Below are 230,686 nucleotides of genomic sequence, written 5' to 3' on the forward strand. Positions count from 1 at the left end.
ATAATCGAAAAGATGTGGCAGGACTTCTGACGAGGATGAGGGAAAAAGCACCGCTCATCCACAATATCACAAATGTTGTGGTTACGAATTTTACAGCAAATGGTTTGCTTGCAATCGGAGCATCACCTGTGATGGCTTATGCAAAAGAAGAGGTTGAAGAAATGGCGACAATAGCAGATGCTCTTGTATTAAATATCGGCACATTAACAGCTGATAATGTAGAAAGCATGATTATTGCAGGGAAAGCAGCAAATGCAGCCAACACACCTGTAATCCTTGATCCAGTTGGTGCTGGCGCCACAAGCTTTCGCACAAAAAGTATTGAGCGCATCCTTAATAATGTGAAAATCAGTCTATTAAGGGGAAATGCTGCAGAAGTGGCGAATGTGGCAGGAATGGAAGCGGAAATCAAAGGAGTTGATTCTGTTTCTTCATTAGAAGATCATGCCGTCATCGCTGTTCATGCTGCCAAAAAAATTGGTGTGTCAGTGTGTATTACAGGGGAAAGAGACGTAGTGACAGACGGGCAGGAACTTTATTATGTTGGAAATGGCCATCCTATCATGACAAAGGTAACAGGAGCAGGCTGTCTATTGTCGTCGTGTTTAGCAGCATTTATTGCCGTGGAAGACGATGTTGTGCGTGCAAGCATTGCAGGCCTTGCGGCTTATGGCATTGCTGCTGAAAAAGCAGTTAACAGCAATCCGGCGATTGGGCCGGGAAGCTTTCAAGCTGCCTTCTTGGACGAGCTTAACAGCATAAGTGAAGAGGATATAAACCAGTATAAAAAAATCGAAGGATCTCAAGGTGAGTGACATGAAGCGCAATATAGCATTGACGATAGCAGGTTCTGACAGCGGTGGCGGTGCAGGAATACAGGCAGATTTAAAGACATTTCAGGAGCTGGGTGTTTACGGTATGTCGGCAATTACAGCAGTGACTGCTCAAAATACGTTAGGAGTCGATGCAGTCTATCCAATCCCGCTTGATGCGATTGAAAAACAAATTGATGCAGTCGCAACAGATATTGGCACAGATGCAGTTAAGACTGGGATGCTTTTTGATAGTAATATTATTGAGCTTGTTGCTGCAAAAATAACTAAGTACAAATGGGATAATGTCGTAGTGGACCCTGTCATGATCGCAAAAGGTGGCGCAAGTCTGTTGCAAAGGGAAGCTATTGCTGCATTAAAACACCAACTTCTTCCATTAGCAACAGTCATTACGCCAAATATTCCAGAGGCTGAGGAGCTGACAGGCTTTTCTATCCATACAATGGAGGAAAAAAAGGAAGCTGCAAGAACCCTGCATAGTCTTGGGGTAAAGCATGTTATTATGAAGGGTGGTCATGGAGAGGGCAATGATTTAGTAGATTTGCTCTATGATGGAAATGCCTTTTTTACCCTTGAATCGAAAAGAATAAATACCAAAAACACGCACGGAACTGGCTGTACCTTTGCTGCTGCAATGGCAGCAGCATTAGCAAAAGGCATGTCTGTACATAAGTCATTTGAAATCGCCAAAAGATTTGTGTATTTGGCAATAAAGCATGATTTAAACATTGGCAAAGGTCATGGACCGACAAATCATTGGGCATATGCAGATCACCGAACGTCAAAAGAATAAGCGGGGGTAAGTCAATGGAAAGATACTCAGCAGAAAAAATCAAACAATTATTAAAGCTTTACTTTATTATGGGCAGCAATAACAGCAAGCTTTCACCTGAAGAAGTGCTGACACAAGCGTTAAAGGGCGGTATTACTATTTTTCAATACAGGGAAAAAGGGGAGAACGCTTTAAGCGGTAAAGAAAAAATGGAGCTTGGCAAAAGACTTCAGCAGCTTTGTAAGGAGTTCAGTGTTCCATTTATTGTAAATGATGATATTGATTTAGCTCTGGAGCTTGATGCAGATGGTGTTCATATCGGTCAGGACGATGAGACGGCGGAAGCAGTACGTGCAAAAATAGGAGCTAAAATACTTGGTGTTTCCGCTCACAGCCTTGAAGAGGTAGAAGTGGCAATCCGTGCCGGTGCTGATTATGTTGGAATTGGACCAATTTATCAAACAAATACAAAAAAAGATGCGAAAGAGGTCAGAGGCACTGTTTTAATAACAGATGTTAGGAGACAAGGTGTTACTATTCCGATTGTGGGTATCGGGGGAATAACTGCAGCTAATGCAGCACCAGTATTTCAAGCTGGTGGAGATGGTGTTGCCGTTATTTCCGAAATCAGTGGAGCAGATCAGCCGTTTGCTAATACGCAAAGCCTTCTTGACGTTTTAAATAAAGAAGCTTAAAAAATATGGGTTTTCAGCAAAAAAATAAGGCAAACACCCAACCAATTAGCCCGATTGAGCATATGATGATTTTGTAAAAGGCAGCAAAGCTAAAGAAATAGCTGCTAAAACGAAAATCAGAAAGGGAGATGTTCTATGTACGGTTACGGATATGGTCATGGTGGATATGGATACGGCGGCGGATGTGGCGGCGGATATGGTGGCGGCTTCGCATTGATCGTTGTATTGTTCATACTATTAATAATTGTTGGAGCAACATTTATTTGCTAATAAAAATAAGAAAAAGCTGGCCGAAACTTGGTCAGCTTTTTTTCATGTAAGATTTGTTAACGTTTACTAAGTTTTTGTCGGCCGAACTTGTTGTCTTATATTAAAATAAAAAACATTTGAATAAGAAATCAGCTACATACATATTGTTAGTAAATCGCTATTTATAAAGGAAAATAGCGGGTGATTACAAATAATTTAAGTTTTTTGAAAATTAAATTTATAAATCATATTGACAGAATTTTTAATATAGGTAAAATAAGGTTTATCAAGTGTTAGATTATATGACACTTAGTGTTAGTAATACTACACAAAAGGGGGAAATGGCTAAATGGATAACTTAGAGTTTTTAATGAACAGCTTGTGGACGATGATTGGTGCAATTTTAGTTATTTTTATGCTTGGCGGATTTATCTTATTGGAAGCAGGGTCCACAAGAATGAAAAACGCTGGTCACATTGCTGGTAAAACAATTTTTACATTTGGAATTTCATCACTCGTTTTCTGGGCGGTCGGCTATGGCTTTATTTTTGGGGGAGATGCTAACTTCTTCGTTGGTATGTCAGATTTCTTCTATTCAGGTGCTCAAATTGCAGATGCGTCAGTACAAACAACTGTATTTTTCGTATTCCAGCTCGCGTTTGCAGGTATTTCGTTAACAATTGCACTTGGTGGGTTTGCAGAAAGAGCTAAGCTATCAGTTTACTTGATTTTCTCTGTTCTGTTCTCTGCGATCGTCTATCCGGTAATTGCCCATTGGATCTGGGGCGGCGGTTGGCTTGCTGAGCATGGAAAGCAGGATTTCGCAGGATCAACGGTTGTGCATTTAACAGGTGCGATGGCAGCATTTGCTGCAACAATTTTACTTAAACCTCGTATCGGAAAATACAATGCAGATGGATCTGCTAATCCAATCTTTGGTCATAACCAAGTGTATACAGCATTGAGTGTCCTTATTCTTTGGGTCGGCTGGTTTGGATTCAACGCAGGAAGCACAGTTTCTGTTGCAGATGGATTCTTCGGCTTCGTTGCCTTAAACACTAACTTAGCTGCAGCTGCAGGTGCGGTTTCTGCCCTATTAATCTCGTGGGTTGTTCTAGGTAAATCAGATATTACTACAATGCTAAACGGGGCATTAGCTGGGCTTGTTGCTATTACAGCATCCTGCGCATTCGTTGATACATGGGGAGCAGTTGTAATCGGATTAGTTGCTGGGATTCTTGTATTCTACAGTGTTCGCTTCTTTGAAAACAGAAAAATTGATGACCCGATTTTCGCTTTGTCTGTTCATGGTACTGCAGGTGTTTGGGGAACATTATCTAACGGCTTGTTCGCAACAAAAGAATTGGCTACTGTTGGTCAGCCAGGTCTATTCTACGGCGGAGGATTCCACCAGTTGGGAGTTCAGGCGTTAGGTGTTGTAACATGTGCATTGTTCGCATTCGTTGTCAGCTTCGTTATCCTTTATGTCATCAAAAAGGTAAGCGGTCTTCGCGTGACAGAGGAAGAAGAAATTATGGGTCTTGACATCAGTGAGCATGGAACATACGGATATCCAGAGGTGTTCTTGCCAAAGGATGAAACAAAAAGCATGTAAACAAAGATGGTAATGGAAGCCTCACTTTTTATAAGTGAGGCTTCTGCCTTCTAAAAAGAAGAATATGATAATATATAAATAACTATATATGTGCAAGGAAGTGCGTGAATGTGCTCATATAATGGAAAATTATTAGAGTTAAAAACAGAAAAAGAAAACTTCGGTCAATTACAGGATTTTACAAATGAAACCTTAAACGACAAACACGACTTTATTATGAAGCAAGTATTTTCTTTAGTATTTGATGAATTTAAACAAAAGCATGGCGACCCACCATGTGAGTTCGTCTGGTTCGTGACAGGAAGTGCTGGCAGAAAAGAGCAGGGAATTATAAGTGATCAAGATCATGGAGTAATTTTCAATAACGATGATCCTATCGTTCAAGAATACTTTCTTGCACTTGGGTCTGTTGTGAGTGATGGGTTGAACACAGTTGGTTATCCTTATTGTGAAGGTAATGTGATGAGCAGTAACCCAGTATGGTGCAAATCCTATATTGGCTGGAAAAAGCAAATAGAAAAATGGATGGAAAGAGAAAATTGGGAATCTATTCGTTATTTGCAGATTTTTTATGACAGCAGAGGCCTTATTGGCAATGAGGTGCTCGTTCATGAACTAAGAGATTTAATTCATGAATATCGCCACAAGCATCCATCTTTATTAACGCGTTTTTTGAATAATGTCATGCGCATAAAAAAAGGCGTTGGGATTTTTGGTCAATTTTTTGTCGAGCGCACAGGCGCACATAGAGGCTCGCTTCATTTTAAAAACACGATGTACTTGCCTTATGTTAATTCTATAAGGCTCCTTTCTATAAAGGAAGGAATTACAGCAACATCTACTTTAGAAAGAATTGGGATGTTAAGGAAGCTGGGGAAATATGAAGCTTTGATGAAGGAATATGACAGCTCCTTCCGGCGTATCCTTTGTATTCGAATGTCTTCATTTAAGGATGCTGTTGATTATAGTGATGTTCACTTTCTGAATATTAATAAACTAACAAAAGATGAAAGAATGGAAGTAAAGCATTTGCTCAGAAAAGGCATAAAGCTGTACCAGCAAGTGAAAAGGCTAATTGAAAAAGGGTGTTAATGTGGGAGTAGAGTCTTTTTTTCAATATATGAGAGATTTATATGGCAAAATGAATGCGAATGTCCATAATCAAGGAACAGGATTAATGAACTCACAGCAGCTTGCATTTATGAGACAGCTGCAGAAGGATGTCAAGGTTGAGCTTGCATCACAGCTAACACTTGAGAATATGGAAACAGTGGTTTTTGATATTGAAACGACTGGTTTTTTTCCAGATAAGGGAGATCAAATTATCTCAATAGGTGCTGTCAAGGTAAGGGGATGTGTAATTACTGATGAAGAATTTTACACATTGGTGCAACCTAATGGACCTATTTCAGAAGAAATCTCTGCGTTAACAGGAATATATAAAGAAGATACGGAACAGGCACCATTGTTATCTGAGGCACTTATTAACTTTTTTGAGTTTGCGAAAAATGATACACTTGTTGCCCATCATTCCTCCCATGAAAAGAACTTTATGCAATCCGCCTGCTGGAAGCAATTCAAAACACCATTTAAGCATCGGATTGTTGATACTGCTTTTCTTTTCAAAATTGTCGAGCCGCAAAAATCAATCGTCAGCTTGGAGGATTGGTGCAGCTTAAACGATATACCTGCAGAAAATCGGCATCATGCTCTTGGCGATGCAAGGTTAACTGCTTTGCTTTGGACACGGTACTTAAAAAAAGCACAGGGGCTAGGCTGTGTTACTTTGCAGGATATTTATGAAAGGCTTGCAAGAAGATAAGCAGACAAACTAATTTTAGAAAAGAGTTGGAAGCAATGCCGCAGATAAGCGACAGATTACTGTTAAGAAGCTGGAGTCTGGAGGATGCCGACGATCTTTTTGAATATGCCAGCAAGGAGGAAGTCGGTCCAAACGCAGGCTGGATGCCTCATAAATCAGTGGATGAAAGCAAGCAAATTATCCAGATGTTTTTAATGAAAAAGGAAAGCTTTGCGATATATCTGCTAGGGGAAAATAAGGTGATTGGCAGTATTGGTCTTCATCAGCATAAATCAAATTACAACAAAAATTCCTTAATGAAAGAGATGGAAATTGGATTTGCGCTACATCCGTCCTATTGGGGGCGTGGAATTGCTCCAGAAGCAGTCCAGCTTATTTTAGAGCATGCTTTTTTAAATTTGGATGCAGATATCATTTGGTGCGGTCATTTTGATTTCAACGAAAGATCGAAACGAGTTCAGGAAAAATGCGGCTTTTCTTTTAAGTTTACAAAGCAAGAAAAGCTGAAGGTTTTTGGTGGAATGGATGTCACAAGTCTTTATTATGCCATAACGAAGGAAGAGTATATAAATAAAAAAGGGACAGAATTTGTTTAGAAAAACATCTGTCCCTTTTTTTGTCTATTAATAAAAAAAGCCGCTTCCTGTGAAGCGGTAAGTAATTAAATATTGAGAAGGATTATCACAATATATAGATGTGTTTTTACAATAACCATCTATATATTGTTTTTTATACTATCATAATCGTTTCAATCATGCAATTATTTGTTAATAAAATACTAAGACGCATTTATTTAGGAAAACAAAAGCACAATATAAAATGCAAATATGAGTATGAGCGCAATCGTTATTAGCTTGTTAACCCATGATTTAGGGAATTTTCGTCGCTCCTTCTTTAGGCCGAAGCCAATTGAAGAGATAATATTTACATATAAAACTAGTGTGATTATCGCAAAACCGATGAATTGGGCGATGAAAAGTAAAAGCAAGTAACTCTTACCCTGGAACATTGACGCATCGGGAAAGGATGTACCGCTAATCAGCTGAATGATTACATCGTTTATTGTCCCGAATAAAGCGAAAAGAATGACGATTGTCGCAAGGATTTTTATAAATTCCAAGTAATAATAAGAAAGTTTGTTCATACGTTGGTCCTTTTTTGAGAAATTTGTTGAATTCTGTTATTAATTATAGGAGAAAATGTCGAGTGACGCAATCTGTATTGCGCATTTCGACACGCTTCGATAGATTAGGCGAAAAAATGCAAATTTTTAAAAAGTAAATAAAACAATCAAAAACTATCAAGTTATGAATTTTTTTGATTGTTTTTGAAAGAAAATGCTTGAAATCTGAAATCGGTTACAGTATTATTAACCTATCGACAACAAACCCAAGATATAAAAAGAAAGGTAGTGGGAAGTTGTTAACACCTGAAAGACATTCACTAATTTTGCACTTATTAAAACAACAAAACATTGTTAAAATACAGGATTTAGTTGATGCGACGGAAACTTCCGAAAGCACAATCAGAAGAGACTTGACTCAATTGGAGCAAGAGGGATTCCTTAAAAGGGTTCACGGGGGAGCAGCCCGACTTCAAGGGAAAATGAATGAACCAAGCATGGATGAGAAATCAGCCAAAAACCTTCAAGAGAAGAAAATAATCGCTGCCTTCGCTGCGAATCTTGTCGAAGAAGGGGAGAGCATTTATTTAGATGCTGGCTCCACTGTAACGGAAATGATTCCGTTCTTAAAAGATAAAAATATCGTCGTCGTTACAAACGGTCTAATGCATATGAAGGAGCTTATTGCTTCAAATATTCAAACCTACTTGATAGGCGGATATGTTAAGGAAAGAACGAATGCACTTGTTGGAAGGGGTGCCCTTCTGAGCCTAAGCCAATACCGCTTCGATAAATGCTTCATGGGCGCTAACGGAGTTCACCCTGAATTTGGGTATACGACTCCAGACCAAGAGGAAGCGATGGTCAAAAGTAAGGCAATTGACCTATCGAGGGAAGCCTTTTTCCTGGCTGATGATAGTAAGTTTTCAGAAGTATATTTTTCGAAGATTGCTGATATTCACGAAGCTTCCATTATTACAAATGAAAATGATGGAGAGACTTTAAATATGTACAGCAAAAAAACTAGTATAAAGGTTGTGACATCATGATTTATACGTTGACATTGAACCCTTCTGTTGACTATATCATAGAACTTAGTGAAGTGAATTTAGGAGAATTGAACAGAACAGAGCAAACAAGCAAGTTTGCAGGCGGAAAAGGCATTAATGTTTCCAAAGTTCTGCAAAGGATGGGCGTGGAAAGCAAGGCGCTTGGATTTATCGGTGGATTCACTGGCGACTATATCAAGAATCAGCTGATGCAAGAAGCAATCCATACAGATTTCGTTCAGGTAGAGGAAGATACAAGAATCAATGTAAAGGTAAAAGCTGCAGATGAAACGGAGCTGAATGCAGCAGGTCCTACTATATCTGCAGAGAAATTAGCTGAGCTGAAAGAGAAAATCAGCAAGCTGAATTCAGAGGATCTATTAGTGTTGGCAGGAAGCATTCCATCAACGCTACCAGCTAACACATATGAAGAGCTTGTGAAAATTTGTTCAGAAAACAAGGTTTCCTTTGTGGTAGATGCTGAAGGGGAGCTTTTGCAAAAGGTTCTTCCATACAATCCGTTTTTAATTAAGCCAAATCACCATGAGCTTGGAGATTTATTTGATACTACGATTACGAGTGCGGAAGATGTAATTCCATATGGAAAAAAACTGCTTGAGCTTGGTGCCCAAAACGTGATCGTTTCCCTTGCAGGTGATGGTGCTGTGTTTATTAATCAGCATGAAACTATCATAAGCACTGTTCCAAAAGGAGAAGTGAAAAGCTCTGTCGGAGCAGGTGATAGCATGGTAGCTGGTTTCCTTGCGAAATATAAGGAGACACAAGACTTGAAGGAAGCATTTAGGTACAGCATTGCTTCTGGCAGTGCAACAGCATTCTCTATCGGCCTTTGCACGAAAGAGAAAGTGGAAAGCCTGCTTCCGCAGGTTGTTTTGAAGTAACAATAAATAGGTGCTTATGTGACAGGTAAGAAGCATAGGCATCGTCATAAAAAAATAGAAAAAGGGGCGTTACAGATGAGAATCACAGAATTGCTGACGCGCGATACAATCCTTTTGAATATAGAAGGAACACAGAAAATCGAAGCGATTGATCAATTAGTAGCAAAATTGGATGCAGCAGGAAAACTTGCTAATAAAGAGGAATACAAAGCTGCAATTTTAAAAAGAGAAGAGCAAAGCACAACTGGAATTGGTGAAGGAATTGCAATTCCTCATGCGAAAACTAGTGCAGTTAAAAACCCAGCTATCGCTTTTGGTCGGTCTGTTGATGGACTTGACTACGAATCACTTGACGGTCAGCCAGCGCATTTATTCTTTATGATTGCAGCTCCAGATGGTGCTAATAATACGCATCTTGAAGCATTATCAAGACTTTCCACAATCCTATTGAAGGAAGAAGTTAGAGCAAAGCTATTAGCTGCAGCGACAGAACAGGATGTTGTTAACATCATTGATAGCTATGACGAGGAAGAGGAAGAAGAAGAGCAAAACATTGCAGATAAAAAGAATTTCATTGTTGCCGTAACAGCATGCCCAACAGGTATTGCACATACGTATATGGCAGCAGATTCATTGAAATCTAAAGCAGCAGAACTAGGTGTCGACATTAAAGTGGAAACAAATGGTTCAGGTGGAGCGAAAAACGTATTAACTGCTGAGGAAATTGAAAACGCTACAGCCGTAATTGTTGCAGCAGATACAAAAGTTCAAATGGAGCGCTTTAAAGGAAAGCATGTCATTGAAACACCAGTTGCTGACGGAATTAGAAGACCAGCTGAGCTAATTGACAAAGCGCTTAAGCAGGAATCACCTGTATACCAAGGTGGAAATGGTGCAAATGCTGATGAGGAAAGCAGCAAAAAAGGCGGAGCAGGTATTTACAAGCACTTAATGAACGGTGTTTCTAACATGCTTCCATTTGTTGTCGGCGGTGGTATCTTAATCGCTATCAGCTTCATGTTCGGTTATAATTCATCTAATCCAGATGATCCAAGTTACAATGCATTTGCAGCAGTCTTGAAGCTAATCGGTGGAGACAACGCATTCTCCTTACTAGTACCAGTTCTTGCTGGATTTATCGCAATGAGTATTGCCGATCGTCCAGGATTTGCACCAGGTATGGTTGCAGGTCTTATGGCAGCAAATGGCGGAGCAGGCTTCTTAGGCGGCTTGATCGCAGGTTTCCTTGCAGGTTACGTTGTTATTGGGATTAAAAAAGCACTTTCTGGTTTACCAAGATCATTAGAAGGTATTAAAACGATTCTTCTATTCCCGTTACTAGGTATTTTAGTTACAGGTTTAATCATGAATTATGTTGTAATTGGTCCAGTTGGAGCACTTAATACGGGGATTACAAACTGGTTGTCAGGTCTTGGCACAGCAAACGCAGTACTGCTTGGTATTATCCTTGGCGCTATGATGGCAATTGACATGGGTGGTCCAATTAATAAATCAGCTTATGTTTTCGGTACAGGTTTAATCGCTAACGGTGTATTTGAGCCGATGGCAGCTATCATGGCAGGTGGTATGGTTCCACCGCTTGCAATCGCATTAGCGACAACACTGTTCAGAAATAAATTTACAAAGCAAGAAAAAGATGCTGGTACTACAAACTACATTATGGGTCTTTCCTTTATCACAGAAGGTGCGATTCCATTTGCGGCAGCTGATCCACTTCGTGTTATTCCATCAGTTGCAATCGGTGCAGCTATCACAGGCGGATTGTCCATGTTCTTCCATATCGGTTTAAGAGCACCACACGGCGGTATTTTCGTATTCGGTCTTGTGGATGGCAGCTGGTTGCTTTACTTGCTTGCAGTAGTAATCGGTGCTGTTGTAGCAGCAGTTTTACTAGGTATCTTGAAAAAACCTGTTGCAGAAAAGAAATAAATGATATTAGGAAAGAGGGTCTGCAAACATGATGCAGATCCTCTTTTTTGTTTGTATTGTAACACTATTAAAGCAAAAGGAGAGCCAATTTTAATGGGCATTTCCTTTTGCTTTTATACGGAAAAGAACAGCTAATGCTGCAATTGCTGCAACGGCTGCCAGTATATAAAATTGGAAGCTTGGGATTTCCTTGCTTAATACGGCCATTATTGGCGGTCCAGCTGCTACTCCAATGAATCTCATGGAGCTATATAGACTAGTAATGGTGCCTCGTTCTTCCTTTTCAATTCCTTCGGTTATAAGGGCATCCAACGGTGGAAGGCTTGCTCCGATACCAATACCAGATATGGTTAGTACCCCAATGATATACCATAAGTTATCACCAAAGCTCAGAGCGATAGTGCCAATGATGATCAATACAATCCCTGTAAAGGTAATCCATTTCATTAAGTTTTGGTCCTTTTTAATCTTTTTACCTGTTATAAAGGATGTCAGGCATAAGGCTCCAAGTGGAATAGCCAAGTACATTCCTTTTTTTATGTTTTTGATATGATATTTTTTTTCTAATATGTCTGATAGGTAAAACTGCTCTGCAAAAAGGACAAACATGACAATGACACCAATGAAAAAAATAGCGTATAGCCATTTTTTGTCTTTTTTCATTACTTTTCTTGTGTGTTGAATAAATACCCTGAATGGAGGCGGTTCACTAGGTCCGCCAGGCACCTTAACAAAGATTATGATAAGAAGAATGGAAATCAGGCAAAATACGGGAATAGCCCAAAACGGCATGAACCAAACTATTCCGGCAATAAGCGCCCCAAGAACTGGGCTGAGCACCTTACCAAGTGTGTTGGCCGTTTCAATAATACCTAATGTACTGCTGACTTCTTCTTCTTTTTTGAACATATCCCCAACCAATGGCAATACAATTGGAAATGCACCTGCTGCCCCTATCCCTTGCAATGCCCTGCCTGCAAGGATAATCCAATAAGAGTTCTGTATTTTCCATGCAGCAAATCCACATATCACACCACCAATTCCGGCGATGATTAAGCTTGGGATAATGACTTTTTTTCTGCCAATATGGTCTGACAGATATCCAGCTACAGGAATTAGCAATATCGCCAAAATACTGTATACGGTAATGATCATACTCACCTTAAAGGATGATATGCCAAGCTGACGCTCAATGTTCGGCAGCACAGGTATCAGCATACTATTGCCAAGTGTCATCACTAAGGGGATAGAAGAAATAGAGAAAATAGACATTTTTGTTACTTTTATTTTTTTGCTTTTATCGGCAGTGCCTTTTTTTGTTTTCTCCTTTTTATCCTGTTCATCACTAAAACTGAAAAAGCCTTTTTCCTCATTTATGTGATCCATTTAAATTCTCCTTGATTTAAATAGTGCTGACTAATAATAATATGTACGTGAACATTAGTAATTACACTGAGATTTTTAGGAAATAAGGAAAAATTCATCCTATTCGGATCGTGCTAAATAACGGTATAATAAAAGGATAAAAAAGCATAAGGAGGACAAAATGAAGGGAGATATTATCACATTAAGTGTTGGTAAGCCAAAAATCTTTGATTGGAACGGCAAGCAAGTTTCCTCAAGCATTGGCAAAACAATTGTGGACCAATGTTTTTTAACATTTGACAGTTTTACAGGGGATGGCGTCGCGAATGAAGATTTTCATGGAGGCAAAGAAAGAGCAGTATGCTTTTACCCATATGAGCATTATGCGGATTGGGAAAAGCAATTTAATGTAAAGCTGGATCCGCCTGTGTTTGGAGAAAATATTTGTGGTACTGGCTGGTTAGAAAAAGATACATATATTGGCGATGTTTTTTCAATTGGAGATGCAATTGTTCAAGTAACACAAGGGAGAATTCCATGTAATACAATCTCAAAATACAACAGTGTCCCTACTTTTTTGAGTCGAATTGTCGAGACTTGTTACACTGGTTATTTCATGAAGGTGTTAAAGGAAGGGGAAATTGAATCTTCGTCCCAGATTGTGCTGCTTGAGCGCAAACAAGAGGATATTTCTGTTTGGGATGCAACAAAAGTAATGCTGCTTGACCGCAAGAATAAAGCAGAGGTGGAAAGAATGCTGAAGCTTGAGGATTTAGCAGAGGATTGGACAAGCCGCTTCCAAAAAGCATTGCAAAAATAAAAATTCTTTCTTGACAATCTGATTCATGTCTTTTATGATTGGTATAACATAAATATAAGCGATGACGAAGAGTAGTAACTATTGCTGGAAACTTAAGAGAGCTGATGGTTGGTGTGAATCAGTGTTACACAATAGCGAATGGACTTCTGAGCTTCTAAACCGAAACCTTTAAATGGAAGTAGGCTTTAGCGAAATGTCTCATCGTTATAAGAGACCGAAATATGCGCCAACATTTTTGAGTGCATTATTTCTTAGAGTGAGCTTATTAACTAAGCTAATGAAGGTGGCACCACGGGTTTCTCGTCCTTTTTATAGGAGAGAAGCCCTTTTTGTGTTCTTTTTTAATAAACATTTTCATAATAAAATCAATGATTAAGAGTAGTAAGCTAATATGTCTGGTGTAGAGAGTCGGTGGCTGGTGAAAACCGATCCAGAGGATTAGCTGAATGGACTTAAGAGTGCTGGTCTGAAACAATAGTAGGACTCGCCGGCTTCCACCGTTAAAAGGATAGAATATTATTGTATTCGAAAAGAGAGAGTGTTTACACTCTAACTGAGGTGGTACCGCGGTTTTTTAATCGTCCTCTACTATGCATTGCTTAATTGCAGTCATAGTAGGGGACTTTTTTATTGCAAACAAACGCCTAATGATATGGAGGAGACAAAATGAAAACAACAGGGAGCCAAATGGTGATTATTGAAAAATTGGAAGGTGATACATTAACACCAATCAGCATTTATCAAAAGTTAAAAGGGGCAAAGAAATTTCTCCTAGAAAGCTCATTGAAACATGAAGCATCAGGAAGATATTCTATTATTGGCAGTGACCCTGTGTTTGAATTGATTGGCAATGGAGCTAAAACAACAATTGTAAAAGCAGGCAGTACAGAACTTTATGAGGAAAAAGCATTAGAGCTTGTGAAAAAACTGCTTCCAATCCATGATATCGATTTGCCATTTGGACTTCCGATAAATGCTGGAGCGGTCGGATATGTAGGCTATGATAATATTAGGCAATACGAAAATATCGGACCAGAAGCGAAGGATGAGCTGCAGCTGCCTGACGTGCATTTACTGTTTTTTGAAGATTTCGTGATTTTTGACCATTTAGAACAATCAGTTTACTTAGTGGCGTCTCCTCTATGTGAGTCAACAACAGAAGCAAGTCTTAAAGCAAGGCTTGAAAAAAGGAAGCAGGAAATTGAAGCATCGTACACAGAAGTTACGGAGGATGTTCACTTATCCGCCTTTAAAGCTTCTGTTACAAAAGATGAATTTGTCGAAAAGGTCAAAAAGGCCAAGGAATATATCACAGAAGGTGACATATTCCAAGTCGTCCCATCCCAACGGATGTCAGCAGACTTTAAAGGCTCAAGCTTTTCCTACTACAGAAAGCTACGTGTGAAAAACCAATCACCATATATGTATTATCTTGATTTTGTAGATTACGCAATTGTCGGAAGCTCGCCAGAAAGCTTAATTAAAGCGACTGATGGAACGGTTATCACAAATCCGATTGCCGGCACGAGACCGCGCGGAAAAAGTATTGAAGAGGATCAAGCACTTGAAGCAGACCTGCTACAAGATGAGAAGGAATTGGCTGAACATAAAATGTTAGTCGACCTTGCAAGAAATGATGTCGGAAAGGTCAGCCAGTTTGGAAGCATTAATATTGATAAATACATGAAAGTCGAAAAATACAAGCATGTCATGCATATTGTGTCAGAGGTTAGCGGGCAAATTAAGGATGGTCAGTCAAGCGTTGATGCCCTTATATCATGTCTTCCGGCAGGAACTGTCTCAGGAGCTCCAAAAATTAGGGCGATGCAAATCATCAATGAGCTCGAAGGAGTCAAAAGGGGAATTTATTCCGGAGCAGTCGGCTATTTCTCCCAAAATGGCAATATGGATTTTGCTCTCGCTATCAGGACAATGGTTATTAAGGATAATAAAGCCTATATACAAGCAGGTGCAGGTATCGTGCATGATTCAGTGCCTGAAAAAGAATATGACGAAACCATTCATAAACTAAAAGTATTCTTGGAGGGACTTTCATGATTTTATTAATTGATAATTATGATTCATTTACGTATAACCTGTATCAATATTTAGGAGAATTAGGCGAGGAAGTAAAAGTCGTACGCAATGACGAGCTAACAGTAGAAGACATAAGAGCAATGGCTCCAAGGAGTATCGTCCTTTCTCCAGGTCCGGGCCGTCCAGAAAATGCAGGCATCTTAATAGAAGTGATTCAGAATTTGTATCAGGAATTTCCGATCTTAGGAATTTGCCTTGGCCATCAAGGAATTGGTTATGCATTCGGTGCAGAGGTGAAAAAAGCAGACAATATCATGCATGGAAAAACCTCTTACTTAACTAGTGTTCATCCAAACACCATCTTTACAGAGCTTGCGGAGCCGATTGAAGTGATGCGCTATCATTCCCTTGTTATAAATAAAGACACACTACCAAGTGATTTTAAAATTTTGGCTGTGTCTAATGATGATCAAGAAATCATGGCAATAAAACATAAAAACCATCCACTTTACGGATTTCAGTTTCATCCTGAATCAATAGGAACAGATACAGGAAAGCAGCTGCTAGCGAACTTTATTAAAGAAACAAGAAAGGGTGTATTGAAATGAAGCATTATTTGCAAAGGTTAATGAATCGAGAGTCTCTGACAGAAGCAGAAATGCTTGAGGTATCCAGAACATTTTTCACAAATAGTGTTACTGACAGTGAACTTGCTGCCTTTATAACAGCATTGAAGCTTAAAGGAGAAAGTGTTGATGAAATTGTCGGCTTAGTGAAAGCTGTAAGGGAACAAACACTGAAATTCAGTCATGTTGCTGGCTGTATTGACAATTGCGGAACTGGCGGAGATGGCTCACACAGCTTTAACATCAGCTCCACATCTGCTTTCGTCTTAGCAGGTGCAGGCATTCCAGTTGCGAAGCATGGCAACAGAAGTGTTTCAAGTAAAACAGGAAGCGCAGATGTACTGGAACACTTAGGCATACATTTAAATGTAACTCCAGAGCAAAATGAACAGCAGCTGAAGGAAATCGGGATTACCTTCTTGTTCGCACAGCATGTCCAGCCGAAAATGGGCAGAATCATGAAGGTAAGGAGAGAGCTAGGCATTCCAACTATCTTTAATTTAATTGGTCCACTAACAAACCCGATTGAATTAGAAACACAGGTGCTTGGTATTTATCGAAGAGACTTTACAGAGCTGTTCGCAGAAAGCTTAAAGCGATTAGGACGAAAAAGAGCGGTTGTCTTAAATGGTGCTGGCGGCATGGATGAAGCGTCCCTTCAAGGAGACAATGAACTGGTCATCTTAGAAGACGGCAATATTAGAAAAATAAATCTCCATCCGGAAGAGGTTAACCTGTCTGTTTACAGCAATGAAGCGATTCGTGGCGGCGATGCAAAGGAAAACGCAGATATCTTATTGAAAGTATTAAAGGGAGAAAAAGGAGCCTATAAGGATACTGTGCTATTAAATGCAGGTATCGGCATTTATGCAGCAGGGAAAGCAGACAATATTGAAGGTGGTATAGAGCTTGCCAGAAACAGCATTGAAAGTGGCGCAGCTTTATCTAAACTAGAGCAGCTAGTAGCAAACAGTTCATTGTACGAGAAAGCAGGGATATAAGATGGAAACTATTTTAGATAAAATCATCGCAAAAAAGGCAGATGTAGTAGAAGAATTAAAACAACAACAAGCGGTACTGCAAAACAGCCCCGTGATTCCAAAAAAATCTTTTATCGAAAAATTAGCAAATGCAGATCAGCTGGCTATTATTGCTGAATTTAAACGTGCTTCACCTTCAAAAGGGGATATTAATATCGGACTTGATCCAAAAGACCAAGGCTTAAAATATGCCCAATTTGGTGCAGACGGGATGTCTGTTTTGACAGACGGACCTTTCTTTAAGGGCAGCTATGATGATTTAGAAAGAGTCAGCAGTGCTGTATCGATTCCAGTTTTGTGTAAAGATTTCATCATTGACGAAATTCAAATTGACTTTGCAAAGCATCATGGTGCAAGCCTTGTGCTGTTAATTGTAGCGGCCCTTGATGATGATAAGCTCCACTCGCTGTATGAGTATGCTGTAGGAAAGGACCTGGAGGTGCTGATGGAAGTCCATAATGAAGAGGAGCTAGAGAGAGCTCTGCAAACAGACTGCAGCTTAATTGGCGTCAACAACAGAGACTTAAAAACCTTTAACGTTTCCTTAGAAGTGACCGAACGACTTGCCCCGACGATTAAAGCGGCAGGCAAGTATTTAGTCAGCGAAAGCGGGATTGCCACACAAGCAGATATTGACAGAGTTGTTGCAGCAGGGGCAAATGCCATTCTTGTTGGAGAAACCTTTATGAAAGCATCTAATCTACGTGAAACATTAACAAGCATGAAAGTTAAGCTGTGAGGAAGTGAAAACATGAATGTAAAAATATGCGGAATAAGAGCAGCAGAAGAAGCGCTTTGCGCCGTTCAAAACGGTGCAAAGGCGATCGGATTTGTATTTGCAGACAGCAAGCGGAAAATTGATCCTAAAAAATCCCGAGCCATTATCGACAAGCTTCCTGAAGATGTTTGGAAGGTTGGTGTGTTTGTAAATGAAACGAAGGAAAGAATCGAAGAAATCGTCCGAATTTCAGGCATCAATGTCATTCAGCTGCACGGAGATGAATCAAGTGAATTCGCAGCATCCTTCCAATTACCAGTGATTAAGGCGTTTAGCATAAAAGGGGAAGAAGACTTAGCAGCAATCGCCGATTTCCAGTCCGATTATATTCTGTTAGATAGTGCGCGTGAACGTTACTTTGGCGGAAATGGCAAAGCATTTGACTGGAATATCGTGAAGGATTATGACTTTAAGGGAAAAAAAGTCATTCTTGCAGGGGGCTTAAACAAGGAAAATGTTCGTTCAGCAAGCAATATGGTTAACCCATTTATGCTTGATGTATCAAGTGGTGTCGAAACAGACGGGAAAAAGGATTTACAGAAGATCGAGTCATTTTTAGGAGAAGCAATTCCTACATACTAAATAAGGAGGCAGCACATCATGACAGTAAACTATTCATTTCCAGACAAAACAGGACATTTCGGGATCTACGGGGGAAGGTATGTTCCAGAAACATTAATGACAGCAGTAGTTGAGCTAGAAAATGCCTATATCGAGGCAAAAAAAGACCCAACCTTTCAAGAGGAATTAGATTATTTATTGAAGGACTATGTTGGCAGAGAAACACCGCTTTATTATGCAGAAAGACTAACGAAGCATTTAAAAGGTGCGAAAATTTACTTAAAAAGAGAAGATTTAAATCACACAGGTGCACATAAAATCAACAACGCAATTGGCCAGGCACTACTTGCAAAAAGAATGGGTAAAACAAAGGTAGTTGCCGAAACAGGAGCTGGTCAGCATGGAGTTGCCACAGCGACAGCTTGTGCTTTACTCGGATTAGAATGTACGATTTTTATGGGCGAAGAGGATATCAGAAGACAAAAGCTGAACGTATTCCGGATGGAGATGCTTGGTGCAAAGGTGGAAAGTGTTACCTCAGGAAGTGCTACCTTGAAGGATGCTTGTAATGAGGCATTACGCTACTGGGTGACAAATGTGATGGATACACACTATATTCTCGGTTCTGTTATGGGACCACATCCATTTCCAATGATGGTTCGCGATTTCCAAAGTGTAATCGGCACAGAGACGAAAGCACAGTTCCTTGAAAAGGAAGGAAGATTACCAGAAGCAGTCATTGCTTGTATCGGCGGCGGCAGCAATGCAATGGGAATGTTCTATCCATTTATTAAGGACGAGGAAGTTGCTCTTTATGGCGTCGAAGCATCAGGACATGGTCTGCATACAGATAAACATGCTGCATCATTAACAAAAGGGAAACCAGGTGTATTGCATGGCTCCTATATGTATCTGTTACAGGATGAGGATGGACAAATTCAAGAAGCACATAGCATTTCCGCTGGCCTTGATTATCCTGGAGTTGGTCCAGAGCACAGCTATTTAAACGATATTGGCAGAGTGAACTATGAATCAGTTACAGATGATGAAGCTTTCGAAGCATTGCAGCTGCTATGCCGTCTTGAAGGAATTATTCCTGCATTAGAAAGCTCTCATGCAATCGCCTATTGCTTGAAGCATGCTCCAAAAATGAAAGAGTCAGAAGCGATTGTTGTTTGTTTATCAGGCAGAGGAGATAAGGATGTTAATACAGTAATGGATAGAATGGGAGTGACAGAGTAATGACGACAATTGCTGAACGTTTTGACGAAGTGAAAAGAAATGGCGACAAAGCCTTTGTTCCGTATATTATGGCAGGCGACGGTGGCTTGGAAACATTAGAGGAAAAAATTAAATTCCTTGAAAATGCTGGAGCAACAGCAATTGAGCTTGGCATCCCATTTTCTGACCCTGTTGCAGATGGACCTATCATCCAAGCTGCTGGAATTCGTGCACTTCAAGCAGGAACAACATTGAAAAAAGTATTTGATACTTTAGCATCCTTTCGTGAGACGACAACAATCCCGATTGTTTTTATGACCTATTTAAATCCAATTCTGGCTTATGGCATCGAGGCATTTTTTGCATCATGTGAAAAATCTGGCGTAAACGGATTAATTGTCCCTGATATGCCGATTGAAGAAGAGGGCCTACTGCTGTCCTCTGCCCAAAAGCATCAAGTCGAAATCATTCGCCTCGTAACATTGACAAGTTCAATTGACAGAATTGCGCAGATTGCCAAAAAAGGAAACGGTTTTTTATATGCAGTTACTGTAACAGGAATAACTGGCTCACGCACAGTATTCCAAGCGCAATTAGGTGAACATTTGCTTAAGGTGAAAGAAGTAAGCCCCATCCCTGTATTGGCAGGCTTCGGCATCTCCACACCTGAGCATGTTAAGGAAATGACTAAGCATTGTGATGGCGTTATTGTCGGCAGCAAAATTGTCGAGCTGTTTCATAAGAATGAATTAGATGAGATCAAAAGCTTAATTGCAGCAAGCAAGAAGGTATCCGTTTAGAAATATCTTCTGTAATTTTTAAAAAATAAAACTGGTGGATTAACTGTCTGCCAGTTTTATTTGCATGAAGAGAAAATCTCCTTTTGACAATTATTTCGTTCATTAGTGATAAACCAACGGTGAAAAATAATATAAATAAAATAGGATGGAGGTAATGTATGATTGCGATTGTTCTTCTTACCTTAGTTATTTTATTGATTCCATTTTTATTTCTTTTTTTCAATCTAAAAAAACAAACGAAAACACGTCGTATCCTCCTCATTTTAGGGTACTTCATCTGTGCTGCACCTATGGTCTATGTGGTTATAGACGATTGGATAAATCATTACGAAGATGCAAATATCGGTTTAGGTCTGGGGATATTTTTAACATGGGGGCTTACAGCCTGCGTTTATTTAGGATGGTGCATTTTTTCTGTTATTAAAGCAATCCGTAAAGCTAATAAATAGATTTTTATTGTTTAGCTGTGTAACCTGAACCTAACTACCTATATTTAAAACTCTTTTAATGGTTCTGTAAAAAGATAGGAAAAACAGTTGTAAAAACTAATGGTATTAGTTATTATGTTAATTAGATTAGTTTTGCGATGAGAGGAGCAATATGATGCGAATAACGAAAATTGGCAATATTTATCAACTTTCCTTTATGCCCCGATTCTTTCCTGTAAATTGTTATTTTGTTGAAGAAAAGGAAGGCTTGACCTTGATTGATTGTGCACTACCTTACAGCAGTAAACATATTCTTGCAGCTGCTAAGAAAGTAAATAAACCTATTACTCGGATTGTGCTGACACATGCCCATGATGACCATGTTGGATCATTGGACGCATTAAAGGAAGCATTGCCACATGCTCCTGTCTATATTTCTAGAAGAGATTCTCGCCTTTTAAAGGGGGATACTGGACTTGAATCAGGTGAGCCTGACACCCCTATTCGCGGGGGAGTACCTAAAAAGATAATAACGAAGCCAGATATATTGTTAGAGGACGGTGATGAAATAGGAGCTTTGCTGACCATTTCAACTCCTGGACACACTCCAGGTTCATTATCCTTTTTCGATAAAAGCAGCAGAGCGATAATTACAGGTGACGCCTTGCAAACACGAGGAGGCGTAGCTGTTGCGGGTCAACTAAATCCGCTGTTTCCATTTCCGGCATTTGCAACATGGAATAAGGAGCTTGCTTTAAACAGTGCAAACAAGCTGCTGGAATTATCTCCTTATGTCCTTGCTGTCGGCCATGGTAAGATGATTACAGACCCAGCTGGTCTCATGAAAAAGGCAATAGAACGCAGTCAAAAATAAAGAGAAGCTCGAAGGGAAGTTCCGATATGTCGCCAAGACCTGGACTGGATTTACAAACAATTTTAAAAACTGCTACAAAACTCGCTGATACAAATGGTCTTGAAGCAGTTACTTTAGCCACATTAGCTACAACGCTGCAAGTTAAATCACCGTCCCTATATAATCATGTAAAAGGATTACAAGTATTAAAAATTGAAATGGCAAAATACGGATATAGGCAGCTGAATGACCAATTAGCTGAAGCTGCCATTGGCCGCTCGCAAGATGCTGCTGTTCATCATCTCGGCAAGAGGTATGTAAGCTTTGTCCGCAGTCACCCTGGGCTATATGAGGCAATGCTTCGTGCACCTCGTGCAGCAGATGAGGAGCTTGAAGCTATTCAAAGCAGAAGTATTCAAATCGTCCTTCAGGTGATGAACGAATACAAGCTTGGCGAGGAAGAAACCCTGCATGCTGTCAGGGGATTAAGAAGTATTCTGCATGGATTCGCATCCCTGGAACAAAACGGGGAATTTGGTTTGCCATTAAAGCTTGATATAAGCCTAGCGCTGGCGTTAAATGCTTATCTTGCAGGTATTAAAGCATTAAATGACATTAATAGTTCTTTACGTGGAAGCTGATTGTTTGATTAAATTAGTTATCCATATAGAAGGTTTGTTTGTATTTTTAGTAAGTATTTATTTGTACAGCTAAACGCTATTTAGCCTGGCTGTTATTTATTTTTTTATTACTTAATCTAGTCTAATTGATCAATAATCAATTAGGCTCCATCTGATATAACCCCTATTTGACACACAGCTAGTGGATCATTGTGATAAGGACAGGATATATGGTCACTGGATGCATTTGGATTTCATTCTTTCAGCACATATCGGATTAGTCAGGATAATGGGTTATCGGGTAAAGTACCTTCATAATTTTAAAAATATACAAATGAATAGACTATAAATCGTAATAAAAACCTTTCATTTGACAGGAGCATATGATTATACTAATTTAATAGTGAATTATTAATTCATTATTAAGAGGTGTTTATTATTCAAGCAAAAAAAGAGGAAGTAAAAAAACAAATTGAAGCTGCGGCATTAAAAGTATTTTTTGAAAAAGGTTTTTCAAAGGCGAAAATGAGTGATATTGCAGAAGAAATTAATATCTCAGTTGGCAATATATATACGTATTTTAAAAACAAAAATGAGCTGTTTTATACAGTAGTTCCAGCATCCTTAGTAGATTATTTGCAAACAATATTAGTGGAAAGCATACATATCGTAAATCAGAACTTTTTTGACGATACGAATGAAAAAGAGGCTGCAATTTATCAAGAACAAATCCATCTATTAACGGAATATCATATGCAAATTGTCATTATTTTTGAAAAAAGTCATGGTACTATTTACAGCAATGCCAAAAACGAACTAATAGATTTAATGATCGCAACAAAAAAGCCGTACATGAAGAACACCCACAAAAAATCCGATATTAACAAGGAAGAAAACATTATTTTATTAAACATTCTTGCTAATAGCTTCGTCGATATGATATTGGATTTACTAAAGCGCGAGATGAGCGTAGAAAGCAGAAAACGAATTTTTGAAATGCTTAATATTTACCGACTGCATGGAGTAAAAAGCTTAAATGAATAGTAAGTGATTCACCGATATACGCCCAAATTGTATAGAGGTGCTATCGCTTTTTTTTATCATTAATAATGAATGGATAATTCATTATTAAATGTAAGGAGGACAATATTTCATGAAGACAGGTTACGCATTAAAGAACTGCCAGGTAATATATGGAGAGATGGGAAAAAAAGCTGATACAAATAGGACTATTTTAATTAATGAACAAGGGATAATTCAGGATATCGGAAAATCAGACGATCTTTCAGTTCCAAGTAATTATGAAACGGTGGATATTTCAGGGAAATATGTAATGCCGGGCCTCATCAATGCCCATGTCCATCTTTTTGCGGATGGTAAACCTTTTTCATTGTCTGTCAGTGAAGGAATGCTGAATTTTGCGTATCATCATATCTTGGATACGAAAATTGGCAGAAGTGTATTAAAGAAACGAATGAAAAAAAACGCCATTACTGCACTTCACGCTGGTGTAACAACGATGCGCAGTGTTGGAGAATTTTTCTATCAGGATGTTCACTTAAGGGATGAAATAAAGGCAAACAAATTTGTTGGACCAAATCTGCTTGTATCGGGATATTTTCTGAGTGTGACAGGCGGACACGGGGCACCTTATTTGGCTTTAGTCGGCGACTCTCCTTGGGAAGCGCGCAAAAATGTCAGAATAAATGTTAAAAACGGAGTGGACTTAATCAAAATTTGTGTCACTGGCGGTGTTACTGATGCAAAAATGGTCGGTGAAGCTGGCCGCTTACAGATGACAGAGGAAGAGGTTGCTGCCATTTGTAAGGAAGCACATAAACTCGGCATGCGCGTTGCAGCACATGTAGAAAGCACAGAGGGAGTAAGAATCGCTCTTCGAGGTGGAGTAGATACGATTGAACATGGTGCAGAGATGGATGAAGAAATTATCACATTATATAAAAAAAATCCTAACGCATTAAAGGGCTACACGGCATTAATACCTACATTGCAGGCAGGTTATCCTAGTGCAAAATTAGACAGAAGTCTTACAAGGGTGAGTGAAACAGTGAAGGAAAACTCGCGACTTGTCTATGATTCCATGCTGAAAGGAGTACAGCAGGCAGTAAAATATGATATTAAAATGGGAATTGGAACAGATGCAGCCATGCCATTTGTGACCCACTATGATATTTGGCGGGAATTAGACCATCTTATGAGACAAACAAATCTGAACCCAATCCAACTGATTGAAAAAGTTACAAAAACAAATGCAGAAATTTTAGGAATCGATGACCTGACAGGGACAATAGAGCTTGGAAAACAAGCAGATTTAATCGTGCTAGACCAAAATCCGTTAGACAATATAAAAGCATTGGCGGATATATCAATGGTTATGGTTAAAGGCAATCTTATTAAAGCGCCAGCTGTTAAAAGAATGAAGGAAGTGGATTAGCTGCTTGATTTGGTTTGGTAGATTGGAAGATTGATAGAGAAAAAATAATGAAAAACACTTGCCAATTCAATGGCCGAAAAGTGTTTTTCATTTATTTGCGTTGAATAAAATATGGACCGCATTCTGTTTCATGTGTCATGATAAAAGTCCATTTGTTATTCCAATCCATTACATACATGTCATTATAATACATATCACCTTCTATATAAGGTAGGTCCTTTATTGTAAGTGTGTCTGCATGCTCATATAGGTATGCGTCATCAATAAACTGATAAAATATTGTATATTTATGCTTGGCTTGCTGATGAAATGCTGTTATTGCATCATCTTGCTTAAGACATTTTACCTTTTCCCAAGAACATAAGTGCCACAGAAAATCATTCAGCCAAATCTCCTGTTGTTCTTTTAAGGAAAGATGGCTTGCAAAACATTCACGCCATCTACCACGCAAGTATGTTCCCCACTTCGGAATTTCCAGTTGCTTTAATTGTTTCTTTTCAATAATAATAAGCTTCCTTTCTAGAACTTAAATGTAGTGAATTCCTAGCACACATATCTTGTATTTTTCTGCTGATATTCTTATATATTACTGTATTTGAACAAGACCGAATACAAATTGGGATAAATTTCTATATAATAGATTAGTATATATGTAAATTTAGGAGAATGGGTTTTTAAGTTATGAATTAAATATATGTACTAGGTGATGTGATGGGTGAAAAATTAAAGAAAATAGAGCTAAGCCAATTAGTTCAAGTAAATCATGTGAACAGAAATTCACTTCATGCGGAAGTTCTACATTTCTTTTATAAAATGATAGGGGAAGTTTGTAAAGAAAAATACCCTAATACGATAAAACAGTTGCTGCAGTTATCATTACAAAATCCATTTCCGTATCAAGATTCATCTAAAATTCAACAAGATTTTAAAAAGCAATTATTAGAAGAAGACTGCTTAATCGCTGATTTAAATACATATTGGATGATGATCGCAGGTAGTTTAAGTTTCCTCATAAGAGGTCAATCTAGGAACATCTCTCCTAAATCAATTGCGTGGTTGCAAATGTCTTTCTTTGAAATTTTTAAACAATATCAATTTTTGGAACCTCATATTGATCAATATCCTTATTTTTATAAAGAGTATATTCATTTCGATAAAGCACGCCATTTCATAGTATTTTACTTATTTCTTCAATCATCAAATGATGTAATCAGGGAAGAATTGTAAGAGCTAGAAGGAATAGCATGCCTTTGTGTTGAATCTGTATATCGATAAGAAAAGCAATAATCTGTTTTGCTAAATATTCTACTAGGAGCTGAAATAATGTTCAATCAAAACAAAATGATTCCCACACAAGGAACAGAAGTAGAAGTAGATAATATTTATACTATTTTACCTCCACCTGGAACAATTATTGGTGAGGCAACAGAAGCAGAAATGGATAAAGCAGCAGAGCTAGAAATTAAGCATATGGCCTTCGTTCGCTTGCAAGACATGAACATACAATTTGATGGTACATCTTATAAAGAGCTATTAAAGGATTTTCAAGAATTTGAAGCAGAGACAACTGCTTTTTGGAGAGATATTGCAAGAAGGTTAGCTGTTCCGTATGAGTGGCCAATCAGAATTGACCATGCAAATGGACCAATTTATCTTGGCGAGCATGATATATACGTGGAAGAGGAAGAAGAGACAGAAGATTGATTGCTCCTTTATGGTAGCAGTCTATAAATCAAGTCAGCCCCAAGACCGGCTGACTTGATTTTTTTTGCGTAGATTGTGATGGAACAAACATTTAGCCATTATGTGTTGCTGTAGTTTTAATGAAAAGAAATAAAAAACAAGAATTACTTGAATTTATTTCCAAATTAATGTAAGGTATATATAACATTTGTAATATATATATTGCTTTTGGTGGTGATGCTGTGAAAAATCATGTGAAAATTTCCAGAATGAAAACCTCAATGACGCAAGAACAATTGGCAAGAAATGTTGGGGTTACAAGGCAAACTATTGGATTAATTGAAAAGGGGATGTATAACCCCAGTCTTAATTTATGTATTGCCATTGCTAAACAGCTTAATAAAACATTAGATGAATTATTTTGGGAGGTAGAAGAATAATGAAATCCTGGATAACGTATTTTTTGCCTGACGACGAATATAAAGAGAAACAAATATTGTTTTTTATTACAGAAGCAGCTATACTTCAAATAATTTCAATAATATTAATGCTAATCTTAACTGTTTTTCTAGAATTTTTTTAGGCTGAAACGATTTTACTTATTTCATGTGTGATTTTTCTTATATATGTTACTGCTAGGCATATACTTTCTGGAATAGAGTATTCAGATATCACAACAGAGAAGGCTTTTAAAAAAGAACGAAGAGCTATTCTATTAAAAACTAGTGTTTTTGTCAGCTTTTCATTAATTATATTGGGGATTATAACTATTTTTAATGTCAGTGTATTGTTTGCTAATGAAGATGATTGGATGGCATTTATAGGGTTACTAATTAGCGCAAGCATCTTGATGTTTGGTGCGAACTATATTTCGTTGAAACGCTCCTATAGAAAAAACAAAGAACTACTATAATACTGGATATCAAAAGTTAATATAGTTAGAAGATAATAAAGCTTAGAGGAGGGGCAGCATGGAAATTAAAGTGCTTGAAAAGAAGGATGCTGATCGCTATAAAAAATTAAGATTAGAAGCTTTAAAATTATGTCCAGAAGCCTTTGCATCCAGCTATGAAGAGGAAAAAGAATTCACCCTAGAAACATTCGAGAACAGGTTGAGCAATTCACATTCATATACTCTAGGTACATTTGAAAACGGTGAGCTTTTAGGTGTTGTGACATTGCAGTTAGAGCAAAAAGCAAAACTAAAACACAGGATAACTATTTTTGCGATGTATGTTGCTGTTGAAAAACGAGGAAAAGGCTTGGCGAAAAAGTTATTAAAGGAAGCCATCATAAAATCTAAGCAAATGGTTGGGATTGAAGCAATATATTTAACGGTTGGTGCTGCTAATCAGCCTGCAAAAAATCTTTATAAATCATTAGGCTTTGCAACATATGGAATAGATAAAAAAGCATTAAAAATAGATAATTCCTATCTCGATGAGGAATTAATGGTTTTATATTTTTAGCAGATGTCTAATGGCAGCTATTAATATAGTATGCATTATGGAAAATAATGATTGTGTCAGGAGAGTATGATGGCCATATATTTAGTACAGTTAGAAGCAATACCACATAATGATAATCCCGAAAAGGCAGAATGTATTGGTGCATACGTAAATTGCTGGGTTAAAGCAGACAATATGAAAATAGCATTTCAAACCGCAACAAAGTACGTAAACAATCAAGGCTGGGAAGTAGTTTGCGTAGAGGATCAATTTGAAGTACATCGAGAAATATATGTAGGTGAGGATGGAGAAGTGGAAGAGGAGCTCCTTGACAGCTTAAAATCCTTTGATGACGCAAAGAGAGAAGGAATTTCTGCCATTTATTATACATACTCCACTGAAGATGACATGGAAAAGACAGAGACAGACTGTTTGCATTAAATATCCTTGTGGCAGTAAGCTAAATGATAGGAGTTTAACTAGGCCAGAAGGAATAGAAAACATTAGGTGAGTTTTTCAAATAACAATAAAAAACTCCACATGTGCAGACATGGGAGTTTATATTTAGCTTGCTGGCGGAATTACCTTTGCGATTAATAAAATAAGGATAATTAGTCCAATTACCGTGTAACCGATCGCTACCCATAGCGGTAAATTTACTCTATAAGCAAAGGGTTTCGTCTCTTGAATTATACCAGTTTGTGCAGATACTTGACTGTCAGTTACCCTAGACCAAGCTCCACCAGAGCTATTAAACGAGAATAATAGACCAACAAAAGCAAGGCCAATAAAAAACATTGGTTCAATGAATCGGATGTGAAACAATACTGCGGCAAAATAATTAATAACTACCATTAAAACTAACGTTATTACAGGGGTTATCAGATTTCCTTTCATGCTTGTCACTCCTTATGATGTTTTTATTCTATTGTTAACTTTATCAAATTTTTCCATAAAATTAAACTTTTTTGGAATATTTTACTTTAATTAAACTTTCTGTATTTTTTAAATTGAAATTTGAATAATGGATTCCACACCTGCTAATTGAATGACTTATGTAACCGTTCTGTATATTTTACGCATCCAAATATCATAAAAGAAGTGCCTAAAAAGAACAGACAGCTGATTGGTGTAAACAGCTCCATCTCTAATAACGATGTAATAATGTTGAAATGGAAACAAAAATTCTACTATAATAATGTTAATGCACTAACTGGTAGGAGGTCAGCTAAATGTACAAAGAAGAACAGGTCATTTTGGGATTTAGAGATATATTAAATAAGATAGTTTGGCTTAATAAGCCTAAAATGGAAGAAAGTTTAAAGGGTCATAAGTCATCTGAAGTACATTGTATCGAATTTATCGGTAAAAACGCAGATTCCAATGTAACGAAACTGGCAGAATCCTTTTTTATGACTAGAAGTGCAATAAGTAAAATAACGAAAAAACTTCTCGAAAAAGGCCTAATTGAAAGCTACCAAAAGCCGGAAAATAAAAAAGAAATCTATTTTAGGCTAACAGAGGAAGGTATGGCAATAAACAAAATTCATGATGATCTCCATAAAGAGTTTAGAGAGCGTGACAAAGCAGTATTTGAACAGATAACTGAGGAACAGTTTGACAGTATTCTTTGCTTTGTAGAAATGTATAGTAAGCATTTGGATACGGAAATAAAAAGACAAGAAGTAGCTATCAAGCCTGAATAGGAATGAAACATAAAACACATGCAGCCCAATTCTAATAGGAATTGAGCTGTATTTTTTTGTTTTGATTTTTGTTGACCGGGAAACAAAAAGATGATACAGTATTTTTGTTTCCTCGGAAATAAAAATGTAATTTAGGAGAAATATAATGTTCAAATTTAGATCACAAAAACTTCAAAATACAGAACAAGTTGTAGATAAAAAGGCGTTGATATTCGGTCTTATGTCAGTTTTTCTGTGCGGATTAGGCTTCAGTATTATAGCACCAGTCGTTCCATACTTAGTGCATCCGTATGCTCATAATGATGCAAATCAGGCAATTATAGTAACAGTGCTGACCTCTGTTTATGCAGCCTGTGTTTTTTTAGCGGCACCTGGGCTTGGAGCTTTAAGCGATAGATATGGCCGTCGTCCAATTCTCTTAATATGCCTAATTGGATCAAGTGTTGGCTACATTGTTTTTGGTATTGGAGGAGCTTTATGGGTCCTGTTTGTCGGGCGGATAGTTGAAGGTGTAACAGGCGGGAGTATAAGCACTATCTTCGCCTATTTTGCAGACATTATCCCGAATGAGCAGCGAACAAAATACTTTGGCTGGGTGAGTGCTGTTACAGGTGTAGGCATTGCTGTTGGACCTGCATTAGGTGGATTACTAGCAAAGTTTGGATATTCTGTACCAATGTATGCTGCAGCATTCATAACCTTATTTAATGTTGTATTCGGATTTTTTTATATGCCAGAGAGTCTTAACAAAAACAACAGGCTGAAAAAGCTTACGTTAGTAAGACTAAATCCATTCATACAACTACTAAACATACTTTCTATAAAACATATAAAATGGCTCCTTATCTCAGTATTCTTACTTTCGATTCCTAACGGATCCTTACAGGCAGTATTTTCACAGTTTACGATTGATACTTTCAAATGGGAGCCTGCGATAATCGGACTTATGTTTTCTATATTGGGTATCCAAGACATCCTTTCACAAGGCTTCCTAATGCCAAAGCTGTTGCTGAAATACAATGATGTCCAGATAGGGATGATAGGAATGGTTTCTGAGATTATCGGCTACAGCTTTATGGCAGTATCAGCGTTATTCTCTCTATACCCGCTTTTTATAGCCGGAATATTCCTGTTTGGTTTTGGTGATTCCATCATCGGACCTTCAATCAATGGAATGCTTTCCAAGTCAGTTCAAGCTAGTGAGCAAGGCAGGATTCAAGGCGGCAGCCAATCTATTCAAGCATTAGCAAGAATAATTGGACCGATTATAGGTGGGCAAATCTATGTATCCCTAGGTCATGCTGCACCTGCTTTTATGGGGATAATTTTAATTGCTGCGGCAGTTTTCGTATTAAATAGGTATAAGCATGTGGTGATTTAAACTGCTGACGTTTAACGCATGGAGAATATAGCGTAGCATTGACATACAAGGTTCAAATATTAACATGATAAGAATTGTGTAGGACATTATTAAATCACTTGCGTTATTTGTTAAGTATTTTTCGTTTGTTTTCTACCATATATTTACAATGGTTGACCAAGAGGAGGGGGATAATGCCAAAAACAGTAACTTTTTCATTTAGCAGTACGCAATTTATAGGAACAGAAGCAACAGAGACATTCAGTTTGGAAGAATTACAAATAAAAGAAGATTTAGAGGCTACAGCTTTACAGAAAAGATTGGAGGAGGTCTTTCAAGCTTGGGTGTGGGAAAAGCTAAATATCTCTTATAGTATTATGGTAGAGGAGCATAATCTGTCCTAGCATATTAGATTTTATAGTCCATAATAGCCACTATGTTTGGTGGCTATTTTATTTTGCTTTTAATATAGACACATAGTAAACGAAACTTTATTAATTATTAACCGTATATAATTACAATATTTAGCAGAAGGAGTGTTAACATGCCAGATGATGAATTTTACTTTGGAGATTTTTTATTCCAATTTGGACCCATTTTTATAGGAATTATTTTTATCTTCGTTATTGGTAGTATTTTGTTTACGATATTTAAAGGAATTGGCCAGTGGCATAAAAATGAGCAGTCGCCAAGATTAAGTGTGCCAGCGATAATTAAAGCAAAACGTACAGATGTCAGCAGAGGTTCCAATAATGATAATAATAGTCTTTCTTCCAGTACATATACTACGTATTATGTCACATTTGAGTTCGAAAGCGGCGATCGTACAGAGTTTCATGTTTCTGGAAAAGAATATGGGCTGCTTTCTGAAAATGACACAGGTATTTTGAACTTTCAAGGCACCCGTTTTTTAGGATTTGAACGAAATAGTATAAATCAAGAAAATACATGAACAGTAAATTTTGCGAGCCTTCTATAAGATTACCGAAATTATTCTATCAATTTTATACCAAAAACTAGAGCCTAGGAATCTTCCTAGGCTCTGCCTATTTCTCACTCAAACTTGGTCATCCCATTTGTTACTAATCTATTTGCGTATACAAACCGCTCTCAATTTACAGGATATTCATTGTTACTCAGCAACCACCAAAAACTGCTTTACAGTAGGAATAATGGCAGCTAGCTCTTTGTCAGGGTATTTTTTCTCTAGCTCATGAATATCTTTAAACTCTGTGCTTCTAACCCACTTCAAATAATCTTCCTTTGTTTCCCATTCCATATGGACGGTAATTTCTCCCTTGTTTTTTTCTGTTTGAAGGAGGAGAAACCGGATAAAACCGGGATTATTATCTACTAATCGTGAGCGGTTTTTGTAAATTCCAATAACTTCAGCTGCTTTTTCTGCTGGTACTGGAAAAGTTGAATGGACGATAAACATTGGCTGGACACCTCTAACATTTAATTTTCTTTATCGTACCATAAATCTTGTTTGACGAAAATTGATGTGTCAGAAGGAATGCAACGTGGCAATATGGAATTATTATGTAGGAATGTTTGCGGTTTGCAACAATTTTTTCCTAAATCGGTTTTACGTGTGGACATCATAGAGGGGTGGTTGTTTTGCAGGTAAGAGTATTAAAACCAAAGGATGCGAAGGAATACTGGGGTTTGCGGTTGCTTACATTACATCAGCATCCAGATGCATTCCTGCTAACGTTGGAAGAGGAGCAAAAAAGGCTATATCCTATCAAGCGAATTTCCGCTTTATTGAAGGACCCGACAAGGCTTACCATCGGGGCGTTTATAGACGACCGCCTTATTGGCACCATCACACTACAAAAGGAAACCTATAAGAAAATCAAGCATAAAGCAAGTGTTTTATCGTTTTTTATTGAAGATGCTTACCGTAACAAAGGGATTGGGAGAAGGCTTTTGACAGAGGTGATTAACGTTTCAAGAAGACTGGAAATTGAACAATTGCTGTTGGCGGTTGTATCAACAAATACAGGAGCTATTGCTTTATACGAATCGATGGGGTTTACTGTTTTTGGATTGGAAAAAAAGGCCTTGAAGGTGAATGGACAATATTTTGATGAACAACATATGATTTTTTATTTATAATACATAAAAACAAAATCAACAAATGAAGGAGAGGGCAAATTGGAGACAAGAAGTGTCGGCATATTGCTGTTTGATGATGTGGAGGTATTGGATTTCGCAGGACCATTTGAAGTGCTGTCTCTTGCAGGCTTTAAGGATCGTGAGGATGTTAAGCCATTCAAAGTGGAAACAGTTTCTGAGACTGGAAAAAGCATTTCAGCAAGAAACGGTCTGCAAGTCGTACCAGACTATTCATTTGATATAGCACCACATTTTGATATCCTTATTGTTCCAGGAGGTCCTGGCGCTAGATTGACTGAATTACATAATAACAAGCTGATAAACTGGATAAAAGAGCAGGACAAAAGGACAGAAATGACAACATCTGTCTGTACGGGCGCTTTATTGCTGGCACAGGCTGGATTACTTGATGGCAAAAGGGCGACAACACATTGGGCTTCCTATGATTTGTTTGCAGATCTCTTCAAAAAAGTGGAGGTTGTAAGAGAAGTTAAATTTGTTGATGAAGGCAGAATTGTCACATCAGGCGGAATTTCAGCAGGTATTGTAATGGCCTTTCATCTTGTCGAACGGCTAGTTGGAATAGAAGAAAAATGGATAACAGCAAAAAGGATGGAATATGATTTGCCGGAAGATAAATAAAGAAGGCAGTTTTCGCATTGATTGTTTTTTTTTACCGATACTAATAGTTTTACCATCTTTGCAAATTCATAACTAGAAAATGAGCAATCAGGTTACAGAGTGGATATTGAAGAGCAATCACTAGTTGGCTCAAATAACGGAGATTAAAAGGAAACTTTGGTTCGTTATCGGGCAAGATGATATAGTATAAGATTCTATTTTTATAGAAAGCTATCGGAAAGGAACAGTTGATGAGCTATTCCAAAAATCGGAAATATATATTAAAAATAAATTTCATATAGAGGCGGAATTATATGCCTAAAATTGACAATATGTTAGCAATTCTATGGATGCTTCGTTCAGGTAAAAAAATTACTGCGAAACAAATATCAGAAAAGTTAGAAATAAATATAAGGACTGTGTATCGTTATATTGATACAATTTCAACAAGTGGCGTACCTATAATTTCAGAACCAGGACATAACGGTGGATACACTTTATTGAAAAATTTTATTGAGGCTCCTCTTTTTTTTGATTTTGAGGAGCAAACTTCACTATTTCATGCTGCTGTTTTTGCAGAAGAAGCCGGATATTATGGAGGTGAAGCACTAAATAGGGCCATTTCAAAACTAAGAAAATACTCAAATCAAGAGCAGGAAACAAAGATAAACCAACATTTAACTAGTCTTGAAGTAATAAGTCGATTAAGTTCACTCTCTATTGAACCTTTTTTGAAGGAGTTGGAGCGGGCCATTGCTGATGGGTACTCAGTAAAAATTCTTCACCATAAAAGTGGAGAAAAGCAATTAAATTATAGATTGGTAGATCCGTACAGAATTATCTTTTGGAATAATAAGTGGTATGTGATTGGATTTTGCCAACTTAGGAATGATATCCGTAGTTTTAGAGTAGATCGAATTGAAAGTCTAATGCTAACCGAAAATAAGTTTAACCGGCCAGAAAAATTTTCAGCACGTGACTTTTTTATAAAAAGTCTTCTTCCCACTATAAAAGATAAGGAAGGGATTATATCTTTGGTTATTAATGGGGATAAAAGTGTATTGGCTGATATTTGCCAACATTGGTTTTTAGGAAATTATTTACAAGAACGGACTTCAAATCAAGCAGTTTTTCTTCTTGAAAAAGATATATTACATACATATGTACCTTATTTACTTTTACCGTACAATAAATCTATTAAAGTTATTGAGCCAATAAGTCTTAAGAAAAGACTTATTGAGGAGCTATCGGAATTAATAAAATTTCATCAAGTATGATAACTTCCCTGACGTTAACTGTCAGGGAAGTTTTATTATAATAGCTATATCAATTGTGATTGGAGTGTTATTGAATGCAAACAAAAAAAGTTTTTCTATATGTATTTAATACAATGTCGGACTGGGAATGTGGACATTTAATTGCTGAACTAAACTCAGGAAGATATTTCAAAAAAGATTTAGCACCTTTAAGAGTAAATACAGTAGGAGCTAATAAAGAAATAATTACTACTATGGGAGGACTGAGCATAAAACCAGATATATCCCTTGATGCATGTACTCTTGAGAGTAAAGATCTTTTAATTTTACCAGGAGGGACTACTTGGAGTGAAGAAATTCATCAACCTATCTTGGATAGAATTGGCCAAGCTTTAAAGCTTGGCACTATTGTTGCTTCAATTTGTGGTGCAACTGAGGCCCTTGCGAATAGGGGATACTTAGATACTAGAAAGCATACAAGTAATAATTTAGAATACACTAAAATGGTATGTCCTAACTATAAAGGAGAAAAGTTCTATGAGTTGGAATCTGCGGTATCTGATGCGAATTTAGTTACTGCATCAGGAATAGCTCCTATTGAATTTGCGATGGAAGTACTGAAAAAGTTAGATGTATTTGCACCAGATACATTACATTCCTGGTATAACCTAAATAAGACACATAAATCTGAATACTACTTCCGGTTAATGAATTCAATAAATAGCTAAAAAATCAACCCTTTATAAGTTTTACAAAGATAACATTAATATGAAATATAAAAGAATTGATTGGACTATTAGAACTTTAACAATAATTTGCCTTTTGTCAGTACATTTTATATATGTACTGAGAGAACCATGGTTCCTATTGATTAGTTATCTTTTCTCTGCTGAAATTGTGAGAGCAATTATGGAACGAAAGTATGCTGAAGATCCCAATAACCCCTATTGAAAAGGATGTTAAAAGTTATCCAACTAGTACTCCTGGTTCTGTATCAACCTTTGCAGTAGATTACAGCTGTACATACTACCAAATGGCAACTAAAAAAACATATCATAATATTGATTGGTCAGGTTCATTTAGTAATGGAGGAAAAAAGGACGATAGTGTGAGTAGAAAGGTTACTAGAACAAAGTTTTCAAGTGGGAAAAATTGGTGGTGGATTTAAAACGGCTGTAAATTGGAAATTGATTCAGGGGAAAATAGGTATTAATGGAGAAAAAGCTTGGGGGAAACAGACACAGTTGAAGTAAGTCTTACATGGACGATTGAAGGTAGAACAAAACCATCAATTGAATATGGTTCTTCAGCTGTAAAAACAACAGGAAGTATAGTAAAATATAACCGAGAAAAATTAATTAAATCTACTCCGGTTGATGCTAAATATACTTATGAAGAATATTCTAAAAAGACAGTTAAAAAATTCTGAATTGGAGATAAAACTAAATGCTAAAAAGAACTTTTTCATTAAGCTTTATTCTAATTATCATAGGTTTAACACTAGTCGGTTGTGATAAGACTGCATCAGAGGGTATTAGAAACAATCAACAAGAAGAAGTTTCATCATCAGTAACTAACAAAAATATTTCTGCAGACGAACTTACTGGAGATAATATTGCATGGGAACCATTAAAAATTGAAAAAAGAAATAATGGGTTGAATTTTAAAATAAATATAGGCATAAGAGACAGCTATATTGAGAAGTTATCCAAGCTGAATAGTGCATGGTATGTAACAATCTCTGAAAAATCTTCAACATTAGTCGATATACTTAACCCTAAAAGTCCGCCTAAACCAGTTAGTATAAATCTAGATTCACCTTTAAAAAAGGATTCTAATAAAAGTTTTTATTCCATAAACCTTAATGGTGGGTTAGTTGAAAACTTATCAGATGATCAACTTAATCAAGCATTAAACCCAGCAAATTATAAACTAGATATACTAAATGAAAAACAAGAAGTTGTTGCTAAATTTTTTGATATTAATAAGCCATGGTCTTTTAATAATTAATATTAATTATTGCATAGTAAAAAGCTCCCTCAAATTGAGTCGGGCTTTTTATTTTGCGATTACATTTATTAACAGATGTTTCTAATGTGTTGTAACATACTTAGGATTAATGGAGATATTGAATAAAAACATAACTTAAAACTGCATTTTATTTATGGCTTAACCTTTCTTTATGTAAAAGTCTGGACAGCATTCTAATAAGAACTTAATTAATAGTTTGTGAATAGTTACTATTAAATAACAGAGGGCTTTGATTCAATAGGGATTAATACCCTTTTGTTAAAGTCTTATTGCACTATATGGCAGCATTCCTGTAATAAATAAAATACTAGCTTATGATAGAAAAAGGGCAGAATAGTTGAACAAGAAGTATTCTATTATAAGAAGACTGGAGGGATAATATGGCAGTAATTTGTTTTGAAGGAGCAAGTGCAGTAGGGAAAACAACAACGGCTATTGAAATTGCAAGAAAAACGAATACATACATCATTCCGGAGGTAGATCTTTTATTCGAACGTTCTAAAAGTGAAACAAAAACTTGGTATTTAGAACGCCAGGTAGAACGTTGGCAAATTGCACAAGAAAAACTTAAAGAATATGATACGGTAATTCTCGATGGTGATATATTTCAACCGATAAGTTATAACTGGTGTTTTGACTTTAAATTATTTAATCAAAATTTGGATTTTATTTATGATTCTTATCTAAAGGAAATAAAAGCAGGTAGAATAAAGTTTCCAGATAAATATTTTTATTTATACACTAGCCAAGCAAATCTGAGGTATCGTAAGGAAAATGATGATTCAAGAAAAAGAGGGAATTTTGAAAAGCATTTAGAAATTGTAGAACCTCACCAACGTTATTATGAAGCGTTAAATCAATTTGTACCTAATTATGTTCAACCAATGGAAGCAAAAAACATAGAAGAAAATATAAAAGAAATTATAGATAACCTGCCTTCATCTTCTTTAAGTAGGAGTTCAGAAAAGTTACTTCATAGCATTACAAATTGGTTAAAAAATAACAAGGCATAACTTCTTCAACAAATGGGGGCGTTAATCCAGTAAGAATCAATGTTTCTTAATTGCTCTGGTACTAAAGTGGCAGGTTTGTTGAAGAAGGTTTTTTCTTTTTATTGGAGAATAGTTATTATGATGAATGTAGGCGATATCTAAAATTAGATATTGTCTTTTTCTTTTATAGAAAATAGAAATCATTTCGTCTTGGGGGACTCTTATTATGAAATATGATGAAAGCAATAAGATGATTACTACAGAAAGGCTAGTAATTAGATTATTCCAAGAATCTGATGCAGTAAATGTAGCTAACCTTTGTAATAACTATAATATTTATAAAAATACACTTTATTTACCTTATCCATATTCAGTGGATGATGCTAAATCTTGGATTAAAAACCATCTTGAAAATTTTAATAATGAAATTTCTTATGAATTTGCAATAACTGCTAAGGAAAATGGTGAGTTATATGGAGCTATAGCACTATCAAGCAATCAAGAGTCTAAGAATGGTGAAATAGCATACTGGATTGGTGAAGAATTTTGGGGAAATGGATATGCAACAGAGGCAGCGCAAGCAATTTTATGGTTTGCATTTAATGAAAAACACTTACACAAAGTATTTGCTCGTTACTTTAAAACAAATCCAGCCTCAGGAAGAGTTATGCAAAAGTTAGGGATGAGGGAAGAAGGAGTATTAATTGATCAGATAAAGAAGGATAATCGTTATTTAGATTTGGTTTATTATGGAATCATTAACTCATAAAGATACACAATCGGGACAGCATTCCTGTAAAAAAATTTAGTATGTTCTTGTAACAATTATTGCAGCATTTCTGTAATAAATGAAAACTTGCTTATGGTAGAACGGGGCAGCATTCCTGTAATAAATGAAGTGAATCTTTCTTGTATCACAAACGTGGCAGACAACTTCAATTAAGGGTATATGATAATATTTTTTCATAAGAATAAAAAAAGGGGGTGATTTCTGTTGATAGAAAAAACTTATAAGAACATTGGAATTGTAGCTGTAACATCAGAGGGAGCTGCACTGTGCTATAAAAATATTGTTTCTGAATCAATGAAACGAATAGGAAAGAATATTCATCCAGAAATCTCACTTCATAATGTTTCATTCTCTGATTATTATCAGGCATTAGTAAATGATGATTATCAAAAGATAGTAGATATACTGCTTTATTCCATAAAAAAACTTCAACTAATGGGAGCAGATTTTGCTATTATTCCCGCAAATACAATTCATTGCGTATTTAATGAAATCCAAAAGATGTCGCCAATTCCTTTATTAAGTATTTTGGAAACAACTTCGAAGGAGTGCCAACTTCAAAAATATAAAAAAGTGTGTGTTTTAGGAACCATTTTTACCATGCAAGGAAAATTATATAAAGAATCATTTGAAAAGTGCGGTATAGATTTATTTACACCATCTATGGAAGAACAAGAGGTTATTAACTCCATAATAATGGATGAGTTAATACCTGGTAAAAACAATAATAATTCAATAGAAAAAGTAATATCAATAATCAATAGGGTCAAATCATCTGAATGTGATGCAGTTGCCCTTGCTTGTACTGAATTACCGGTCATAATAAATAATGATAATTCTCCACTACCTGTTCTTAATACAACTAATTTACTATCAAGTGCAGCATTAGAATTAGCGATTAATAATAAATAGTTAAACTAAACGGACAGCATTCCTGTAATAAATGAAAAACTAGCCTATGGAAGAAACAAGGCAGGATAGTTTAACAAGAAAACATACTTAAAGCAAAGTATAAAATAGTTAGATTTTCAATATCATAATTAGCAAAGAAGAGAAACTTAAAAGGTTCTCTTCTTTGCTTTTTTATTTATTTCTTGCAAATGCAGAAGCAATTTTCCCGACTTCAATATAAGCATTTTTTAATACTGCATCTCTGTCCAGTAGAGCTGTTCCTTGGGCTCTAACCATATGATAATCTTCAATTCCAATAAAATTGAACATGGACTTCAAATATTTGTGTGAGTATTCAACTTCAGTATACCAGTCATTATTAGTATAAATACTACCACTTCCTTGTATTACCAGCATACTTCGTCCATCTTTAAGTAAGCCGACAGAACCATTTTCTGTATATTTAAAAGTCTCTCTCGCAATTAAAATATTGTCCATATAGTCTTTTAATTTTGATGGCACATTAAAATTGTGCAATGGGAGAGCTATTACATACTTATTTGCACTCTTAAATTGTTGTAACACTTCGCTCATACGGTTTGTTACTTCTTTCTCTTCATTTGTAAGTTCTTGTCCTTTAGCAAGCTTAGCCCATGCATTTAAAACTGTCTTATTTATCATAGGTACTTCGTCGCTGTATAAGTCAATTTGTTCTATTACCTCATCTTTTGAATGCAACTCTTTATATACCTTCTTAAAGTGATTTAGAACATTTAGACTAACAGACGAAGTAGATTCCACTTCTGGATGGGCATTTATAATAAGTAATTTGTTCATTTGAAAATTCCCCCTGAATAAATATGTTTTTAGATAGATAAACTAATTATCTCCTGCATTAATCGTCGATTAATATTGTCGACGATATACAATATAACGCTTTTATTAATTTGTGTCAAACAAAAAAACTATGTTAAGATACAAATACAATAAAAAGATAATTGATGTTTTAAATAAAGCAGGTGATTAAATGAAATATAGTGTTATGGTAGAATACGCGTTGCATAGTTTAGTGTATTTAATTGATGTACCTTCAGATGAAGTTATTGGAATAAAAGAACTCTCAGAATTTCAAGGGCTTTCAGAAACATACCTTTCCAAAGCATTTGGTAAATTATCGAAAGCTAAAATTGTGATTTCTGTTCCAGGAGTGAATGGTGGTTATAAATTAGCTAAGGCTCCGGAAGAGATTTCTTTTTGGGATGTAATAGAAGCAGTTGAAGGTGTTAAACCAATTTTCCAGTGTAAAAACATCTTAAGTAATAACCTTATGTATGTAGGTAAAGAGGATAAAGAAGATAAAGAAGATAAAGAAGATAAAGAAGATAAAGACTGTTCATCTTGTATATCAGGTAATTCCACTTGTACGATAAATTTAGTTATGTTAGAAGCTGAACAGCAAATGAGAGAGTTTTTACGAAACAAAACGATAGCTTGGTTAGATAAGGAACTTGATCGTGTATTACCTAAAAAAATCCGTGTTGATAGCCGAGAATACTTTAAAGATAAGAATTTAAAATAGATAAAAAAAGAGTAGGGAAAAAGATTTCTACTCTTTTTTGTAACTCTATTTAAAATAAGTAATTAATTTTTTGGTTATTTTGTCACTGTAACAATCGTGGGAGCATTCCCAATAATGACTTAAAAAGGGATAATTTTGTGAAGAAATACACTTAAACAATAGGTGGTTTTTCTTAAATATAAGGAAAGCCTTTTGTTATGTCACAATCGTGGCAGGTTTATTTAAGTGTACTAAATCACAAGCTAATTAAACAGAGGTTATTTGTGTTGAAAATCTAGAAGAAATAGTAGAGTTTTCTCATACATAAATTAAAGCCTTTAAGCGGGATTGTATATGTGAGACTGATCCTAATCCAATTATATACACGCAACTTTGCAATGTGACTATTTACCAGTTAAGGTTTGTAGCATTTCTATATATGATTTCAAATCTAACTCTGATAACTCAGAAATACGGTTAATAAATATCGATTCTTTCTCCTTTAGAACCTCCAATGTTTTAGATTTTCCCTGTTCAGTTAAAGACAACTGAACACCTCGACGATCACTAGGATTAGGTTCGCTCATTACATACCCTAGGGCTTTTAGCTGGTTAATAAGTCTACTTATGGCGCTGCGGTCCATTGCAACAGACTCAGCTATTTTTGTTGCACTGCTTGGACCATGAGAATATAGCCAACGAACCACCAAAAAAGCGGCAGGTTGTAAAGTGGGGTCAAATGCAGCGGCAGTCCGGATATTTAGAGCATGTGCCTCGCTTATTAAGGCATTTAGTTGAGAACCTAATTGCAGTTCTAGTTCTTCTCTTATTGTCGATTTTCTTAATTCCATAATAATCTCCTTGAAAATATATTTGACATATATCCAATAAATAAAATAATATAATTGATATATATCAAATATATTTCATGTTTTTTTTTATGTCAAGTTAACAAAGGAGATAGAAATGCAGAAAGAAACGATAGTTGTAATGACTGGTGCTACTAGTGGTATTGGAAAGATCGCAGCGATTCAATTGGCAAAATCAGGAGCAAAATTAGTCTTGACTGCCCGTAATAAAGAGCGTGCTTTAGCAACAGAAAAGTTAATAAAAGAAACAAATCCTCAAACAGATATTGATTTTTACTATGGTGACCTTTCATTGATGAGTGAAGTTCGTAAAATTGCTTTAGAAATTAGAAATAATTATCCTAAAATTGATATCTTAATTCACAATGCTGGGCTACATGCATTTCAACAACGAATAACTACAGAAGGGTTTTCTGAGATGATGGCGGTGAACTATTTATCACCTTGGCTTCTAACTTATCTCTTAGAGGATTCATTGTTAAATGCAGAGTATGCCAAAATAATTAGTGTTGCTTCAGAAGCGTCACGAAATCACGGTACATTAAGCCTGCCATTTGATTTAACAGATACGTCGTTATTTACAGCAAGAGGTTCTTCCAAGATATATGGAAAAACAAAGCTTTTAAATATTATGTTCACTAATGAGTTAGCAAGATACTATGACGGGACTAAAGTGACTACTAATGCTGTAAATCCAGGATTTAATAATACTGGGTTAGGGAGAGAACTTCGTATATCTAATGTATTAGGAAAACTTTTAAAGGTCTTAAATATAGGTAATCCGAAAAGAGGTGCTGATATTATTATCCGACTTTGTCTTGATCCTAACTATGATGATATTACTGGAGAATACTTTAATGTGGGCACAGGAAAGAAGATAGAACCTGTATATCCAGGGAATGATGCTTCCATGCAAAAGATGTTATGGGCTGAAACAAAAAAAATATTGTCTGCATTTCTTAAATAAATATTATATGTATTGTATTAGTAAGTTCTTTTTGACATGCTAATAGTCTTTCTTTATTTCTCTCTAGTATGATACTAATAACTTATGCTAAAAGTACAATGAAACTTTAGAAGTAGGAGTATTACGAATATAAGTATGAGAGGGCGTTAGACAATAAGGGTAGAAGAACCCTAGTTTTGAACAACAATTAAGCCCGGGTTCTTGGAATAGTATATATAAATATTCTCATTTACATTCATTATTCCTTCTTATAGGTTCAACAATTAATGAATGATACAAGTAGTTAAGTACTGCTACCGCATTGCTTAAAAAGAAAAGTTGCTTTCGGCTCATTCTTACCATTTTATATACTCCAAGCTTCTCTGCTAATGTAGTTAACGGATAAGCAAATAAATAGTCAGCAAAAACGTTGGTAATTAGATTTATCCAAAATTTTTTGTAGGTTAATTTAACAATCCAAAAGTTTAGGATTGTTAAAGGTCCAAAAACAAAAGAGACATCTGTTGCTAGTTGAGGGATTATAGGTTTTCTTACTTTCCACCATTTTAAATTTCGGGAAAACTCACTTATAAGTGCAATTACTAAGTCACTAAAAATATTAGTGGAAGGAAGCGAAGGAAGGAGTTTTTCCCTAGTTTACTTGATAATGCTTGTTATTTAACTATCGTGGCAGTTTTATTTAAGTACATTTATTCACAATGTTAATAAAAGGAAGCCATTGATAGTGTAGTGTTTTGTCACCAGTGACAGTTATTAATCCTTCCTATCTCTCAAACTAAAAAGACATCCTTCTCGAAATAGATGTCTTTTCTTATTCTTAATAGGATTCACTATCACCATATTGTTGTAAATAATCATTTTGCTGTTTGTTGTAATCATTCATTTGCTCATTTGTTAAGGTTATGCCTATACTTACTATTTCTTCTTTTAATACTTGGTACCTAACATAGTTTTCGGTGAATACATACCAACGACCGAGAGCTGAGTTTGTAATTCTATTTATAATTTCTCGATCTCCTAGAGCCCACTCAATAAAGGTATGTTTATTACCATTCTTTAAACTTAGATGTACTTGAAATTTTTTCATTTTTCACCATTCACTCCCTTTACTAATAATTATCAGACAAAAAAAGCAAATGGACAATTATGTTTAGGCATTTAATGATATAAATTAAATGTGAGGACTATTGGTAAAAGACATAAAAAAACAGGGTAGTATTGCTGCAAAAAGGGAAGGTCTTCCGTTTATAAAACAGGAATGGCAGATTATTGCAATCAGAAATCCAATAAGTTAAAGTATTCAAAGGATGTCGTCTAGAGATATAATAAACTCATTGCAAGCAAAAAAAGAAATATCTCAACTAGGGTGAAAGAAAAAATGACGTTACCAGATCTATATTCAAAGTTAGTAATAGCACCTTTATATATTCTTGTATTAGTAATGTCTATTCTTTATCTGTTATTAAATTTCAAAAACAAAGGTTTCTTTGCATTTATGTTTAAAATGTATGCAGTATTTATTATAGGTAATTATGTAATAGCACTTTACTATCGTTTCTTAGATAAATAAATGGTTTCAATGACCACCTCGTTGGTGGTTTTTTTATGGTACAAACCGGGCAGCATTCCTGTAATAAATGAAAAATAGCTATGGTATAAACGGGGCAGGTTAGTTGAATAAGAAAATTAATTGACATTATCAATTAATGACGTTATCATCTAAGTTAGAGGCGATGAAAATGAAAACAAAAGATAAAATACAAATTCGAGAATTACTACAACAACTAGTTCGTGACTTTGGACTTCTTCAAAAAGATGGTTCTGATTGTTGTGGGATAACAGTAACACAAAGCCATATTGTATATGAATTGGGCAAATCTCCAAATATTTCTCTTCAGACTTTAGCTGAAAAGCTAATAATGGATACTGGTCTTTTAAGCAGACAAGTAAATAAACTAGTGGAACTTCAATATATATTAAGGGTTCCAGATCCAAATGATCGGAGATATGTACTTTTATCTTTGACAGAAATAGGTGAAGCAAAAGCTGAAGAAATATCTAACCAAATGTTAGAATACTTAGGAAACATCTTTACTCATATTCAAGAAGATAAGCATTCTCAAGTTTTAGAAAGTCTAAGTTTATTGCTTGATGCAATGAATAAAAACGATGGATTAGGTAGTTGTGCCACCAGATAGGTGGCTTTCATTAGGTATTATATTTGATAAAGTCAATTAATGTTTAAGTCAAATAAAATAGGAGGGATAATAAATGCTTAGGAAAGCTTCGGCAGAAGATTTAAACGAAATACTTGAAATCTATAACCAAGGAATAGAAGACGGATTAGCGACCTTTGAGGAAGATTTAAAAGACAAGGATTACATGGAGAATTGGTTTGCTGCTCACCAGGGAAGATATGCTGTATTTGTAGCTGTTAATGAAGAGGGGAAAATCACAGGATGGGCATCAATAAATCCTTATAATACTAGGGCTGCCTATTATGGGGTAGGAGAACTTTCAATATATATACATAAGGAATTTAGAGGTAAAGGTATTGGTCAAAAACTATTACAGGTACTAGAAGACGAGGCAAGATTACAGGAATTTTATAAAATAGTACTCTTTACCTTTCCTATTAATAACTTAGGTCAAGGTCTTTACAGAAAGTTAAATTATCGGGAGGTTGGTTTATTTAAAAATCAAGGGAGATTAAAAGGGAAATTTGTAGACGTAATGTTAATGGAAAAGTTGTTATTTAACCAAGAATATTACTTATAAAAGGAGTGTAATAAATATGTCTGAATTTAAAATTTTGTCCAACTGCTGTCAACCATCTTATGCTGTTGAAGAAAAAAGAATAATGGATTTAGATTTACCTATAGCTATCATTGGTGCTGGTCCTGTAGGATTAGCTGCTGCAGCTCATTTGATTCAATATAAACAAAAAGTGATTATTTTAGAAGCTGGAACGGAAGTTGGAGCAAACATTCTTACCTGGAAACATATAAAATTATTCTCACAGTGGAAATATAACATCGATAAAGCAGCATCTTCTTTATTAGAGAAATATGAATGGGAAAAACCAAATTTAGAGGAAATACCCACTGGTAAAGAACTCGTGGATAATTACTTAATTCCTTTAACAAAGATTCCAGAAATACGAGAAGTAATCGCTTTAAATACAAAAGTCATTTCTATAGGTAAAAAAAATACAGATAAAATGAAGACAGCTAACAGAGAGAATGTTCCATTCGTTATTTATACAGAGCAGAAAGGTACAATTCAAGCAATTGAAGCACGAGCTGTTATTGATGCTACTGGTACTTGGGGAAACCCTAATCCAGCTAACTCCAATGGGGTTTGGCTAAAATCTGAGGAAAGTCTAAGGGGAAAAGTCTTTTATGGATTACCTGATATCTTGGGAGAAAGTATCAACCGTTACAAAAATAAAAAAGTTGCAGTCGTAGGAAGTGGGCACTCTGCTATTAATGCTTTGCTTGAATTAGAGAAATTAAAGGAAGAGCATCCAGAAACAGAAATTATATGGATCATTCGGAAAGAACGTGTAGAGGATGCATATGGTGGAGAAGAAAAGGATGCATTAGAAGCAAGGGGATTATTAGGTAGCAGAATTCATGAAATGGTAGATAAAGGGACAGTCAAAGTGCATACTTCTTTTAGAATTGAGCAATTGAAAGAGAATAATAACGCAACAATAACGGTTAATGGAGAAGCGAATGGTGTAATATCTGAAATTCAATCAATTGATGAAGTCATCGTCAACACAGGAAATCGACCTAATTATTCTTTCTTAAATGAATTACGAACAAAAGTTGATTTTGCTACTGAAAGTGTAGCAGCCATTTCTGATTTAATTGATCCTAATCTTCACAGCTGTGGAACAGTCCGCCCTCATGGTGAAAAAGAATTGAGACAACCGGAGAAGAACCTATATATAGTTGGATCTAAAAGCTATGGTAGGGCACCGACCTTTTTAATGGCAACGGGGTATGAACAGGTACGTTCAATAGCTGCATATATGGCAGGGGATATAGAAGCTTCGAAAAAAGTAGCATTAGATTTACCTGAAACAGGGGTTTGTAGTGTAAATTTCGTAAATGCTAAAAGTGTTAATAGCTGTGATACAGACACTTGTTGCTCCTAATATCCGAATAAATATAAATATGAATAAATGAGCAAAAAGGGTAAATGTAATTAGTATTGACATTTACCCTTTTCCTTTATTAATATATAAGCATATAATTATATAGTGAATTAACCTATGAAAGGTGGTCGTAATCATTATGAAAGAGGACAAATCTCAAGACTTAAAAGAGACTGCAATTGTGCTAAAACTTTTAGGGGATAAAACCAGATTAACCATGGTGAACATGTTAGCTGAACAAGAATGCTGTGTATGTGAATTTGTTGAAATTTTTCAAATGTCCCAACCTGCAATCAGTCAGCATCTTAGAAAGTTAAGGGATATTGGGATTGTGAAAGAACAAAGAAAAGGGCAATGGGTAGTCTATTCTCTAAATACAGAAAGTGAATATTACTTACTGACAAAAGATATTTTAAAACATGTACCGAGTGAACGAGATAAGTTTGTTTGGCTAGAGAAAAATGGATTGAGAATTATATGTAATTAACGGAGGTTAAAACTTTGCTACATACTTTATTAGCTATAATTATCTTTTTAATAACACTGACATTAGTTATCTGGCAACCGAAAAATCTTTCAATTGGTTGGTCAGCATGTGGCGGGGCTATATTAGCTCTTCTAGTTGGTGTTGTTGATTTCAATGATGTCGTTGACGTTACGGGTATTGTATGGAATGCAACACTGGCATTTGTTGCTATCATTATTATTTCATTAATCTTAGATGAAATTGGTTTTTTTGAATGGGCAGCTTTACATATGGCAAGAGCGGCTGGTGGTAACGGTTTAAAGATGTTTGTTTACGTTGCTATTTTAGGGGCTATTGTTGCTGCGTTTTTCGCAAATGATGGGGCAGCACTAATTTTAACACCAATCGTTTTAGCGATGGTTAGGGCGTTAAAGTTAGACGAGAAAATGGTTTTTCCGTTTATCATTGCAAGTGGTTTTATTGCCGATACTACATCTTTACCTTTAGTAGTAAGTAATTTGGTGAACATAGTCTCAGCTGATTTCTTTAATATAGGATTTGTAGAGTATGCATCCCGAATGATTGTTCCTAATATTTTTTCTTTATTAGCGAGTATCCTTGTGTTGTATTTATACTTCCGTAAAAGAATTCCAAAGGTTTATGATTTAAACCAATTAAAAGTACCAAAAGATGCAATTAAAGATCTAAAAATGTTTCGTTTATCCTGGTTGATTTTAGCTGTATTGCTTGTTGGCTATTTCGTGAGCGAATTCCTGTCGATTCCAGTCTCACTCATCGCTGGTGTAATTGCGATTATTTTCCTTATATTTGCAAGAAGAAGCTCTGCGGTATCTATTAAGAAAGTAGTGAATGGAGCTCCATGGGCAATTGTATTTTTCTCAATTGGGATGTATGTCGTAATTTATGGATTACGTAATGTTGGTTTAACTGACCTGCTTTCGAGTGTTATTCAAGCAGCTGCGGATCAAGGGTTGTTTGTAGGAACTTTGGGTATGGGATTCATCGCGGCTATTATATCTTCCATTATGAATAATATGCCAACGGTACTTATTGATGCTTTAGCAATTGCAGATACAAGTGCTACTGGAGTAATAAAAGAAGGGTTAATTTATGCGAATGTTATTGGTTCAGATTTAGGTCCTAAGATTACACCAATCGGTTCATTAGCAACATTATTATGGCTTCATGTTTTATCTCAAAAAGGCGTAAAAATATCATGGGGGACTTATTTTAAAACAGGTATTGTCTTAACTATTCCAACTCTTTTGATAACCCTAATCGGCTTATATCTGTGGCTTTCTATACTTTCATAATTGAAAAGGAATAGTTAATTACACAAAGAATATTGATACTAATTTTGGAGGATTAATCATGAAAGTACTTATTATAGGATCTGTTGCAGCAGGAACATCAGTAGCGGCAAAAGCACGTAGGAACGATGAAAATGCTGAAATAACTCTCTATATCGCAGACTACGACATTTCTTATTCCATATGTGGTATTCCTTATTTTCTAGGTGGAGAAGTAGAGGATATAGAAACGTTGACTCCAAGAAGTGCTGCTTGGTTTAAAAAGCGGTACAATGTAGATATTTTTACTCGTCATGAAGTAACTACAATTGATGCAAAGAGGAAGAAAGTTCAAGTTAAGAACTTAGATACAAATGAAATAAAAGAAGACACATACGATGTCCTAGTTTTTGCAACAGGAGCTTCTCCAATAACTCCTGATATTAATGGCGTTGATAGTGAGCATGTTTTCCAGGTGCGTACCATACAAAATACAGCAGCAATTGATCAATATATGAAAGCAAACCAACCAAAGAAAGCAACGATAATTGGAGCTGGATATATTGGATTAGAAATGGCAGAGCAACTAACTCATCGGGGCTTAGATGTCACAATAGTTCAACGTAGTAATCATGTAATGGCTCACCTTGATAAGGATATGGCTTCTCGTGTGGAAGAACATTTAATGAAAAAAGGAGTAAACCTCATCTTAAATGATGAAGTAACTGCTATAAGTAAGAAAGAAGTACAAACTAAATTAGGAAAATCAATTGAAACGGATATTGTGATATTAGCAACAGGGGTTCGTCCAAACACTCAATTGGCTAAGGATATCGGAGTAGAAATTGGTACTACTGGTGCAATCGCAGTTAACACTAAAATGCAAACTAATCTTCCTGATGTATATGCTGTTGGTGATGTTGCTGAAAGTTACTCTGTAATTACAGGAAAACCGATCTATCGTCCATTGGGAAGTACAGCTAATAAAATGGGAAGAATAGCTGGAGATGTAATAACAGGTGGCTCTTTAGAACATCGAGGTATTTTAGGCACTGGCATACTACGTGTATTTGATTTAGCTGTTGGTCAAACAGGTATGAATGAAGTGGAAGCTTTAGAAGAAGGCTATGATATTGAAATACTTCATAATATTAAACCAGCCAGAGCAGAGTACCTCGGCGGAAAAGAAATAGTCATTAAGGCAATTGCAGATAGAGAAACAGGCAGGGTTTTAGGTGTACAAATAGTAGGGGAAGAAGGAGTCGATAAACGAATTGATGTCTTTGTAACAGCTCTTACGTTTAAAGCAAAAGCAGAAGACTTATTCCATCTTGATCTTGCCTACGCACCACCATTCAGCACAACAAAAGATCCAGTTATGTATACTGGAATGGCCTTACAAAATGCTATTGATAAGAAAAATAAGCTAATCACACCCAAGGAACTAACGGAAAGAATAGAAAAGGGAGAATCTATTCAAGTTATTGATACACGTGCACCAAAACAATATAATGTATCAAAAGTGGCGACTGCAATAAATATACCACTAGGCGAATTGCGTGAGAAATGTAAAGAACTTGATCCTAATTTGCCAACAGTAACTTACTGTAATGGTGGAGTAACTGGGAATGCTGCACAAAATGTGATGCGTAATTTAGGGTTTGAAGATATTTATAACCTTTCAGGTGGAAATAAGAATTACCAAAATTATATGAAAAACAAATAATTAACAGACAATAAGATCTTAGGATTACCTAGGGTCTTTTTTCATATCAGCATTCTTGTAATAAATATATAAATAGCTTATGGAAGACAAGAGGCAGGTTAGTTGTGCGAAATGTTCCTAGTTTAAATGGAGGATGGATACATTACTCCGGTAAAGATTAGGCAGTTCCTTTCGGAACTGAAGGGTTATATCAAAGAATCAAATGATGAGGTAACGCTCGGAAGGGTTCTCTCTTAGTCGAATAGCACTGATTTAGTAAGGATGAAAGTGTTATAAGCTCGATGAAAAGGCATGAGAAATTACCGTATCAGTTCGGCTGACGAAAGCCTACTCGATGGAGTGGTGTAATTCATGGTGCTTGAGTTGAATGAATATGGTGAGAATGCGAAAAAACCTAAAAGTAAAGGTTAAGCTGACAAATTTCTGAATGTACGGGTCTATAACTGCGATACATAGAAATGTGTATATCACCAAATTGTGAGGTTAGCTGTGGGTGAGTAAGAATAACTAATATAAAAACCCATGATACGTTACAGGCGTATGAACGTTAACAGGCTTAAAGGAAGCACCTAAGTTCATTCTATAATAGATATAACTCAACGTTGTAAACTGATAACGTGGAGGACTTACTTCTAATGAAACGATGACAAGGAAAGCAATAATGATACTAGTTACTGCATAACTTGTCTTTATATCAGTGAAAGTGGTGGCACAGTACCTATGAAATGTCTAATCCACATGGAGGGATAGCCACTAGACTAATAAAGATTTATTGAACCAAGTAAGGCAGTTCTTTATCGATTAATAAGGTTCTCGTAAGACTAAAAGAGGTTTAACTCCGAAAGGAGTCACCAACTTATTGAAACGGAAGAAATTGAGGCACAGCGAGTATTATAGTATGCAAGATTGTTTTGACAGACTATATTCTCAAAGTGTCAGTGGTCATAGCTTCTATGAATTAACAGAATTAATGAGTTCTCAAGATAATATACGACTTGCCTACCGGAACATTAAAAGGAACACTGGTAGTAAAACTGGTGGAACTGACAAGTTAACAATTAATGATATTTTGCATTTAACAGTAGAAGATGTAATAGCAAAGGTTCAATCTATGTTTAAAAGGTATGAACCACAAACAGTAAGGCGCGTATTTATTCCAAAAGGAAATGGGAAAACTAGACCTTTGGGTATTCCAACCATATGGGATAGAATTTTTCAACAGTGCATACTTCAAATTTTAGAGCCAATTTGCGAAGCAAAATTCCATAAACATAGTTATGGATTTAGACCGAATCGCAGCACGCATCATGCCAAAGCCAGACTTGAGTTTCTCATTAACCAATCGGGCCTATATCATTGTGTTGATGTGGATATTAAAGGATTCTTTGATAACGTTAATCATAGCAAGCTTTTGAAGCAAATGTGGTCTATAGGTATTAGGGATAAATCACTTCTTTCCATTATATCTAGGCTACTTAAAGCAGAGATTGAAGGGGAAGGAGTACCTATTAAAGGTACTCCGCAAGGAGGTATACTGTCACCTTTATTATCTAACATTGTGTTAAATGAATTAGATTGGTGGGTTAGTGACCAATGGGAAACGTTTGAAAGCAGATATACCTATTCCACCTCTGGTAATAAATATCAGCAGCTAAAGAAAACGTCGTTAAAAGAATGTTTTATCATCCGTTATGCGGACGATTTTAAGGTACTGTGCAGAACTAGGTCACAAGCAATAAGAATGAATTACGCATTGAGAGATTTCTTGAGAAAAAGACTGCAGTTGGAAACTAGCGAGGAGAAATCGAAAGTAATAAATCTAAAGAAAAACTCTTCCGAGTTCCTTGGATTCTTAATAAAGGCTGTAAGGAAAGGAAAAACAAGGTTTGGTTATGTAGCGAGGTCTGATATGTCCAAAAAGGCTAAAGAAAATACCTCCCGACAGATTAAAAAGGCTATAAAAGTAGTCAAAAGAAAACCTTGTGCTGAAACTGTTTGGAATTTCAATACTGTCGTTATGGGTATCCAAAACTATTACGCTTTCGCAACAAACATTACTATTAATCTTAATCAGTTAAACGCTCATCTTCGTAAATCGATATATAATCAATTAAAGAACATTAGAACAGAGGCAAGTATTCATGATATGACAAAAACCTTACAGAAGAGGTACAAGGGTTATAATGTGAGACTATTTAAGATACAACAGATGGTATTTGTCCCCATACATGCCCAGCGTTGGAGAACTCCACTGTGTTTCTCGCAAACGATTTGTAACTTTACTACCGAAGGTAGAGATAAAATACACAATAGCCTGAAAGCTATTGATAAAACAACGCTCTCTTATATCATGAAAAACTACATTCCAAACAGAACAATTGAGTACAATGACAACAGAATCAGTAAGTTTATCGCACAATATGGAAAATGTGCCATATTAGATGAAAAGTTAGGAATTAATGAATGGCACTGCCATCATATAACTCCTTTTTCACTGTCCAGAGATGACAGTTATTCAAACTTGATTGTTGTTCATAAAGCAATACATCAGTTGATACATCTAAGAGACAAAGTTAAAATAAAAAATCTTTTACAATCTTTAAATCTAGATAGAAAGCAGAAAGAAAAAGTAAATAAACTACGATTAAAATGTCAAAATGAAATTATCTAACATTGGAATCCAGCACTCTAACTGCTTAAATACATAGAAAACAATAAATTGGTTTAGTTGGAACGCCGTATGCGGTGAAAGTCGCACGTACGGTGTGAACAGGGGGAAAAGGGAGCGATAACCTCAAACCCTTACCTATCTGTATTAAGTGAAACCTTTCACACGTCCTCTGGTTTATTTCTTATTCCTATTTATGCTATAGGAGCATAAAAGTATTTCACGTATTGGATACAAAGCTATTCAAAAGCAAGAAGGATGCTGACTATTCCCATCATGGTCCGTTGACCGAATTAATCCACAAAACGTCCTATAAAAGTAATCAAATAAACTGAACATAATGTTGCTATGGAGTAAAGACTAGAGACTTCGTTCGAGACCAACCGAAGCTTTGGATATATTGATCAATAAAGGCAGAATTTGAATAGGTTTGGCCTGGACCAGAAAGAAAGGACGCAAAACTCGCAAGTAAAACAATACTCCATCCATAAAAAAATATTTTACATCCAAAATCTGTACACTCCTTTCTTAGTAAGTAACTAAACATCAATAAAATAAGGTAAATACATTAAAATATAGTAGATGTTAATTCAAAGATCGATTAGATATAATTTAAATTAGATTGTCTCATAATAGACCCTTATTAGGAAGAGGGATAAAATATTTTATAAAATATCGTATTATTTTTGTTAATAACAAGTTGAGTAAAGGTTTTAATAATTATTCAGAAAAATGACTATAGTAAGAAGGAGCGATTATTGGTTTTCTGTAATCTGACTTCGAGGTAAGCAGCTATTACTTATCCAATTAAAATGCCGGATTATGTTATCATAAATATAAGCTAAAAACATAATAGGAGAAAGTGAATGTTAATAGGATATATGAGGCCGAGTATTGAAGACAAGGACTGTAAAGAGCAATTACAAATTCTTTATAAAAGGAAATGTAATATTGGATTTGAGTCAATATTTTAGACACAAAAAAGTTAAGTACTACGCTGATTGTTTCATTTGATCTTGTCTGGGGAGTATTGTAATCCAAACTACTATGTTATCTTTTTCTGTTGTACCAACCTTCAATAAATGGAAACATCGCTAGTTTGGCTGTGTGGTAGTCTTGATATTGTACATGATTTACTTCTTCTTTCTTTAAAATAGCGTGAAAGGACTCGATACAGGCATTATCATAAGGACAACCTTTTTGGCTAAATGATTGAATAATACCACGAGATTGAACGTATTGCATAAATGCTGAGCTAGTGTATTGTGAACCTAAATCTGTGTGTAGAAGTAAACCTTTAGTTGGCTTTTGAGTATTTTTTGCTTGTGTTATTACGTTCCATACGGAAACATCCTTCCATATTTTACATTGTAAGGACTTAACTAAGTGGTGTCCATAAAACTATACTAACTCCATTCTTAATGTGGGATTATTTTATCTACTTGTATAAAAGGAATACAATTCCAAATACTAAGTAAAATACAATTACTTGGGAGTCAAGAGTTATGGATACAGTTATAACTAAATCTTTAAAAGAAAATATAAAAAAAGTAAAAGAGATATTCCACAACTCATCTGATTTAAAAGTACGCCATGTCCATTCAGGCATATGCGATGTTGGTATAATTTATCTAGATGGAATTATAGATACAGAACTATTACAGGCATTTGTTATTAAGCCTTTATCGGAATTTATTTATACTGATAACAAAGAAAACAATACTATAGAACATTTTTTAGAAGGAATGATTGAAGCACTAGAAATAAAATTTTCTTATAAGTTTAATCAATTAATAGATGCTATTGTAAATGGAGATACAGTCTTATTAATTAACGGTACTACACGAGCAGTTATTATCCCTTCCGTAATGTGGAAGGAAAGAAGTATTGAAGAGTCACTTGGCGAGCGTTCTCCAAGGGGACCGGTAATTGGATTAACGGAGAAACTAAAGACAAATGTAAATATATTAAGAAGTTCAATAAAGACACCAGATTTCTGTGTAGAACAGTTGGAAATAGGCACAAAATCCAAAACAGCTATTTCAATTTTATACCTTAATGATATTGTAGATAATGAAATACTATTAGAAGTTAAAACGAGAATCAATACACTAACTAATCTTAAGTTTCTTCCTAATTCAAGAATTGTTGAAGATGTTATTGAAGGTAAACCATCTACTATATTTCCTTTAGCGAGAGTTTCAGAAAGGATTGATTCCCTTTCTTCTGCTTTATATGAAGGAAGGGTGGTTGTCATAATTGATGGTTTTCCTCACGCAATTATTGCGCCTTCCCTTTTTGTTGAATTTATACAAGCACCAGATGAATATCATTTGAAATTCGGAAGGTTTTCTATACGATTCCTAAGATTTGTAGGTTTTCTCGCAGGTATTTTCTTGCCTGGAATTTACGTTGCTATTGCTAATTTTCATAAAGACGATCTCCCCCAAAAAATAACGAAGCTAGTGATATCGGACGTTGAGCTAATGCCAACTTTTTGGGAGATGTTAATATTATTAATAATTATAAGAATGTTAATTGATGCCTCCTTTCGACTACCTAAAAGTGCAGTGCTTCTAGTTTCACTGATTGGTACGATAGTTATTGGACAAACAGCAGTTACAGCAAAACTCATTCATCCTGTTAGTCTAATAATAGTGGGAATCACCACTCTCTCAAGTTTTTTGGTCTTATATAGAGGGTTTGGTGCAGCCGAAGTTACCCTAAGATTCCTTATGTTAATTATTGGTCATTATTTAGATTATTTAGGGCTAACAGTTGCAGCAACTGTTTTGGTTATTTATTTAGTTAGTCTGAAATCTGTAGGTGTTCCCTATCTTTCTCCATTGATTCCATTAAGAATCAACGAGTTAAAAGATACATTTATTAGAGGTAATCTAAAGAAATTGACTGATAGCAAACATACATATCAACATAAGAGTGACTAAATTAATATTTAAAGGGGTGTTACCTTAAGAAAGAATTAAGGTTCACCTTTTCTTTTTGGACTATAGTGGCTGTATTCCTGTAATAAATGAACTAATAACGGAAGTTTGTGAACCAATGTACTTAAATAATAGGGGGCTTTAATCCCGTAAGGATTAAGCTCTTTTTTTGCACTGGTGCTAAAGGGCAGGTTAGTTGAATAAGAAACCATCAAATATTTGATGGTTTCTTTCTATAAGTTTGATTGACTTTAAAGGGGCGGATAACAATATTTAAGTTGTCTTATTTTATGTCCTTTAAAGGTTGGTATTGTTCAGATATGATAATGTCACCTTTAATTAATACGTATGGATGAGTTTCCATTAAAATAGATACTAGGTAATCTGGCATTTTGTGCCCTTCATATGCACAAATCAATGGGAACAGATGAGTATGAACAGCTTCGTCAACTATTTTTTCAAAGTCCTCGATTAAATGAAGTGGCTCTTCCATACTAGACCACTCTACATGTGCCCATGATCGAAACAAGATTTTATTGTCTATGTATGGCTGTACTATATTATTAAAATAATTTGTAATTGCAGGAGGATGATAACTACCACTTGAAAAATAAAAATCTAAGTTGTTTACAAAGTGAACTAATTCAAGTTGTTCTTTATCTAAAAGTTTGATTAGTTCACTTTGTATCATTGGATAGATACGCTCATTCTCTATAAGAATAACGTAATCCCCAGCCAAAATGCCTTGTTGAATAAAATCAACAACATAATCAATGTATTGCTTCATCCCATCATAAGAATAAAGAACATGAACACTTCTTTTCTCCTCAAATAACCGATACATTTTGCTTTTCAATAATCTTCACCTGATTTCTTATATGATGCTAAGTATAAAGGGAAGGGTGAATAAGAAAAGTTATACAAGTCCCCGATAGTGTATATATAATAAGCGTAACACTGATTTTCATATAAGTATATAAGCTTATCTATTCATATATAATAACTGCACTTAAAACCATTTAGAAAAGAGAATTCTTTATCTAATATTGCTAAAAGGGCAGAATAGCCCAAGAAGGATAGTTCAAAATAACTTAGAATAAGTATCAAGATTGAAAAATCTAAAGAAATTAGAGTCAAAAATGAATAACAGGGTTAAAGAGTTTTGGTTAGGAATGAATTTTGTGAAGAAAGTCAAAAAGAAGGGATTTAGTATTGAGATGCTTTCTAAATTGGAGCTTCTGCTGATTGGTTAGCAGAATTAATTGACCTTTTTAGCAGCCACATACTACATTGTGTATAATCCATCAAAAAAGAAAAAAATTTACTTTTTTCCTTTTTTGATGAATAGCATATAAGCAAAAATTGAATGGGTAGAGACAATTTTATGCATATATAACTTATACACGTAATGTATTATATATGATTAACTAACTATTATACCCTGGTAATTATTAGCATATTAGATGTACAGATAGTGAGCCCGTTTTATATAACCATATCTGTAATAAAGGAAAAAACTTGTGGAAGAAACATGGCAGTTTAGCTAAATAGCATTTGTGAAAAAAAAAGAAACCCTCACTTAGATAGTGAGGGTTTAACGTGGAAAGGAATTTTCAATCAAACCTAATATAATTTTTCCCACCTGTTCAGAAATATTCTAACTGGTATTAAGAAGAAATGTTCTCTAATGTAAAATAAAATTTTTAGGATGAAAGGATAGAGAAACCCCAATTGAAATTAAAGTTGACTAGGTTGTCTCCATCTACTTTGCAGAAAGTGATGCTAATGCTAACCTAGTAAAGGCTTGAATTTGTGGAGCGATCCATTTTTTCTTTTTTATTAACATATGGGAATAAATGGACTCCATTGTCTCCGAGTGAGCTAAGAGTCTTATTTTACCACTCTCTATTTCATCTTTCACTGTGATATAAGGTAATACAGAAAAACCTAATCCGTTCATTATCATTTGCTTGATGGCACCTATACTCCATAATTCCATTGTCTGAAGATCTTTTATATCATGCTTTATAAGTTGCCTTTCAAATATCGTTCGGAAACTACATCCTTCTTCATTTGTAATAAAAAAGTGATTACTGCTATTACTTTTAATTTCATTAAAATGTTGAGGCCCTTCTTTATTGCTGACAAGAACAATCCTTTCCTCACAAAGTACATAATGAATACATTTTTCTGGTTTAATTTCTGGATAGAGCATGAATGCAATATCTACACGACCACTCATTAAATCATTTTGGTTTTGCCCACATGTTCCATTAGTTAATATTAATTTAACGTCTGGAAATCTCATAGAGTATTCTTTTATTATTGGCCCTAGCTTTGATATTGTTAGGGATTCGGGTGCTGCAATTCTTAATACCCCACTAACTTTATTATTATTTCGCATATTCTTGATTTGTTCATGGGTAGAAAGCAAATCTTCTGAAAGTGGAATTAATTCTTTACCAAGTGTAGTGAGATGTAAGTTTCTATTTTTATAAGTGAATAGTTCTCCACCAATCTCTTGCTCAAGTGCCTGCATATGCGCAGTAATAGTAGATTGAGTATACCCCAATATATAAGCTGCTTCTGTATAGCTCCCCTTGTTAACTATTGTCTGAAAGGTAATGAGATGCCTAATTTCCAATTATTTCCCCTTCTTTCAAATCATCGAAAAAAATGATAGTTGTATTTATAATTTCAATTTTATTTATGAACGAGCTAATTGTACAATAAATACAGTTCTTTCGTAAATATAAGAAGAAGGGTGAGACAATGAACATAACAGCATTTCTCTCATATGTAATAATCACATCCATAACACCAGGCCCAAGCAACATTCTTATGATGAACGAAGCCAAGAAATTTGGTTTTAAAGGTTCGTGGCGTTTTAATAGTGGAATTCTAACAGGATTTGCTATTCTAGGAATTATTAGTGGGATTTTTACAACCAGTTTATACAAATGGATTCCATTCATGGAGCCTTATTTTAAAGTGATAGGAGCTATTTATCTTCTTTATTTGGCATGGAAAGTTAGTTTTCCTAAGGGAGGAAAGCAACAATTTAAAGAAGTTCAATCCTCATTTTTATCAGGGCTTATTATCCAACTTATTAATTTTAAAAGTATATTGTTCTTTTTAACGGTAATGAGTGCATTTATATTACCCTTTAACAATTCACTAACGTATGTTCTATTTTATTTACTCATTACCATATTTTTAGGATGGATAGCATTGATTTTATGGTCGGGATTTGGGTCTGTTTTTAAAAGTATACTTCTTAAATATGATAAATCTTTTCGGTTAGTTATGGGGCTGTTATTAATGTATTCTGCAGTATCTATTTTTTTGTGATAAAACAGGTAGTTCACTTAAAATAGGCTTTCCTTAATTTTAAAAGGAAAGCTTGTTTCTTTATGATGCTAAAGGGACAGTATTAATGTCACAAATAAACTTTTAAAGAGAGATTTGTGAAGAAATACACTTAAACAAACGGGGGCTTTAGTTGAATAAGCAAATCCTTAAATAACAAAAACTCGCAGTTTTCGTATGCGAGTTTTCTTGTTATAGCCTTATGGAATAGATAACTAGTTATAACCTTTTGATAAAATAGAAATGAATTGAAAGGAGACTGCAATGAATACTAAATGGAATGGGAACCCTGGCATTTTAGGTGTGTTTATTAATATTGCTTTTATTTTCTTACCAGTTGGACTGAAGAAAGATTAGAAACGAACAATTTATGATATAAACAGGATTCATGCAGAAGAAACTTTTAATCAGGAAGAAAAGGAATATATCGTGTATTTTTGGCAGGATACTTGTTCTTATCGTAAAGAAATAGAACAAACGGTATTAGAGTATAGTGATAAGTTACAGCATCATAAAGAATACGACCAAGTTATTGGTGAAGCTAAAAGTGGAAAAAATAATAAATGAGCATGTGAATATGGAGGATTTTTTGTATGATCGTGAAGTTGAGTGGTCAATTGAATTAACAGAGGATGAAAGGATTGTAGCTGTTCATAACACGGACTTTGGTAATACAAAACTGATTGTGAGTGAAGAAATAGAAATTACAGGTACACCGACTATGATAAAAGTTAAAGAAGGAAGGACGGAAGAATTTAGTGTTGGTACTATCGAAGCTTTAGATTTATTGAAGTGAAAGACTCAGATTTATTACCAATTCTTCCAGTATTTTGACTATTAAATGAACTTTTCTATTAATTTAATTAATTTTAAATCGATATTGATATACTTTGTTAGAAGCCAAATGAATGGAGGTATAACGATGAAAAAACTAATTGTACTAGTGGTAGTTATGTTATGTTATGTTTAGGGGCTGCCTTACCTAATTATAATCAAAGTGTTTCTGCCGAATCTATCGTAAGCGCTTCAATTGCCGAAAATGATTTATCAGGTATTATGGAAGAAATAACTGATGAGCAATTTAATAGTAGTGTTCAAGCAATAAATGATGGGATTACTGTTGAAAATGGTGTGTACAAGTTTGACAAAAACCTAGTTAAAGATACAACCTTAACTGAAAAGGAGATTGAAAATATTGATGAATTATTTTCAAATTTTCTTACTCAAAGAGAAATTGCTGAAATTGATAAGGTTATGGTTGACGATGAATTAGCAAAAGACGACATTAAAAAGAAAGGAAGAGCTTTACCAGCTGTACTACTAGCAGCAGCTTCAGCAGTTGTTGCATTTGTTGCCCTTGCTATTGTTGTGAATATAATAAATGATTTGTATAAACTTTCAATGTCGGGATATTGTAGTAAATGGAAAAAGTATTCTCAGATTAAAAAGGCTTGTAAACAATTAGGGTATATAAAATGATTATCCCGATAATTACAATTGTTGGATTTTGGGCTACTGCCTTAGGAGGGTTGTTTTTTGGAATTTACTTTTTCTTAAAGTATTTTAGGGTTTATTGGAAAAAAAGAAATTAAAAAATAACGTAAGCGAAAGAACTTTGGCAACTATGAACTGCAGTTTAACTAAAAACTGCACCTAATAAACTCAGCAGCCTTCAAACTATTAAGCTAGAAAACTTAATATAAATTCCTGAAGATCGAATTGTTCATGTATAGATTTTTCATTTTGTTTAGATTTCATGTTAGTTGATGAAGAGAAGGGAGAAGATTGATTTTGTGAGCAGGAAACTAGTGTGAAATTTATTATAATTAGACAAAACAAGGGGCAGTATTTTCACCATTTTAGTATTCTCCTTTCAACTAGGGATTGAAAAGTCAACCTCAGAAAAAAGCCGTTTGCCTAATTGGAAAACGGCTTTTTTCTGTACAAAAGGAATGATCAGTTTAATTGGAAGATGGTCAAAATAGCACCAATTTATACGTAAGCAGACATAGAAGAAGGCTTCTCGTTTGAAGCCTTCTTTGCATTATCCTCACTTATAAGAAATGGCTTCAAGTGTGAGCACATTTTTTGTTTGCAAATATTGTGTGAAAAGCTCAACAGATAAAGGGTGAATGTCGGTTTTAGATAGCACGTAAGAAAAATGACGGTTTATCTGTTCATTTTTAAGGCGAATGGGATGGATTGTTTTCATATGCAATTCTTTTTGGATTGAATAGTTGGAAACAATGGATATCCCTATTCCTGCTTCGACCGACTCTTTAATGATTTGCGTGCTCCCAAATGACCGTAAAATCAGCGGAGAAAAAGCGTGTTCTTTAAAGAGCTTGTCAATAACCTCTCTTGTACCAGAGCCCTCTTCCCGTAATATCCATGTCTCACCATATAGGCTGTCTAAGTCAATTGTTCGAAAGCTGGCTAAAGGATGATCAGTACTTACGATTATTATAAGTTCATCTTGTTCAAAAGGAGTTATGTGGAGCTGGGGATGACTTTTGATTTCACCATCAATAATTCCGACATCAAGACTGCCCTCTAGCACTTGATTTATTATTTTGCTCGAATTCTGAATGGTAACTTTCGGTTCAATTAGTTGGTGAACCTTCATAAAGTCAGAAATAAATCTCGGCAGCAAATATTCACCGAAAGTGTAGCTGGATCCAATTAAGAGGGGACCGCTCACTACTTTTGTCATATCATGTATAAGGCTTTCGACCTGTTCGTATTCCTTTAATATTCTCTTCGCATGATAATATAATATTTCACCAGCTCTAGTAAGCCGAACATATTTATTTGTTCTGTCGAAAAACTTCACTTCGTATTTCTTTTCCAATGCTTTGATGGAAAGCGTTACTGCAGATTGTGTAATATGCAGTTCTTCGGCAGCTCTCGTAAAATTCTTTTTTTCCGCTACTGTGACAAACGTCAATAAATGATAATCCAATCCCTTCACACTCTCCTTTTTGCAGATTTATCAACACCCCTATGAGTATATGTTTTAGTTCGCTATTAATAGTAAATAACCCTTTAACTATTCTAAAAATACTGAAAATTTACTATTTTCAAACATAATACGCAACCTGGAAATTCAAAAATTTATGTTACTATTTCGAATACGAAAATAATTTTCTTGTATAAACAAGGGGAAGCCTCTATAATTAATAATGATTCTCATTTAAACTGACAAAATAATAAAGGAGCATATAATGATAAAGCGTTTTTTCACTTATTATTTACCGCATAAAAAGCTATTCATTCTTGATTTTTCAAGTGCTGTCATTGTGGCGATCCTAGAACTTGCCTTCCCTATGGCTGTAACTTGGTTCATTGACAAACTCCTTCCTGAAGGAAATTGGAGTACCATTGTCTCTGTGAGCTGCGGCTTATTGGCATTATACTTAGTAAGCACTTATTTACAATACATTGTAAACTATTGGGGACATAAGCTCGGCATAAATATAGAAACAGATATGAGAGCACAGCTTTTCAACCATGTTCAAAGACAAAGCTTTAAATTCTTTGACAACACGAAAACAGGTCATGTTATGAGCAGAATTACGAATGATTTATTTGATATCGGTGAGCTTGCCCATCATGGTCCAGAGGATTTATTTATTGCCATTATGACATTCGTCGGTGCGTTCTGGATTATGCTGACAATCAATGTCAAGCTTGCATTAATCGTGATATTTATCGTGCCGGTTCTAGTTTGGCTAATTACATACTGCAATAAGAGCATGAATAAAGCTTGGAAGCATATGTACGGTGATATTGCTGATGTTAACGCCCGTGTAGAAGACAGTGTGTCTGGTGTTCGCGTTGTCCAATCCTTTACTAACGAGGAATTTGAAATGGAGCGTTTCTCTGTTAATAATAAACGCTTCAGAAAAGCAAAAATCGTCGCATATAAAGTGATGTCCTTAACATCATCCTCTGTTTACATGTTAATGCGCTTTTTCACGTTAGTAGTATTAGTATACGGTGCATGGCTGACATTTAATGGGGAGCTGACAAACGGTCAGCTTGTAGCATTCATCCTTTACGTCAATATCTTGCAAAAGCCAATTGATAAAATCAGTACATTGCTTGAGCTTTATCCAAAAGGCATGGCTGGTTTCAGACGTTTCTTAGATTTGCTTGATTCGGAGCCTGAAATTCAAGATCGCCAGGATGCAGTTGAAATGCCTGCATTGCGCGGTGACATTCAATTTAATGATGTAACATTTGGCTATGATAACCGCACTGTATTGGATCAAATTAGCCTGAACATTAAAGCAGGCGAAACAGTTGCATTTGTAGGTCCTTCTGGTGCAGGTAAAACAACAATATGTTCACTTGTTCCAAGGTTTTATGATGTAAACAGCGGTGCCATTAAAATTGACGGCATGGATATTCGCGACATGACGAAGCATTCATTGCGTTCACAAATCGGGATTGTCCAGCAGGATGTTTTCTTGTTTACAGGTACGCTGAAGGAAAATATTGCCTACGGAAAATTGGATGCAACTGATGAAGAAATTCATACAGCTGTTAGAAGAGCTCATTTGGAGGACTTAATCCGCAAGCTTCCAGATGGTTATGAAACACAAATCGGGGAGCGGGGCTTGAAGCTTTCCGGCGGACAGAAGCAAAGACTTGCTATTGCGAGAATGTTTTTGAAAAATCCTCCGATTTTAATATTGGATGAGGCAACTTCTGCATTAGACACAGAAACAGAGCAAATCATTCAAGCATCCTTAAATGAACTTGCGAAAAACCGTACGACACTTGTTATTGCCCACAGATTGGCAACAATCCGTAATGCTGACCGTATTGTAGTCGTAACAGAGAACGGGATTGAGGAAGAAGGAGGACATGATGAATTGATTGAAAAAGGCGGTATCTTTGCCAATCTCCATCGTGTTCAATATCAACGTTAATTCAAAAGATGCCTAAACATGGGCATCTTTTTTTTATGGTAAATATCGATTGATATTATTAACCAATATGCGATATATTGGTTATAAGCTGAAATTCGAGTAGTATGGAGGTTTGGTTATATGCGTCCGATTTTGTTGGGAATCGCCTCAGCCTTTTTTTTCGCTTTTACTTTTGTGTTAAATAAAGCGATGGAGATGAATGGTGGGAGCTGGGTTTGGAGTGCGTCACTGCGGTATTTTTTTATGGTCCCATTTTTACTTATACTCGTTCTTGTAAGGGGGAATTTAAAACCTATTTTAGTAGAGCTACGAAAAAATACAGGTAAATGGGTATTATGGAGCTCTGTTGGATTTGGAATTTTTTATTCCTTTATTTGTTTTGCCTCAGCCTATGGACCTGGCTGGCTCGTTGCGGGAACATGGCAGCTGACAATAATCTCAGGAACATTACTAGCACCGCTGTTTATGGAGAAGATAAACACAAAAGGCGAAGAAGCAATCATGGTGCGAAAGAAAATTCCTTTCAAAAGCTTAAGCTTTTCTTTGTTAATTATTATCGGCATTGCTTTCATGCAGCTGGAATTTGCGATGAAGCTGTCATTTGGCACGGCGATGCTTTGTCTTCTTCCGATTCTAGTAGCATCATTCGCTTATCCTTTAGGTAATCGCAAAATGATGGAGATTGCAAATGGACGATTTGATGTTTTCCAGCGGGTACTTGGCATGACAATTGCAAGTCTACCCTTTTGGATTATTTTGTCCATATATGGCTTCCTTACAGCAGGACCTCCGTCTAGTTCACAAGTTTATCAATCAGGTATTGTTGCCCTGTTTTCTGGAGTTGTTGCGACAATCCTCTTTTTTGCGGCAACAGACGCTGCCAAGGATAATATGCATACACTTGGGGCCGTTGAGGCGACACAGTCCTTTGAAGTGCTGTTTGCTTTAATTGGTGAAATGGTGTTTTTATCTGTTGGGCTGCCAAGTGCGATGTCTCTTGTCGGAATAGCCATCGTTATTTTGGGAATGGTGCTTCATAGTATATTTTCCAGAAATATAAAAAAACTAATATTAGCACAAACCGCCTAAAGAGCATTTATTAAGGTTTTGTTAATTATGCTGGTTTTTTTACTTAAGCTGCAGGTAAATGTATACTTATATAGGGAATAAGTATACGAAGAATGTAAAACAAGAAATGACAGTCATGATTTTGGCTATCTAAGAATCTAAATTTGGAGGACCAACAAAAATGACCAACAAAGCAAGAGAAATTAAGCTGATTGCCCTCGATATGGACGGCACATTATTAAACGGAGCAGGAGAAATTCCAGAAGAAAACCGCAAAGCGATTAAAGAGGCCCAAGATGAAGGCATACATGTTGTGCTAAGTACAGGCAGATCTATCGCAACATGCAAGGATCATGCAGAAAGTTTATTTTTAAAAACTTTCCTTGTTACAGTTAACGGCAGTGAAATTTGGGATTGGCAAGGGAATCTTATTGAGCGGAATTTAGTTGAAGTCGAGCAAATGCGCTGGCTTTGGGAGCTTGCGCAAAAGCATGGAGCAAAAACGTGGGCGATTAGCTGTGGTAAAACATGGAAGGACGAAATGCCTGAGGACCTTGATAAACTTGAGTGGTTGAAATTTGGTTATCAAATTGAAGACGACACAATCCGCAATAATGTCTTAAAGGAGCTTCAGGCAAGAGGAGTTTTTGAAATAAGCAATTCCTCTCTTGTGAATATAGAAGTAAATGCATTTGGTATCAATAAAGCGCGTGGCTTAAAAACCGTTTGCGAGCGACTTGGTGTAACGATGGATGAAGTGATGGCTTGCGGAGACAGCTTGAATGATATCAGCATGATTAAAGAAGCAGGTATTGGTGTTGCAATGGGCAATGCACAGGATATCGTGAAGGAAACGGCTGATGTGACGACAAAAACGAATGACGAAAATGGTGTGGCATATGCAATCCGTACTTGGGCTTTGAAAAAGGCGAAAGAGCCAGCCTTGAAAAAATAGTATTGAAACAAAAAAAATAACTGCTATAATAAATAAAAAAAGAAAAAGAACCGAACGAAGAGAAAGAACTAGTATGCGATAACCATTCGTAAAAGAGAGTGGAGCTTATAAGCTGAAAGGCTCCATGACGACATGCCGCAGAACCTGCCTTTCGAGTCCTATAAAAATAGGCGTTTTATCTGGCGTTATCAGACAAAGTGGGATAATTGAGTCTAATTGCTCTTATCCAATTAAGGTGGTACCACGGAAAGCTCTTTTCGTCCTTTTTACAGGATGAAAAGAGCTTTTTTTTATTTGTCTTAGGCAAAAGGTGATGGAGATTAGATGGAATTGTGATAGGTGGAGGGAATCGATGTGGACAGAAAAAGGATCGTAATAAAAATCGGCAGCAGCTCGCTGACAAATTCAAAAGGGGAAATCGATCAGGATAAATTAAAGGATCATGTAGCAAGCATTGCAGCCTTAAAGGAAAAGGGGAAAGAAGTTGTGCTCGTTTCTTCTGGTGCTGTTGCAGCAGGCTTCAAGCAGCTTGGCTACCCGTCCCGCCCTGTCACATTAAAAGGCAAACAGGCAGCAGCAGCAGTTGGGCAGGGGCTCCTTATTCAAAGCTATACAGAGCGTTTTCGAGAATATGGCATAGTACCAGCTCAAATACTGTTAACAAGAAATGACTTCAGTAAAAAGGAACGATATCGGAACGCTTATTCCACATTATCTGAGCTTTTGGAACGAGGAATTCTCCCAATCATCAATGAAAATGACACAGTATCAGTCGAAGAGCTGACATTTGGTGACAATGATATGCTGTCTGCATTAGTTAGCGGTCTTATACATGCAGAACAATTGATTATCCTTACAGATATTAATGGGTTATATGACAGCAATCCAAATGAAAATCCAGATGCGAAGCGCTATGATTTTATTGAAAAAATAACAGCTGAATTTCTTGAAGGTGCGAAAGGGAGCGGCTCAAAGGTAGGAACAGGCGGTATGAAGTCGAAGCTGATTGCTGCAGAAACTGCGTTAAGCCTTGGTGTGCCAGTATTTATCGGTAACGGCAGCGGCGCAGATAAGCTCATCTCCATTTTAGAAGGAAAAGGGGACGGTACTTATATCGGCTCAGATGGGTTAAGTGCGATAACAAGCAATAGACAGTGGATTGCCCTGCATTCAACGGTTGAAGGTAAAGTGTTTGTCGATGAAGGGGCAGAGCTTGCCTTACTGCAAAAAGGCAGCAGCCTGCTTCCCGCTGGAATTTATAAAATTGAAGGAATTTTCGAAAAAGGAAATGTTGTTGAGGTTTTTGGGACATCAGGCCTTATCGGGAAAGGTGAGGTTCAATATGGCTCCAATGAGCTTAATGAACTTCTCGAAGTGAAAGGAAGAAAGCAAGCAGGCGAACAGCTGCAGGAAGTGATTCATCGCAATAGCTGGGTGAAAATATAAAGGGGGTTATACAAGTGGGAGAGGTTCAAGCGAAAGGTAAATTGGCACAAGACGCAAGCAGACAATTATGGAAATTGACGACAGAGGATAAAAATAACGCATTAGCACTCATCGCAGACCAGCTACTTTCAGATCAAGCCGCTATTATTGAACAAAATAAACTAGACTTAGTTAATGGAGAAAAGGCGGGCTTATCCGCTTCTGTTTTAGACAGAATCATGCTCAATGAAAAAAGAATCGCAGACATGGCAATGGCAATAAGACAGCTGATTGAACTTCAAGACCCAATTGGTGCCACATTAGAAGAAATCAAAAAAGACAATGGCCTGCTAATCTTAAAAAAGACCGTGCCAATCGGCGTGATGGGCATGATTTATGAGGCACGACCAAATGTGACAATCGATGCGGCCACATTATCCATTAAGACAGGCAATGCCATTATTCTTAGAGGAAGCTCATCTGCGGCAAGCTCCAATATGGCTCTTGTGCGTTCCATTCATGAAGCATTAAAAAAATCAGCTCTACCTGTTGATGCAGTTCAGCTGATTGAGGATACAAGCAGAGAAACGGCAAAAGAGCTATTTCACTTAACAGAGTATTTGGACGTTCTTATCCCAAGAGGCGGCAAAAACTTGATTGATACTGTTGTCAAAGAAGCTTCTGTACCAGTAATTGAGACAGGTGCTGGCAACTGCCACTTATTTATAGATGAAAGTGCTGATAAAGAAATGGCACTTAATATAAGTCTTAATGGTAAAACACAGCGCCCATCTGTCTGCAATGCACTGGAAACAATCTTAATTCATAAAAATTGGTATGAGAAATTTGGGCAGGAGCTCCTGCAGGCATTAACAGCGCATGGAGTGGAAATATACGGAGACGAAACAGTCACAGCTGATTTTGCCTCATGTCATGCTGCAACAGAAGAGGATTGGTCCACAGAATACTCTGCCTTAAAGATTAGTGTTAAAGTCGTAGAAGATATAAACGAAGCAATTACACATATAAATAAGTATGGCACAAGACACTCAGAAGCAATTCTTACAGAGGTAACAGAAAATGCAGAAGCATTTTTATTGAGTGTCGATGCTGCCGCTGTTTACCATAATGCGAGCACCCGTTTCACTGACGGCTTTGAGTTCGGCTATGGTGCCGAAATCGGCATAAGCACCCAAAAGCTGCATGCACGGGGACCGATGGGGTTAAATGCTCTGACATCGTCCAAATACTATATTTATGGAAATGGACAAATCAGAAAGTAAGCTGCAGAGTTTTGATAAGATTGTAATTTAATAGATAGGAAGCGAAAACAAATGCAGTTTGTTACGGTACTATTACCGATATTCTTTATATTTGCTGTCGGATTTGTAGGCGAGAAAGTTCTTCATATTAATACGAAGGCAATAACGACGATGACCGTTTACTTAATGACACCATTGTTATCCTTTAGTGTTTTCTATGAAACTACTTTTGACATGGACTATTTAATGATGGCAATATATGCGTTAGCCCTTGTATTCGGCATTATTGGAATCATTTATATTGTGGCTATCATTAGAGGGTATGATGTCAAGAAAACATGCGGAATGATTCTGTCATCTGCCTTTATGAATAATGGCAACTACGGCACACCACTTGTTTTGTTTGCATTCGGACAGCCCGCTCTTCATTATGCGGTCATCCTGATGGTCATCCAACAGCTGATAATGGCAACAATAGGTGTCTATTATGCAGCAAAAGGATCTGCAGACGGTGAAGCAGCAAACGAAACATGGAAGAAGGTTTTGAAGGTTCCCATCATGTATGGTGCCATGCTAGGGATGCTCTTTCACTTTTTGCATATCCCATTGTCCAACACGATGCTTGATGCTATCAAGATGGTAGGAGACGCTGCCATACCGACAGTCATGCTCGTTTTAGGAATGACATTAGCCAAAATATCCGTCAAAAAAATCCAAGTAAAACCATTATCCTTTGCGTTAACCTTAAGACTTATCATCTCCCCGCTCATCGCCTGGGGGATGACCTTCATACTGCCTGTCGATGATATGCTGAAACAAGTAATGATCGTACTTGCAGCAATGCCATCTGCCGCCAACACAACAATGTATGCCCTGCAATACGGAACAGAGCCAGACTTTGTTTCCACCGCCACGCTATTTAGTACATTAGCGAGTATCATTACATTGCCGATTGTGTTGTTTATTGTGTGAGATGGTGTAATGCTTAATTAGAAACCCTAATCGCCATTAGATTCGATTAGGGTATTTATTACGTCTTTAAACTCTGTATCCTAAATTACAAAAAGTTAATTACTAGTTAATGAATGGTGATTTTTATGTTAAGCTATCTATGGAATTATCGAATTCAAGAAATCTAATAATTAGAAAATTTTATTACAAAAAGGAGTAGAAAATGGAGCTTATCCTAGCAAGTATTTTTTCAGCACTCATCATCGTCATGACCGTCTTTTTTCTGTTAAAGGTTTTTTTAATTGCTTATAAAAGAAAAGAAATATCTAAGCGTAAATGTTTTCTGTATGCTGCTGTTACTATTGTGATAAGTTTCTTTTTAGTAGCTGCATTGCCTTTTGTTTTTCAAAGTATCTTAGAGCTTGTTTATTAAATGTCAGGTTTTTAAGTCAGAAAAAACAGCCTAAGCCATCAGCTTAGACTGTCAAATCACCAAAACCTTCTCTCAATGAATCGCATGCTTAAATTTCCCGCCATGCGCCTCTTGTGTATCCATTATCGTAATAAAAGCATTTGGATCAATTTCCAACACGATGCTTTTGAACTTGGCAATTTCGAGCCGGGTGAACACGACATAAAGCACTTCTTTTTCCTGATCAAGATAGCCGCCTTTGCCTTTTAGTTTGGTGACACCTCTGCCAAGGCGGTCTGACAGAGCTTCGGCGATTTCTTCGTATTCGTTTGTGATAACCATGGCTGCTTTTGTATCATCAAAACCCTGCATGACAGCATCAATTGCTTTGCTTGCGATATAGTAGGTGAGAATCGAGAACATGGCCTGTTCCCATTCCAGTACAAATCCTGCCCATGTGAACACAAAGACATTTAGAAACATGACGAATTCCCCGACGGAAAAGGGGATTTTTTTTGACAACAGAATGCCAAGTATTTCTGTTCCATCCAAGGCACCTGAATTGCGGATAACAAGTCCAACTCCTGCACCAAGCAGCAAACCTCCAAAAACAGTCGCAAGAAGAGGCTGCCTTGTAAATGGTTCAACATGGTGCAAGGATGATTCAACAACAGCAAGCATGATAATCGCAAACAATGAGGAGATGCAAAAATTCTTACCGATGTATTTATAGCCTGCAAACAAAAAAGGGATGTTAATAATCAGCACCAAAATTCCAAAACTAAAATCGGTCATATAGTTAATAATCAAGGAAATGCCAATAATGCCTCCATCTATGATTGTATTTGGCACAAGGAATAATTCTATGGCAACAGCAGCGAGACTTGCGCCAATCATCAGCATAATGTAGCGGATAATAAAATGGACTTTGGCTTCCTTTTTATGCTTTTTTCCCATCTTACACACCCTTCCTAAAACGATGGAATACTTCGCTTTAAATGAACATGGTTTATGATGCCAACAAAACAGAAAAATATTCCAGCAGAATTTAATTCTTTCCAAACACCACTGTTTTTTACACCTTTTTAACATGAAATGCGTTGCAACTTAACAAGGAAAGAGATAGAATATCAGTACTATATAATTCTAGGTAGGTGAAAATATGTTTAATCGGGAGCTTGTTAAAGGAAGCACTTCTTTAATTCTTTTGCAGCTATTAGCCGAGAAAGAAATGTATGGCTATGAACTGGTGAAGGAGATGGAAAGCCGCAGTGACTATTCTCTGCAGGTGAAGGAAGGTACATTATATCCAGCACTACATAAATTAGAAAAGCAAGAATATGTGGAATCATTTTGGAAGGATTCTGAAAAAGGTCCTGCACGTAAATATTATCGTATAACCGCAACAGGTCTTGAGATTCTTGAGCAAAAAACAAAGGAATGGAAAAGCTTTGTCCAAACGATAGATAAGGTGATCGGGAGAAAAGGGATATGATTTCTAGTAAACAAGAGTATTTGGATATCCTCCGCACTTGTTTAAAAAATCACGATCGAGTGGAGGATATTTTGCTTGAATATGAACAGCATCTGACCGATTTGTTAAATGAGGTATGCGATTGTCCGTGTATGACTGAAAAAGAAGCAATGCATGTAGTTATAGAAAGGCTTGGCACACCAGCGAAAATGGCGGCACTGTACGAGGAAGAGCTGACAGTTACACCCGCTAGGACGAAGTGGATTTTCTTTTTCGGTAACTTTTTCTTTTTTGCTGCAGGAATAATCTTAACCGTTTTTTATCACTCTTTATCAAGCCCTACAGTTAAGCAACTATGGTTTTTTCTAACAAGCATTCCGTTTTTTCTGATTTTTCTGTACCTGTTTTATTGGCTGTTGCTTGGGTATGAAGTTGGAAAGGAATTTGGACTTGGCGGCAAAAAACTGCTGAAAAGAACCTTTTACATCGCACTTGCACCAAATCTGTTCTTAATGGTAATGGTCGTTTTTCGAATTATACCTGCGTCCGTTTTTGCACCATTGTTAACAGGCGAGTTTACGGTAATTTGCATCATAAGCACGATTCTTTTATATCCGATTTCGATATTGGGTTTCCGGTATGGCACAACTAAATCGATTTGATTGTACATAAATGACAGCTCTGCACTCCAATACGGAGAAGCAGAGTTTTTTTAGCGGAAAAACAGATAGTTAATTCAGTATGGCTCCTATTCATTTTCTCATTTTGTTTCTTCTATCCACTCATAATATTTTTCAGAAAGCGGGCGAATTCGCTCCTCATCCAATGCGATTACTTCACAGCCCCGGTCATCATACACAAAGAATATAATGTCCTTAGTGATGTTCACAAAAAATACATCTGGATATCCAGCGGCATACCCTCCCAATTTTGGATGTAACGGAAAATCTTCATTGCTGACTGCTTTCAGTAATTCCTTCACTCGTACATCTCCACGCTTGCACAATAAGGAAAACTGTTGCATTTCGAATTCGTTTGCTTCCTCAATTTCAAAAGGATAAGCAGAAGTCTGAACTTGAATTTTATGTAAAAGAGATTTCTTTTTTAGAAATTGCTTATATACCTTTAATTTTTTTGTTCTTTTCTCATATGCTTTATGTTTATAAACATTTGTGACAAGGAATAAGTCATCGTTTTCGTCAAACAGTTCATCAAAAATAAGAGAAATTTGTTTATATACTAGCTCAAATCTCTTGCGATTAAGTTTATCATCATCTGTAAATTGATAAATATTATTCCCAAGCGTAAAGTGGATTCCAATATCCCATTGATAATAAATACTTGGAAGCAATTCGACAGCAGGAAATCTTTCCTGTAAATAATTGATTAACCTCATAAAAATTTTTCACTTCCTGTTACAGTTTTTAGCAAAGCAGCACTATGTTTATGATTTTTCATCGGTTTTAAATACTGCTGCCATTTTAGCATGAAGAGAAGTGCAGTTGTATAATAAATATTAAGAGAAATTTTTTTGCCCCCGTATCTTTTTTGCTAGCTGAAACGTTCTAAGTATGAAAACCAAAAGGAAAGGGAGGGATAAAGTTGAGCAATCAGCCGTTGGGAAATGCCAACAGTCTTCATAAGCATTACGAAAGCTTGAGTAAATACTGTCAATATCTCTCAATGACTAAATGGGAAAAGGAAGATATCATTCACGACACCTTTTTAAAGGCAATGGAATCATATCGAGACAGTGAAATAACGGCAGCACTATTAAAGAAAATGGTTCATAACCGCTGGGTTGATACACTTCGTAAAAGCAAGCAGGAAAAAGCACACCTGTCTGCAGCAGAGGATGTGCAGACTGATCGTGCTTGTGATTGGATGATTGTAGCAGAGCATTTGGCAGAATCACTGACAAAAAAGCAAGCAGCTGTTTTCTTGTTGGTTGAAGGCTTTGGGTATCGTATCAAAGAAGCGGCTGAAGCATTGAAAATGACGGAAACAGGAATAAAGGCAATGCTGTTTAGAGCAAGAAACCAACTGCATAAACAGCATAACGATACAAAAGACACTTCAGGCATAAGTGATGCAAGCAGACTATACTATCAAACGCTAAAACAGCAAAATCCAACACTGCTGATAAACGAAATTCTGTCTGTGCAAGTCCTTTATCCAGCTAATGTAAAAACAAAGCAAAAACGGCAAAGCGCGGAACCAATTTTGCAGCTGGCAGCATAATTAAAAGGGGGCAAAAAAAATGAGTGCTATTCCATATGTAATTGAACAATCGAGCGGGGGAGAACGTTCCTACGATATTTATTCAAGGCTATTAAAGGATCGGATTATCATGCTTGGTGAAGAAATTAATGATCATGTTGCCAACAATATTGTTGCACAGCTATTATTTTTAACGGCAGACGACCCTGATAAAGATATTTCCATCTATATAAATTGTCCAGGTGGCTCTACAACCGCTGGATTCGCCATATTTGATACGATGCAGTATATAAAGCCTGATGTGCGCACGATATGCACGGGCATGGCAGCATCCTTTGGGGCATTGCTGCTGCTTGCAGGCACGAAAGGCAAAAGGTATGCATTGCCAAACAGTGAAATTATGATTCATCAACCACTTGGCGGTGCAAGAGGGCAAGCGACGGAAATTGAAATTACCGCGAAACGAATTCTCAAGCTGCGTGAACAAATCAACCATATTATGGCGGAAAGGACAGGGCAATCTGTCGAAAAAATTGCTGTTGACACAGATAGGGATTATTTCATGTCTGCAGAAGAAGCAAAAGACTACGGAATTATTGATGAGATTATTCTTCCGAAATAAAGCTGAGCAGCTGCACTAAATTTTGTGCAGCTGTTTTTTAATGTGATTCGTTTTTTCTGAACTGATACGATATAATAGGACAGGAAAATGATTATTTGCAGGAAGAAAAAAGGTGAAATGATGACAGGTAAGCAAGTTACTATAGAGGAAGCATTTGAGAAAAGTATTCGAAACGGCAGTCCACTGCTGTATAAAGATTCCCTTTCAGGAATTAAGGGATTAAATGAAGGTCAAATCATTGATGTGAAAAATAAAGCTGGAAAATTTATCGGCAGAGGATATTATGCCATTCAAAATAAAGGGATTGGCTGGCTATTGACGACAAATCAGCAGGAAGCGATTGATTTTGCCTTTTTTGCTAAAAAAATAAAAGCAGCAAACGACAAAAGAGCAGCATTATATCATGATAATGAAACGACTGCATTTCGCCTCTTTAATGGGGAAGGAGATGGGATCGGTGGCTTTACTGTAGATAGATATGATCAATTTTTGTTAATTCAATGGTACAGTAAAGGAATTTACGAATACAAAGAGTGGATTATCAAGGCTTTGGAAAGTCATGTAGACTTTAAAGGGATTTATGAAAAGAAGCGGTTTGATACGAATGGTACATATGTAGAGGGTGACGATTTTGCATATGGAGAAGAAGGGCAATTTCCAATAATGGTGCAGGAAAACGGCATGAAATTTGCCGTAGACCTTAATGAAGGGGCCATGACTGGAATATTTCTTGACCAGCGTGAGGTGCGAAAAACAATTCGCGACAAGTATGCAAAGGGGATGGACGTGCTGAATACCTTCTCCTATACTGGGGCATTCTCTGTGGCAGCTGCAGCTGGTGGCAGCAAAACCACGACTAGTGTAGATTTGGCAAACAGAAGCAGGGCGAAAACTACGATGAACTTTGAATATAATGACATCGAGCTGGCAAATCAGAAGATAGTTGTCGAGGATGTTTTCCACTACTTTAAATATGCGGTGAAAAAGCAGCTAGAGTTTGATATGGTCATACTTGATCCACCAAGCTTTGCGCGCAGTAAAAAGCATACCTTCAGTGCTGCTAAGGACTATTCAAAGCTGTTAAAAGAGGCAATCAGTATCACGAAGCAATCAGGGGTTATTGTTGCATCAACAAACTGCAGCACGTTCGATATGAAGAAATTCAAACAATTTATTCATGAGGCATTTAACAAACAAAAGGACAACTACGAAATTCTAGAGGAGTTTGGCCTGCCAGAGGACTTCGCTAACATCCATCATTTAAAGGAAAGTAATTATTTAAAAGTCGTTTTTATAAAAAAAACGTAAATAGTTTTTTACGATAATATTTTAAACGCCTAGTTCGTATGGATAATAAAAACGCTGTTTACTTAAAGGCTTTTACCTAGTAATCTAATATTTAGCAATGTTACTAGTACATATGGAATGGGGATTGAATAGTGAAAGCGATATTGTTTGATTTAGATGATACACTCCTTTGGGATAAACGAAGTGTCAAGGAAGCATTTGAAAAAACATGCAAGCTTGCTGAAGACAAATACGGAATTTCTGCAGCAAGCTTTGAAGAAGCTGTCAGAAAGGAAGCGCAAACCTTATATCAAGCATATGAAACATATGCTTTTACACAAATGATCGGGATTAACCCATTTGAAGGTCTGTGGGGGGAGTTCGCTGATCAGCATGAGTCGTTCCAAAAAATGAAGGCAATTGTTCCGATATACCGCAAAGATGCTTGGACAAACGGCCTTTTGGCATTGGGAATTGATGATAAGCCGTTCGGTGAATATTTAGCAGAGAAATTTCCGGCATTCCGAAAAGAATCTCCTTTTGTGTATGAGGAGACATTCGCGCTTTTGGATGAATTAAAAGGGAAGTACAAGCTTCTTCTCCTTACAAATGGTTCACCAGGCTTGCAAAATACGAAATTGACAATAACACCAGAAATTGCTCCATATTTTGACGAAATTGTTATCTCAGGAGATTTCGGTAAAGGGAAACCAGATCCTGCTATTTTTGAACATGCCGTTTCCTTGCTTGGTTTAAGTGTGGAAGACTGTATAATGGTCGGGGATAATCTAATGACAGATATTCTTGGAGCATCAAGAGTTGGGATGAAGTCAGTCTGGATTAACAGAGAAGGTAAAACACCTGAAAATGTGCAGCCGACATATGAAATCAACGATTTGCTTGAACTGATTCCGCTATTGAAGGAAATCAGCTAATGAAGAAGAAGCTCAGAGGAAGTTAGCCTCTGAGCTTCTTTTGTTATTCCTCATCCTTTGGCATTAGGTGCCTGAATGGTACAGGCGATCCAAGCACAACAGAAGTATTGATTGTTCCAAAGGGAATTAACCTGTCGACTAATTGCCGCATTCCGTCAATTCCGGAAACGGCAGCCTTTATCGTATAGCTGATAGGTCCTGTTACACGGTGACATTCCAAAATATCCTGCTCATGTTTAATGAATTCCTCAAATGCATGCGGTTCTTCTTTCAATTCACTTATTTGAATAAACAGAAGTGTTTCTCTGCCTAGCTTTGCAGGGGAAACCCGTGCGCTAAATTCAAGAATAATTCCTCTTTCTTGCAGCCGCAGCAGTCGTTCTGATACACTTGGCCGACTTAAGGAAAGCTGCTTGGACAGGTCACTCACCGTTATTCTTCCATCCTCCTGCAGTAATTTTAATAATTGCACATCTACCTTATCCATTTTTTGCTCCTTTACAAAATGAAATCAAAATCTATAAAATACATTCAGTTTTTAGGTTATATCTGTTCATTATATTCTTTTTGATATGTAAAAATGCTTAAGTTTATTCTATCATTAAATATATACCAAAACCACCAAAATTACCTAAGAAACTCGGCGATATGCCATCCTCGCTCATAACCCAACTTTAAATTTTATCATATTAGGAGTGTTTTGTTTGAAAAAAATATTAATCATGATTGTCGGCTGCTTTTTCACCTCTTTAGGCCTGTATGTGCTAAAAAGTGCATCTCTTGTTACTGGCGGCACGGCCGGTTTAAGCTTAAGCGCATCCTATTTATTTCCGATTTCGTTCGGTGTGTTGTTTACGATAATTAATATCCCATTTTATATTTTGTCTTATAAAAAAATGGGGAAAGAGTTCACGATATCTACAATACTGGCAGTTACAACTGTTACCGTTCTTTCATCCATTATAACGGCGTATTTTCCACCACTTGCTTTTCATCCCCTCGTTGGATCCATTGTTGGTGGAGTCATTATCGGAGCTGGTGTAGTAGTACTGTTTATGAATGGTTCGTCACTAGGAGGTGCCCAAATCCTGTCGATTACCCTGCAAAAACAGTTCAACTGGAATATGGGGAAAACGAATTTTATATTTGATACGATCGTAATTCTTATCGGTATGTATAGTATTGGAGTGCTAAGAGGCTTCTATAGTATTTTGTCTGTGTTAATTGTTTCTACAATGCTTAGCCGTTTTAAAGAACAAATTGCGAAACGAAATACGAAACCAGTTAAAGTAACAAGAAAAGAACCGATTTTAGAAACAAGCTCCATGTGATAATTAAATTCCGTTAGATAATAAAAATAAAAAGTACCCTATAGAGTAGACACTTATAAAATAGTCTACCCATGGGTACTTTTTTTGTTATCGAGGTGTTGATTTAACATGGAGCATATGAAGAAAACTAGCCATTTACTACAGGGTTTTTAAAGTTTGCGTTTCTTTTTCTAAATAATAGATGCCAACACGAATATTTTGCTTATGGTTTCCAAAGTGCTCTCCGAAAAGAGTAAGTCCGCCTACTTTCTCCGAACCTTCCTCCACGGCAATCCTTAACGTTAAGAATGGGGATTGATCTAATTGGATGTCATCGATGGTTACACTTGAGAGCGGCTCCCCGTCAATTCCTGTATCTATCTTATTAATTCGAATCGTTTTCAGAAGACCATATTGACTAAATTTATCATTCCACCAGCTTGGAGTATAGCGCCCGCGCACGTCCGAAAAGTTTCCTGGGACTGTATATGTGCCAAGGTTTACACCATTTAAATAAAAGGAGATATCACTTGGCCACACGTTGTTAGATAAGGGAAACTCAGAAGCTAATTCCATGCTGATTTCTATCATTTCTGGTATTTGGTTTGGTCCTAAAAGATTAGGAATTTTATATTCTACAAAGCCTTCTGACAACCATAGGAGCTGTGTATCCACTCTTTTAGAATCCATAAAATATTTTGGATCATCCGGCTTGCCGATTAACTCTGTTTCTGAGGCAATCCCGCAGGTTGGTTTTGCTTGGAAATCTGTATAATGACCAATTTTTAAATCGGTTAAATGAAGTAAATATTCTTTAAATATTTTTTTAGGAAAGTGAATTTCGATATTATCAATGGCGAGCTCCACTATTTTTTGCAGACCTGACTTACCAGGAGTTCTAACTGATTTAACAATCCCAGCTTCTTCTAGCTTTTGTACATGGCGAGTAACGATAGCTGGACTTATATTTAATTGTTGGGCTATATCAGAAATGTTTGCGGAGGCTTTAGCTAGCAGTTCAATTATCTCAATGCGAGTTTCACTAGCAAGTGCTTGATAAACATAGAAGTAATCCTTAGAAACCTGAATTTGCATAATGGTTCATCTCCTTAACCAAAAGATTAAATAGTAGCTTGTACTTTGATTGTAACATTCTACTTGTTTAACTTCAACAGAAAACACTATAGAAGTTGGTAAAATAACGTTGACAACGCTTTCTTTTGTTGTTAAATTAAAATTGTAAAACAAACATATCAATATATTTAACTAATTAGTTAAATGTATAAGTTAATTAAATGGGGAGGAAATTCGATGGGTACTTCAAAGAAACGGTGGAAGCTTTTGGGTGTGTTAGGGTTGGCTATTGGAATTATGGCAGGATGTAGTAGTTCAGGTGCAAGCAGTAGCGCTAAAAATGAAATCACCTTTTGGAATCCATTTACAGGACCTGATGGGAAAAACATGCAAGCAATGGTAGATCAATACAACAAGACAAATCCAGATTATAAAATTAAGAATATCTCTCTTAAAGAAACAGATATGTATACGAAAATCCCAACGATTGTAAACTCCAAAAAAAATATACCTGATTTAACGATTGTTCATGCAGAGCGTATTAAGCAGTTTAAAGATAATGATATGTTAACCTCTTATAATGATTTATTAACAGATTACCCAGATGTTAAGGCGGAAAATTATGTGCCAGAAGCCTGGAATATTGGGGAGATTGAATCTGAACGCTATAGTATACCGCTAGATATACATACGTTTGGACTTTATTACAATAAAGACCTAGTAAATAAGTATTTGCCGACAGCGTTAGACGATAATATCGTGACATTTGATGAAGTAAAGCAAGTAGGTGAAGTCTCGAAAAAGGATAAAATTGCATCGATTGGTGTTACTTGGTTGAAACCGAACTTTTTATCACTATATGCACAAAATGGCGGGGCTCTAACAGAGGATGGAATTCAGCCAACACTAGATAATCAAGCCGCTAAGGATACCTTTAACCTGTGGAAGGATTTAGTGAAAACAGGATACACAACTAAAGACGGGGAAGATCCAACGCAAATGTTCTTAACAGGAAAAGTAGTGTTTTTGCCTGAAGGAATTTGGATGCAAAACCAAGTGAAGCAAAGCAAGATAAATTGGGGATTAACGAATGCGCCGCAAGTTTCTGATGACCTGTCTAAAACAGTTAACTGGTCTTCCTCCCATCAATTTGTCATGTTTAAAGATGAAAAACGAAACGATGAAAAAGCAAAAGGTGTTATGGATTTCTTGAATTGGGTGCGAGACAACTCGATGGAATGGGCTAAGTCTGGACAAAATCCTGCCACATTGTCGCTATTAGAAAACGAAGAATACAAGCAAATGCCACAAGCATTTTTCTTATCTACACCAGAACAACAAGCTACGTTAAAAATCTTTGATTATAAGTATAATGGCTATGTTTCAGAAGCGCTTGATGCACAAGCAGGCGATGTAGTATTTGGAAAGCTGGAAGTGGATAAAGCGCTTACACAAATGCAAAAAGAAGTTTCAGCGAAGGTGGAAAAAGATAACTCGAATAAATGATGTGGTGTAATTAGCAGGTAAAAAGCTTACCTCTTGTTTATTCAAAAGGTAAGCTTTTGAAATTTGTGATGTGAAAAGTTAATAAATAGAAAAAGAAATGGGAGTGGAGTGATGGAAACTGTTCCTGCTACAAAACAAGTAAAGCAAGTTAAACATAAAAGGTTAATTAAAAATTCTGTTACACCATGGTTTTTCTTGGCGCCGCATTTATTGATATTTGGTGTGTTTTTTCTAATTCCTGTATTCTTTGGTATTTATATTTCTTTTACAGAATGGGATTTAATAAGCTCTCCTACATTTATTGGCCTTGATAATTATAAAGAAATATTACTGCAATCTGACTCGATTTTTTATGAACAGCTACATACAGGTTTGAAGAATACATTTTTATTCGTCCTGTTTGTTGTACCGTTTTGTATCATCGTGCCATTATTTCTTGCGGCAGCTTTAAATACAAAACCGGCTTTATGGAAGTTCTTTCAATCTCTGTTTTATTTACCATCCTTATTTGCGATTTCAGCGGTCGTAATTATTTGGACATTGATGTTCAACGTCACATATGGCCCAATCAATAATATTTTGAATTTAGAAACGGTTTGGACTGGAACGCAGCCTTATGCATGGATCGCGTTAATTATTGTAACGGTTTGGTGGTCAATCGGCGGGAATATGATTATTTATCAAGCAGCCTTAAATGGGATTCCAAAAGACCTTTATGAAGCAGCAGATATTGACGGCGCCTCACCATTTCAGAAATTTATCAAAATCACGCTGCCTAGTATTAGAGGACAAATTCTTTATACGGTCGTTATTACCACCATTGCACACTTCAATGTATATGGACAGCCGCTTATGCTAACAGGTGGGGGACCAACTGATTCGACAAGAGTTCTATTAATGGATATTCAACAAAATGCATTTGGCTCTGGTCAATCGATCGCAGGGATTTCATCAGCAATGGCAGTTATTCTTGGCGTGTGCATCATGATCGTTGCATCCTTACAGTTCTTTTTCTTAAGAGAAAGAAAAAATTAAATAGGAGGGATTGGAATGAGTGGAAAAAGAGTTAATCCATTTCCAAAAATCATTGCGTTTGTCTTTTTACTTGCAATGTCCGTTATTTGGGTTATTCCGTTAGTGTGGGGAATTGTAACCTCTTTTAAATCAGAAATAGAACTTCAATCAGTTGGTTTTAAATTTCTGCCAATTGAATGGGTGCTTTCCAATTACACCTCTCTTTTAGTGGATAATGCAAGTACACCGTTAGTGCGCTGGTTTACGAATTCCTTGTTTATTTCTGTCACGCATACTTTATTAGTATTACTTGTTGTTACACTTTCTGCCTTCGCTTTTAGTAGATTAAGTTTTAGAGGGAAGAATGGGTTGTTTGCCTTTTTAATGGCGACGATGATGTTTCCTGCAGTCGTTAATTTAATTCCCCTTTATAAGATTATTGATATTTTAGGGTGGGTTAATTCACCTATCGCGATGATTGTTCCTGGTGCTGCAGGTGTTTTTAATATTTTCCTAGTGAGACAGTTTATGAATAATATCCCTACAGAGTTTGATGAAGCAGCAAGAATGGATGGTGCAAATGATTTTCAAATATTACAAAGAGTCATTTTGCCTTTAATCAAACCAGTGCTTTTAGTAGTTTCCTTGTTCTCCTTTACTGGTTCTTGGAATGATTTCTTATGGCCGTCAATCGTGTTTAATGATGTGGAAAAAATGCCGATAACACCAGGGCTGCAATTGCTGCAAGGTATGTATCAGGCTCAGCCTACATTATTGATGGCAGGAGCGCTTGTTGCGATTGTTCCAACCTTCATACTTTACTTATTTGCACAAAAGTATTTCTTAGATTCTATGTCACTATCAGCTGGAGTGAAGGGTTGATGAATAGAAAATTGGAAAGGAACTTAGTGTTCATAGCTGGGATTTGGCAAATAATTGATGGATTATTAACTATTTTGGTGTATGGGACTTTGAAAAAAATAGAAGGTGCAAATCTGATTGAAAACACGAGCTTCGCTTATATGAAGGCGATGGAATCTGTCGTTGGAAGTATATATATCTTTATCGGCATATTTGGATCCATTCTAATCGGACTCGGCCTGTTTAATCTGGTTTGTGCTAAAAAATATATTAAGGATGATCAAGTTCATGTAAAAGTAGCGATTTGGTTATTAGTATGTGGCGTTATGAGTTACTTCATTATGGATATTATCAGTGTAATTTTATACATGTCTGCAGGCATGATCATGCTGGCTAAAAATAAAAGCATAAAAAAGCTAATGATTAGAGGTAATCAACAAATTGGAGGTATAAGCTAATGAAAGAATTGCATCCTAATCCGCAATTGAGACGAGAAAAATGGTATTCCTTGGATGGCAAATGGGATTTTGCGATTGATGATGAAAAAAAAGGTGAAAAAAATAAATGGTATGAAAAATTTCCAAAGGGAACGGTGATAGAAGTTCCTTTCACCTATGAAACCAAGGCAAGTGGCATTCATCAACAAGAGCATCATGAAATAGTATGGTACGAACGAATCTTGAATATAGATGATGTAGAGAAACTTCCTATTCTTCATTTTGAAGGAGTCGACTATGAGGCGTTTATATATGTTAATGGTAAGCTTGCGGCACAGCATCAAGGCGGTTATCATGCCTTTTCAGTAGATTTAAAGGATAAGGTTCATATTGGCGAAAATAAATTGACGGTGAAGGTGCATGATTCAAAAGACTGCTCCCAGCCAAGAGGAAAGCAGAGATGGCATGACGAAAACTTTGGATGCTGGTATGTGCAAACAACAGGTATCTGGAAATCAGTTTGGTTAGAATATGTTTCTCCTGTTTATGTAGAACATGCAAAAATTACGCCTTTATTTGATGAACAAGAAATTCTGATTGAATTAGATACAAACAACATTCCAATTGGAGCAGATGAATATAGGGCAGAAGCAAAGATTCTGTTTGATGGCAAGCTCATTAATTGCTTAACAGCAACCATTATAGATGGTTCTGCTGCACTGCAAGGAAGTGTGCTGCAAAGACAGGATCCATGGACAATGAAAACTTGGAGTCCAGAGAATCCTCATTTATATGATCTTCAGCTTAATTTGTATAAAGAGAACGAATTACTTGATACCGTACATTCTTATTTTGGGATGAGAAAGATTTCAATCGAAGGAAATAAGATACTGCTTAATAATAGAGAATTATACCAACGCCTTATATTAGACCAAGGCTATTGGCAGGATTCCGATTTGACGCCGCCGAGTATAGAAGCTCTTGAGGTAGACATTAAAAAAGTGTTAGAACTTGGATATAACGGGGTCAGGAAGCATCAAAAAGTAGAGGATTCGCGCTTTTTGTATTTAGCAGATAAATACGGGCTGCTAGTATGGTTAGAGGTTGGCTCAACATATGCATTTAATGATCGGGCAGTGAAGAATTTTTCACAGGAATGGATGGAAATTGTGAAGCAAAGCTACAATCATCCAAGTGTTATTACTTGGGTACCTTTCAATGAATCTTGGGGAGTTCATGACATTCATGTAAATAGGAAGCAACAAGCATTTACGGAAAGTATTTATTACATGACGAAAACATATGACCAAATGCGCCCTGTCATAACGAATGACGGCTGGGAGCATACCATTTCCGATATCATTACACTGCATGATTATGAAGAATTCGGCAAAGTATTTACTAAACGCTATGAAAATAAGGAATATGTTTTATCTAATAAAATGCAATTTAATAAAGATTTCTACCCATTTGCTGAAAATTATGGCTATAAAGGACAGCCGATTATTATTTCCGAATTTGGCGGAATTGCTTTCCAAACGGAAGAAGGATGGGGCTATGGTAATCAAGTACAGGATGAGGAAGCGTTTTTCAAAAGGTTTGAAGAAATACATTATGCGATTCAAGATTTAGAATATGTGGTTGGCTATTGTTATACACAGCTTACAGATGTCCAGCAGGAACTTAACGGATTGCTTACGATTGATCGCAAGCCAAAGGTTTCTGTAAATAGAGTAAGAGAAGTAAATACAAGAAGAATGAAACCATAGGAGGTATTATGAGCAGAGTAGAATATCCAAGACCTCAATTTGTACGATCTGAATGGCTGAATTTAAACGGTACATGGCAATTTGAATTTGATGATAAAAATGAAGGCTGGAAGGAGAAATATGCCAATCAGGAGAATCTATCTCGTGAAATAAACGTTCCCTTTGTTTACCAATCAGAGTTAAGCGGCATAAATAACCGCAGTATTCATGAGTATATATGGTATAAAAAAGAAATAGAGCTCGATAATTCTGCTGATAAGTTAACATTATTACACTTTGGGGCAGTAGACTATTATTGTAAAGTGTATGTGAACGGGCAATTTGTTGGCGAGCATGAAGGGGGACATACTTCCTTCCACTTTAATATTACAGATAAGCTAGTGAAGGGAAAACAAACCATCACCGTCTTTGTACATGATCCTTTTGATGATGAAACGATTCCGCGTGGTAAGCAGTTTTGGGAAAAAGAATCACGGGGAATTTGGTACACTAATTCTACGGGGATATGGCAAACAGTTTGGATAGAACAGATTGAAAAGGAACATATAGAAAGTGTGAAATTCACGTCTGATTTAGATAATGGTAACGTTTGGATAGATTTGCATATTAGTGACTTTATCCATTTTAAAGAAGATAGATTCATAGACTACACTATCAGCTTTAAAGACATCGTAATTGCAGAGGATCGAATGAAGTTAACGGGGCGAAATGTGAAAAGAGCAATAGATCTTATGCAAAATAAAATTTTCCGATCAAATTTCCATGATGCTGGTTTTGCATGGACGCCTGAGAATCCAAACCTATTTGATGTCAAACTAGAACTGGTTAAGGATGATGGTCACGTACTAGATACGATAACATCTTATTTTGGATATAGGAAAGTACATACGGAAAGCGGGATGGTATTTTTAAATAATCGGCCATATTATCAAAAGCTTGTATTAGACCAAGGTTACTGGCCGGAGGGGTTATTGACAGCACCTTCAGCAAATGATTTAAAAAAAGACATAGAATTAGCGAAAGAGATGGGCTTTAACGGTTGTCGTAAACATCAAAAAACAGAAGATCCCTTGTTTTTGTATTATGCTGATACGTTAGGGTTTTTAGTATGGGGGGAGTGCGCATCTGCTCCTGTTTATACAGAAAAAGCAGCCGGAAGATTAATGAAGGAATGGATGGAAATTGTAGAACGAGACTATAATCACCCGTCCATCGTAACTTGGGTCCCGTTAAATGAAAGTTGGGGAGTTCCTGATATTCACGCAGACAAAAAGCAACAGCAATTCTCCAAAACGATGTATCATATGCTGCATGCAATTGACGGTACTAGGCCTGTCATCTCGAATGACGGCTGGGAAGCGACAACAACCGATATATGTGCTATTCACAATTATAATCATGGAAATCATGAGGAAAAGGTTAAGTACGAATACTTTAAAGAAACGTTAGCTACTGTCGAAAATCTCCTTTCACATGCACACGGCAAATGGCAGGTGTATGCAAATGGCTATTCTCATCAAGGAGAACCGATTATGCTGACAGAATTTGGAGGGATAGGCTTTAAAGTGGATGATCAAAAAGGCTGGGGCTATACTTCTGTCGAGACGGAGGAGGAATATGTCCGAGATTTCCGCCGTATTATGGATGCTATCTACCAATCGAAAGGGTTATGGGGTTACTGCTATACACAGTTAACAGATGTAGAACAAGAAATTAACGGGATACTCACCTATACCCGTAAACCTAAATGCGATCTTTCCCTTTTAAAAGAAATTAATAATCAATTTTATCCAGCTAGACTTCCTGTCGTAAAGACTGATTAATTGTTATCTATAAATTATTCTGAGTTCTAGCTTAAAACTAAGGCTTGGACATAAATATTTAAGTCTAATAAAAAAACCGAACTATTTATTGATTAATAGTTTGGTTTTTTATGTTTTTTCGTTATTTATAGTTCGTCTTTAGATAGGGTATTTTTGTTTTGTCCCAGCCTCGTTTTTTTTACATTTGTTATATAGGAGCCGACTTATCAAGGTCAGGATTTTTTTCAATAAATAAATTGACATTGATAATCATTTTCATTTACAATATGAATAACCAATAAACAGACAATAAAGAAGCTAGGAAGGTGTAATTTTATGCAAAATCAATTCTTGGTAGTGAAGCCGTTTCAATATATGGTGGAATGTACATGTCCTAGACCTGATCATACTTTTTTTCTTGATTTACATAAAGGGGATATTATTACTGTTACAGAAGAGAAGAAATATGTTGACTCTTTAGGTTGGCTAATGCTAGTAATGATTAATGATTATAGTGTATATATGTTTGTCCAGGAGCTTGAGGATTTCATTGATGAGGAGAAAATCGTTTCTGTGCTTGATATGGAACTTAAACGCAATTATCTGCAATTTAAAGTAAATGAATCCCTGGATATCTTAGATAAAGAAGGCTTTGAGCAATATGCAAAGGAATTGGCTAAAGTGAAAGAAATGGTCGAAATCGGCGCATTATCTTAATAGAAGAAACAGGACTGGCAGAAGCCGGTCCTGTTTTTGTATGTAAAAGGCGCTGCCGGTATCGATTATTTGCAAACAATCTAGTAGAGGAATACAATAGAAACGTACAAAAATCAACAAATTTGGAGGAAGTACAATGAATGTTAAAGTAAATCGACATGCAGCGAAAGTAATGAAACAAATGCTTAGCAAAGCAAATGAAGGAGAAATGCTGCGTGTATACATAACTGAGCATCACGGAAACCATGCCCATTATGATCTAAAGCTGGACAAGCAAACGGAAAATGATGAAGTGGTTGAGTCAGATAAAGAGGTTGCTGTCCTTTTAGATAAAAATGACAGTGAGTTTTTAGACGGAATTTGGATTCAATATTTCCATGTGCCAGAGCCAGGCTTTGTTATTTACAACCCAAATAAAGAAAGTCATAGTCATTAAAAAAAACGGGGAGCAATCCCCGTTTTTTTATTTCTTATCAAGAGCTGTCAAACTTTCAATCAAATCATTTTTAATAATTGTCCACCAGTCTTCATTGTTGATAAATTGCTCTACCATTGCTTTAATAAAGGATTTAAATGCAGCATCATATTCTGGAGTGTCTTTAGCTGGCACATCCTTTTTAAGAACATCTACTTCCTTTTGAATAATTTCTGCTCTCGGTCCCCATTTGCCGATTACCTCATCGTTTTCGTCAAGGAAAATAATGATCGGAATGGAGCGTGCTGTTCCATTCGTCAAAAATTGATCCATTAATTCAAGGTTTTCATCCCTGATCAAAAATCTAGTTTCGATTAATGCTTCATTAGCTAAGCGTAAAAAGATAGGAACATTGACCATTGCATCCCCACACCAATCAGCACTAAGTATCAGCGCTTTATACCCTTTTGTTTGCAGCATCTTTAAGCTGTCAATGTCTTTTGCGGGAACAGAAAATTCATTATAAACCTTTAAAAGATTATCTTTGTTTACTTGCATGCTCGATATGTACGTATGTGATGACATTCCTTTGTCAAACCAGTTTTTTAGATTGCTCATCGATAACACTTCCTGTTCTTCATTTAATAGTATTCCTCATTTATTCTACTAAAAATAGCGGCTTAAGAGTAATTTTATGCCTTTTGGTGCGTAAATACGGATAAACATCTATTATTTTCGCACAGTCATGTTATAATTAGTCAAAATTTAAATAACCTTTCCAAGAATGAAAAAGTGGTATAAGACAAATTGATGTGCAAATAATGTAAGGAAAGGTATAATAAAATAAAGTTTTAATGAAAACGGTTAATCTAGAAATTATTCCCTATTTTCAGCTTACTTATACAAAAAATAGATTAATTTCATGAAACTAATCTTTTCTATCTATTAATCAACGCGATTTCTTGATGTATTTTCTGACGAATAGTGATAGGATTATAGGTATCGAATAGATAAAAATTATTTAGATTAAGGGATGGTAATCTAATGACAACACGATTAAAGGTTAATGAAAACAGCACATCTTTGCGCAGGGATGTTAAGCGATTGGGAAAAATACTTGGCGAGGTGCTTGTTCATCATGGCGGACAAGAACTTTTAGAAAAAGTCGAAACAATCCGTAAATTAGCAAAAGAATTGCGCACTAATTACAATGAAGATACATATCAAACATTGAAAAGCGAAATGGAAAACTTGGAAAGACCGATGAGAAGACAGGTTATTCGTGCCTTCTCGAAATATTTTCATCTTGTTAACGTAGCTGAGCTTAATCACCGCATAAGAAGAAGAAGAGAATATCAGCTTATGGAGAACAATCTTGTTCAGCCTGCGTCGATTGACAGTGCCATTCAGGCCTTTAAGAGCAAAAACCTTTCAGAGGATGCGATTCAAAATGTCCTTGATACATTATCCTTGGAGCTGATTATCACAGCACATCCAACTGAATCGACAAAACGCTCTATTTTGGAAATTCAAAAGCGTATTGCAGGTCTCTTAAAGCAGCATGATAATCCAATGCTGACTAGAAAAGAACGTAAGCTAATTGATCAAGAGCTGTTTGAAGAAATCACTATTATGTGGCAAACAGATGAGCTTCGTCTAACAAGGCCGACTGTAATGGATGAAGTGCGAAATGGCTTGTACTACTTCGATCAAACATTGTTTGACGTATTACCAGATATTCATCAAGAAGTCCAAGATGCTTTACATGAAAACTATCCAACCTATAATTGGAATGTTCCGAACTTCCTGACATTTGGTTCATGGATAGGAGGAGATCGCGACGGTAATCCGAACGTGACGCCTGAAGTAACATGGCAAACCCTTCATAAGCAGAACAAGCTTGTGCTTAAGAAATATACAGATGCTGTTATTTCTTTAATGAAGCGTTTCAGCCATTCGACAAACAGAATCAAAGCAAGTTCAAAGCTAATCCAGTCTATCGTAGAAGAAGAGCAGCTTTATTTAACTGCAGACAGCAAATGGCAAGTTGAAACAGAAGTGTATCGCAGAAAGTTTGCTGTTATTGTAGAAAGACTTAAAGCGACTGGTAAAACAGAAAAAGGCTATACAGATTCAGAGGAGCTTTTGAAGGATCTGCAGCTAATCCAAGAAAGTTTTGCGATTCATCAGCCGAAGGATCATGAACAAAAGGATTTGCAAAAACTAATCCGTCAAGTCCGCTTGTTTGGTTTCCACCTTGCTACATTGGATATTCGTAACCATAGTGGTGAGCATGAAGCGGCCATTTCAGAAATAATGAAAAAAGTTGGCATTGCAGACGATTACAGCAGCCTTGATGAAGACAACAAAATGAAAATTCTTGAATCTGTTTTAAAGGATCCTAGACCAATTCTGTTATTGAATGAAGATTATTCTGCTCAAACACAGGAAATGATTAAAACATTCCAAATGATTCGCGATGCTCATAAAAAATTCGGTAAACGAGCTATTACGGTTTATCTGATCAGTATGACACAGTCTGCAAGTGATTTGCTTGAAGTGCTTGTACTTGCGAAAGAAGCAGGAATCTACCGCCTTCATGCAGATGGAACGGTGGAGAGTCATTTAAATGTGGCTCCATTGCTGGAAACTATTGACGATTTAGTAGCAGGACCAGATATTATGCAAACATTATTTGAGCTACCTGTTTATAAAAACCATCTAATCCAGCATGGAAATCAGCAGGAAATCATGCTTGGTTATTCTGATGGAAGTAAAGACGGTGGAACACTAACAGCCAACTGGAAGCTGTACAGAGCTCAAAGAGAAATTCATGAAATGGCTAGCCGTTATAAAATCGGCCTGAAATTCTTCCATGGACGCGGTGGTTCACTTGGAAGAGGTGGCGGTCCGCTTAATAAGAGTATTCTTTCACAGCCAGCTGAAACGCTTGGTGATGGTGTGAAAATTACAGAGCAAGGCGAAGTTTTGTCTTCTCGTTACTTATTGGAGGATATCGCGTTCCGAAGTCTTGAGCAGGCAATTTCTACATTGTTAAAGGCGTTTGCTCACATCTCAAATAACGAGCTTGATCAAAGTCAAAAAGACAAGTGGGAAACAGCAATGGAGGATATCTCTGCTGTATCATTGAAGAAATATCAATCATTAGTCTTCTTTGACGATGACTTTATGACTTACTTTAAAGAAGCAACACCGCTTAACGAAATTGGAAACTTGAAAATTGGTTCCAGACCGATGAGCAGAAAAAGCAAGCAGACGTTTGAAGACTTGCGTGCTATTCCTTGGGTGTTCGCATGGACACAAAGCCGTCAGCTGTTACCAGCATGGTATGCAGCAGGAACTGGTCTAACTGCATTTGCAGATAAGGACGGTAAGAACATTGATATCCTAAAGGAAATGTACGAAAAATGGCCGTTTTTCCGCTCCACTATCGACAATCTTCAAATGGCGTTAATGAAGGCAGATTTAACGACAGCGCGAGAATATTCTTCTTTAGTGGAAGATGAAGCAATCGGCACAAGAATTTATAACAATATTAAAGAGGAATACAACAAGACAAAAGCGATACTTCTTGAGATATCCGGAGAAGCAGAGCTTTTAGATCATACACCAACAATTCAAGAGTCTGTCCACAGAAGAAACCCTTATGTAGATCCGTTGAACTTCTTCCAGGTAGAGCTGATTAAACAGCTGCGCGACCAGGAGACACCAGATCCGGAACTTCTGAACCAAGTATTGCTGACAATCAATGGAATTGCTGCAGGCTTGCGTAATACAGGCTGATGTATAAAAAAAAGAAACAGCGTTTTAAACGCTGTTTCTTTTTTTTATGGTTATTTTTTAAATGGAGCCAAAAATTCCTCGACTTGCTCAGGTGTTTTAGCATTAGCACTGTGCAAGTGTCCGATTTTCTCTCCATCTTTAAATACAAGCAGGCTCGGAATACCCATAACATCATATTTCTCTGCTAGCTCAGGAAGCTCGTCTTTGTTCAAGCTAAACCATTTTTTGTCTGCATTTTCTTCAATAATTTCAGGAATAAACATATCCATTCTTGTACAGTCAGGACACCAAGTCGTGAAAAACTTAACGATATTAGTTTCTCCATTGTTAATAATTTCATTAAATGATTCTGTTGTGCTGATTTGATTCATATTACACCTCTTAACATTATTTGAAATAGCTCACTATTAGCTATTATCGTCATTATACACGTAAATCGTTAAAAATACCTGTAAGATGCTTCCAAGTTTTTTTAGAAATTGAGCAAATAAATACCATAAGTAATTTGCGTGCAAACAGAGAAAATAATTAAAGAAAAAACTGCAAAGGAGCAATTTCAATGAAATTCAAACCCGTTAGAACAGTACTATGTATGAGCTTGGCTGCAGGCATGTTGACTGCATGTAATAATAATGACAATCCAATTGACACGGACAATGATATAATAGAAACAGGTCAAATTTCCAATTTAAAAACAGACAAAAACAGTAACCGTTACCCACATACACAAGCAATTAAAATTCAGGATGCGAAATATGAATTTAAAATTGTTAATCGTGGTGCAGTGCCAAATGGAAATGCCAATGGATATACGAATGCAAATACAAACAATGGAACGGCACAACAGACTCAACGACCAACTACGAATAACATTCAGCAATCTCAGTCTGCACCAGCACAACCTGCGCCTGCAGCACAGCAATCACCTAAAAAAGCTGCTGATATTGCCAGTGAAAATAAAGGCTCTAGTGAATACGTGGATGCTGTTATCAGCTTAACTAATAAAGAAAGACAAAAAGCTGGGTTAACTGCTCTTAAAGCATATCCTGAGTTAAACGATGTTGCAAATGTGAAAGCACAGGATATGAATGAAAAAGGCTATTTTTCACATACGAGCCCAACATATGGATCACCATTCGACATGATGAGAGATTTTGGCATCACGTATAAGTCAGCTGGTGAAAATATTGCCCAAGGACAAAGAACACCTGAAGAGGTTGTTAATGCGTGGATGAATAGTGAAGGGCACCGCGCTAATATTCTTAGCAAGGATTTCTCCCATATTGGTGTTGGCTTTGAAGAAAATGGATATCAATGGGTTCAAATGTTTGTAAAAAAATAAGCGGTAGACAGATTGGACATCTTCAAAAATTAGAAGATGTCCTTTATAATCGCACTTTTTTGGTGTGTTCTACTTGAACTTAGCATGTCAGCTATAATATTATATAAAAATATGACCTGACTACAAATTTTTGTCATAGAAAATGCCTCTCTGTTATAAACTAGAAAGTATGTGTAAATGGCATTGTGTCAGTTGATTGTAAAGAGGAGGATACAAATGGCTGCTACGAAAATTAATATTGCACCAGTAGAAAACAAATACATAAAACTAATCATGTCTGTTGAGGATATGGATAAAGAAAAGCTAGTAGATTTGGGAGATTCCTTCTTGCTAAAAATGAACAAAAAGAGTAAAAGCGGAAACGAGTTGTATTTTTCTGTGTTATTCGCCAAAAAAATGATGAATAAGCCGTCTAGAACCTCGAATCCATCTATTGCCATTACGAAAAACAAAAACTTAATTACGGTTACTCTTACGATTATGCAGGAGCTTGATTCCATCCAGGAAAGTGAAGGCTTTTATTGGATCAAAACAGAAAATGCAGCATCACCTGCGTTTGAATTTTCTTATAAAATGAATGAAAGCTATTACGATAAAAAAGTAACCCAAGTGTTAGCTGAAACAGCACAAACAGAAAATACGGACTAAAAATAAGCGATGCAAAGCTCTTGCATCGCTTATCTCTTATAACTATTCTTTAATTAGTCCAAGGGACTTTAATCCATTATAAATGCCCGAATCTGTTACAGCAGTAGTTCTGTGCTTTGCATAAGCAAACAGCTTCTCATGAGCATTTCCCATTGCAAAACCAACTCCGACAACTGAGAGCATTTCTTTATCATTCATACCATCGCCAAAAGCAATGGCATTTTTTGTTTCAATGTTCAGCCTTTTTAATATTTCGCCGATAGCCATCCCTTTATTAACTTTATCACTAATAACATCGTATGCATGACGGAAGCCTTCAATATTAACTTGTGAAAGATGAATATCAGGAAAACTTTCATAAAGGTGAATATCCGCTTCTTTTAAGTTAATGACGGTAATGCCTAATATGTTGGCATGCTGATCTTCTGTATACTGCTTATTGCTTCTTAAGTGAAATTTCTTACAAAACAGCTTCGTCATTTCATTTTCAGGATGTGAAAGAAGATTATGGCTGCTAGTATAAAGGATAAGCTCATTGCCTTTTTCATGGGCAATTTTTATGTATAAGTCCACTAAATCAGGGCTCATCGGGCTTTTCAAAATGTCCTGCCCATTATAAATGGCAAGTGCGCCATTATAGCCAATAAATGAATCAATCTTTAATACCTCACCGATATCCGCTATCTCATGAAGGGGGCGTCCTGTTGCAAGGAATACTTCTAGTCCTTGCTCCTTCATTTGTTTGACAGCCTCCTTTGTAGAGTCTTGCATCGTGTCGTCTGGCTGCAAAATCGTGCCGTCAATATCTAGAAACAGTGCTTGATAATTTGCCATTACATCCTCCAATGTCCCATTCTTAAAAAATCATCCTACGAACACATTCTAACATAAAGAAAGGGACATAAAAAAGACCAGGGGTTGCCTGATCTTAATTGAAATCATATTCAACTTATTTATGCCAGATTTTCCACCATGTTTTTTTCGGAGGCTCTGCAACCGCCGTTTGGCGAAATGACTGGACAAGCTCTTGGAAGCTTTTTTCCCGGTCCTTAATTTCTTTACTCATTTGTTCTCGTTCAGTGCGCAAGGCTTCCATTAAAATCCGGTCATTTTTATGAAGCTGCTCAACTGTTTTGTTTATTTCTGTATTTGATTTAGATAAATGCTCCACCATTGATTTAATTTCTTTCGTAGATGTTGTAGAAGCTGTCCATTGCTTAGAATATGTTTTCCTTTCGGCTTTTGATAAGTCGGAAAGCTTTTTTATATTATGCTTGATTGCCGTATAGTCTTCTGTTGTTTTTTGTGTGCTTGTATGTACTAATTCAGAAATCTGTTCGATGTCTTCCTTTGCTGCTTCCTGATGCTCAGAAAATGCAGTAGACAGCTTTTCTATTGTTTCCGACTTTCCAGCTTGTATTTCTGTTGTAATGCTTTCTAAAACCTCTTGTTTAATCCCGTTGCGGATTTCTTGTTTTACCTCATGGAGGAAGTCATGCTTATATGCTTCGAGTGAAGACATCAAGGCTTGCAGCTGAGTGCCATCTTCTGCAATTCTGTCGATTTTTTTTACTAATTCTTCTGGCTCGATAACTTGGATTTCATTAACAGGAGTCTCAAGCTCTGCGATACCTTCTGCTTGTTCGACTTGTTTTTCTGCTTTAACTTCTTTTGGCTGTAAAATCATACTTAATGTTTTTTTAACCTCTGTTGTGTTTTTCTTTTCTTTATATAAATTTTTTACCTCAAGCAGCAAAGACAGCTCCTTGTCTGTATAAAAACGCGCGCCGTTTTTTGTTCTCGGAATAATTAATATTTCTTTGAATTTATTTTCCCATTGCTTTAATGTTTTTGGGCTTGTCGTCAGCTTTTGGGATGCTTCATAAATAGAATAAATATTCATATATTACACTCCTTTTGATTGATAAATTATATTCGAAAAAAGAATTTATAAATGACTATGCTTACAAATTACATAGAAAAGGCCTATTTTCCTGCAAGAAGACAAAAGCTATCAAAACTTCTTAATAGTTGACATATTTCAGCAAGCTTAATGAAAAGAAGGGTAGGTTTTGGCATTTTGGAGAAGAATAAAGGCATTACCCCATGCTTGGGAGCTCCGAGGTGAAGAACTCGTGAAAATACGATACATACTGTTAGCTTTGCTGCTAATGTTTTTCCCATATAAAATAGCAGAAGCAGAGGAATTACAAAATCCAACAAAAGCTAAACTGAAAATATTAGAAACGACAGATATCCATGCGAATATTTTAGATTATGATTATAAAAACCAAAAACGCACAATTGATTTTGGTCTAAGCAGAACGGCATCGCTTATTCAAAAAATTAGATCACAATCGGAAAATACCCTTTTATTCGATGTTGGCGATGTAATAAAAGGTAATGCACTCGCAGAATTTATTGCCAAAAGCAATCTTCTAAATCTTACAGATATACACCCTGCATATAAGACAATGAATTTATTGGAGTATGATGCAGCGACAGTTGGAAATCACGAATTTAATTATGGAATCGATTTTCTTATGAAAAGTTTAACTGGCGCTGATTTTCCCATTGTAAATGCAAATATTTATATGGATGATCATAATAATATGGAGGAAGATGATCTGCATTTTTTTAATCCGTATGTCATTTTGCCTCAAACTATTCGAACAGAGGAAGGAAAAGAGGAGACATTAAATGTTGGTGTGATTGGCTTGCTCACACCGATTGCAGCAGAATGGGACAAGGAATACTTTAAAGGGAACTTAATTATAAAGAATATGAGTGAAACAGCAGCTGAGCTAGTTCCGAAAATGAAAAAAGAGGGTGCTGATCTTATCATTGCCCTTGTACATGCAGGACTGCAATCAGATGGAGCTCTTAAGGAAAAGCAGGGGAATAATGTAGTCGATGTGAGTATGGTGGAAGGGATTGATGTCCTATTATTTGGACATTCCCATGGACTGTTTCCAAAAAATGGTGAAAAGAATACAGATGTCATTAACCATCAGGCCGGAACGATAAATGGAAAGCCAACCGTTCAAGCAGGCTTTTGGGGAAATCATCTTGGAATTATTGATTTAACGATGGAAAAAAGAGCAGGTGAATGGAAGATAACAGCATCCAAATCACAGGCAAAACCAATTATCCGAATCATTAATGATAAGAAGGTGCCAGTTGTTTCACCATACCAGCCGATTGAGTACTTAATGAAGCCTTATCATGAGCAAACATTGGAGTATATTAAAAGCTTAAAGGAATAGCTGTAAGCAGGATAATTGCTTCTAGGACAGTAATCATTCTATAGTAATATAGAGAACAAAAGGAGGTCAGAAAAAAATGTCGAAAACATTAAAAAATGCTAAGTTTTCTGTCCTTGATTTATCGCCAATTATAGAAGGAAGTACAGCGGGTGCTGCTTTTAAAAATTCATTAGATTTAGCACAGCATGCGGAAAAATGGGGATATAATCGGTATTGGGTTGCAGAACATCACAGCATGCCAGGCATTGCCAGCAGTGCTACATCTGTGCTGATTGGATATATTGCAGGAGGTACGAACAAAATTCGTGTCGGGTCTGGTGGAATCATGCTGCCAAACCATGCACCGTTGGTTATTGCCGAACAGTTTGGGACATTAGAGTCTTTGTATCCAAACAGAATTGATTTAGGGCTTGGACGTGCCCCGGGAAGTGACCAGTTAACGGCAAATGCATTGCGCAGGGGCGGAAAACGGGACGGAAGTGACTTTCCGGAAATGCTAGAGGACTTACGCCAATTTTTAAGGCCTTATGAGCAAACAGGCTTGCCTGTTCGTGCTATTCCTGGGGAAGGCTTGAACATTCCAATATGGCTGCTAGGATCAAGTGGATTCAGTGCAAAACTGGCAGCAGAGCTTGGTTTGCCATTTGCGTTTGCAAGCCACTTTTCATCAGATTACACTATCCCAGCATTACAAACCTACCACCAGAATTTTAAACCATCAAAAGTGCTCGAAAAGCCTTATGTTATGGTTGGGGCAAACATAATCATTTCTGAAACAGAGGAAAAAGCCCAATATTTAGCTACATCCTCACAGCAACAATTTTTAAGCTTAATAAGAGGCAGACCAACGCAAATGAAGCCGCCTGTTGAAAACATGGATGAAATCTGGAGTCCATATGAGCGGTCCGTTGTTCAACAACAGCTTAAATCCTCTATTATTGGTACACAGGAAATAGTTGCCGCAAAGCTCGAGGCGTTTTTGAAGGAGACGCAAGCAGATGAAGTTATCGTAAACACAGCTTTATATAGCCATCAAGAAAGACTTGAATCCTTTAAGCTTCTTAAGGAAATTGTTATGTAGTTTTCCTTATTCTTAGGTTATCACTTGACTATATGCCCAAATATGATTTATCTTTCTTACATGTGCTATACATGGAGGTTTTTTTTTGAAAACGACAATGATCTTAAAAAATGCTGATAAAATCAATCAATTATTACAAGATATAGTAAAAGAGTCTTATGAAGAAATCAGAGGGGAAGAAGTATTACTTTGTATGGAATGCTGTGATGTTGATTTATTCGTGACAGTTGATTCACATGAAGAGCTTACTGATGCCATTAAGGAAAACTTTGAGCTAGATGAATTTGACGAAGTGCTTGATAAAGATCAATATATTCAATTATTGAAAGAACTGGACGAGTATTATGTCGAGCTCCATATTCAATCAGGCTTTTACGATTACTTTCCAGCAGGAACCTATACTGTTAACGGTCAGGAAGAAGAAACGGAAACAGATATATTAGCGCCAAAAGGGATTTTTTACGCACCCTTTGAAGAAGCTGTTAAAGAATAATGTGCAAAAGAGGAAAGGGGGCTGCCTTTCCTCTTCTTTATGGTGTTTTTATCTCATTACTTGGCTCTTTCCACTTTAAAATGCCATCGTCCTTGTCATATTCAATAATGACGTCAGAAACACCTTTTTCCTCCAAAATTTGATCCTCAATGCGATGCCTAATAAGATCCGCTTGTGCGACAGTTAGTTTGCTGTCTAATTCAATACTTAATTCAACATGAAAGTTTTCGCCTTCTTTATAGACAGAAATGTCCTGAATATCGCGTACATCTGGATCTGCCATAGCGATAATGCCGATTCTTCCTTCCATTTCCGCATCACTTTCACCGATAGCACCAGCAGCATTATCCAAAAATACTCTTCCGACAACGAAAAACATAAATATTCCGATGATTATGGAAGCGAGACCCTCGGCTTGATGGAATGGAGTATATTGAGCAATGATGACAGCAAGCATTGCGAGAAGACCGCCGCCTGTTGCTACGATGTCCTCCAGAAAGACTAATTTTGTGGCGGGATTTGCTTTCTTCAAATAAAGGAAGCTGTTCTTAAAAAGGCTTAAGCCTCGAGACGGGACACCCTCATCTTTTACGATTTCCTTCATCGCTTTCATAAGCACAAAAAATTCCAGTACAACAGCAAGAGCAAGTACTGCGATATTTAAATAAAATCCAGTCGATTCAGTTGGATGAAATAAGTGGTCAATTCCTTCTCGGATTGTCTCATAGGACATAATTCCAACAATAAGAACAGCAAATAACAAAACTAGATTAACAAGTCTGCCAAAGCCGCCAGGAAATCGTTTTGTTGGTGCCTTTTTGCTTAAAGCGGAACCGATAAAGACAAAAAATTGATTAGCCGCATCACCAAGTGAATGCATTGTTTCAGCAAACATCGCTACATTTCCCGTTATCCCGAATGCTGTTCCTTTTATTGCCGCAATCAGCGTATTAATTACCGTTGCATAAAGTGCTGATTTATTCCCATTCTTTAGCAACGCAAAAAAATCTTTCATCCTTAAACCCTCTTCCTATCGTAAATAAACAGTTTTTAAATTCTCGCTCATTTTTAAAGGATATAAATTACATCATTCCCATTTATTAAAATTACATGCAAAGGAGAGCTTGATTGTACATATAACTAAAAAGAAGTCTGTCAAATTACGACAGACTAATTTAGATTATGTAAGTTAATTCTTGGAAGCTTTAAGATTTCTGTTTTAGAACATTAAACAAAAACGAAAACCCGCACATTAGTTCGCTTTTTCAACGGCAGTGTTCCAGTCGGGAAAATAATGAAGAGCATGCCTCATTAAATCAGGGTGGTTTGTTTTAATTTTCTTTTTGTTTAATTGGTCTCCCTTAGAACGCAAACCTTGGATTGCAGCGATAACTTGATCTGCACTCATTGTTACTTCCATTAACTTACCTCCTTAAGTAGATTATCAACATTATTGCCAGTTTTGTTTTCTTTAAACATGGCGATTTTTATTTCCTCGGAAACCGCAAAATATGCTAGGATAGAGCATCATTTGACAAAAGTTAAATTACTTTAGTGTTTACTTATGTCTAGCAATAAAGCGGTCTTTTTGTTTGTCGCAGCGTATAGCAAACTATATAATAGAAAATAAGTGCAAAATAGCACATAGATGTATTCGCGTTAAGGGAGTGTATGGACTAATATGAAACTTAAGTTTTTTTCTGGTGTATTTCTAGTAATGATGCTGTTATTCACCATAAATATTTCGAATGCTTCTGCACATGCCTATATCGTCAATTCAAGTCCGAGTGAGAATGAAAGCTTGGATGATTCACCAACAAAAGCGACGATTGAGTATAACGAAAAAATTCAATCGGGATTTGCTGTTTTAAATGTAACGAATTCTGCTGGTGAAAAGGTTGATGAAGGCAATGTGATAGTGGAGGGTAAAACAATCTCCGTTGATTTGAAAGCCAATTTAAAGAATGATGTTTATACAATGGAATGGCGTGTTGTCTCTGCTGATGGGCATTCGATAACAGGATTAGTTCCATTTAGTATTGGCGAGCTGCCAGAGGGTGTTGTGCTTCCGCAAGAGCAATATACAGCAGACAAAAGCAGTATGGTAAGTGTCTCCATAAATAAAGTCCTACTATACAGTGGTTTTTCCCTTTATATGGGTCTGGTTTTATTTTATCTTGTTTGGTTTAGGCCAAATGGATTGGAGCCTAAGATTGCAGGAAGAACGAAAAGGTACGCAGTTGTTGCATTAACCTTAATAGGATTAGGGTTATTATCCTTTATCGTTATCCAAACGCAAGTAAATGCAGGTGTATCCTTCTTCCAGGCATTAAAACCTTCCTTGCTTCTTGAAACACTGCAAAGCACAAAAGAAGGAACAATTTGGTCCATTCAGATGGTACTTTTCTTACTATTAGTGCTAGCACAAGTATTAATATTCAAAAAAGGAGCACTATTAAAGAAAATAATGTGGATTTTGCCGCTCATCAGCTTTGTTGGCATTCTCCTTTGCAAAGCTTTCATTGGTCATCCATCAAGTTCACCATATGAAAATGTGGCAATCATCATGAACTTTTTCCATTTGACGGCAGCTTCCATTTGGCTTGGTGGCATTATTGTGATTATTTTCCTTCTAAAAGAAGGGATTTTTGCTAAAGAGGGCGAGCAGCATGATATTTACTGGAACACATTGCAGTCCTATTCCATGTGGGCACTGTTTACTGTTGCAGTCCTTGCGATTTCCGGTGCTGTTAACGGATCCTTGCTGATACCTGACTTCCATTCCTTAGTTAGCACAGCTTACGGAATCACATTACTTGTGAAAGTCGGTATTTTTGCCTTAATGATTGGCTTTGGCGCATATCATCTTGTAAGCAGAACAATGCTTTCAAGGCAAAAATTCTATAAAAAAACAATTAAGATAGAAATGGTACTTGGCGTGCTTCTGCTAATGGTGACAAGCGTCTTTACACAGCTGCAAACACCGACCTTGCCGATAGATAAACCTTTTTACAGTGAAGCAGAGATTTCTTATAATGAAAATTTAAGTCTTGCTGTTTCACCAAAGAAAACCGGTATCCAAAATCAATATGAAGTTAATTTATTTGATAATGACAGAGATCCTTTAAAGGATCCTGAACAAATCACGATTGAATTAAAGCAAGGAGACCAGCAAACCTCCTTTACCCTTGAAAAGGCAGGGGAAGGAAAATACACTGCTGAAAATCTCCAGCTCAATAGCCCAGGAAAATGGGAAGCAACCGTTCATTTGTTATTTAAAGATCTCGACAGCTACGATATCCCATTTGAATTTAACGTAAGATAAATATGGGGAATTATTATTTCTTGGGAAACCGCAAGATGTGACAAGTTTTTTATAAACAAGTCGTTTTTAGAGAAAACATGTCGAAGATTAACAAAGGCCGTGCATGTATGCATGGCCTTTGTTGTGTATTATATTCGTAAGCTGCTTTTTTTGAAATAGGAATTGTTTAATCTGTTTGCAAGTACACCAGCGAAGGCTGTGAAAATAAGATCCTTAACTAATGGAAGCATCATCCAGCCCCAAACAATTTCATAGGAAAAGCTTTCAGGAGCTTGTGCCCATAGCTTATACGAAAAAAACATCCAGTTAGTACCGATTACATAATTAATCGCTAATCCGACATAACTGCTAAAAATAAATGCAGGCAAGGAGCTGTTTCGTTCACGGATAGCACCTACTGTATAAGCAAGCAAAATATAGCTGAGAATAAAACCGAATGTTGGGCTTATCAGGATTCTTAAACCACCGCTAAGTCCAGAGAAAATAGGGAAGCCAGCAAGGCCAATTAACATATAGGAAATCATCGCAATCATGCCAAGCCTTTTACCTAACAACAAACCAGCCATAATGGCGAAAAAGGTTTGCAGAGTAATTGGTACACCTGCAATTATTAAGAAGTTTGTTACATTAGCACCAATTGTCATTAACGCTACAAATAAAGCTACCATTGTAATATCAATTGCTCTCCATTTCTTCATGTCAAAAATCCATCCTTTATAAATATGTATTATAACTAAAATTTACTATATAAGGTGTTGGAATATATGTCAACCAAATTTTATTTTTAGTTAACTTATTTCTTTGAATTGATTTACATAAAAAAACATAGATTGCGAATAATAGAAGCAAACAGCAGTAGAAAGGAGAGTTAAGATGCGAAAGTCGGTACTAAGTATAGTAAGCATAACTTTACTCAGCTTTTTGTTTGCAATGACCACGTCAGCAGCACCAAGTGGTGATAAAGGACTGCCCTCCTATGTTAAATGGGGTCAAATAGCAGTGACGAAAACAAAGGAAAAATATCCAAACAGTGAGATTGTTGACTATAAGCATATCGGGAAGGACGAGGAAAAAAACACTTCCACAGAAAAGTTCAAGCTCATTGTGAAGGAAAAGGACAAAGAAGTGGGCGTTATGGTTAATCTTACTTTTGATACGAGAACAGAAAGATTGTTGAATATTGATTGGAAAGAAGCAAAACCATGATGTTTAGCAAAAAAACTCCGCTAAAATAATAGCGGAGTTTTTCTATTTGAGGTTAAACAAGTGAACCTTCTTTATATTCTTTTTTCAAAGTTGGCCAAAAATCTTTATTTGCTGCAATTAAATCATCTAAGACAGCTTTAGCTACTTTGGCAGATGGTAGTGTTTTGTTCAGTGTAAAGGCTTGGAGCGCTTTTTCATAAGAACCTTCAATGATCGCCTCGACAAGAATTTTTTCAGAAGCAAGCTGCTGTTCAATCATTGCTTTGTAGAAGTAAGGAATATCTCCGACAAATTCTGGTTTAGGTCCGTCTGCTGTAATGAAAGCAGGAACTTCAATCATAGCGTCTGCAGGCAGATTTGGGATCGTCCCGTTATTTTCTGTCATCACTACATAGCGTTTGCCAAGGTTTTGAGCTATCGACACTGTAACATCGACAATAAAGGTTCCATGTACTCCTACAGCGAAGGAGTCTTCCAATATACCAGTCTCTTCAAACTTCTCTACTGTTTCAAACAGAGTTTTTTCTCTGCCATCCATCACTTCATTTGCACGTGTATAATCTTTGTTGGATGTTTCTACAATATGATCTGGGAACAGGTAATATTGTAGATATGGATTTGGCAAGTATTCAGGGAAATGATCCATAATCAGCTTAATGTTTTTAAATGTTTTAATCCAAGAGGAATCTGCATGGCGATAGTCAATTTTAGAAACATCCTCTGTCAGCAAGCCGTGCTTATAAACATGCTCCCTTACTTCAGCAAGTCGATCAATCCCGTTAACCTCAAGTCGTGTGAACCAGCCAAAATGGTTTAGTCCGAAATAGTCAACGACAAGCTCGTCTCTTTCGACACCGAGTATTGCGGCAATATTACGCATGGTAGCGACAGGCATGTCACAAATATTTAGCACCCTTGCCTTTGGACGCAGCTTACGGACACCTTCTGCGACTATTGATGCTGGATTAGAATAGTTGACAATCCATGCGGTTTCCTTAGCGTACTGCTCCACATAGTCAATAAGTTCAATCATCGGAGCTATCGTTCTAAGACCATATGCCAATCCGCCAGGACCACATGTTTCTTGGCCAACAACATTGTGAGAGAGAGGGATTTTCTCATCCAGCTCGCGCAATGCATATTTTCCCACCCTCATTTGTGCAAACACGAAGTCGGCATTTTCAAACGCTGTTTGTGGATCTGTCGTATCTGTTACAAGAATAGAATCTGTATACTCAGCGATAACGGCTTTTGCTGCAACAACAACCTTGGATTGTCTTTCACCATCAATATCATAGAAGCGAATTTCAGAGAGCGGCAAATCTTCCAGTCTGTCCATTAAGCTTCGGATAATTCCTGGTGTGTAAGTGCTGCCTCCGCCTGCAACTGCCAATATATATTTTTTCATCTTATATTCCTCCTAATTGTTGGTCTACTTGATCACGAACACTTTTTACATTTAATCCATATACAACTTGCACATTGTTGCCTGATTTAATAATTCCTTTGGAGCCTGTTTCCTTTAAAACCTGTTCATTAACAGCATTTGGATCCTTTAAGATTAACCGCAATCTTGTATAGCAATTGTCTACATTTTCAATATTGTCACTGCCTCCAAGTGCTCCAATAATGGTGGCACCTAATTCAGCAGGAGGGCCGTTCGGAATGACTTTCTGCGCGGCTGTGTTTTCTTGTGAATTTGTTTCTGCAGCTGCTTCATCTTCTCGTCCTGGTGTTTTTAAGTTCAGTTTCAAGATTAAAAAGCGGAAGATAATGAAGTATAACGCTGCCATTAATAAACCGACTACAATGAACATTGGCCAGTTAGACTTCGTTGTCCCAAGTGGGAGATTGTACAGCAGGAAGTCGATAAAGCCATTTGCGCCGATTGCATGTACACCGAATATACTCAGCAGCATCATTCCAGTACCTGTCAGAATCGCATGTACTACAAACAGTAATGGTGCTGTGAATAAAAAGGCGAACTCAAGCGGTTCTGTTACACCTAATAAAAAGGAAGTGAATGCAGCTGGGAAAAGAATAGCCTTTGCCATTTTCTTTTTCTTTTTGTCTGCTGTCACATACATCGCAAGTGCAGCACCCATTAATCCGAACATTTTACTTAAGCCCCGGGCATCCCAGTTAACTGTATCGCTTAATACTTTAATAGCAGGATCAGCCATCTCAGCAAAGTAAATGTTTCTTGCACCGTAAATGATTTCAGAGCCAATATGGGCAACACCGCCAAGCTCTGTATAAAGAAACGGTGTGTAAACAAGATGATGAAGACCTGTCGGAATTAGGATTCTTTCTAAAAATCCATAGACTAGCAGACCAAACACACCAAGATTTTTGATGCCTGTTGCCAATGCAGTAATCCCATTTTGGGCAATTGGCCAAAACTCTGCTGCTAACGCACCTAATATCATTGCGCTTGGAATGGCGAGAATAGCGACAAAGCGATGACCAGAGTAGATGGCAAAAACGCCTTTAAATTCGATGTCACAAAATTTGTTGTGCAAAATACCAACAAGTGCACCGAGCATGATACCAGAGAAAACACCCATTTCAAGAACTTGCACATTCAAAACCATTGCTTGTCCTGAAAGCTGCATAGCCTCAGCAGGTACAATCCGGCCGGCAAGTTCCAACACCTGATGCATCGCATTGATAAAGATAATGAAGGTGACAAGCCCTGTTAAGGCTGCATAGCCTTTATCCTTTTTGGCAAGGCCGATTGGTATTCCAACAGCAAATATTAATGCCAGGTTCTGCAGGATGGAAACGGCAGAAGCAGAAATGAATTTTCCTGTATTTTGAATGATGGGAATTTCGAGAAACGGAACGTATTGAGCTAGATTTCCGTTACCGAAAACATTACCGAAAGCGATAAAAAGTCCGATGATCGGTAATAGCAATATTGGTGCGAACAATGATTTTCCAAAGGCTTGGAGACCATTAACCACTTTTTTCATATATGATCCTCCTTTTTGTGCGAAAGCGTTATCAATTTATAGTTAAAGTATAATGGCGGCTGCCCTCCTTTGAAAGGGGATTCACGCCATCTGTACTTTGTCTTTCAAACATGTAACATGTTACAGAAGAATTAGTTAATATTCTGTTATGATTCCTTTTTTGACAGCCAATGCTAATAGTAGGTCGATAAGCATAAACATATTAGATTCATAAGAAGTTATTTCAAATTCATGCTGCGATTCTATCGTTGGATCAAGCACAGTGAACACAATGTCTGCAGCCTCTGCTGTCGCACTTTTACTGTTTCCTGTGAACAGAATGGTCGTCAAGCCTCTGTCATTTGCTAGCTGAACCTTTTCCAAAACCTTCTGCGTATTCCCAGAGCGGGAAAAGACGATTAGCAGCCGGTATTTTTCAATATTGTTTAAAAATATCGCTCTGCTGTCACTAGTAGAAGAGTTTGATACATAATAGCCGAATAGCTCGAATTTCTTCGAAAGGTAGTTTGCGAATAACGTCGAAAAACCAGCTCCATAAAAATAAATCATGTTATTTTCTTTGATTTTCTGTATAAAACGCTCGATGCTTTGTTCATTTAATGAATCAAACGTTTGTTCAAAATGCTGTTTAAATGTTTCGACAGCCTCAATCAAAGGCTGGTGGATGTCCTCTATGTATTCAGCATCGTCCTCAACAAGCTTCGATGCCTTCAAGTTTAAATGATAAATAAATTCACTATAGCCGCTGAAACCGAGCTTTTTACAAAGGCGTATGATGGTTGTTGTCGATACAAACAGTTCATTTGCAGCAAGCCGGATGCTTAAGGTTTGGTTTTCCAATTTTTTTCTGATAAGAAACAAAAGGATTTCCTTCTCAGTGTTTGTTAAATGCCGTTCACTGGAATAGTCGAAAAAAAGGTGATCGATGCTTTTCACGAAATAATCATTCCTCATTCATGTTTTTTTACATTTATCTTATCAATTGGGGAACATATTAAATAGTCCAATTTAGGTAAAGATAAGGAAGTACCTTCATTATCGTTCGCAAAAGGATAACTTCTTATGAAAACACCCCTTTTACAGTAGAAATTTTACTATTTTTTTAGTGAAAAAATATCTTTAAGTCAAAATAGTTGAATTCATGATATACTATTGTTTATATAGGAAAGAAAATAATTTGCGAAAAAAGTGAAATTTGGAGGCAATATGATGGAAATTGGAATTAGTACATTTGTGGAAACGACACCTGATGTAAATACAGGCAAAACGGCTCCGCATTCTCAAAGAATAAGAGAAGTTGTCGAGGAGATTGTTTTAGCTGATAAGGTAGGTCTTGACATATTTGGTGTTGGTGAGCATCACCGGAAAGATTATGCCGCATCTTCACCAGCTGTTATCCTTGCTGCAGCAGCTTCACAAACAGACAGAATCAGACTGACAAGTGCAGTTACCGTTTTGTCTTCAGCAGATCCTGTCAGAGTTTATCAGGATTTCTCCACACTCGATGGGATTTCAAACGGAAGAGCGGAAATTATGGCAGGCAGAGGTTCATTTATTGAGTCTTTCCCATTGTTCGGCAATGATTTACAAGATTATGATGAGCTTTTTGACGAAAAGCTGGATTTGCTATTGAAGCTGCAGGCTTCTGAAATGGTAACATGGAGCGGGAAGCATCGTCCTTCCATCAATAACAGGGGGATTTATCCTCGCCCTGTTCAAGATCCATTACCAATCTGGATAGGGAGCGGCGGTAACGCTGAATCTGCTGTGCGTGCAGGAATTCTTGGACTTCCGCTTTGTTTAGCGATTATTGGCGGAAGCCCTGTCCAATTCGCACCACTTGTACAGCTGTATAAAAGAGCGGCAGCTCAGGCTGGTCATGATCCTGCCAAGCTTGCTGTTGCATCACATTCGCATGGGTTTGTCGCAGAAACAACAGAAACTGCAGCAGACAAATTCTTCCCATCCACACAACAGGCCATGAATGTTCTTGGCAAGGAAAGAGGCTGGGGCCACTACAGCAGAGCAAGCTTTGATGCAGCAAGAAGCTTTGAAGGTGCTCTATATGTTGGAGATCCTCGTACTGTTGCAGACAAAATTATCCACCTTCGCAAGCATGTAGGTGTTACAAGATTTATGCTGCATGTACCTGTCGGCAGTATGCCGCATGAAGATGTGATGAAAGCAATTGAATTGCTCGGTAAGGAAGTAGCGCCAATCGTGCGCAGCGAAGTCGCAGAATGGGAAAAAACACTATAAGAAAATGTCTAACCTGCAAACAAACTGTTTGCAGGTTTTTTTATATCTAAATTACAGTTAGTTACTAAAACAAACAAAAATAAAGTTATCCAAAAATAAATACAAATAAATATACAGAAAAACAAATAAAAACAGATGAAAAAACAAAATATTGGTAGTATAATAGAAAAAGAATCAAGAAAAGGCTTACAAGAAGAGGTTTTTTAGGAGGTAAATATGAAAGTTTCATTATTTATAACTTGTTTAGCAGATATGTTTTATGCCAATGTTGGCAAAAGTTCTGTAGAGCTATTGGAAAGACTAGGCTGCGAGGTTGATTTTCCAGAGCAGCAAACATGCTGTGGTCAAGTTTCCTATAACAGTGGCTATCATAAAGAAACAAAAGAGGTAGCCAAGCATATGATTAAGACATTTGAGCAGTCAGATTATGTGGTCGCTCCTTCTGGCTCCTGTGTTGCGATGCTCCATGAATATCCCCATCTTTTTATGGAAGAGAGGGCATGGCAAGAAAAGGCCGAGAAGCTTGCGGCCAAATCGTATGAACTGACCCAGTTTATTGTTGACGTGTTAAAAGTCGAGGATGTACAGGCAAGTTTGCCTGCGTGTGCCACATACCATCGCTCCTGCCATATGACAAGGCTGCTTGGAGTTAAGGATGCACCTTTAAAGCTGCTTTCACATGTGGATGGCTTACAGGTTAACAGCTTGCCAAACAGTGAAAACTGCTGCGGTTTCGGAGGAACATTTTCTGTTAAGATGGGACCAATTTCCGAGCAGATGGTTCAAGAAAAGGTCGACTCCATTGAAGCTGCAAATGCAGATGTCCTAATCGGGGCCGATTGCGGCTGCTTGATGAATATTGCCGGCTATATTAATAGACAAAACAAACCAATTAAAGTGATGCATATTGCAGAAGTACTGAATAGTGAGGTGAAAAAGCATGCCGATGAAAATAGGTGATCAGCCATTTTTTGAAAGAGTTAACGATGGATTAGAAGATAACTTTATGAGATCTGCTGTTACATCCGCACAAGAGAGAATGCAAGGAAAGCGCCTTGCTGCTGTTGAAGAATTAGGTGATTGGGAAGAGTGGCGTAAGCTTGGTGAGGAAATCCGCACACACACACTTGATAATCTGGACTATTATTTACAACAACTTAGTGAAAACACAGCGAAACGAGGCGGCCATGTGTTTTTCGCAAAAACGAAAGAGGAAGCAACAGAGTACATCAAAAATGTTGTCGAAAAAAAGCAAGCCAAAAAAATCGTCAAATCAAAGTCAATGGTGACAGAGGAAATCAATTTGAATGAAACGCTTGAATCAGCGGGCTGTGAAGTAATTGAAACAGACTTAGGCGAATATATTCTCCAGCTTGATGATCATGATCCACCCTCCCATATTGTTGTACCTGCACTGCATAAAAATAAAGAACAAATCCGCGACACATTCAAAGAAAAGAAAGGCTATCAAAAAACAGAGGTGCCAGAAGAATTAGCTCTATTTGCAAGAGAACAGCTCAGACAGGAATTCCTTTCAGCTGATTTAGGCATAACAGGCTGCAATTTTGCGGTAGCTGATGCGGGAACAGTTTGCCTTGTCACAAATGAAGGAAATGCAGGCCTAGTTACGGCGCTTCCCAAAACACAAATTACGGTTATGGGAATGGAACGAATTGTGCCTTCGTGGGAGGAGCTCGATGTTCTTGTCAGTCTGCTATGCCGCAGCTCTGTCGGGCAAAAGCTCACAAGCTATATCACTGGATTAACTGGTCCAAAAGAAGCTTTTGATGTGGATGGTCCAGAGGAATTTCACTTGGTGATTGTCGATAATGGAAGATCCAATATTCTTGGAACAGAGTTTCAAAGTGCACTTCATTGTATAAGATGTGCCGCGTGCATTAATGTATGTCCAGTTTATCGTCATATTGGCGGTCATTCATATGGTTCGATTTATCCTGGTCCAATTGGTGCAGTGCTGACACCATTACTAGGCGGTTATGATGACTATAAAGAGCTGCCATATGCCTCTTCTCTATGTGCTGCATGTACAGATGCTTGCCCTGTCAAGATTCCGCTCCATGAATTGCTGATTAAGCACCGCCGGAAAATCGTCGAGGATGAGAAGAAAGCACCAATGGCTGAAAAGCTGGCAATGAAAGGGTATGAGTTTGCCGTAAAGCACCCAAGTGTCTATAAGGCAGGCACAAAGTCAGCACCTGCAGTCTTAAAGCCAATTACAAAGGATAACAGTATTAAAAGCGGTCCAGGACCTGTAAAGCTATGGACAGATACGCGTGATTTGCCAGCCCCAAGCAAACAAAGATTCAGAGATTGGTATAAACAAAAACAACAGCAGGAGGAGCAGTAAAATGGCCGGTAATATTATGAACAGAGATTCATTTTTGGACCATGTCGCACATAAGCTGCAGCGGACGAGAAAAACTGCAACCACAAAACCTGTCTGGAAGCATAAACCACAGTGGAATGTCTTAAAGGACGCAAATCAATATGAGTTGGCTGCAGTGCTGAAAAAACAGTGTGAGGTTATTCATACGCAATTTTTAGAAGTGCAAGCAAACGAGGTAACAGACACAATGGCAAATATCCTGAAAAGTGAACAGCTGAAAACAGTCATTACATATGATGACTCCCGCTTTTTAGAGTATGGCTTTAATGTGGAGATGCGCAAAAAATGGGAAGAGGATGGAATAAGCAGTTATATTTGGGATCATACAAAAACAGCAGAGAATATAGAAGCAGCAGAACAGGCTGATGTCGGTATCACAATTAGTGATATGACGTTAGCGGAATCTGGTACTGTGCTGCTTTTTAGTAATCGCAATAAAGGCAGATCTGTTAGCTTGCTTCCGAAAACATTTATTGCGATTGTACCACAAAGCACGATAGTGCCACGAATGACGCAGGCAGCAACTGCTATTTCTAAGCTAGTTTCAGAGGGACAAGAGATTGCAAGCTGCATTGATTTCATTACAGGACCAAGCAATAGTGCCGATATAGAGCTTAATCTTATTGTCGGTGTCCACGGACCAATTAAAGCCACATATATCCTTGTAAAAGACAAATAAATAAAACTAAATAAAAACAAAAACAAAAATATATACAAAATAAACAAACATAAGTTATAATAAAAACAGAAAAAACAAACATAATTAAAGATAAACGGAGGAAAACAAAAATGGTGAAAAGTTTATGGCAGGAAGAACAGGCAGCAAAATTAGCACAAGGTTTGGATGAGCTAGTATACCGTTCTAATTTAATCGGCACAGACCGTGCTGTCTGCAACTGGGGCGGTGGAAACACTTCTATGAAGACGACAGTTAAGGATTTTAGAGGACGTGATGTAGAAGTGATGTGGGTGAAGGGAAGCGGTTCAGATTTAGCAACGATGAAAGCGCATAACTTCACAGGCTTGAATCTTGACGACATCCGCCCGCTTTTGGAAAAAGCCGAAATGCCTGATGAGGAAATGGTAGAATACTTGTCTCATTGCATGATTGACAGCAAGCATCCTCGTGCATCAATTGAAACATTATTACATGCATTCCTGCCATTTAAACATGTCGATCACACACATCCTGATGCGATTATCAGTCTGTGCTGTGCTGATAATGGCAAGCAAATCGCAGAAGAAATATATGGAAACCGTTTTGTGTGGGTACCGTACATTCGTCCTGGCTTTACATTATCTAAAATGATCGCAGAAGGTGTGAAAAATAATCCCAATGCAGAATTAGTGTTGATGGAGAAGCATGGTCTTGTTGTCTGGGGAGATACAGCAAAGGAAAGCTATGAAAAAACAATTGCGATTATTAATGAAGCAGAGTCCTATATTAATAGGAAGATAGAAACTAATCAAGTATTCGGCAGCGCTAAATATGAAGCCTTAAGCAATGCAGACGCAGAAGAAATTCTTGCGGTAATCATGCCAGTTATTCGCGGTGCTGTCAGTGAAGAGAAAAAGATGCTTTTGACTTACGACAGAGGAGAAGATGTCCTTGAGTTTGTGAACAGTCACGATGCAAAGAGCTTATCACAAGTAGGAGCAGCATGTCCTGATCACTTAGTTCATACGAAGATGGTTCCGCTGTATGTGGAATGGGACCCATCAACAAAAGATATTGCGCTGTTAAAAGAAGAAGTGAAAAAAGGGATTGCTGCATTTAAACAAGCCTATATTGCCTATTTTGACCGAAATAAAAACGAAGGCGACCAAATATTCGAAACAGCTCCGCGTGTTATCTTAATTCCAGGCATCGGAATGATTAATACAGGCAAAAATGTGGCCATGTCCAAAGTTAGCGGTGCCCTTTACCATCGAGCAATTGCAGTAATGAAAGGCGCAACAGCATTAGGAGAATTTGTTTCATTAAATGAAAATGAATCATTTAATGTAGAATACTGGCCATTAGAGCTTTACAAATTGTCACTTGCTCCAAAAGAGGCAGAGTTTTCAAGAAAAGTAGCCTTTGTAACTGGTGGAGCAGGCGGAATCGGCAGCGAGACTTGCAGACTGTTAGCATCAGAAGGCGCACATGTAGTGTTGGCAGACTTGAATTTAGAGGGTGCTGAAAAAATTGCTGCAGAAATAAACGAACTGTATGGGGAAGAGCGTGCGCTTGCAGTTAAGATGGATGTTACAAGTGAACAAGCAGTTCAAGAGGCATACAAAAAAACTGCACTTACTTTCGGCGGTGTCGACATCATTGTCAACAATGCTGGATTAGCGACATCCAGTCCGTTTGATGAAACAACCTTACAAGAGTGGAACTTAAACATGAATGTACTTGGAACAGGCTATTTCCTTGTTGCAAGAGAAGCATTTAAACAGATGAAGGAACAGGCACTTGGCGGAAGCATGGTGTTCATCGGCTCGAAAAACTCTGTTTATGCAGGCAAAAACGCCGCAGCATACAGTGCTGTTAAAGCGATGGAAACACATCTTGCCCGCTGCATCGCAGCAGAAGGCGGAGAATTTGGAATCCGCGTAAACTCTGTCCTGCCAGATGCTGTGCTGCAAGGCTCTGCCATTTGGGGATCAAGATGGCGCGAAGAGAGAGCAGCAGCATACGGCATAGAACCAGACCAATTAGAAGATCATTACCGCAAACGCACAACATTGCTTGTCAACATCTATCCAAAAGACATAGCAGAAGCAATCAGTTACTTCGCTTCCTCAAAAGCAGAGAAAACAACAGGCTGCATGATTACAGTCGACGGCGGAGTACCAGCAGCATTTACTAGATAACAAGTGTGGGAGGACATAAAACATGTCCTCCTCTATTTTATTTTTATTCTAGTCTAACTAAGAGGTTGCTGACAGCGTGCTATTTGCTGGACATGACATGTTAATGGAAGAAGCTGAATTCTTTTTATGGCAGCTGATTCTTATTTCGCTTGTGTTTTTCATTAATTATTTTTTTGTTGAATATCCGGACTTTCCCAACCATTAGCAACCTCATATCTTCTACGATATACTTCGCTAAATCACCATCAGAAATGTCCTCACCATTAATGTCAAGACGGAAACCCTGTCCCTGTATACCTCCGCCATTGGTGAAATCAATTTCAAAGTCGAATTGGACTCTTTTATCCATTTTTTATATCCACCTCAAGTTAGTTTTAGGTCGATACTATGTATATTCATATGTAGTGAAACAATGACCATGTTGCACCAAGTCTTGATTGCGACATAAATAATGTTTCGAAAAGTTTTGCTGTTTTGACGTGATAAAGAATTTACATTTCACAAAGTAAGAAACTTTAATTCACAATATATACAAATTTGTTACAGTCTCTTGATAGTAAAATAAAGGGAGAGGATTTTACTTCCATGTACTCACATAGAATTTACATAGAAAGGAGATGTGAAACGATGAGGAAGAAAAGAAATGGATTTTATAATTGGATTGGTACATTACTATTGCTTGTAGGAATATCTGCCGTGGCTGCGGGCATAGGATTAGTTTTTAAGCCAAATGGTAGCACGTTAGGAATGTCGGTTGAGCTGTTAGCGGACTCTCCATTTCAAAGCTTTTTAATTCCAGGAATTATATTATTCATCATAAATGGGCTTGGCAGTTTCTCTGGTGCCATTTTATCTTTCAAAAGGCATGCTTTATCAGGAATAGTAACGATTGTATTAGGCTTTGCAATGATTATTTGGATTTCCGTACAAATATATTGGATTGGCTGGATGAATTGGATGCAGACATTCTTTTTTCTAGTTGGGATAATAGAGGTTATTTTAGGGACTATTGTTAGGAAAGGTGAAGCAAGGGAACGGTTCTAATGTTCCCGTATTTGTTTTGATAAAATGAGGGATTCCATGATAATTAGGAATCCTTTTCTTATGTCTCAAACGGACAGTTTAGAAAAAATTAAAATAACAACCATTTTTTCCAAGATGGGGTTTCTAATGGTTTCAAAACATAAGGTGTTACAGACACTATTTATGGTACTAACTAGGCAGGTTAGTTCAAAGTAGTTACTTAATTGAAACTTTATAAGACAGATAACGTATAATTATTGTATAGAAATTTTTATGATAGACAGGTGATAAGATGAAAATAATTGATGTAGGGATACTTTGCGCAGTAATAGTAATTTCAGTAATACTGTTTCTACTTCTCCGTGAAAAATTATCCAATAATCTTATAGCTATAATTATTTTGGGATTTGGCTTTATGACTGGGCTCATCAGAATACAAATTTCAAAAAAACCAATGAACATTAATATTTAAATATCGATATACTGTGACTCTTTATAGTCTAAGTCTGTGTTTCTTAGTAACAATCGCGGCAGGATAGTTTCAGTATACATATAAGAAAAGTATTAAAAATACTTATAATTTTAGTTTCAAGGATGTAGCTAATTTGTCAAAAAAATGCTATCGACCGAACGAGGAATGCAGTCGTCTTATTGCTACAAATGCGTCAGAAACATATATTCAACTGCCATTAAAGTAGATTTAAAAGATTAGCCCAGTTTATGAGTTCGTGGAAGTTACGAAAAATTTGATTTTACGAATAATTGGGTGATTAGGAGAAAGAAAGTGTTGTAAAACTAATAGTGTAAGTTTTTGCTTGTTTATGTAATAATTAATTTGTAGAAATCTAAAGTTACAAATTCATACATAGTGAAGGTGGGGATCATAATGGCAACGGGAACGCATAGTGTAGTAGTTCCAGTAGATGTACAAGCAGTTTGGGATTATGTCAGTGATCTTGAAAAATGGGCAACGGCAGTACCAGCCTATAAAGAACATGAAATTTTAAATGACAAGCAATCGGTTTGGACATTTGAAGGTAGTTTGAAAGGTATTAAAAAAACAATACAAGCACAGGTAGATATTACCGAATGGAATGAACCTTCAAATATTAAATTTGATCTAAAAGGTCTATCAGATAATTTTACAGGGAGCGGTCGCTTTACTGCTGAAGATGTTAATGGTAAAACAATGATGACTTGTACGGTGGAAATCCATGCAGGCGGATTATCTGGTGCGGTGTTAACACCAATTATTAAATTGGCTGTTCCAAAAGTAGCATCTCGTTTAACAGAATCTATCGCACGCAAAATTGCCGTATTCTCATAGTTTTGAATGACTGAAAGCCAATTGATTTTGGTGATACCTTCTTAGAAATGACCGATATAATAATATCGAGCTCTACTAGAAAATTATAATTGGCGGAAAGGGGGCTGTCCAAAAAAGGGATGGCCTCTTTTTTTCAGAATCACTGTTCTTATGTTACTAAATTGGCAGGAAGTGTAATAAGGTTTTATGCTAATTTAAAGGTATAATATATTTAAGTTATTTAAGTTCAAATCTATAAATTCCTAATGTGAGTAATTTTTTTATAGCTTCTGTAGGCTTAATTTTCTCACATAGAAAGAACACAATTCTTATGAGAAACATATAGGAATGCTATAACACGGTTAATTGGATCAGAATTATGAAGAATATGCCTTTTTTTTTTTCATATGTACCTGATAATTTAGCCTATTACCAAGGTGAATATGCCAGTTCATACCTATTTGAAAAGTGAATTAGGTGTTTTCGGTATGTTCTAAAATGAATCAGAAATTTTTAGAGCGGCAAATTTGAAATTATTATAGGAGAGTCCTGAATTGAAAAAGAAACTGAACTATTTAATCTTACTTTTAACGACCATCTTTATTGTTGGTTGTAGTAATGTAGAAGATGCATCCATTAAAGAAACAGATTTACAAGAAGTAGCCACAGACAATGCAAATAAAAATAGTGGAAAAGAAGAAACGGTCACAACGGCGACTGATGATACAGTAGAAAAGGAAACATCAACCAAACCTAATAAGGACCTTTTCTCAGATTACAAACTTATTGAAGTTGATGGTGGTGATTTGTCTGGAAATCGTGAATCTAATGTAGTCGTTGACATTGGTTATGGGACCCGTGAATATTGGGCATTTACTAATGAATACGGACAACTAGTTCGTGTCATTGCTGATGAAATTATTTTACAAGATGACAATAACGAACCAGTATTAGCTTCTGGCAGATACTACCCTGATGAGGCAAAGGTTCCTGGTGTAGAAAGTGATGTTTTAGATGAAGGACATATCATTGCTGACTCCCTTGGAGGAGTATCAAATGCATACAATATTACTCCACAAGATAGTACTCTTAACCGGCATGGTGATCAGGCTTATATGGAAGACGCGATTCGTAAGGCAGGTGGAGCCACTAATTTCGAGGCAATTATCACATATCCGGATACGAAAACACAGATTCCATCAAGTTATCAATATACCTATACTTTAATGGGGAAAGAGATTGTTGATAAATTCGATAATGTGAACCCTGATGAAGTAAACGCATCACTTGGTCTAACAGGCAGCGAGTCACGTGATTCAACTAGTTCAAACACAAACGATGATATTTCTAGTGTTGATACAAACGGTAATGGACAGGTGACAATTAAAGAAGCAAAAGAAGCAGGTTACAGTATGCCAATAACGAGGGATCATTGGTTATACCCCTATATGCACGATGCTGATAATGACGGTTTGGTAGGTGAGTAATACCCTAGAACTTTGTGGCAAAATAAAGGAACGATAAAGATTCCTCCTTGAATTGATTTATAACAATTTGAAAATGCGTTACTTAAATGAACAACTGAAAAAAATGTTCATATCATCTATATTTTTTATATAATTATTTTTCACAACCTGGAGCATTAATCCAGAAAGAGGATTAATGCTTTTTTTTGCTTTTGGTACTAGCTTAGTAGAGTAATGCTATTCATAGTCTTTTTAATAAAAAAATACGTATTCTTTTAAACAAATCATATATTGCTTTATATCATTAATAGTTTCAACAGATAAAAAAATAATATATTAGAAAAATTAAAATTTCAGACTTATTATGTTAAAATAAACAGGATTAAATATATATATATACTGAGGTCATCTATGAACAACAAATTACTACATACTTTTTCAATCCTTTTGATAGCTGTGATTGCATTTTTCACAAGAGAAATTGCTACTGTTATGATGCTTTATTTAATATTATTAGCATTATACGGTATACATGGTACATTGCAAAACTTCTATAAAGATTGGAAAAATAAAAATAATTATCCATACTAATTAACGAGTAATATACACCTCCTACTTGCCAACAAGTTTGGAGGTGTTGTTATATCTAAAGAATCATGTACCATTTATATTAAAAGCGAGGCTGGGACAAAACAAAAGATAACCTTCTAAACACGAATAATAAAACTACATCTAAATTTGAAGCTTGTAACTATAAAATTAGTTCGTTTCATTGCGCGCTCGTCCTCTCGCTTTCCGCGGGGTCTAAAGCGTCCTCTATTTCCCTTAGTAGTCGAGTAACCTTCGCTCCATTCCACTAAGCTTTTTAATTATAGTATTAAAACTAAAAACGTAAAAAATGAACTATTTAATTGCTGTTAATTAAATAGTTCGTTTTTTTATGCGTATGCACATACTTATGTCCCAGCCTCCTTCTTTTATATGAATGTTTTCTACTCTTCTATGCAGTGATGCTTTTTGCTGTCCTAGATTACTTAATAAATAAAAGTAAAAGGTGTTACTTTTGTTTGGGTAATATGGAGGATACTACGAAAAACTTCCTAGTTAATGAAATTTCCAGCAGCATATTTTGGAAGGGTATTTAAGCTAAGGTTATCCCTTGAAAAATACTTTCCCACCAACCGTCATTTCCTTCCCAAATGTCTTCATTTGGCAACTCAATAGAACAGACATTATTTATATTCCAATCTACTTCTAGTAATTCATTGACAGATGTATGGTTAACTACAAGGATAGAATATTGATTTTTAACATTTTGAGACAATATTCTTTCTAACTCCGATATGTCCGTTATTGTAGCATTCGTTCTAATAAATAGTAAATGCTGTGAGGCGGTTAGTGTATCGATAAACCGATTGATGCGGATGGAATACTTTTCTTGTACTTGTGGCAAGCTGGGAAGATTAGTTAATGTATTAACATCTGTTTTAAAGTCGTGATTAAAGGATATGTGATTTACGGAATCAACAACAAGGACATCTTCTTCAGATGCGTACTGTGGAACTATTAAATTACTTGCGTTTAAAAAATTAGGAAAATCGGCACTTATTAAAGCGCTTACATTCTTAAGTTTTGGTGTTCCTACCCAATCAAAAGGACCCGCTATTTGCCTTAAGTTAAACTTTCTTAATTTTAAAGCAGGAATACAATTCTCACCCAGACTAAAGATAGCGTCATATTGACCCTTAATTTCTTCTAATTTCATCTGTTTTTCCCCTTACTAAGAAATGTGAATTTTTTAAATAAAAATGGTACAACCTTCTATATTAGATGTTAATTATAAAAAAGGGGGGTGGACGTATGTATTATTTTTAAAAAAAGGGCAATCATTAACCCTCCGTTATTGTAATTAACAGGCTTTCTTTAGGTTAGGAAAGTCCTTTTTTTATGGTACAGAGCTTTGCATGGAATATTGGCTTTTGTTGTGGAATAGTAAAATAATAATAATTTTCAAGATAGGTGGTACCTGGGGGATAGTCAGTATAGAAAAGAACGGTGTGTTCCGTTAGATCAATTAGTTTAACACTCCCTTACATTGTACATCTACACTCCTATTTATCACTTTTTAATAAATTAATTTATTGACTTCGTGTTAATCGAAGGTGATATGTTTAATAGTACGTTGAAGAACTAATTTGTAAATCCTTGCATGAGTAAGGGGAAAAAACTATTAAAAAATATTGACTTCGTGTTACCCGAAGCTTGTATGTTAATAAATGAACGAAGTCTACACACAAAAAGACTTTCGAACGCAATTGCAAAGATAGACACGAAAATTTTATAACTAGAGCTAAAGAAGAAAGGAATGGGTCAATTCATATGAAAGCAATGATATTAAGAGAAGCAAACAAGCTGAAGCTGGAAGAGAAAGAAACACCTAATCCCGGTTCGAAAGAAGTCGTGGTTCAATTACGAGCTGCAGCTCTTAATCGACGAGATTTGATGGTCGTACAAGGGCGGTATCCTGGTATGCAGTTGCCTGCTATTCCCGGCTCCGATGGTGCAGGAGTAGTAATTGCAGTTGGTGATGAAGTTAATAATGTCAGAAACGGGGATGAAGTGATTATCAATCCCGGTCTTAATTGGGGCAATGACAGGAACCAAAAACGAGCTGATTTCTCCATTCTTGGAAATCCTACTGACGGAACCTATGCCCAATATGTGAAGGTGCCAGCAGAAAATGTTTATTCAAAACCTTCCCATTTATCTTGGGAAGAAGCGGCAGCGCTCCCGCTTGCTGGTTTGACCGCCTACCGTGCTCTCGTAACAAAGGGTGGAGTAAAGAAAGGTGAAACCGTGCTGATCCCTGGAGTAGGCGGAGGAGTAGCAACCTTTCTCGTTCAGTTTGCATCCGCACTCGGTGCACATGTTTATGTAACATCCAGCAAAGAAGAAAAAATCGAAAAAGCAAAAAGCTTTGGTGCAACCGGAGGAGTCAACTACACATTAGATAATTGGTCAGAGGAATTGCAGAAATTAACTGGCGGCATTGATCTATCCATCGACAGTATTGGCGGGGAAGTATTTACAACACTGGTGTCAATTGGTAAGATTGGAAGCCGAATCGTTAGCTTCGGAGCGACAAGAGGACCAGTACCAAATCTCCTTTTGCCAAGTATGACTGTAAAAGAAATTTCAGTGATAGGCTCAACAATGGGGAGTTCACAGGATTTTGCTGATATGGTCAAGTTCGTGGAAAAACACGAGATTCGCCCTATTTTGGACAAAACTTTTTCACTGGAGGAAGCAACCGAGGCACTAGTGAGATTGGAAAAGGGAGAAAACCTAGGAAAAATCGTTTTGTCCATTCCACAAGATAAAAGATCCTTCATTTAAAGATAGCTTTCTTAGAGTTAATGAATTAAAATAGGCAAATTACGTTGCTAATTTATCAACGTAATTTGCCTATTAAACTTAAGATTAATTGAAGAATAATTCTTATTATCAATCTATCAATCTGCTAAATACGTGTTCACATGCATTTAATGAGCAAATACTGCTAATTTGGGAGTTGTAAAAGGGAGTTTTTAATGTATGAAAAAGACTTCAATGAAGAAGACTTTTTCATTTTTTATACTTTTTTCAAATATACATAACTAGTTTTATTGTATCCCATTTTTTGCTCATAAAAGCGGTGAGCATCTTTGCGTTGTAATCCGGAAGAGAGAGAGACGATATCAAAACCATTTTCCTTTGACCAATTCTGAACATACTCAATAAGGGCTTCTCCGTATCCTTTTGAACGATAGGAATTATCAGTGACTAAATCGCAAACCCACGTAAACCTGCCATTATACAGAGTTATCATAGGCATAAAGCCTGTTACAGCAATCATCTTACTATTAATAAATAAAGCAGCCATTTTGTAATTTTCCTTTTGCGTTGCTTCCTTAACTAATTCTAGATAACTATCCTCATCTAGCTGAGTTCTTAATTGTTTCATTATGGAGAAGGCTTTAATCCATTCTTGTTCGTTTTCTAATTCTCTAATTTCATATGATTGATGTGTCATGTTCCTAGCCCCTTTATGATTTTTACTAATATTAAAACATAACCTGATATAATCAAAAGTATCAGATTAAGCAAAGTTAAAGGAACCAGTTAGTGTGGAGGGAAAAATATGATTGAAATTACACCTTTATTAGAAAGTGAACATAAATCTCCACTCTATATACAATTATCCAACTACATAAAACAAGAAATCTATTCAAAAAGGATAAAACCAGGAGAGAAATTACCCTCTAAAAGAAAATTAGCTGATCATTTAGGGCTTAGTATAAATACAATCCAAAATGCATATGAGCAATTGATATCAGAAGGGCTTGTGGAAAGTATACTTCGAAAAGGACTGTATATAAAAGTATTAGAGGACGAACTACCCCATGCATTCATTAACAATGAAAAAAGCCAGTTACCTAGTTGTGAAAAAAGTATAAATATTGAGTTTGATTTTAATTCAGGCAGAGTGGATTTAGAACATTTCCCTTATTCCGTGTGGAAAAACTTATCTATTCAATCATTATATGAGGATCAAGGTGAGCTATTAAATATAGGGAACCCTCAAGGTGAGTTATTGTTAAGGGAAGAAATAGCTAAATATTTATTTATGTCTAGAGGTGTTAAATGTTTTCCGGAACAGATTGTAATTGGAGCTGGTACGCAGGTTCTAATAACAATACTTTCCTTATTAATCGATAAGGATAATTTATACGGATTAGAGAATCCTGGATTTCATCGTACCAAAAAACTCCTGCAAGATTTGGGAAAAGCTACTATAGCAATCCCCTTAGATAAAGATGGTATTAATATGGAGCAATTAAAAAATACTGGAGCTTCTGTAGTATATGTCACACCATCGCATCAGTTTCCAATTGGAATGATTATGCCTCTAAACCGCAGGCTTGAATTGTTAAAATGGGCCGAGTCTAAAGACGGCTATATTATTGAAGATGACTATGATGGTGAATATCGTTATGAGGGTAAGCCAATTCCGTCTTTACAAGGGCTAGATAAATTAGGAAATGTAATCTATATGGGGACATTCTCTAAAGCATTAATACCATCTATTCGAATTAGTTATATGGTGCTTCCGCCAAGATTACTGAAAAAATATCAAGAAAATCTATTGCTGTATAAACAAACAGTCTCTCGCCTTCATCAAGATACGTTATATCGTTTTATGAAAGAGGGTTATTGGCAAAGTCATTTAAATAAAATGAGAACGCTCTATCGCAAAAAGCATTTTTTCCTAATGGATTCCATTAATAAGCATCTGAATAATAAAGTGAGAGTAATAGGAGAAAAATCAGGTCTTCACCTCATACTTGAGGCAGATAAAAGCTGGCAAGAAAAGGAGCTTGTAGATAGAGCATTAAAAGAAGGAGTAAAAGTATATCCTTTATCTGTTTATTATGAAAATGGTATCAACGTTAATTCGAGTGTGTTATTGGGATTCGGAGGTTTATCGGAAACACAGATAGATATGGGAATTCAGTTGTTAAAAAAGGCTTGGCAGATAGACTAACGATTTTAACAAATAAGGCATGTTCCTGTAAAATAGAACTGGAAAAAGGAGACAACATACAATTTAGATAGGTTTTATTTAGGGAATTATGTTCCTGTTTTTCTATGTCTTTTCGGGAAAAGAAATTTGTGATAACTCACTATAAATAAAACAGGTGTAAAGATATCATCGTTATGCCGCTATTTAACTTAGCATGAAAAAGGGTGATTATTATTATTGAAGTGTTTGCTATTTTTAGCTTTTACTTACTACCTATTTATTGCATTGTTTTTAGTTTAACGCTTGTGTCATTGTTAAAGAAAATAAAGTATGAAGAAAATACAACTAATAATACCATATGGCTCACGGTTTCTTTTGTATTAATCATTATGACGATAGCTTCTCTAACTACTCTTGATTAAATTTGTAGTTAGTAGAGGAGACAGTAAGATTTACACTTTATAAAAACCGTCAAATTAAAGATAGATGGCTATTCTCTTCCCAGTATTAGCTTTTATTATTGGGTGTACAAATAATTTTTTTGACGATTAATCCGACAAGGGATTCCATAATAATTGAGGAATCCTTTTCTTGTGCCAAAGTATTGGAATTTCACCTTTATATATGACGTTGTTACTCATTAAGGTAAAACAATTGATTTATTCTAAAGGAAGGCCAAATCAATTGTCATTTTTTTTTGCAAACTTTGTAACGAATCATATCTTACTTAGTCTTACTTATGAAAGGAGGTAGAAAGTGACAGAGTTTGAGCATATTTACAATCAATATTTTCGAGAAGTTTATTCTTTTGTATTATTGCTAAGTCGTAACGAAAAGATTGCAGAAGAAATAACTCAAGAAACATTTTTCAAGGCTTTAAAAAACATAGATACATTTAAAGGAAATTGCAAACTTAGTGTTTGGCTTTGTCAAATAGCTAAAAATACATACTTTACGTATCTCGACAAGCAAAAAAAGTTTGATACAAATGAAATACCTGAACAAGTAAGCCAGAAGAGTATGGAAGAAATGATACTAAGAAAAGAAGATAATTTTCGCTTGCATAAGGTCTTGCATCACTTAGAAGAACCTTATAAAGAAGTTTTTACCTTAAGAGTATTTGGTGAGCTTTCTTTTAAAGAAATAAGTGAAATTTTTGAGAAAACGGAAAGCTGGGCGAGAGTCACCTTTCACCGAGCTAAACGTAAGATTCGGGACTTGTTAAAGGAGGAGTAGGAATGAACAAAGGAAGAAAAATATCTTGTGAAATAATTAAAGATATACTCCCGTTGTATTACGACAATGTATGTAGTGATGATAGCAAAAAAATGGTAGAAGAACATCTTCAGGAGTGTCATAACTGTAAAATGGAATTAGAGAAACTCCGAGATGAAATTCATGTTCCAGAAAAAACGATTGTTGAAAATAGGAAGGATGCAAATGTCCTAAAGAATATATCTGCTTCATGGAGAAGAAAACGGTTGAAGTCTTTTATAAAAGGTGGAATACTAAGTGCTTTATTAATAAGCATAATTATTTTAGGATATGTTGGTTTATTCGAATGGAAAATTATCAGTGTATCTACAGATGTAGTGGAAATTAGTGAGGTAAGTGAAATGAAAGATGGCAAAATTATTTTTTATGCTGAGATAAACGATGGGTATAGTTTAAACACAATAATATATGATGTGGATAGCGAAGGGAATCTTTTTGTGACTCCATTACGCCCGATTATTAAGGAAAAAGCAGATGTACAGCCTCCATATGGATTAGAAAAAGGATATGATTTTATAGATATTAAAGACCAGGAAGATTACCGTGGAATGGAAATAAAAACAATATATTACGGCACACCAAATGATAAGATTTTAATTTGGAAAAAGGGAATGGCATTGCCAAAAACAAGTGAAGAAGTAGAGAAAAACTTGGGTTTTTAAAAGTTATTGAACGGCACTCGATCAACAGCTTCCCATCAACTTTATTTTGGGGCGTAAGCTGAATTAAGCACAGTACAATCTTTAGCCCAAACATGTCAGAAGAGTAGGAAAAGGTAATTTCCTATTTATGGAGAATATCTACATAGGAATAGTAAAAAAATAAATATTAGATTCAGGGGGAATGTGGTAATGCTGCCATTTATAATAGGGTTTGGAGTTCCGATTTTAGGAATAGTATTAGGTTTGCATTATAGCATGGAAAGAACAAAAAAAAGAAAATACATTGTCTGGGGAATTGTTTTAATGTTTGCAATTTCACCGTTTCTTTCATTTGCAATTGGTTTAAGTTATGCAGTTATTGCCGCTAACGGATGGGCTGCTTTAATAATGTTATATATTTTCCCTATTATCTTTATTATAGGGCTTGGAATGTTATTAGTGGGTATCTTCAAGAAAGAAGAATCAGCAAAGCTATGATGAGGAGTTTTTTTAGAAAGAGGAGCTTATATGAAGACTTTTAATGTAACTAAACAAGATATTGAATTAGTAGAAATAGCTACAAAGAAAATAACAATGCTTTACGAAGACGATAAACATCATGTGGGAGCTGCCATTCGTACGAAATCTGGAGAGATTACTTCTGCCGTACATATTGAAGCATATATTGGGCGAGTGACCGTATGTGCAGAAGCAATTGCTATCGGTAGTGCAATTTCAAATGGACAGAAATATTTTGACACGATTGTTGCTGTCAGACATCCTTACTCTGATGAAGTAGATAGAAGGATAAAGGTGGTAAGTCCGTGTGGTATGTGTCGTGAGTTAATTGCAGACTATGCACCTGATTGTTTTGTATTGCTTGAATTAAATGGCGAGTTAGTAAAAATTATGATCAGTGAACTCATTCCCCTTAAATATTCCCGTAATTAAAGGGTTGTTGAAGTGTTTCGAATTCCTAATAAAACAAAATGATTATTAATTAAAATGGCCTACGTCCTGAAAATATATTTCTTTAAAGGGGCTATAACGGCTAATTAATTCAAAGAAAATTTCAAATCTTACAACATCACAATAAGATACACGTCTTAATATTAGACAAAGGAGAGAAAATGAATATAAATAATTCGCAAGAATATGATGATCCTACTTTATACGACAAAGAAAATGAATCATTTATCCCTGAGATACCATTTATACTAAAATGGGCAACTAAAAAACAAGGTCCGATAATTGATATTGCTTGTGGTACTGGTAGAGTAACGATTCCTCTGGCGAAAAATGGATATAATCTTGTAGGAGTAGATATTAATGAGGGTATGTTAGCTCACGCTAAAAAGAAGGCAGCCAATCTTAATTTACATATACGTTGGATAGAACAAGACTGTACACAATTAGATTTATGTATAAAGAGTAATTTAGTTTATAGTGTTGGAAACTCTTTTCAACATTTCCTAACAAACGAATCACAAGATGGATTACTCACTTCTATAAATAAGTCTTTAGAGGTTGAAGGTTTATTCATTTTCAATACACGGTTTCCTAGTGTTGAAGAATTGCTACAACCAAGTACAGAGGAGTATTGGAGATCATATACGGATAATGAAACTTTTAATACTGTTGATCTGTTTACGATTAGTGAATATGACTCTCTAAAACAAATTCAACACTATACAACTATCAGAAAATACAAAAATAATGCGGGAGAAATTATTAAAGAAAAAAGGACTGATATTAGCCTGAGATATGTATTTCCACAAGAGATGGAAAGACTTTTATTCGCTTTTGGGTTTGAAATTCTACACCTATATAGTGATTGGAATGAGACACCAATCACAAATGACAGTTACGAGATGATTTATGTTTGTAGAAAAATAAGATGAAAGTTAAATAATTAAAAACTCAGTATTTACAGTGTTATTTCATCAGACTAATATGACAGGCTTTATTTGTTACAGGTTAGTGGAGCAGACTCTAGATAATATATCACCTCGTTCGATTATAATGTCAACAAAATATAAACTGGTACCTGTAGTTGGAAACAATTTCCCAAGCGTCCTACTACAGGTACCAGGTTTATTAAGTGAACACTCCTCAATAAACTTACTAAAAATGTCTTAGTAGCAATCATTCCTACTTATTATGATTCAGCTATTATTTCTTATTACTATTTTGATTCTTTAATACGGATTCTTAATAAACTAAAAAGAGAAGTTACAACAAGCAATAAACCAAGGAAATTAGCCCTTAAAAACTCATGAGAATTAGTTGGCTTGTCAGAAAAAAACAAAATTATGGCTCCTATAATAAACATAAATATATAGGAAGTATTTAAACTATTTTTACTCCAAAGGTGCTTTGATAATAGATTTATGACTAAAAAGACAAGCAGAAACACCAATATCTGAATAATAGCCAAAGGAACATTACCCCTTATCTTTTAGAAGCTGTAATTTTAGGAACTGGCAACCATTGTATTTTCACCGTACTACCTTTAGAACTTACCTTACCTGAAAGTCAATTAGCCGCTTTAGATGTACCATATGCCATAAGTGCAGCAGCTGACGCTGCTGCAATCGTAGTTGGATTTGGTACTGATGCTGAAATTCCTCCTAATAATATAGATGCTAACGTCCAATTATCATTAGACTTTTTTAAAGTTTTTACAAGCTTGTCAGCTGTAGATTTACTCATTGAAAATGAATAGGATGTCCAGGTTAAACCTCTCTCACCTTTAATTGGATTTCCTTGTTGATTAATTTCAAAAGAACGATCTGCTGTAAAACTAATTTCTCCTCTATCTTTGGCCTGATTTAATAAATTAATAGAATTTTGCAATGCTTGTACTTCAGCAGTATTCAGAATTCTACTTGCGCCTCTATCTAAGGTTAAATTACCATTACTACTTAGCTGAATATAGTTTTCTATTTCCAATGATTTGTCCATCAACTCATCAACCATTGTATTTTCAGTGACAGTGACAGTTTCAGTACTTACTGGTTCTACTTGAGCATGACCTACAGTCGGTAAAAAATTCCCCGTCAACATAGCTACCGATAAAGTTAGAATTCCTATTTTTTTCAAACTATTATACTTCAATTTCATCTACAACTCTCCAATCTTTTTTTTTTTTTTTGAATAAATATTTTAATATTTATTCAATTTAAGCGTAACATAATTTCATTTAGTAAAGATTGAACATTCTGTTAAAATAATTTCTCGCTTTGTACTTTATGTCACTAACAAAAACTAGGGTTTTGAGGCATTTAAATCTATTAAAACCAATAAAGTTAGGTAACATAAATACTAAACAACTAAAAAAGACAGTACTAAAAAGTACTGTCTCCCGAATAAGGTGTGAACAAATGTGAGGAATTTAAAAGTATTTTTCCATTAGAGATTAGCATTAAAATGATTTCATATGTATACCTTGTCAAATTGCTACTAAAACAGTCATTTATGACAATCCAGGTTAATTAGTTTATATTTAAAGACTGTGTTTGCTGATTGAATCGACAACTTAGATGATTACATAGAAGCCCATAGACCGATGAAGCAAGAACCTATCAGCAAAGAGAAAGAAGAAATGCTTAGCATGCTTTCTGGAAGAGGAAGCGCTGTTTCTAGAGTTCTTGGTGATGAGGTGAAATTTAAAGATGGATTTGATACGCATATTATCAAAGTGGAGAGTATAGTAAGGAAAGGTAATAAAGGTGTCGTTGGGGGACATAACCTTGATAATTTTATGAAAGTTTTCAAAGATAATGGTTGGGATATCGATGAATGTATTTTAATTACCAAAAAGCATCCATTTATTGAAGGGATTTTTGAAATAAAATACGGTATTCCTAAGTTAGATAGAGAAGGTATTATAATACCGGGAGAATTAAAAGTTGTTCATCAACCGAAAACGGTTTATGACCCAAGTATCATTTCAGATGAAGATTTAATAGAATGGGGTAAAGATGCAATGAGAAATTGTACAATTAATAATAGGAATATAGATGGAATATCATCAAATGGTTTACGCTTCAGAGGATATTTAAATGAGGAAACTGGTGAAATCACAAACTTCTTCCCGAAAATTGACTAAAAATGAGGTGTTTGACTTGACTGAAAAGGAAAATCATAGGGAATTAATTAAGCAGTTTTACTGGCATATGGGAGATGGAGATTTCTTACATATATTAGAATGTATCTCAAAGGAAATAGGTTATGGAGATGAGTATTGTCGCTTTGTCTTTGCGAATAACTGGGAAGAATGGGAAGAGGACTATTTCGGAGAAGAAGGGGTTTGTTATTATTTTGATGAACCTGCTGTTAAAGAGGACTTACAATTTGTGTTAGATTATGATACCTTCTACCGGTATTTGGAAGAGGATTGTACTACATATCTCGAAAAATACCCTAACAACCGTGGTCTTGTAGAAGAGTTGTTAGGGAAAATAAGAGAAAAGTTTAATATTAAAAAAGAAAAGTAACTTGGAGAGGGATATTCTTTCATCTTCCTCTTTTTGTATAAATAAGCAAATCCACTATTCTTGCAGGGAAATACAAAACCGCTAGAGCATACTTCTAAAATAATAGGAGTTGTTTTAGAGGTTTTTTCACGTATTAAAATATAACAAATAGTAAACAGAGATGTATGAATATGAAATTTAATCAAATCACTATTGAAGATGATGTAGAAAGACTAATCATCTTACGCTAAACGGTTTAATTTAAATCAATTTCAGCTAGCTAATAATGCAGATCTATTTGCAGCATTGGTTAGATATTAACTATGTATAGGAAGATAAACAAATCCGCAGTATAGAGGATTATGATTTAGTTGTTCTATTAATGACACCAAATTCTAATTTACCTGATATTTATAGAGTTGAATCCGAAATCTTTGTTTTAGACGAAAACGAATCATTAAAACAAGAGCTGCTGCTCAACTCAAACATTAAAGTATTTCCAGACATGAATGCTTTGAAAAAAGCCATTTTATTGATCTGGTCTCCACTTTCTCGTATTCGATAGACCTATCAAGCACTTTATTTAATCGTAAGATGTCATTCAGTAAAGCTAAAGATCTTGCTAAGGAATTGGATATCTCATTAACACCCCAAAAGTTAGATTTCAACTTTAACTTTTGGGGTGAAGCAATCAGCTTAGCTTTTTTAATAATGTTTTAACATTATCCTGTCTTTCAGATTTAGTGCGGTTGTTATCTTGATTTCTCTGAAAATTTACTTTTTTCAAATTATTTTCATGTCAATTATAGTGTATGATGCATAGTATAAATTATATACTGTATAACATCCAGTAAAGAAAAATGAGGTGGGTGAATGAGTAATTTATTAAATTCATTAACGACGGAGCTTAGGAGAGGGACGTTGACATTAGCGGTTTTAAGCCAATTACGAACCCCCCAGTACGGATATTCACTTGTACAGTTATTGGAGCAATCAGGTATTTCTATTGATCAAAGTACCCTGTATCCATTACTTCGCCGATTGGAAAAACAGGAGTTAGTGTCGAGTAGTTGGGATACATCTGAGAGTAGACCTCGTAAGTACTATGTTTTAAGTGATTATGGCTTAGAGATATTTACGCAATTAAAAAAAGACTGGATTGAGAATTCAAGGGAACTGTATACCTTATTAAAGGGAGAGGAAGAAAATGAATTTACTTGAGGTTTATATTCAGGAGGTTACTCGAAGGCTGGGGGAAAAGAACCGTGAGGATATTGCACTTGAGTTGCGGTCAACGATAGAGGATATGTTGCCTGATGATTATGGTGAGGAAGATGTAAAGAAGGTTCTTGAAAAATTAGGAAGTCCGGTAAAATTGGCTAGCGGTTATAGAGATCAGCCGATGTACCTAATTGGGCCGCGGTATTTTGATGTATATGTGACGTTATTAAAAATGATATTGCCGATTGCCACAGTTATTTCATTAATCTCGGTCATCACAGTATATTTTATCGATTACAATGGACATGGAGCAGACATTAAGGATGTAATGGATATAATAGGGATTGGCATATGGCGAATGATTGAAGTAGGGATCCAAACATTTTTTTGGTTCACACTTGTTTTTGCTTTTATCGAAAGAACAGATAAAGAGAAGGATAACCAGCCTTTAACAGCCAGCTTCGAAAAATGGACTCCAGATGATTTGAAAAATATCGCTTATATTCCGAAGAAAAAAGCCATTTCTAAATTAGAGGTATTCGGAAATTTAATGTGGACTGCTGTCTGGGCAACCCTTTATTTTTATGCGTATCAGCTTGTTGGTGTCTATGAAGCCGATGGATCCAGACTGGAATATGTGCAACCAGCCTTCAATCATGAGGTTTTACTTCGGTATTGGCCAATCGTTGTTATTGTGATAGGAATTGAAATAGTATTAGCTCTATATAAATTGATCAAGGGACAATGGACAAAAAGAATGGCAATATGCAATACTGTCTTCGAGATTGTAATAACACTTGTTTTTATTATCATATTAATGGATCCAAATTTATTGAGCCACGAGTTTATTACGTATATGACTGATTTACTTACTATAAGCCCGAATCAATTCAGAATGTGGGTAGTGGGTGGAGGAATTTTCTTATTTATAGCAGGTGCTGCATTCAACGTATATGATGGATTCTGCAAGGCTAGAATTCATTTACTTCATGATAAAGTAACTGTTAAGGAAGACATTAAGCTTCATTAAAATGTACCCTATAGAGTTGACACTTTGAAAAAAGGTCTCTCTATAGGGTGTTTTTGTCTTTGGGGAAGTTAAAAAATATACTATAGAAAAAGAAATCGAAGTACAAGCAAGTAATCCACATGTAAAGTCGGTTAGTCCATAGGGCATTACTATTCAGAGGAATTGTACCTAAAATATGCAAATAACTATATTTTAGGATTGAATACAGCGTAAAAAGCATATAAATATAAAAAAGAAAAATATAGAAATTACTAATCCAAAAGTATTATATTGTAAAAAATCCGCATGTTAAAATGGTTATGTCTGGAAAAAACGTTCGTTTTTGGTAACTTTCAGTTGGATCCATGAAGAGAATTGACAGGATGTTGGTAATCTTTGGGCAAAAAGTTATAGGATGGAATCCTACGTTTATCGCATATATTCTTTTTCCGAGATGACTTATCATAAATATACAAAGCAAACAAGATGCTGATATATATATATTATGGGGGTAATTTTGTATGACAAGCTTAGTAGGAACTGACGGCGAGCTGAAGGTCTTAAGAAAAGAAAGAAATATGACCAAACCAGTTTATACTACTAGAATGGAAAAAAGAGAACTGGAAAAAAACATTTCAAGCTTAGATATAAGAGATGCTTGGAATATTAGAAGTGTTCTTGAACGTATTAAGGCAAGCTTTATGGAGCATGTTGCTAGTATCAGAAAACTTGTGAAGGAAAGTCCTGCCAAACGTCTGGTGGTAACAGGTATATTTACTATTTTATTTTCGTTAGGTGCCAGTACTGCATCAGCCTGCATTCAAGAATATACATATGAAGTAAAAAAGAATGAGACAGTTACTGAAATTGCGAAACAGCACGGAGTTACAGCAGAAGCAATACTTACAGTGAACGGCAATGTATCTAACGGAGATAAAATTCTTCTTCCAAAGGTGCAAGACAAAAAAGTGACTGCGACAGTGCTGAATATCCGCTCAAAAGCAACAACGGACAGCAGTATTATAGGGAAAAAGAAGCAAGGAGAAATCGTTAAGGTATCATTCACGAAAAATGGTTGGGCTGGTATCCTTATTGATGGACGCCTAGCATATGTAAGCGCTGATTATTTGACAGACGTTAAAGCTAACGCTTCTAATTCTGTCAGTAAGTCTGTTACGAAGTATGTGACAGCAGACACATTAAGAGTAAGATCAAATCCATCCACAAAAGCTGCTGTGATTGGCTCATTTAAAGAAGGAGCGAAGGTTACAGTAAAATCAGAAGAAAATGGCTGGGCACAAATTGAGTATAAAGGGAAAAAGGCTTATATCAGCAGTGCCTATTTAACGAAGACTGCGCCAAGCAGTGAACCAAGCAAAGCTGTGACCAAGACAGACAGCAAAACCTATACAATAAAAAAAGGTGACACATTTTATAAAATCAGTAAAAGCTACGGAATTTCTGTTTCCCTATTACAGGAAGCCAATCCGAGGGTTGATGCAACAAAATTACGTATTGGCCAGGTAATCAATATACCTGCAATAACAGCCTCTGACAGCTTGATAAAGGTTGAAGCAACAATTGGCGGGATTAGTCCAGATGGTACGGTCCGTTTTATAACAACAGATGGTATTACTTATGCAGCAAAAGCAGGAACTGATGGAATCTTAAACAGCTTATACGACAACCAGGGCAAAAAGCTGACATTGACCGTTAAGGCAAAGCGTGGTGAGCAGATGGTGATTACTGCCATCAAATAAGCAAAAAAATAAGAGGCTGCTTTTATGCAGCCTCTTATTTTTTGCGAAAAATTACGGTGAAACAAAGCGTCTTAACATACCCCAACTTTTAACAGCAAAAGTGCAGCAGCAGTTTCAGCATTTTTTTTGTAACAAGGCCATTTTTTTGCATTGCTGAAAACGACTGTTGGCATTAGAAAAGTAGTTTAATAGGAGATGACTTTAACTGCCAAATGGCAGTTTTTTTCGATAAAAGAAAAAGCTAGTAAATAATTTTACGTATCCAAATAAAGTTAAATATTTCTAAATAGCAGTTAAAAATCACCTACTAAAATTACAGAAGTGGAATCAGTTGGAAATCGTTTTCATTTTGTTGATTTTTTTTGTCTATTTTTGATACTAGTATGGATAAAAATAAGTATAATATAGCTTGCATACGTACTTAAAAAATAAAAAAGGTTGATATTTTGGGAGGTAGTAATGTGTATATGAAAGTTGATTCATTTGCATTGCTTAACGAGTTTAATCAAATCTGGATGGAGTGTTGGCTTGAAAAGGGATACGGATTTGAAATGTCTGAAATCCCTGCAGATCGGTTTTTAATTATTGATGCAATGGACCAAAAGGTAGGAACAATTGAATTTAAGCAATATTCCCTCGATCCAGCTAACAACATAAACAGTGTGTTCCCCTTTTACGAGCTAGAGAAGATGAAAACTTTAAATTTAGACCATGTTATCGAAATTGATAAGGTTGCCATTTTGAAGCAGCATCGCGGCAAAAACTTGGAAAGACTATTATCACTGTTTGTAGAATACTCAGAATCCCGCCAAATAACTCATTGTGTTGTTTTGCTTGAAAGGCTGTTTTATAAGGCACTTAAAAACGTCTATAAAATACCACTGGAAACTGTTGGTGAAAAAATATACTATAAAGGAGACTATGTTATTCCTTCTATCCTTTATCCACAAGGAATATATGAAAACAAGGATAGTTTTTCGTGGTTGATTCAAACAAAAGATATGATAAGAAAACCGATATTAAATTAAGAATGGAGAAATAGATGTACAGTCTCAATACAAAAAGGTTTGCCTATTCCTTTATCGTTTTTTTTATTATGGCAAACATCCTTTGGAATATCATCTTCAGCAGCAATCAGCAGCTACTGGATTGGGGTGGCGTCACATTCCAACTGTTTGCGTGCAGCGCATCTATTTACTGGATTATATCAACTGGCCTTAAAACTAAAAACGCAGCAAAAAGCTTTTGGCTCCTCCTTGCTTTCGGAGTCCTGGTCTATTTGATCGGTACATTGCTGTGGAGCTATAATCAATTTATTTTGGATGGCAACAGTGTTTTTGGTAAATTAGCTGAGAAGTTTTTTATTGTTCAAAATGTGTTTTACTTTTTCTCCTTACTTGTTTTAATTAATCAGATTAAAAGCTCACTTTTGACGATTCGCTTTTTACTCGACATTTTAATTGCTATGTCAGCAGCGACAGCCTTTAGCTGGATATTTTTAATAAGACCTTTGGTTAGTCATAATGAAGATTTAAGCTTTTCTATAACTGAATTAAGTTATCCGATACTAGATCTAATTGTCCTTGTTGGAGTAATTAGCCTTTTTAATACTTCGAAACGTGTCTTGTCAAAGCAAACCACTTTTCTATTAGTTACAGGACTGCTTACCCAAATTATTGCAGATACCATTTTTACCTACCTTAAAGTGATTAATTCTTATTCAGTCGGCAGCATCAATGAACCTTTATGGATTTTGTCCATCCTGCTTATTGGTTTTTCAGGGATTTATCAGAAGGATAGTTTTTCGGTTGAGCTACAGTCACATGCGGGAATGAAAACAGAGAACATCTATATAAAGCATATAATCCCGTATTTTGGAGTATTGCTGTTAACTCTTTATTTTACGTATATGCTTTATGATAAACATCCAGTTTTCCTTGGTTTATCCATAAGCATATTCCTGCTGATAATAAGACAGGTTTTTACATTGCTCGAAAATGATCGGTTAGTCGAGGATTTGAATAAGCTGAATGAAGGACTGGAACAAAAGGTAAAGGAAAGGACAGATAAGCTTGTTGAGATAATCAATTCAATGGAGTACCTTGCCTTTCACGATGTTGTTACAGGTCTGCCAAATCGCCGTTATATGGAGAAGCGGCTTTCTCAAGCATTGGAAAACAACAGTCCAGGCAAAAAGCTTGCTTTTATGCTTTTGGATTTAGATCGGTTTAAACATATTAATGATAGTCTTGGCCATTCATATGGAGACTTGCTTCTTAAAGAGGTAGGGGAAAGGCTCACTTCAAGCATTAAGCAAAATGGGGTTGTCTTTAGAATTGGTGGTGATGAATATGCACTGCTTATTGAGAATACAGACATCTGCCAAATAGAAGAGCTCGCTGAAACGATTCTCAAAAAAACAAGAGAGTCTTATATTATTAAGGGTGTAGAATTAAATATCACCCCAAGTATAGGCATCGCCATGTACCCTGATCACGGCAGTGACTTGGATGCACTGCTGATGAAAGCAGATACTGCCATGTACAAAGTAAAAGAAAATGGCAAGGATCATTTTAAAATATACAATTGTGATATGAGTATGAAGTCCATTATGGAGCTAGAACGCTCGATTCGAAAAGGGATTGAACGAAAGGAATTCATCCTTCATTACCAGCCGCAAATTTCAATAGATACTGGTGAGATTGTCGGATTCGAGGCATTGGTTCGCTGGGAAAGACCTGGAAGTGGTTTAGTGCCCCCTGGTGAATTCATTCCGATTGCAGAGGAAACAGGGCTCATTTTACCGATAGGCGAATGCGTATTATGGGAAGCCTGCAGACAATCTGTTAGCTGGCAGAAAAAGGGGTTCGCCAATTTACGAATCGCAGTAAATATCTCCTCCTTGCAATTTCAGCAAGAGAATTTCGTTAATATGGTAAAGGCAATCATCCATGAAACCGGAGCAAATCCAAATAATATTGAATTGGAAATAACGGAAAGCATCGCGATGGGGCCGATTGAACAAAATATGTCCAAGCTTGCTATTCTCAAAGAAATGGGCTTCAATATAGCTATTGATGATTTCGGAACAGGTTATTCTTCTCTTCATTATTTAAGTAAGTTCCAGATTGATAGGCTGAAAATTGATCGCTCCTTTATTACATCATTGGAAAAAAGCGAAAAGGATACGGCAATTGTCCGCATGATTGTCATGATGTCAAAAGCATTAAACGTAAAGGTTATTGCAGAAGGAGTAGAGGACGAACACCAAAAAGCATTCCTCACAGAAGTGAAATGTGATGAACTGCAAGGTTATTTATTCAGTCGGCCACTTAATGTGGAGGATTGTGAAAAACTTTTATCTGAAAATGCTTCGTAACCAACTTGCGAATAAACAATTCAGAAAAAGCCAAGCGTATTGCTTGGTTTTTTTATTGATATAATTCTACTAAATTTCAGGGGTATTTATATTTAGGTGTGAGTCCCTAATCTTCATTAAAGAAATTAATAAGAGATCACAACTTAAAAAGTTTAACCACTTCCTCTTTTATATAGTAAAACGTTTTCATTTTCTAGTTGCCTTATCTTTAAGATTGTTAGTAAGATAGAAAAGAAGACTTTAGTCTTGAAGTGGGGGGGATTTAGTTGGACACACTCCTTTTAAAGCAGTTGATGGAACTGACAGAGGAAGAAATCGAAATTTTATCACAGGAAAAAAAGGTCAGGAAGGATCTTTATACGAGCCAGCGCCACTTTATTATCGAAAGTGAAAAATTTCTTGATAAAAACAAAATGATAACGGTAAGGAAGCATACTAGATTTATTGACTTTCCGAAGCACAGGCATAACTATATTGAAATCAATTACGTCGTAAAAGGCAAACTAAAGCAAAAGGTGGATAACGATTCTATCACATTGAAAAAAGGCGAGCTGCTTTTTTTAAATCAGCATATTGAGCATGAAATAGAGGCTTGTGGGAATGATGATCTTATAATCAACTTCATCATCCAGCCGCTCTTTTTTCAATTTATTTTTCAATATTTAAATGGTGAAAACATCATTACAGAATTTCTCATAAACAGCTTGTTTAATCATACTCAAAATGGACAATATTTATATTATGCCGTTTCAGAAGTCGAAGAGATTCAGGAGCTAGTCGAAAAAATTATAAAAGAAGAAACGGACGGCTCCCTTATGGCAGAATCAAAGATGAAGCTATACATGGGGCTTCTCTTAATTGAGCTGGTGAAAAACACAGATAAAATAACGAAAAATCAATCTGCCTCCTCTCAGCATTTTATCGTCGTTGAATCATTGAAATATATTGAGGAGCATTATAAAAATGGAACATTGCAGGAGCTTGCACAGCGCTTGCTGCAATCAAGCTCAAGCTTAAGTAAAAATATAAAAAAGGCAACTGGGTTTACTTTTAAGGATTTAATACAGGAAAAACGGCTTATGAAAGCAAAGGAGCTGTTAGAAACAACAGACTTTTCTGTACGGACAGTTGTGGAGGAAGTGGGCTATGATAATATCAGCTACTTTTATCGGATTTTCAAAGAAAAATATAAAAAAACACCGAAGGAATTAAGAAAAGAACTGGCAAAATAGCGATTTTTGCCAGTTTTTTTTGCGTTCTTTTGAGGGGTTAAGGAATTTAAGGACAACAAATAAGAAAAATAACGTTATTTTTTTATGCGTTTACATTCTTTAGAATAAGGATTAGAAAACGTTTTCAATTGGGACTCAAGGAGAGGTAGAAAATGAACAAATCTGTTTTGGCTGTTGACATTGGAGCCTCAAGTGGACGGCTGATGCTCGGTTCAATACACGAAGGAAAACTCGTGTTGGATGAACTGCACCGTTTCTCAAACAGCATTGTCAAAAAAGGACAATATTATTGTTGGGATTTACATAAGCTGTTTGTCGAAATAAAGCAAGGGATAAAAAAATGTCAGGACCTTCAAGTTAGGCCAGAAAGTATCGGGATTGATACATGGGCAGTGGATTTTGTGCTCCTTGATGAGAATGGAAATTTGTTGACAGAGGCTGTTTCTTACAGGGATGACAGAACAGATGGTGTGATGGAGGAAGTTTTCCAGAAAATCATCAAGGAAAGAATTTATTTGGAAACGGGTATTCAATTTCAAAAATTCAATACGATTTACCAGCTTTGCGCATTAAAGAAATCAAATCCAGAGAGCCTTGATAAAGCAGACAAGTTTTTAATGGTACCTGATTATTTTCACTATTTGCTGACAGGAAAAGCAGTGAATGAATATACGAATGCAACATCAACACAGTTAGTTAATGCGTTTACGAAAAAGTGGGATAAACAGCTGCTTGATGCAATTTCCATCAAGCCAGAAATGTTCCAGGATATTAAGATGCCAGGCACTATTTTAGGAGACGTTAAAGCGGAGCTTGCTGAGGAATTCGGGTTCAACTTAAAAGTAGTTTTGCCGGCAACACATGATACTGCTTCCGCTGTTATTTCTGTACCTGAGCATGATGAGACGATTTACATCAGTTCCGGAACATGGTCACTTATCGGTGTTGAAAACAAATTTCCTATCTGTGTAACAAAAGCATTGGATTACAACTTCACGAATGAAGGCGGCATTGATTACCGCTTCCGATTTTTGAAGAACATTATGGGATTATGGATGATTCAGGAGGTGCGGCGAAACTACGATAATGAATACTCATTTGCAGAATTCGTTGAGCTTGCAAAAGCAGCAAAAAACTTTCAATCTATTGTCAATGTTAATGATGACCGCTTCTTAAATCCAGACAACATGATTCTTGCGATTCAGAACTATTGTGCAGAAACAAATCAGGAAATTCCAGTAACTCCAGGTGAGGTTGCCAAATGTGTTTATGACAGTTTAGTTGAATGCTATGTTGCAGCTATTGATGAAATTGAAGAGATTTTCGAAAAGAAATTTACGAAGATTAATATAATCGGCGGAGGCTGCCAAAATGAACTGCTGAACCAGCTGATTGCTGATGCAACAAAAAAGCAAGTGTTTGCCGGACCTGTTGAAGCAACAGCCGTTGGGAATATTGTTTCCCAATTGATTGCATTAGGTGAAATAAAGGATGTACACGAAGCAAGGAAATTAATTAAGCATTCCTTTGATGTGAAAGGATACGAAGCAGCACAACCAATATGAGGAGGCTAAAATATGTCTGTCAAAGAAAACTTTGAAGCAGCAAAAAAACAATATGAGCAATGGGGAGTTGACGTGGAGGCAGCTTTACAAAAATTGCAGCAAATCCCGATTTCCATCCATTGCTGGCAGGGGGATGATATTGGCGGATTTGAAGCAAATCCGAGTGAATTATCAGGGGGTATTGATGTTACCGGTAATTATCCTGGTAAAGCAACAACGCCAGAACAGCTGCGCAGCGATTTGGAAATGGCGTTATCCCTTATCCCTGGGAAGCATAGAGTCAATCTACACGCGATTTATGCAGAGACGAATGGTGAGGTAGTCGAAAGGGATGAAATTGAACCAAAGCATTTTGAAAATTGGGTAGCTTGGGCAAAGCAGCATGGCTTGGGTCTGGACTTTAACCCAACATTATTTTCACACGCAAAAGCGGAGGACGGTCTGACACTTTCCCATCCAGACGAAGGTATTCGCGAGTTTTGGATCAAGCATTGCATTAAAAGCAGAAAAATCGCAGAATACTTTGGCAAAGAACTAGGTACTCCTGCTTTAACGAATATATGGATTCCTGATGGCTATAAAGACATTCCATCAGACAGACTCACACCACGTATTCGTTTAAAGGAGTCTCTCGATAAAATTTATGCGGAAAAAACAGATGAGCAATATAATCTCGATGCAGTGGAAAGTAAAGTATTTGGGATTGGTTCAGAATCGTATGTTGTTGGCTCCCACGAATTTTATTTAGGGTACAGCCTAAAGAACAATAAGCTTTGCTTAATGGATACAGGACATTATCATCCAACAGAGACCGTATCAAATAAAATTTCCTCGATGCTGCTGTTTTCAGATAAATTGGCACTTCATGTTTCTAGACCAGTAAGATGGGATAGTGATCATGTTGTTATCCTTGATGATGAATTAAAAGAAATTGGCCTTGAAATTGTTCGTAATGATGCAACAGACAAAGTGCTGATTGGTCTTGATTTCTTTGATGCAAGCATCAATCGTGTTGCTGCTTGGACAATTGGTACAAGAAATATGATTAAAGCTCTGTTACATGCTCTATTAATGCCGAATGCAAAATTAAAACAGCTGCAAGAGGAAGGTAATTTTACCGAAAGATTAGCATTAATGGAGGAATTTAAAACATATCCATTTGGCGCTGTTTGGGATTTTTATTGTGAACAAATGGATGTCCCTGTTAGAGAAACATGGCTGGAAAATGTGAAAACCTATGAACAAGAAGTATTGTTAAAGCGCTAATTAAATGCCTTCCCCTAAGGGGGAAAGGCTTATATAAAAAGATGCAATATAATCTAACAACAAAATGAAAACCTTTACATAACAGGAGGTAATACGATGATTCGCAAAGGTTTTATCATGAATGTTAATCCTGATAAGCAAACAGAATACGAGCAGCGTCATAATGAAATTTGGCCAGAGCTCATTGATGCTCTACGCAAACATGGAGCTAGCAATTATTCGATTTTCCTTGATAAAGACACAAGCAAATTGTTCGGCTATGTGGAAATAGAGGATGAAGATAAATGGAGCAAGATGCCCACAACAGCTATAAACCAAAAATGGTGGGAATTTATGGAGCCGTTGATGGAAACAAATGCAGACAACAGTCCTGTCACTATTCCATTAAAAGAAGTTTTTCATATGGACTAGCCACTTATAGTCGCTAAGTTTTAAAAGGAGAGAGAGAAAATGACAAAAACGAAGAAATTTGCGGCAAAAAATGTAACAGGCTGGAAAGCCACGATTGCTGTCGCAATGGCCAACTATATCGAAGCAGGCTCCATCATCGCAGCAGCGAGCAGCTTAACATTATGGCAGGCATACTTAAATATTGACAGTATGGGTGTGGGACTTTTAAGTGCATTGAGTGCAAATGCTTTCGGTGCTGCGATTGGCGCATTAATTGGCGGACCATTAACAGATAAATTCGGACGAAAGTTCATCTTCAGCTATGATTTGCTTGTCTATATGATTGGTGTTGCTCTTATAGCAGCATCTGTCAATTTCCCGATGCTGCTTATCGGAACAATTATTACCGGTTTGGCAGTTGGTGCAGGCGTTCCCGTTTCATGGACATATATTGCAGAGGAATCACCACAGGACAAACGGGCAGCACATGTTGGAACCGCTCAAATGGCCTGGTCTATCGGTCCGACATTAACGTTTGTGTTAGCTGTTGTACTTGCACCAATGGGGTTAGCTGGTTCAAGGATAATATTCCTCCACTTGCTAGTCATTGCTTTTGTAACATGGTATATACGCCGAGGCTTGGATGAGTCAAAAATTTGGGAAGAACAGCAGGAAAAGGAAAAGGCGGAGGCATTACAAGGCAAAGTAAAAACGAATGTTTTAAAAGAATTGTTTACATTAAAAGCAAATCGCAGTGCGTTAGTGCTATTGATCGGTATCTATTTATTCTGGAATTTAACAGCAGGCGCAATGGGCTATTTCATGCCATATATTTATGAAAATGTCGGTGGTTTAAGCACAGGGCAAGCCAACTTACTGCAAGCATTCCTATGGTTGTTTACTGTCTTAACTACTTATTTCTTGTTTATGAAGCTCGGTGATAAAGTCAGCAGGAAGGCCTTATTTGGAATTGGCGCTGGTATGGGACTTGTTGCGTGGATTATCCTAACCTTCATGCCAATGACGTGGCCGACACTCATCGCCTTTGTCATCCTGTGGGGAGCAGCAGCAGGTATAGGTGCTCAAGCCTTTTACGCATTATGGACAAGTGAGCTTTTTCCGACAAAATATCGTGCAAGCGCACAAGGATTAATGTACTTTATCGTCAGAACAGGGATTGCTGTCTGGTCATTTATATTGCCATTATTAATGGACACATTAGGTTTTACGGTTGCTGGTATTGTTATGATTATTTTCCTTGCGATTCATATGGTGATTGGCATTATCCTCGCCCCGAATACACGAGGGAAAACACTGCAGCAAATTGAAAAAGAGCGCTACGGTGACGATTTAAATCATAATTCGGTTCATAAAACGGTTTAAAGTATTAGAAGGATTGGTGCATTAGTTTTCTAACTGATGCACCTATTTTGTACCTTTGTATTTTGTAGTAAAATCTATGTTTTATATGAAAAACTACCTAATTATGATATAGTAAAAATACAAAATCAAAGGTAAACCCAACTAAACAAAAAGTCAGTTATAGAAGAGAGGGAGATTTTAGTTGCTTGTTGCAGAGAGACGAAGAAAAATCGTCGAATTAGTTAATGAAAGATTAAGCATTCGCGTTTCGGAATTAAGCGACATTTTTTCCGTAACAGAAGAAACAATTAGAAGAGATTTAGAAAAGCTGGAACAAGATCAGCTTTTAAGCAGGAGTCATGGTGGTGCTGTCAGCATCGAAAAAGAAGCGACAGACGTCCCCTTTGTGGTAAGGGAAATCACAAATTCTGATGAGAAAAAGGCTATCGCAGCTGAAGCAGTCAAATGGATTGAACCAGGTGAGCAAATTGTCTTGGATGCTAGCACAACGGCGTGGTATATGGCACAGGAATTGCCAGATATGCCGTTGACAGTGATCACAAATTCAATCAAAGTGGCCTTAGAGCTAAGCAAAAAGGAACAGATTAAAGTAATCTCAACTGGCGGAATGCTGCTTGCTAATTCGTTATCCTATGTTGGTCCGTTATCTGAACGATCTTTAGACAGCTACTATGTCAACAAACTGTTTCTGTCATGTAAGGGTGTCCATCTTTCCGGGTTAAGTGATTCCAATGAGTGGCAAGCAATCTTAAAAAAGAAAATGATGGATATTGCATCAAAAGTGATACTGCTTGCTGATTCAAGTAAATTTGGTGTTAAGACATTTGCTCATATTTCTGATTTGACAAGAATTCATCACGTTATTTCTGATGCGAATATTCCTGCTGAATTTCATAAAGAGCTGCAAGAAAAAGCAATTCCCGTTACGATCGTAAAAATCTAGAAACCCAAGAATAATAGGGTTTCTTTTTTTAGTCATAAAATGTTCATAAACAAAAGGAAAAATGTTTGTTTTCTTTTGTTTGTCATTGACTTGTATTTGGTATCCAATTATGATGAAGGTGTAAACAACAACTATGAAAACAATAAGATTGTTCATGAAGAGCTTAATAGAATAGGAGAGTGTCAGCATGCCTACAAAGCTGAAAAGGAAGAGTGTAGAAGAGGCCCCTTTTCTCAAGGAAATGTGCAATACAGCCTATAATATGTGGAGAATGGGATGGGATGAAAGAAATGGCGGTAATATAAGTTATTTGCTGCAAAAAGAGGAGGTACGTCCATACTTGGACGAAGAGCAGATAATCCGTTCTATTCCCATTAAGACACCTGCAAAAGAGCTCGAAGGTAAGCTTTTTATTGTAACTGGCTCTGGCAAGTATTTTAGAAATGCCAAAAAGGACCCTCGTAACACCTTTGGAATTATTAAGGTTGGCAGAAATGGAGAGAGTATTGATTTGCTTTGGGGACTTGAGGATGGCTCTTTGCCGACAAGTGAGCTTCCAGCCCATTTTAAAAGTCATATAGAAAGACTAAAACACGATCTTAACCATCGTGTCATCATTCATAACCATTCGACAAACCTGCTTGCGATGACCTTTATACATGAATTGGATGAAGCAAAGTTTACAAAAACCCTTTGGCAGATGTGTACAGAATGCATTGTCGTGTTCCCTGATGGTATCGGCATATTACCATGGATGATTCCTGGAACAGAAGAAATTGGCCAAAAAACAGCCGAAAAAATGCAGGAAAATCGACTCGTTCTTTGGCCGCATCATGGAATCTTCGGTGCAGGCACGACAATTGACGAAGCGTTCGGTTTAATCGAAACGGCTGAAAAAGCAGCGCAAATTTATACGATCATTGGAGATTCAACAAGGATAAAACAAACTATTACAGACAAGGAGCTTGCTGATTTGGCTAAAGCATTCCACGTTCATCCCCGTAAAGGCATAATCAATATCTAATTAGTTTTAGCTTGAATAAATTTGTGAAATATTGAACAATAACAGGAGGTATTAAAATGTCTTCACATGTTTTATATGTTCCAAGCACTAATTTAATAGGAAGAGGCTGCTTACAGCAAGCAGGCCCCTATTTAAAACAGCTTCAGTTTACGAAAGCTCTGCTTGTAACAGACAAGGGTTTGATGAGCAATGGGATTGTCGCAAAAGTGGTAAAGCTTTTAGAGGAAAATGATATTGGTTATATGGTGTACGATGAAGTGAAGCCAAACCCGACTGTAGCAAATTGTTTGAACGGCTTGCAGGTATTTCGCGAAAACAACTGTGATTCCATCGTGTCAGTTGGCGGCGGTTCACCGCAAGATGCGGCGAAAGCGATCGGTCTGCTGGCCACAAATGACGGAGATTTAAAATCATTTGAAGGAGTCGGGAAAACAATTCATAAATCAGTCCCAATTGCAGCCATAAACACAACAGCAGGAACTTCAAGCGAGTATACGATTAACTATGTTATTACAGATGAAGAAAGACAAGTGAAAATGGTGATGGTTGATAAGAACAGCCTTGCAGCAATATCGATTAATGATCCAGAACTGATGACAGCAAAACCGAAAGACTTAACAGCAGCAACTGGAATGGATGCCTTGACACATGCAATAGAAGCAATTGTAACTCCAGGAGCTTACAAGGTAACAGATGCTGCTGCATTAGCAGCAGTCGAAATTATTTTTGAATATTTACCACTTGCGGTGCAAGATGGAGAGAATATAGAAGCACGAGAACAGATGGTTTTTGCCATGTTTCTTGCAGGTGTGGCCTTCAATAATGCTGGTCTTGGCTTTGTTCACGCAATGGCTCACCAGCTCGGCGGAGTATATGATTTGCCCCATGGCGTTTGTAATGCCATGCTGCTGCCAATTGTGGAAAGAGAAAATGCACAGCGTGATCCAAGTAAATTCCCTCGGATTGCCAAGGCAATTGGGATGAAAACAGAAGGAAAAACAGCGATTGCATGTGCAGAGGAAGTAATCGAAGCAATCAAGCAGCTAAGCGGCATTGTCGGAATTCCATCCAATTTGTCGGAGCTCGGTGTAACAGATGTTGATGTTGAAAAACTAGCCCAATTTGCCCTTGTTGACGCATGTGCGGCCGGAAATCCTTTTCAGCCTACAAAAGAGGAAGTAATTGCCATGTACCAGGAAATTCTCTAAAAAAAAACTGACTCAAGAGGTGCTGTATGGGCCCATTTTGAGTCAGTTTTTTTATTTCTTAGAGCTTCCTATTTGTCTATGTATTTAAGTCAATTCCTTCCGCCTTTTAATAATTGGATATGCAAGCAGCCTCCAAACGACATAACCACAAAGCCCACCAATTGTATTGAGAATTACATCGTCCACATCACATGCTCCGACTTTACTCACAAGCTGCAGCAGTTCAACAGATATGGATAAAAGCAAAGAACAGATGAAGCTATATTTCCAATGACGGGCTTTGTTAAAGATGAGCGGAAGGAAAAAACCAAGTGGTACAAAAGCAAGGATGTTACCAAACAGGTTATTCGTCATCATGGCTAAATGAATAGGACCGAGTCCCCTTATGTCCAATAAAATACTCGCAAATGGGATAAAATTATAAGATACCTCGCCTTTAACAGCATGTCTGTAACTAGAAAAGAATAAAAGATATAACAATATAAGTAGATAGACAGTAAAAAAAAGATACCCTGCCCATGTAGAAAAACGTCGAACCATATGTAATCTCCTTTTTTGTAAAACAATAAAATGTAAGCTGTATTTTCCGAACATTATATAAAAATTAAAAGAAATTGTACATAAAATCACTAAAAGTAAGTATAAACCTATTGCCGGATTGTTCAGTTCTTGATATAGTTACTTAGGTAACTAATTTTTCGTATCTATTTTTTACGTTAGGAGCATGCCCGTCTTATGAATGATGTTCATGAATTATTTCACTCTGTTCAACAGCTTGCCAGACAAATGACAAAGGCATTGAACGATGCACTTCAACCGTTCGATATATACAGTTCCCAATGGACCGTGTTGTTTTTACTTAAAACGAAAGGCTCTATGACGCAAAAGGAAATTTCCGATTATTTAGCGATTGAAGCACCGCCTATAACAAGGACGGTCCAAAAATTGGTAGCAAACGGATATGTAAGACAAGTGAAAGGAATTGACAAACGAACAAAAAGGATTGAGCTGACGGAAAAGGCACTGGAGAAATACCCAGAATGGGAAAAGGCAGTATTGCAAATGAACCAGGAGCTGATTCAGCCATTAACCTCTGCTTCTAAAGAACAATTATTATTATTGATTTCAGATTGGAATCAGCAATTAGCAATTAGGGGGAAGGAATTTGAGTAAGGAAGCACTTTGGACGAAAAGCTTTATTAATATTTGGGTTAGTAACTTTTTTTTATTTTTGACATTTTATTTTTTGATGGTTTCCCTGCCCGTCTATGCTATACATGAACTGCACGGAAAGCAGTCAAGCGCAGGACTTATTACGACAATGTTCTTGCTGACAGCAATCGTAATTAGGCCATTTGCCGGAAAGCTAATGCAAAAGTACGGGAAGAAAACATTGCTTGTCCTGTCATTGGCAATTTTCTTTATTGTGGCGCTTTTTTATTTTTTACCACACTCTGTCGGGAGCCTGTTAATTGTTCGCGCATTCCATGGAATTGGATTTGGAATGGCAACTACCGCAACAGGTACGATCGTGGCAGATATTATTCCAAACTCCAGAAGAGGAGAAGGAATGGGTTATTATTCCATGTCAATGAATCTTGCAATGGTCGCGGGACCATTTCTTGGATTGATGGCCATAAACTCATGGGGATCTAACACCCTCTTTTTAATGGCAGTTATTTTTGCTGTTATGGCAATTTTCACTGGTTTATTTATTAAGCTGCCAAAAACAGAACATACTGTACCAGTACAAGGAGAAGAGAAAAAGACTGCTAAGCTTGGTGGAATTCTTGAGCCATCTGCTATCCCAATCAGCATTGTTGCTGCACTTTTTGGGATTGTCTATTCATCGATTCTTTCCTTCGTATCTGTATATGCAGACGGAAAAGGCCTCGAGAGCGTTTCAGGGTATTTCTTTGTCGTGTATGCGGTAGTCATGCTGATGGGAAGACCATTTGCTGGTCGTTGGTTTGACCGATTTGGAGCAAATGTCATCATTTATCCATGTATTCTGCTATTTGCGATCGGCATGTTGACATTAAGTAATGTTAACACAGCATTTTTCTTCTTATTTGCAGCAGCATTAATTGGCTTAGGCTATGGAACTTTATTCCCAAGCTTCCAGACAATAGCCATTCAAAAGGCTCCACCTGAAAAACGTGGCTTGGCAACAGCAACCTTCCTGTCATTATTCGACAGCGGTATCGGAATTGGGTCCTTTTTGGTTGGATTTGTCGGAGATATGATCGGCTTCGGTTCTTTATATTTCTACAGCAGTTTCTATATTCTGCTTGCACTTGTCGTTTATTACTTCCTGCACGGCAAAGCAGCAAGAAAATCTAAGTTAATCAACGATATGCCTAAAACGAGCTAAAACTAAACTAGAAAAACTTGAGAGGAGTAACTCCTTTCAAGTTTTTTTGTATAGAGGGACAGAGATAACTTATTTGTTCCATTACGCTCCGACAAAAAGCTAGTAACGGATAGGCTAAAGACCGAAACAGAAACGTGCAAGTACAAGGAAAAAGTCCATTTGGTTACAAATCAGATGAAAGGAGGTTAATTAAAAATTTACTATTTTGAATATTGACAAATATATGAACGGTGATTATCCTTATGGTATAACAAATGTTAAGGCCTGTAACAAATGTGATATTACCAATCCGACGTTATCAATGTGACATATGTGACGGTCTTACTAGCACTACTAAATGAAAGCGCTATTATCCAAGAAGGGAGCAAGTATGTAGATTCCAAAGAGGAAAAGGAGCGATGATATGCAGCTAGCTTTTATACTTTGTCTGATTCTTATTGTTCAATATCTTTTATCACTGTATCAAATTAAGCAGTATAAAATTAAAATTGATAAAATTGTTAGCGGTTACAAAGGAGAAGATGGCTATTTTATGTTCTCAGGAATGACAAGGGGGAAGCTTAAACACGGAGCAATTGCCGTACTAGTTGTCGATAGTAATTATATTATTCATGAGTGTCACTTGCTAAAGGGAATGTCTGTTTTAACTAAATTTAAGCCAATTGAAAAGTATAAGGGCAGACATGTCGGGGAAATTGTCAGCAGCATCAATGATGAGATTCCTGTAAAAGGCAAAAGCAAGCTACCTTCCAATAGCAAGGCGTTATTGCAAGCAAGTGAAAATGCGTTATTAACAATAGCAAAGAAAAAAGTGTCTTTGGGAGTATAAAAAGGGGGCAAATAAATGGAATGGATTAAATGGTTAGGTGAGCATTTTATCGGGATGTTCCAGGCTGGCGGAGAAACGTTTATGGGCTTAGTTACAGGTATTGTGCCTACACTTGTCGTGTTACTAACATTTACGTATGCAATGATGAAATTCGTTGGGGAAGAAAGAGTCACAAGAATTATTCAATTTGCAGCAAAATATACTATCCTTCGTTATACATTGATGCCAATCCTTTCACTGCTGATGTTAACAAACCCCATGGCATACACTTTCGGTCGTTTTTTACCAGAAAAGCAAAAACCTGCATTTTATGATTCAGCAGTATCCTTCGTTCATCCGGTCACAGGCTTGTTTCCTTATGCGAATGCTGGTGAGCTGTTTGTCTATTTGGGAATTGCAAACGGAATTCAAGAATTAGGCTTACCCATTGCAGATCTTGCGGTCCGTTACTTTATTGTCGGTATTGTTGTTATTTTAATTCGTGGTATTGTTACAGAAATTATTACGAAGTATTTAGCAAAAAAAGATGGCACGGACTTAGTATAGGAAGGGGAGAATCAGATGACTTATCGTGGTGTTTTTGTAGCAAAAGGCTCAGGAGGCTGGGGTGTTGGTCTTTATGTGGAACCTAACTCCAAAAAGAATAAAGTCGTATCCATAACAGGAGGAGGAATCCATCCAGTTGCCGCCAAAATAGCGGAATTAACTGGTGCTGAAGCAGTAGATGGATTTAAAGGCTCTTATCCTGAAGAGGAAATGGCATGTGTTGTTATTGATTGCGGTGGTACGGCTCGAATCGGTGTTTATCCGATGAAGCGCATATTAACAGTCGACGTACTTCCATCATCTCCATCAGGTCCCCTTTCAAAATATATTACAGATGATATCTTTGTATCAGGTGTAACACCAAAAGACATTTCACTATCAGAAAGCTTCACTCAACCTGCGAGCGCACATGAGGCTGCAGAAGAACCAAAATTTAATCCAACAAATAAACAGAAATTTAAAGAAGACTATGCCGAGTTGAAAAAAGAGGTAGCAAGCCAGCAAAAAGACAATATTTTGCTGCGATTCTCAAAAGGAATTGGCAACGTCACAGGAACATTTTATCAGGCTGGCCGTGACACGATGGATATCCTTTTGAAAAATATTTTGCCATTTATGGCCTTTGTGAGTATGTTAATGGGAATTATTAACTATACAGGAGTTGGAGATTGGATTGCGCAAGCGCTGACTCCCCTTGCAGGTTCATTAGGTGGGCTGCTTGTTATTGCTGTTGTCTGTACATTGCCGTTTCTGTCCCCAGTTTTAGGACCAGGTGCAGTTATTGCCCAGGTTATCGGGGTATTAATCGGCTCCCAAATTGCATTAGGAAATATTCCTCCCCAATTTGCGTTACCTGCATTGTTTGCGATTAACGGCCAGGTAGGCTGTGATTTTATTCCGGTAGGTCTATCTCTTGGAGAGGCTAAGCCAGAAACGGTGCGTTATGGTGTTCCTGCGATTCTTTACAGCCGTTTAATCACAGGTGTTGTATCTGTTATCATCGCCTATTTTGCGAGTTTTGGTATGTATTCATAAGCAGATAAACAAAAGGGCAGAAAGGAAGAGATTTCATTTTGTTTATTCAGGATAGAAGAATATTAATAAAAGTCGCCCAAATGTATTATGAGGAAGGTGCAACACAGTCAGAGGTTGCCAAAAAGATCGGGATTAGCCGTTCTCTCGTGTCAAAATTATTAACAAAAGCCCGCGAAGAGGGAATTGTGGAAATTATTATTCATGAAACCCGTGTCCATCAATTTAGAAATTTGGAGCGGAAAATTGAGCGCCTTTACGATTTACGTGATGTTGTGTGTATAGAGAGCGTTGGGTTGGAGACCTCCAAGAAGCAATTAGGCGAAGCAACTAGTGAATATTTGCAGCGTGTCATTAGGGATGGCCAGATTATTGGCCTTTCCTCTGGCACAACATTAAATGAAGTGGCAAAGGCAATTAATTCTGTACAGCTGCTGCCAACAGCTACAATTGTGCCATTAGTTGGGGGAATGGGTAACGAGCGCGTCGATATTCATTCTAACAGCATTGTGTCGAAAATCGGAAATGCCCTACAGGCTAAGTATGAGCTACTACATGTTCCAGTTATGGTAGATACAAAGGAGGCAAAGGAAGTATTAATTCGGCAGCCTTCTATTCGCACAACTTTAGATTTGGCAGAACAATCGCAAATAGCCATTGTCGGGATAGGTGGTCGTCCAGAGGATTCGACAATGGTTAAATCTTATCTGGGTTTAGATCATCAGCAAATAACGAGTGATAACGAGATTGTCGGCGATATTTGCTATAACTTTATTAATAAGTTTGGCAAACAAGTAGAAAATGCATGGAATGATAGAGTAATAGCGATAGAACTAGAAAAGCTCAAGGCAATTCCTTTAGTTATTGGAGTAGCTTCAGGTCTTGAAAAGGTTTCTGCTATTAAAGCTGCATTAGAGGGTGGCTTGATTCATGTATTGATTACAGATGGTGTTACAGGAAGCGCACTTGTCGAATAATAGTATTCAGATTTGTTTGAATATTTCGCTTGACAGCAAGTATTCAACAATTTAAACTGTAGTTGCAGAACAAATGACACGCACCGTAACAAATGTAAAAATAACCTTTTAAAGGTTCTAATAATTAACATTTGTTTAGATTTATAAAAATGTAAGCGTATTAATAATCAATTGGAGGAGGAAGTTATTTATGTCAATTTACACGAAGCTTTTGCAAAGGGAACGTGAAAATGCTCCAGTTAAAGTGGGAGTCATCGGTGCAGGACAGATGGGGTTTGGCATGATTGCCCAAATTTCAAAAATTCCAGGTATGATCGTGACAGGTATTTGTGACGTAAATGTTGAAGCAGCACAAAGAGCAGCTGATTTCTATTCCTCACAATCGGCTCGTAAAGATTCAATGATTGTCACTAATGATTATCGAAAAGTAATTCAGTCAAACCAGGTTGAGGTAGTTGTTGATGCAACAGGTGTTCCGGAAGTGGGAGCAAATGTTTCCATGGAAGCACTTAGATCAAAAAAACATATTGTCCTCTTAAATGTGGAAGTGGACATAACAATTGGATCGATAATGTATCAAATGTTTGACAATGCAGGACTTATTTATACTGGTTCTGCAGGTGATGAACCTGCTGCAACGCTTGAATTATATGAATTTGCCAAAACAATGGGACTGGAAGTGCTTGTTGCTGGCAAAGGAAAAAATAATCCATTTAATCCGCTCTCAAACCCTGATGTTGCTCAAGCAGAGGCGAAGTCAAAAAACATGAGCTCACACATGCTTGCTGCATTCCAGGATGGAACAAAAACAATGGCAGAAATGAATCTATTAAGTAATGCAATTGGGTTGATACCAGATAAAGTCGGCATGCACGGCGTATCAGCAACAGTTCAGGATGTTGCAGACAAATTAACGCTTAAGGAAAATGGCGGTGTATTAGATAGCTTTGGGGTAGTCGAATATGTGAATGGCCTTGCTCCAGGAGTATTCGTCATAGTAAAAAGTGAGCTTGAGCCAGTTGATGAAGAGCTGCGCTATTTGAAGGTTGGAAAAGGTCCTAATTATGTATTTTACCGTCCTTACCACCTTGCCAGCTTAGAGACTCCGATAACGATTGCGAAAGCAGTGCTGGAGCATGATTCATCGATTCATCCACTTGGAGCGCCAATTTCAGAAACAGTTGCGGTCGCAAAAAGGGACATAAAAGCAGGGGAGACATTAGATGGTATTGGCGGCTACAGTGTGCGCGGTGTACTTGAAACACATCATGATATGAAGGCAAACGGGCATATTCCTATTGGTTTGATCAGCGGCAGAGTTGTGGCAAAAAAAGACATAACAACAGGACAATTCTTAACATCGGATGATGTGGAACTTGATACAAATACAACGGTTTGGAAGCTGAGAGCATTGCAGGATCAATTATTCCCGTCAAACCAAAACAAGCGTCCCCTTGTGACGCTATAAACATAAAAAGAAACAGGAGGATTAGCATGACAAAATCAGTTGTAAAAGAAATCGGAGAACTAGTTCCTACATTTAAAGAAGATAAAATCTTAATATTATTTGGCCCACAAGCACCAAAGGAATTACGGGAAATGGCTGTCATTCATGAGTTTGAAAATCTTGACGAAGAGCCATTAAAGCAAGGAGGGACAATGCAGTTTGGAGACGAGCGTTTCACCATTACAGCAATCGGAGAATTAGCAAACCAGAACTTTAAAGAATTAGGCCATGTTTCAATCTACTTCCAGGAGCCAATGGACGAAGTATTGCCTGGAGCGGTATTTGCAGCACCATATTCGTTTCCTAATATAATAGAAGGCACAGTCATAGCTGTTAAATGACCAAAAGGGAAAGGGAGAACAGGTTTTATTACCTGAAGCTCTTTTTCCCTTTTTAAATAATTTAGTACATTTTGAGGGGTCATTTTTTTTTGAAATCTATCATTATTTTATTATTAAAAAATATCAGAAAATACACGTTTTTCCCTTGACTATCTTATGGATACATTATATGATTTTTACAAATGTAACAGTATAGAACAAATGTAAAGGGAGGAATAAATAATGACTGTTAAAACATTAAAGCTTCCTGAGATGATTACAGAACAGAAACTGAAAGATTTATATAAAGAGATGTGGTTAATTCGCTATTTCGATGAAAAGGTGGATCAGTTTTTTGCTAAAGGCATGATACATGGAACGACACATTTATGTGTTGGCCAAGAGGCATCTGCAGCGGGTTCCATTGCTGTGATTGGCAGAAAAGATAAGATTGTCAGCACACACAGGGGACACGGGCATTGTATTGCAAAAGAAGGCGATGTTAACAAAATGATGGCAGAGCTATTTGGAAGAGAAACAGGCTATTGTAAAGGAAAAGGCGGTTCGATGCATATTGCAGATGTCGAAAAGGGCAATCTGGGTGCAAACGGAATTGTTGGTGGAGGTCTTCCACTTGCAGTCGGAGCTGCGCTAACATCGCAAATGAAAAAAGAAAATTATGTGGTTCTTTGCTTCTTTGGTGATGGTGCCTCAAATGAAGGCAGCTTTCATGAATCAGTTAATCTTGCGGCGATTTGGGATCTTCCTGTAGTGTTCATTTGTGAAAATAATCAATACGGGATGTCAGGTCCAGTAAAAGAAATGACACGTATTGAACATATTGCAGACCGTGCCGGCAGCTACGGAATCCCTGGCAAGGTAGTTGATGGACTTGACATGATTGACATTATGAATTCAGTCCATGAGGCTGTGGAACATGCACGCAGCGGTAATGGACCATCCTTAATCGAAATGAAAACATATCGCTGGAAGGGTCACTCGAAAAGCGATGCCAAAAAATACCGGACTCGTGAAGAAGAAAAGGAATGGAGAGCAAAAGACGGAATCAAACGCTTTAAAGAAACGCTCATTAACGCGAATATTCTTACAGAAGAGACAGCTAAGCAGCTGGAGGAGTCGGCTTATCAAGAAATTGAAGGTGCTGTTAGGTTTGCTGAAAACAGTCCAGAACCATCCATTGACAGTTTACTTGAAGATATATACGCATAAAAGAGAGGAGCGGAAGGTATGACTACAAGACAAATAACTTATTTAGAGGCTGTTAGGGAAGCGATGAGCATGGAAATGCGCGAAAATGAAGATGTATTCATTCTTGGTGAAGACATCGGGGTTTATGGTGGAGCCTTTGGTGTCACTCGCGGGATGATTGAAGAGTTTGGACCTGAACGGGTGCGCAATACACCTATTTCAGAAGCGGCAATTGCTGGTGCAGCAATCGGATCGGCATTAACAGGAATGCGCCCAATCTTAGAACTGCAGTTTTCTGATTTTATTACGATAGCGATGGATCAAATGGTGAATCAAGCTGCCAAAACACGATATATGTTCGGTGGAAAAGGAAAGGTGCCAATGGTCTTACGGACACCGTCCGGATCAGGAACAGGAGCTGCTGCTCAGCATTCTCAAAGTCTTGAAGCATGGATGGCACATATTCCAGGATTGAAGGTAGTTCAGCCTTCCACTGCTTATGATGTCAAAGGATTGTTGAAAGCAGCGATAGATGATGATAACCCAGTCATATTTTATGAACATAAGCTTCTGTATAAAACAACAGGCGATGTTCCGACAGAGTCATATAAAATCGAATTAGGTAAGGCTGACATCAAACGAGAAGGAACAGATGTAACTATTGTTGCAACCGCTATCATGGTTCATAAAGCCATTGAAGCAGCAGCAATACTCGAACAAGAAGGAATAAGTGTAGAGCTGATTGATCCGCGCACACTTGTGCCGCTTGATAAAGAAACCATCATAGAATCTGTGAAAAAAACCGGAAGATTAATTGTTGTCCATGAAGCAGTTCAGCGTGGTGGCTTCGGCGGGGAAATTGTCAGTGTTATTGCTGAAAGTGAAGCATTTGATTACTTAGATGCACCAATTAAACGACTAGGTGGAAAAGAGGTTCCTATTCCATATAACCCGAACTTAGAAAAAGCAGCCATTCCGCAAGTTCCAGACATTGTTGCAGCAGTGAAGGAAACGGTGAAAAACAGATAAGGAGGGAAGCCCGCATGGCAAACGAAATATTTATGCCGAAGCTAAGTAGCACGATGGCAACAGGCACTCTCCTGCAGTGGTTTAAAGAAGAAGGAGAAGCTGTCGACATTGGAGAACCGCTTTTTGAAATAATGACAGACAAAATTAATATTGAGGTAGAAGCGTACGATCAAGGTATTCTCCTGAAAAAATATGTAGCTGTCGATGAAGAGGTACCAGTTAATTATGTGGTTGGCTATATTGGCAAATCAGAAGAATCCGTTCCTGCCGAATCACCTGGGCAGGCAGGCGGCGGAACAAAAGAAGAGGAAACATCAGAAAGTAATCAATCAGCATCCATAGAGGATAGTCAGGTAGCTGTTAATCCGTCAAAGAAGAGCGCGAAGCCACGTGCAACACCTGCAGCGCGCCATTTAGCAAGGGTGAACAAGATAGATTTAGTGTTTATAAATGGCAGTGGTCCAAATGGACGTGTTCAAAAAAAAGATGTTATTTTTCATTTGCATGAAGCGCAAACATCTGCAAAATCAACACCACTTGCGAAGAAAATCGCAGCAGCAGCTCAAGTTGATTTATCGACTGTTGCAGGAAGCGGTGTGAACGGGAAAATAGTGAAAGCAGATGTTGTTCATGCCATCACACCAAAGCCTATAGAAGATCATACTGCGTTTGGCGATAAAGAAAATCGCAGGAAATTGTCTGGTATGAGAAAAATCATCGCTGACAGAATGGCACAAAGTGCATATACAGCACCACATGTAACATTAACAACAGAGGTTGATATGTTGAAAGTAAAAGAATTGCGGTCTGTGCTTATACCAGTGGTGGAAAAACAAACTGGCCTAAAAATCTCCTTTACTGACATCTTAATAAAAGCAGCCGGTACAGCCATATCAAGGCATCCACAAATTAACGTCTCAATCGAGGGAGACGAAATTGTCCAGCATAACGAAATTAATATTGGCCTTGCTGTTGCTGTACAGGATGGATTAATGGTTCCAGTCATTAAAAATGTACCAGCAATAGGGCTTGCAGCAGTTACGAAAGCGGCCAAGGATATTGGCAAACGTGCTCGTGAAAATAAATTACTGCCAGACCAATTAAAAGGGTCTACTTTTACGATAAGTAACCTTGGAATGTACGCAATTGATGTATTTACACCAATCATCAACCAACCAGAGAGCGCAATACTCGGAGTTGGCCGGATTCAGGATAAGCCAGTGGCCATCAATAATACAATAGAAATTCGACCAATGATGACACTTAGCCTTTCATTTGATCATCGGGCAATGGACGGAGCGCCGGCAGCTGCTTTTTTAACAGAATTAAAACAAATACTCGAAAATCCATTTGAGTTATTAGCATAGGGGGAATAAATTCGTGAAAACCTATGATCTTGTAGTAATCGGTGGCGGACCTGGAGGGTATGTAGCAGCACTGCATGCAGCAAAACAAGGTCAAAAAACTGCGCTGATTGAGGCAGATAATCTTGGTGGAACATGTTTAAATCGAGGCTGTATTCCATCAAAAACGTATTTAAAGCATGCTGAAATAATTGAACAAATCGAAAAAAGCAAGGATTGGGGCATCGAAACTGGAGAATTAACGTTTTCCTTTAGCAAAATGAAAAAGCGCAAAAATGATGTAATCAATCGCCTGCGTAGTGGCATTGCCTTTTTGCTGAAGCAGGGTGCAATAGATGTGTACAATGGGTATGGAACAGTTCTGCCAAATGGCGGTGTGATGGTGAGGCAGTCGGATAAGGAGGAAACCGTTAGCGCAAAAAAGGTAATCATTGCAACAGGTTCAACACCAGCTCTTCCACCGATTTCAGGTTTAGACAATACCCACTATGAAACAAGTGATACCATTTTCGATCTGGAGGAAATCCCGAAATCTGTCATTATTATAGGCGGCGGAGTAATCGGAGTCGAATTTGCCACTATTTTTTCCTCTTTGAACGTATCGGTAACTGTTGTTGAGGCAGCAGATAGAATTATTGCAACAGAGGATGAAGAAGCGTCAGAATTTTTAGCTAGAATGTTAAAGAAAAAGGGCATTCACATTCACACAGGCACAATAGTGCAGAGTGTTCAGGAGAAAGCTGGATTAAAAAACGTACTTTGTAAGGACGCAAACGAAAAAGAGGTGCTTCTAGAAGCAGACGTAGTAATCGTATGTACTGGCAGGCGTCCAAATCTGTCTGCTGTTTCAGAGCTTCACTTGGAACAGAATGGCCCGTTTTTAAAGGTTAATAGTCAAATGGAAACAAGTCAAAACGGAGTCTATGCTGTTGGAGACGTAATAGGCGGCTGGCAGCTCGCACATGCAGCAAGCGCTGAAGGCATTGTTGCAGCAAATAACGCCTCAGGTAAATCTGACTATATCAATTATCATGTTATGCCACGTTGTATATATACTTTACCTGAAATTGCTTCTGTTGGCATGTCCGCAGAGGAGGCACAAAGGAAAGGAATGGAAGTACGTGTTGAGAGATTCGATTTTTCCGGAAGTGGAAAAGCACTAAGTGCGGGTCAGCCAGACGGATTTACGAAAATTATCTATGAAGCAAAGCATGGTGAAATCGTCGGTGTTGTTATGGCAGGATCACATGTAACAGAGTTGATCGCTAATGCTTCTGCATTTATGCATTTAGAAGGAACAATAGAAGAAGCGGCTAATATGATTCATCCACATCCAACACTAGCAGAAACCTTTTTTGAAGCAGCCTTAAATGGTGTGCATAAATTATCCTCCCAGCAAGCAGTACGGTCTTAATATGAATAAATTACACGAAAAGGCCTCCACACAATTGCAGGCTTTTTCGGGCACTTTCGAGTCGAAAAATGTTTTTAGAATTTTCGAAAAAACGACTTGACTGGACTGTGATCATAACTTATGATAATTACAAATGTAACAAGTAAGAACAAAAGTAAAAAAAGTATCTAATCAGGGAAGGAGGAATCAGAATGGAAAAGTTAATTAACCTTGATGAAAAAGTTGTACACTTGCATGTATTAGCAGAAAATAGTGAAGATGTTATTGCTACATTAAGTGAAGACTTAAAAAGACACCAATATGTGAAAGAATCGTTTTTATCATCCATTTTAGAAAGAGAAAAAGTTTTTCCAACAGGCTTACCACTCGCAACAATGGGAGTGGCGATTCCCCATACAGATCCAGAGCATGTAATTAGGCCGATGATTTCTGTTGCAGTATTGGAAAATCCAGTTGATTTTATCATGATGGGAAGTGAAAACACTAAAGTCAATGTGGAAATTGTTCTTATGCTAGCAATTTCCGATCCAGCCAAGCAACTGAGTTTGCTGGAAAGATTAATGGGTGTATTTCAAAATGATGCAGCAATGTCACAGCTGAAATATGCCGCATCAGCAAAAGAGCTAGTAGAAGTATTAGACAAGGAGCTTAACCCAATTAGTGTCGAATGAAATGTAAGCGCTACCTAAAATGTTAGGGGGTCTACTCATGATTAAGCAAGCTGTTGATTTTGTGTTAGATTTAGGTCCTTCCATCATGCTTCCCATCATCATGACGGTTTTTGGATTGCTGTTAAGGCAAGGCTTTAAAAAATCATTAACAGCAGGTATTACCATTGGAATTGGCTTCATTGGCGTAAATCTTGTTATTGGACTTTTATCAGGAGCGATCGGACCTGCAGCACAGGCAATGGTTGAAAAGCTCGGCTTGAATTTGGATATTTTGGATGTTGGCTGGCCAATCGGTGCGGCGATTTCCTTTGGAACACCAGTAGCACCATTAATGATTCCATTAGTTTTAGTTTTAAACGTAATCATGCTGTCTACTAATTTAACAAAAACGCTAAATGTAGATATTTGGAACTTTTGGCATCTAATCTTTGCTGCATCTGTTACTTATTATGCCTATGACAATATGATTCTAGCAATTGCCGTTGGATTGATTGTCTCAGCCATCACCCTCAAACTAGCAGACTGGACTGCACCAGCAGTTGAGCACCACTTTGGCCTCAAGGGCGTTTCCATGGCTCACTCGGAGACAGTAAACTTTGCACCAATCACTTATGCAAGTAATCGAATTGTAGATAAAATCCCTGGAATCAATAAAATCGAGGCAGATCCGGAAACATTAAAGAAACGATTTGGAATTTTTGGTGAACCGCTTGTAATGGGATTAGTGCTTGGCCTCCTGATTGGCTTCCTTGGCGGTTATGACGCTAAAGGAATTCTAACATTAGGTATTCAAATGTCAGCTGTATTAATTTTGATGCCAAGAATGGTAGCTCTGTTAATGGAAGGACTTATTCCAATATCAGAAGGAGCACGTGATTTAATTAATAAGAAGTTCCCTGGTAAAAATGTTTATATTGGTCTAGATACAGCCATTGTGATTGGAACAGCATCCAATATGGCAGTAGCACTGATTATGGTGCCGATAACGCTGTTATTAGCTGTCATTCTCCCATATAACGGCATGCTTCCATTTGCAGATTTCGCTGTCCTTCCATTTACCGTCGTATGGGCCGTTGCAGCAGCACGCGGCAATATTATTCGCGGCATTATTAACAGTATTGTCACATTGATGATCGTTTTCTTTATTGCAACGAATCTAGCAGATTTAGCAACGACGATGGGAAGAGCAGTAGGCTTTGATTTTCCAGAAGGAGCAACACAGATTTCGGGAATTGATTTAGGCTCACATGTTATTCCATGGATTATTGTCCGCTTACTTGATCCAAGTAATCCGTATTTTATTGCAGCGATTGTTGCCGCACTTGCATATTGTTTACTGTGGTATTGGGTCAGAAATGATATTAAGAGGCAATATGCGAAGGAAATGGGCTTAGATGCAAAGACATTAAAGCCAGTTGAAGCAGTACAAGAAAATGAAAACGCTTATAAAGCGTAAATAAAACTAGGGGGATGTTAAAATGGCCAAAAAAATCTTAGTTTCCTGTGGAACTGCTGTAGCTACATCAACAGTTGTCGCTAAAAAAATTGAAGAAATGCTGAAAAATAAGGGATTAAATGTTGTCGTGGAACAATGTAAAGCATCTGAAGTTCCTTCAAAGGCAGCGAGAGCGGATTTAATTGTGACAACAACACCAGTCAGTGATACAGGTAATACACCAGTTATTCAAACGATTTCCTTTTTAACAGGTGTTGGAATTGATGCAGATATAGAAAAAATCATATCTCATATTGACAAATAAAACAGGAAAAAGCAAAAAAACGATAATAAGTTTTTTTGCTTTTTCTGCAAATGGAGGATACGTATGAAACAGTATCGTTACACAACTTCTGTGTTTTTACTTTCCATTATACTTCCAGTACTTATCATGTTGGGCTTATTTATATGGGCGCTCCTACAGGTAATAAACAGTGGATTAGTTGGCATATATCCGCTCATTTTAACAGCAATGCCTGTTTTATTCATCACCTCTGTAATCGGGATAAATAATCCATCAAGTATTACCTTAACGACAGAGTCCATTATATTTGAAGGCTTTTGGAGCAGGCATGAATATAAGTGGGAGGACGTAAAGGAATTGACATTAAAGGATTATGGCTATGTAGGCAAAGCATTTATAAAAATTGGCAGATTCCGCCTGCTTGGTGGAAGATATTGGGTTTCCTACAAGCTTGCAGGCTATAAGGATTTATTAGCAGTGATAAAAGAATTGGAAGGACGTGAAAAGCATGAAGGACCGGAAACCGTACAATCGAAATGAGGGAAAACGTCAAGAAGGCCAGATGAAAGTAGCTTCCTTCTATAATAAAAACAACATTAAATATGAAGACAGACAAATCCCTTCCATTGAAAGGGATGAAGTATTAATTAAAATGGAATACTGCGGTCTTTGCGGAACAGATATTCATAAGGTACTAGATGAAAAAGTAGCAGCTCAAACTGTTCTTGGACATGAGGTCGCAGGAACAATCGTAAAGATAGGAGCAAACATAAAGGATTATCAGGTTGGTGACAGAGTTTTTGTTGCTCATCATGTACCGTGTTTCACTTGTCATTATTGCAAAAGAGGTTCCTACAGCCTATGCCCTCAATTTACACAAACAAATCTTGATCCAGGCGGCTTTGCAGAATATATTCGAGTCCCAGCATTACATGTAAAACACACAATGGGACACCTGCCAGAAAGCATGAGTTATGAGGAAGGAGCATTGGTAGAACCTATTGCCTGCTGTTTGCACGGATTTGAATTAATAGACACACATCCTGGAGATACCGTTGTTATTATGGGTGCAGGTCAAATTGGGCTCTTGCAAGTCCAACTAGCAAAAAGTCTGCTTGCAGCAAACATTATTGTAAGTGATATTAATCCATATCGACTGGAAAAATCGTTGGAATTTGGTGCTGACGTGGCGATTAATAGTCTGCAGGAGGATGTAGTCACAAGCATTATGGAGCAGACAAATGGAAAGGGAGCAGACATTGTTATCATTTCAGCAGGTATCCAACAATTGCTTCCACAAGCAATGGAATGTGTGTCAAGAGGTGGTACTGTATTAGTTTTTGCTCCATTTTCAAACACAGACGTAGCAATTCCAGCAGCACGATTTTTTCTTGATGAAATAAAGGTTGTCGGCTCCTATTCATCCAATCCTTACAACTATGAAAGAGCTATTAACATGCTACGAAACAACGTATTTAATGTAGAAAAAATGATTACACATCGTTTTCCATTATCAGAGCTTGATCTAGCAATAGCCACCGCTCATAATCCGTCGGAACAGGTTTTAAAGGTACTAATAAAACCATAGAAGGAGGGAAAACCATGCTCGATTTATCATTAAATAATAAGGTTGTCCTTGTAACAGGTGTGGATGATTTGCTGGGTGCAGCTATTTGTAAAAGATTAGCTGAAGCTGGAGCGATCGTTTGGATACATCGTTTTAATACGAGCGATGCAGTCGATCTTCAAAGGGAGATTAGCGCATTCGGTGGGTTAGCTTCCGTTATAACAAGTGACCTGCAAACAGCAGCTGAGGTTCAAGCGGTTGTTAAGAAAATAACGAAGGAAAATGGAAAAATAGATGTACTTATTAATTACGCAGAAGAATCTGCCAAAACATCCATTGATCAGCTGACACCATCAGCTTGGAAAGCTGCGTTTCAAGTGAATTTAGATGTGCCCTTTCTTTGCTGTCAAGCAATCATCCCAGTCATGCTGGGACTAAAAGGAGGAACTATTATTAATATAACCTCACAAGCAGCTAGCACGGGTGATGTTGGACCAGATTATGCTGCAGGTAAAAGTGCATTCCAATCCTTTACGAAGGGGCTGGCAACAGAATTTAAAGGGACAATTATTAAAGTAAAGGAACTGGTTGCACCAATTTCTTTACACAATCAGAATAGCAGCCTCCAAGTGAAAAATAAAGTAATGGCAGCTGTTGCAAATAAGTTATTGCTTTTATGTTCTCCTTATTTAGATGAAGAAATAGAAGAATTGAATAAGGAGGGCGTGAATAAATGACGATAAAAAACATTCTAATTATTGGCGGAGCAAGCGGGATTGGCAAAGAAATCGCTTTGCATTTTGCTAAAGATGGACATCGGATTGCTGTTGCAGATATAAATAAGCAGGCATTAACACAAATGGTCATTGACAGTGGTCACCATAATCTTGTTCCTTTTGAGGTTGATGCAAGTTGTTGGGAAAGCGTCGCGTCACTTGCAAATGAAATCAAAAAAAGGTTTGGTTTTCTTCATATACTAGTTTACTCAGCAGGTATTACTAAATCAGTGAAATTTTTGGATATTGACTGGGCTACTTGGAACAAAACGATGGCTGTTAATCTGCACGGTCTTTTTTACAGCATTAAATTCTGTCAACCGATACTAGAGCAGGGTGGAAGCATCATCATCATTGGCTCAGGCTCTGCCATAACAGGTACTGGTGGCGGCATTCACTATGCAGCATCAAAGGGAGGAGCCTTTGGTTTAATGAGATCACTTGTTACAGAGCTTGGCAAAAATAATATTAACATCAATGTTGTTGCACCAAGAGTGATTGAGTCGGATATGCTTAAAAGTTTATACCCAACAGAACAATCCAAGCAGAGCTTAACAAAAGAAATCCCAATTGGCAGATTCGGAACACCTAGTGATGTTTTCCATGCAGTCAATTATTTAAGCAGTGCAAAAGGGAAATATGTGCATGGGCAAATCCTGTTGCTTGATGGCGGGAGAACGTATAAACAATCACTTTAAACAAATGCCGGGAATAGAAGTTTCCGGCATTTTTGTGCCAGGACGTGGTGATTTTAAAAAAGATATGCTGTAATATGTTCTTATACATAACATTTGTAATTTAGATTAGCGATTAAGGAGATGATAAAAGTGGAGTGGCAAGAAAAACGACAATTAGTGAAGGTTTCCAGCATGTATTATCATGATGGATTAACACAAGCACAAATTGCGCAAAAATTAGGTGTATCAAGACCAGTTATATCCAAGCTGCTGCAAAGGGCAAAGGATGAAGGAATTGTTAAAATATATATTAAGGATGAAAGTGTTCACACAGTTGAATTAGAAAGACAGCTTGAGCAATATTTTGGGCTAAGTGATGCTGTCGTTGTCCCAAATAATGGACTGTCAGAGGAAATGGCCAAACGCGAGGTAGGTCAAGCTGGAGCAAGCTATATTTCCAACAATATTAAAGATGTTAAAAGCATTGGCATCTCCTGGGGAGAAACACTGGCACATCTTGTTCAGGAATATCCATATGAACGCAGAGAGGAAGTAACAGTTGTCCCATTAGAAGGGGGAATGGGAGTGAAGCAAGTACAAATTCATGCAAATCAGCTTGCTAATGAATTAGCAAAAAAACTGCAAAGTACTTGTACTTATTTGTATGCTCCTGCTATTGTGGAAACAGAAGAACTAAAAGAACGGCTTATGGGAATGGAGGATGTTCAAACAGTATTAGAAATCGGCCGCAATGTGGATGTTGCCCTTATTGGAATAGGAAATCCTTATGCAAATTCAACATTGATGAGATTAGGGTATATACAAGAACATGATTTAACACAGCTTCGAGAAGTTGGAACGATTGGCGATATAGGATTTAGGTTTTTTGATGAAAACGGCGCACCAATAAATGATTCTTTAAACACGAAAGTAATCGGGATTACGTTAGCTGAGTTTCAGAAAATTAAAAAAGTAATTGCCGTCGTGGAAGGACAGCATAAAGTAGAAAGTATATTAGGAGCATTAAAAGGAAAATTTATTGATGTATTAATTACCGACGAATTAACGGCAAGTGCTATTATAAAGAAAATGACTATATAATTTATATATCCTCTTTTTTATAAAGGTTTTTTGTGATCAAAACGGGTTCAAAAATTTAGACTAATTGGCGAGGAGAGGTTCGTATGGAAATTACAGAGTTTGATGTCTCCCTTTATTGTTCACGCTGTCAAGATGAAACCCTGCATTATGTTCATTATTTAAACAATAAAATCTCAAGTACCGAGTGTACTAATTGCCACCGTAAAATTGATATGCACCTAAATCCGAAAAGGGAATTGTATAAAGAGATATATAAGCGAGTAGTTTCAAAACCGACCCGTCTAACCGAGGAGTACAGTCAAGATTTGAATAAGTTTATCGTTGGTGTCCCAAAACGGGCTCTTAGTAAACCGTATCGGTTAATGAAATACGTTGACGAAACAAGAATTGCCTTAAAAAAATTTAAAAGTCATCATTGAAGCAAAGCAGGATAGAAGTTTCTATTCTGTTTTTTTTTTGTGTTAGAAATGCTGTGTTTCTATATTGACATACAGCATTTTTTTGACATTAAGTAAGCGACCTGAATATTGCCGTTCATATACGCAATCCTTTAAACATTTTGAAGCATAGTTAAATTGAATGTCATTTTCGGAATGCTGTGTTCCTGTATGGAGAATTTGAAAACTATTTAAGATGCTATTCTAAGTAAATAGAAGGCTAAAGAAAATAGGTAATAACCATTTTGGTAAAAAAGGAAAAAAATTCATTTTGGTACTTTTTTTCAATTAAACTATAGATTATAATAACTGTACTACGCATAATAGTACACTTAGTACAGATGGGGGGCTGGATATGTTTGAACTGGATATTAGAAGCAGGACACCTATCTACGAACAGCTTGTAGAAAAATTCGTCGAGCTGATTGTCACAGGTGTATTGAAGGCAGATGAACAGCTTCCGTCTGTTCGCACACTTGCAACACAGGTGACAATCAATCCTAATACAATCCAAAAAGCGTATCGAGAGCTTGAAGTAAAAGGCTATATCTATTCTGTTAAAGGAAAAGGCAGTTATGTTAAGGCTTCTGAATTTATTCAAGATGACAGTAAAAAAGTCGAGGCACTTGCAAAATTGGATAAAGCAATTAAGGAAGCACTGTACTTAGGCGTATCGCCAGAGGAATTGCTTTTGCATATTAAAAAGCAGATAAATTAATGGAGGTGTTAGGCCTATGATTCAATTGAAACAAGTCGTAAAACGAATGAATAAGGATGTCATTCTCGACAAAATGAGCTTGAACATACAAAAAGGAAGTATCTATGGCCTGCTTGGCTCCAATGGTGCTGGAAAAACAACCATCTTAAAATTACTTGCAGGTATTTATAAACAAGATGAAGGGACAGTTACAGTTGAAGAACAAGCTGTTTTTGAAAATACGAAATTAAAAAGCAGAATGTTCTTTATTGCTGATTATCCTTCCTTTTTGCCTCATTACACGACAAAACAAATGGCCCTATTTTATAAGGAGCTTTACCCGAGTTGGAATGGAGAACTGTTTAAAAAAATAGGCAATCAGCTTGATATTAACGAAAATAAAAAAATCCATCACTTTTCTAAAGGTGTACAAAGGCAAATTGCGTTTTGGCTAGCATTTGCAACAGAGCCAGAATACTTAATATTAGATGAACCGTTTGACGGGCTTGACCCGGTGATCCGCTCCAATGTGAAGAAGCTCATTGTGCAGCAGGTTGCAGAAAGGGAAATGACTGTTATCATTTCCTCACATAATCTCTCAGAAGTAGAGGATTTATGTGATCATATAAGTATTATCCATAAGGGAAAATGCTTGATTGAAAATGATATTGATGAAATAAAGCTCGATTTTCATAAAATCCAAGTTGCTTTCCCTGAAGCAAACACCATCGAACAATTGAAAAAAAGCTTAAGTATGGTCCATTTCGAACAGCGTGGCAGTGTCAGCATGTTCATCGTAAAAGGTGAAAAAGACGATATCATCAAGCAAATCGACCAGTTTAACCCTTTATTACTTGATATCTTGCCACTAACATTAGAAGAGATATTTATTTACCAAATGGAGGAATTGGACTATGCCATTAAAGAAAACCTATTATTATAAGCAATTATCATTATTAACGTTTCGAAACGTCGGCTGGTTAGGAATTATCTCCTTTTTAGCACTCTTTTTTGCGGTGCCGATGCATTTGATCTTAATGGATAAAAATGATTATAGAAGATGGGAGAGAGATCAAGTATACTCAGAGATTTTTGATATAAATATCCTTGTTCAAGCAGGGATAATGATTATTATTCCTCTCCTGCTCGGAATTTTCCTGTTTCGATATATTCAAAGTAAAGCATACAGTGACTTGATTCATAGTTTACCAGTCAGCAGAAGCTTCCTGTTTCACTTTTTTACATGGAATGGCTTTCTTGTGTTAATTGTTCCTATTATCTTAAACGCCATCATTATTATGGCTGCCTATTGGATTATCGATTTGCATCAGTTCATTTCATTTGCAAAAATATTCAGCTGGATTGGCGTATTTATCATATTTACAGCAATTGTGTATTTTACATGTATATTTGTCGGCATGCTGACAGGACTTTCGATAACACAAGGTGTATTTACCGTATTGCTGCTTCTTTTTCCAGCAGGAATTATCTATATGGTTTTTTATAACTTCAGCAACTATGTCCACGGATTTCCTGTCGACAAATACATATCTGATAAACTAATATATTTATCGCCAATATTGGCTCCTGTCATCATTTACAGTGATTACTCGGCAGTGAAGGTATATACGTCCTATATTTTGGTATGTGTAATTCTTTATGTAGCAGCATTGCTTCTATATAAAAAGCGGAATGCAGAAACAGTTTATCAAACATTGACAGTTAGTAATTTAGGCGGATTGTTTAAATACACTGTAACAATTTGTTTTATGCTTCTGTTTGGTTTGTATTATCAACTGATAAATCAAGGTCTGCCATATCATCTCTTTGGACTGTTAATCGGCTCATTTATTGGCTATTTAGTTGGAGAAATGTTCCTTATGAAATCATGGCGGGTGTTTAACCGCTTAAAAGGTTATGTGTTCTTTTTGCTTGCAGCAATCGTTGTAGCTGTTGCAGCACCATTTCTTAACAGCAAATATGAAAAATTTGTGCCAGAGGTGGAAGACATCAAAAGTATGAGTTTAGAAGAGTCGGATAATTATTCAGACGATAGTATAAAGACATTAACCTCTGAAGAAAACAAAAAGCTTGTAGTATTAATGCATAAGGAATTAATTAAGGCAGATGAAACATACGATCATAATAACTATGATGATAGGCTTAAAAAGTTGACAATTGGTTACGAACTCAACAATAGAAAAGTGACAAGATTTTATACAATGCAGAGAGAGGAATATAAGAAATTACTGAAATCTATTTATGAATCCAAGGAGTATAAAGAGCAATTATATGATTTGGATACAAAAGACAATATTACTAAAGTCACAGTCGACATGCCTACTGGTCAAACTTTAAAGATTACTGACAAAAAAGAATTACAGAACTTCCTTACTATCTTTATGGAGGATAAACGAAATGAGTCCTTTGATCAAATGACCAATAATTATAATCTTGCAGCAACTATAAGTGTTGATAGAAATAACAAAATGACAGATTATTATCACACTTTTACTGCAAACAATAAAGAAACGGTGGACTGGCTGAAAAAACGTGGGTATCAGAATTTGTTTTCTGTTGATTCTCAATATGTAGATAAGATGTACATCGTGAAGGCAGAAGATATTGATATTGAATATTCGGGTGAGTTTTCAAATGAAGAAATTGACAATAAAATAAGCAAGCTCCAAAACAAGGTTGAAGTAGAGAATAAGGAGCAGCAAAGTGACATTCTTGCAAAATTTGTGTATCCAAATGAAAAATATACTGTAATAGTAAAGGCTAAGTATCAAGATGATATTATAGTGAATTTCATCTCTGAGGATGACCTGCCAGACAGCATTAAACAAAAACTAAAAAATTAACGAAACAAAAAGGAGAGTCGATGTGCAATGGCTGATAATTACATAAACGAAGTGTATATGGCAGCTTTTGCACAGAAGCTTTTCCGTTCTGTATTCGGGATCGTTAGACAGCAGGAACTTGCGGAGCTTGTCGCTCAGAAGTCGTTGTCTGCTAGTTTGGAGAAAAGTGCAATTCTTGCGAAAGTGGATTGGGAGAAATATACCCTGAAGCTTGCTGTTCGCACGGCAATCAACTGTAAGAATTCATCAGATGAGCAAAAGGAGAAGCTATTACTACGCTTCCATAAGTATCCGACTGATATAAAAAATGAAATAGAGAGTAATTTTAGTAAAGAGAATAAGGTTTTCAAAATGGCAGGGTTGTAATCCTGCCTTTTTTGTTTTCTTATTTTGAAAATAGATAGAAATTGCTCCATTATATGGTAGAATTAATTTGGTAAACAAACATTTAAAGGAGTTCTAACCTAATATGAATTTTGAACCTTTATTTTTTAATCCTATCTTTATGGACCGTATTTGGGGAGGGACAGAGCTGCGCAGCTTTGGATACGAGATTCCTTCTGAAACAACAGGTGAATGCTGGGCATTTTCTGCTCATCCGAACGGACAAAGCGTCGTTAAAAACGGCAAGTTCGCAGGAAAAACGTTAGGCGAATTATGGGAAAATAACAAAGAGCTGTTTGGTCATGCAGAAGGAGATCGTTTTCCTTTGCTAACTAAATTATTGGATGCTAATCAAGATTTATCTGTGCAGGTTCATCCAAATGATGAATATGCAAACGTTCATGAAAATGGCGAACTAGGAAAAACGGAATGCTGGTATATTGTCGATTGTAAGGAAGGTGCTGAAATTATTTTTGGTCACCATGCCCAAACAAAAGAAGAGCTGGAAAGCATGATCCGTGAAAATAAATGGACAGAGTTATTGAATAAAGTTCCTGTGCAAAAAGGTGATTTTTTCTTTGTGCCAAGCGGGACAATCCATGCTATTGGAGAAGGGATTATCATCCTGGAAACACAGCAAAATTCGGATACAACATATCGTGTTTATGATTATGACCGAAAAGATGATACAGGGAATACGAGAGAACTGCATGTTATACAATCTGTTGATGTGACGACAGTTCCTCACAAAGCCGATTCCTTTGATGTCAAAGTGGAAACAAATGGCGATTTAACGGTAACTACCTTTATCGAGTGTGACTATTTCACAGTTGAAAAATGGGACATTCAAGGCACTAGCATAAACACACAAACAAAGCCGTTTCTATTATGCAGTGTTATTGAAGGAGAAGGAAGCATTAAAAAGGATTCAGCTAGCTATCCTTTCAAAAAAGGAGATCATTTCTTACTACCTAGCGGATTTGGCAGCTTTGAAGTGGAAGGAAACAGTGAATTGATTGTTTCTTATCTATAAGCGAAAAAAGAGGCTGGGACATAAGTATATGAATCAGTATAAAAACCGAACTATCCATTCTAATCTCGATTGGATAGTTCGGTTTCTTGTTTTTTAAATTACAATAATTAGAAATTTTAGTGGAATGGAGCGGAGGCCACTCGACTACTAAGGGAAATAGAGGACGCTTTAGACCCCGCAGGCGAAGACGAGGAGGCTCAGCTTCCTCCCCGCGGAAAGCGCGAGGACGAGCGCGCAATGAAACGAACTAATTTTAACTCCATATTCTATTTTGTCACAAGCTTCATTATTCAAATATGGATTTAATTTTATTATTCGTGTTTAGAAAGGTTATCTTTTGTTTTGTCCCAGCATCTTTTTTAGCCTATTCTATATGCAGTTGGTTGGCGTTTGGAATAGGTGTAAACATGCGTAAAACCGCACGCTTTCGCCAAGTCTATTCCTTGCTGAAAACCTGCGCCTGCTGTTTCAGCATGATGGGAGTCGGAACCAATCGTAAGCAGCTTTCCGCCTAGTTCCTTATAAAGTCCTAAAATGTCATGAGAAGGCATCGATAACTCTACACTTGTGCGCCATCCAGAAGTATTAATCTCCAGGCCAATGTCTCTGCTTATTGCGATTGTCAGTATATCGGCAATTAAATCCTTATGCTTGTCAAAATCATATAAACCCCTTGGGGAAAAAGCATAGCGCTTCATTAAGTCAAAATGGGCAATAATGTCGATGTCTGCTGACTGCACCATTTTTCTTAGCTCTAGAAAGTAATCCTCGTAAATATCTTTATCAGGATTTGCATTCATATACCTTCTTAACGTAGTGCCGCCTAGATTATGAACAGAGCCTAAGATAAAATCTAAGGGAATCGGTTTTAATGCATTTTGATAAATACCTTTTAGCAAATGGGGCTCACATAATTCAATGCCTACCTTGATCAAAAGCTTGTCTTTAAAAATATCCTGACATCTTTTTATATCATGGAGGTACTTATCCCAAACCATGTGCCCATATGTTGGTGCATTTGGATTTACGGAGAAATGCTCTGTAAAACAAATTTCTTGGACTCCATTGTTTATAGCGCTTTGACAAATTTCCTCCATATCAGCCTTTGAATCAAAGGAATGATTGGAGTGATGATGATAGTCTGTATAATACTGCATAATTCCTCCTAAGTAGAAAGACTTTGTATTTATTATTTCATACAGGAAAAGTTATGTCAGTTTTTTTATTTCCTTTTGACAAAAAAACAAGTTTCCCTCTATAATAGAGGGAATAAGAAATCGATTTTTTAAAACCGAGTAAACCTGTATGAAAAGTTTATTTAAGGGGATTGTGGGAGGTAAACGAATGACTGTACACCAAAGGCTTATGTGGAAAAAGGAGGAGCTTGCCCTCTCCATTGATTATCCAGCAAACGGAATCAAAAAAAACGGGCATGTTGTGCTTATATGCCACGGCTTAATTGGAAGCCGAATTGGTGTTGACAGACTCTTTGTGAAATCAGCATCAGAGCTTGTGAAAAATGGCTATACTGTGTATCGCTTTGATTATGCTGGCTGTGGTGAAAGCACAGGAGAGTATGGCAGCTTTGGATTATGCGATCTTATTGCACAAACTAAAACACTCATAGATTATGCTTGCAGGCAGGAAGAGACAGATAAGATTATTCTGCTTGGACACAGCTTAGGTGGAGCAGTGACATTGCTTCAAGCAAACAGGGATGACAGGGTAAAGAAGCTCATCCAATGGGCTGCTGTTGGAAGCCCATATAAGGATTTAGCAAATATAGTGGGCAACAGTGAGGTTGAAAGTTTAAAAGACTGTGAGACAGTAGATTTTTATGGATATCCTCTTTCAGAGTATTTCTTTCAGTCGATGAAGAAATATCATCCGCTAAAGGAATGCGCAAGCTTCAAAGGAGACGTTCTGATTCTCCATGGCAATGGTGATTCTGATATCCCCCATGATTATCTTTTTGAATATAAACATAAATATGAACAAAGGACAGTGGGAAGTGTGGAAGCATTTATCGTCGAACATGGGGAGCATACCTTTTCTTCCTCCGCCCATTACAAAGAGCTTATTGGAAAAACAGTAAACTGGTTGAACAAACAAATGTTGTGAGTTTTTTTGTTAATTTATATTACCTGAAATAAAGACGTCAGGAACACGAAAACTTAGATGTACGAAGGATTCTTTTGCAAGAATCCTTTTTTATATTCTGGTGATTTTTTTAATTAAAAAATATTGCAAAATGCTATTCAACAATTGTTTGTTGTTGTCGATATTACTCCTAGAGATAGGAGGGACTCTTTTGACAGAAAAATTTAAGTTCAAAAATTTAAGGATTGGTTACAAATATGGAATAGTGTTCTTGCTGACGCTTGTCTTATTTTTAACTTCTATCGGGATCACGTATGTATCCTTAAACAAAATGTCCAGCAATATGAATGAAATAAGCAGTAAAAATGAATTAAGCATTAATACAATGGAATTAGTAGCACTTTTTCAAGAGAAAAATACGCAAATACCTTTGTATTTCCTTGATGCTAATGATGAAAAGCTTGATGAATACTTAGAATTAAGTAAAAAATTCACTTTGACTGCTTTAAAAGTGGAAAAAAATATGGAAGGCAAGGAAGCTAAACAAATATATTTAAAGCTTATTGCCAACAATCAAGAAATTGATGAAATATTCTTTAATTCTGTTGTACCAAATGTTAAGGATTTTAATACAACTTCTTATAAAGAACTTGAAAAGCAAATTAGTGACTTAAAAGGAAAGGTAACCGAAGAAGGCGAACAGCTAAATAAACTTGTTTCCGCGGAAAACCAGCAATCATTGGCTGAATCTAAGTCATATGTAACAAGAACAAGCTTTTTAGTCGGCATCTTAACAATTGTGACAATTGCCATTTCAAGTGCTATCTTAATTATTATCTCTAAAAGAATACAAGGAAAGTTAAAGCATGTTATAGAGGTAAGCGATTCCATAGCTAATGGGAAATTGGATGTGTCGCTGCTTGATGAAAGTTCTACAGATGAGATCGGAGTAATGTCCAAATCTATTAATAAAATGGGTCAAAGCTTGAAAGAGACGATTTATGGTATTTCATCCATGTCTACAAATCTTGATTCAAGAAGTTTAGAGGTATCTGAGGCAGCTGCTGAAGTCAGCACTACGATTGATACGATTTCAATGACTGTTCAGGAGTTAGTTGAAGGAGTAAATGTACAGGCAGATGCTTCATCAACGATTGCTGTCAACATGCAGGATTTTAACCAGCAAATTGCTATAGCAGATGAAAATGCGAATCAATTAGTGAAAACTTCAGCAGTTGTCACTGCTTCTAGCAAAGAGGGCTCAAGACTTATGAATAAGTCTTTAGAGCAGATGCACACCATTAATACGGTTGTAACAAGCAGTGTGGAAAAAATGAAAGAATTGGAAGGTAATACGGCAAATATCACTAAGCTTGTGACCTTTATTAAGTCGATTGCTGACCAGACGAATTTGCTATCGTTGAATGCTTCAATTGAAGCTGCCAGAGCAGGCGAGGCAGGTAAAGGCTTTTCAGTTGTTGCAGAAGAAGTGCGTAAATTAGCTGTGCAAACATCTGATTCGATAACAGATATAACCGGATTAGTCACAGCAATTAGAGAAAATAGTATTGAATCACTAACACAGCTAGAAAAAGGCTATGAGGAAGTGAATAAGGGCGCTGAACAGATTAAAATGACAGAAAGCACCTTTAATGCCATTATGGATGGAATTACTAATCTGACAGAGAAATCGCTGAACATATCGGAAATCATTAAGGAATTTACAAAGACGGGCAATGGCATTAGTGCGTCCGTTGAGCAAATTGCCGCAGTATCTGAGGAATCAGCAGCATCCTTTGAAGAGGTTTCTGCTTCGATGATGCAACAAAATGACATGATGACAAGTATTTCAGCAAACTTCAAGGAAATTACGCAAATGGTCGATAATATGAATAGCATGATTCAAAAATTCGAACTTGATAAGGAGGAGAAGGGAGATGCGTAAGTCACTGCAGAAAAAGCTTATGGCGGGAGCGTGTGTCATGGCCATGACTTTTTTGGCTGCCTGCTCCCAAACTACAACCGAGAATTCAGAACCAAAAATGAAGCTTGCTCAAGATGACAGCAAGGTCTATGTAGGCTTCTCATTAGACACACTGCAAGAGGATCGCTGGTATAAGGACAAGGAAGCATTTGAGAAAAAAGTGCTGGAACTTGGTGGTGAAGTGAAAACACTTGCTGCTAATGGCGTGGATAGTGTGCAAATCAAACAAGCTGAGCTGCTTATTGCGGAAGGTGTCGACGTATTAGTCGTAGTGCCGCATAATGCAGAGGTTTCTGCTGAAATTGTTGACAAAGCGCATAAAGCAAATGTGAAAGTCGTTTCTTATGACAGACTGATTAAGAATGCAGATGTGGATTACTATATTTCCTATGATAATAAAAAGGTTGGCCAATTGCAGGCACAGGAAATACTCAAAAAGCAAAAGAAAGGTAATTTCGCCTACATTGGTGGAGCTGAAACAGACAATAATGCTGTGCTCTTTCGAGAAGGGGCAATGGAAGTACTGCAGCCTTATATAGATAAAGGCGACATTAAGCTTGTGTTTGATAAATATACAGATGAGTGGCAGCCTGAAATAGCAGAGACTAATATGAAGCAAGCGTTAAAGGAAAATAACAATAATATTCAAGCTGTTATCGCCGCAAATGACGGGACTGCTGGCGGTGTTATCAATGCTTTGCAGGCAATTGGGAAAACAATTCCTGTTTCAGGGCAGGATGCGGAAATCACTGGCCTAAAACGCATTCTTGCTGGGAGCCAAACAATGACAGTCTATAAACCAATTCAGGTTATAGCAGAAGATGCAGCAGCCATCGCTATGAAAGCTGGGAAAAACGAAAAAATCGATACAACAGCTACAGTCAACAATGGGAAAAACGATGTTCCATCCATTCTCCTTGATCCAGTTGCGGTCACCAAAAGCAATATAGACGAAACCGTTATTAAAGATAAGTTCATCACTGAAGATGAACTGAAATAATGAAAAGGAGCTTCTAACGCTAGAAGCTCCTTTCTTTGTGTATAGATGACACTACTCTTTTTTGATTGGATAGTATATAATTAATCGTATAGAAAAAGATAGTATCTAGTACTAAGAGCAGATGGTATAATAATATAGAACTAACATAGATGATACGTTTTAATTTACATAAAGGAGTTTTAATATGTATACATTTACAAGTAACTTTGCCAATATCGTTTTGAAAATATTCGGACGCAGTGTAGCAATACATAAAGACAAGCTACCAAAGGATACCGGTTATGTTGTGGCTTGCTCGCATATTGGCTGGGTGGATGTCGTGGCGCTTGGGACTGCCATGCTGCCGAACCAAATTCATTTCATGGCAAAAAAAGAGCTGTTTGCCAAACCGAATGCAGGGAAGTTTTTGACAAGCATCAATGCATTTGCAGTCGACAGAGAAAATCCTGGTCCAAGCAGTATAAAAACACCTGTTAAATTGCTTAAAGAAAAGAAAATCGTCGGCATTTTTCCAAGTGGAACAAGAACATCTGAAGACGTGCCATTGAAAAGAGGGGCAGCGACAATTGCTAATTTGGCAAAGGTACCGATTGTCCCAGCAGCATTCAGTGGTCCGACAGATGTAAAGGGTTTATTGAAAGGGAAAAAAATCAGGGTAATATTCGGTGATCCTATTTCTTTGCAAAAGGAAGATGGTACAAGAAAGGATGTTGCCGAGCTGACACAGGAAATGACAGCTGCAATGGCAAGCCTTCAAAAACAGCTTGATGAATTTGGGCAAAAACAATGATTGATTTAGCGATTGTTAAAGACATACTAAACCGCTATCCACTGCCACTTGTTGATGAAATATTAGAGCTTAAAGCAGGGAAAATGGCAGTAGGAGTCAAACAAATTAGTAAGGAAGACACGTTTGCTACAGGAACAAACCCAGAAAGCCCAATCCTGCCAGGTGTTCTTATTATTGAAGCAATTGCGCAAGTATCAGCAGTTGCCATCCACAGTGAAAAGAAGCATGAAGGAAAGTGGGCGCTTCTTGCGAAAATAACAGACTGTAAAATAAAAAGATCCGTTTTTCCTGGTGATGAGCTCTGTATGGAGGTATTTGTCACAAAGGTCAAAAAAACGATCGCGAAGGCAAAAGGCATCGCAACCGTTCGCGGTGAATTAATTTGCGAAGCAGAGCTGTTGTTTTCATTCAAATAATAAAGCAAAAAAATGCATGCAGTTTACGGTTGCATGCATTTTTTCAAAACAACCAACTAATTTTACGCACTCAATATCTCTATTAAAAATGAACAAGCAATTAAAAACAAATAAGACTAATCAAAATTCGTCCTTCTAAATCTCTACTAAAAAGAATATAAATTTTAGAGAGAAAGGAGACGACCTATGCCAATATCTAAATTTAAATATTATTTCCAATTCATCTATACTACTATTCTGGGAGTCATCCTCGTATTTATCTTAATTTCTGGTGCTACAACCTCATTTGTTTCACAAAAATTCTCCTCCGATTACATAAGAGGGGCATTGGAAAAGGTTGATGCTGCAAACCTTTATTCCCAGCTTTTTAACTTTGAAAATCATTATTTTCCAAAGGAAGGAAGCACCATTTCGTTATCAAACCTTTTCTTTCAGGTTGCTACAAATATAAGACTTGATGATACACGAACATTATTAGGAAGAGAGCTCCCTCAGCTTAGCTTCTATCATACAAAAATCATTGTGGCAGAGGAAGGGACAACCATTGCTCAGTTGCCTTATGAATCAACTCCATCTGATGAAATCTTAAAAAATCCAAAGGAAGCCGATGAAGAAAAAATCACTGATGATACATCAAAAACAGATGACAATAACACACATCAAGCCTCCACTGACAAGCGTGTGTTAATCTATCAAACACATAATTTAGAATCGTATTTACCGTTGTTAAAAAATGCGCAAAATCCTAATGATGCAATAAGTGCGGACGAGCGGGTTAATGTGGTCAGCCTTGGTTCGAAACTGACAGGCCTTCTCCAAAAAGACGGAATTGGGGTACAGCATGATAAGACAAACATGAACCAAAAGCTTTTGGACCGAAAGTGGAAATATACGGCTTCCTACAGTGCATCGAGTGAGGTTGTTGAAGCTGCAATCTCGGAAAATAAAGATCTTACTTATTTAATTGATATCCATAGGGACTCAGCTAGGAAAAAAACTACCACAGCTACTATTAATGGTAAGAGTTATGCTAAGATTGTTTTCGTTGTCGGAGAAGGATATGAAGGCTATGAAAAGAACCAGGCATTTGCTAAAAAACTGCATAAGGAACTTGCTGCAAAATATCCTGGTATTAGCAGGGGAGTTTACGGCAAAAGTCAGGATCAAGGAAATGGAATCTACAACCAAAACTTTTCTGATAAAGCCATTCTGCTTGAAGTCGGCGGTGTTGACAATAATCAAGAAGAGCTGAACAGAACAATTGATGCATTTGCCGATGTTTTCTCAGAAATATATTGGGAAGAAAACGGCGCAACGGAACAATAAGCAGAAACACCCTCCTTTTCAATCGTGCAAGGAGGGTGTTATTTGTTTTTGGGTAGTTTACTTCTGATCTGTTGGTATTTAATGATATATATATCAAGCTCTTCGCTTTTCTTTAATACCTCGACACTATCTATGCCCTGTCGTGACGCGGCTTCCAAAAGCTCAGAACGAAGATCATTAATTTTTTTTAGCAAATCACTAAGTGAGTATTTAATGTATTCTCCTTCATTACACAACATCCGATTCACCCTCATTATATACTCTTTAAAATTGATTCTTATAGCCTATCATAATTTCAAAATATGAATAAACCATGACTATACCTTTAACTTTTGTCTTTTGTCTTTTATTTAATAGATAATATATAGATGAGAGGAGGAATAAAATGAAAGGATAACGAATATTGCTTCACAAATCTCTTTATAAAACCCTAAAAAGGAGAGGATACGTATGGCGTTGCCAATCGCACTACAGTTATGGAGTGTAAAAGAGGATGCTGAAAAGGATTTTTTTGACACATTGGAGAAAGTGGCAAGGATGGGCTATGACGGAGTGGAATTTGCCGGTTATCACGGAAAAAATGCACAGGAGATTAAAGCAAAGCTAAAGGAGCTAGGATTAAAAATTGCCGGTTCCCATATCAGCATGGAAGAAATATTGGAAGAGACAGACAAGGTTATAAAATTCGAGCAAGAGCTTGGCAATAAATATATTGTGTGCCCATGGGCAAGCTTTCCTACAATCAATGAGTGGGATGACTTTGCAGAAAAGCTGCAGAAAGCGGGTGTTAAGATTGCAGCAGCTGGTTTGTCCCTGCTATATCACAATCATAATCATGAGCTTGTCAGCAAGGAAGGGACAGTTATCCTTGATAGGCTGTTTGAGGCAGTACCAGCAAGCTTTTTAAATGCTGAGCTTGACACTTATTGGCTAGAATATGCAGGCGTGAATGCGATTAATTATATGGAAAAATGGAAAGGCAGAACTCCGCTTATCCATGTGAAGGACATGGATTCTAGTAAAAGGGAAAGTACTGAAATCGGCAATGGTAGCCTAAATATAAAGGGCATTGTTGAGAAGGCTTACGAGAATGGAACAGAGTGGCTGGTTGTTGAACAAGAAGCATTTACACAAGCCCCGTTAATAAGTGTTGAAATTGGTTTGCAGAATTTACAAAGAATACTCGCTGATTTGTAATATTAAGTCCTCCCCTTGCTTTTTAAGTTGACCTTCGAAATGAAAACGCTTATAATTCGAATTGTAATCGTTGGTGAAACGTTTCGATGAACAAAACAGGGGGAGGCAGAATATGGCTCAGATTGATCTTAAGTCAATAATTCAAAACATGACGTTAGAAGAAAAGGTCGCACAATTAATGCAGCTGTCCGGAAATTTTTATTACGGACTTGCCGGGGAAATTACTGGTCCATTTGAAGAGATGGGCATAAGCGATTTTGTTGTGAAAAACAGTGGATCTGTTTTAGGTGTTTCTGGGGCAGACACGGTGCGGAAAATTCAAGCGGAGCATTTAAAAACAAATCGTCATGGCATTCCACTCTTATTCATGGCAGATATCGTTCATGGCTATAAAACAATCTTTCCAATTCCTTTAGCGATAGGCTGTTCCTGGGATATGGACCTGGCAGAAAAAAGTGCAGAGGTTGCAGCTAGTGAAGCAGCTGTTGCTGGTGTTCATGTCACCTTTGCACCAATGGTCGATCTCGTTCGCGATCCTCGATGGGGCCGCGTGCTTGAAACGACTGGAGAAGACAGCTATTTAAATAGCGCCTTTGCCAAAGCCTTTGTGCGGGGCTTTCAAGGCAAAGATCTTGCGGCTGACCATATGAAAGTTGCCGCATGTGTGAAGCATTTTGCTGCATACGGTGCACCAGAAGGAGGCCGTGACTATAACACTGTCAACATGTCCGAACGTCAGCTGCGCGAATCCTATCTTCCTGCGTATAAAGCAGCGCTTGATGAAGGCTGTGAAATGGTGATGACATCCTTTAACACCGTAGACGGAATTCCAGCTACCGGCAACAAGTGGCTTATGCGAGATCTTCTTCGCAAGGAATGGGGTTTTGATGGTGTGTTGATATCAGATTGGGGCGCAGTTAAGGAATTAATTCCACATGGAGTCGCAGGTGATGAAGCAGAGGCGGCCCGCAAGGCAATCCTTGCCGGTGTTGATATTGAAATGATGACACCATGCTATATCCGCAGTTTGGAAAATTTGATCAAAAGCGGGGAAGTAACAGAGACATTATTGGATGAAGCGGTGCTGCGCATCTTAAAGCTGAAAGAAAAGCTTGGATTATTCGAAAATCCTTACAGAGCTGCAGATACTGTAAAGGAAAAGGAAGTGATTCTTTCCAAAACTAACCGGGAAGTTGCCCGTAAACTGGCAGAAAAATCCTGCGTTCTCTTAAAAAACAACAGCGTTTTGCCTTTGGACAAACAGCAGAATATCGCCCTAATTGGCCCCTTCGCGCAATCACCGGACATTTTAGGAGCGTGGTCTTGGCAAGGAGAAATCGAAAATACAGCAAACCTTCATGAAGCACTACAAGCATTGACAACTAATGTAACAGTTGCACAAGGCAGTAATGTGGAGACAATAACAGAAGAACAAGTTACCGAAGCAATAGAAGCAGCGAAAGCAGCAGATGTAATTGTGCTTGCAGTTGGTGAATATGCCTCAATGAGCGGCGAAGCCTGCAGCAGGGCAGATATTACATTGCCAGAAGCACAGCTGCACCTTATCAAACAAATGAAAACATTAAACAAACCAATTGCTGTTATCCTGTTCAACGGCCGTCCCCTTGATTTACACGGTGTATTGGATGAAGCTGATGCAGTGCTTGAAGCATGGTATCCAGGTACAGAAGGAGCAAGCGCCATTGCCAATATTCTGTTTGGAAATGTGAATCCATCAGGAAAACTGACCATGTCTTTTCCTCATACAGCCGGGCAAATTCCTGTATACTATAATGCCTATAATACGGGTCGTCCCTATGACGGAGTAAGCCGAGACCATTATTTATCCAAATATCTAGATATACCGAATAAACCGCTTCTGCCATTCGGGTTTGGCTTGAGCTATACAAACTACATCTATGAAAATTTGCGATTGTCCTCCGATACGATGACCGCAGACGAACAAATTCAAGTATCAGTAACCATAACAAATACAGGGAATTACACCGGAGAAGAAATCGTCCAGCTCTATATTCGCGATATGACAGGTGATGTAGTCCGGCCAGTCAAAGAACTGAAAGACTTCCAAAAAGTAAGCCTAAACCCAAAGGAAACAAAGGAAATACAATTCCAATTAACAGAAGCACAGCTGCGTTATTATCACCAAGATATGAGCTTTACAAGTGACGAGGGCTTGTTTGAAATTTATGTGGGCGGCAGCAGTGAGGATGTTTTGTCTGGTGGATTCAAGTTAATAAAAAAGTACACTAACTTAAATGACTAACTTCTGTTAGCAGTTAATCTCAGAGGAGCCAGGAAATCAAAACGATTTCCTGGCTCCCTTCATTGCGTTCAAAATAACTTTACACACAACAAGAACTATCGAGATAATTTTGATAAAATAGTAGTATTGATTTATATTACATAGCAACTTTTCACTTTTATGAAAGTTTGGAGGGAGCTTTAATGGCAGGTATTAAGGACATCGCAAAGGAAGCAGGTGTTTCTATTTCTACTGTTTCGTATGCGCTTAATGGGAGTCCAAAGGTAACGGAAGAGACTAGAAGTCGGATTTTGGCTATTGCTGATCGGCTGGGATATGTGCCAAATGCAGCGGCAAGAATGCTGAAGGTGAAGCAAACAAAAATCATCGGGGTCTTTTTAGCTGATTATGGCGGCTATTTTTATGGTCCGCTACTCCGCGGAATGCGTGAGGCTTTAAATGAAAAAGGGTATGAATTAATTGCGTGCTCTGGTGTTCAGTCCCATCGGCTTTTGCTGGAAAAGGTAATTGATGGCGGCATTATATTAGATCAAGCATTTACAGATGAAGAGCTGCTTAATTATGCAGACAAAAGCTATAAAATAGTAGTGTTGGACAGAGAGCTCGTTCATGAAAACATTAAAGGTGTGCTTTTGGATAATACAGCTGGTGCAAGATTAGCTGTAAGAAAGCTTACTGAACACAATGTAAATAAACTGTATGCAGTCACAGGTCCTGTAGGTTCGTATGATTCAAAAAAACGAATGGAGGGTGTCAGGGAGGAACTGCAATCTTTCCCAAATGTGGAGCTGATTGAGGTCCAAGGTGATTTTTTAAAGGATTCGGGCGAAGAGGCGGCAAGACAAATTTTTGCGAACTACAGTGAACCAATTGCGATATTTTGCTTTAATGATGAAATGGCGATTGGAATTTATCGTTATCTGCAGGATAAAGAATATGAAATAGGAAAAGATGTGTTTCTTGTTGGTTTTGATAATATTGAGTTAGCGCAATATATGGTGCCAAGATTAAGCACCATCAGCTATTCGAGCCATGAATGGGGCTCAATGGCTGCTCATAATTTATTAAAGCTGCTGGCAAACGAAACAGTTGAAAATGAACAAGTTGAGGTAACGATAACGGTTGGCGGCTCTTCATAATTTTTTTTGAGTCTTAAGTTTTGGAACTTAAGGCTTTTTTGTTTTATATTCTCTTAATCCGCATATTTCCCTGTATCAACAGCAAACTAAAGGTATTGGCTATCTATCTTAAGGGGGAAAATAATGATCGATTTTCCGACAATACAAACCAACTTCTGGGATGCCGTGGCAGCAGTGCCGATTGTGATGGTACTGACACAGCTGCTAAAGCGGATCTTTCATATACCAAAAAAATACAGACCAACTACCGCACTTATCTTAGGACTAATAATTTCTGTCTTTTTCAGTCACAGACACAGTTTAACAGCAGGTTTGTTTATGGGATGGTTTTATGGTTATTCCGCAATTGGCTCATATGCATCTATGAAAACAAGTGTATTAACAATGATAAGTAAATGGGAGAAAAAGAATAAATTACCGCGGGTTAGACTGTTTTTACAAAAGCTTTTTTTAATAAAAAAAGAGTACAACACTTTGCCTGACTAAAAAGCAGACGGAATCATCCATCTGCTTTTCATTATGTAAAGGAGACCTTCTCATCCAGCGCAAGCAAGTATTGTTTATATCTTCTCAATGCTGCTTCACTTGTAAGGGAAAAGCGTTCCATGATATATTCATCAGATTTACCCTGCTGAATTTCCTCCAATATTGCGGTATTACGCAAGTTCACTGCTGATATTTTCCGCAGGCCTGCACGTTTGACTTCATCCTTTATCATTTCCTGGATGGCACGAACCGACAAAGCTTTTGGCTTTTGTCTGTCGTAGTCATATTGAAAAGAAAGCGACACATTATTAAATGCGACAAAGAGTGGGTCCTTAGAATGGTATTTTGGGCGGAATAGCTCAGGAATCGAGTAAAAATACGTCCTCATATCCTCCATTATTTGCTTTTCAACAGCAAATTTTTTCATCGTTGCCCCAAATGGAATCGAAAGCTCTCCTTGTGCAAGATTCACATGCTCCATCGTAATGGCATACACTTCCGTCGGTGTTAACCCGAATGCTCTGATAAGGGATGCAATGGCAGCATTGCGCTCTACAAGAAAATTCCGAGCCGCTTTTTTTCCTGTTGCTTCTGAGTACCGAAGCTTCATCGTATAAATGATTTTAGTGAACTCCTCACCCTCAATGAAATCATTGCTTGTTAAGGAACGGAGCGGTGCCGTATGTGATAATTTATGAATATCATGTGCAGCAATACATTGATGATATTTTAGAAAACGGCTCAGTACGGTTGCTAACCGGCGAATTGTTGCATGGGACAGTTTTTTATTATGCAAATAAACGAAGTATTTTTGAACATCATCTTTTCTTAATGCCTTCAACGTGTTCATATCCGTTTTTTTCTGCTCTGCTTCAAGCCAGGAAAAAAACTTCTTCAAGTCTGACTCATATTGTTTAAGCGTCAATTTAGAGCGTCCGGCTTCGTGCAAATCCTCAAGGAAAGCATGTGCAAAATCGGGTAATATAGCCATAAGCTTTCAGCCTCTTTCTTTTTTTGAAAATTTTTCTGTATTTAGATTAACTTCTTTCTTTATTTTAACATAGGTTAGTAAGGGAGAGAGAGGGTGGATTTAGGTTGATTAGAGCTAAAATTGGAGAATCGACATATGTGATTGGAACGGAGCTAGAAGCACACTTTAGCTCATTCAAGAAACATATTATCGGAGATGATTTTGCCTACCCTACTGTTTATGGAACCCAGAAATTATTATATGCTGATTGGACAGCGAGTGGAAGACTGTATCGAAAAATCGAAGATAACCTTGTTGACATAATTGGTCCTTATGTTGCAAATACACATACAGAGTCAAACATAACGGGCACCTATATAACAAATGCCTATCATGAGGCAAAAAATATTATCAAAAGACATGTACATGCAAATGAAGATGACATTCTTATTTTTGATGGTTTTGGCATGACAGGAGTAATCAATAAATTCCAAAGATTAATCGGCATTAAACATATGGACAAACGAACACTGACCATAAAGGAAAAACCGATTGTTTTTGTGACACATATGGAGCATCACTCTAATTATCTGTCTTGGCTTGAAACAGCTGCGGAAGTTGTTACGATAAGACCTGCTGCCAATGGCGATGTGGATTACAGCCATTTGGAGGAACTCCTTGAGACACATAAGCAAAGAACGATGAAAATTGGAGCATTTACGGCATGCTCTAATGTAACTGGTAGAAAGACCGATTATCATCGGCTTGCAAAGCTAATGCATCAATATGGTGGCATTTGCCTTGTTGATTTTTCGGCATCTGCTCCATATGAAACGATAAATATGCATCCAGATCATAAAGAAGCAGCTCTTGATGTTATCTGTTTTTCACCACATAAGTTTTTAGGAGGACCAGGTACAAGCGGCGTTCTTATTATGAACAAAAGCCTAGTTCATGCAAAAATCCCTGATCATCCAGGTGGAGGAACGATTGACTTTACGAATGGATGGGGTGACGTCCTTTACAAAAAAGATATAGAAGAACGGGAAGACGGCGGAACCCCAGGCTTTCTTCAAGCAATTCGGACTGCCCTCGCTATTCAGCTAAAGGAAGAAATGAATGTCGAGAAAATGCAGCAGCGTGAACAGGAGCTCATCGCTTTAATGATGACAGAGTTAGATAAAATACCGGGAATAACGATACTGGACGGGGAAAATAAAAACCGCCATGGCATCATTTCCGTGATTTGTGAGGGGCTCCATTTTGATCTGGGAGCAAAGCTGCTAAATGACCGGTTTGGCATTCAAGTAAGAGGCGGCTGCTCGTGTGCCGGCCCATATGGTCACTATTTACTTGGTGTCAGCGAGGCACAATCTAAGCAAATAGCAGCGGAGGTTCAAAAAGGGATCTTTACTAATAAACCAGGGTGGATCAGAATCTCCCTTCACCCGACATTGACGAATCAGGAAGCTTACTCGATTGTTCATGCCTTTAAGAAAATAATCATGTATAAAGAAGAATGGCAAAAGGATTACCGCTATATGCCGAGAAGCAATGAATATGTTTGTGCATTAAGAAGCACAGATAATCATACGGATGTATTCAAAGCTTCCTTAAAGTAATAAAAGCATCTTTTTAGTTGAATAAGAATCTGCTATAATAAGAACAATTGAATATAAAAGCAAACCACAGGGGGAGCATGTATGCTGAGAGTGATCTTAAATGATCAGACCCTTTGAACCTGTTAGTTAACACTAGCGTAGGGATCGTGGCTGAAGACTTTTTACTAGGTATTTAATGTATACTTACTTTTTTTCATACGAAAAAAAAACACGTTAATCCTACTTCAACTCCCCTTTGGTATGCGTACATAACAAGGGGGAGTTTTTATGAAAAAAATGGGGTTAGTCGTTTTAATTGAAATTGCTATTTTTGCAGCCATTGCGTTAGTGTTGGATTTGCTGCCTTCTATCCATCTTGGTGCGAGCGGGTCCATCTCGATTGCCATGGTGCCGATCTTTATAATCGCTTTTCGCTGGGGCTTTAAAGCAAGTGCAACAGCAGGCTTTTTATGGGGACTATTGCAAATCGTAACAGGTGACTTGCAGGCACTAGCATTCTGGCAAGTAATCCTTGAATATTTCTTAGCTTTTGCCTGTATTGGTTTTGCTGGTCTTTTTATGCCGACAATACAAGCCAAACTTAAAAACGGAGAAAAAGGGGCTGCTTCACTAGTAATGGTTGCTGCCATACTAACAGGTAGTGCTATCCGCTACTTCTGGCATTTTCTTGCAGGTGTTACGATTTGGGCACAATACGCACCAGAAGGTCAGTCGGCTCTAGCTTACTCATTATTCTACAATGGTATCCCATTCATTGGAGCATCAGTATTATGCTCGATTGTAGCTGTAATCTTGCTTAGTGCAGCACCGCGATTGGTGCTTGATCGTCCAACTGGGCGCACTGGCTACTATTCTGGAAATTCGGAAGTAAAATAATGATGAACAAAGGAGTCCTGAACGGGGCTCTTTTTTAGTGTAAATTCATATGATTTTCACAAAATACATTTTTTCGGTTATTGTGAAAATGATAACAATCTCGTATGTTTAGTTTATAAAAGAAGAGTGGGCCTTCTGTGGACTTCACTTTAACTATTTTTGTTATCGATAGTAATGAAATGGTTATCAGCAGTGATGATGATGTATTTATTTATGATTTTGTAGAATTTTTAGTTAAAAAATCCTTTCCGATTCAAACAGATTCCGAGCTGCTTTTTACCAGTCTGCTTGTTGAAATTTCAGAATAGTGCTTATAAACAATTGGAAAAGGCTCTTCCTTTTGTCTGTTCTTTATTCATGTTAGAATAAAAATATCATTCTATTAAAATAGAAAAAATAAGCATCATTTGACATGCATCACAGGAGGAAGGTAATGGCAGAAATAACTTTTCAAGCGCCAAAAAGGCCAAACAAGTATAAAGTTTTGCTTGGACTAGCATTGGCTGTTCTATTGGTAGTGACAAGCGTCTTCTTTATATTCTATCCATTTGCAAGCTCTAAGACTGCAGAATACTTTAAAGGGGAGAACCCGATTATATTGGATGGTAAACAGGCTGGTAATGCAATAACGGTCAATGAGACTGTTTACTTGCCATTAAGCTTCTGGCAGGAAAATATAGATGAAAGCATCACTTATGATTCACAAAGCAATTCAGTAATTGCGACAACTAAGGATAAAGTGATTCAGTTTCCATCAGAATCTGTTTCCTATTTTGTAAATGATGAAACAGTGGATCTGCAATTTTCCCCGATAAAGGATGAGAATGGCGAGGTATATGTGGCAGTCGAACCGTTAATCGAGTTTTATCCGTATCAATTTACACAACTAGGTGCTGACACAAATGCAGTTTTATTGGAAAAGGACGGCACGGAAAAAACGGCAGCAACTTTCAGCTCCAAGCAAGTGAGAGATGATTTTGCGAGACTGCGTACAGAACCGACGCTTTTTTCTGCTTATACTGGTGAAATCGAGCAAAAAGAAGCTGTCACAATCGAGAAGGAAGAGGGCGACTATTATTTTGTCCGCAAGAACAATGGTGTTGCCGGTTATATTAAAAAAGACCTTTTTACAACAGGAGATACGATAACTGTTAAAGCGAATGTAGAAGAAAAAACACCTGCTCTAAAAAAAATAGACGGTCCAGTTAATCTAACATGGGAAGCTGTTTACTCTAAGAATCCAGACACTGCAGACATACCTAAGATGGATGGGGTTAATGTAGTTTCACCGACATGGTTTAAGCTGTCTGGCAACAAAGGAAATGTCAGCAATCTCGGCTCTGCGGAATATGTAAAATGGGCTCATAAACAGGGCTATCAAGTATGGGGACTATTCTCCAATGACTTTGACCCAGAAAAGACGCATGATGTTTTTAAAAACTTCGAGACTAGACAAAAAGTAATCAGGCAGCTTCTTGTGTACAGTGAAATGTACAATCTTGACGGCATCAATATTGATATTGAAAATGTGAATGAAGAAGACGGCGAATATGTTACTCAGTTCGTAAGAGAAGCAACGCCTTACTTCCATGAAGCAGGCTTAACAGTATCTATGGACATCACCTTCATTGCCGGTGGAAACTATTCTGCCTTTTTTGAAAGAGACCATCTTTCAGAGATTGTCGACTATTTAGTTGTCATGGCATATGATGAGCATTGGGCAACATCACCAACAGCAGGCAGTGTTGCAAGCTTGCCATGGGTGGAAGAAAACTTAAAAACATTGCTGGAGCAAGTGCCAAATGAAAAGCTTGTTTTAGGTGTTCCACTATATGCAAGGCTTTGGGAGGAAAAAGAAAATGGCGACATATCATCTGAAAGCCTCTCTATGGAAAAAGTACAGGAATGGCTTGATAAATATAAGGTGAAACCAACCTATGATGAAGAAAGCGGCCAAAACTATGGTGAGTACTATGATTCTAAATCAAAATCAACCTATAGAATTTGGCTTGAGGATGAATTATCCTTATCCAAGCGTGCCAAGCTTGTAGAAGATTATGATTTGGCAGGCATTGCAAGCTGGTCCCGCTATTTTGCAGATCAGTCTGCGTGGGTGGCTATGAATTTGGAAGAAGATAGTGAACAATAGATAGAATGAACCCTTCTATATATACAGTAAATACTCGCTGTGTATATGGAGGGTTCTTTTTTTGAAGAAAAAAGAACCCTCGATTTTTTACATATACTTTGCTAATTACCAACATTAAGCTACACTAAAAGAAAATAAACGTAAAAGATGGAGGGAAGACATATGATTACAGTAAATCCGTTAGGTACAGGCGGTGCCTTCACAAAGTATTATCATAACAACTATATTATGGAGCTTGGGGACAGAAGGCTACTAGTCGATGCAGGGACAACTTTGCGCTCCAGCCTTCCTGCTGCTGGATATAATTATCCAGATATAACAGATATCGTTATAACCCATTTGCATGCAGACCATGTTGGGGGCTTAGAGGAATTTGCCCAACGCTGTATGTATCTGCATCAATATAAACCGCATCTTTGGATAAGGGAAGAGCTTTCTAAAGGGTTGAACAACACTTTAGAAAGTGGCTTATGTACAGATGGGTTAAGCTTGAGCGATTATTTTCATGTTCATTATGTGAAGGATCGCTTTCATTTAGGAAGTCATTATGAGGTCGAGCTTTTGCCAACAGATAATTTGCATGCAAAGAATATGCTGTCAATGGGATTAAAGCTATATGACAAACAAGAAAATATCAATATTATCTATACAAGCGATATCGGCAAGCATGAAGAGGCTGCATTTGATACACATATGGATGAAAACACGAAGGCTCTCTTCCATGATATATCATTTATAAAGACACCAGTTCATTCTTACATAGAGGATGTCATTGCCTACTATACAGGCAAAATAGAGCTTCAAGCAATATACGGCATGCATTATGCTGATGATATCGACATAACTAAAACAGAAGATCAATACGGCATTCAGATAGTACGTACTAATCAACCTATAGTGTTCAAGAAATAAAGCAGACATGCCTCCATGTCTGCTTCTTTTTTCTATAAATCATGTGGATTAAGAATGGCAAGGACTTGATGATCCTCCCATTTACCATGGATTTTGACATTTTTCCGGGCTATCCCTTCTTTGTGAAAGCCCGATTTCTCTAATACTTTAATCGAACCAATATTATGAGGCATTACGCCTGCTTCGATACGGTGAAGATGGAGGCTATTAAAGGCGTAATCGACAGCAAGCTTGACTGCAACTGTACCATAACCTTTGCCATTATGTGACAAATCTATAAAGTAGCCAATAAAGGCACTCTGCAGTGAGCCTCTAAGCACCTGAAACAAACTAAGTGTACCGACAAGCTGCTCTGTTTCTTTTAAAAAAATACCAAACTGATAGTGAGTATCATCCTTCCAAGCATTGCTCCAGTCATTAATCAGTTCTATTTGTTTGTTTATAGTATAATAGTCTGACGCTCGCTCCATTGCATATTTTTCAAAGAAATCTTTATTGTTGATTTGAAACTGGAGCAGTGCTGCTGCATCAATTGCCTTAAAAGATCTGATATATATTTGTTCACCATAAATCATTAAACGACTACCACCTTTCTTAAAAAAATGCTATTACACTTAATATACCGTAAAATAAGAAATGGTTGGTCTTTAATAGTGTTTTTGGTGTAATACTACCATAAAAAACTTAGTGGAATAGAGCGGAGTTCACTTCAGCTCCTGGATACCAGAAAAGCAAAGGAGGCTCCATGCCTCCCCGCAGAAAGCGATTGGGTGCAGAGAATGAAACGAACTATTCTTAAGCCCATGCCTCTATAAATTTAAATTCAACGAAAAAGGCAAACTGCAATGGTCATTAATGATACGGATATGTAGAAGCCTTATAGCAACTAATAGAAGGCATATGTTTTGTGATTTAGGAAAAATTAACAGTAGTATACTGAAATTAAGTTAGAAAAGATATGAGGACTTTATATGAGTGAGAATAAAAGACAAAAACGAAAAGAAGAGCATATTGAGTTAGCATTGCAATCAGAACACGCATTGACCTCCGACTTTGATGAGTTGACCTTTATTCATCGGTCATTACCTGAAGCGGCCATACAGGATATTGATTTGAGTACAAGCATTGGTCCTCTTGAGTTGGAGTTTCCATTATATATTAATGCGATGACAGGCGGCAGCACTAAATCGGAAGTAATTAATGCTGCTCTTGCAAAAGCTGCAAATGTAGCAGGGATACCAATGGCAGTTGGATCACAGCATGCAGGCATAAGAAATGCCGAGCTTGCTAATTCATATAAGATTGTTCGTGCAAACAATCCAAACGGTCTAATTTTTGCGAATGTTGGTGCAGATGTACCGCTAGAATTTGCTCGAAAAGCAATTGACATGCTTGAGGCTGATGCATTACAGGTTCATCTTAATGTACCGCAGGAGCTCGTCATGCCAGAAGGCGAAAGAGATTTCAGTGGAATGCTCTCAAAGCTGGAAAAGCTAGTTTCAAAACTATCTGTGCCGCTGATTGTGAAAGAAACAGGATTTGGTATGAGTCTGGAAACAATCGAGCAATTAAAAGGTATTGGAATTAATTATATAGATATAGGCGGAAGAGGCGGTACCAATTTTGTTCATATTGAAAATGAACGGAGAAGCAAAAAAGACTTTTCTTATTTAAAGGATTGGGGCCATTCAGCGGTTATTTCGCTTTTAGAGGCAAAGTCAGTTTCAGAGGGTCTGACAATTATGGCTTCGGGGGGCATTAGGAACCCACTTGATGCTGCAAAATGCTTGTCGTTAGGCGCAAATGCAGCAGGTATCGCCGGTCCATTTTTAAAGATTCTCCATGAATTCGGAACAGAAGGTCTGATAGAGGAATTAGAAGAGTGGAAACAGCATTTACAGACGATCTTTCTGCTGCTTGGTGTGAAATCTATTCATGACTTGCAAAAATGTCCAATTGTTTTAGTGGGAAAGGTTAAGGATTGGTGTGAAGTAAGAGGAATAGACATACTGGCACTAGCAAGACGAACGATACAATAAAAAAGCTGACACTAAAATGTTCAGCTTTTTTGTTTTGTTTTTTTAGTTTTTTTAATAGCCGATTCTTTTGCTTCCTATATAAATATGATATTATCAATATTCAATCAATATTGTTTATTTTTTAGAGAAAGAGGAACAGCATGTTTGCAACAATTTTTTGGACTATATACATAGGTTTACTTGGTACAGCAGCATTAGGTTTTTTGATAAAAGGGAAGTACAAGACGACTCTATCAAAAATTGACTTTGCTGTTTCTGTTATAACATGGATAGGTTTGTTTGGGTTTGTAACAGACACAAAAATTTGGATGCCAATTATTTGGAAGATAGTGTTTGTTGGCGGATTGGCATGGGAAATTATCTATGGGATTTTTTTGAACGACTATTACGGAGAGGATCCGGAGGAAGAAGTTCCACTCGCTGTGACAATTATATTTTTCATTGTGTTTGTTGGCCCATTATATTATGGTTTATACCAATATGCATATTAACTATACATACAAAAGGGCTTCCTTGCAGGCTCTTTTTTTATTGGGGAACTTTGCCGGATACAATATCTTTAGTATTGCTGTTTTAGCACATCCATTTATTTCAATCTGATAATTAAGTCTTCATATTTCGCGAGGATAATAGATTTTGTCAGGGGATTTTGTATTTCGGCAAGTCCGTTTCCATGGTCGAAGAAGAACAAATGAATTTTGCTTTTATAGATAACCTTTTGACCTAATCTGATTATAGCTCCTCCTTCTGGTAAAGCTTAAAATGATAACGTAACTTAATAATAGACGAAGAAGGATTCTCCATCTCTTTATAGAATCAAAAATAAAGAAAGGCTTAGCAAAAAGCAGAGGATAAAGGATTGAATGAAGTTCGTATGTTATCTTATGCAAAGTTAAGCGTTAGGGCTCCTATTTAAAAATGCTTACTTTGGGTTTAAACAATCAAGAAAGTGTGAAAAGTATATACTTAAATGAAAGAAAGAGAGGAAGCTGATGAAAATATATTTCTTAAAAAGACAAACTGAGATTTTCAGTTTCAGCGGGGTAAAACATGGGAGGAACTAATAAAGAAAGCACATATATAACGTGGGTTTTATGGCTGTTAGGAATAATTTTAGCTGGTGCGTTCACGCTTTTCTTTTTATGGAGACAAGGAATCTGGATACCGAATGCCTTTCGTGCAGATGATTATGCTGTAAAAGGGATTGATGTATCTGCTTACCAAGGAGAAATCAACTGGTCGAAAATCGAGGATCAAAATATGAAATTTGCTTTTTTGAAAGCGACAGAAGGGAGCTCTTTTGTTGATGAGAGGTTCGCATACAATTGGGATGAAGCACATAAAACAGCGCTGAGGGTTGGTGCATACCACTTTTTCAGCTATGACAGCAGCGGCAAAACTCAAGCGGAAAATTTCATCCGCACGGTCCCTAAAGAAGTAAATGCCCTTCCACCTGTTATTGATGTCGAATTTTATGGCGATAAAGAAAAAAATCTCCCTGTGCGAAGCGACGTAGAAAAAGAGCTAAGAACAATGATTGACATGCTTAATAAGCATTATGGAAAAAGAATCATTATATACACAACACAAAAGGCGTATGATTTATACATAAAAAATGGGTTTAAAGAAAGTGACATTTGGATTCGTGATGTTTTCACAGATCCTTCGCTTCCAGACAGGCGAAACTGGGTCTTTTGGCAATACACGGATAAAGAAAGACTCGAAGGATATAATGGCGAGGAAAAATTCATAGATGTAAATGTGTTTCATCGAAGTTTAGCAGAGTTTGAGGCATATGGAAAATAATAAAAGGAGCATTCGATTTTAGAATGCCCCTTTTAGTTTATTGATTGCCTTTTTTCACCCAATCGGCAACAGTAACAACTCGTTTTGCCTGATGCTGAACGGCTTTTTTGTAGACTTCTTTATCGCCGACGATTTCGTTGTTTTGGTCAACTGAAACGCTTGTTCCATATGGATTGCCGCCTGCAGCATAAAGGGATTGATCGGTATATCCTGGTGTAACAACAATGGCACCCCAGTGGTACATGGTTGTATATAGGCTTAAAATCGTTGCTTCTTGGCCGCCATGTGGATTTTGAGCAGATGTCATTGCACTTACCACTTTATTAACTGTCTTGCCATTAAACCAAATTCCGCCTGTGGTATCTAAAAACTGCTTCATCTGGGCAGCCACATTTCCAAAGCGAGTCGGTGTACTAAAAATGATTGCATCAGCGTTAACAATATCATCTGGTGTGATAACTGGGATATCTTTTGTTTCCTCCACATGGGCTTTCCATGCTGGATTTCCTTCAATGACGCTTTGTGGTACTGTTTCTTCTACACGATAAATGGTAACATCTGCGCCGCTTTCTTTTGCTCCTTCAGCAGCCCACTGTGCAAGCAGATAATTAGTCCCTGTTGAACTGTAATAAACGATGGCCAATTTAACTGTCATTTTAAATTCCTCCTAATTCATGTAATAGCTTAAAATGGGTACTTGCGGAAATTCGTTTGCACAGAAATCCATTTCGTAATCGTAAATTCTTCGACAATCCAGTCATTGCCGAATCGGCCCATACCACTTGCTTTAGTTCCACCAAAGGGAACGGTTGGACTATCGTTTACAGTCTGGTCGTTTATATGTGTCATGCCACTTTCTACTGCTAATCCAAGTGTTCGGCCCTTATCAAGATCATTTGTGAAGATAGCAGAGCTTAATCCATATTCTGTGTCGTTTGCGAGTTCAATTGCATGCTCATCTGAATCTGCTTTAATAATTGTCGAGATAGGTGCAAATAACTCCGTTTGTGCCAGCTTACTTCTATTATCTACATCAACAAACACAAATGGTGTTAATAAATTTCCAATCCTTTTGCCTTCAAGGGCCAATTTACAGCCTTCTGCTTTTGCTTCCTCAATGAAGGACATGGCTTTATCTGCTTGTCTTTCATTAATAAGAGGACCAATGATTGTTTTCGGATCCTTTGGGTCTCCGTATGGTACACTCTTAACCCTTGCGATGAACTTTTCAACAAATTCATCATACACATCCTTGTGAATAATCATCCGATTAATAATCATGCATATTTGTCCTTGGTGGATGAATTTCCCAAAGATTGCTGCATCAACAGCACGGTCTACATCTGCATCTGCCAATACAATGAATGGGTTATTGCCCCCAAGCTCAAGTGCCACTCGCTTCAGCATTTTGCCTGCTAATTCGCCGATATGCTTGCCGACAGGTGTGGACCCAGTAAAGCTAATAAGACCAGAATCTTTGCTTGTCAGCATTTCATCCCCAAGCTCCTGCAGGTCTGATTGAATTACTTGGAGCACACCTTTTGGAAGTCCTGCAACCTCAAATGCTCTCGCAATTATAGAACCCCCGGCAAGCCCTGTCTGCAAATCCGGTTTATGTACAACAGCATTGCCAAGTGCTAAAGCAGGGGCAATTGTTCGCATAGATAAGTTCATTGGGAAGTTAAATGGAGAGATGGATGTAATAACACCTAGCGGCAGGCGGTACACATAGTTTTTCTTTCCATCCTTTTCTGACATATCTCGGCTTTGGTCAATTTTATCAACAAGGTCGAAGGAAGCATCCAAATAAGCAAGGGTCAGGTCAAGCTCCACATTTGCTTTTATATTACTGCCGCCTGTTTCCTGTGAAATAATGGCGACAATTTCCTCTCTGTTGTTCTTTAAAAATTCACTTGCCTTTTTCAATATAGCAAGCCTTTCTGTGGGCGTTGTTTTCGCCCATTCCTTTTGTGCTGTTTTGGCGGATGAAAAAGCTCCATGAAGCTGATCGACAGTCGCAATACTGAAAACAGTTATCGTTGACTGGTCATAAGGATTTTTGTCTTCAAAAGTTCTGCCTGTTTTCCCTTCCGTCCAGACACCATCAATAAAACTCTTATTCAGCTCTACAAAGCGTTCCATTATTTACACCTCGGTTTTTAGAAATTTCATGACATGATATTTTAGCCAATTTTATCTTTAATATTCTACCCGATGATAGATAGGACAAACATGCTATCGTGAATGGAGAGAGGCCATATAACAAGTAAGAGTGTTCAGTTATACTCTGCATAAGCTGTCATTCTTGCACCATAATAAAGATGAATACATAAAAAAATCCCCATCCAATAATGGAGAAGGGGAATAGGAACAATTATAATACGTTATCAATCTTTTTTAATAACGAAATTAATTGTTTTCTTTCATCGTCTGTCAGATTTTTCGTAAGCTCTTTGTTTAATTCATCTAAAACAAATTGAATATGGGGATATACTTGAATCGCTTTTTCTGTTGGAAATAGCTCGTTAGCTCTGCGATCGCTTTCAGAGGTTTCTTTCCGAATATAACCTGCCTTTTCGAGCTGGCTGACAGAACGGGCTGTTGTTGCTTTATCATATTTTAATTTAGATGTAAGCTCATCCTGATTGATTCCAGGACTTTGAATAATCCATTTTAAAAAGGCATATTGTCCACCATTGCCGATGTTATAATTTTTGAACGCCTTTAATAAATATTTTTGATTTTGTCTATGGATGACAGAAATCAGTCTGCCTAAAGGAGCTTCCTTCAAATTTGTTCAACTCACTTAAATGTTTTTAATGTTGCTTCTATTTATAGATTACATTACAATAAATTTGTTGCGTACGCAACTAATGGATTGAGGTGGTTGTATTGAAAAATGGTCAGCATGGCATTAATGGTCATGAAAAACGCTGGACTATTTTAATTATTTTAAACTTATTTACGTTTATGTCGACATTAGACGGCAGTATCGTCAATGTTGCTCTTCCAACAGTCTCAAAAGAGCTTGCATTGCCGCTCGCACAATCTCAATGGATTGTCAGCAGTTATTTAATGATGATATGTACAGCGATATTGTTCTTTGGAAAGCTAGGAGATATTTTTGGCAAAATTAAAATTTTCAAGCTTGGTTCGATTATTTTCATCATAGGTTCGTTTTTGTGCGGATTTAGTGATTCTCTTATGCTTTTAATTCTTTCTCGTGTTGTACAGGCAATCGGTGCTGCTATGACGATGGCGAACAACCAAGGAATTGTCACAGAAGTTTTTCCGCCAAAGGAAAGGGGAAAAGCGCTTGGATTAATTGGCACATTTGTTTCATTAGGAAGTATTGCTGGACCTAGTCTTGGCGGTATTATTCTTTCAAGCCTTGGCTGGGAATACATATTCTGGCTGAACGTGCCGATTGGCATTATTGCCATCATAATTGCCTGGAAGTTGCTGCCGAAAGATACAACAGTAACAAAAGTGAAAATCGATGTTTCAGGAAGTATCTTGTTTGCCTTGGCAGTATTGTTTCTGTTTTCAAGTCTGTTGTTAGGACAGCAATACGGCTATTCTAATATTTATATCCTGATGTCTGTTGTTTTAGGGGTTATTCTATTTGTCTTCTTCATACTTGTAGAACGGAAGGCAGAAAATCCAATGCTCTCATTTTCCCTTTTTAAAAATTCACTTTTCTCGATTAGTATTTTATGTGGATTTTTAGTATTTGTCGCCAATTTTTGCTTCAACATTCTGGCACCATTTTACACTCAGGACATTTTAGGATTATCGCCGCTTCATGCAGGCTATATCCTCATGCTGTTTCCAATTGCAATGGCAATTATTGCACCGATTAGTGGAGCGCTTTCTGATAAGATTGGCGGACAGATCATTACCTTTGTTGGATTAATCTTAATGATTGTGGCACAAATTGGCTTAACATTTCTTCATGAAGGCAGCACAATCATTACATTATCATGTTTAATCGTGCTGCTTGGGATAAGCACAGGCTTGTTCCAATCTCCTAATAATTCATTAGTAATGTCGACAGTTGACCGTAAACAGCTGGGAATTGCCGGAAGCATTAATTCTCTAGTCAGAAATTTAGGAATGGTTGTTGGTATTTCTGTGGCGACGAGCACGTTATTTTCTGTTATGAGCATCCAGGCAGGTTATCGTGTGACAGCATTGATACCAGACAGACCGGATATTTTCCTAGCAGGTATGCATGTCGTCTTTATTGGCTCAAGCATTCTGTGCTTTATCGGGGCCATACTAACGGGTGTGCGCCTGTATTCGTCAAGAAAATCACTGAAAGAAAGAGAAAAAACTGCATAAAGCAAAGGCACTTGATAAAAGTCAAGTGCCTTGTTTCGTATATATAAGCTTATTGTAAGGGAAGCTTGATTGTGAAGGCAGTTCCCTTATTTATTTCACTTTTCACGGTTATTTTTCCTTTATGCATTTCGAGAATTTTTTTGGTGATGGATAATCCTAATCCGCTGCCGCCGTTTTGTCTGTTTCGTGATATGTCTGCTTTATAGAAGCGTTCGAAAATTCTCGCTTGAACAGCTTCTGTCATACCGATACCAGTATCTTTAATCGTTACAATCGCACTGTCATTTTCCTTCAGCAGCGTTACTATTATATTCCCATTTTCAGGGGTGAATTTAATACTGTTATGAATAAGATTTATCCATACCTGCTCTAGTAAATCCTCATCTGCATGAATCGAGATATTTTCTAATTCAATTTGAGTATCAATGCATTTTGCGGTCCATTGTGGTTCACATGCAAGGATTACCCGCCGAATCTGACGGTCAAGACGATATTGTTTAGGCTCAAACGGCGTTTTTTCTGATTCTAATGATGTTAGCTTTAAGAGATTTTCACTTAACTTGGAGAGCCGCAAGCTTTCTGTTTTTATAATTTGCAGATAATGATTTTTTTCCTTTTTTGTTAAATCTTCATTATTTAATGCTTCAGCAAAGCCGATAATAGAGGTAAGCGGTGACTGGATTTCATGGGAAACATTTGAAATGAATTCCTGACGCATTTGCTCCATTTCTCCTAATTCTGTTGCCATATGCTGCATGCTCTCAATTATGCCGTGATAGGGATGGTTTCGTTGTACTTGTTGACCGTAAAAAGACAAATCTATATTAAAATTCCCTTGTGCCATCTGTTCAAATGCATAAATCATAGGGGAGAAAAACTTGCGCTGTCTGTTTTGGACCCCCTTAATACGGCTAATGCAAGTAATTCCGAGCATGACGGATAAAATAACAAGCAACGTATTAATTACTTGTTTCCACACTAGAGAAATCGACCAGCTATAATGAGTAAATAACCAGGAGGTGAAGGAAAAGACTAATAAGGAGGCAAGAATAATAATTAGGAAAATTAAAGCGAAACCACCGATATGTAGTAATGCTTTCCACAACTTCTTCATATTAACTCCAGACGATAGCCTAATCCTCGTATCGTGCTAATTTTGAATTGATGTTTATCCTCTAAAAATCTTGCTCTTAATCTTTTAATATGAACATCAACTGTTCTTTCATCCCCCTCATAATCAAAGCCCCAAATGTCCTCAATCAGCTCATCACGTGAATACGTTTTGCCTGGCTGCGATGCCAGCTTAAAAAGAAGCTCAAATTCCTTTAAAGGCAGCGTGCAGGATTTATTATCCATCCAAACTTCAAAGGTTTTACGATCAAGGATAACTTCACCAATTTGTAATTTTTGTGAGGCGACGATTTTATAACGTTTTAATAGTGTTTTAACCCTTGCAGTTAGCTCAGGTGGATCAAAGGGCTTCACTAAGTAATCATCTGTACCTAGCTCAAAGCCCTTCACTTTTTGAGCTGTTTCTCCTTTTGCTGTCAGCATAAGGATTGGTAATTCCTCTGGATAATATTTGCGAATTTCCTTGCAAACAGACCAGCCATCCATATTTGGCATCATAATATCCAAAATCACTAAATCAACCTTTTCTGTATCAAGGAGTGTTAAAGCTTTCTTGCCATCAGAAGCACTGAGAACTTCCCAGCCCTCCTTGCTTAGAAACACCTCTAATAATTCTCTTATATATGGGTCATCATCTACGACCATTATTCTTGTTAACATTCGTATACTCCCTTTTAAATAGGATATGTCATCTTACCTTATCGATTTTTTTCTGAACGTGCAAACAGGATTGTACCAATTACAGAAAAAATCAGGATAAAGCAGACAATGACTATTAAGTCGAGTGCTGGATTAAACAGCACAATTTCATTATAAATGGGATCCCCCCAATAAAAAACTGCTCTAGCTAAATCTACACAGTAGGTCATCGGCATAATATGTGCCAAAAAACCGAGTATTCCTGTTGAATGATTAACAGGTATTAATGCTCCGGATAAAAACATTTGTGGCATCGTTATGAGCATGGAGCCAATATCGGCCACTTTGCTGTCAGTGATAAAGCTGATAAAGAAAATTCCTAATGCAGCACCGACAAGACTGAAGAGGGGGGACAGCAGCAAGAGCCAAACAAACGACATTCCACCAAGCGGGATTTGCAGAACTAATGCAACTGCTATAATACCAATTAACATCACCATGCTTGAAAAGGCTGTCCCAATCATTTTCCCTAATACAATCGAATATCTCGAAATGGGCGAAACGAATAGTTCTTGCGTAAAGTTAGAGCTTCTTTCTTCCACAAGCTGGCTCATTCCGCTAACGGATGATTGAAACATGGAATTGACAATCATGCCAATCAGCATGAACTGCATAAAATTATAACCTACATTGCCGGCGAGATTTTGCGACATGCTCCCGCCAAGAATGCCAATAAAGATAATTGGGAATATAATGCTTATCGCAATATATACGGGATTTCGGATTACCCGGATGAGCTCCCTGCCAATGATAGCTGCAACAGCATTAAATTCTCTGCTAATTACCGACATACTGTTTGTCACCTTCCTGCATTTTTATTAAATCAACATATGCCTCTTCAAGCGAAGGAACTCTGATTTCCAGTTTTGTTAATGGTGTCTTGATTTGCTGCAACAGGCTATGTGGTGTTTTTTGATCATAATAGACTTTAACGCCATGCTCCCATTCTTTATAATCGCAGAAATTTGTTGCAAGCTCCTCTATTAGCTGTTTCCTGTTGGCTGCGTCCAAGTTCATCGTTTTTTTGACGAGAAGATGGTTTTTTATTTCTTCAGGCGTTCCTGCTAACGCGATTTTGCCTTTATTAATGATACAGACACGATCTGCACCTTCAGCTTCCTCTAAATAATGGGTAGTAAGGAAAATCGTAATATTCTCCTTTTGTCGGATATGCTGCAAGTATTCCCATAATGACCTGCGGCTTTCCGCATCAAGCCCCTGTGTTGGCTCATCAAGAAACAAAATCTTTGGATTATGCATTAAACTGCGGATTATCTCAAGCTTTCGTTTCATACCCCCAGAGAATGTTTTTAGCTTTTTGAATAACTGGTCTTTCAAGCCAACCATTTCTGCCAGTTCTGCAACTCTTTCTTTATAGGCATTTGGCATCATCCGATATAACGGTCTATATGGATGTATCCCATAAATACTCACATGGAGGCGGATATTTTCTTCTGCTGTTAGTTCATAATCCAAGCTAGGATTTTGAAAAAGTATGCCAATTTGCTGCCGGACTTTTCTTGCATCCGTTTCTAAATCAGCACCAGCAATTTTAACAACACCGCTTGTTTTTGAAAGGGTTGTTGTCAGGATAGAAATAGTCGTTGTTTTGCCAGCACCATTAGGACCTAAAAAAGCGAAGAACTCACCAGGATCCACAGAAAAACTGATTCCATTTACGGAAGGCTCTTTCGCTCTTTTGTATTTTTTTGTTAATTGCTCGACTTGAATAATTGGTTCCACCTTCATTCCTCCCTCTGTTTTGTATATGACACAGAATAAAAGAGGAATGTGAACGGAGTATGAACGGATGAAATATAATAAATTATCCATATTTACTAAATCAGAAAAAAGAAATAGGAGAGGAATAATACCATTTTTGTACAGGTATGCTTTTGCAGGCGACGGCATATCCAGCAAATTCGGCAATTGGTAACAGACTAATGAAGAGAAAGCAGCCCTAAATGTCCATACAAAAAAATAAATATCTTGGGCTGTTTTATGTTTAATAAGCTCATTTTCACATAATAAATAGGATGCAGAGGAAAGGGGAGTACTGCTATTTTAAAATGAAGAGGAGACAGGTTCCGTTTTTTCTACATGGCTGAGATAAGGAAATAGTACAAACAGACTGCAGCTTTTGGCAGGACAAACTAGTATGCGAGGTTGGTTAAGGTATAATACAGAATTTTATCCTTATACTATTTGCCTTTTAGATTATTTTAGAACACTTTATACCAATACAATGTTTTGTCTATATTCGGGTTGAAAGCATTCTTTAGTGAATCAACTCCGCCGAGCTCCATTCCTTGTTTTAAATAGAATCTGCAGGCTAGAAGATTGTCATCCTGTGCTTCGAGAGAAATTCCACGTAGTCCTGCAGATAATGCCCAGTCTTCAGCTTTAGCAAAAAGTACTTTACCGACACCGGTTTGTCGGAATTTTTTACATACAGCAATATTTTCGATATAACAAAATTTATTCCAATCCTTTATAAGACGAATTTGCCCAACATATTCACCGTTGATAAAGGCTAGAAACATAGCTTTGTCGTTATTTTGGATATAATCATGCCAAGGAAGCGTATCATCCGGAAATTTAGTATATTTTGTCTGCTCATAAAGCTCTTCTTGAAGAGACCAAACACCATTCATAAGGGAAGGGACGAGGCGGCCAATTATTGGAAAGACTTCATTTGTTTTATTAATATTGCTGATATGCTGTGGTTGTAATGGTAAAACAGTAATCTGCTGAAATGTCATCGTATTACTCCCCATTGTGTTATTTCCTACATAATAACACCCTTTTAATGTACAAAGTGCAAATAAATTGAAATTTCCCGTTATTTAAAACAAAAAAAGAAGACACCAGTTAGCTGTCCGGTGTCTTGCTAATAAATAATAAAATTAATAGACTTGGCTTCTCACATTTTCTTGATACGCAACAGCTCGATTTCGGCCCTGTTCTTTAGCTACATATAAAGCATTATCCGCATGTAAGATAAGCTGATGCAAATTTGATTTAGCTGGTTTACTAGTACTAAATCCAACACTGATTGTAAGTGGCAGGCTGATATTATTTTCTAGCTGCAGCTCTTCCTGCTGCATAGCAGCAACAAGCCGATTTGCAAGCAGGAAGGCTTGTTGCTGGGAAGTATTAGGGAGGAACACGATAAATTCCTCACCGCCATATCTGCCAACAATCCCGCTAGTATGGCAAACTTTGTGTATGATGTTTGCAACGTAGACAATCGCCTTATCACCGACCATATGGCCATATGTGTCATTAACACCTTTGAAATGATCAATATCTATTAAAAATAACGAAGACTGGTCATGAAAACTATTGGTAATTTGGAAAAGCTCTGTTATTTGTTCAAAGAAATACTTTCGATTATATAAATTGGTTAAGTGATCAAACATAGCCGAAACTTTTAAATTTTGATAGTTTTCCAGCTTCGTTAATATTCGCGGGAATTGATCTGCAAAGGAATCTGTAATAATTTTCGCTTCAAAATTTTGCAACTTTCCTTGATTCTCATCAAAAACAACGAAAAGTCCTTCCTTTTTAGCAACTTTAACTGGAATAGAAAGTAACGAATGAATGTCATTTTGTATACCGAATGGATTATTATGAATATTTGCCAAGAACTGTGGTTTTTTCATAAGCTCTTCTGCAACAGTTAGTTGATTAGCTTCAATGGTCTGACCCTCTTGTGCCGAAATATTCCAGCCGTCCTGTCCGCGCTCCAAAAACATACCATTAGGAAAATTAGTCGCATCCTGCAATGTTTTTAAACCACTTTCAATTAAAGCAGGTGTTTCCTCTATTTCCTCCATACTCTTATAGGAATTATGAAGAAGAGATTGGATATAATATTTTTTTGACTCTTTTTCCTTCTCCAGATTAATCCGTTTGATTTTGTCAGCAAGACCAAGCGATAAGATAAACACTTCTGCAAGCGCACCGATTTTTGGTCCATTTAGTATCACAGCATGGAGCGGTACAAGCTTATAAGCAGCAAGTAAGTTAACGATGACACCTATTACCAGCAAGCTCCACGCTGCTAAGAAATAGATGGCTTCCCTTGAGGTGGCTCTAACCGTGATTGCAATAGCAATAATAAATCCAACAAACACCGTTGCAATGACCGTACTGATCATCGTGGCGAGAGAAGGTGCAACGATAAAAGGTGACAAGAGTGATACAACTGCAACCGCAACAACCCAATTAATCAGTCTATTAAGCAGTGGAGCTACTATATTTAGCTGCAGAAAATGCTTTGTAAATTGCAAAGCAAAAATAGAAGAGAAGATGATAAAGAACGAATTTGACCTTAACGCCCACCAAGGAAAATCCCCCCATAGAAATTGGAAAGCATATCCGTCCCAAATTAACTGCATGATCGTAAAGCCGATTACAAAGAGAATGTAGTATAAGTACGTTTTTTCTCTCAAAGAAAAGAACAAAAAGCAATTGTATATAATCATGGCAATCATGATCCCATAATAGATTCCATAGCCAGTTTGACTGAGATAGTTATTTGTTGAAAAGGAAATGGGGTCCCAAAGGACTATTGGTGCTTGAAAAAAAGTTTCTGTCTTTATTTTCAGAAAATAATCCTGTTCTCCATCTGCCTTTAGTTTAATGGGAAATAGCAAATTTTTATGTTTTATTTCTCTGACATCAAATGGAAGGCTATATCCGATTGTATCCTCTTCTATAAGCTTACCCGCAACTTCTCTATATAAGGTAACTGAGCTTAAATGGGGCTTTTTAATTTCAAGCAAAAATTCCTTTTCACTAGAAGAAGAATTAGTTAGAGGCACATTTATCCAGTAGCTTGCATTACTGATGCTACCAGAAGCGTCTGTTTCACTAAATGGCTTAAACTCATTTTGCTTATCTAAAATACTTTTTGGATTTATTTTATCGTAATAATCAATATAGATGGATGTCTTATTTGTAATGTTGAGCTCGTCCAAGCTGTTCCCTATGCTGATTGGTTGTGCAGCTAATGCCTTTTGGGCAGGTGTCAACAATACAGCTACTAATAAAAAGAGAACCAAAAGACGATTCTGAGAGAATATTTTCATAAAATAACTCCTCTAAAGCAAATTAATAGTATAATTATACCATGATTTTATGGTCTCTCTACCAATGGAGGAAAAAAATGAATAGTATTTTATATAGTGATTTGGAAAAAAAGTTAAAAACTGGCGACATTGTTTTATTTAGCGGCCACTACCAAATAAGTAAACTTGTAGAAAAGCTGGAGCATAGTAAATGGTCTCATGTAGGAATGGTTGTTAGACCTGATCCAAATGGAGAAGTATATTTCTTTGAATCTACTGCTTTAATAAATCTAGAAGATGTGATGGAGCATGATAACAAAACCGGTCCAAAGCTTGTTAAACTGATAGATCGTCTTAAAACATACGGAGCAGATCTTGTTCCATATATTCCACCAGTTTATGCGGTTCGCCGATTCCTTAAAGACACTATTAACGAGGAAGAGCTATTTGATTATATTAAAAAGGTGCATGGCATACCGAATCCAGGTCAATGGAAAATGATTGAAGAAGTTATTGAAGGAAGGATCTTTTCTATTCCGTCAAAAAGCAATGATTACACATGCAGCAAGCTGATTGGCGAAACATTAGAAACGCTTGGATTCTATCACCCGAAAAAGCCTCTTAACGGGTTAATGCCGATGGATTTTTCTACTGACAGTTATATTAAACAGCTAACCTCATTATGGGATAAGGAAATTATTATTAATCTTGTCCAACAAGAAGTTATAAGCTGATAAAAAAAGCTGGCGGATGATACCGCCAGCTTTAAAAATGAATTTTTTCTCCTTTTTTGGAGCTCTCGACAGCTCCAAAAACCATCATCATGCTTTTTAAATTATCCCTGCAGTCCGTTTCTGCGTTTCTATTTGCTTCTATTGATGCAAACATTTCATCAAGGCAGCCCCAATGACCTTCTTGACCGTTCCAGCTTCCTTCAAAAACTTGTTTTTTGACTGGATAAATAAAACTATTCTCATCAGAAGAATCTTTTCTTTCTGCATATGGGGTATTTATACCATCCCATGCACCGCTACCTAAGCTTCCAGTTGCACGCCAGTCTGATTCCCATGAGGTGTTGAGACCTTCTGCACACCAAGAACCGTTATACGTAAATACAGAGCCGTCATCCATTTCAAAAATACAAATGGCTGATGCATTGCCTTTATACCAGGAGCCTGGTGGATTGTATTCATGGCAATAGACGGACACTGGATTTGCTTGAAGAAGAAATCGTGCTTGGTCAAATGTATGTATGGCCATATCGACAATTAATGGGTTATCCATCATGTCCCGAAAACCGCCAAAATGAGGACCAAGGAAAAAGCTAGCATGAAGGGAGCCAATCTTTCCGATTACTCCGGATTGAAGCAGCTCCTGATAGGCTCGTATTTGTTTGTTAAACCGTCTATTCTGCATGACCGTGTATCTTTTACCTGATAGTTCGGACGCTAGAACCAAATCTTTCGCTGCATCGAGCGTTTCTGCCATCGGTTTTTCACCAAATACATGACAGTTAAGCTTTAATGCAGCAGATACAATCATTGGATGTGCTGCAGGAATGGTGATATCAAACACTAGATTCGCACCAGTATTTTTTATAGCCTCTGTTAAATCTGAAAACACAGGCACATTCAGCGTGAACTTTTCAGCTAATGCTGCAGCAGTTTCTGTTTGTAAATCAACGAGCCCTACAATTTCAGCATTTTTTCGCTGTAAGGCATATTCAATCCAAGTATGAGACATTCCTCCACAGCCAGCAACGACAATTTTATGGTTAACCAAGCGCAACACCTGCACTTTCATAAGGTTATTAAAGCGTTTACATATATTGAGTATAACGAATTCCTGCCCTTCTGGGAACAGGAATATTGGAGTAAAAACACAAAAAATTATCCATAGAAAATAGCATAAGGGCAATACTATAGAAAGAAAAAGGCAAGGAGGCTGACTATGCCAAAGAAAACAGAAGCTGAACCAGATGTGACAGCAGAAAAAGAATCGAATGTTGTTCCGCTTAATAAAGAAAGCAGTAAGGATCAAATAGCTGAGTTGAATCGAATGCTGGCAGCTGTTATGAATTATATTTCGGACGATGAAGTGGAAGAAATAGATGTTACATATTTACTTCAAAACACAGAAGGTCTCAAAGAATGGTGGGATGAATATAAGGAAAGCAACAGGAAGGATGTAGAAGAAGAAATAAAAAAATCATTGAATAAGCTTTCCTTAAAGGAGCTTGAACAAATCCGTGAACAAATAAAGGAGAAACAAGAGTAAGGCTGTCTTTTTAGGGCAGCTTCCATCTTTGTAAAGAAATTGGAAAATGTATTGTAGCCATTTCACTTGATTGTTAAAATAGGAAAATAAGATATTTATGTTAAAAACCAACTAACAAATAAAGAACAGACTCTGCTCACAGGAGTCTTTTTTTGCTTTGTAACATAATAAAAAAACAGGGAGAGTTGCTGATGAAAGTAAATACAGAGGGAATGCAATTCCAAAACAAAAACGAAACGTTTTACATAAGAACAGCTAAAGAAAAAGATGCTCAAAGCCTATCAGCCCTAAGGCTGCAAATTGATGGAGAAACCGAAAATCTGGACAGGGTAAAAGGCGAAGGCTACTTAGACGAGCAAGCATTCATAAAGGTGATTGCGCGTGATTCCAATGCTAAAAACAACCTATTTTTAGTAGTAGAATCAAAAGGAAAGCTTGTTGGCTTTTCAAGATGCGAAGGCAGCGATTTTAAGCGCATATCTCATAAAGCTGAATTTGGTGTTTGTGTTTTGAAGGAATATTGGGGATACGGAATCGGCAGTATGCTCCTTAAAAACTCCATCGATTGGGCGGAACGCATAGGCTTAAAGAAGCTTTCCTTACATGTTCTTGAGTTAAATCAAAATGCGATTCGTTTGTATAAAAAACATGGCTTTGAAGTAGAGGGTATATTAAAAAACGATAAACTGCTAGCGGATGGCTGTTATTACAATACGATTGTCATGGCAAGACATACTTAAATTCAATATGGAAAGGCTGAGAGCGGATTGAATGAAGTATTTGGTGAAAAAGTAACGAATAGCCATTATTGCTACCGAAAAGGCGTATATGCAGTAACTTTGTTAGAAGGTAAGGTGATGACAGTGTTAAACTCTCATGGTCATTATTTTTTGCCTGGAGGAGGAGTGGAAGTGGGTGAATCTAATCTAGATTGTCTAGCAAGAGAAGTGCTTGAAGAAACCGGATATACACTAGAAAAAGCAAAATACATAGGTAATGCAAGCAACTACTTTACATCCCTTAAAAATAACCCAATTTATAATGATGGCTATTTTTACTTAACATCGATTGGGGAATGTGTGCAAAATCCGATGGAAACCGAATATAGTATGGAATGGGTGGATGTGAAAAAAAGTCTGTCCCTGTTGATTCATGCACACCATGTATGGGCAGTTAAAAAAGCGGCACTAAAAAATTTGTAGTAATATGAGCACCGGTTTGTCTATTGTTTTATAGTATCTAGTAGATAAACAAATCATCCCTCTTTCTTATAATGAAAAAAATGGTATAGAATTGTTTTTGCCACAAATACTAATGATACCGAAAAAATTTTCAGTGTTTTGAAGGAGCATGAAACAGATGAATAGTGATAAATTAACCTCTGTAGAATTTGGTGCATTATGGACAACCTATCATAAAAAAACAATGATACTACGAATTTTAGAGCATCTAATTCAACATGCAGAAGATCATAAAGCGAAAACATTAATGAGTGGCTTATATGAAAAGCTTGAAAAGAAAGTTAGGGAAATGGAAGGAATCATGGAGAAGGCAGGAGCAGCTAAACCATCCGGCTTTACAAAGGAGGACTTTCATGAGAATGCGCCTGCATTGTTTACAAATGGTTTTGATATTATGTTCTGCCGAATTTTAAAGGAAATAAGCATGGGGATGTATGTCCTTCATACGACCATTTCTTACCGAGCAGAAATTATTAACTTTTATCGAGAACTGACGGAAATTACTCATTTATATTACCACCATTTTACAGATTATTTACTTAAGAATGGTTTTTCTAAGCTGCCGACGACAATAAAGCTGCCGAACTCCATTGATTTCATCACAGATACTTCTTATATGAAAGGAACCAACCTTCTTGGCCAAAAAAGGCAATTAAATACGGTCGAATATGGACTCCTTTATCATTCTGTGGAAACAAATCTTTTCGGCATGCAGCTGATGAAGGCATTCGCACAATGCTCGAAGGATAAAGAGGCAAAGCAATATTTCACAAAGGGACAGCAGATTTCAGAGGAAATATTGCAAGGGACGGAGAAAATACTTTTAGAGAACAATATTCCCTCTCCAACAATGCCGGGAGGTGTGCTGACTTCCTCGGTTGATGCCCCTTTTTCAGAAAGGCTAATGCTATACTGTACATATCTGTTGGGAGGATTCAGCATTGGCGGACAAGGATTCAGCTCGGCTTTTACATTGCGAAATGATATTATTGCTAAATCCGCCATTTTTGCAAAAGATGCCTTTGAATATACATTAGAAGGAGCTAAGCTAATGATGGAAAAAGGCTGGATGGAGGAACCTCCAAAAATGGATATTTAACAACTGAAGGACAGCTTTGGTCCTTTTGTGACAAAATAGTAAAGGCTATCTTCCATAACGAGAAGATAGCCTTTTATTATGTACTTGTCAGTGAGACTCGAAAGAATTAATCTGTAACAATTGATGATTGCTCTTAGTCATGAGGACTCTTTTAAAACGCCCAGTCATACTATACCTCTATCACCATTTTTTGTACATCTATTGTCGGCAGGAGGATAACTGGATTTATGTATTGGTCTATAAGATTGGAATAGAATTTGTACCTGTTATGATCTTAATGGTATTTTAAACACAAATAATAAAAAGATAATGATTAATACAGACAGAAAATAAGATAGGAAGGGACGTTTATGATGCAAGCGAAGCATCACGTACATAGTACTGTAAAAAGGAATCTCCATCCATACCTCATAGCCGTTTATCAATTCAATCCGCTTAAAATACAAAAAGACCGATTCTACTAAAAATGAGCATATGATCCATTTAAGAATATATTTGCTTTGGATGACATTGTTTCCTTCAAAAGGGTAGTTCGCCAAGTAAAGCAGTGCTAAGGCAGGCAAATTTACGAAGCTGTGCAGTATGTCCACTAAAATGGGATAATGATGAAAAATATCAGGCGTATATCTCCATAATGGTTTACTATGACAAAGAAGATTATATAGTAAATCACAAATAATTATGTACATCACAGTAAGATGATAGGTATGGATTTTTTTCCAATCCTTCCTGAAATAACATACTAATATCAGAGTTATGGAAAGTAGAAGATGCATTTTTTTCCTCCTATCACCTTAAACAAGCAGGCATTAATCTTATGTACACGTATATATAGTTTGTTGTTATTTACAGTTATTATTCATAGCCATGGATAACCGCTTTTTTTCTGTTGGAAAAGGAAAATGGAACCTGCATGTTGAAATAAAAAAGAAGGAAAAAATGTTTTATAAGGTTGTGATAAAATGACGAGTCAAATGCTGCGTAAATCGCGGTCAGAAAAGGAACTAATGCGTATAAATGTGCCGATAAACGAACACTTACCATATGTAGAGGCTGAGAGAGATGTACTTATCCGTTCTAAGGTGGAGATTATTAACCGAATAATTCCTTTAGCGATAACTGCTGCTAAAGCACTCGAAGCACCTGATGAGTATTTGGAAGAAGCAGTTGAGGAATTTCAAGCTAACAATCTTTTTTCGTATGAAGAACGTCAATTTATGGAGTCTGCGACCACAAATGAACAGGACAAAATAAATTATTCATGGAAATTAGAAAGTATATGGGTCCTTTTATGGTCTGTAGGTCTTGTCCCAGAATTAAATTCCCCTGATAACACTTGTGATGTTGATCTGTTGTTTGATGTTGTTCTGAACAGCTCGAAGGATGACCTAATAAACAAAGCTGCTGTTAAACAAAAAAGCATTATTCTCGATGAATTAGACTTTATCTATCGTGCTCATTGGTCAGTCCGAAATGCCCAGCTGCACGGTACAGACATTCCAGCTGCATTAGATGAAGGTGTTGTATATGAAAGGCATTATGCCTTTAATTGGCTTGTTCACTATATGGATCAGGAATGGGAAGAAATAAGTACGGATACATAGTCATTTATCCAGTTGGCGGTATGTCAGCTGGATTTTTACGCTAATAATGGTCTAAAGCGAGTGAATAAAGCTGCTTATCCAGCAGTTTTTGGTATGTTAACAAATGATGAAAGAACCATCCTTCTGTTCATTCATAAAATAATACTAGCCATTAAGAAGAGAATAATTAAATACAGGAGGTTAACAATTGCTGAAAGGATATATGTATAATATTGCCTCCATATTGATGATGGGTATCGGGCCGCTAATTGCTAAGTTTGGTCTTCAAACAATATCTGCGAGCACTGCCGCTTTCATCAATGCATGCACAATAATTATCGCCTGTTATATTTGGGGACTCGTGCTAAAGCGCCCTGTTAGATTTTATGTGTCAAAGGATATGACCATTTTATCTTGCTGTAATGTAATGGGTGTATTACTTATGTATGTTAGTTTAAGTTTACTTTCTCCTGTTCAAATCGGTTTTTTAGGAAGATTTTATACAGTTTTTGCTGTTCTGTTATCGTTCTTTATGTTAAAAGAAAAAATTTCGAAAATCGAGTGGCTGCTTGTTCTGGTTGCAGTTAGTGGCACATTTATGTTTATTGCACCAAGGGACAGTGGCAGCCTATCCATAATCGGAATCATTTGTGCAATAATGTATACCTTCTTTTTTGCATTAAGTAATGTATTAGTGAAACAACGGATGGAGAAGGGCGTTCATTCCAATTCGATTCTGTTCACAAATAGCATATGGACAGGGGCTTTACTTGGGATATATATGTTGATTTTCCCGTCAAGCTGGCATATAACGTCAAGCGGTGTTGCGTTTTCAACAATTGCTTCCCTTATGACAGGCTTCTTAGGAACATTGTTTTTGTATGAGGCATTGAAACGAATTAGATTTTCAATAGCAAATATTATGAGGGCATCAAGCCCAGTTTTGCTGGCAGTTGTATCTTTCCCGTTTTTCCCAGTTGAATTAACACCGTTGAACATCATTGGCGCAGGTATTCTTTTGGCATCGATTATGTTAATTGGAATTGTCGATTTTAAAGGGAAAAGAGTGGATAAAGGACTACAATAATGGAGAAAAACACATAAAAGAAGAAAACTTTAATTATTTTACTACATGCAACTTTGTAAGCGGTTCAATAAAGAAAGATTTAAGGTTATTTGTTCTAAACTGCTTACCTCTGGACATACCATTCTCTTATGCAAAAGAGCATCATACATTACAGCAACCTGTCGTTTTGAAACGATAGCAGCATATGTTGAAAAATTATTAGAGGAAAAACCGCACTCGCTATAAAAAAATGTAATGTATTTGCTGATCCTTACTCTCCACATTACAGACAAGATAATGCGGAAACAGCACAGAATTTGTTGCTAGACCTTATACACGACAGAGGATGATACGTTTATCGTCCTAAAGAATTAAATGATTGTTGATTCTGGACGATATAAAGGGAGATAAGAGTAAAATGCCTATTATGATTCTTATCACTATTGTATTTTAGCCTTAAAAGGACGGGGACTACCGCTTCTTTTAAGGCTTTTTATTTAGCTCCTATTACATAAAATTTCTGCCAAAGCAAAAAATACAGAAAGAATAAAGGAGGTATAGCAATGAGTAAACAAGAAGATACAACAAGTGAAGGCTTAAATCAGATTTTTGAAATTATTAATGCAAAGGGCGATATTGGTGAAATTAAGCAAATATTAAAGAACCCTTTAAATGAAGATACAGACGACCAAAATGAATAAGTAGTATCAAGCCCACATTTTATTGAGAATGTGGGTTTTTTATTGAAGTTAGGTCTGTTTTCCATCATAATTTTTAATGGGAGACACTGTGAGAATGTATAAATTAGTTTGATAGTAACAAAAATTAAATTGTTTTAGGAGTTATCTCTATATGGTTTATTCTATTATGATGTTTATAATTGCAGGGCTTGCTGAAATAGGTGGCGGCTATCTTATTTGGATATGGTTAAGAGAGGGAAAACCGCTTCATTTCGGAATATTTGGTGCTATTGCTTTAGTGCTGTATGGCGTAGTAGCAACTTTTCAAACTTTTCCTTCTTTCGGCAAGGTTTATGCAGCCTACGGGGGCGTATTTATTATTTTGTCTGTGCTTTGGGGTTGGGGCATCGATAAAAAAACGCCTGATTTATATGATTGGATAGGTGCAGGAGTATGTTTAATTGGTGCAGGTATTATCTTATTTGTTCCCAGATCCTAATTAGTAATAAAAATGGCAGCTTCTGTATAGGAAGCTGCCATTTTTATTATGGAAGGATATTCCCTGCTGCGCGGAAAATGTCATACCATTCTTGTCTTGATAAATGAATGTCGCTTGCTTTAACGCAGTCCTTCAATCTTGTTTCATTCATTGTGCCGATGACTGGCTGCATTTTTGCAGGATGGCGTAATAGCCATGCGATTGCAATTGTTGTGTTGCTGACACTGTATTTATCGGCGATTTCATTGATTTTTTGGTTCAATTCAGGGAATTTCTCATTATCCAAGAATACTCCTTCAAAGAATCCATATTGGAATGGAGACCAAGGCTGAATTGTTATGTCATGAAGTCTGCAAAAATCAAGAATTCCTCCGTCACGATTAACTGCCGCATCATTCTCCATATTCACATTAAAGCCACTAGAAATCATGGTGGAATTAGTAATGCTCAATTGAAGCTGGTTTGCAACAATCGGTTGTTTGACAAACTTTTGTAATAGCTGAATTTGCATAGGGTTTTGATTAGACACACCGAAATGGCGGACTTTCCCTGAACTTTCAAGAATGTCAAAAGCCTCAGCTACTTCCTCTGGTTCAACAAGTGTATCAGGGCGATGCAATAGGAGGATATCAAGATAGTCTGTGTTCAATCTTTTTAAGCTGTTGTCCACAGATTCAAGAATATGCTCTTTTGAAAAATCAAACATTCCTTTGCGAATTCCGCATTTTGATTGCAAGATAATGTTTTCACGAACTTCTGCATTCATATGTATTGCTTCAGCAAAAATTTCCTCACAGCTTCCTGCACCGTATATATCGGCATGGTCGAAAAAGTTTGCTCCTTGTTCTAAAGCAGTTTGTACAAAATGCTCTGCCTCTTTCTTATCAAGTGAGTTAATACGCATACAGCCAACCGAAACGACTGGAACTTCTAAGCTGCTTGCTCCTAGCTTCATGGTTCTCATGATTTTTCCCCCTTTATGGTTGTCCTAAAAAATTCATCTAGGTTTTTAGCTTGCTAGATGTGTAAGAATTGGCAATAGTGCCTCATAAGCCTAAATTGAATTATAAATGAGAGCGATTTCACCGTCAACTTTCAAGATTTATTGGATAAGGAAAAATAGAAAACAGTTATAGAGATACTCGTCCTGCCAAAAATAAGCATAAATCATACTATATTTGTAACAGGTAGTGGATCGTACCGCAAGTAGAGGAGGAAATACCATGACGAATATAACACTTTGCATGATTGTCAAAAACGAATCCCGGATTATAGAAAGATGTCTTCAATCTGCCGCTCCCATCATTGATTCTTTATCGATTTGTGACACAGGCTCAACAGACGACACTGTTCAAATAATAGAAAACTGGGCGAGTGTTAATGGCAAGAACTGCACGGTGCATCATACTCCATTTCAGAATTTCGGATACAATAGAACGCTATCCGTGAAACTTGCCCAACAGACATATCCTGATTGTGATTATATCCTTTTACTCGATGCAGACATGATTTTGCAAGTGAAGGAAGGATTTACGAAAAAGGAATTATCAGCTGATCAATATTTAATAATGCAAATGAATAATGCTTTGAAATATTGGAATACGAGGTTAATTAGTGCAAGGAGACAGTGGGAATCTGTCGGTGTGACACATGAGTATTGGGAAATGAGAAGAGATGCCACTAACATAATCGAGATTGGAAAGCTGACATCTTTGTATATTTTAGACAAAGAAGATGGCGGAAGCAAACAGGATAAGTTCGAAAGAGACAAACGATTACTAGAGGCTGCAATTAATGATAATGAAAATGACAAGCATTTGAAACGGAGATATTTATTTTATTTAGCACAAACCTATTATGATTTGCAGGAATGGGACAATGCGATTGAAGCATATCAAAAGCGAATAAAGGAAGGTGGATGGGAGGAAGAAATCTACTATAGTATGCTTAAAATTGGTCTAGCATATGAACAGCTTTCCATGTATTTCCCAGCGGGAGAAAAAGCAGACCGTTTTTTGTCATTAGCTTTGCTTCATTTACAAAGAGCATGGGAATTTCGGCCTTCAAGAGGCGAAGCAATTTATCATCTCGCAAGAATTCATCGAGAAAATAAGAACCATCGTATTGCATACTTGTATGCAGCAGAAGGAAAAACGATTTCTTTTCCTGTCGATGACCTGCTGTTTGTAGATTTTCCTGTTCATGACTATTTGTTTGACTATGAGATAGCCATATCTGCTTATTATATAGAAGAAAAAAGAGAAATCGGCTTAGAGGCAATAAACAGCTTGCTGGAAAAGCAGGATAAACTTCCGGCATATATGCAAATATGGTTAAACGAAACAAATAATTTTTATCATTCCTATTAAAAAGACACCGACTTACCTGCAGTGTCTTTTTCTTAATTAAGAAAAACACAGCAGGAATCTTACAACCTGTGTAGAAAAGAATTACATCAGTATAGATGGGAGGAACAAGCATGATTTTAGAAGCTGCTATGCTTCAAGTAAGGGAAGGAATGGAGCAAAAATTTGAACAGGCCTTTATGGATGCGTCCCGAATTATTGCCAGCATGGAGGGCTATATCGATCATGAATTACAAAGCTGTATGGAGGCTAAGGGTAAATATTTGTTGCTGGTCAGGTGGAAAGAGCTTGAGGATCATACGATTGGCTTCAGACAGTCTGCAGAATATGAACAATGGAAAAAGCTGCTTCATCACTTTTATGACCCATTTCCGACAGTAGAGCATTTTACAAAGGTTTATCCTCGATAATTAATAGACTTAAATAAACTATTAGTTAAATAAAGGCGCTAATCACGCAATACTTCTGCAATAATCCTGTAACAAAGTGAGAAAAAAGCAGTTTTTGAGGTTTTTTTATTGGTAATGCCTTCCTAACTCAACAAAACAGAAACTTATGCAGCAAGCATTTATGATGTTAGCTTGCTAATAGTTAAAATTTGGTGCATGTCTAACTATATTACATCTGTTAATCTACTAGAGTATTAAAAACGTAGTCTTAGGAGGCTAATCATCTATGAAAAACTTAAAAAAACTTCTTGTTGTTTCAACAATTGCCCTATCTCTATTCGGGTTTAATACACAATCAAAGGCTGCATCTAATCATGTAGTGAAAAGCGGCGAAACGTATTGGATTATTGCAAAAAATTTCGGTGTTTCAGCAAACAGCATAAAAAGCGCGAATAAAGCAACAAGCAATATGCTTTATACTGGACAGACTCTTACTATTCCAGCTTCTACTATTTCCGCAGCGGATAAGGAATTAATGGCACGTCTTGTTTCAGCAGAGGCGAAAGGCGAACCTTATGCAGGTAAAGTGGCAGTTGCAACAGTTATTTTGAACAGACTGGATAATGCTGATTTTCCTGACACTATTAAAGCAGTTATCTATCAGAAGGATAGTGGGTATTATGCCTTTACTCCAGTGCAAAACGGTACTATTAACAATGCTGCAGACGCAGGATCGAAAAAAGCCGTAACAGAAGCAATTGCATCACGAGGTTTAAGTAAAGGTTCTTTATACTTCTATAATCCTAAAACATCAACAAGTGACTGGATTCTTTCTCGTAAAGTGACAACGAAAATCGGTAACCACACTTTTGCTAAATAATAAAAGGTGAGCATCACTTCATTTACGGAGTGGTGTTTTTTTTGTTCTATTTTGTTAGGATTTGCTAAACCGAAAAGGCTATACATCGATTTTCACTATTTATTGTGTGAATATTTTGTTGTATTCTACAATATATAGACTGAATTAGTGCTGGCTGGAGGAATCATCATTGAATAAAGATAAACAACTTATGAGTTTGATTAATGCTGCTCAAGCACTTACCTCTACATTGGATTTAGATGAAGTACTGCAGCAATTAATAAATGAGACATTAAATGTAATAGATGGAGCCGATGCGATTCTGCTGTTTGTGTATGACAAGCGTTCAGGCAAACTTGCGGCAAAAAACGGGGTTGGTGTCGAGCTTTCCTATTTGCAGGAAATTAAATTACATCCTGGTGAAGGGATGACAGGTAAAACCTTTTTGAGTCAAAAAGGGCAAATATTTAGTCATGTTCAAGAAACAGAGAGAGGCATGGAAAATATTAGAGGAGATAATAAAAGTCTGTTTCAAAAGGCAGTTGGGGCCTTTCGTTATCATCCTGTCAGCACAATTTGTGCTCCCCTTCTGTCCAAAGACGAATGTATTGGCGTATTGACAATTGACAGTTTTTCAGAGGACGTTCATTTCACAGAGCATCATTTGCTTTTGTTAGAAACTTTTGCCGCTCAAGCAAGCATCGCGATCGAAAATGCGAAGTTTTTTGCTGATACAGAACGCTCCAAAAAGATTCATGCAGAGCTTGCAACAGCGTCCATTAGCCAAAAGGGATTAGAAGAGATAACTAGTACATTATCACAGCTGATTGAAGAAGAGGTGTGTGTGTACAATGAGTTTTTTGACATTCTTTCTGCCTCGTCTCCATACTCTGAGGAATTAGGTGCTTCTAAAAAGGCGAAAATTATTACCTTATTTAAGGAAGATATGCCAAAAGACGGGAGCTTGTATTGCCAAGAAGAAAAGTTAACGCTCATACCAATAAAAACAGATGCAAGGATTATTATCGGACTGCTAGCTATATTTAGCGAGGGTTCAGATAATCTTGATACATTGGATTTACTGGCAATCGACCTTGCCAACAATATATTTGCACGAGAAATTATCGGTCAGGAAAGGCTGCTTTCTGATTACTATAAATATGAAGGCTATTTATTAGATCAGCTTTTGAGCCAGAGATTTGATTTCTTTTCTGGTCCGCAAAAAAACATTATTGGTCTGTCAGACAACTACCGGTATTTATGCATTAATATTCAAATTCCGAACCAGCTGCTTGAATTTGAAGAGCTGAACGTAAAGAAACAGCATTTCCACCGATTGTTATTCCGAGAGATAAAAAAACTGAATTATAAAGTGCTCGTATCGGAAAAAAATATGGAATACGATGTGCTTGTGATGATTCACGACCGAAAAACGGAGGAGGAAATCATCGAAATTTTCTACAGCTTCTTTAAAGATTTGAAAGCAAAGCTTTCTGATTTAATACATTTTGAATTTCATGTCGGTGTTGGAAGAGTATTTATGCAGATAAGTGAAATTCAAAGCTCTCATCGGGAAGCAAAAATTTGCTCTGATTATATAAAAGCGAATGGCAAGGATTTAATTATTCTTTCCTATAAATCGCTTGGTATTTACCGTTTATTTATTAAACAAGAGCAAGAAGAGCTTCACGGGTATGTGAATAGCACAATCGGCCTGTTAATTGATTATGACAGGACACACAGCACAGATTTGCTGTCAACGTTAACGGTTTATATGGAGAATAAACAGAATATGACACTGACAGCAAAACAATGTTTTGTCCATTTAAATACTATTAAATACAGATTGCAAAACGTGAAGGAAATCTTGGGACTTAAAAGCCTGGAGGGCAAGGAAATGTTTGAGCTTCAGCTTGCTATTTATTTGTATGAATACGTAAAAAAAGGGATTGGAAGACAATAAACAAATGTCGAAAATCATCAGATTGAATCGACGCACTATCCAAACCAGACAAAAATGCTAGCGTTATTTTGTCTGGTTTGGATATGTTTAAAATTATCTAACTATTCTAGAATTTCTAAATAATGATACAAATTATGAGGGGGTACAACATGGAAGCTTCAACAGCTAGAAGATTGGATGAGCTTCTTTTATCCGACTATGATCATTCCCATGACCATGGAGGAGTAATTGGAGCAAGGCTGGCACAAAGACTATATGAATTGTCCAGAATTGGCCTTACAGAGGAAAACGGCTCGTATCGAATCGGATTCTCTGCAGAGGAACAACAAGCAAAGCTGCTTGTGGCAAAATGGATGACAGAAGCAGGTCTTGATGTCACACAGGATGGTGCAGGCAATATTATCGGTAGATTAGCCGGGAAACAAGCGGATTTGCCCGTAATTCTTTCTGGTTCTCATGTAGATAGTGTGCCAAATGGAGGTCATTTTGATGGACCGTTAGGCGTACTCGCCGCACTGGAGGTTGCCGAAAGCTGGAAGGAAACAAACCATCAGCCTGAGCATCCATTTGAAGTGATCATCTTTACAGATGAAGAGGGTGCACGATTTAATGGTGGTTTGACGGGAAGCAGAGCAATGGCTGGTAGCATAGAAGCAGAAAAACAGCTTGGTCTTGTAGACATCAATGGAGCAAGCTTTCAACAAGTAATCGAGAATATTGGTTTGTCTGTACCTTCCTTCTTTGCTGCTAAAAGAGACTTGTCAAAAATCAAAGCATATGTCGAGGTCCATATTGAGCAAGGCAAACGGCTGGAAAAAGAGAACCTGCCTGTTGGAATTGTCTCTGGGATTGCTGGTCCGAGCTGGCTGAGAATTACGTTGGCTGGTGCTGCAGGACATGCTGGCAATACACCGATGGATGACAGACACGACGCTTTAGTGGCTGCAGGCGAATTAATTGCCGCAATTCCTCATTTGCCACCAAGTGTAAGCCCCACTGCTGTAGCGACAGTCGGGAAGCTCCAAGTACATCCAAACGGTGTCAATGTTATTCCAGGAAAAGTCGAAATGTTTGTTGATATACGCGACATCTATGAAGACAAGGTAAGTGAGCTCGTTCAGCTAACAATTGACAAGGCTGAAGCTATTTCAGCTAAGTATGGAATTACTTTGTCTTATGAGCAAACCTTAAAGGTTTCGCCAATGCTTGTCCCAGATGTAATGAAGAACCTGCTTACAGTATCAATGGATGAGATGGGGATAAAGCCTCTCTATCTGCCAAGCGGTGCTGGCCATGATGCAATGGTTCTCGGCAGTCATCTACCTTCTGCGATGATATTTGCCCGCAGTAAAGATGGCATTAGTCATAATCCTGCGGAATGGACATCACTGGATGATTGTGTACAATCTGTTCACCTATTGAAAAAGATACTCGAAAAGCTAGATAAAAACTAAAAGGAGTGATACATAATGACAGCAACAACAAATTCTATACAAGCAATAATTGATGCCGTAAAAGACGAGGTAATTACATATAGACGCTACCTTCATCAAAATCCGGAGCTTAGCTTTGAAGAAGAAAAAACATCTCAATATATTTATGATCAGCTACAATCCTTTGGAAACATTGAGCTAACGAGACCAACAAAAACAAGCGTGGTTGGCCGTATTATCGGTGCAGCTCCTGGTAAAGTCGTAGCAATTCGAGCAGATATGGATGCCTTGCCAATTCAGGAAGAAAACGATGTAGAATATGCTTCAACAAACCCTGGTGTGATGCACGCATGCGGTCATGATGGTCATACTGCCATGCTGCTTGGTGCAGCAAAGGTTTTATCTACTCTTAAGGATCAATTACATGGTGAAATTCGCCTGTTATTCCAGCACGCAGAGGAGCTGTTTCCTGGAGGAGCGGAGGAAATGGTCCAAGCAGGTGTCATGGATGGCGTGGATACAGTAATTGGTGCTCATTTATGGTCACCGCTTGAAATAGGCAAGATTGGAATTGTATATGGACCGATGATGGCTTCACCAGATACTTTCTATCTTACTGTGAACGGCAAAGGCGGCCACGCGGCACTTCCGCATCAAACCGTTGATTCCATTGCAGTTGCCTCACAGGTAGTAACAAACCTGCAGCATATTGTTTCAAGAAACACAGATCCACTCGATAATCTTGTTCTGTCTGTCACTAAATTTATTGGCGGGACAACACATAATGTTATTCCTGGTTCTGTAGAAATTTGCGGGACTGTGCGCAGCTTCGACCCTGATTTACGCAAGGAAGTGCCAAAGCTTATGGAAAGAGTCATTAAAGGGATAACAGAAGCACACGGTGCAGCTTATGAATTTAACTATGAGTTCGGCTACAGACCTGTCATTAATGATGCTCGTGTCACAGAAGTACTCGAAGCAACCGTTGCAGAAGTGTACGGAGAGGAAGCAATTGACAAAATGAAGCCGAATATGGGTGGCGAAGACTTTTCTGCCTTCCAGCAAGTAACAGAAGGTTCCTTCTTTTATATTGGTGCCGGCAATCCAGAGAAGAATGCAGACTTCCCTCACCATCATGCCCGATTTGAGATTGACGAGGAGTCGCTTGAAAAGGGAGTTAACCTGTTTGTCTATAGTGCTATTAAACTACTAGAAGCTTAAATTGAGGGGTGAACATAATGATTAAAGTATTGGCTCTGCTTCCGTTTGTTTTTATGCTTGGAGGAGCATACGTATTTAACCAGGTTACACCATATGTGTTAGGAATGCCGTTTTTGCTGTTTTGGTGTGTGCTATGGACAGTACTAACATCTGTTATTATGGCAATTATTTATAAAATCGATCCAAAAAACAAAGAAGGTGAAACAGAATGAACGCAGCATTAGTCATCATTTTTGCCACAATGCTATTATCAATCTTTTTAGGAATACGTGCAAAAAAAGGAAAAGACATGGATCTGGAGCAATGGTCTGTTGGAGGAAGAGGCTTTGGATCTGTTCTAGTATTTGTATTGATGGCAGGAGAGATCTATACAACCTTTACCTTCCTTGGTGGGAGCGGCTGGGCTTATAGTAAAGGTGGACCAACGTATTATATTATTTCATACGGTGCACTTGCTTATATTATGTCTTACTTTTTACTTCCAAAAATCTGGCGTTATGCTAAGGATAACAGGCTCGTTTCTCAATCAGACTTTTTCGTCAGCAAATACAAAAGTCCTTATTTAGGAATTCTTGTGTCTCTTGTTGGATTTGTCGCAATGATTCCATACTTTGTTCTTCAATTAAAAGGACTTGGCATCATTGTATCAGAAGCATCCTATGGTCATATTTCACCAACAGTAGCAATCTGGATTGGCATTGTTGTTGTAACCGTTTATGTCATGGTATCAGGGATTCACGGATCTGCCTGGACAGCTGTTGCGAAGGATATCCTTATTCTTGGTGTTGTACTTTTCTTGGGAATTTATTTACCGCATCATTATTATGGCGGTATCCAGCCAATGTTTGAAGCAATTGATTCAGCGAAGGCAGGCTTTCTTTCCTTGCCAGATTCCGGACAAAGCTCTTCTTGGTTTGTAACAACTGTTTTACTAACTGCTTTAGGATTTTATATGTGGCCACATACATTCGGTTCTATTTATTCCTCACAAGGAGAAAAAGCGTTCCGAAAAAATGCTATATTCATGCCATTATATCAATTGGTTCTTTTATTCGTCTTTTTCGTAGGATTTGCAGCAATCCTGCAAGTACCAACATTAACTGGAGCAGACACAGATTTGGCATTGCTTCGCTTGTCCATTCAAACATTTGATCCATGGGTAGTAGGTATTATTGGAGCAGCTGGGATTTTAACTGCGCTTGTTCCTGGTTCGATGATTTTGATGGCAGCAGCAACACTCCTTGCAAAAAACGTCTACAAAGTATTAAAGCCAAGTGCAACAGACAAGCAGGTTACAAATATGGCACGTTATCTAGTTCCAGTCGTTGCATTGATTTCCGTATTTGTTACTTTCAAGGGCGGCGGAACATTAGTTGCCTTGCTTCTTATGGGCTATAGCTTAGTAACACAGCTATTCCCAACACTATTGTTCAGTTTAATGAAAAATAATTTCGTAACAAAAGCAGGTGCATTTGCCGGTATCTCAGCAGGTGTAGCAACGGTTGCGTTTGTGACGATTTCTGGCTCAACAGTCGGAACAATATTCCCATTCCTGCCACAAGCAATTCAGGATTTTAATGTGGGAATCATTGCATTAATTATCAACCTTGTAGTACTAACAGTAGTTTCGCTGCTAACAAGACCAGTGGAAGTATTGAAAACAAATTCTAAACAAGTATAAAGAAATAAGCAGGAGGGCTGTCCTCCTGCTTATTTTTAGTTTCTAAGCCTAAATAATAGTAACGTCTTTAAAGCATGAGGCTGCAGGTATTTACACGAGCGAATCTTGAGCGCTTCAACTGCTTAGTTACATCATTTTTCAGCAGGCTTATTAAGTCATTGGACAGATAATATTTTTTGCAACATATATAAATAAGTTTTAACTGCTTCTTCATAAATCTACTCATAGCGTTTCCTGCCTTGCTAAATACTCAAACTTATCTATTATTCCATTACCCTTCCGCCTAGCTGATATAAATTACGTTCATTGTTAAATAGAAAAAAGAGGTGAATAATCACCCCTTTTCCCTGGATTAACGTCCTTGTGGATATTGCTTATGCCATTCATCCCAGTGGCCATTTGGGTGATGATGACCCTTTTTCCAATAATTTTGTTGGAATGCGTTATGAGGGTCCTGCCAGTTTTGGTGTTGATAAGGCTGCTGGTAGCCTCCAAATGGATAATGATCATGATCATGGTAGTTGTGGTTCCAGTTGTCAAAGGACGGCTGCTGATAGCCTTGCCAGCCTCCGTATGGGTTGGAATGTGGAGATTGTTGCCAATTTCCGTATGGATTGTAGCTTTGTTGTCCTTGTCCCCAAGGCATATACGGCTGGAATGGTCCAAATTGCATGTAATTCACCTCTTTGTCAGACTCTTTATAAAGTATGCGTGTTCCTAGTTAGTGAGCATATCCTTATTTTGACGAAGCCATTTTTTTGTTTAGTGTTTATTTTTTTATTTTTCCGAAAGTAGAACAATGATATGATTGGCTTTATAACAAGAGAGTTTGTTTCGAAAGAGAGGAGTTATCGTTATGACGCAATATGATGCAATAATAGTTGGCGCTGGTTCAATGGGAATGGCGGCAGGCTACTACTTAGCGAAACGAGGGATTAAAACACTACTGATAGATGCTTTTGATCCACCGCACACGAACGGTAGTCACCATGGTGATACCCGCATAATCAGGCATGCATATGGAGAAGGTGCGGAATATGTGCCGTTAGCATTAAAAGCTCAAGAGCTATGGATGGAGCTTGCGGAGCTTTCTAAAGAGGAGCTGTTCTTACAAACGGGTGTCCTGAACATAGGGAAAGATGATTCTGTTTTCCTGAAAAATATTATTGATAGCGCACATACATATAAGCTTGCAGTCGATAAATTAGATGCTAATCAGGTGATGGAGCGTTGGCCAGGTATTAAGCTTCCTGACAATTATATCGGCTGTTTTGAAAAATCATCTGGTGTACTTAAAAGCGAGGCATGCATCGAAGCCTATAAAAAGCTTGCGATTGAAAGAGGTGCGGATCTGCTTACATACACAAAAGTGTTAGATATAGAGGTACAGGAAAGTTCTGTAACAGTTAAAACAGCAAGCAATACGTATCAAGCAAATTCCCTTATTGTTAGTGGAGGTGCATGGGCAGGGAAGCTTCTAGCGAAGCTTGATCTCCATCTCCCATTAAGCCCCACAAGAAAAACATTCGCCTGGTTTGAGGCAGACGATGCGCATTATGGCAGCGAAAACTTTCCGGCGTTTTCCTTTGAAACAGATCAAGGAATGTATTATGGCTTCCCAAGCATTGCGGAAGCTGGCCTAAAGATAGGCAGGCATGACGGAGGCATCAAGATGGATCCAGACGTAGCGGTCAGCCCTTTTGGCGAAGTAGCGGAGGATTCAGGAGATGTGCAGCAGTTCCTATCCACTTATATGCCATTAACAAAGGAATTAAAATTTGGGAAGACATGCACGTACACTCTGACGCCGGATGAAGACTTTATCATTGACCTTCATCCTACTTATAAAAATGTTGCTATTGCTGCCGGCTTCTCGGGACATGGCTTTAAATTCAGCAGTGTAGTCGGCCAAATCTTAAGTGATCTCGCAGCAACAGGGGAAACGGAACATAATATTAGCCCATTTTCGGTAAAAAGGTTCCAAGTTCCTGTTAAATAACCGAAATTGTTTTCATTTTTGTTAAATATCCATTCATAGGAATTAAACTAAAACGCCAAATAGGCGTTTTTTTATTTATTGGTAACATATTTTTCCAAATGTGCGTCTAATGATTTAAAGGGGGAATATCAATGAAAAAGCTGATTTCGTTGCTGATGGTGGGTATTTTGCTTAGTATGATTATCTTTTTTGAAAGTCGTGTCAGCATGCCTGCAACAATCTTTACTATAAATGGTCATATAGTGCCTACTGTTCAAGGGAGCTATTGCTGGGACGGAGTTTTACAAAGCGTTTGCAGTGATTCTCCCACACCAGAGATACTATTGAAAGAGAACGAAATAGAAACGGTTTTTGTTCATCCTGGTGATCGCGTTAAGTTGAAATTCACGAGAACCCCCTTTGAGAATTCGATAAATGTGTCAAATTGGTCAAATGATCAGGAAAATAAGGCAATTTTAGACGGTAATTATTTAGTGCTTCCTGAAAAAAGAGGAGTATATATTTACGTTGTTTCTGCAAAGTGGGAACGAGGCAGCTTAGTATTCTCCTTTATGGTGGAAGTCGAATGAAGGGATGAGGCAAAAAACTTTACGTGAAAACAAACTTCATATATCTTTAATTCGAGATAAATAACCATTAAAGGAGAAAAACCATGGCTGAATTTTTAGATATAGTGAAAGAAAGGCGCTCTGCCAGTAACTTTTTAGAAGGTAATCCCATTACAAAGGAAGAATTAAATAATATTTTTGAAGCAGTTAAGTTGGCTCCGTCTGCCTTTAACTTGCAACATACTCGATACATTACAGTGCTTGATGCGAATATGAAAGAAAAAATCAGGGCCGCAGCACAAGGTCAATATAAAGTAGCAAGTGCCTCTGCAGTCATACTGGTAGTTGGAAACAAACATGCCTACAAACAGGCTGGTGATATTTATGAGGGCCTGCAAATGCTTGGCATTGTCAATAAGCAAGAATATGATCATTTAGTATCAGATACTACTGCTTTTTATGAAACTCGTGGTACAGAATTCCTAAAGGAAGAGGCTATCCGAAACGCTTCCCTTTCTGCCATGCTGTTTATGCTTGCAGCCAAGAATCAAGGCTGGGATACATGCCCAATGATTGGCTTTAATCAGCAGGAGGTCCGCCAGTTATTGCAAGTTCCTGCTGAGGAGGAAGTGGTGCTGATGATTACCATTGGCAAAGAGAAGGTAGAAAGCAGACAGCCGCGAGGATATCGTAAGCCAGTTCGTGAGTTTGTTACATACGTGGAATAATAAAGAAATTAAGGATGAATAAACACAGCCGTGCCAATTGGGACAATGCTAGCAAGCTCCTCAACGTCTTTGTTATACATACGGATACATCCTTTTGAAACAGCTTTGCCAATTGAACTAGGATTGTTTGTGCCATGTATGCCATAATGCTCCTTTGAAAGACTCATCCATAATGTACCGAATGGACCTCCAGGATTAGGTGCTTTATTGATGATAACAAAATTACCGAAAGGCGTGCTTGTTAGCATACGGCCAACAGCGATTGGGTATTGTTTCTGCAGGACGCCATTCCTTAGTAGTCTTAGTGTTCGGCCTCCGACAGATACATCTATTTGAAACGGAATACTTTGGGGGGAAGGCAAGCCAGGGATAATGATAATTTGACCTGGATTAATGATATTAGGATTAATACCACTGTTCGCTTGTAAAAGAGCAGATAATGATAGGCGGTAATCCCTTGCTATTTGGGTCAATGTCTCCCCGCTTTTTACTATATGATTCATTCGTTAACCTCCAGTAGTATGCATACAGTACTATATGCACAAGAAAGTGGAGAATAGTCTTAAGCTTAAAAAAAGACCAAGTCTCCTAACAGGGATAATAGGCGACTGTCCTTATCAATTTGTGGGTTGATGCATATTGTATGGCAGATATAAAAAAAGGAGAGTTGCCTATATGTATCCCTATGTAAATTATAGCTATCCACAAGTTTCCTATGACTACAATTATCAACAAGGTTATTATGATGATCCAAATAGACAAATGCAGTTATCTCAGTTGTTTAACCTGCCCCAGTGGAAACAATGGGAGAGAAGAATCAATCAGTTGGAAAGAAGAATTGATCAACAAGACCGCCGACTCGACCAATTCGAAAGAAGAATTAATCAGCTTGAGCGGGAAAACAACCAGCAGCAACGAGACATTGACCAGCTTGAGCGCAGCCTGCAAAGAGTTAATCAGCGTTTAAACGCATTGGAAAAAAGATAACAATGTTTATAAGGAGCGGCTTTGTGCTGCTCTTTTTATCCTTTTTAGTGTTGGAATTTTTTTAGGCGTAGAGGGAATGATAAGTTATTATAACTCATTCTTTGGAGGTACTGTAAAATGACTGTTTATGTATACCAAACATTCTCTATAAAACAGGATAAATTTAAGGAGGGACTTGAAAACCTACGTGAATTAAAAAAATTCAGCAATGAAAATTATTCGCATAAGGTCGAAATATTGACACCTATATCTGGTAATGACCATACATATGCCTTATTGACAGAGTATGAAGGACTTGCGGAAATGGAACTGCAAAGTAAAAAGATGACAGAGGATGAAGATTATCAAAAGCTAATTGGTGAATTCTTTTTACAAAACATTGAACAAGGTAGCATGCATACCCAAATTTACCGGGCAATGGTTGAAAAGAAGGAAAAAAAGAATAAGGATAAAGAAGCAGAATAAAGGAAAATGTTACTGCATTTTATTTGCTATTTACGCTTAAACTGGACTAGTATAAATGGTAATAAAGATGGTTCCTGCTTGTAGTTAAAGGGACTCGAAATATAAAGCAAACAAAACCATAGAGGAGGAACAATAATGGCAATTGAAAACCCAAGCAGAGAAGAAATCGGCAAAATTCTTAAAAAAGCTAAAACAATAGCGGTTGTTGGTTTAAGTGATAATCCGGAGAGAACGTCTTTTATGATCGCAAACGCTATGATGCAGGCGGGTTATGATATCATTCCCGTTAACCCTACAGTGGATGAAGTTCTTGGCAAAAAAGCATATAAGAGCCTGACAGAGATTAAAGAGCATGTTGATATCGTCAATGTATTCAGAAGATCGGAATTCCTCCCAGAGGTAGCAGCGGAATTCGAACAGATTGATGCAGATGTATTTTGGGCACAGCAAGGACTTGTACATGAAGAAACCTTTAACACTTTGAAAGATAAGGGCTATACCGTAATTATGGACAGATGCATTAAAGTCGAACACGCTTTGACAAAATAAACCGTGAAAACGGATGCGAACAAGGCTTCTCAAGCTATAATTTTCCGCTTGAGATACCGCCTCATTTGCATCTGTTTTTTTATTTTTATAAATAAGCAAGCGGTAAAGACCTTGGAGGAGAAACGGTAGTTAGCGTTTTTTTTATAAGAAATATGTGTTAACATAATTAAGATGCTTGAAACGAACCTTATAAAAAAAAGCTTTTCTCTTTTTGCTTTCTTGGTATAATATTGAATCTAATCGACTATTTTCAGAAAATAATCGAATTATTTATTTGCTTGTAGAAAAAATGCTGTTATCATATCATAAGAACAATTGTTCTGGTAATGATCTATTTTATCTCACATGCATAAAATGGTGTCCTTCGTCCACTATAGAAGGCAAAAAGACTAAAGAAAAAATAATTCTTCTCTTTTAGAGGATAAATGAAATTATAGACGAATACATAAACAATTGTTCGACATGCTACATACAAAGATAATATGTCGTGTTTTTGAGGTGAAAGGGGTATGTCTGTGGCGAAAAATCAACAACCATTTGACTATAACGATGATGCCATTCAGGTGCTGGAAGGACTAGAAGCTGTCAGGAAACGTCCTGGTATGTATATCGGAAGCACAGATGCAAGAGGATTGCATCATTTAGTATATGAAATAGTGGACAATGCTGTCGATGAGGCATTGGCCGGCTTTGGTGAAGAGATCATCGTGAAAATCCATAAGGATAATTCTATAAGTGTTCAGGATAAAGGACGAGGATTACCGACAGGAATGCACAAAATCGGCAAGCCGACACCGGAAGTAATCTTTACGATTCTTCATGCAGGTGGAAAATTTGGGCAAGGCGGTTACAAAACAAGCGGGGGGCTGCATGGTGTTGGTGCTTCTGTTGTTAACGCGCTGTCTGAGTGGGTTGTCGTTAAAATTAAGAGGGACGGATTTATATATGAACAGCGTTTTGAAGATGGAGGCAAGCCGGTAACGACGCTTGAAAAGCTCGGCAAAACGAATCAAACCGGCACAACTATTCACTTTAAGCCAGATCCTACCATCTTCTCTACAACTACTTATAATTTTGAAACGCTTTCAGAACGATTGCGTGAATCAGCCTTTTTATTAAAAGGCTTGAAAATTGAGTTAATCGATGATCGCCAAGGGGAGCATACTGTTTTTCATTATGAAAACGGGATTGAAGCCTTTGTTGAATATTTGAATGAAGAGAAGGATAACCTTCATCCTGTTGTCAGCCTTGAAGGAGAAAGCAACGGAATTGAAGTGGAGTTCGCTTTCCAATTTAATGATGGCTATTCAGAAAACGTCTTGTCCTTTGTTAACAACGTTCGCACGAAAGACGGCGGAACACATGAGGCTGGCAGTAAGACTGCCATGACAAGAATGTTCAATGAGTATGCACGAAAGGTTAATCTTCTTAAGGAAAAGGATAAAAATCTGGACGGCTCTGACATTCGTGAAGGATTGTCAGCGATTGTTTCTGTCCGTGTACCGGAGAACCTGCTTCAATTTGAAGGACAAACGAAAGGAAAGCTTGGCACAAGTGAAGCTAGATCTGCTGTTGATGCAGTAGTTTCAGAGCATCTTGCCTACTTTTTTGAAGAAAATCCTGAGACAAGCTCTCTTCTCATTAAGAAAGCAATCAAGGCATATCAAGCACGTGAAGCTGCTCGTAAAGCAAGAGAAGAAGCAAGAAGCGGCAAGAAAAGAAAGCGCGGGGAAACGGTGCTTTCAGGTAAGCTTACTCCAGCACAATCGAAAAACCCGCAAAAAAATGAACTTTATCTTGTAGAGGGTGATTCAGCCGGCGGTTCTGCTAAGCAAGGCAGAGACAGACGCTTCCAGGCAGTTCTTCCTTTAAGAGGTAAAGTAATCAATACAGAAAAAGCTAAGCTGTCTGATATCTTTAAAAATGAAGAGATCAATACAATCATCCATGCTGTTGGAGCGGGAGTTGGAGCAGACTTCAATATTGAAGATTCCAATTATGATAAAGTCATCATTATGACAGATGCCGATACAGACGGAGCACATATCCAAGTACTTCTGCTGACATTCTTCTATCGTTATATGAAGCCGCTAGTAGAAGCAGGCAAAGTGTATATTGCCTTACCTCCGCTTTACAAGGTAAGCAGAGGATCTGGCAAAAAAGAGGTTATTGAGTATTCATGGAGCGATGATGACTTGCAGGATGCCATAAAAAAAGTCGGCAGAGGCTATGTTCTGCAACGTTATAAAGGGTTGGGTGAGATGAATGCCGACCAGCTTTGGGATACGACAATGAATCCTGATACACGAACGTTAATACGCGTTAAAATCGATGATATCGCAAGAGCTGAACGCC

The 230,686-nt window shown here is 37.2% G+C and carries 232 protein-coding genes, 2 pseudogenes, 1 riboswitch and 3 other annotated features (2 of these 238 cut by a window edge); of the genes and pseudogenes, 186 read left to right on the top strand and 48 right to left on the bottom strand.

Annotated elements, in window-relative coordinates:
• From thiM to NQZ71_RS10675, 8 genes and pseudogenes are all read left to right on the top strand, one after another.
• Positions 1–815, top strand: the 3' portion of a protein-coding gene (gene thiM / locus NQZ71_RS10640) for a hydroxyethylthiazole kinase (protein WP_144453277.1). Its footprint begins 13 nt before the window's first position; the window shows 815 of its 828 coding nt (coding positions 14–828); its start codon lies off the left edge, out of view; its stop codon occupies positions 813–815.
• Entirely contained in the window at positions 808–1,626 is an 819-nt protein-coding gene (thiD, locus tag NQZ71_RS10645; RefSeq protein WP_260055457.1) for a bifunctional hydroxymethylpyrimidine kinase/phosphomethylpyrimidine kinase, read from the top strand. Before thiM ends, thiD begins: the two co-directional genes overlap by 8 nt.
• Positions 1,627–1,640: 14 nt before the next feature.
• Positions 1,641–2,300, top strand: coding sequence for a thiamine phosphate synthase (thiE, locus tag NQZ71_RS10650; RefSeq protein ID WP_275007834.1), 660 nt, complete (start codon positions 1,641–1,643; stop codon positions 2,298–2,300).
• Positions 2,301–2,489: 189 nt separating this feature from the next.
• Positions 2,490–2,570: pseudogene (locus NQZ71_RS10655) on the top strand (YjcZ family sporulation protein); the annotation flags it as partial.
• A 328-nt stretch (positions 2,571–2,898) separates the two neighbouring features.
• Positions 2,899–4,164, top strand: a complete 1,266-nt coding sequence (locus tag NQZ71_RS10660; protein WP_144453282.1) for an ammonium transporter — start codon at positions 2,899–2,901, stop codon at positions 4,162–4,164.
• A 108-nt stretch (positions 4,165–4,272) separates the two neighbouring features.
• Positions 4,273–5,256, top strand: coding sequence for a DUF294 nucleotidyltransferase-like domain-containing protein (locus NQZ71_RS10665; RefSeq protein ID WP_317010575.1), 984 nt, complete (start codon positions 4,273–4,275; stop codon positions 5,254–5,256).
• A 1-nt stretch (position 5,257) separates the two neighbouring features.
• Positions 5,258–5,986, top strand: coding sequence for an exonuclease domain-containing protein (locus NQZ71_RS10670; protein WP_275008095.1), 729 nt, complete (start codon positions 5,258–5,260; stop codon positions 5,984–5,986).
• A 35-nt stretch (positions 5,987–6,021) separates the two neighbouring features.
• Positions 6,022–6,582, top strand: coding sequence for a GNAT family N-acetyltransferase (locus NQZ71_RS10675; RefSeq protein WP_275007829.1), 561 nt, complete (start codon positions 6,022–6,024; stop codon positions 6,580–6,582).
• Between the two features lie 197 nt (positions 6,583–6,779).
• Here NQZ71_RS10675 and NQZ71_RS10680 read toward each other — a convergent pair whose 3' ends face one another.
• The gene (locus NQZ71_RS10680; RefSeq protein ID WP_144453290.1) at positions 6,780–7,130 is read right to left on the bottom strand and encodes a hypothetical protein; all 351 of its coding nucleotides are present in this window, start codon (positions 7,128–7,130) and stop codon (positions 6,780–6,782) included.
• Between the two features lie 275 nt (positions 7,131–7,405).
• Between NQZ71_RS10680 and NQZ71_RS10685 the strand changes: the two genes are divergently transcribed.
• The 3 genes from NQZ71_RS10685 (at position 7,406) to NQZ71_RS10695 (ending at position 11,010) form a co-directional block, all read left to right on the top strand.
• Positions 7,406–8,158, top strand: a complete 753-nt coding sequence (locus NQZ71_RS10685; RefSeq protein WP_127737943.1) for a DeoR/GlpR family DNA-binding transcription regulator — start codon at positions 7,406–7,408, stop codon at positions 8,156–8,158.
• Positions 8,155–9,060 (top strand): 1-phosphofructokinase, encoded by a 906-nt coding sequence (pfkB, locus tag NQZ71_RS10690; RefSeq protein WP_317010576.1) that lies wholly within the window; start codon positions 8,155–8,157, stop codon positions 9,058–9,060. The genes NQZ71_RS10685 and pfkB overlap by 4 nt, the downstream gene beginning before the upstream one ends.
• A 75-nt stretch (positions 9,061–9,135) precedes the next feature.
• Positions 9,136–11,010: a PTS fructose transporter subunit IIABC gene (locus tag NQZ71_RS10695; RefSeq protein WP_317010577.1), complete on the top strand. Its 1,875-nt coding sequence runs from the start codon at positions 9,136–9,138 to the stop codon at positions 11,008–11,010.
• A gap of 90 nt (positions 11,011–11,100) precedes the next feature.
• Here NQZ71_RS10695 and NQZ71_RS10700 read toward each other — a convergent pair whose 3' ends face one another.
• A complete protein-coding gene (locus NQZ71_RS10700) occupies positions 11,101–12,396 on the bottom strand; it encodes an MFS transporter (protein WP_144453295.1) in 1,296 nt (431 codons plus the stop codon).
• A 160-nt stretch (positions 12,397–12,556) separates the two neighbouring features.
• Between NQZ71_RS10700 and NQZ71_RS10705 the strand changes: the two genes are divergently transcribed.
• From NQZ71_RS10705 to NQZ71_RS10765, 13 genes are all read left to right on the top strand, one after another.
• Positions 12,557–13,195, top strand: coding sequence for an MOSC domain-containing protein (locus NQZ71_RS10705; RefSeq protein ID WP_144453296.1), 639 nt, complete (start codon positions 12,557–12,559; stop codon positions 13,193–13,195).
• Positions 13,196–13,247: 52 nt separating this feature from the next.
• Positions 13,248–13,506: a binding site (T-box leader), on the top strand.
• Between the two features lie 48 nt (positions 13,507–13,554).
• Positions 13,555–13,784, top strand: a binding site (T-box leader).
• Between the two features lie 77 nt (positions 13,785–13,861).
• Positions 13,862–15,253 (top strand): anthranilate synthase component I, encoded by a 1,392-nt coding sequence (trpE, locus tag NQZ71_RS10710; RefSeq protein WP_260055466.1) that lies wholly within the window; start codon positions 13,862–13,864, stop codon positions 15,251–15,253.
• Positions 15,250–15,840: an anthranilate synthase component II gene (locus NQZ71_RS10715; protein ID WP_144453298.1), complete on the top strand. Its 591-nt coding sequence runs from the start codon at positions 15,250–15,252 to the stop codon at positions 15,838–15,840. Before trpE ends, NQZ71_RS10715 begins: the two co-directional genes overlap by 4 nt.
• Positions 15,837–16,859: an anthranilate phosphoribosyltransferase gene (trpD, locus tag NQZ71_RS10720; protein ID WP_144453300.1), complete on the top strand. Its 1,023-nt coding sequence runs from the start codon at positions 15,837–15,839 to the stop codon at positions 16,857–16,859. Before NQZ71_RS10715 ends, trpD begins: the two co-directional genes overlap by 4 nt.
• Before the next feature lies 1 nt (position 16,860).
• Positions 16,861–17,637, top strand: a complete 777-nt coding sequence (gene trpC / locus NQZ71_RS10725; RefSeq protein WP_144453302.1) for an indole-3-glycerol phosphate synthase TrpC — start codon at positions 16,861–16,863, stop codon at positions 17,635–17,637.
• A gap of 12 nt (positions 17,638–17,649) precedes the next feature.
• Positions 17,650–18,258: a phosphoribosylanthranilate isomerase gene (locus NQZ71_RS10730; RefSeq protein ID WP_260055469.1), complete on the top strand. Its 609-nt coding sequence runs from the start codon at positions 17,650–17,652 to the stop codon at positions 18,256–18,258.
• Positions 18,259–18,276: 18 nt separating this feature from the next.
• The gene (gene trpB / locus NQZ71_RS10735) at positions 18,277–19,479 is read left to right on the top strand and encodes a tryptophan synthase subunit beta (protein WP_317010579.1); all 1,203 of its coding nucleotides are present in this window, start codon (positions 18,277–18,279) and stop codon (positions 19,477–19,479) included.
• The gene (trpA, locus tag NQZ71_RS10740; RefSeq protein ID WP_144453307.1) at positions 19,479–20,258 is read left to right on the top strand and encodes a tryptophan synthase subunit alpha; all 780 of its coding nucleotides are present in this window, start codon (positions 19,479–19,481) and stop codon (positions 20,256–20,258) included. The genes trpB and trpA overlap by 1 nt, the downstream gene beginning before the upstream one ends.
• Before the next feature lie 158 nt (positions 20,259–20,416).
• Positions 20,417–20,707 (top strand): hypothetical protein, encoded by a 291-nt coding sequence (locus tag NQZ71_RS10745; RefSeq protein WP_260055472.1) that lies wholly within the window; start codon positions 20,417–20,419, stop codon positions 20,705–20,707.
• Between the two features lie 154 nt (positions 20,708–20,861).
• Complete coding sequence (locus NQZ71_RS10750; protein ID WP_275008092.1) at positions 20,862–21,560, top strand: MBL fold metallo-hydrolase; 699 nt, start codon at positions 20,862–20,864, stop codon at positions 21,558–21,560.
• Between the two features lie 26 nt (positions 21,561–21,586).
• On the top strand, positions 21,587–22,180 hold the full coding sequence (locus NQZ71_RS10755; RefSeq protein ID WP_317010580.1) for a TetR/AcrR family transcriptional regulator: 594 nt from the start codon (positions 21,587–21,589) through the stop codon (positions 22,178–22,180).
• A gap of 408 nt (positions 22,181–22,588) precedes the next feature.
• Positions 22,589–23,203 (top strand): TetR/AcrR family transcriptional regulator, encoded by a 615-nt coding sequence (locus NQZ71_RS10760; RefSeq protein ID WP_317010581.1) that lies wholly within the window; start codon positions 22,589–22,591, stop codon positions 23,201–23,203.
• 109 nt (positions 23,204–23,312) lie between these two features.
• Positions 23,313–24,614 (top strand): metal-dependent hydrolase family protein, encoded by a 1,302-nt coding sequence (locus NQZ71_RS10765; protein WP_317010582.1) that lies wholly within the window; start codon positions 23,313–23,315, stop codon positions 24,612–24,614.
• Between the two features lie 91 nt (positions 24,615–24,705).
• Here NQZ71_RS10765 and NQZ71_RS10770 read toward each other — a convergent pair whose 3' ends face one another.
• Positions 24,706–25,116 carry a DUF4275 family protein gene (locus tag NQZ71_RS10770; protein ID WP_144453319.1) on the bottom strand — a complete coding sequence of 137 codons (411 nt, stop codon included), beginning with the start codon at positions 25,114–25,116 and terminating at the stop codon, positions 24,706–24,708.
• Between the two features lie 209 nt (positions 25,117–25,325).
• Here NQZ71_RS10770 and NQZ71_RS10775 point away from each other — a divergent pair, with 209 nt between their 5' ends.
• The 5 genes from NQZ71_RS10775 to NQZ71_RS10795 all read left to right on the top strand — a co-directional run bounded on the left by NQZ71_RS10775 (position 25,326) and on the right by NQZ71_RS10795 (position 28,186).
• Positions 25,326–25,841 carry a YxiJ family protein gene (locus tag NQZ71_RS10775; protein ID WP_317010583.1) on the top strand — a complete coding sequence of 172 codons (516 nt, stop codon included), beginning with the start codon at positions 25,326–25,328 and terminating at the stop codon, positions 25,839–25,841.
• A gap of 114 nt (positions 25,842–25,955) precedes the next feature.
• Positions 25,956–26,318 (top strand): hypothetical protein, encoded by a 363-nt coding sequence (locus NQZ71_RS10780; protein WP_394374128.1) that lies wholly within the window; start codon positions 25,956–25,958, stop codon positions 26,316–26,318.
• 221 nt (positions 26,319–26,539) lie between these two features.
• Positions 26,540–26,737, top strand: a complete 198-nt coding sequence (locus NQZ71_RS10785; protein WP_144453323.1) for a helix-turn-helix transcriptional regulator — start codon at positions 26,540–26,542, stop codon at positions 26,735–26,737.
• A 531-nt stretch (positions 26,738–27,268) separates the two neighbouring features.
• A complete protein-coding gene (locus NQZ71_RS10790; protein WP_317010585.1) occupies positions 27,269–27,766 on the top strand; it encodes a GNAT family N-acetyltransferase in 498 nt (165 codons plus the stop codon).
• A gap of 66 nt (positions 27,767–27,832) precedes the next feature.
• On the top strand, positions 27,833–28,186 hold the full coding sequence (locus tag NQZ71_RS10795; protein ID WP_144453329.1) for a hypothetical protein: 354 nt from the start codon (positions 27,833–27,835) through the stop codon (positions 28,184–28,186).
• 123 nt (positions 28,187–28,309) lie between these two features.
• Here the strand turns inward: NQZ71_RS10795 and NQZ71_RS10800 are convergent, their stop codons facing one another.
• Positions 28,310–28,642 (bottom strand): hypothetical protein, encoded by a 333-nt coding sequence (locus NQZ71_RS10800; protein ID WP_260055478.1) that lies wholly within the window; start codon positions 28,640–28,642, stop codon positions 28,310–28,312.
• Positions 28,643–28,977: 335 nt separating this feature from the next.
• On the opposite strand from NQZ71_RS10800, the gene NQZ71_RS10805 reads away from it, so the two are divergent.
• From NQZ71_RS10805 to NQZ71_RS10820, 4 genes are all read left to right on the top strand, one after another.
• Positions 28,978–29,451, top strand: coding sequence for a MarR family transcriptional regulator (locus NQZ71_RS10805; RefSeq protein WP_317010586.1), 474 nt, complete (start codon positions 28,978–28,980; stop codon positions 29,449–29,451).
• Between the two features lie 145 nt (positions 29,452–29,596).
• The gene (locus NQZ71_RS10810; RefSeq protein ID WP_317010587.1) at positions 29,597–30,832 is read left to right on the top strand and encodes an MFS transporter; all 1,236 of its coding nucleotides are present in this window, start codon (positions 29,597–29,599) and stop codon (positions 30,830–30,832) included.
• Positions 30,833–31,005: 173 nt separating this feature from the next.
• Positions 31,006–31,215, top strand: a complete 210-nt coding sequence (locus tag NQZ71_RS10815; protein ID WP_144453337.1) for a hypothetical protein — start codon at positions 31,006–31,008, stop codon at positions 31,213–31,215.
• A gap of 140 nt (positions 31,216–31,355) precedes the next feature.
• Positions 31,356–31,763, top strand: a complete 408-nt coding sequence (locus tag NQZ71_RS10820; protein ID WP_275007801.1) for a DUF2500 domain-containing protein — start codon at positions 31,356–31,358, stop codon at positions 31,761–31,763.
• 180 nt (positions 31,764–31,943) lie between these two features.
• On the opposite strand, the gene NQZ71_RS10825 is transcribed toward NQZ71_RS10820, so the two are convergent.
• Entirely contained in the window at positions 31,944–32,249 is a 306-nt protein-coding gene (locus NQZ71_RS10825) for an antibiotic biosynthesis monooxygenase family protein (RefSeq protein WP_144453341.1), read from the bottom strand.
• A 182-nt stretch (positions 32,250–32,431) separates the two neighbouring features.
• On the opposite strand from NQZ71_RS10825, the gene NQZ71_RS10830 reads away from it, so the two are divergent.
• The 11 genes from NQZ71_RS10830 to NQZ71_RS10875 all read left to right on the top strand — a co-directional run bounded on the left by NQZ71_RS10830 (position 32,432) and on the right by NQZ71_RS10875 (position 39,534).
• Complete coding sequence (locus NQZ71_RS10830; protein ID WP_186303934.1) at positions 32,432–32,932, top strand: GNAT family N-acetyltransferase; 501 nt, start codon at positions 32,432–32,434, stop codon at positions 32,930–32,932.
• Between the two features lie 39 nt (positions 32,933–32,971).
• Positions 32,972–33,574 carry a DJ-1/PfpI family protein gene (locus tag NQZ71_RS10835; RefSeq protein WP_317010588.1) on the top strand — a complete coding sequence of 201 codons (603 nt, stop codon included), beginning with the start codon at positions 32,972–32,974 and terminating at the stop codon, positions 33,572–33,574.
• A gap of 293 nt (positions 33,575–33,867) precedes the next feature.
• Positions 33,868–34,830 carry a helix-turn-helix transcriptional regulator gene (locus NQZ71_RS10840; protein ID WP_317010589.1) on the top strand — a complete coding sequence of 321 codons (963 nt, stop codon included), beginning with the start codon at positions 33,868–33,870 and terminating at the stop codon, positions 34,828–34,830.
• A gap of 74 nt (positions 34,831–34,904) precedes the next feature.
• Positions 34,905–35,537: a type 1 glutamine amidotransferase family protein gene (locus NQZ71_RS10845; protein ID WP_317010590.1), complete on the top strand. Its 633-nt coding sequence runs from the start codon at positions 34,905–34,907 to the stop codon at positions 35,535–35,537.
• A gap of 40 nt (positions 35,538–35,577) precedes the next feature.
• Positions 35,578–35,760 (top strand): DUF4181 domain-containing protein, encoded by a 183-nt coding sequence (locus NQZ71_RS26195; RefSeq protein WP_394374103.1) that lies wholly within the window; start codon positions 35,578–35,580, stop codon positions 35,758–35,760.
• Positions 35,732–35,977 (top strand): hypothetical protein, encoded by a 246-nt coding sequence (locus tag NQZ71_RS10850; RefSeq protein WP_317010591.1) that lies wholly within the window; start codon positions 35,732–35,734, stop codon positions 35,975–35,977. The genes NQZ71_RS26195 and NQZ71_RS10850 overlap by 29 nt, the downstream gene beginning before the upstream one ends.
• Before the next feature lie 57 nt (positions 35,978–36,034).
• Entirely contained in the window at positions 36,035–36,238 is a 204-nt protein-coding gene (locus tag NQZ71_RS10855) for a hypothetical protein (protein ID WP_260055485.1), read from the top strand.
• 17 nt (positions 36,239–36,255) lie between these two features.
• Positions 36,256–36,819 (top strand): hypothetical protein, encoded by a 564-nt coding sequence (locus NQZ71_RS10860; protein ID WP_317010592.1) that lies wholly within the window; start codon positions 36,256–36,258, stop codon positions 36,817–36,819.
• A gap of 401 nt (positions 36,820–37,220) precedes the next feature.
• A complete protein-coding gene (locus tag NQZ71_RS10865) occupies positions 37,221–37,853 on the top strand; it encodes an AAA family ATPase (RefSeq protein WP_317010593.1) in 633 nt (210 codons plus the stop codon).
• A gap of 205 nt (positions 37,854–38,058) precedes the next feature.
• Positions 38,059–38,601, top strand: coding sequence for a GNAT family N-acetyltransferase (locus NQZ71_RS10870; protein WP_260055488.1), 543 nt, complete (start codon positions 38,059–38,061; stop codon positions 38,599–38,601).
• A gap of 225 nt (positions 38,602–38,826) precedes the next feature.
• Positions 38,827–39,534, top strand: coding sequence for an aspartate/glutamate racemase family protein (locus NQZ71_RS10875; protein ID WP_275007794.1), 708 nt, complete (start codon positions 38,827–38,829; stop codon positions 39,532–39,534).
• A gap of 171 nt (positions 39,535–39,705) precedes the next feature.
• On the opposite strand, the gene NQZ71_RS10880 is transcribed toward NQZ71_RS10875, so the two are convergent.
• The gene (locus NQZ71_RS10880) at positions 39,706–40,350 is read right to left on the bottom strand and encodes an FMN-dependent NADH-azoreductase (RefSeq protein WP_260055490.1); all 645 of its coding nucleotides are present in this window, start codon (positions 40,348–40,350) and stop codon (positions 39,706–39,708) included.
• Positions 40,351–40,540: 190 nt separating this feature from the next.
• Between NQZ71_RS10880 and NQZ71_RS10885 the strand changes: the two genes are divergently transcribed.
• Positions 40,541–41,092 (top strand): RrF2 family transcriptional regulator, encoded by a 552-nt coding sequence (locus NQZ71_RS10885; protein ID WP_317010594.1) that lies wholly within the window; start codon positions 40,541–40,543, stop codon positions 41,090–41,092.
• Between the two features lie 383 nt (positions 41,093–41,475).
• Here NQZ71_RS10885 and NQZ71_RS10890 read toward each other — a convergent pair whose 3' ends face one another.
• A complete protein-coding gene (locus NQZ71_RS10890; RefSeq protein ID WP_260055492.1) occupies positions 41,476–41,922 on the bottom strand; it encodes a MarR family winged helix-turn-helix transcriptional regulator in 447 nt (148 codons plus the stop codon).
• A gap of 115 nt (positions 41,923–42,037) precedes the next feature.
• Between NQZ71_RS10890 and NQZ71_RS10895 the strand changes: the two genes are divergently transcribed.
• Entirely contained in the window at positions 42,038–42,907 is an 870-nt protein-coding gene (locus tag NQZ71_RS10895) for an SDR family NAD(P)-dependent oxidoreductase (protein WP_317010595.1), read from the top strand.
• Positions 42,908–43,724: 817 nt separating this feature from the next.
• On the opposite strand, the gene NQZ71_RS10900 is transcribed toward NQZ71_RS10895, so the two are convergent.
• Positions 43,725–43,994 (bottom strand): hypothetical protein, encoded by a 270-nt coding sequence (locus NQZ71_RS10900; RefSeq protein WP_237944399.1) that lies wholly within the window; start codon positions 43,992–43,994, stop codon positions 43,725–43,727.
• Between the two features lie 652 nt (positions 43,995–44,646).
• Between NQZ71_RS10900 and NQZ71_RS10905 the strand changes: the two genes are divergently transcribed.
• From NQZ71_RS10905 to NQZ71_RS10945, 8 genes are all read left to right on the top strand, one after another.
• On the top strand, positions 44,647–45,105 hold the full coding sequence (locus NQZ71_RS10905; protein WP_237944275.1) for a MarR family winged helix-turn-helix transcriptional regulator: 459 nt from the start codon (positions 44,647–44,649) through the stop codon (positions 45,103–45,105).
• A gap of 73 nt (positions 45,106–45,178) precedes the next feature.
• Positions 45,179–45,685, top strand: coding sequence for an arsinothricin resistance N-acetyltransferase ArsN1 family A (locus tag NQZ71_RS10910; RefSeq protein WP_317010596.1), 507 nt, complete (start codon positions 45,179–45,181; stop codon positions 45,683–45,685).
• A gap of 16 nt (positions 45,686–45,701) precedes the next feature.
• Positions 45,702–47,072: an NAD(P)-binding domain-containing protein gene (locus tag NQZ71_RS10915; protein ID WP_394374104.1), complete on the top strand. Its 1,371-nt coding sequence runs from the start codon at positions 45,702–45,704 to the stop codon at positions 47,070–47,072.
• A gap of 139 nt (positions 47,073–47,211) precedes the next feature.
• Positions 47,212–47,559 (top strand): ArsR/SmtB family transcription factor, encoded by a 348-nt coding sequence (locus NQZ71_RS10920; RefSeq protein WP_275007770.1) that lies wholly within the window; start codon positions 47,212–47,214, stop codon positions 47,557–47,559.
• A gap of 14 nt (positions 47,560–47,573) precedes the next feature.
• Complete coding sequence (locus tag NQZ71_RS10925; protein WP_317010597.1) at positions 47,574–48,872, top strand: arsenic transporter; 1,299 nt, start codon at positions 47,574–47,576, stop codon at positions 48,870–48,872.
• Between the two features lie 58 nt (positions 48,873–48,930).
• The gene (locus NQZ71_RS10930) at positions 48,931–50,574 is read left to right on the top strand and encodes an FAD-dependent oxidoreductase (RefSeq protein ID WP_317010598.1); all 1,644 of its coding nucleotides are present in this window, start codon (positions 48,931–48,933) and stop codon (positions 50,572–50,574) included.
• Between the two features lie 859 nt (positions 50,575–51,433).
• The gene (ltrA, locus tag NQZ71_RS10935; protein ID WP_455710047.1) at positions 51,434–53,245 is read left to right on the top strand and encodes a group II intron reverse transcriptase/maturase; all 1,812 of its coding nucleotides are present in this window, start codon (positions 51,434–51,436) and stop codon (positions 53,243–53,245) included.
• Positions 53,246–54,747: 1,502 nt separating this feature from the next.
• Positions 54,748–56,190 (top strand): spore germination protein, encoded by a 1,443-nt coding sequence (locus NQZ71_RS10945; RefSeq protein ID WP_317010599.1) that lies wholly within the window; start codon positions 54,748–54,750, stop codon positions 56,188–56,190.
• Positions 56,191–56,470: 280 nt separating this feature from the next.
• Here the strand turns inward: NQZ71_RS10945 and NQZ71_RS10950 are convergent, their stop codons facing one another.
• Entirely contained in the window at positions 56,471–57,043 is a 573-nt protein-coding gene (locus NQZ71_RS10950; protein WP_317010600.1) for an MEDS domain-containing protein, read from the bottom strand.
• A 906-nt stretch (positions 57,044–57,949) separates the two neighbouring features.
• Positions 57,950–58,831 carry a LysR family transcriptional regulator gene (locus NQZ71_RS10955; RefSeq protein WP_275007781.1) on the bottom strand — a complete coding sequence of 294 codons (882 nt, stop codon included), beginning with the start codon at positions 58,829–58,831 and terminating at the stop codon, positions 57,950–57,952.
• A 128-nt stretch (positions 58,832–58,959) separates the two neighbouring features.
• Between NQZ71_RS10955 and NQZ71_RS10960 the strand changes: the two genes are divergently transcribed.
• The 3 genes from NQZ71_RS10960 (at position 58,960) to NQZ71_RS10970 (ending at position 61,035) form a co-directional block, all read left to right on the top strand.
• Positions 58,960–59,538: a LysE family translocator gene (locus tag NQZ71_RS10960; RefSeq protein ID WP_275007779.1), complete on the top strand. Its 579-nt coding sequence runs from the start codon at positions 58,960–58,962 to the stop codon at positions 59,536–59,538.
• Positions 59,539–60,103: 565 nt separating this feature from the next.
• Entirely contained in the window at positions 60,104–60,352 is a 249-nt protein-coding gene (locus tag NQZ71_RS10965) for a hypothetical protein (RefSeq protein ID WP_317010601.1), read from the top strand.
• 161 nt (positions 60,353–60,513) lie between these two features.
• Positions 60,514–61,035 carry a hypothetical protein gene (locus NQZ71_RS10970; protein ID WP_317010602.1) on the top strand — a complete coding sequence of 174 codons (522 nt, stop codon included), beginning with the start codon at positions 60,514–60,516 and terminating at the stop codon, positions 61,033–61,035.
• Between the two features lie 571 nt (positions 61,036–61,606).
• On the opposite strand, the gene NQZ71_RS10975 is transcribed toward NQZ71_RS10970, so the two are convergent.
• A complete protein-coding gene (locus NQZ71_RS10975) occupies positions 61,607–62,518 on the bottom strand; it encodes a LysR family transcriptional regulator (RefSeq protein WP_317010603.1) in 912 nt (303 codons plus the stop codon).
• Between the two features lie 262 nt (positions 62,519–62,780).
• On the opposite strand from NQZ71_RS10975, the gene NQZ71_RS10980 reads away from it, so the two are divergent.
• The 7 genes from NQZ71_RS10980 to NQZ71_RS11010 all read left to right on the top strand — a co-directional run bounded on the left by NQZ71_RS10980 (position 62,781) and on the right by NQZ71_RS11010 (position 70,587).
• Entirely contained in the window at positions 62,781–64,493 is a 1,713-nt protein-coding gene (locus NQZ71_RS10980) for an ABC transporter ATP-binding protein (RefSeq protein WP_260053976.1), read from the top strand.
• A gap of 120 nt (positions 64,494–64,613) precedes the next feature.
• The gene (locus tag NQZ71_RS10985; protein WP_317010604.1) at positions 64,614–65,582 is read left to right on the top strand and encodes a DMT family transporter; all 969 of its coding nucleotides are present in this window, start codon (positions 64,614–64,616) and stop codon (positions 65,580–65,582) included.
• Between the two features lie 160 nt (positions 65,583–65,742).
• On the top strand, positions 65,743–66,516 hold the full coding sequence (locus tag NQZ71_RS10990; RefSeq protein ID WP_260053974.1) for a Cof-type HAD-IIB family hydrolase: 774 nt from the start codon (positions 65,743–65,745) through the stop codon (positions 66,514–66,516).
• A 48-nt stretch (positions 66,517–66,564) separates the two neighbouring features.
• Positions 66,565–66,784 (top strand) — a binding site (T-box leader).
• An 86-nt stretch (positions 66,785–66,870) separates the two neighbouring features.
• Complete coding sequence (gene proB / locus NQZ71_RS10995) at positions 66,871–67,962, top strand: glutamate 5-kinase (protein WP_317010605.1); 1,092 nt, start codon at positions 66,871–66,873, stop codon at positions 67,960–67,962.
• Positions 67,963–67,976: 14 nt separating this feature from the next.
• Complete coding sequence (locus NQZ71_RS11000) at positions 67,977–69,224, top strand: glutamate-5-semialdehyde dehydrogenase (RefSeq protein WP_317010606.1); 1,248 nt, start codon at positions 67,977–67,979, stop codon at positions 69,222–69,224.
• 51 nt (positions 69,225–69,275) lie between these two features.
• Positions 69,276–70,175: an AEC family transporter gene (locus NQZ71_RS11005; RefSeq protein WP_144455549.1), complete on the top strand. Its 900-nt coding sequence runs from the start codon at positions 69,276–69,278 to the stop codon at positions 70,173–70,175.
• 202 nt (positions 70,176–70,377) lie between these two features.
• A complete protein-coding gene (locus tag NQZ71_RS11010) occupies positions 70,378–70,587 on the top strand; it encodes a hypothetical protein (protein ID WP_317010607.1) in 210 nt (69 codons plus the stop codon).
• A gap of 72 nt (positions 70,588–70,659) precedes the next feature.
• On the opposite strand, the gene NQZ71_RS11015 is transcribed toward NQZ71_RS11010, so the two are convergent.
• Entirely contained in the window at positions 70,660–71,523 is an 864-nt protein-coding gene (locus tag NQZ71_RS11015) for a YitT family protein (protein ID WP_144455553.1), read from the bottom strand.
• 205 nt (positions 71,524–71,728) lie between these two features.
• Between NQZ71_RS11015 and NQZ71_RS11020 the strand changes: the two genes are divergently transcribed.
• Together NQZ71_RS11020 and NQZ71_RS11025 are read left to right on the top strand one after the other, a co-directional pair.
• Complete coding sequence (locus NQZ71_RS11020; RefSeq protein WP_185766306.1) at positions 71,729–72,061, top strand: PadR family transcriptional regulator; 333 nt, start codon at positions 71,729–71,731, stop codon at positions 72,059–72,061.
• On the top strand, positions 72,058–72,702 hold the full coding sequence (locus tag NQZ71_RS11025) for an HAAS signaling domain-containing protein (RefSeq protein WP_260053969.1): 645 nt from the start codon (positions 72,058–72,060) through the stop codon (positions 72,700–72,702). Before NQZ71_RS11020 ends, NQZ71_RS11025 begins: the two co-directional genes overlap by 4 nt.
• A gap of 98 nt (positions 72,703–72,800) precedes the next feature.
• Here NQZ71_RS11025 and NQZ71_RS11030 read toward each other — a convergent pair whose 3' ends face one another.
• A complete protein-coding gene (locus NQZ71_RS11030; protein WP_317010608.1) occupies positions 72,801–73,436 on the bottom strand; it encodes a DUF3885 domain-containing protein in 636 nt (211 codons plus the stop codon).
• Positions 73,437–73,642: 206 nt separating this feature from the next.
• Here NQZ71_RS11030 and NQZ71_RS11035 point away from each other — a divergent pair, with 206 nt between their 5' ends.
• The 4 genes from NQZ71_RS11035 (at position 73,643) to NQZ71_RS11050 (ending at position 77,104) form a co-directional block, all read left to right on the top strand.
• Positions 73,643–74,281 carry a sigma factor-like helix-turn-helix DNA-binding protein gene (locus NQZ71_RS11035; protein ID WP_317010609.1) on the top strand — a complete coding sequence of 213 codons (639 nt, stop codon included), beginning with the start codon at positions 73,643–73,645 and terminating at the stop codon, positions 74,279–74,281.
• 19 nt (positions 74,282–74,300) lie between these two features.
• Positions 74,301–74,882: an ATP-dependent Clp endopeptidase proteolytic subunit ClpP gene (gene clpP, locus NQZ71_RS11040; RefSeq protein WP_260053966.1), complete on the top strand. Its 582-nt coding sequence runs from the start codon at positions 74,301–74,303 to the stop codon at positions 74,880–74,882.
• Between the two features lie 117 nt (positions 74,883–74,999).
• Positions 75,000–76,190: a class I SAM-dependent rRNA methyltransferase gene (locus NQZ71_RS11045; RefSeq protein WP_317010610.1), complete on the top strand. Its 1,191-nt coding sequence runs from the start codon at positions 75,000–75,002 to the stop codon at positions 76,188–76,190.
• 128 nt (positions 76,191–76,318) lie between these two features.
• A complete protein-coding gene (locus tag NQZ71_RS11050; protein WP_144455567.1) occupies positions 76,319–77,104 on the top strand; it encodes an HAD family hydrolase in 786 nt (261 codons plus the stop codon).
• A 43-nt stretch (positions 77,105–77,147) separates the two neighbouring features.
• Here the strand turns inward: NQZ71_RS11050 and NQZ71_RS11055 are convergent, their stop codons facing one another.
• Complete coding sequence (locus tag NQZ71_RS11055; protein WP_127742160.1) at positions 77,148–77,591, bottom strand: Lrp/AsnC family transcriptional regulator; 444 nt, start codon at positions 77,589–77,591, stop codon at positions 77,148–77,150.
• A 208-nt stretch (positions 77,592–77,799) separates the two neighbouring features.
• Here NQZ71_RS11055 and NQZ71_RS11060 point away from each other — a divergent pair, with 208 nt between their 5' ends.
• Positions 77,800–78,435, top strand: a complete 636-nt coding sequence (locus tag NQZ71_RS11060; protein WP_394374105.1) for a YitT family protein — start codon at positions 77,800–77,802, stop codon at positions 78,433–78,435.
• Between the two features lie 138 nt (positions 78,436–78,573).
• Here NQZ71_RS11060 and NQZ71_RS11065 read toward each other — a convergent pair whose 3' ends face one another.
• Positions 78,574–79,509 (bottom strand): ArsR/SmtB family transcription factor, encoded by a 936-nt coding sequence (locus NQZ71_RS11065; RefSeq protein ID WP_260053964.1) that lies wholly within the window; start codon positions 79,507–79,509, stop codon positions 78,574–78,576.
• Between the two features lie 216 nt (positions 79,510–79,725).
• Between NQZ71_RS11065 and NQZ71_RS11070 the strand changes: the two genes are divergently transcribed.
• From NQZ71_RS11070 to NQZ71_RS11105, 8 genes are all read left to right on the top strand, one after another.
• Positions 79,726–80,994, top strand: a complete 1,269-nt coding sequence (locus NQZ71_RS11070; protein WP_260053963.1) for an extracellular solute-binding protein — start codon at positions 79,726–79,728, stop codon at positions 80,992–80,994.
• A 111-nt stretch (positions 80,995–81,105) separates the two neighbouring features.
• Entirely contained in the window at positions 81,106–82,029 is a 924-nt protein-coding gene (locus NQZ71_RS11075) for a carbohydrate ABC transporter permease (protein ID WP_144455575.1), read from the top strand.
• Positions 82,030–82,044: 15 nt separating this feature from the next.
• A complete protein-coding gene (locus NQZ71_RS11080; protein ID WP_144455577.1) occupies positions 82,045–82,890 on the top strand; it encodes a carbohydrate ABC transporter permease in 846 nt (281 codons plus the stop codon).
• Positions 82,890–83,327 (top strand): hypothetical protein, encoded by a 438-nt coding sequence (locus NQZ71_RS11085; RefSeq protein ID WP_144455579.1) that lies wholly within the window; start codon positions 82,890–82,892, stop codon positions 83,325–83,327. Before NQZ71_RS11080 ends, NQZ71_RS11085 begins: the two co-directional genes overlap by 1 nt.
• Positions 83,327–85,075, top strand: a complete 1,749-nt coding sequence (locus NQZ71_RS11090) for a glycoside hydrolase family 2 protein (protein ID WP_317010612.1) — start codon at positions 83,327–83,329, stop codon at positions 85,073–85,075. The genes NQZ71_RS11085 and NQZ71_RS11090 overlap by 1 nt, the downstream gene beginning before the upstream one ends.
• 8 nt (positions 85,076–85,083) lie before the next feature.
• On the top strand, positions 85,084–86,898 hold the full coding sequence (locus NQZ71_RS11095) for a glycoside hydrolase family 2 protein (protein ID WP_317010613.1): 1,815 nt from the start codon (positions 85,084–85,086) through the stop codon (positions 86,896–86,898).
• Between the two features lie 315 nt (positions 86,899–87,213).
• Positions 87,214–87,594, top strand: a complete 381-nt coding sequence (locus NQZ71_RS11100; RefSeq protein WP_127742142.1) for a hypothetical protein — start codon at positions 87,214–87,216, stop codon at positions 87,592–87,594.
• A gap of 136 nt (positions 87,595–87,730) precedes the next feature.
• The gene (locus NQZ71_RS11105) at positions 87,731–88,030 is read left to right on the top strand and encodes an iron-sulfur cluster assembly accessory protein (protein WP_127742140.1); all 300 of its coding nucleotides are present in this window, start codon (positions 87,731–87,733) and stop codon (positions 88,028–88,030) included.
• A gap of 27 nt (positions 88,031–88,057) precedes the next feature.
• Here NQZ71_RS11105 and NQZ71_RS11110 read toward each other — a convergent pair whose 3' ends face one another.
• On the bottom strand, positions 88,058–88,627 hold the full coding sequence (locus tag NQZ71_RS11110) for a thioredoxin family protein (RefSeq protein ID WP_317010614.1): 570 nt from the start codon (positions 88,625–88,627) through the stop codon (positions 88,058–88,060).
• 426 nt (positions 88,628–89,053) lie between these two features.
• On the opposite strand from NQZ71_RS11110, the gene ppc reads away from it, so the two are divergent.
• Positions 89,054–91,813 (top strand): phosphoenolpyruvate carboxylase, encoded by a 2,760-nt coding sequence (gene ppc, locus NQZ71_RS11115; protein WP_144455587.1) that lies wholly within the window; start codon positions 89,054–89,056, stop codon positions 91,811–91,813.
• A gap of 50 nt (positions 91,814–91,863) precedes the next feature.
• Here ppc and NQZ71_RS11120 read toward each other — a convergent pair whose 3' ends face one another.
• Positions 91,864–92,184 (bottom strand): thioredoxin family protein, encoded by a 321-nt coding sequence (locus NQZ71_RS11120; protein ID WP_144455589.1) that lies wholly within the window; start codon positions 92,182–92,184, stop codon positions 91,864–91,866.
• A 188-nt stretch (positions 92,185–92,372) separates the two neighbouring features.
• Between NQZ71_RS11120 and NQZ71_RS11125 the strand changes: the two genes are divergently transcribed.
• The gene (locus tag NQZ71_RS11125; protein ID WP_144455591.1) at positions 92,373–93,155 is read left to right on the top strand and encodes a CAP domain-containing protein; all 783 of its coding nucleotides are present in this window, start codon (positions 92,373–92,375) and stop codon (positions 93,153–93,155) included.
• Positions 93,156–93,371: 216 nt separating this feature from the next.
• A complete protein-coding gene (locus NQZ71_RS11130; protein ID WP_144455593.1) occupies positions 93,372–93,803 on the top strand; it encodes a hypothetical protein in 432 nt (143 codons plus the stop codon).
• Between the two features lie 42 nt (positions 93,804–93,845).
• On the opposite strand, the gene NQZ71_RS11135 is transcribed toward NQZ71_RS11130, so the two are convergent.
• Together NQZ71_RS11135 and NQZ71_RS11140 are read right to left on the bottom strand one after the other, a co-directional pair.
• Positions 93,846–94,637, bottom strand: coding sequence for an HAD family hydrolase (locus tag NQZ71_RS11135; protein WP_275007699.1), 792 nt, complete (start codon positions 94,635–94,637; stop codon positions 93,846–93,848).
• A gap of 115 nt (positions 94,638–94,752) precedes the next feature.
• Positions 94,753–95,706, bottom strand: a complete 954-nt coding sequence (locus NQZ71_RS11140) for a MerR family transcriptional regulator (protein WP_260053957.1) — start codon at positions 95,704–95,706, stop codon at positions 94,753–94,755.
• Positions 95,707–95,938: 232 nt separating this feature from the next.
• Here NQZ71_RS11140 and NQZ71_RS11145 point away from each other — a divergent pair, with 232 nt between their 5' ends.
• From NQZ71_RS11145 to NQZ71_RS11155, 3 genes are all read left to right on the top strand, one after another.
• Positions 95,939–97,069 carry a metallophosphoesterase gene (locus NQZ71_RS11145; RefSeq protein WP_144455599.1) on the top strand — a complete coding sequence of 377 codons (1,131 nt, stop codon included), beginning with the start codon at positions 95,939–95,941 and terminating at the stop codon, positions 97,067–97,069.
• Between the two features lie 76 nt (positions 97,070–97,145).
• Positions 97,146–98,150, top strand: coding sequence for an LLM class flavin-dependent oxidoreductase (locus NQZ71_RS11150; RefSeq protein ID WP_317010615.1), 1,005 nt, complete (start codon positions 97,146–97,148; stop codon positions 98,148–98,150).
• 85 nt (positions 98,151–98,235) lie between these two features.
• Positions 98,236–98,643, top strand: coding sequence for a hypothetical protein (locus NQZ71_RS11155; RefSeq protein WP_144455603.1), 408 nt, complete (start codon positions 98,236–98,238; stop codon positions 98,641–98,643).
• 37 nt (positions 98,644–98,680) lie between these two features.
• Here NQZ71_RS11155 and NQZ71_RS11160 read toward each other — a convergent pair whose 3' ends face one another.
• Positions 98,681–99,658 (bottom strand): cation diffusion facilitator family transporter, encoded by a 978-nt coding sequence (locus tag NQZ71_RS11160; RefSeq protein ID WP_260053955.1) that lies wholly within the window; start codon positions 99,656–99,658, stop codon positions 98,681–98,683.
• A gap of 237 nt (positions 99,659–99,895) precedes the next feature.
• Entirely contained in the window at positions 99,896–100,063 is a 168-nt protein-coding gene (locus NQZ71_RS11165) for a hypothetical protein (protein ID WP_164849796.1), read from the bottom strand.
• A gap of 261 nt (positions 100,064–100,324) precedes the next feature.
• On the opposite strand from NQZ71_RS11165, the gene NQZ71_RS11170 reads away from it, so the two are divergent.
• A complete protein-coding gene (locus NQZ71_RS11170) occupies positions 100,325–101,968 on the top strand; it encodes a copper resistance protein CopC (protein WP_317010616.1) in 1,644 nt (547 codons plus the stop codon).
• A gap of 128 nt (positions 101,969–102,096) precedes the next feature.
• On the opposite strand, the gene NQZ71_RS11175 is transcribed toward NQZ71_RS11170, so the two are convergent.
• Positions 102,097–102,666, bottom strand: coding sequence for a biotin transporter BioY (locus NQZ71_RS11175; protein WP_260053953.1), 570 nt, complete (start codon positions 102,664–102,666; stop codon positions 102,097–102,099).
• A 175-nt stretch (positions 102,667–102,841) separates the two neighbouring features.
• Here NQZ71_RS11175 and NQZ71_RS11180 point away from each other — a divergent pair, with 175 nt between their 5' ends.
• Entirely contained in the window at positions 102,842–103,174 is a 333-nt protein-coding gene (locus NQZ71_RS11180) for a YqzG/YhdC family protein (RefSeq protein WP_260053952.1), read from the top strand.
• A gap of 52 nt (positions 103,175–103,226) precedes the next feature.
• Here NQZ71_RS11180 and NQZ71_RS11185 read toward each other — a convergent pair whose 3' ends face one another.
• From NQZ71_RS11185 to NQZ71_RS11195, 3 genes are all read right to left on the bottom strand, one after another.
• Positions 103,227–104,582 carry a 6-phospho-alpha-glucosidase gene (locus NQZ71_RS11185; protein ID WP_144455609.1) on the bottom strand — a complete coding sequence of 452 codons (1,356 nt, stop codon included), beginning with the start codon at positions 104,580–104,582 and terminating at the stop codon, positions 103,227–103,229.
• Position 104,583: 1 nt separating this feature from the next.
• The gene (locus tag NQZ71_RS11190; protein WP_144455611.1) at positions 104,584–106,149 is read right to left on the bottom strand and encodes a PTS transporter subunit EIIC; all 1,566 of its coding nucleotides are present in this window, start codon (positions 106,147–106,149) and stop codon (positions 104,584–104,586) included.
• 135 nt (positions 106,150–106,284) lie between these two features.
• On the bottom strand, positions 106,285–107,103 hold the full coding sequence (locus tag NQZ71_RS11195) for a MurR/RpiR family transcriptional regulator (RefSeq protein ID WP_260053950.1): 819 nt from the start codon (positions 107,101–107,103) through the stop codon (positions 106,285–106,287).
• Between the two features lie 255 nt (positions 107,104–107,358).
• Here NQZ71_RS11195 and NQZ71_RS11200 point away from each other — a divergent pair, with 255 nt between their 5' ends.
• The 5 genes from NQZ71_RS11200 to NQZ71_RS11220 all read left to right on the top strand — a co-directional run bounded on the left by NQZ71_RS11200 (position 107,359) and on the right by NQZ71_RS11220 (position 113,674).
• A complete protein-coding gene (locus tag NQZ71_RS11200; protein ID WP_144455952.1) occupies positions 107,359–108,408 on the top strand; it encodes an LLM class flavin-dependent oxidoreductase in 1,050 nt (349 codons plus the stop codon).
• A gap of 216 nt (positions 108,409–108,624) precedes the next feature.
• A complete protein-coding gene (locus NQZ71_RS11205) occupies positions 108,625–109,368 on the top strand; it encodes a (Fe-S)-binding protein (protein ID WP_317010617.1) in 744 nt (247 codons plus the stop codon).
• The gene (locus NQZ71_RS11210) at positions 109,349–110,776 is read left to right on the top strand and encodes a LutB/LldF family L-lactate oxidation iron-sulfur protein (protein WP_144455617.1); all 1,428 of its coding nucleotides are present in this window, start codon (positions 109,349–109,351) and stop codon (positions 110,774–110,776) included. The genes NQZ71_RS11205 and NQZ71_RS11210 overlap by 20 nt, the downstream gene beginning before the upstream one ends.
• Position 110,777: 1 nt before the next feature.
• Positions 110,778–111,494 carry a LutC/YkgG family protein gene (locus NQZ71_RS11215; RefSeq protein WP_144455619.1) on the top strand — a complete coding sequence of 239 codons (717 nt, stop codon included), beginning with the start codon at positions 110,778–110,780 and terminating at the stop codon, positions 111,492–111,494.
• Positions 111,495–111,604: 110 nt separating this feature from the next.
• A complete protein-coding gene (locus NQZ71_RS11220) occupies positions 111,605–113,674 on the top strand; it encodes a bifunctional aldolase/short-chain dehydrogenase (protein WP_394374106.1) in 2,070 nt (689 codons plus the stop codon).
• A 124-nt stretch (positions 113,675–113,798) separates the two neighbouring features.
• On the opposite strand, the gene NQZ71_RS11225 is transcribed toward NQZ71_RS11220, so the two are convergent.
• Entirely contained in the window at positions 113,799–114,023 is a 225-nt protein-coding gene (locus tag NQZ71_RS11225) for a cyclase (RefSeq protein ID WP_144455623.1), read from the bottom strand.
• A 278-nt stretch (positions 114,024–114,301) separates the two neighbouring features.
• Here NQZ71_RS11225 and NQZ71_RS11230 point away from each other — a divergent pair, with 278 nt between their 5' ends.
• The 3 genes from NQZ71_RS11230 to NQZ71_RS11240 all read left to right on the top strand — a co-directional run bounded on the left by NQZ71_RS11230 (position 114,302) and on the right by NQZ71_RS11240 (position 117,490).
• On the top strand, positions 114,302–114,718 hold the full coding sequence (locus NQZ71_RS11230) for a hypothetical protein (protein WP_144455625.1): 417 nt from the start codon (positions 114,302–114,304) through the stop codon (positions 114,716–114,718).
• An 865-nt stretch (positions 114,719–115,583) separates the two neighbouring features.
• Positions 115,584–116,024, top strand: coding sequence for an SRPBCC family protein (locus tag NQZ71_RS11235; protein WP_275007692.1), 441 nt, complete (start codon positions 115,584–115,586; stop codon positions 116,022–116,024).
• Between the two features lie 533 nt (positions 116,025–116,557).
• Complete coding sequence (locus NQZ71_RS11240; RefSeq protein WP_275007691.1) at positions 116,558–117,490, top strand: DNA/RNA non-specific endonuclease; 933 nt, start codon at positions 116,558–116,560, stop codon at positions 117,488–117,490.
• A 1,120-nt stretch (positions 117,491–118,610) separates the two neighbouring features.
• Here NQZ71_RS11240 and NQZ71_RS11245 read toward each other — a convergent pair.
• Positions 118,611–119,234, bottom strand: a complete 624-nt coding sequence (locus NQZ71_RS11245) for a DUF1796 family putative cysteine peptidase (protein ID WP_317010619.1) — start codon at positions 119,232–119,234, stop codon at positions 118,611–118,613.
• A 614-nt stretch (positions 119,235–119,848) separates the two neighbouring features.
• Here NQZ71_RS11245 and NQZ71_RS11250 point away from each other — a divergent pair.
• On the top strand, positions 119,849–120,865 hold the full coding sequence (locus NQZ71_RS11250) for a quinone oxidoreductase family protein (RefSeq protein ID WP_317010620.1): 1,017 nt from the start codon (positions 119,849–119,851) through the stop codon (positions 120,863–120,865).
• A gap of 235 nt (positions 120,866–121,100) precedes the next feature.
• Here NQZ71_RS11250 and NQZ71_RS11255 read toward each other — a convergent pair whose 3' ends face one another.
• Positions 121,101–121,541: a GNAT family N-acetyltransferase gene (locus tag NQZ71_RS11255; protein WP_275007688.1), complete on the bottom strand. Its 441-nt coding sequence runs from the start codon at positions 121,539–121,541 to the stop codon at positions 121,101–121,103.
• A 108-nt stretch (positions 121,542–121,649) separates the two neighbouring features.
• Between NQZ71_RS11255 and pdxR the strand changes: the two genes are divergently transcribed.
• The 6 genes from pdxR to NQZ71_RS11285 all read left to right on the top strand — a co-directional run bounded on the left by pdxR (position 121,650) and on the right by NQZ71_RS11285 (position 126,849).
• Positions 121,650–123,053, top strand: coding sequence for a MocR-like pyridoxine biosynthesis transcription factor PdxR (gene pdxR, locus NQZ71_RS11260; RefSeq protein WP_317010621.1), 1,404 nt, complete (start codon positions 121,650–121,652; stop codon positions 123,051–123,053).
• A 735-nt stretch (positions 123,054–123,788) separates the two neighbouring features.
• Entirely contained in the window at positions 123,789–124,268 is a 480-nt protein-coding gene (locus tag NQZ71_RS11265; RefSeq protein ID WP_275007686.1) for an RNA polymerase sigma factor, read from the top strand.
• A gap of 2 nt (positions 124,269–124,270) precedes the next feature.
• Positions 124,271–124,969, top strand: coding sequence for a zf-HC2 domain-containing protein (locus NQZ71_RS11270; protein ID WP_275007685.1), 699 nt, complete (start codon positions 124,271–124,273; stop codon positions 124,967–124,969).
• A 189-nt stretch (positions 124,970–125,158) separates the two neighbouring features.
• Positions 125,159–125,446 carry a hypothetical protein gene (locus NQZ71_RS11275; protein WP_275007684.1) on the top strand — a complete coding sequence of 96 codons (288 nt, stop codon included), beginning with the start codon at positions 125,159–125,161 and terminating at the stop codon, positions 125,444–125,446.
• Positions 125,447–125,476: 30 nt separating this feature from the next.
• Positions 125,477–125,899, top strand: a complete 423-nt coding sequence (locus tag NQZ71_RS11280; protein ID WP_144455643.1) for a cytidine deaminase — start codon at positions 125,477–125,479, stop codon at positions 125,897–125,899.
• Between the two features lie 179 nt (positions 125,900–126,078).
• A complete protein-coding gene (locus tag NQZ71_RS11285) occupies positions 126,079–126,849 on the top strand; it encodes a class I SAM-dependent methyltransferase (RefSeq protein ID WP_275007683.1) in 771 nt (256 codons plus the stop codon).
• Positions 126,850–127,483: 634 nt separating this feature from the next.
• On the opposite strand, the gene NQZ71_RS11290 is transcribed toward NQZ71_RS11285, so the two are convergent.
• On the bottom strand, positions 127,484–128,071 hold the full coding sequence (locus NQZ71_RS11290) for a hypothetical protein (protein ID WP_317010622.1): 588 nt from the start codon (positions 128,069–128,071) through the stop codon (positions 127,484–127,486).
• A gap of 445 nt (positions 128,072–128,516) precedes the next feature.
• Between NQZ71_RS11290 and NQZ71_RS11295 the strand changes: the two genes are divergently transcribed.
• The 15 genes from NQZ71_RS11295 (at position 128,517) to NQZ71_RS11365 (ending at position 145,806) form a co-directional block, all read left to right on the top strand.
• A complete protein-coding gene (locus NQZ71_RS11295; RefSeq protein ID WP_275007681.1) occupies positions 128,517–129,059 on the top strand; it encodes a CdiA family toxin C-terminal domain-containing protein in 543 nt (180 codons plus the stop codon).
• 16 nt (positions 129,060–129,075) lie between these two features.
• Positions 129,076–129,447 (top strand): ribonuclease toxin immunity protein CdiI, encoded by a 372-nt coding sequence (gene cdiI / locus NQZ71_RS11300; RefSeq protein WP_317010623.1) that lies wholly within the window; start codon positions 129,076–129,078, stop codon positions 129,445–129,447.
• A gap of 852 nt (positions 129,448–130,299) precedes the next feature.
• Positions 130,300–130,647 carry a PadR family transcriptional regulator gene (locus NQZ71_RS11305; protein WP_260053941.1) on the top strand — a complete coding sequence of 116 codons (348 nt, stop codon included), beginning with the start codon at positions 130,300–130,302 and terminating at the stop codon, positions 130,645–130,647.
• A complete protein-coding gene (locus tag NQZ71_RS11310; protein WP_317010624.1) occupies positions 130,634–131,677 on the top strand; it encodes an HAAS signaling domain-containing protein in 1,044 nt (347 codons plus the stop codon). The genes NQZ71_RS11305 and NQZ71_RS11310 overlap by 14 nt, the downstream gene beginning before the upstream one ends.
• 500 nt (positions 131,678–132,177) lie before the next feature.
• Positions 132,178–133,416 carry an SH3 domain-containing protein gene (locus NQZ71_RS11315; protein ID WP_317010625.1) on the top strand — a complete coding sequence of 413 codons (1,239 nt, stop codon included), beginning with the start codon at positions 132,178–132,180 and terminating at the stop codon, positions 133,414–133,416.
• A 461-nt stretch (positions 133,417–133,877) separates the two neighbouring features.
• On the top strand, positions 133,878–134,444 hold the full coding sequence (locus NQZ71_RS11320; RefSeq protein WP_317010626.1) for a hypothetical protein: 567 nt from the start codon (positions 133,878–133,880) through the stop codon (positions 134,442–134,444).
• A gap of 14 nt (positions 134,445–134,458) precedes the next feature.
• Complete coding sequence (locus NQZ71_RS11325; protein WP_317010627.1) at positions 134,459–136,795, top strand: putative bifunctional diguanylate cyclase/phosphodiesterase; 2,337 nt, start codon at positions 134,459–134,461, stop codon at positions 136,793–136,795.
• 266 nt (positions 136,796–137,061) lie between these two features.
• A complete protein-coding gene (locus NQZ71_RS11330) occupies positions 137,062–138,027 on the top strand; it encodes an AraC family transcriptional regulator (protein ID WP_275007675.1) in 966 nt (321 codons plus the stop codon).
• Between the two features lie 152 nt (positions 138,028–138,179).
• Positions 138,180–139,592: a rhamnulokinase gene (gene rhaB / locus NQZ71_RS11335; protein WP_275007674.1), complete on the top strand. Its 1,413-nt coding sequence runs from the start codon at positions 138,180–138,182 to the stop codon at positions 139,590–139,592.
• A 12-nt stretch (positions 139,593–139,604) separates the two neighbouring features.
• Positions 139,605–140,858 carry an L-rhamnose isomerase gene (rhaA, locus tag NQZ71_RS11340; RefSeq protein WP_144455655.1) on the top strand — a complete coding sequence of 418 codons (1,254 nt, stop codon included), beginning with the start codon at positions 139,605–139,607 and terminating at the stop codon, positions 140,856–140,858.
• Positions 140,859–140,954: 96 nt separating this feature from the next.
• Positions 140,955–141,269, top strand: a complete 315-nt coding sequence (rhaM, locus tag NQZ71_RS11345) for an L-rhamnose mutarotase (RefSeq protein ID WP_144455657.1) — start codon at positions 140,955–140,957, stop codon at positions 141,267–141,269.
• Between the two features lie 39 nt (positions 141,270–141,308).
• Positions 141,309–142,631: an MFS transporter gene (locus NQZ71_RS11350; RefSeq protein ID WP_144455659.1), complete on the top strand. Its 1,323-nt coding sequence runs from the start codon at positions 141,309–141,311 to the stop codon at positions 142,629–142,631.
• A gap of 181 nt (positions 142,632–142,812) precedes the next feature.
• Positions 142,813–143,574 carry a DeoR/GlpR family DNA-binding transcription regulator gene (locus NQZ71_RS11355; RefSeq protein ID WP_144455661.1) on the top strand — a complete coding sequence of 254 codons (762 nt, stop codon included), beginning with the start codon at positions 142,813–142,815 and terminating at the stop codon, positions 143,572–143,574.
• Between the two features lie 187 nt (positions 143,575–143,761).
• Positions 143,762–144,598: a rhamnulose-1-phosphate aldolase gene (gene rhaD, locus NQZ71_RS11360; protein ID WP_317010628.1), complete on the top strand. Its 837-nt coding sequence runs from the start codon at positions 143,762–143,764 to the stop codon at positions 144,596–144,598.
• A gap of 56 nt (positions 144,599–144,654) precedes the next feature.
• Positions 144,655–145,806 carry an iron-containing alcohol dehydrogenase gene (locus NQZ71_RS11365; protein ID WP_317010629.1) on the top strand — a complete coding sequence of 384 codons (1,152 nt, stop codon included), beginning with the start codon at positions 144,655–144,657 and terminating at the stop codon, positions 145,804–145,806.
• A gap of 84 nt (positions 145,807–145,890) precedes the next feature.
• Here NQZ71_RS11365 and NQZ71_RS11370 read toward each other — a convergent pair whose 3' ends face one another.
• A complete protein-coding gene (locus NQZ71_RS11370; protein ID WP_275007673.1) occupies positions 145,891–146,346 on the bottom strand; it encodes a VanZ family protein in 456 nt (151 codons plus the stop codon).
• Between the two features lie 195 nt (positions 146,347–146,541).
• Between NQZ71_RS11370 and NQZ71_RS11375 the strand changes: the two genes are divergently transcribed.
• The 26 genes from NQZ71_RS11375 to manA all read left to right on the top strand — a co-directional run bounded on the left by NQZ71_RS11375 (position 146,542) and on the right by manA (position 170,353).
• Complete coding sequence (locus NQZ71_RS11375) at positions 146,542–146,979, top strand: MarR family winged helix-turn-helix transcriptional regulator (protein WP_127741122.1); 438 nt, start codon at positions 146,542–146,544, stop codon at positions 146,977–146,979.
• Positions 146,972–148,180, top strand: a complete 1,209-nt coding sequence (locus tag NQZ71_RS11380; protein WP_317010630.1) for an MFS transporter — start codon at positions 146,972–146,974, stop codon at positions 148,178–148,180. Before NQZ71_RS11375 ends, NQZ71_RS11380 begins: the two co-directional genes overlap by 8 nt.
• Positions 148,181–148,583: 403 nt before the next feature.
• Positions 148,584–149,009: a transcriptional regulator GutM gene (locus NQZ71_RS11385; protein ID WP_144455669.1), complete on the top strand. Its 426-nt coding sequence runs from the start codon at positions 148,584–148,586 to the stop codon at positions 149,007–149,009.
• 15 nt (positions 149,010–149,024) lie between these two features.
• Positions 149,025–149,555: a PTS glucitol/sorbitol transporter subunit IIC gene (gene srlA, locus NQZ71_RS11390; protein ID WP_144455671.1), complete on the top strand. Its 531-nt coding sequence runs from the start codon at positions 149,025–149,027 to the stop codon at positions 149,553–149,555.
• Positions 149,556–149,570: 15 nt separating this feature from the next.
• Positions 149,571–150,590: a PTS glucitol/sorbitol transporter subunit IIB gene (srlE, locus tag NQZ71_RS11395; RefSeq protein ID WP_144455674.1), complete on the top strand. Its 1,020-nt coding sequence runs from the start codon at positions 149,571–149,573 to the stop codon at positions 150,588–150,590.
• Positions 150,591–150,628: 38 nt separating this feature from the next.
• The gene (locus tag NQZ71_RS11400) at positions 150,629–151,564 is read left to right on the top strand and encodes a sugar-binding transcriptional regulator (protein ID WP_260053924.1); all 936 of its coding nucleotides are present in this window, start codon (positions 150,629–150,631) and stop codon (positions 151,562–151,564) included.
• Between the two features lie 190 nt (positions 151,565–151,754).
• On the top strand, positions 151,755–153,032 hold the full coding sequence (locus tag NQZ71_RS11405; protein ID WP_317010631.1) for an NAD(P)H-dependent oxidoreductase: 1,278 nt from the start codon (positions 151,755–151,757) through the stop codon (positions 153,030–153,032).
• A gap of 26 nt (positions 153,033–153,058) precedes the next feature.
• Positions 153,059–153,412: a PTS glucitol/sorbitol transporter subunit IIA gene (locus NQZ71_RS11410; protein ID WP_144455679.1), complete on the top strand. Its 354-nt coding sequence runs from the start codon at positions 153,059–153,061 to the stop codon at positions 153,410–153,412.
• Between the two features lie 222 nt (positions 153,413–153,634).
• The gene (locus NQZ71_RS11415) at positions 153,635–154,621 is read left to right on the top strand and encodes a thiamine pyrophosphate-dependent dehydrogenase E1 component subunit alpha (protein ID WP_317010632.1); all 987 of its coding nucleotides are present in this window, start codon (positions 153,635–153,637) and stop codon (positions 154,619–154,621) included.
• 18 nt (positions 154,622–154,639) lie between these two features.
• Positions 154,640–155,629, top strand: coding sequence for an alpha-ketoacid dehydrogenase subunit beta (locus NQZ71_RS11420; RefSeq protein WP_144455683.1), 990 nt, complete (start codon positions 154,640–154,642; stop codon positions 155,627–155,629).
• 14 nt (positions 155,630–155,643) lie between these two features.
• Positions 155,644–156,996, top strand: coding sequence for a 2-oxo acid dehydrogenase subunit E2 (locus NQZ71_RS11425; RefSeq protein ID WP_317010633.1), 1,353 nt, complete (start codon positions 155,644–155,646; stop codon positions 156,994–156,996).
• A gap of 13 nt (positions 156,997–157,009) precedes the next feature.
• Positions 157,010–158,407 carry a dihydrolipoyl dehydrogenase gene (gene lpdA, locus NQZ71_RS11430; RefSeq protein WP_275007668.1) on the top strand — a complete coding sequence of 466 codons (1,398 nt, stop codon included), beginning with the start codon at positions 157,010–157,012 and terminating at the stop codon, positions 158,405–158,407.
• A gap of 191 nt (positions 158,408–158,598) precedes the next feature.
• Positions 158,599–159,078 (top strand): PTS sugar transporter subunit IIA, encoded by a 480-nt coding sequence (locus tag NQZ71_RS11435; RefSeq protein ID WP_144455689.1) that lies wholly within the window; start codon positions 158,599–158,601, stop codon positions 159,076–159,078.
• A 37-nt stretch (positions 159,079–159,115) separates the two neighbouring features.
• Complete coding sequence (locus NQZ71_RS11440; RefSeq protein ID WP_144455691.1) at positions 159,116–160,534, top strand: PTS galactitol transporter subunit IIC; 1,419 nt, start codon at positions 159,116–159,118, stop codon at positions 160,532–160,534.
• A 22-nt stretch (positions 160,535–160,556) separates the two neighbouring features.
• Entirely contained in the window at positions 160,557–160,838 is a 282-nt protein-coding gene (locus NQZ71_RS11445; RefSeq protein ID WP_144455693.1) for a PTS sugar transporter subunit IIB, read from the top strand.
• Between the two features lie 63 nt (positions 160,839–160,901).
• A complete protein-coding gene (locus tag NQZ71_RS11450) occupies positions 160,902–161,357 on the top strand; it encodes a hypothetical protein (protein WP_317010634.1) in 456 nt (151 codons plus the stop codon).
• Positions 161,326–162,405, top strand: a complete 1,080-nt coding sequence (locus NQZ71_RS11455; protein ID WP_317010635.1) for a zinc-dependent dehydrogenase — start codon at positions 161,326–161,328, stop codon at positions 162,403–162,405. Before NQZ71_RS11450 ends, NQZ71_RS11455 begins: the two co-directional genes overlap by 32 nt.
• A 14-nt stretch (positions 162,406–162,419) precedes the next feature.
• Complete coding sequence (locus NQZ71_RS11460) at positions 162,420–163,121, top strand: SDR family NAD(P)-dependent oxidoreductase (protein WP_317010636.1); 702 nt, start codon at positions 162,420–162,422, stop codon at positions 163,119–163,121.
• Positions 163,118–163,858 carry an SDR family NAD(P)-dependent oxidoreductase gene (locus tag NQZ71_RS11465; RefSeq protein WP_317010637.1) on the top strand — a complete coding sequence of 247 codons (741 nt, stop codon included), beginning with the start codon at positions 163,118–163,120 and terminating at the stop codon, positions 163,856–163,858. Before NQZ71_RS11460 ends, NQZ71_RS11465 begins: the two co-directional genes overlap by 4 nt.
• A gap of 120 nt (positions 163,859–163,978) precedes the next feature.
• Complete coding sequence (locus tag NQZ71_RS11470) at positions 163,979–164,938, top strand: sugar-binding transcriptional regulator (protein WP_317010638.1); 960 nt, start codon at positions 163,979–163,981, stop codon at positions 164,936–164,938.
• 83 nt (positions 164,939–165,021) lie between these two features.
• Entirely contained in the window at positions 165,022–165,357 is a 336-nt protein-coding gene (locus tag NQZ71_RS11475) for a bh protein (protein WP_144455703.1), read from the top strand.
• Positions 165,358–165,730: 373 nt separating this feature from the next.
• Entirely contained in the window at positions 165,731–166,093 is a 363-nt protein-coding gene (locus tag NQZ71_RS11480) for a GntR family transcriptional regulator (protein ID WP_127741082.1), read from the top strand.
• 16 nt (positions 166,094–166,109) lie between these two features.
• Positions 166,110–167,015: an ABC transporter ATP-binding protein gene (locus NQZ71_RS11485; protein ID WP_317010639.1), complete on the top strand. Its 906-nt coding sequence runs from the start codon at positions 166,110–166,112 to the stop codon at positions 167,013–167,015.
• A complete protein-coding gene (locus NQZ71_RS11490; protein ID WP_317010640.1) occupies positions 166,987–168,936 on the top strand; it encodes a hypothetical protein in 1,950 nt (649 codons plus the stop codon). The genes NQZ71_RS11485 and NQZ71_RS11490 overlap by 29 nt, the downstream gene beginning before the upstream one ends.
• 27 nt (positions 168,937–168,963) lie before the next feature.
• Positions 168,964–169,302 carry a hypothetical protein gene (locus NQZ71_RS11495; RefSeq protein ID WP_317010641.1) on the top strand — a complete coding sequence of 113 codons (339 nt, stop codon included), beginning with the start codon at positions 168,964–168,966 and terminating at the stop codon, positions 169,300–169,302.
• A gap of 103 nt (positions 169,303–169,405) precedes the next feature.
• Positions 169,406–170,353 carry a mannose-6-phosphate isomerase, class I gene (gene manA, locus NQZ71_RS11500; protein WP_317010642.1) on the top strand — a complete coding sequence of 316 codons (948 nt, stop codon included), beginning with the start codon at positions 169,406–169,408 and terminating at the stop codon, positions 170,351–170,353.
• A 359-nt stretch (positions 170,354–170,712) separates the two neighbouring features.
• On the opposite strand, the gene NQZ71_RS11505 is transcribed toward manA, so the two are convergent.
• Positions 170,713–171,510: a histidinol-phosphatase HisJ family protein gene (locus NQZ71_RS11505; protein ID WP_317010643.1), complete on the bottom strand. Its 798-nt coding sequence runs from the start codon at positions 171,508–171,510 to the stop codon at positions 170,713–170,715.
• Positions 171,511–171,697: 187 nt separating this feature from the next.
• On the opposite strand from NQZ71_RS11505, the gene NQZ71_RS11510 reads away from it, so the two are divergent.
• From NQZ71_RS11510 to spoIIP, 6 genes are all read left to right on the top strand, one after another.
• Complete coding sequence (locus NQZ71_RS11510; RefSeq protein WP_260053911.1) at positions 171,698–172,474, top strand: alpha/beta hydrolase family protein; 777 nt, start codon at positions 171,698–171,700, stop codon at positions 172,472–172,474.
• 190 nt (positions 172,475–172,664) lie between these two features.
• Positions 172,665–174,398, top strand: coding sequence for a methyl-accepting chemotaxis protein (locus NQZ71_RS11515; protein WP_317010644.1), 1,734 nt, complete (start codon positions 172,665–172,667; stop codon positions 174,396–174,398).
• A complete protein-coding gene (locus NQZ71_RS11520) occupies positions 174,391–175,437 on the top strand; it encodes a sugar ABC transporter substrate-binding protein (RefSeq protein WP_317010645.1) in 1,047 nt (348 codons plus the stop codon). The genes NQZ71_RS11515 and NQZ71_RS11520 overlap by 8 nt, the downstream gene beginning before the upstream one ends.
• 184 nt (positions 175,438–175,621) lie before the next feature.
• Positions 175,622–176,227 (top strand): lysophospholipid acyltransferase family protein, encoded by a 606-nt coding sequence (locus NQZ71_RS11525; protein WP_317010646.1) that lies wholly within the window; start codon positions 175,622–175,624, stop codon positions 176,225–176,227.
• On the top strand, positions 176,224–176,643 hold the full coding sequence (fabZ, locus tag NQZ71_RS11530) for a 3-hydroxyacyl-ACP dehydratase FabZ (RefSeq protein WP_235856693.1): 420 nt from the start codon (positions 176,224–176,226) through the stop codon (positions 176,641–176,643). The genes NQZ71_RS11525 and fabZ overlap by 4 nt, the downstream gene beginning before the upstream one ends.
• 186 nt (positions 176,644–176,829) lie before the next feature.
• Positions 176,830–177,969 (top strand): stage II sporulation protein P, encoded by a 1,140-nt coding sequence (gene spoIIP, locus NQZ71_RS11535; RefSeq protein ID WP_317010647.1) that lies wholly within the window; start codon positions 176,830–176,832, stop codon positions 177,967–177,969.
• Positions 177,970–178,007: 38 nt separating this feature from the next.
• Here the strand turns inward: spoIIP and NQZ71_RS11540 are convergent, their stop codons facing one another.
• Positions 178,008–178,223, bottom strand: coding sequence for an aspartyl-phosphate phosphatase Spo0E family protein (locus NQZ71_RS11540; protein WP_317010648.1), 216 nt, complete (start codon positions 178,221–178,223; stop codon positions 178,008–178,010).
• 196 nt (positions 178,224–178,419) lie between these two features.
• On the opposite strand from NQZ71_RS11540, the gene NQZ71_RS11545 reads away from it, so the two are divergent.
• From NQZ71_RS11545 to NQZ71_RS11560, 4 genes and pseudogenes are all read left to right on the top strand, one after another.
• Positions 178,420–179,166 carry a sugar phosphate isomerase/epimerase family protein gene (locus tag NQZ71_RS11545; protein ID WP_317010649.1) on the top strand — a complete coding sequence of 249 codons (747 nt, stop codon included), beginning with the start codon at positions 178,420–178,422 and terminating at the stop codon, positions 179,164–179,166.
• A 112-nt stretch (positions 179,167–179,278) separates the two neighbouring features.
• Entirely contained in the window at positions 179,279–181,450 is a 2,172-nt protein-coding gene (bglX, locus tag NQZ71_RS11550) for a beta-glucosidase BglX (RefSeq protein WP_317010650.1), read from the top strand.
• Between the two features lie 182 nt (positions 181,451–181,632).
• Positions 181,633–182,589, top strand: coding sequence for a LacI family DNA-binding transcriptional regulator (locus NQZ71_RS11555; protein ID WP_275007651.1), 957 nt, complete (start codon positions 181,633–181,635; stop codon positions 182,587–182,589).
• Between the two features lie 126 nt (positions 182,590–182,715).
• Positions 182,716–182,973 (top strand): annotated as a pseudogene (locus tag NQZ71_RS11560) (hypothetical protein); the annotation flags it as partial.
• A 133-nt stretch (positions 182,974–183,106) separates the two neighbouring features.
• On the opposite strand, the gene NQZ71_RS11565 reads toward NQZ71_RS11560, so the two are convergent.
• Positions 183,107–184,066 (bottom strand): tyrosine-type recombinase/integrase, encoded by a 960-nt coding sequence (locus tag NQZ71_RS11565; RefSeq protein WP_275007650.1) that lies wholly within the window; start codon positions 184,064–184,066, stop codon positions 183,107–183,109.
• Positions 184,067–184,170: 104 nt separating this feature from the next.
• Here NQZ71_RS11565 and NQZ71_RS11570 point away from each other — a divergent pair, with 104 nt between their 5' ends.
• From NQZ71_RS11570 to NQZ71_RS11590, 5 genes are all read left to right on the top strand, one after another.
• Complete coding sequence (locus tag NQZ71_RS11570) at positions 184,171–185,667, top strand: aminotransferase class V-fold PLP-dependent enzyme (RefSeq protein ID WP_260053902.1); 1,497 nt, start codon at positions 184,171–184,173, stop codon at positions 185,665–185,667.
• Between the two features lie 59 nt (positions 185,668–185,726).
• Positions 185,727–185,829, top strand: a riboswitch (TPP riboswitch).
• Between the two features lie 105 nt (positions 185,830–185,934).
• Positions 185,935–186,543 (top strand): energy-coupled thiamine transporter ThiT, encoded by a 609-nt coding sequence (gene thiT, locus NQZ71_RS11575; RefSeq protein WP_275007649.1) that lies wholly within the window; start codon positions 185,935–185,937, stop codon positions 186,541–186,543.
• 137 nt (positions 186,544–186,680) lie between these two features.
• Complete coding sequence (locus tag NQZ71_RS11580) at positions 186,681–186,851, top strand: hypothetical protein (protein WP_317010651.1); 171 nt, start codon at positions 186,681–186,683, stop codon at positions 186,849–186,851.
• 125 nt (positions 186,852–186,976) lie between these two features.
• Positions 186,977–188,692, top strand: coding sequence for a glycosyl hydrolase family 18 protein (locus NQZ71_RS11585; RefSeq protein ID WP_317010652.1), 1,716 nt, complete (start codon positions 186,977–186,979; stop codon positions 188,690–188,692).
• A 162-nt stretch (positions 188,693–188,854) separates the two neighbouring features.
• Complete coding sequence (locus tag NQZ71_RS11590; protein WP_317010653.1) at positions 188,855–189,604, top strand: MBL fold metallo-hydrolase; 750 nt, start codon at positions 188,855–188,857, stop codon at positions 189,602–189,604.
• A 32-nt stretch (positions 189,605–189,636) separates the two neighbouring features.
• Here the strand turns inward: NQZ71_RS11590 and NQZ71_RS11595 are convergent, their stop codons facing one another.
• On the bottom strand, positions 189,637–190,179 hold the full coding sequence (locus NQZ71_RS11595) for a GNAT family N-acetyltransferase (protein ID WP_317010654.1): 543 nt from the start codon (positions 190,177–190,179) through the stop codon (positions 189,637–189,639).
• A gap of 396 nt (positions 190,180–190,575) precedes the next feature.
• Between NQZ71_RS11595 and fni the strand changes: the two genes are divergently transcribed.
• From fni to NQZ71_RS11610, 3 genes are all read left to right on the top strand, one after another.
• A complete protein-coding gene (fni, locus tag NQZ71_RS11600; RefSeq protein ID WP_317010655.1) occupies positions 190,576–191,643 on the top strand; it encodes a type 2 isopentenyl-diphosphate Delta-isomerase in 1,068 nt (355 codons plus the stop codon).
• A 140-nt stretch (positions 191,644–191,783) separates the two neighbouring features.
• On the top strand, positions 191,784–192,134 hold the full coding sequence (locus NQZ71_RS11605) for a hypothetical protein (RefSeq protein WP_144455746.1): 351 nt from the start codon (positions 191,784–191,786) through the stop codon (positions 192,132–192,134).
• Between the two features lie 559 nt (positions 192,135–192,693).
• Complete coding sequence (locus tag NQZ71_RS11610; RefSeq protein ID WP_275007643.1) at positions 192,694–193,449, top strand: glycoside hydrolase family 25 protein; 756 nt, start codon at positions 192,694–192,696, stop codon at positions 193,447–193,449.
• Positions 193,450–193,486: 37 nt separating this feature from the next.
• Here the strand turns inward: NQZ71_RS11610 and wrbA are convergent, their stop codons facing one another.
• From wrbA to NQZ71_RS11625, 3 genes are all read right to left on the bottom strand, one after another.
• A complete protein-coding gene (gene wrbA / locus NQZ71_RS11615; RefSeq protein WP_317010657.1) occupies positions 193,487–194,104 on the bottom strand; it encodes an NAD(P)H:quinone oxidoreductase in 618 nt (205 codons plus the stop codon).
• 29 nt (positions 194,105–194,133) lie between these two features.
• The gene (locus tag NQZ71_RS11620; protein ID WP_275007641.1) at positions 194,134–195,591 is read right to left on the bottom strand and encodes an aldehyde dehydrogenase family protein; all 1,458 of its coding nucleotides are present in this window, start codon (positions 195,589–195,591) and stop codon (positions 194,134–194,136) included.
• Between the two features lie 232 nt (positions 195,592–195,823).
• Positions 195,824–196,240, bottom strand: a complete 417-nt coding sequence (locus NQZ71_RS11625; RefSeq protein WP_317010658.1) for a MarR family winged helix-turn-helix transcriptional regulator — start codon at positions 196,238–196,240, stop codon at positions 195,824–195,826.
• Positions 196,241–196,341: 101 nt separating this feature from the next.
• On the opposite strand from NQZ71_RS11625, the gene NQZ71_RS11630 reads away from it, so the two are divergent.
• The gene (locus NQZ71_RS11630) at positions 196,342–197,793 is read left to right on the top strand and encodes an MFS transporter (protein WP_260053894.1); all 1,452 of its coding nucleotides are present in this window, start codon (positions 196,342–196,344) and stop codon (positions 197,791–197,793) included.
• 49 nt (positions 197,794–197,842) lie between these two features.
• On the opposite strand, the gene NQZ71_RS11635 is transcribed toward NQZ71_RS11630, so the two are convergent.
• The 6 genes from NQZ71_RS11635 to NQZ71_RS11660 all read right to left on the bottom strand — a co-directional run bounded on the left by NQZ71_RS11635 (position 197,843) and on the right by NQZ71_RS11660 (position 204,719).
• A complete protein-coding gene (locus tag NQZ71_RS11635) occupies positions 197,843–198,907 on the bottom strand; it encodes a sensor histidine kinase (RefSeq protein ID WP_317010659.1) in 1,065 nt (354 codons plus the stop codon).
• Positions 198,904–199,584, bottom strand: a complete 681-nt coding sequence (locus NQZ71_RS11640; protein WP_144455756.1) for a response regulator transcription factor — start codon at positions 199,582–199,584, stop codon at positions 198,904–198,906. The genes NQZ71_RS11635 and NQZ71_RS11640 overlap by 4 nt, the downstream gene beginning before the upstream one ends.
• A 38-nt stretch (positions 199,585–199,622) precedes the next feature.
• The gene (locus NQZ71_RS11645) at positions 199,623–200,414 is read right to left on the bottom strand and encodes an ABC transporter permease (RefSeq protein WP_260053892.1); all 792 of its coding nucleotides are present in this window, start codon (positions 200,412–200,414) and stop codon (positions 199,623–199,625) included.
• Entirely contained in the window at positions 200,401–201,366 is a 966-nt protein-coding gene (locus NQZ71_RS11650; RefSeq protein WP_317010660.1) for an ABC transporter ATP-binding protein, read from the bottom strand. Before NQZ71_RS11650 ends, NQZ71_RS11645 begins: the two co-directional genes overlap by 14 nt.
• A gap of 479 nt (positions 201,367–201,845) precedes the next feature.
• Positions 201,846–202,385 carry a GNAT family N-acetyltransferase gene (locus NQZ71_RS11655; protein ID WP_260053891.1) on the bottom strand — a complete coding sequence of 180 codons (540 nt, stop codon included), beginning with the start codon at positions 202,383–202,385 and terminating at the stop codon, positions 201,846–201,848.
• A gap of 144 nt (positions 202,386–202,529) precedes the next feature.
• Complete coding sequence (locus tag NQZ71_RS11660) at positions 202,530–204,719, bottom strand: diguanylate cyclase (protein ID WP_317010661.1); 2,190 nt, start codon at positions 204,717–204,719, stop codon at positions 202,530–202,532.
• 77 nt (positions 204,720–204,796) lie between these two features.
• Here NQZ71_RS11660 and NQZ71_RS11665 point away from each other — a divergent pair, with 77 nt between their 5' ends.
• A complete protein-coding gene (locus NQZ71_RS11665) occupies positions 204,797–205,432 on the top strand; it encodes a C40 family peptidase (protein WP_317010662.1) in 636 nt (211 codons plus the stop codon).
• A 31-nt stretch (positions 205,433–205,463) separates the two neighbouring features.
• Here NQZ71_RS11665 and NQZ71_RS11670 read toward each other — a convergent pair whose 3' ends face one another.
• A complete protein-coding gene (locus NQZ71_RS11670; RefSeq protein ID WP_317010663.1) occupies positions 205,464–206,480 on the bottom strand; it encodes a Gfo/Idh/MocA family protein in 1,017 nt (338 codons plus the stop codon).
• A 168-nt stretch (positions 206,481–206,648) separates the two neighbouring features.
• Between NQZ71_RS11670 and NQZ71_RS11675 the strand changes: the two genes are divergently transcribed.
• The 4 genes from NQZ71_RS11675 (at position 206,649) to NQZ71_RS11690 (ending at position 209,315) form a co-directional block, all read left to right on the top strand.
• The gene (locus NQZ71_RS11675) at positions 206,649–206,975 is read left to right on the top strand and encodes a hypothetical protein (protein ID WP_144455770.1); all 327 of its coding nucleotides are present in this window, start codon (positions 206,649–206,651) and stop codon (positions 206,973–206,975) included.
• Positions 206,976–207,166: 191 nt separating this feature from the next.
• Positions 207,167–207,715 (top strand): GNAT family N-acetyltransferase, encoded by a 549-nt coding sequence (locus NQZ71_RS11680; RefSeq protein ID WP_144455772.1) that lies wholly within the window; start codon positions 207,167–207,169, stop codon positions 207,713–207,715.
• 27 nt (positions 207,716–207,742) lie between these two features.
• Entirely contained in the window at positions 207,743–208,177 is a 435-nt protein-coding gene (locus tag NQZ71_RS11685) for an NUDIX domain-containing protein (protein WP_317010664.1), read from the top strand.
• A gap of 157 nt (positions 208,178–208,334) precedes the next feature.
• Positions 208,335–209,315 carry a DUF3231 family protein gene (locus tag NQZ71_RS11690; RefSeq protein ID WP_317010665.1) on the top strand — a complete coding sequence of 327 codons (981 nt, stop codon included), beginning with the start codon at positions 208,335–208,337 and terminating at the stop codon, positions 209,313–209,315.
• Positions 209,316–209,581: 266 nt separating this feature from the next.
• On the opposite strand, the gene NQZ71_RS11695 is transcribed toward NQZ71_RS11690, so the two are convergent.
• Positions 209,582–210,091: a hypothetical protein gene (locus tag NQZ71_RS11695; RefSeq protein ID WP_144455778.1), complete on the bottom strand. Its 510-nt coding sequence runs from the start codon at positions 210,089–210,091 to the stop codon at positions 209,582–209,584.
• Between the two features lie 186 nt (positions 210,092–210,277).
• On the opposite strand from NQZ71_RS11695, the gene NQZ71_RS11700 reads away from it, so the two are divergent.
• From NQZ71_RS11700 to NQZ71_RS11715, 4 genes are all read left to right on the top strand, one after another.
• The gene (locus NQZ71_RS11700; RefSeq protein ID WP_317010666.1) at positions 210,278–210,919 is read left to right on the top strand and encodes a DUF4272 domain-containing protein; all 642 of its coding nucleotides are present in this window, start codon (positions 210,278–210,280) and stop codon (positions 210,917–210,919) included.
• 187 nt (positions 210,920–211,106) lie between these two features.
• Positions 211,107–211,985, top strand: a complete 879-nt coding sequence (locus tag NQZ71_RS11705; protein ID WP_260053885.1) for a DMT family transporter — start codon at positions 211,107–211,109, stop codon at positions 211,983–211,985.
• 542 nt (positions 211,986–212,527) lie between these two features.
• Entirely contained in the window at positions 212,528–212,665 is a 138-nt protein-coding gene (locus tag NQZ71_RS11710; RefSeq protein ID WP_186304087.1) for a hypothetical protein, read from the top strand.
• A gap of 151 nt (positions 212,666–212,816) precedes the next feature.
• Positions 212,817–213,143, top strand: coding sequence for a YnfA family protein (locus NQZ71_RS11715; protein WP_317010667.1), 327 nt, complete (start codon positions 212,817–212,819; stop codon positions 213,141–213,143).
• A 46-nt stretch (positions 213,144–213,189) separates the two neighbouring features.
• On the opposite strand, the gene NQZ71_RS11720 is transcribed toward NQZ71_RS11715, so the two are convergent.
• The gene (locus NQZ71_RS11720) at positions 213,190–214,107 is read right to left on the bottom strand and encodes an aldo/keto reductase (protein WP_317010668.1); all 918 of its coding nucleotides are present in this window, start codon (positions 214,105–214,107) and stop codon (positions 213,190–213,192) included.
• A gap of 259 nt (positions 214,108–214,366) precedes the next feature.
• On the opposite strand from NQZ71_RS11720, the gene NQZ71_RS11725 reads away from it, so the two are divergent.
• The 8 genes from NQZ71_RS11725 to NQZ71_RS11760 all read left to right on the top strand — a co-directional run bounded on the left by NQZ71_RS11725 (position 214,367) and on the right by NQZ71_RS11760 (position 223,055).
• Positions 214,367–215,512 (top strand): glycosyltransferase, encoded by a 1,146-nt coding sequence (locus NQZ71_RS11725; protein WP_317010669.1) that lies wholly within the window; start codon positions 214,367–214,369, stop codon positions 215,510–215,512.
• A gap of 110 nt (positions 215,513–215,622) precedes the next feature.
• Positions 215,623–215,919, top strand: coding sequence for an antibiotic biosynthesis monooxygenase family protein (locus tag NQZ71_RS11730; protein ID WP_317010670.1), 297 nt, complete (start codon positions 215,623–215,625; stop codon positions 215,917–215,919).
• A 265-nt stretch (positions 215,920–216,184) separates the two neighbouring features.
• Positions 216,185–216,778, top strand: coding sequence for a cell wall hydrolase (locus NQZ71_RS11735; RefSeq protein WP_317010671.1), 594 nt, complete (start codon positions 216,185–216,187; stop codon positions 216,776–216,778).
• Between the two features lie 169 nt (positions 216,779–216,947).
• Positions 216,948–218,720, top strand: coding sequence for a helix-turn-helix domain-containing protein (locus tag NQZ71_RS11740; RefSeq protein WP_317010672.1), 1,773 nt, complete (start codon positions 216,948–216,950; stop codon positions 218,718–218,720).
• A gap of 149 nt (positions 218,721–218,869) precedes the next feature.
• The gene (locus NQZ71_RS11745; protein ID WP_317010673.1) at positions 218,870–220,174 is read left to right on the top strand and encodes a Zn-dependent hydrolase; all 1,305 of its coding nucleotides are present in this window, start codon (positions 218,870–218,872) and stop codon (positions 220,172–220,174) included.
• Between the two features lie 15 nt (positions 220,175–220,189).
• Positions 220,190–221,374, top strand: a complete 1,185-nt coding sequence (locus tag NQZ71_RS11750; RefSeq protein WP_317010674.1) for a M20 family metallopeptidase — start codon at positions 220,190–220,192, stop codon at positions 221,372–221,374.
• Between the two features lie 17 nt (positions 221,375–221,391).
• A complete protein-coding gene (locus NQZ71_RS11755) occupies positions 221,392–221,586 on the top strand; it encodes a DUF3311 domain-containing protein (RefSeq protein ID WP_144455797.1) in 195 nt (64 codons plus the stop codon).
• Complete coding sequence (locus NQZ71_RS11760; protein WP_144455799.1) at positions 221,583–223,055, top strand: sodium:solute symporter family protein; 1,473 nt, start codon at positions 221,583–221,585, stop codon at positions 223,053–223,055. Before NQZ71_RS11755 ends, NQZ71_RS11760 begins: the two co-directional genes overlap by 4 nt.
• Before the next feature lie 352 nt (positions 223,056–223,407).
• On the opposite strand, the gene NQZ71_RS11765 is transcribed toward NQZ71_RS11760, so the two are convergent.
• Complete coding sequence (locus tag NQZ71_RS11765; RefSeq protein WP_260053877.1) at positions 223,408–223,728, bottom strand: hypothetical protein; 321 nt, start codon at positions 223,726–223,728, stop codon at positions 223,408–223,410.
• A 183-nt stretch (positions 223,729–223,911) separates the two neighbouring features.
• On the opposite strand from NQZ71_RS11765, the gene solA reads away from it, so the two are divergent.
• From solA to NQZ71_RS11780, 3 genes are all read left to right on the top strand, one after another.
• Positions 223,912–225,054 carry an N-methyl-L-tryptophan oxidase gene (solA, locus tag NQZ71_RS11770; RefSeq protein WP_317010675.1) on the top strand — a complete coding sequence of 381 codons (1,143 nt, stop codon included), beginning with the start codon at positions 223,912–223,914 and terminating at the stop codon, positions 225,052–225,054.
• A gap of 131 nt (positions 225,055–225,185) precedes the next feature.
• Positions 225,186–225,623 carry a hypothetical protein gene (locus NQZ71_RS11775; protein WP_275007626.1) on the top strand — a complete coding sequence of 146 codons (438 nt, stop codon included), beginning with the start codon at positions 225,186–225,188 and terminating at the stop codon, positions 225,621–225,623.
• A gap of 83 nt (positions 225,624–225,706) precedes the next feature.
• Positions 225,707–226,330, top strand: a complete 624-nt coding sequence (locus NQZ71_RS11780; protein WP_144455807.1) for a nitroreductase family protein — start codon at positions 225,707–225,709, stop codon at positions 226,328–226,330.
• Between the two features lie 8 nt (positions 226,331–226,338).
• Here the strand turns inward: NQZ71_RS11780 and NQZ71_RS11785 are convergent, their stop codons facing one another.
• The gene (locus tag NQZ71_RS11785) at positions 226,339–226,833 is read right to left on the bottom strand and encodes a L,D-transpeptidase family protein (protein WP_144455809.1); all 495 of its coding nucleotides are present in this window, start codon (positions 226,831–226,833) and stop codon (positions 226,339–226,341) included.
• A 172-nt stretch (positions 226,834–227,005) separates the two neighbouring features.
• Here NQZ71_RS11785 and NQZ71_RS11790 point away from each other — a divergent pair, with 172 nt between their 5' ends.
• The 4 genes from NQZ71_RS11790 to parE all read left to right on the top strand — a co-directional run.
• On the top strand, positions 227,006–227,317 hold the full coding sequence (locus NQZ71_RS11790; RefSeq protein WP_144455811.1) for a hypothetical protein: 312 nt from the start codon (positions 227,006–227,008) through the stop codon (positions 227,315–227,317).
• A gap of 117 nt (positions 227,318–227,434) precedes the next feature.
• The gene (locus tag NQZ71_RS11795; RefSeq protein ID WP_144455813.1) at positions 227,435–227,782 is read left to right on the top strand and encodes a hypothetical protein; all 348 of its coding nucleotides are present in this window, start codon (positions 227,435–227,437) and stop codon (positions 227,780–227,782) included.
• Between the two features lie 135 nt (positions 227,783–227,917).
• Positions 227,918–228,331: a CoA-binding protein gene (locus NQZ71_RS11800; protein ID WP_144455815.1), complete on the top strand. Its 414-nt coding sequence runs from the start codon at positions 227,918–227,920 to the stop codon at positions 228,329–228,331.
• Positions 228,332–228,846: 515 nt separating this feature from the next.
• On the top strand, positions 228,847–230,686 hold the 5' portion of the coding sequence (gene parE, locus NQZ71_RS11805) for a DNA topoisomerase IV subunit B (RefSeq protein WP_144455817.1). 140 nt of this gene lie beyond the right edge of the window; 1,840 of the gene's 1,980 nt are visible here — the first part of the coding sequence; its start codon is at positions 228,847–228,849; its stop codon lies beyond the right edge, outside the window.

Origin of the sequence: Niallia taxi (assembly GCF_032818155.1) — a bacterium.
Lineage (GTDB): Bacteria > Bacillota > Bacilli > Bacillales > Cytobacillaceae > Niallia > Niallia taxi_A.

Coding starts and splice junctions, on each gene's coding strand:
- thiE (WP_275007834.1), top strand. CDS start 1,641: ATGGAAAGATACTCAGCAGAAAAAATCAAACAATTATTAAAGCTTTAC.
- NQZ71_RS10660 (WP_144453282.1), top strand. CDS start 2,899: ATGGATAACTTAGAGTTTTTAATGAACAGCTTGTGGACGATGATTGGT.
- NQZ71_RS10665 (WP_317010575.1), top strand. CDS start 4,273: ATGTGCTCATATAATGGAAAATTATTAGAGTTAAAAACAGAAAAAGAA.
- NQZ71_RS10675 (WP_275007829.1), top strand. CDS start 6,022: ATGCCGCAGATAAGCGACAGATTACTGTTAAGAAGCTGGAGTCTGGAG.
- NQZ71_RS10680 (WP_144453290.1), bottom strand. CDS start 7,130: ATGAACAAACTTTCTTATTATTACTTGGAATTTATAAAAATCCTTGCG.
- pfkB (WP_317010576.1), top strand. CDS start 8,155: ATGATTTATACGTTGACATTGAACCCTTCTGTTGACTATATCATAGAA.
- NQZ71_RS10695 (WP_317010577.1), top strand. CDS start 9,136: ATGAGAATCACAGAATTGCTGACGCGCGATACAATCCTTTTGAATATA.
- NQZ71_RS10700 (WP_144453295.1), bottom strand. CDS start 12,396: ATGGATCACATAAATGAGGAAAAAGGCTTTTTCAGTTTTAGTGATGAA.
- NQZ71_RS10705 (WP_144453296.1), top strand. CDS start 12,557: ATGAAGGGAGATATTATCACATTAAGTGTTGGTAAGCCAAAAATCTTT.
- trpE (WP_260055466.1), top strand. CDS start 13,862: ATGAAAACAACAGGGAGCCAAATGGTGATTATTGAAAAATTGGAAGGT.
- NQZ71_RS10715 (WP_144453298.1), top strand. CDS start 15,250: ATGATTTTATTAATTGATAATTATGATTCATTTACGTATAACCTGTAT.
- trpD (WP_144453300.1), top strand. CDS start 15,837: ATGAAGCATTATTTGCAAAGGTTAATGAATCGAGAGTCTCTGACAGAA.
- trpC (WP_144453302.1), top strand. CDS start 16,861: ATGGAAACTATTTTAGATAAAATCATCGCAAAAAAGGCAGATGTAGTA.
- NQZ71_RS10730 (WP_260055469.1), top strand. CDS start 17,650: ATGAATGTAAAAATATGCGGAATAAGAGCAGCAGAAGAAGCGCTTTGC.
- trpB (WP_317010579.1), top strand. CDS start 18,277: ATGACAGTAAACTATTCATTTCCAGACAAAACAGGACATTTCGGGATC.
- trpA (WP_144453307.1), top strand. CDS start 19,479: ATGACGACAATTGCTGAACGTTTTGACGAAGTGAAAAGAAATGGCGAC.
- NQZ71_RS10745 (WP_260055472.1), top strand. CDS start 20,417: ATGATTGCGATTGTTCTTCTTACCTTAGTTATTTTATTGATTCCATTT.
- NQZ71_RS10750 (WP_275008092.1), top strand. CDS start 20,862: ATGCGAATAACGAAAATTGGCAATATTTATCAACTTTCCTTTATGCCC.
- NQZ71_RS10755 (WP_317010580.1), top strand. CDS start 21,587: ATGTCGCCAAGACCTGGACTGGATTTACAAACAATTTTAAAAACTGCT.
- NQZ71_RS10765 (WP_317010582.1), top strand. CDS start 23,313: ATGAAGACAGGTTACGCATTAAAGAACTGCCAGGTAATATATGGAGAG.
- NQZ71_RS10775 (WP_317010583.1), top strand. CDS start 25,326: ATGGGTGAAAAATTAAAGAAAATAGAGCTAAGCCAATTAGTTCAAGTA.
- NQZ71_RS10780 (WP_394374128.1), top strand. CDS start 25,956: ATGATTCCCACACAAGGAACAGAAGTAGAAGTAGATAATATTTATACT.
- NQZ71_RS10790 (WP_317010585.1), top strand. CDS start 27,269: ATGGAAATTAAAGTGCTTGAAAAGAAGGATGCTGATCGCTATAAAAAA.
- NQZ71_RS10795 (WP_144453329.1), top strand. CDS start 27,833: ATGATGGCCATATATTTAGTACAGTTAGAAGCAATACCACATAATGAT.
- NQZ71_RS10800 (WP_260055478.1), bottom strand. CDS start 28,642: ATGAAAGGAAATCTGATAACCCCTGTAATAACGTTAGTTTTAATGGTA.
- NQZ71_RS10805 (WP_317010586.1), top strand. CDS start 28,978: ATGTACAAAGAAGAACAGGTCATTTTGGGATTTAGAGATATATTAAAT.
- NQZ71_RS10810 (WP_317010587.1), top strand. CDS start 29,597: ATGTTCAAATTTAGATCACAAAAACTTCAAAATACAGAACAAGTTGTA.
- NQZ71_RS10815 (WP_144453337.1), top strand. CDS start 31,006: ATGCCAAAAACAGTAACTTTTTCATTTAGCAGTACGCAATTTATAGGA.
- NQZ71_RS10820 (WP_275007801.1), top strand. CDS start 31,356: ATGCCAGATGATGAATTTTACTTTGGAGATTTTTTATTCCAATTTGGA.
- NQZ71_RS10825 (WP_144453341.1), bottom strand. CDS start 32,249: ATGTTTATCGTCCATTCAACTTTTCCAGTACCAGCAGAAAAAGCAGCT.
- NQZ71_RS10840 (WP_317010589.1), top strand. CDS start 33,868: ATGCCTAAAATTGACAATATGTTAGCAATTCTATGGATGCTTCGTTCA.
- NQZ71_RS10845 (WP_317010590.1), top strand. CDS start 34,905: ATGCAAACAAAAAAAGTTTTTCTATATGTATTTAATACAATGTCGGAC.
- NQZ71_RS26195 (WP_394374103.1), top strand. CDS start 35,578: ATGAAATATAAAAGAATTGATTGGACTATTAGAACTTTAACAATAATT.
- NQZ71_RS10850 (WP_317010591.1), top strand. CDS start 35,732: ATGCTGAAGATCCCAATAACCCCTATTGAAAAGGATGTTAAAAGTTAT.
- NQZ71_RS10860 (WP_317010592.1), top strand. CDS start 36,256: ATGCTAAAAAGAACTTTTTCATTAAGCTTTATTCTAATTATCATAGGT.
- NQZ71_RS10865 (WP_317010593.1), top strand. CDS start 37,221: ATGGCAGTAATTTGTTTTGAAGGAGCAAGTGCAGTAGGGAAAACAACA.
- NQZ71_RS10870 (WP_260055488.1), top strand. CDS start 38,059: ATGAAATATGATGAAAGCAATAAGATGATTACTACAGAAAGGCTAGTA.
- NQZ71_RS10880 (WP_260055490.1), bottom strand. CDS start 40,350: ATGAACAAATTACTTATTATAAATGCCCATCCAGAAGTGGAATCTACT.
- NQZ71_RS10885 (WP_317010594.1), top strand. CDS start 40,541: ATGAAATATAGTGTTATGGTAGAATACGCGTTGCATAGTTTAGTGTAT.
- NQZ71_RS10890 (WP_260055492.1), bottom strand. CDS start 41,922: ATGGAATTAAGAAAATCGACAATAAGAGAAGAACTAGAACTGCAATTA.
- NQZ71_RS10895 (WP_317010595.1), top strand. CDS start 42,038: ATGCAGAAAGAAACGATAGTTGTAATGACTGGTGCTACTAGTGGTATT.
- NQZ71_RS10900 (WP_237944399.1), bottom strand. CDS start 43,994: ATGAAAAAATTTCAAGTACATCTAAGTTTAAAGAATGGTAATAAACAT.
- NQZ71_RS10905 (WP_237944275.1), top strand. CDS start 44,647: ATGAAAACAAAAGATAAAATACAAATTCGAGAATTACTACAACAACTA.
- NQZ71_RS10910 (WP_317010596.1), top strand. CDS start 45,179: ATGCTTAGGAAAGCTTCGGCAGAAGATTTAAACGAAATACTTGAAATC.
- NQZ71_RS10915 (WP_394374104.1), top strand. CDS start 45,702: ATGTCTGAATTTAAAATTTTGTCCAACTGCTGTCAACCATCTTATGCT.
- NQZ71_RS10920 (WP_275007770.1), top strand. CDS start 47,212: ATGAAAGAGGACAAATCTCAAGACTTAAAAGAGACTGCAATTGTGCTA.
- NQZ71_RS10930 (WP_317010598.1), top strand. CDS start 48,931: ATGAAAGTACTTATTATAGGATCTGTTGCAGCAGGAACATCAGTAGCG.
- NQZ71_RS10945 (WP_317010599.1), top strand. CDS start 54,748: ATGGATACAGTTATAACTAAATCTTTAAAAGAAAATATAAAAAAAGTA.
- NQZ71_RS10960 (WP_275007779.1), top strand. CDS start 58,960: ATGAACATAACAGCATTTCTCTCATATGTAATAATCACATCCATAACA.
- NQZ71_RS10970 (WP_317010602.1), top strand. CDS start 60,514: ATGTTATGTTTAGGGGCTGCCTTACCTAATTATAATCAAAGTGTTTCT.
- NQZ71_RS10980 (WP_260053976.1), top strand. CDS start 62,781: ATGATAAAGCGTTTTTTCACTTATTATTTACCGCATAAAAAGCTATTC.
- NQZ71_RS10985 (WP_317010604.1), top strand. CDS start 64,614: ATGCGTCCGATTTTGTTGGGAATCGCCTCAGCCTTTTTTTTCGCTTTT.
- NQZ71_RS10990 (WP_260053974.1), top strand. CDS start 65,743: ATGACCAACAAAGCAAGAGAAATTAAGCTGATTGCCCTCGATATGGAC.
- NQZ71_RS11005 (WP_144455549.1), top strand. CDS start 69,276: ATGCAGTTTGTTACGGTACTATTACCGATATTCTTTATATTTGCTGTC.
- NQZ71_RS11010 (WP_317010607.1), top strand. CDS start 70,378: ATGGAGCTTATCCTAGCAAGTATTTTTTCAGCACTCATCATCGTCATG.
- NQZ71_RS11015 (WP_144455553.1), bottom strand. CDS start 71,523: ATGGGAAAAAAGCATAAAAAGGAAGCCAAAGTCCATTTTATTATCCGC.
- NQZ71_RS11020 (WP_185766306.1), top strand. CDS start 71,729: ATGTTTAATCGGGAGCTTGTTAAAGGAAGCACTTCTTTAATTCTTTTG.
- NQZ71_RS11025 (WP_260053969.1), top strand. CDS start 72,058: ATGATTTCTAGTAAACAAGAGTATTTGGATATCCTCCGCACTTGTTTA.
- NQZ71_RS11030 (WP_317010608.1), bottom strand. CDS start 73,436: ATGAGGTTAATCAATTATTTACAGGAAAGATTTCCTGCTGTCGAATTG.
- clpP (WP_260053966.1), top strand. CDS start 74,301: ATGAGTGCTATTCCATATGTAATTGAACAATCGAGCGGGGGAGAACGT.
- NQZ71_RS11045 (WP_317010610.1), top strand. CDS start 75,000: ATGATGACAGGTAAGCAAGTTACTATAGAGGAAGCATTTGAGAAAAGT.
- NQZ71_RS11055 (WP_127742160.1), bottom strand. CDS start 77,591: ATGGATAAGGTAGATGTGCAATTATTAAAATTACTGCAGGAGGATGGA.
- NQZ71_RS11065 (WP_260053964.1), bottom strand. CDS start 79,509: ATGCAAATTCAGGTTTCTAAGGATTACTTCTATGTTTATCAAGCACTT.
- NQZ71_RS11070 (WP_260053963.1), top strand. CDS start 79,726: ATGGGTACTTCAAAGAAACGGTGGAAGCTTTTGGGTGTGTTAGGGTTG.
- NQZ71_RS11075 (WP_144455575.1), top strand. CDS start 81,106: ATGGAAACTGTTCCTGCTACAAAACAAGTAAAGCAAGTTAAACATAAA.
- NQZ71_RS11080 (WP_144455577.1), top strand. CDS start 82,045: ATGAGTGGAAAAAGAGTTAATCCATTTCCAAAAATCATTGCGTTTGTC.
- NQZ71_RS11085 (WP_144455579.1), top strand. CDS start 82,890: ATGAATAGAAAATTGGAAAGGAACTTAGTGTTCATAGCTGGGATTTGG.
- NQZ71_RS11090 (WP_317010612.1), top strand. CDS start 83,327: ATGAAAGAATTGCATCCTAATCCGCAATTGAGACGAGAAAAATGGTAT.
- NQZ71_RS11095 (WP_317010613.1), top strand. CDS start 85,084: ATGAGCAGAGTAGAATATCCAAGACCTCAATTTGTACGATCTGAATGG.
- NQZ71_RS11100 (WP_127742142.1), top strand. CDS start 87,214: ATGCAAAATCAATTCTTGGTAGTGAAGCCGTTTCAATATATGGTGGAA.
- NQZ71_RS11105 (WP_127742140.1), top strand. CDS start 87,731: ATGAATGTTAAAGTAAATCGACATGCAGCGAAAGTAATGAAACAAATG.
- NQZ71_RS11110 (WP_317010614.1), bottom strand. CDS start 88,627: ATGAGCAATCTAAAAAACTGGTTTGACAAAGGAATGTCATCACATACG.
- ppc (WP_144455587.1), top strand. CDS start 89,054: ATGACAACACGATTAAAGGTTAATGAAAACAGCACATCTTTGCGCAGG.
- NQZ71_RS11120 (WP_144455589.1), bottom strand. CDS start 92,184: ATGAATCAAATCAGCACAACAGAATCATTTAATGAAATTATTAACAAT.
- NQZ71_RS11125 (WP_144455591.1), top strand. CDS start 92,373: ATGAAATTCAAACCCGTTAGAACAGTACTATGTATGAGCTTGGCTGCA.
- NQZ71_RS11130 (WP_144455593.1), top strand. CDS start 93,372: ATGGCTGCTACGAAAATTAATATTGCACCAGTAGAAAACAAATACATA.
- NQZ71_RS11135 (WP_275007699.1), bottom strand. CDS start 94,637: ATGGCAAATTATCAAGCACTGTTTCTAGATATTGACGGCACGATTTTG.
- NQZ71_RS11140 (WP_260053957.1), bottom strand. CDS start 95,706: ATGAATATTTATTCTATTTATGAAGCATCCCAAAAGCTGACGACAAGC.
- NQZ71_RS11150 (WP_317010615.1), top strand. CDS start 97,146: ATGTCGAAAACATTAAAAAATGCTAAGTTTTCTGTCCTTGATTTATCG.
- NQZ71_RS11160 (WP_260053955.1), bottom strand. CDS start 99,658: ATGAAAGATTTTTTTGCGTTGCTAAAGAATGGGAATAAATCAGCACTT.
- NQZ71_RS11165 (WP_164849796.1), bottom strand. CDS start 100,063: ATGGAAGTAACAATGAGTGCAGATCAAGTTATCGCTGCAATCCAAGGT.
- NQZ71_RS11170 (WP_317010616.1), top strand. CDS start 100,325: ATGAAACTTAAGTTTTTTTCTGGTGTATTTCTAGTAATGATGCTGTTA.
- NQZ71_RS11175 (WP_260053953.1), bottom strand. CDS start 102,666: ATGAAGAAATGGAGAGCAATTGATATTACAATGGTAGCTTTATTTGTA.
- NQZ71_RS11180 (WP_260053952.1), top strand. CDS start 102,842: ATGCGAAAGTCGGTACTAAGTATAGTAAGCATAACTTTACTCAGCTTT.
- NQZ71_RS11185 (WP_144455609.1), bottom strand. CDS start 104,582: ATGAAAAAATATATATTGGCAGTTGCAGGCGGAGGCAGCACTTACACA.
- NQZ71_RS11190 (WP_144455611.1), bottom strand. CDS start 106,149: ATGAAAAAAGTGGTTAATGGTCTCCAAGCCTTTGGAAAATCATTGTTC.
- NQZ71_RS11195 (WP_260053950.1), bottom strand. CDS start 107,103: ATGAGGAATGATTATTTCGTGAAAAGCATCGATCACCTTTTTTTCGAC.
- NQZ71_RS11200 (WP_144455952.1), top strand. CDS start 107,359: ATGGAAATTGGAATTAGTACATTTGTGGAAACGACACCTGATGTAAAT.
- NQZ71_RS11205 (WP_317010617.1), top strand. CDS start 108,625: ATGAAAGTTTCATTATTTATAACTTGTTTAGCAGATATGTTTTATGCC.
- NQZ71_RS11210 (WP_144455617.1), top strand. CDS start 109,349: ATGCCGATGAAAATAGGTGATCAGCCATTTTTTGAAAGAGTTAACGAT.
- NQZ71_RS11215 (WP_144455619.1), top strand. CDS start 110,778: ATGGCCGGTAATATTATGAACAGAGATTCATTTTTGGACCATGTCGCA.
- NQZ71_RS11220 (WP_394374106.1), top strand. CDS start 111,605: ATGGTGAAAAGTTTATGGCAGGAAGAACAGGCAGCAAAATTAGCACAA.
- NQZ71_RS11225 (WP_144455623.1), bottom strand. CDS start 114,023: ATGGATAAAAGAGTCCAATTCGACTTTGAAATTGATTTCACCAATGGC.
- NQZ71_RS11230 (WP_144455625.1), top strand. CDS start 114,302: ATGAGGAAGAAAAGAAATGGATTTTATAATTGGATTGGTACATTACTA.
- NQZ71_RS11235 (WP_275007692.1), top strand. CDS start 115,584: ATGGCAACGGGAACGCATAGTGTAGTAGTTCCAGTAGATGTACAAGCA.
- NQZ71_RS11245 (WP_317010619.1), bottom strand. CDS start 119,234: ATGAAATTAGAAGAAATTAAGGGTCAATATGACGCTATCTTTAGTCTG.
- NQZ71_RS11250 (WP_317010620.1), top strand. CDS start 119,849: ATGAAAGCAATGATATTAAGAGAAGCAAACAAGCTGAAGCTGGAAGAG.
- NQZ71_RS11255 (WP_275007688.1), bottom strand. CDS start 121,541: ATGACACATCAATCATATGAAATTAGAGAATTAGAAAACGAACAAGAA.
- pdxR (WP_317010621.1), top strand. CDS start 121,650: ATGATTGAAATTACACCTTTATTAGAAAGTGAACATAAATCTCCACTC.
- NQZ71_RS11270 (WP_275007685.1), top strand. CDS start 124,271: ATGAACAAAGGAAGAAAAATATCTTGTGAAATAATTAAAGATATACTC.
- NQZ71_RS11275 (WP_275007684.1), top strand. CDS start 125,159: ATGCTGCCATTTATAATAGGGTTTGGAGTTCCGATTTTAGGAATAGTA.
- NQZ71_RS11280 (WP_144455643.1), top strand. CDS start 125,477: ATGAAGACTTTTAATGTAACTAAACAAGATATTGAATTAGTAGAAATA.
- NQZ71_RS11285 (WP_275007683.1), top strand. CDS start 126,079: ATGAATATAAATAATTCGCAAGAATATGATGATCCTACTTTATACGAC.
- NQZ71_RS11290 (WP_317010622.1), bottom strand. CDS start 128,071: ATGAAATTGAAGTATAATAGTTTGAAAAAAATAGGAATTCTAACTTTA.
- NQZ71_RS11295 (WP_275007681.1), top strand. CDS start 128,517: ATGAAGCAAGAACCTATCAGCAAAGAGAAAGAAGAAATGCTTAGCATG.
- NQZ71_RS11305 (WP_260053941.1), top strand. CDS start 130,300: ATGAGTAATTTATTAAATTCATTAACGACGGAGCTTAGGAGAGGGACG.
- NQZ71_RS11310 (WP_317010624.1), top strand. CDS start 130,634: ATGAATTTACTTGAGGTTTATATTCAGGAGGTTACTCGAAGGCTGGGG.
- NQZ71_RS11315 (WP_317010625.1), top strand. CDS start 132,178: ATGACAAGCTTAGTAGGAACTGACGGCGAGCTGAAGGTCTTAAGAAAA.
- NQZ71_RS11325 (WP_317010627.1), top strand. CDS start 134,459: ATGTACAGTCTCAATACAAAAAGGTTTGCCTATTCCTTTATCGTTTTT.
- rhaB (WP_275007674.1), top strand. CDS start 138,180: ATGAACAAATCTGTTTTGGCTGTTGACATTGGAGCCTCAAGTGGACGG.
- rhaA (WP_144455655.1), top strand. CDS start 139,605: ATGTCTGTCAAAGAAAACTTTGAAGCAGCAAAAAAACAATATGAGCAA.
- rhaM (WP_144455657.1), top strand. CDS start 140,955: ATGATTCGCAAAGGTTTTATCATGAATGTTAATCCTGATAAGCAAACA.
- NQZ71_RS11350 (WP_144455659.1), top strand. CDS start 141,309: ATGACAAAAACGAAGAAATTTGCGGCAAAAAATGTAACAGGCTGGAAA.
- rhaD (WP_317010628.1), top strand. CDS start 143,762: ATGCCTACAAAGCTGAAAAGGAAGAGTGTAGAAGAGGCCCCTTTTCTC.
- NQZ71_RS11365 (WP_317010629.1), top strand. CDS start 144,655: ATGTCTTCACATGTTTTATATGTTCCAAGCACTAATTTAATAGGAAGA.
- NQZ71_RS11370 (WP_275007673.1), bottom strand. CDS start 146,346: ATGGTTCGACGTTTTTCTACATGGGCAGGGTATCTTTTTTTTACTGTC.
- NQZ71_RS11375 (WP_127741122.1), top strand. CDS start 146,542: ATGAATGATGTTCATGAATTATTTCACTCTGTTCAACAGCTTGCCAGA.
- NQZ71_RS11385 (WP_144455669.1), top strand. CDS start 148,584: ATGCAGCTAGCTTTTATACTTTGTCTGATTCTTATTGTTCAATATCTT.
- srlA (WP_144455671.1), top strand. CDS start 149,025: ATGGAATGGATTAAATGGTTAGGTGAGCATTTTATCGGGATGTTCCAG.
- srlE (WP_144455674.1), top strand. CDS start 149,571: ATGACTTATCGTGGTGTTTTTGTAGCAAAAGGCTCAGGAGGCTGGGGT.
- NQZ71_RS11405 (WP_317010631.1), top strand. CDS start 151,755: ATGTCAATTTACACGAAGCTTTTGCAAAGGGAACGTGAAAATGCTCCA.
- NQZ71_RS11410 (WP_144455679.1), top strand. CDS start 153,059: ATGACAAAATCAGTTGTAAAAGAAATCGGAGAACTAGTTCCTACATTT.
- NQZ71_RS11415 (WP_317010632.1), top strand. CDS start 153,635: ATGACTGTTAAAACATTAAAGCTTCCTGAGATGATTACAGAACAGAAA.
- NQZ71_RS11420 (WP_144455683.1), top strand. CDS start 154,640: ATGACTACAAGACAAATAACTTATTTAGAGGCTGTTAGGGAAGCGATG.
- NQZ71_RS11425 (WP_317010633.1), top strand. CDS start 155,644: ATGGCAAACGAAATATTTATGCCGAAGCTAAGTAGCACGATGGCAACA.
- NQZ71_RS11435 (WP_144455689.1), top strand. CDS start 158,599: ATGGAAAAGTTAATTAACCTTGATGAAAAAGTTGTACACTTGCATGTA.
- NQZ71_RS11440 (WP_144455691.1), top strand. CDS start 159,116: ATGATTAAGCAAGCTGTTGATTTTGTGTTAGATTTAGGTCCTTCCATC.
- NQZ71_RS11445 (WP_144455693.1), top strand. CDS start 160,557: ATGGCCAAAAAAATCTTAGTTTCCTGTGGAACTGCTGTAGCTACATCA.
- NQZ71_RS11450 (WP_317010634.1), top strand. CDS start 160,902: ATGAAACAGTATCGTTACACAACTTCTGTGTTTTTACTTTCCATTATA.
- NQZ71_RS11455 (WP_317010635.1), top strand. CDS start 161,326: ATGAAGGACCGGAAACCGTACAATCGAAATGAGGGAAAACGTCAAGAA.
- NQZ71_RS11460 (WP_317010636.1), top strand. CDS start 162,420: ATGCTCGATTTATCATTAAATAATAAGGTTGTCCTTGTAACAGGTGTG.
- NQZ71_RS11465 (WP_317010637.1), top strand. CDS start 163,118: ATGACGATAAAAAACATTCTAATTATTGGCGGAGCAAGCGGGATTGGC.
- NQZ71_RS11470 (WP_317010638.1), top strand. CDS start 163,979: ATGATAAAAGTGGAGTGGCAAGAAAAACGACAATTAGTGAAGGTTTCC.
- NQZ71_RS11475 (WP_144455703.1), top strand. CDS start 165,022: ATGGAAATTACAGAGTTTGATGTCTCCCTTTATTGTTCACGCTGTCAA.
- NQZ71_RS11480 (WP_127741082.1), top strand. CDS start 165,731: ATGTTTGAACTGGATATTAGAAGCAGGACACCTATCTACGAACAGCTT.
- NQZ71_RS11485 (WP_317010639.1), top strand. CDS start 166,110: ATGATTCAATTGAAACAAGTCGTAAAACGAATGAATAAGGATGTCATT.
- NQZ71_RS11490 (WP_317010640.1), top strand. CDS start 166,987: ATGCCATTAAAGAAAACCTATTATTATAAGCAATTATCATTATTAACG.
- NQZ71_RS11495 (WP_317010641.1), top strand. CDS start 168,964: ATGGCTGATAATTACATAAACGAAGTGTATATGGCAGCTTTTGCACAG.
- manA (WP_317010642.1), top strand. CDS start 169,406: ATGAATTTTGAACCTTTATTTTTTAATCCTATCTTTATGGACCGTATT.
- NQZ71_RS11505 (WP_317010643.1), bottom strand. CDS start 171,510: ATGCAGTATTATACAGACTATCATCATCACTCCAATCATTCCTTTGAT.
- NQZ71_RS11510 (WP_260053911.1), top strand. CDS start 171,698: ATGACTGTACACCAAAGGCTTATGTGGAAAAAGGAGGAGCTTGCCCTC.
- NQZ71_RS11520 (WP_317010645.1), top strand. CDS start 174,391: ATGCGTAAGTCACTGCAGAAAAAGCTTATGGCGGGAGCGTGTGTCATG.
- NQZ71_RS11525 (WP_317010646.1), top strand. CDS start 175,622: ATGTATACATTTACAAGTAACTTTGCCAATATCGTTTTGAAAATATTC.
- fabZ (WP_235856693.1), top strand. CDS start 176,224: ATGATTGATTTAGCGATTGTTAAAGACATACTAAACCGCTATCCACTG.
- spoIIP (WP_317010647.1), top strand. CDS start 176,830: ATGCCAATATCTAAATTTAAATATTATTTCCAATTCATCTATACTACT.
- NQZ71_RS11540 (WP_317010648.1), bottom strand. CDS start 178,223: ATGAGGGTGAATCGGATGTTGTGTAATGAAGGAGAATACATTAAATAC.
- NQZ71_RS11545 (WP_317010649.1), top strand. CDS start 178,420: ATGGCGTTGCCAATCGCACTACAGTTATGGAGTGTAAAAGAGGATGCT.
- bglX (WP_317010650.1), top strand. CDS start 179,279: ATGGCTCAGATTGATCTTAAGTCAATAATTCAAAACATGACGTTAGAA.
- NQZ71_RS11555 (WP_275007651.1), top strand. CDS start 181,633: ATGGCAGGTATTAAGGACATCGCAAAGGAAGCAGGTGTTTCTATTTCT.
- NQZ71_RS11565 (WP_275007650.1), bottom strand. CDS start 184,066: ATGGCTATATTACCCGATTTTGCACATGCTTTCCTTGAGGATTTGCAC.
- thiT (WP_275007649.1), top strand. CDS start 185,935: ATGAAAAAAATGGGGTTAGTCGTTTTAATTGAAATTGCTATTTTTGCA.
- NQZ71_RS11585 (WP_317010652.1), top strand. CDS start 186,977: ATGGCAGAAATAACTTTTCAAGCGCCAAAAAGGCCAAACAAGTATAAA.
- NQZ71_RS11590 (WP_317010653.1), top strand. CDS start 188,855: ATGATTACAGTAAATCCGTTAGGTACAGGCGGTGCCTTCACAAAGTAT.
- NQZ71_RS11595 (WP_317010654.1), bottom strand. CDS start 190,179: ATGATTTATGGTGAACAAATATATATCAGATCTTTTAAGGCAATTGAT.
- fni (WP_317010655.1), top strand. CDS start 190,576: ATGAGTGAGAATAAAAGACAAAAACGAAAAGAAGAGCATATTGAGTTA.
- NQZ71_RS11605 (WP_144455746.1), top strand. CDS start 191,784: ATGTTTGCAACAATTTTTTGGACTATATACATAGGTTTACTTGGTACA.
- NQZ71_RS11610 (WP_275007643.1), top strand. CDS start 192,694: ATGGGAGGAACTAATAAAGAAAGCACATATATAACGTGGGTTTTATGG.
- wrbA (WP_317010657.1), bottom strand. CDS start 194,104: ATGACAGTTAAATTGGCCATCGTTTATTACAGTTCAACAGGGACTAAT.
- NQZ71_RS11620 (WP_275007641.1), bottom strand. CDS start 195,591: ATGGAACGCTTTGTAGAGCTGAATAAGAGTTTTATTGATGGTGTCTGG.
- NQZ71_RS11635 (WP_317010659.1), bottom strand. CDS start 198,907: ATGAAGAAGTTGTGGAAAGCATTACTACATATCGGTGGTTTCGCTTTA.
- NQZ71_RS11640 (WP_144455756.1), bottom strand. CDS start 199,584: ATGTTAACAAGAATAATGGTCGTAGATGATGACCCATATATAAGAGAA.
- NQZ71_RS11645 (WP_260053892.1), bottom strand. CDS start 200,414: ATGTCGGTAATTAGCAGAGAATTTAATGCTGTTGCAGCTATCATTGGC.
- NQZ71_RS11655 (WP_260053891.1), bottom strand. CDS start 202,385: ATGACATTTCAGCAGATTACTGTTTTACCATTACAACCACAGCATATC.
- NQZ71_RS11660 (WP_317010661.1), bottom strand. CDS start 204,719: ATGAAAATATTCTCTCAGAATCGTCTTTTGGTTCTCTTTTTATTAGTA.
- NQZ71_RS11665 (WP_317010662.1), top strand. CDS start 204,797: ATGAATAGTATTTTATATAGTGATTTGGAAAAAAAGTTAAAAACTGGC.
- NQZ71_RS11675 (WP_144455770.1), top strand. CDS start 206,649: ATGCCAAAGAAAACAGAAGCTGAACCAGATGTGACAGCAGAAAAAGAA.
- NQZ71_RS11680 (WP_144455772.1), top strand. CDS start 207,167: ATGAAAGTAAATACAGAGGGAATGCAATTCCAAAACAAAAACGAAACG.
- NQZ71_RS11690 (WP_317010665.1), top strand. CDS start 208,335: ATGAATAGTGATAAATTAACCTCTGTAGAATTTGGTGCATTATGGACA.
- NQZ71_RS11695 (WP_144455778.1), bottom strand. CDS start 210,091: ATGCATCTTCTACTTTCCATAACTCTGATATTAGTATGTTATTTCAGG.
- NQZ71_RS11700 (WP_317010666.1), top strand. CDS start 210,278: ATGACGAGTCAAATGCTGCGTAAATCGCGGTCAGAAAAGGAACTAATG.
- NQZ71_RS11710 (WP_186304087.1), top strand. CDS start 212,528: ATGAGTAAACAAGAAGATACAACAAGTGAAGGCTTAAATCAGATTTTT.
- NQZ71_RS11715 (WP_317010667.1), top strand. CDS start 212,817: ATGGTTTATTCTATTATGATGTTTATAATTGCAGGGCTTGCTGAAATA.
- NQZ71_RS11720 (WP_317010668.1), bottom strand. CDS start 214,107: ATGAGAACCATGAAGCTAGGAGCAAGCAGCTTAGAAGTTCCAGTCGTT.
- NQZ71_RS11725 (WP_317010669.1), top strand. CDS start 214,367: ATGACGAATATAACACTTTGCATGATTGTCAAAAACGAATCCCGGATT.
- NQZ71_RS11730 (WP_317010670.1), top strand. CDS start 215,623: ATGATTTTAGAAGCTGCTATGCTTCAAGTAAGGGAAGGAATGGAGCAA.
- NQZ71_RS11735 (WP_317010671.1), top strand. CDS start 216,185: ATGAAAAACTTAAAAAAACTTCTTGTTGTTTCAACAATTGCCCTATCT.
- NQZ71_RS11745 (WP_317010673.1), top strand. CDS start 218,870: ATGGAAGCTTCAACAGCTAGAAGATTGGATGAGCTTCTTTTATCCGAC.
- NQZ71_RS11750 (WP_317010674.1), top strand. CDS start 220,190: ATGACAGCAACAACAAATTCTATACAAGCAATAATTGATGCCGTAAAA.
- NQZ71_RS11755 (WP_144455797.1), top strand. CDS start 221,392: ATGATTAAAGTATTGGCTCTGCTTCCGTTTGTTTTTATGCTTGGAGGA.
- NQZ71_RS11760 (WP_144455799.1), top strand. CDS start 221,583: ATGAACGCAGCATTAGTCATCATTTTTGCCACAATGCTATTATCAATC.
- NQZ71_RS11765 (WP_260053877.1), bottom strand. CDS start 223,728: ATGCAATTTGGACCATTCCAGCCGTATATGCCTTGGGGACAAGGACAA.
- solA (WP_317010675.1), top strand. CDS start 223,912: ATGACGCAATATGATGCAATAATAGTTGGCGCTGGTTCAATGGGAATG.
- NQZ71_RS11775 (WP_275007626.1), top strand. CDS start 225,186: ATGAAAAAGCTGATTTCGTTGCTGATGGTGGGTATTTTGCTTAGTATG.
- NQZ71_RS11780 (WP_144455807.1), top strand. CDS start 225,707: ATGGCTGAATTTTTAGATATAGTGAAAGAAAGGCGCTCTGCCAGTAAC.
- NQZ71_RS11785 (WP_144455809.1), bottom strand. CDS start 226,833: ATGAATCATATAGTAAAAAGCGGGGAGACATTGACCCAAATAGCAAGG.
- NQZ71_RS11790 (WP_144455811.1), top strand. CDS start 227,006: ATGTATCCCTATGTAAATTATAGCTATCCACAAGTTTCCTATGACTAC.
- NQZ71_RS11795 (WP_144455813.1), top strand. CDS start 227,435: ATGACTGTTTATGTATACCAAACATTCTCTATAAAACAGGATAAATTT.
- NQZ71_RS11800 (WP_144455815.1), top strand. CDS start 227,918: ATGGCAATTGAAAACCCAAGCAGAGAAGAAATCGGCAAAATTCTTAAA.